The 230,686-nt window shown below is 45.4% G+C and carries 210 protein-coding genes, 1 tRNA gene, 1 other RNA gene, 3 pseudogenes and 1 other annotated feature (1 of these 216 cut by a window edge); of the genes and pseudogenes, 84 read left to right on the top strand and 131 right to left on the bottom strand.

What is annotated here, in order from left to right:
* Positions 1–745: the 5' portion of a deoxyribonuclease IV gene (gene nfo, locus AACR11_RS22325; RefSeq protein WP_029789795.1), read on the bottom strand. Its footprint begins 143 nt before the window's first position; only the first 745 of its 888 coding nucleotides appear in the window; the start codon lies at positions 743–745; the stop codon falls past the left edge of the window.
* Between the two features lie 326 nt (positions 746–1,071).
* Between nfo and grcA the strand changes: the two genes are divergently transcribed.
* Positions 1,072–1,449 carry an autonomous glycyl radical cofactor GrcA gene (gene grcA, locus AACR11_RS22320; protein ID WP_005434930.1) on the top strand — a complete coding sequence of 126 codons (378 nt, stop codon included), beginning with the start codon at positions 1,072–1,074 and terminating at the stop codon, positions 1,447–1,449.
* Positions 1,450–1,560: 111 nt separating this feature from the next.
* On the opposite strand, the gene AACR11_RS22315 is transcribed toward grcA, so the two are convergent.
* From AACR11_RS22315 to thrA, 4 genes are all read right to left on the bottom strand, one after another.
* On the bottom strand, positions 1,561–2,220 hold the full coding sequence (locus tag AACR11_RS22315) for an NADPH-dependent FMN reductase (protein ID WP_005447863.1): 660 nt from the start codon (positions 2,218–2,220) through the stop codon (positions 1,561–1,563).
* A gap of 140 nt (positions 2,221–2,360) precedes the next feature.
* The gene (gene thrC / locus AACR11_RS22310) at positions 2,361–3,641 is read right to left on the bottom strand and encodes a threonine synthase (RefSeq protein ID WP_029789794.1); all 1,281 of its coding nucleotides are present in this window, start codon (positions 3,639–3,641) and stop codon (positions 2,361–2,363) included.
* Positions 3,638–4,594 (bottom strand): homoserine kinase, encoded by a 957-nt coding sequence (thrB, locus tag AACR11_RS22305; RefSeq protein WP_009702445.1) that lies wholly within the window; start codon positions 4,592–4,594, stop codon positions 3,638–3,640. Before thrB ends, thrC begins: the two co-directional genes overlap by 4 nt.
* A 20-nt stretch (positions 4,595–4,614) precedes the next feature.
* The gene (gene thrA / locus AACR11_RS22300) at positions 4,615–7,074 is read right to left on the bottom strand and encodes a bifunctional aspartate kinase/homoserine dehydrogenase I (protein ID WP_029789793.1); all 2,460 of its coding nucleotides are present in this window, start codon (positions 7,072–7,074) and stop codon (positions 4,615–4,617) included.
* Positions 7,075–7,127: 53 nt separating this feature from the next.
* Positions 7,128–7,244: a sequence feature (Thr leader region), on the bottom strand.
* 441 nt (positions 7,245–7,685) lie between these two features.
* On the opposite strand from thrA, the gene AACR11_RS22295 reads away from it, so the two are divergent.
* Positions 7,686–8,156, top strand: a complete 471-nt coding sequence (locus tag AACR11_RS22295; protein ID WP_005447857.1) for a hypothetical protein — start codon at positions 7,686–7,688, stop codon at positions 8,154–8,156.
* Here AACR11_RS22295 and AACR11_RS22290 read toward each other — a convergent pair.
* Together AACR11_RS22290 and AACR11_RS22285 are read right to left on the bottom strand one after the other, a co-directional pair.
* Entirely contained in the window at positions 8,153–8,635 is a 483-nt protein-coding gene (locus tag AACR11_RS22290; protein WP_005447855.1) for a putative 4-hydroxy-4-methyl-2-oxoglutarate aldolase, read from the bottom strand. The genes AACR11_RS22295 and AACR11_RS22290 overlap by 4 nt on opposite strands.
* A gap of 54 nt (positions 8,636–8,689) precedes the next feature.
* A complete protein-coding gene (locus tag AACR11_RS22285; RefSeq protein ID WP_005447853.1) occupies positions 8,690–9,097 on the bottom strand; it encodes a DUF3293 domain-containing protein in 408 nt (135 codons plus the stop codon).
* Positions 9,098–9,458: 361 nt separating this feature from the next.
* On the opposite strand from AACR11_RS22285, the gene arcA reads away from it, so the two are divergent.
* Positions 9,459–10,175 (top strand): two-component system response regulator ArcA, encoded by a 717-nt coding sequence (arcA, locus tag AACR11_RS22280; protein ID WP_005447851.1) that lies wholly within the window; start codon positions 9,459–9,461, stop codon positions 10,173–10,175.
* 104 nt (positions 10,176–10,279) lie between these two features.
* Here the strand turns inward: arcA and AACR11_RS22275 are convergent, their stop codons facing one another.
* Complete coding sequence (locus AACR11_RS22275; RefSeq protein WP_005447850.1) at positions 10,280–10,729, bottom strand: hypothetical protein; 450 nt, start codon at positions 10,727–10,729, stop codon at positions 10,280–10,282.
* Between the two features lies 1 nt (position 10,730).
* Positions 10,731–13,100: an aerobic respiration two-component sensor histidine kinase ArcB gene (gene arcB, locus AACR11_RS22270; protein ID WP_017190094.1), complete on the bottom strand. Its 2,370-nt coding sequence runs from the start codon at positions 13,098–13,100 to the stop codon at positions 10,731–10,733.
* On the opposite strand from arcB, the gene AACR11_RS22265 reads away from it, so the two are divergent.
* Positions 13,090–13,284 carry a hypothetical protein gene (locus AACR11_RS22265; protein ID WP_005447847.1) on the top strand — a complete coding sequence of 65 codons (195 nt, stop codon included), beginning with the start codon at positions 13,090–13,092 and terminating at the stop codon, positions 13,282–13,284. The two genes, arcB and AACR11_RS22265, sit on opposite strands and share 11 nt — an antisense overlap.
* A 39-nt stretch (positions 13,285–13,323) precedes the next feature.
* Here AACR11_RS22265 and AACR11_RS22260 read toward each other — a convergent pair whose 3' ends face one another.
* Together AACR11_RS22260 and AACR11_RS22255 are read right to left on the bottom strand one after the other, a co-directional pair.
* Positions 13,324–15,069 (bottom strand): sensor domain-containing diguanylate cyclase, encoded by a 1,746-nt coding sequence (locus AACR11_RS22260; protein WP_009697620.1) that lies wholly within the window; start codon positions 15,067–15,069, stop codon positions 13,324–13,326.
* Between the two features lie 50 nt (positions 15,070–15,119).
* Positions 15,120–16,064: a TIGR01212 family radical SAM protein gene (locus tag AACR11_RS22255; RefSeq protein WP_005447838.1), complete on the bottom strand. Its 945-nt coding sequence runs from the start codon at positions 16,062–16,064 to the stop codon at positions 15,120–15,122.
* Positions 16,065–16,618: 554 nt separating this feature from the next.
* Between AACR11_RS22255 and gltB (AACR11_RS22250) the strand changes: the two genes are divergently transcribed.
* The 10 genes from gltB (AACR11_RS22250) to AACR11_RS22205 all read left to right on the top strand — a co-directional run bounded on the left by gltB (AACR11_RS22250) (position 16,619) and on the right by AACR11_RS22205 (position 33,741).
* On the top strand, positions 16,619–21,169 hold the full coding sequence (gene gltB, locus AACR11_RS22250; RefSeq protein ID WP_029789791.1) for a glutamate synthase large subunit: 4,551 nt from the start codon (positions 16,619–16,621) through the stop codon (positions 21,167–21,169).
* A complete protein-coding gene (locus AACR11_RS22245) occupies positions 21,169–22,638 on the top strand; it encodes a glutamate synthase subunit beta (protein ID WP_029789790.1) in 1,470 nt (489 codons plus the stop codon). Before gltB (AACR11_RS22250) ends, AACR11_RS22245 begins: the two co-directional genes overlap by 1 nt.
* Before the next feature lie 452 nt (positions 22,639–23,090).
* The gene (gene gltB, locus AACR11_RS22240) at positions 23,091–27,554 is read left to right on the top strand and encodes a glutamate synthase large subunit (RefSeq protein ID WP_079324457.1); all 4,464 of its coding nucleotides are present in this window, start codon (positions 23,091–23,093) and stop codon (positions 27,552–27,554) included.
* 20 nt (positions 27,555–27,574) lie between these two features.
* Positions 27,575–28,987 carry an FAD-dependent oxidoreductase gene (locus AACR11_RS22235; protein WP_029789787.1) on the top strand — a complete coding sequence of 471 codons (1,413 nt, stop codon included), beginning with the start codon at positions 27,575–27,577 and terminating at the stop codon, positions 28,985–28,987.
* Between the two features lie 91 nt (positions 28,988–29,078).
* A complete protein-coding gene (locus tag AACR11_RS22230) occupies positions 29,079–29,507 on the top strand; it encodes a DUF1499 domain-containing protein (protein WP_029789785.1) in 429 nt (142 codons plus the stop codon).
* A 65-nt stretch (positions 29,508–29,572) separates the two neighbouring features.
* Positions 29,573–30,268 carry a 5'-methylthioadenosine/S-adenosylhomocysteine nucleosidase gene (gene mtnN, locus AACR11_RS22225; protein ID WP_005447825.1) on the top strand — a complete coding sequence of 232 codons (696 nt, stop codon included), beginning with the start codon at positions 29,573–29,575 and terminating at the stop codon, positions 30,266–30,268.
* A 14-nt stretch (positions 30,269–30,282) separates the two neighbouring features.
* A complete protein-coding gene (locus AACR11_RS22220) occupies positions 30,283–31,236 on the top strand; it encodes a cobalamin biosynthesis family protein (RefSeq protein WP_029789783.1) in 954 nt (317 codons plus the stop codon).
* Entirely contained in the window at positions 31,236–32,060 is an 825-nt protein-coding gene (btuF, locus tag AACR11_RS22215) for a vitamin B12 ABC transporter substrate-binding protein BtuF (protein WP_029789781.1), read from the top strand. The genes AACR11_RS22220 and btuF overlap by 1 nt, the downstream gene beginning before the upstream one ends.
* Before the next feature lie 77 nt (positions 32,061–32,137).
* Entirely contained in the window at positions 32,138–32,758 is a 621-nt protein-coding gene (locus AACR11_RS22210) for a TRIC cation channel family protein (protein WP_029789779.1), read from the top strand.
* A gap of 122 nt (positions 32,759–32,880) precedes the next feature.
* Complete coding sequence (locus AACR11_RS22205; RefSeq protein ID WP_017190088.1) at positions 32,881–33,741, top strand: LysR family transcriptional regulator; 861 nt, start codon at positions 32,881–32,883, stop codon at positions 33,739–33,741.
* On the opposite strand, the gene AACR11_RS22200 is transcribed toward AACR11_RS22205, so the two are convergent.
* Positions 33,677–34,456 carry a TSUP family transporter gene (locus AACR11_RS22200; protein ID WP_017190087.1) on the bottom strand — a complete coding sequence of 260 codons (780 nt, stop codon included), beginning with the start codon at positions 34,454–34,456 and terminating at the stop codon, positions 33,677–33,679. The genes AACR11_RS22205 and AACR11_RS22200 overlap by 65 nt on opposite strands.
* A gap of 1,476 nt (positions 34,457–35,932) precedes the next feature.
* On the opposite strand from AACR11_RS22200, the gene AACR11_RS22195 reads away from it, so the two are divergent.
* Entirely contained in the window at positions 35,933–36,325 is a 393-nt protein-coding gene (locus AACR11_RS22195) for a hypothetical protein (RefSeq protein WP_162860690.1), read from the top strand.
* 81 nt (positions 36,326–36,406) lie between these two features.
* On the opposite strand, the gene carB is transcribed toward AACR11_RS22195, so the two are convergent.
* From carB to rsmI, 21 genes are all read right to left on the bottom strand, one after another.
* Positions 36,407–39,640, bottom strand: coding sequence for a carbamoyl-phosphate synthase large subunit (gene carB / locus AACR11_RS22190; protein WP_029789775.1), 3,234 nt, complete (start codon positions 39,638–39,640; stop codon positions 36,407–36,409).
* Positions 39,641–39,656: 16 nt separating this feature from the next.
* Positions 39,657–40,811 (bottom strand): glutamine-hydrolyzing carbamoyl-phosphate synthase small subunit, encoded by a 1,155-nt coding sequence (carA, locus tag AACR11_RS22185; protein ID WP_026000315.1) that lies wholly within the window; start codon positions 40,809–40,811, stop codon positions 39,657–39,659.
* A 481-nt stretch (positions 40,812–41,292) separates the two neighbouring features.
* Positions 41,293–42,102: a 4-hydroxy-tetrahydrodipicolinate reductase gene (gene dapB / locus AACR11_RS22180; protein ID WP_009702641.1), complete on the bottom strand. Its 810-nt coding sequence runs from the start codon at positions 42,100–42,102 to the stop codon at positions 41,293–41,295.
* 113 nt (positions 42,103–42,215) lie between these two features.
* Complete coding sequence (mutT, locus tag AACR11_RS22175) at positions 42,216–42,614, bottom strand: 8-oxo-dGTP diphosphatase MutT (RefSeq protein ID WP_009697612.1); 399 nt, start codon at positions 42,612–42,614, stop codon at positions 42,216–42,218.
* Positions 42,615–42,952: 338 nt separating this feature from the next.
* Complete coding sequence (gene secA, locus AACR11_RS22170) at positions 42,953–45,682, bottom strand: preprotein translocase subunit SecA (protein ID WP_009697611.1); 2,730 nt, start codon at positions 45,680–45,682, stop codon at positions 42,953–42,955.
* 788 nt (positions 45,683–46,470) lie between these two features.
* Complete coding sequence (lpxC, locus tag AACR11_RS22165; RefSeq protein ID WP_005447804.1) at positions 46,471–47,388, bottom strand: UDP-3-O-acyl-N-acetylglucosamine deacetylase; 918 nt, start codon at positions 47,386–47,388, stop codon at positions 46,471–46,473.
* A 101-nt stretch (positions 47,389–47,489) separates the two neighbouring features.
* Complete coding sequence (gene ftsZ / locus AACR11_RS22160) at positions 47,490–48,734, bottom strand: cell division protein FtsZ (RefSeq protein WP_009697610.1); 1,245 nt, start codon at positions 48,732–48,734, stop codon at positions 47,490–47,492.
* A gap of 30 nt (positions 48,735–48,764) precedes the next feature.
* A complete protein-coding gene (gene ftsA / locus AACR11_RS22155) occupies positions 48,765–50,027 on the bottom strand; it encodes a cell division protein FtsA (RefSeq protein ID WP_005447800.1) in 1,263 nt (420 codons plus the stop codon).
* On the bottom strand, positions 50,020–50,805 hold the full coding sequence (locus tag AACR11_RS22150) for a cell division protein FtsQ/DivIB (protein WP_009697609.1): 786 nt from the start codon (positions 50,803–50,805) through the stop codon (positions 50,020–50,022). The genes ftsA and AACR11_RS22150 overlap by 8 nt, the downstream gene beginning before the upstream one ends.
* Positions 50,806–50,996: 191 nt before the next feature.
* Positions 50,997–52,454, bottom strand: coding sequence for a UDP-N-acetylmuramate--L-alanine ligase (gene murC / locus AACR11_RS22145; RefSeq protein ID WP_029788782.1), 1,458 nt, complete (start codon positions 52,452–52,454; stop codon positions 50,997–50,999).
* A gap of 22 nt (positions 52,455–52,476) precedes the next feature.
* Positions 52,477–53,544 carry an undecaprenyldiphospho-muramoylpentapeptide beta-N-acetylglucosaminyltransferase gene (gene murG, locus AACR11_RS22140; RefSeq protein WP_029788783.1) on the bottom strand — a complete coding sequence of 356 codons (1,068 nt, stop codon included), beginning with the start codon at positions 53,542–53,544 and terminating at the stop codon, positions 52,477–52,479.
* On the bottom strand, positions 53,531–54,727 hold the full coding sequence (gene ftsW / locus AACR11_RS22135) for a cell division protein FtsW (protein WP_009697607.1): 1,197 nt from the start codon (positions 54,725–54,727) through the stop codon (positions 53,531–53,533). Before ftsW ends, murG begins: the two co-directional genes overlap by 14 nt.
* A gap of 18 nt (positions 54,728–54,745) precedes the next feature.
* Positions 54,746–56,059: a UDP-N-acetylmuramoyl-L-alanine--D-glutamate ligase gene (gene murD, locus AACR11_RS22130; RefSeq protein WP_017190079.1), complete on the bottom strand. Its 1,314-nt coding sequence runs from the start codon at positions 56,057–56,059 to the stop codon at positions 54,746–54,748.
* A 39-nt stretch (positions 56,060–56,098) separates the two neighbouring features.
* A complete protein-coding gene (gene mraY / locus AACR11_RS22125; RefSeq protein WP_005447790.1) occupies positions 56,099–57,181 on the bottom strand; it encodes a phospho-N-acetylmuramoyl-pentapeptide-transferase in 1,083 nt (360 codons plus the stop codon).
* Positions 57,181–58,545, bottom strand: a complete 1,365-nt coding sequence (locus tag AACR11_RS22120) for a UDP-N-acetylmuramoyl-tripeptide--D-alanyl-D-alanine ligase (protein ID WP_005447788.1) — start codon at positions 58,543–58,545, stop codon at positions 57,181–57,183. The genes mraY and AACR11_RS22120 overlap by 1 nt, the downstream gene beginning before the upstream one ends.
* Positions 58,546–58,547: 2 nt before the next feature.
* Positions 58,548–60,023 (bottom strand): UDP-N-acetylmuramoyl-L-alanyl-D-glutamate--2,6-diaminopimelate ligase, encoded by a 1,476-nt coding sequence (gene murE, locus AACR11_RS22115; protein ID WP_029788785.1) that lies wholly within the window; start codon positions 60,021–60,023, stop codon positions 58,548–58,550.
* Between the two features lie 60 nt (positions 60,024–60,083).
* Complete coding sequence (locus AACR11_RS22110) at positions 60,084–61,889, bottom strand: peptidoglycan glycosyltransferase FtsI (protein ID WP_005447785.1); 1,806 nt, start codon at positions 61,887–61,889, stop codon at positions 60,084–60,086.
* Positions 61,886–62,203, bottom strand: coding sequence for a cell division protein FtsL (gene ftsL / locus AACR11_RS22105; protein ID WP_005428577.1), 318 nt, complete (start codon positions 62,201–62,203; stop codon positions 61,886–61,888). The genes AACR11_RS22110 and ftsL overlap by 4 nt, the downstream gene beginning before the upstream one ends.
* A 5-nt stretch (positions 62,204–62,208) precedes the next feature.
* Positions 62,209–63,159, bottom strand: a complete 951-nt coding sequence (gene rsmH, locus AACR11_RS22100; RefSeq protein WP_029788786.1) for a 16S rRNA (cytosine(1402)-N(4))-methyltransferase RsmH — start codon at positions 63,157–63,159, stop codon at positions 62,209–62,211.
* 176 nt (positions 63,160–63,335) lie between these two features.
* Positions 63,336–63,764: RNase P RNA component class A (gene rnpB, locus AACR11_RS22095), an RNA gene on the bottom strand.
* A gap of 356 nt (positions 63,765–64,120) precedes the next feature.
* Entirely contained in the window at positions 64,121–64,984 is an 864-nt protein-coding gene (rsmI, locus tag AACR11_RS22090; RefSeq protein ID WP_005447783.1) for a 16S rRNA (cytidine(1402)-2'-O)-methyltransferase, read from the bottom strand.
* A gap of 68 nt (positions 64,985–65,052) precedes the next feature.
* Between rsmI and AACR11_RS22085 the strand changes: the two genes are divergently transcribed.
* Genes AACR11_RS22085 through AACR11_RS22070 form a run of 4 tightly spaced genes read left to right on the top strand, consistent with a single transcriptional unit; the run spans position 65,053 to position 68,477 of the window.
* Positions 65,053–66,864 carry a penicillin-binding protein activator gene (locus tag AACR11_RS22085; protein ID WP_029788787.1) on the top strand — a complete coding sequence of 604 codons (1,812 nt, stop codon included), beginning with the start codon at positions 65,053–65,055 and terminating at the stop codon, positions 66,862–66,864.
* Complete coding sequence (locus AACR11_RS22080; RefSeq protein WP_029788788.1) at positions 66,851–67,219, top strand: YraN family protein; 369 nt, start codon at positions 66,851–66,853, stop codon at positions 67,217–67,219. Before AACR11_RS22085 ends, AACR11_RS22080 begins: the two co-directional genes overlap by 14 nt.
* Positions 67,220–67,222: 3 nt before the next feature.
* Complete coding sequence (locus tag AACR11_RS22075) at positions 67,223–67,813, top strand: phosphoheptose isomerase (protein WP_005447772.1); 591 nt, start codon at positions 67,223–67,225, stop codon at positions 67,811–67,813.
* Positions 67,814–67,835: 22 nt separating this feature from the next.
* Positions 67,836–68,477, top strand: coding sequence for a BON domain-containing protein (locus tag AACR11_RS22070; RefSeq protein ID WP_005447770.1), 642 nt, complete (start codon positions 67,836–67,838; stop codon positions 68,475–68,477).
* A 63-nt stretch (positions 68,478–68,540) separates the two neighbouring features.
* On the opposite strand, the gene sspB is transcribed toward AACR11_RS22070, so the two are convergent.
* The 8 genes from sspB to zapE all read right to left on the bottom strand — a co-directional run bounded on the left by sspB (position 68,541) and on the right by zapE (position 75,103).
* A complete protein-coding gene (gene sspB / locus AACR11_RS22065; RefSeq protein WP_005447768.1) occupies positions 68,541–69,020 on the bottom strand; it encodes a ClpXP protease specificity-enhancing factor in 480 nt (159 codons plus the stop codon).
* Positions 69,021–69,039: 19 nt separating this feature from the next.
* Complete coding sequence (sspA, locus tag AACR11_RS22060) at positions 69,040–69,675, bottom strand: stringent starvation protein SspA (RefSeq protein WP_005436105.1); 636 nt, start codon at positions 69,673–69,675, stop codon at positions 69,040–69,042.
* A 96-nt stretch (positions 69,676–69,771) separates the two neighbouring features.
* Complete coding sequence (locus tag AACR11_RS22055) at positions 69,772–70,509, bottom strand: cytochrome c1 (RefSeq protein ID WP_009697600.1); 738 nt, start codon at positions 70,507–70,509, stop codon at positions 69,772–69,774.
* Positions 70,506–71,771, bottom strand: coding sequence for a cytochrome b (locus tag AACR11_RS22050; protein WP_005447764.1), 1,266 nt, complete (start codon positions 71,769–71,771; stop codon positions 70,506–70,508). The genes AACR11_RS22055 and AACR11_RS22050 overlap by 4 nt, the downstream gene beginning before the upstream one ends.
* Complete coding sequence (gene petA / locus AACR11_RS22045; protein WP_005436095.1) at positions 71,771–72,361, bottom strand: ubiquinol-cytochrome c reductase iron-sulfur subunit; 591 nt, start codon at positions 72,359–72,361, stop codon at positions 71,771–71,773. Before petA ends, AACR11_RS22050 begins: the two co-directional genes overlap by 1 nt.
* Positions 72,362–72,908: 547 nt before the next feature.
* Positions 72,909–73,301: a 30S ribosomal protein S9 gene (rpsI, locus tag AACR11_RS22040; protein WP_005436094.1), complete on the bottom strand. Its 393-nt coding sequence runs from the start codon at positions 73,299–73,301 to the stop codon at positions 72,909–72,911.
* A gap of 15 nt (positions 73,302–73,316) precedes the next feature.
* Positions 73,317–73,745, bottom strand: a complete 429-nt coding sequence (gene rplM, locus AACR11_RS22035; protein WP_005372872.1) for a 50S ribosomal protein L13 — start codon at positions 73,743–73,745, stop codon at positions 73,317–73,319.
* 254 nt (positions 73,746–73,999) lie between these two features.
* Positions 74,000–75,103 carry a cell division protein ZapE gene (gene zapE, locus AACR11_RS22030; RefSeq protein WP_005447762.1) on the bottom strand — a complete coding sequence of 368 codons (1,104 nt, stop codon included), beginning with the start codon at positions 75,101–75,103 and terminating at the stop codon, positions 74,000–74,002.
* Between the two features lie 196 nt (positions 75,104–75,299).
* Between zapE and zapG the strand changes: the two genes are divergently transcribed.
* The 3 genes from zapG to degS all read left to right on the top strand — a co-directional run bounded on the left by zapG (position 75,300) and on the right by degS (position 78,603).
* A complete protein-coding gene (gene zapG / locus AACR11_RS22025) occupies positions 75,300–75,743 on the top strand; it encodes a Z-ring associated protein ZapG (protein ID WP_005447760.1) in 444 nt (147 codons plus the stop codon).
* 218 nt (positions 75,744–75,961) lie between these two features.
* Complete coding sequence (locus AACR11_RS22020) at positions 75,962–77,329, top strand: Do family serine endopeptidase (RefSeq protein ID WP_005447751.1); 1,368 nt, start codon at positions 75,962–75,964, stop codon at positions 77,327–77,329.
* Between the two features lie 206 nt (positions 77,330–77,535).
* Entirely contained in the window at positions 77,536–78,603 is a 1,068-nt protein-coding gene (gene degS, locus AACR11_RS22015) for an outer membrane-stress sensor serine endopeptidase DegS (RefSeq protein ID WP_009697598.1), read from the top strand.
* 38 nt (positions 78,604–78,641) lie between these two features.
* On the opposite strand, the gene parC is transcribed toward degS, so the two are convergent.
* The 6 genes from parC to nudF form a co-directional block, all read right to left on the bottom strand.
* Positions 78,642–80,930: a DNA topoisomerase IV subunit A gene (gene parC / locus AACR11_RS22010; protein ID WP_005447746.1), complete on the bottom strand. Its 2,289-nt coding sequence runs from the start codon at positions 80,928–80,930 to the stop codon at positions 78,642–78,644.
* Between the two features lie 3 nt (positions 80,931–80,933).
* A complete protein-coding gene (gene parE / locus AACR11_RS22005; RefSeq protein ID WP_005447744.1) occupies positions 80,934–82,814 on the bottom strand; it encodes a DNA topoisomerase IV subunit B in 1,881 nt (626 codons plus the stop codon).
* 254 nt (positions 82,815–83,068) lie between these two features.
* Positions 83,069–83,653, bottom strand: coding sequence for an esterase YqiA (gene yqiA, locus AACR11_RS22000; protein ID WP_079324453.1), 585 nt, complete (start codon positions 83,651–83,653; stop codon positions 83,069–83,071).
* A 54-nt stretch (positions 83,654–83,707) separates the two neighbouring features.
* On the bottom strand, positions 83,708–84,514 hold the full coding sequence (gene cpdA / locus AACR11_RS21995) for a 3',5'-cyclic-AMP phosphodiesterase (RefSeq protein WP_079324451.1): 807 nt from the start codon (positions 84,512–84,514) through the stop codon (positions 83,708–83,710).
* A gap of 61 nt (positions 84,515–84,575) precedes the next feature.
* The gene (locus tag AACR11_RS21990; RefSeq protein ID WP_005395930.1) at positions 84,576–85,019 is read right to left on the bottom strand and encodes a DUF1249 family protein; all 444 of its coding nucleotides are present in this window, start codon (positions 85,017–85,019) and stop codon (positions 84,576–84,578) included.
* Positions 85,019–85,669, bottom strand: coding sequence for an ADP-ribose diphosphatase (nudF, locus tag AACR11_RS21985; RefSeq protein ID WP_005450390.1), 651 nt, complete (start codon positions 85,667–85,669; stop codon positions 85,019–85,021). Before nudF ends, AACR11_RS21990 begins: the two co-directional genes overlap by 1 nt.
* Before the next feature lie 229 nt (positions 85,670–85,898).
* Here nudF and tolC point away from each other — a divergent pair, with 229 nt between their 5' ends.
* Positions 85,899–87,221 carry an outer membrane channel protein TolC gene (tolC, locus tag AACR11_RS21980; RefSeq protein WP_005450392.1) on the top strand — a complete coding sequence of 441 codons (1,323 nt, stop codon included), beginning with the start codon at positions 85,899–85,901 and terminating at the stop codon, positions 87,219–87,221.
* 206 nt (positions 87,222–87,427) lie between these two features.
* Here tolC and hldE read toward each other — a convergent pair whose 3' ends face one another.
* The 3 genes from hldE to AACR11_RS21965 all read right to left on the bottom strand — a co-directional run bounded on the left by hldE (position 87,428) and on the right by AACR11_RS21965 (position 93,156).
* Positions 87,428–88,858, bottom strand: coding sequence for a bifunctional D-glycero-beta-D-manno-heptose-7-phosphate kinase/D-glycero-beta-D-manno-heptose 1-phosphate adenylyltransferase HldE (hldE, locus tag AACR11_RS21975; RefSeq protein WP_005450394.1), 1,431 nt, complete (start codon positions 88,856–88,858; stop codon positions 87,428–87,430).
* A 77-nt stretch (positions 88,859–88,935) separates the two neighbouring features.
* Positions 88,936–91,779 (bottom strand): bifunctional [glutamate--ammonia ligase]-adenylyl-L-tyrosine phosphorylase/[glutamate--ammonia-ligase] adenylyltransferase, encoded by a 2,844-nt coding sequence (gene glnE, locus AACR11_RS21970; protein WP_079324449.1) that lies wholly within the window; start codon positions 91,777–91,779, stop codon positions 88,936–88,938.
* A gap of 120 nt (positions 91,780–91,899) precedes the next feature.
* Complete coding sequence (locus AACR11_RS21965) at positions 91,900–93,156, bottom strand: methyl-accepting chemotaxis protein (RefSeq protein WP_005450397.1); 1,257 nt, start codon at positions 93,154–93,156, stop codon at positions 91,900–91,902.
* A gap of 48 nt (positions 93,157–93,204) precedes the next feature.
* On the opposite strand from AACR11_RS21965, the gene AACR11_RS21960 reads away from it, so the two are divergent.
* On the top strand, positions 93,205–94,023 hold the full coding sequence (locus AACR11_RS21960; RefSeq protein WP_079324447.1) for an ion transporter: 819 nt from the start codon (positions 93,205–93,207) through the stop codon (positions 94,021–94,023).
* Positions 94,024–94,048: 25 nt separating this feature from the next.
* On the opposite strand, the gene AACR11_RS21955 is transcribed toward AACR11_RS21960, so the two are convergent.
* Entirely contained in the window at positions 94,049–95,581 is a 1,533-nt protein-coding gene (locus tag AACR11_RS21955; RefSeq protein ID WP_009697592.1) for a CYTH and CHAD domain-containing protein, read from the bottom strand.
* Between the two features lie 205 nt (positions 95,582–95,786).
* Between AACR11_RS21955 and AACR11_RS21950 the strand changes: the two genes are divergently transcribed.
* From AACR11_RS21950 to AACR11_RS21940, 3 genes are all read left to right on the top strand, one after another.
* Positions 95,787–96,467: a TIGR00153 family protein gene (locus AACR11_RS21950; RefSeq protein WP_005450406.1), complete on the top strand. Its 681-nt coding sequence runs from the start codon at positions 95,787–95,789 to the stop codon at positions 96,465–96,467.
* 130 nt (positions 96,468–96,597) lie between these two features.
* Positions 96,598–97,857: an inorganic phosphate transporter gene (locus tag AACR11_RS21945; protein WP_005450407.1), complete on the top strand. Its 1,260-nt coding sequence runs from the start codon at positions 96,598–96,600 to the stop codon at positions 97,855–97,857.
* Positions 97,858–98,051: 194 nt separating this feature from the next.
* The gene (locus AACR11_RS21940; protein ID WP_005450408.1) at positions 98,052–98,663 is read left to right on the top strand and encodes a TIGR04211 family SH3 domain-containing protein; all 612 of its coding nucleotides are present in this window, start codon (positions 98,052–98,054) and stop codon (positions 98,661–98,663) included.
* Positions 98,664–98,770: 107 nt separating this feature from the next.
* Here the strand turns inward: AACR11_RS21940 and AACR11_RS21935 are convergent, their stop codons facing one another.
* Both AACR11_RS21935 and AACR11_RS21930 read right to left on the bottom strand, forming a co-directional pair.
* Positions 98,771–99,496 carry a general secretion pathway protein GspB gene (locus tag AACR11_RS21935; protein WP_009697591.1) on the bottom strand — a complete coding sequence of 242 codons (726 nt, stop codon included), beginning with the start codon at positions 99,494–99,496 and terminating at the stop codon, positions 98,771–98,773.
* Positions 99,496–101,124, bottom strand: coding sequence for an ExeA family protein (locus AACR11_RS21930; RefSeq protein ID WP_009697590.1), 1,629 nt, complete (start codon positions 101,122–101,124; stop codon positions 99,496–99,498). The genes AACR11_RS21935 and AACR11_RS21930 overlap by 1 nt, the downstream gene beginning before the upstream one ends.
* 148 nt (positions 101,125–101,272) lie before the next feature.
* Between AACR11_RS21930 and AACR11_RS21925 the strand changes: the two genes are divergently transcribed.
* Positions 101,273–102,493, top strand: a complete 1,221-nt coding sequence (locus tag AACR11_RS21925; RefSeq protein ID WP_079324445.1) for a multifunctional CCA addition/repair protein — start codon at positions 101,273–101,275, stop codon at positions 102,491–102,493.
* Positions 102,494–102,571: 78 nt separating this feature from the next.
* Here AACR11_RS21925 and AACR11_RS21920 read toward each other — a convergent pair whose 3' ends face one another.
* Genes AACR11_RS21920 through folB form a run of 3 tightly spaced genes read right to left on the bottom strand, consistent with a single transcriptional unit; the run spans position 102,572 to position 104,229 of the window.
* A complete protein-coding gene (locus AACR11_RS21920; protein WP_009697588.1) occupies positions 102,572–103,375 on the bottom strand; it encodes an undecaprenyl-diphosphate phosphatase in 804 nt (267 codons plus the stop codon).
* Positions 103,376–103,390: 15 nt separating this feature from the next.
* Positions 103,391–103,873: a 2-amino-4-hydroxy-6-hydroxymethyldihydropteridine diphosphokinase gene (folK, locus tag AACR11_RS21915; protein WP_005450416.1), complete on the bottom strand. Its 483-nt coding sequence runs from the start codon at positions 103,871–103,873 to the stop codon at positions 103,391–103,393.
* Complete coding sequence (folB, locus tag AACR11_RS21910) at positions 103,870–104,229, bottom strand: bifunctional dihydroneopterin aldolase/7,8-dihydroneopterin epimerase (protein ID WP_005436044.1); 360 nt, start codon at positions 104,227–104,229, stop codon at positions 103,870–103,872. Before folB ends, folK begins: the two co-directional genes overlap by 4 nt.
* A gap of 265 nt (positions 104,230–104,494) precedes the next feature.
* On the opposite strand from folB, the gene plsY reads away from it, so the two are divergent.
* A complete protein-coding gene (gene plsY / locus AACR11_RS21905; RefSeq protein ID WP_005450419.1) occupies positions 104,495–105,106 on the top strand; it encodes a glycerol-3-phosphate 1-O-acyltransferase PlsY in 612 nt (203 codons plus the stop codon).
* Between the two features lie 39 nt (positions 105,107–105,145).
* On the opposite strand, the gene AACR11_RS21900 is transcribed toward plsY, so the two are convergent.
* The gene (locus AACR11_RS21900; protein ID WP_079324443.1) at positions 105,146–105,964 is read right to left on the bottom strand and encodes an alpha/beta fold hydrolase; all 819 of its coding nucleotides are present in this window, start codon (positions 105,962–105,964) and stop codon (positions 105,146–105,148) included.
* A 187-nt stretch (positions 105,965–106,151) separates the two neighbouring features.
* Entirely contained in the window at positions 106,152–107,168 is a 1,017-nt protein-coding gene (tsaD, locus tag AACR11_RS21895; RefSeq protein WP_079324441.1) for a tRNA (adenosine(37)-N6)-threonylcarbamoyltransferase complex transferase subunit TsaD, read from the bottom strand.
* A gap of 230 nt (positions 107,169–107,398) precedes the next feature.
* On the opposite strand from tsaD, the gene rpsU reads away from it, so the two are divergent.
* The 5 genes from rpsU to AACR11_RS21870 all read left to right on the top strand — a co-directional run bounded on the left by rpsU (position 107,399) and on the right by AACR11_RS21870 (position 112,178).
* Positions 107,399–107,614, top strand: coding sequence for a 30S ribosomal protein S21 (gene rpsU / locus AACR11_RS21890; RefSeq protein WP_001145625.1), 216 nt, complete (start codon positions 107,399–107,401; stop codon positions 107,612–107,614).
* A 28-nt stretch (positions 107,615–107,642) separates the two neighbouring features.
* The gene (locus AACR11_RS21885) at positions 107,643–108,086 is read left to right on the top strand and encodes a GatB/YqeY domain-containing protein (protein WP_005450424.1); all 444 of its coding nucleotides are present in this window, start codon (positions 107,643–107,645) and stop codon (positions 108,084–108,086) included.
* A gap of 148 nt (positions 108,087–108,234) precedes the next feature.
* Positions 108,235–109,995, top strand: a complete 1,761-nt coding sequence (gene dnaG / locus AACR11_RS21880) for a DNA primase (RefSeq protein WP_017190063.1) — start codon at positions 108,235–108,237, stop codon at positions 109,993–109,995.
* A gap of 99 nt (positions 109,996–110,094) precedes the next feature.
* Positions 110,095–111,957 (top strand): RNA polymerase sigma factor RpoD, encoded by a 1,863-nt coding sequence (gene rpoD, locus AACR11_RS21875; RefSeq protein ID WP_005450428.1) that lies wholly within the window; start codon positions 110,095–110,097, stop codon positions 111,955–111,957.
* A gap of 145 nt (positions 111,958–112,102) precedes the next feature.
* Positions 112,103–112,178 (top strand) — tRNA-Ile (locus AACR11_RS21870).
* 113 nt (positions 112,179–112,291) lie between these two features.
* Here the strand turns inward: AACR11_RS21870 and AACR11_RS21865 are convergent.
* Together AACR11_RS21865 and AACR11_RS21860 are read right to left on the bottom strand one after the other, a co-directional pair.
* Positions 112,292–112,564: a hypothetical protein gene (locus AACR11_RS21865; RefSeq protein WP_009698831.1), complete on the bottom strand. Its 273-nt coding sequence runs from the start codon at positions 112,562–112,564 to the stop codon at positions 112,292–112,294.
* A gap of 229 nt (positions 112,565–112,793) precedes the next feature.
* On the bottom strand, positions 112,794–113,513 hold the full coding sequence (locus AACR11_RS21860; protein ID WP_005450432.1) for an SIMPL domain-containing protein: 720 nt from the start codon (positions 113,511–113,513) through the stop codon (positions 112,794–112,796).
* A gap of 163 nt (positions 113,514–113,676) precedes the next feature.
* On the opposite strand from AACR11_RS21860, the gene AACR11_RS21855 reads away from it, so the two are divergent.
* The 6 genes and pseudogenes from AACR11_RS21855 (at position 113,677) to AACR11_RS21830 (ending at position 121,042) form a co-directional block, all read left to right on the top strand.
* Positions 113,677–113,970: a hypothetical protein gene (locus tag AACR11_RS21855; protein ID WP_029788809.1), complete on the top strand. Its 294-nt coding sequence runs from the start codon at positions 113,677–113,679 to the stop codon at positions 113,968–113,970.
* 143 nt (positions 113,971–114,113) lie between these two features.
* Positions 114,114–115,862, top strand: a pseudogene (locus AACR11_RS21850) (lysophospholipid acyltransferase family protein).
* Between the two features lie 600 nt (positions 115,863–116,462).
* On the top strand, positions 116,463–118,415 hold the full coding sequence (locus tag AACR11_RS21845) for a PTS mannitol transporter subunit IICBA (protein WP_079324439.1): 1,953 nt from the start codon (positions 116,463–116,465) through the stop codon (positions 118,413–118,415).
* A gap of 114 nt (positions 118,416–118,529) precedes the next feature.
* The gene (locus AACR11_RS21840) at positions 118,530–119,678 is read left to right on the top strand and encodes a mannitol-1-phosphate 5-dehydrogenase (RefSeq protein ID WP_005450436.1); all 1,149 of its coding nucleotides are present in this window, start codon (positions 118,530–118,532) and stop codon (positions 119,676–119,678) included.
* A gap of 86 nt (positions 119,679–119,764) precedes the next feature.
* Positions 119,765–120,295, top strand: coding sequence for an MltR family transcriptional regulator (locus AACR11_RS21835; RefSeq protein WP_005450437.1), 531 nt, complete (start codon positions 119,765–119,767; stop codon positions 120,293–120,295).
* Between the two features lie 102 nt (positions 120,296–120,397).
* On the top strand, positions 120,398–121,042 hold the full coding sequence (locus tag AACR11_RS21830) for an HAD family hydrolase (RefSeq protein WP_029788813.1): 645 nt from the start codon (positions 120,398–120,400) through the stop codon (positions 121,040–121,042).
* Here AACR11_RS21830 and AACR11_RS21825 read toward each other — a convergent pair.
* The 6 genes from AACR11_RS21825 to AACR11_RS21800 all read right to left on the bottom strand — a co-directional run bounded on the left by AACR11_RS21825 (position 120,996) and on the right by AACR11_RS21800 (position 127,699).
* Positions 120,996–122,390 (bottom strand): heavy metal sensor histidine kinase, encoded by a 1,395-nt coding sequence (locus AACR11_RS21825; RefSeq protein WP_079324437.1) that lies wholly within the window; start codon positions 122,388–122,390, stop codon positions 120,996–120,998. The genes AACR11_RS21830 and AACR11_RS21825 overlap by 47 nt on opposite strands.
* Positions 122,383–123,072, bottom strand: a complete 690-nt coding sequence (locus tag AACR11_RS21820) for a heavy metal response regulator transcription factor (protein WP_009698838.1) — start codon at positions 123,070–123,072, stop codon at positions 122,383–122,385. The genes AACR11_RS21825 and AACR11_RS21820 overlap by 8 nt, the downstream gene beginning before the upstream one ends.
* Before the next feature lie 73 nt (positions 123,073–123,145).
* A complete protein-coding gene (locus AACR11_RS21815) occupies positions 123,146–123,523 on the bottom strand; it encodes a DUF3316 domain-containing protein (protein WP_009698839.1) in 378 nt (125 codons plus the stop codon).
* 131 nt (positions 123,524–123,654) lie between these two features.
* Complete coding sequence (locus AACR11_RS21810; RefSeq protein ID WP_005450448.1) at positions 123,655–124,767, bottom strand: DUF481 domain-containing protein; 1,113 nt, start codon at positions 124,765–124,767, stop codon at positions 123,655–123,657.
* Between the two features lie 222 nt (positions 124,768–124,989).
* The gene (gene glmS, locus AACR11_RS21805) at positions 124,990–126,822 is read right to left on the bottom strand and encodes a glutamine--fructose-6-phosphate transaminase (isomerizing) (RefSeq protein WP_005450449.1); all 1,833 of its coding nucleotides are present in this window, start codon (positions 126,820–126,822) and stop codon (positions 124,990–124,992) included.
* Between the two features lie 115 nt (positions 126,823–126,937).
* On the bottom strand, positions 126,938–127,699 hold the full coding sequence (locus tag AACR11_RS21800) for a DeoR/GlpR family DNA-binding transcription regulator (protein WP_005450450.1): 762 nt from the start codon (positions 127,697–127,699) through the stop codon (positions 126,938–126,940).
* 432 nt (positions 127,700–128,131) lie between these two features.
* On the opposite strand from AACR11_RS21800, the gene pykF reads away from it, so the two are divergent.
* Positions 128,132–129,544: a pyruvate kinase PykF gene (pykF, locus tag AACR11_RS21795; protein WP_005450451.1), complete on the top strand. Its 1,413-nt coding sequence runs from the start codon at positions 128,132–128,134 to the stop codon at positions 129,542–129,544.
* A 151-nt stretch (positions 129,545–129,695) separates the two neighbouring features.
* Entirely contained in the window at positions 129,696–130,373 is a 678-nt protein-coding gene (locus tag AACR11_RS21790) for a GntR family transcriptional regulator (RefSeq protein ID WP_017190055.1), read from the top strand.
* Between the two features lie 92 nt (positions 130,374–130,465).
* Here the strand turns inward: AACR11_RS21790 and AACR11_RS21785 are convergent, their stop codons facing one another.
* From AACR11_RS21785 to AACR11_RS21750, 8 genes are all read right to left on the bottom strand, one after another.
* Complete coding sequence (locus AACR11_RS21785; protein ID WP_029788814.1) at positions 130,466–132,346, bottom strand: sensor domain-containing diguanylate cyclase; 1,881 nt, start codon at positions 132,344–132,346, stop codon at positions 130,466–130,468.
* A 112-nt stretch (positions 132,347–132,458) separates the two neighbouring features.
* The gene (gene ilvN, locus AACR11_RS21780; protein ID WP_005450454.1) at positions 132,459–132,953 is read right to left on the bottom strand and encodes an acetolactate synthase small subunit; all 495 of its coding nucleotides are present in this window, start codon (positions 132,951–132,953) and stop codon (positions 132,459–132,461) included.
* A 1-nt stretch (position 132,954) separates the two neighbouring features.
* Positions 132,955–134,679, bottom strand: a complete 1,725-nt coding sequence (locus AACR11_RS21775) for an acetolactate synthase 3 large subunit (protein ID WP_029788815.1) — start codon at positions 134,677–134,679, stop codon at positions 132,955–132,957.
* Positions 134,680–135,128: 449 nt separating this feature from the next.
* Positions 135,129–136,937, bottom strand: a complete 1,809-nt coding sequence (locus AACR11_RS21770) for an AMP-dependent synthetase/ligase (RefSeq protein WP_009698844.1) — start codon at positions 136,935–136,937, stop codon at positions 135,129–135,131.
* A 299-nt stretch (positions 136,938–137,236) separates the two neighbouring features.
* The gene (gene calR, locus AACR11_RS21765) at positions 137,237–138,196 is read right to left on the bottom strand and encodes a LysR family transcriptional regulator CalR (RefSeq protein WP_005430441.1); all 960 of its coding nucleotides are present in this window, start codon (positions 138,194–138,196) and stop codon (positions 137,237–137,239) included.
* A 532-nt stretch (positions 138,197–138,728) separates the two neighbouring features.
* Complete coding sequence (locus tag AACR11_RS21760; protein ID WP_029788816.1) at positions 138,729–139,775, bottom strand: MJ1255/VC2487 family glycosyltransferase; 1,047 nt, start codon at positions 139,773–139,775, stop codon at positions 138,729–138,731.
* A gap of 3 nt (positions 139,776–139,778) precedes the next feature.
* Positions 139,779–140,327 (bottom strand): phosphatase PAP2 family protein, encoded by a 549-nt coding sequence (locus AACR11_RS21755; protein WP_005450458.1) that lies wholly within the window; start codon positions 140,325–140,327, stop codon positions 139,779–139,781.
* Between the two features lie 216 nt (positions 140,328–140,543).
* A complete protein-coding gene (locus AACR11_RS21750) occupies positions 140,544–141,332 on the bottom strand; it encodes an SH3 domain-containing protein (protein ID WP_005450460.1) in 789 nt (262 codons plus the stop codon).
* Positions 141,333–141,866: 534 nt separating this feature from the next.
* Between AACR11_RS21750 and leuA the strand changes: the two genes are divergently transcribed.
* The 5 genes from leuA (at position 141,867) to AACR11_RS21725 (ending at position 147,654) form a co-directional block, all read left to right on the top strand.
* On the top strand, positions 141,867–143,414 hold the full coding sequence (gene leuA / locus AACR11_RS21745) for a 2-isopropylmalate synthase (RefSeq protein ID WP_005450461.1): 1,548 nt from the start codon (positions 141,867–141,869) through the stop codon (positions 143,412–143,414).
* An 89-nt stretch (positions 143,415–143,503) separates the two neighbouring features.
* The gene (gene leuB, locus AACR11_RS21740) at positions 143,504–144,595 is read left to right on the top strand and encodes a 3-isopropylmalate dehydrogenase (RefSeq protein WP_029788817.1); all 1,092 of its coding nucleotides are present in this window, start codon (positions 143,504–143,506) and stop codon (positions 144,593–144,595) included.
* A 111-nt stretch (positions 144,596–144,706) separates the two neighbouring features.
* Positions 144,707–146,125, top strand: coding sequence for a 3-isopropylmalate dehydratase large subunit (gene leuC / locus AACR11_RS21735; RefSeq protein ID WP_005450463.1), 1,419 nt, complete (start codon positions 144,707–144,709; stop codon positions 146,123–146,125).
* Positions 146,126–146,135: 10 nt separating this feature from the next.
* Positions 146,136–146,738: a 3-isopropylmalate dehydratase small subunit gene (leuD, locus tag AACR11_RS21730; RefSeq protein WP_009698848.1), complete on the top strand. Its 603-nt coding sequence runs from the start codon at positions 146,136–146,138 to the stop codon at positions 146,736–146,738.
* 133 nt (positions 146,739–146,871) lie between these two features.
* A complete protein-coding gene (locus AACR11_RS21725; protein ID WP_029788820.1) occupies positions 146,872–147,654 on the top strand; it encodes a DUF547 domain-containing protein in 783 nt (260 codons plus the stop codon).
* A 136-nt stretch (positions 147,655–147,790) separates the two neighbouring features.
* Here AACR11_RS21725 and djlA read toward each other — a convergent pair whose 3' ends face one another.
* Entirely contained in the window at positions 147,791–148,651 is an 861-nt protein-coding gene (gene djlA / locus AACR11_RS21720) for a co-chaperone DjlA (RefSeq protein ID WP_009698850.1), read from the bottom strand.
* 269 nt (positions 148,652–148,920) lie between these two features.
* Between djlA and lptD the strand changes: the two genes are divergently transcribed.
* The 6 genes from lptD (at position 148,921) to apaH (ending at position 155,680) form a co-directional block, all read left to right on the top strand.
* A complete protein-coding gene (lptD, locus tag AACR11_RS21715) occupies positions 148,921–151,266 on the top strand; it encodes an LPS assembly protein LptD (protein WP_029788821.1) in 2,346 nt (781 codons plus the stop codon).
* Between the two features lie 61 nt (positions 151,267–151,327).
* On the top strand, positions 151,328–152,611 hold the full coding sequence (gene surA, locus AACR11_RS21710) for a peptidylprolyl isomerase SurA (protein ID WP_005450468.1): 1,284 nt from the start codon (positions 151,328–151,330) through the stop codon (positions 152,609–152,611).
* Positions 152,601–153,599, top strand: a complete 999-nt coding sequence (gene pdxA, locus AACR11_RS21705; protein WP_029788822.1) for a 4-hydroxythreonine-4-phosphate dehydrogenase PdxA — start codon at positions 152,601–152,603, stop codon at positions 153,597–153,599. Before surA ends, pdxA begins: the two co-directional genes overlap by 11 nt.
* Positions 153,596–154,405 (top strand): 16S rRNA (adenine(1518)-N(6)/adenine(1519)-N(6))-dimethyltransferase RsmA, encoded by an 810-nt coding sequence (gene rsmA, locus AACR11_RS21700; RefSeq protein ID WP_005450470.1) that lies wholly within the window; start codon positions 153,596–153,598, stop codon positions 154,403–154,405. The genes pdxA and rsmA overlap by 4 nt, the downstream gene beginning before the upstream one ends.
* A 75-nt stretch (positions 154,406–154,480) precedes the next feature.
* Entirely contained in the window at positions 154,481–154,861 is a 381-nt protein-coding gene (gene apaG, locus AACR11_RS21695; RefSeq protein ID WP_005450471.1) for a Co2+/Mg2+ efflux protein ApaG, read from the top strand.
* Positions 154,862–154,873: 12 nt separating this feature from the next.
* A complete protein-coding gene (gene apaH / locus AACR11_RS21690; RefSeq protein WP_029788824.1) occupies positions 154,874–155,680 on the top strand; it encodes a bis(5'-nucleosyl)-tetraphosphatase (symmetrical) ApaH in 807 nt (268 codons plus the stop codon).
* A 67-nt stretch (positions 155,681–155,747) separates the two neighbouring features.
* Here the strand turns inward: apaH and folA are convergent, their stop codons facing one another.
* From folA to rplU, 6 genes are all read right to left on the bottom strand, one after another.
* On the bottom strand, positions 155,748–156,227 hold the full coding sequence (gene folA / locus AACR11_RS21685; protein WP_029788826.1) for a type 3 dihydrofolate reductase: 480 nt from the start codon (positions 156,225–156,227) through the stop codon (positions 155,748–155,750).
* Between the two features lie 9 nt (positions 156,228–156,236).
* Positions 156,237–156,710, bottom strand: a complete 474-nt coding sequence (locus AACR11_RS21680; protein ID WP_009698851.1) for a threonine/serine exporter family protein — start codon at positions 156,708–156,710, stop codon at positions 156,237–156,239.
* Positions 156,710–157,510, bottom strand: a complete 801-nt coding sequence (locus AACR11_RS21675; RefSeq protein WP_017817252.1) for a threonine/serine exporter family protein — start codon at positions 157,508–157,510, stop codon at positions 156,710–156,712. The genes AACR11_RS21680 and AACR11_RS21675 overlap by 1 nt, the downstream gene beginning before the upstream one ends.
* 303 nt (positions 157,511–157,813) lie before the next feature.
* Entirely contained in the window at positions 157,814–158,986 is a 1,173-nt protein-coding gene (gene cgtA / locus AACR11_RS21670; protein ID WP_005450476.1) for an Obg family GTPase CgtA, read from the bottom strand.
* Positions 158,987–159,197: 211 nt separating this feature from the next.
* Complete coding sequence (gene rpmA, locus AACR11_RS21665; protein ID WP_005383095.1) at positions 159,198–159,455, bottom strand: 50S ribosomal protein L27; 258 nt, start codon at positions 159,453–159,455, stop codon at positions 159,198–159,200.
* A 20-nt stretch (positions 159,456–159,475) separates the two neighbouring features.
* Positions 159,476–159,787: a 50S ribosomal protein L21 gene (gene rplU / locus AACR11_RS21660; protein WP_000271393.1), complete on the bottom strand. Its 312-nt coding sequence runs from the start codon at positions 159,785–159,787 to the stop codon at positions 159,476–159,478.
* A 257-nt stretch (positions 159,788–160,044) separates the two neighbouring features.
* On the opposite strand from rplU, the gene ispB reads away from it, so the two are divergent.
* Positions 160,045–161,016, top strand: coding sequence for an octaprenyl diphosphate synthase (gene ispB / locus AACR11_RS21655; protein ID WP_005450493.1), 972 nt, complete (start codon positions 160,045–160,047; stop codon positions 161,014–161,016).
* Between the two features lie 75 nt (positions 161,017–161,091).
* Here ispB and AACR11_RS21650 read toward each other — a convergent pair whose 3' ends face one another.
* Together AACR11_RS21650 and mdh are read right to left on the bottom strand one after the other, a co-directional pair.
* On the bottom strand, positions 161,092–161,283 hold the full coding sequence (locus tag AACR11_RS21650) for a hypothetical protein (RefSeq protein WP_005430528.1): 192 nt from the start codon (positions 161,281–161,283) through the stop codon (positions 161,092–161,094).
* Positions 161,284–161,416: 133 nt separating this feature from the next.
* Positions 161,417–162,352, bottom strand: a complete 936-nt coding sequence (mdh, locus tag AACR11_RS21645; protein ID WP_005450494.1) for a malate dehydrogenase — start codon at positions 162,350–162,352, stop codon at positions 161,417–161,419.
* Positions 162,353–162,710: 358 nt separating this feature from the next.
* On the opposite strand from mdh, the gene argR reads away from it, so the two are divergent.
* The 4 genes from argR to AACR11_RS21625 all read left to right on the top strand — a co-directional run bounded on the left by argR (position 162,711) and on the right by AACR11_RS21625 (position 167,902).
* Complete coding sequence (gene argR, locus AACR11_RS21640; RefSeq protein WP_005430583.1) at positions 162,711–163,181, top strand: transcriptional regulator ArgR; 471 nt, start codon at positions 162,711–162,713, stop codon at positions 163,179–163,181.
* A gap of 384 nt (positions 163,182–163,565) precedes the next feature.
* Positions 163,566–164,534, top strand: a complete 969-nt coding sequence (locus AACR11_RS21635; RefSeq protein WP_005450495.1) for a TAXI family TRAP transporter solute-binding subunit — start codon at positions 163,566–163,568, stop codon at positions 164,532–164,534.
* 306 nt (positions 164,535–164,840) lie between these two features.
* Positions 164,841–167,420, top strand: a complete 2,580-nt coding sequence (locus tag AACR11_RS21630; RefSeq protein ID WP_005450496.1) for a TRAP transporter permease — start codon at positions 164,841–164,843, stop codon at positions 167,418–167,420.
* A 44-nt stretch (positions 167,421–167,464) separates the two neighbouring features.
* On the top strand, positions 167,465–167,902 hold the full coding sequence (locus AACR11_RS21625; RefSeq protein ID WP_005450497.1) for a universal stress protein: 438 nt from the start codon (positions 167,465–167,467) through the stop codon (positions 167,900–167,902).
* Between the two features lie 71 nt (positions 167,903–167,973).
* Here AACR11_RS21625 and thiQ read toward each other — a convergent pair whose 3' ends face one another.
* From thiQ to mpl, 5 genes are all read right to left on the bottom strand, one after another.
* A complete protein-coding gene (gene thiQ / locus AACR11_RS21620; protein ID WP_029788834.1) occupies positions 167,974–168,678 on the bottom strand; it encodes a thiamine ABC transporter ATP-binding protein in 705 nt (234 codons plus the stop codon).
* Positions 168,678–170,264, bottom strand: a complete 1,587-nt coding sequence (gene thiP / locus AACR11_RS21615; RefSeq protein ID WP_079324435.1) for a thiamine/thiamine pyrophosphate ABC transporter permease ThiP — start codon at positions 170,262–170,264, stop codon at positions 168,678–168,680. Before thiP ends, thiQ begins: the two co-directional genes overlap by 1 nt.
* Positions 170,265–170,278: 14 nt before the next feature.
* A complete protein-coding gene (gene thiB, locus AACR11_RS21610) occupies positions 170,279–171,271 on the bottom strand; it encodes a thiamine ABC transporter substrate binding subunit (RefSeq protein WP_029788836.1) in 993 nt (330 codons plus the stop codon).
* A 251-nt stretch (positions 171,272–171,522) separates the two neighbouring features.
* Positions 171,523–172,161: a flavin prenyltransferase UbiX gene (locus AACR11_RS21605; RefSeq protein WP_005450501.1), complete on the bottom strand. Its 639-nt coding sequence runs from the start codon at positions 172,159–172,161 to the stop codon at positions 171,523–171,525.
* Entirely contained in the window at positions 172,161–173,519 is a 1,359-nt protein-coding gene (mpl, locus tag AACR11_RS21600) for a UDP-N-acetylmuramate:L-alanyl-gamma-D-glutamyl-meso-diaminopimelate ligase (protein WP_005450502.1), read from the bottom strand. The genes AACR11_RS21605 and mpl overlap by 1 nt, the downstream gene beginning before the upstream one ends.
* A gap of 314 nt (positions 173,520–173,833) precedes the next feature.
* Here mpl and fbp point away from each other — a divergent pair, with 314 nt between their 5' ends.
* A complete protein-coding gene (fbp, locus tag AACR11_RS21595; RefSeq protein ID WP_005450509.1) occupies positions 173,834–174,850 on the top strand; it encodes a class 1 fructose-bisphosphatase in 1,017 nt (338 codons plus the stop codon).
* Positions 174,851–174,975: 125 nt separating this feature from the next.
* A complete protein-coding gene (ppa, locus tag AACR11_RS21590) occupies positions 174,976–175,506 on the top strand; it encodes an inorganic diphosphatase (RefSeq protein WP_029788838.1) in 531 nt (176 codons plus the stop codon).
* Between the two features lie 63 nt (positions 175,507–175,569).
* On the opposite strand, the gene AACR11_RS21585 is transcribed toward ppa, so the two are convergent.
* From AACR11_RS21585 to tamA, 4 genes are all read right to left on the bottom strand, one after another.
* On the bottom strand, positions 175,570–175,929 hold the full coding sequence (locus AACR11_RS21585; protein WP_005450511.1) for a DUF2799 domain-containing protein: 360 nt from the start codon (positions 175,927–175,929) through the stop codon (positions 175,570–175,572).
* Positions 175,930–176,052: 123 nt separating this feature from the next.
* Positions 176,053–176,400: a gamma-glutamylcyclotransferase family protein gene (locus AACR11_RS21580; RefSeq protein WP_005450512.1), complete on the bottom strand. Its 348-nt coding sequence runs from the start codon at positions 176,398–176,400 to the stop codon at positions 176,053–176,055.
* 28 nt (positions 176,401–176,428) lie between these two features.
* On the bottom strand, positions 176,429–180,343 hold the full coding sequence (gene tamB / locus AACR11_RS21575; protein ID WP_029788839.1) for an autotransporter assembly complex protein TamB: 3,915 nt from the start codon (positions 180,341–180,343) through the stop codon (positions 176,429–176,431).
* Entirely contained in the window at positions 180,340–182,052 is a 1,713-nt protein-coding gene (gene tamA / locus AACR11_RS21570; RefSeq protein WP_009698863.1) for an autotransporter assembly complex protein TamA, read from the bottom strand. Before tamA ends, tamB begins: the two co-directional genes overlap by 4 nt.
* A 166-nt stretch (positions 182,053–182,218) precedes the next feature.
* Between tamA and msrA the strand changes: the two genes are divergently transcribed.
* Positions 182,219–182,851, top strand: a complete 633-nt coding sequence (gene msrA / locus AACR11_RS21565; protein ID WP_029788840.1) for a peptide-methionine (S)-S-oxide reductase MsrA — start codon at positions 182,219–182,221, stop codon at positions 182,849–182,851.
* Positions 182,852–182,905: 54 nt separating this feature from the next.
* On the opposite strand, the gene AACR11_RS21560 is transcribed toward msrA, so the two are convergent.
* Complete coding sequence (locus AACR11_RS21560) at positions 182,906–183,106, bottom strand: DUF1107 domain-containing protein (protein WP_005450516.1); 201 nt, start codon at positions 183,104–183,106, stop codon at positions 182,906–182,908.
* A gap of 215 nt (positions 183,107–183,321) precedes the next feature.
* On the opposite strand from AACR11_RS21560, the gene AACR11_RS21555 reads away from it, so the two are divergent.
* The 7 genes from AACR11_RS21555 to AACR11_RS21525 all read left to right on the top strand — a co-directional run bounded on the left by AACR11_RS21555 (position 183,322) and on the right by AACR11_RS21525 (position 188,938).
* Positions 183,322–183,873, top strand: coding sequence for a YtfJ family protein (locus tag AACR11_RS21555; RefSeq protein WP_005450518.1), 552 nt, complete (start codon positions 183,322–183,324; stop codon positions 183,871–183,873).
* A 205-nt stretch (positions 183,874–184,078) separates the two neighbouring features.
* Positions 184,079–184,378 (top strand): DUF2607 family protein, encoded by a 300-nt coding sequence (locus tag AACR11_RS21550; RefSeq protein WP_005450520.1) that lies wholly within the window; start codon positions 184,079–184,081, stop codon positions 184,376–184,378.
* Between the two features lie 94 nt (positions 184,379–184,472).
* A complete protein-coding gene (gene zrgA / locus AACR11_RS21545) occupies positions 184,473–185,174 on the top strand; it encodes a zinc uptake protein ZrgA (protein WP_029788841.1) in 702 nt (233 codons plus the stop codon).
* A gap of 52 nt (positions 185,175–185,226) precedes the next feature.
* A complete protein-coding gene (locus tag AACR11_RS21540) occupies positions 185,227–185,955 on the top strand; it encodes an ABC transporter ATP-binding protein (protein ID WP_029788842.1) in 729 nt (242 codons plus the stop codon).
* Complete coding sequence (locus AACR11_RS21535) at positions 185,952–187,211, top strand: ABC transporter permease (protein WP_005450526.1); 1,260 nt, start codon at positions 185,952–185,954, stop codon at positions 187,209–187,211. The genes AACR11_RS21540 and AACR11_RS21535 overlap by 4 nt, the downstream gene beginning before the upstream one ends.
* A 5-nt stretch (positions 187,212–187,216) precedes the next feature.
* Entirely contained in the window at positions 187,217–187,711 is a 495-nt protein-coding gene (locus tag AACR11_RS21530; RefSeq protein WP_005450528.1) for a DUF3299 domain-containing protein, read from the top strand.
* Positions 187,712–188,032: 321 nt separating this feature from the next.
* Entirely contained in the window at positions 188,033–188,938 is a 906-nt protein-coding gene (locus AACR11_RS21525; RefSeq protein ID WP_009698869.1) for a TIGR03899 family protein, read from the top strand.
* Positions 188,939–189,028: 90 nt separating this feature from the next.
* Here the strand turns inward: AACR11_RS21525 and cysC are convergent, their stop codons facing one another.
* The 5 genes from cysC to cobA form a co-directional block, all read right to left on the bottom strand.
* Entirely contained in the window at positions 189,029–189,646 is a 618-nt protein-coding gene (gene cysC, locus AACR11_RS21520) for an adenylyl-sulfate kinase (RefSeq protein WP_005450533.1), read from the bottom strand.
* 24 nt (positions 189,647–189,670) lie between these two features.
* A complete protein-coding gene (locus tag AACR11_RS21515) occupies positions 189,671–191,395 on the bottom strand; it encodes an SLC13 family permease (RefSeq protein WP_009698870.1) in 1,725 nt (574 codons plus the stop codon).
* Positions 191,396–191,605: 210 nt separating this feature from the next.
* The gene (cysN, locus tag AACR11_RS21510; RefSeq protein WP_029788843.1) at positions 191,606–193,036 is read right to left on the bottom strand and encodes a sulfate adenylyltransferase subunit CysN; all 1,431 of its coding nucleotides are present in this window, start codon (positions 193,034–193,036) and stop codon (positions 191,606–191,608) included.
* Positions 193,037–193,054: 18 nt separating this feature from the next.
* Entirely contained in the window at positions 193,055–193,963 is a 909-nt protein-coding gene (cysD, locus tag AACR11_RS21505; RefSeq protein ID WP_005450539.1) for a sulfate adenylyltransferase subunit CysD, read from the bottom strand.
* A 58-nt stretch (positions 193,964–194,021) separates the two neighbouring features.
* Positions 194,022–194,897: a uroporphyrinogen-III C-methyltransferase gene (gene cobA, locus AACR11_RS21500; protein ID WP_009698871.1), complete on the bottom strand. Its 876-nt coding sequence runs from the start codon at positions 194,895–194,897 to the stop codon at positions 194,022–194,024.
* A 275-nt stretch (positions 194,898–195,172) separates the two neighbouring features.
* Between cobA and cpdB the strand changes: the two genes are divergently transcribed.
* Together cpdB and AACR11_RS21490 are read left to right on the top strand one after the other, a co-directional pair.
* Complete coding sequence (gene cpdB / locus AACR11_RS21495; RefSeq protein ID WP_029788845.1) at positions 195,173–197,134, top strand: 2',3'-cyclic-nucleotide 2'-phosphodiesterase; 1,962 nt, start codon at positions 195,173–195,175, stop codon at positions 197,132–197,134.
* 147 nt (positions 197,135–197,281) lie between these two features.
* Positions 197,282–197,854 (top strand): Crp/Fnr family transcriptional regulator, encoded by a 573-nt coding sequence (locus tag AACR11_RS21490; RefSeq protein ID WP_009698873.1) that lies wholly within the window; start codon positions 197,282–197,284, stop codon positions 197,852–197,854.
* Between the two features lie 67 nt (positions 197,855–197,921).
* Here AACR11_RS21490 and dbpA read toward each other — a convergent pair whose 3' ends face one another.
* On the bottom strand, positions 197,922–199,301 hold the full coding sequence (dbpA, locus tag AACR11_RS21485) for an ATP-dependent RNA helicase DbpA (protein ID WP_005430562.1): 1,380 nt from the start codon (positions 199,299–199,301) through the stop codon (positions 197,922–197,924).
* A 146-nt stretch (positions 199,302–199,447) separates the two neighbouring features.
* On the opposite strand from dbpA, the gene AACR11_RS21480 reads away from it, so the two are divergent.
* Positions 199,448–199,900 carry a GNAT family N-acetyltransferase gene (locus AACR11_RS21480; RefSeq protein WP_005450547.1) on the top strand — a complete coding sequence of 151 codons (453 nt, stop codon included), beginning with the start codon at positions 199,448–199,450 and terminating at the stop codon, positions 199,898–199,900.
* A complete protein-coding gene (locus AACR11_RS21475) occupies positions 199,901–200,761 on the top strand; it encodes a DMT family transporter (RefSeq protein WP_029788846.1) in 861 nt (286 codons plus the stop codon).
* A gap of 76 nt (positions 200,762–200,837) precedes the next feature.
* On the opposite strand, the gene AACR11_RS21470 is transcribed toward AACR11_RS21475, so the two are convergent.
* Positions 200,838–201,434 carry a LysM-like peptidoglycan-binding domain-containing protein gene (locus AACR11_RS21470; RefSeq protein ID WP_029788847.1) on the bottom strand — a complete coding sequence of 199 codons (597 nt, stop codon included), beginning with the start codon at positions 201,432–201,434 and terminating at the stop codon, positions 200,838–200,840.
* Positions 201,435–201,665: 231 nt separating this feature from the next.
* Here AACR11_RS21470 and AACR11_RS21465 point away from each other — a divergent pair, with 231 nt between their 5' ends.
* Together AACR11_RS21465 and AACR11_RS21460 are read left to right on the top strand one after the other, a co-directional pair.
* On the top strand, positions 201,666–202,286 hold the full coding sequence (locus AACR11_RS21465) for an FKBP-type peptidyl-prolyl cis-trans isomerase (protein ID WP_005450553.1): 621 nt from the start codon (positions 201,666–201,668) through the stop codon (positions 202,284–202,286).
* 151 nt (positions 202,287–202,437) lie between these two features.
* Complete coding sequence (locus AACR11_RS21460; protein ID WP_029788848.1) at positions 202,438–202,917, top strand: DUF2780 domain-containing protein; 480 nt, start codon at positions 202,438–202,440, stop codon at positions 202,915–202,917.
* Positions 202,918–203,073: 156 nt separating this feature from the next.
* On the opposite strand, the gene rplQ is transcribed toward AACR11_RS21460, so the two are convergent.
* The 29 genes from rplQ to rpmE all read right to left on the bottom strand — a co-directional run bounded on the left by rplQ (position 203,074) and on the right by rpmE (position 217,413).
* On the bottom strand, positions 203,074–203,454 hold the full coding sequence (rplQ, locus tag AACR11_RS21455) for a 50S ribosomal protein L17 (RefSeq protein ID WP_005383141.1): 381 nt from the start codon (positions 203,452–203,454) through the stop codon (positions 203,074–203,076).
* Between the two features lie 26 nt (positions 203,455–203,480).
* Complete coding sequence (locus AACR11_RS21450) at positions 203,481–204,473, bottom strand: DNA-directed RNA polymerase subunit alpha (protein ID WP_005383143.1); 993 nt, start codon at positions 204,471–204,473, stop codon at positions 203,481–203,483.
* Positions 204,474–204,497: 24 nt separating this feature from the next.
* A complete protein-coding gene (gene rpsD, locus AACR11_RS21445) occupies positions 204,498–205,118 on the bottom strand; it encodes a 30S ribosomal protein S4 (protein ID WP_005383146.1) in 621 nt (206 codons plus the stop codon).
* Positions 205,119–205,145: 27 nt separating this feature from the next.
* Positions 205,146–205,535, bottom strand: a complete 390-nt coding sequence (rpsK, locus tag AACR11_RS21440) for a 30S ribosomal protein S11 (protein ID WP_001118870.1) — start codon at positions 205,533–205,535, stop codon at positions 205,146–205,148.
* An 18-nt stretch (positions 205,536–205,553) separates the two neighbouring features.
* On the bottom strand, positions 205,554–205,910 hold the full coding sequence (rpsM, locus tag AACR11_RS21435) for a 30S ribosomal protein S13 (protein ID WP_005450559.1): 357 nt from the start codon (positions 205,908–205,910) through the stop codon (positions 205,554–205,556).
* A gap of 149 nt (positions 205,911–206,059) precedes the next feature.
* Positions 206,060–206,173: a 50S ribosomal protein L36 gene (gene rpmJ / locus AACR11_RS21430; RefSeq protein ID WP_000868186.1), complete on the bottom strand. Its 114-nt coding sequence runs from the start codon at positions 206,171–206,173 to the stop codon at positions 206,060–206,062.
* Positions 206,174–206,211: 38 nt separating this feature from the next.
* Positions 206,212–207,546, bottom strand: coding sequence for a preprotein translocase subunit SecY (gene secY / locus AACR11_RS21425; RefSeq protein WP_005435093.1), 1,335 nt, complete (start codon positions 207,544–207,546; stop codon positions 206,212–206,214).
* A gap of 20 nt (positions 207,547–207,566) precedes the next feature.
* Positions 207,567–208,001, bottom strand: coding sequence for a 50S ribosomal protein L15 (gene rplO / locus AACR11_RS21420; protein WP_005450562.1), 435 nt, complete (start codon positions 207,999–208,001; stop codon positions 207,567–207,569).
* A gap of 5 nt (positions 208,002–208,006) precedes the next feature.
* A complete protein-coding gene (rpmD, locus tag AACR11_RS21415) occupies positions 208,007–208,183 on the bottom strand; it encodes a 50S ribosomal protein L30 (RefSeq protein WP_005450564.1) in 177 nt (58 codons plus the stop codon).
* 7 nt (positions 208,184–208,190) lie between these two features.
* Positions 208,191–208,694 carry a 30S ribosomal protein S5 gene (rpsE, locus tag AACR11_RS21410; RefSeq protein WP_005435090.1) on the bottom strand — a complete coding sequence of 168 codons (504 nt, stop codon included), beginning with the start codon at positions 208,692–208,694 and terminating at the stop codon, positions 208,191–208,193.
* A 14-nt stretch (positions 208,695–208,708) separates the two neighbouring features.
* Complete coding sequence (rplR, locus tag AACR11_RS21405) at positions 208,709–209,062, bottom strand: 50S ribosomal protein L18 (RefSeq protein ID WP_005435088.1); 354 nt, start codon at positions 209,060–209,062, stop codon at positions 208,709–208,711.
* A gap of 9 nt (positions 209,063–209,071) precedes the next feature.
* Positions 209,072–209,605 (bottom strand): 50S ribosomal protein L6, encoded by a 534-nt coding sequence (gene rplF, locus AACR11_RS21400; protein ID WP_005450565.1) that lies wholly within the window; start codon positions 209,603–209,605, stop codon positions 209,072–209,074.
* 12 nt (positions 209,606–209,617) lie between these two features.
* Positions 209,618–210,010 (bottom strand): 30S ribosomal protein S8, encoded by a 393-nt coding sequence (gene rpsH, locus AACR11_RS21395; RefSeq protein WP_005450567.1) that lies wholly within the window; start codon positions 210,008–210,010, stop codon positions 209,618–209,620.
* A 29-nt stretch (positions 210,011–210,039) separates the two neighbouring features.
* Positions 210,040–210,345 (bottom strand): 30S ribosomal protein S14, encoded by a 306-nt coding sequence (gene rpsN / locus AACR11_RS21390; protein ID WP_004410442.1) that lies wholly within the window; start codon positions 210,343–210,345, stop codon positions 210,040–210,042.
* Between the two features lie 17 nt (positions 210,346–210,362).
* Positions 210,363–210,902, bottom strand: a complete 540-nt coding sequence (gene rplE, locus AACR11_RS21385) for a 50S ribosomal protein L5 (RefSeq protein ID WP_005450569.1) — start codon at positions 210,900–210,902, stop codon at positions 210,363–210,365.
* Positions 210,903–210,925: 23 nt separating this feature from the next.
* On the bottom strand, positions 210,926–211,243 hold the full coding sequence (gene rplX, locus AACR11_RS21380; RefSeq protein WP_005435084.1) for a 50S ribosomal protein L24: 318 nt from the start codon (positions 211,241–211,243) through the stop codon (positions 210,926–210,928).
* Positions 211,244–211,256: 13 nt separating this feature from the next.
* Positions 211,257–211,628, bottom strand: coding sequence for a 50S ribosomal protein L14 (gene rplN / locus AACR11_RS21375; RefSeq protein WP_004410450.1), 372 nt, complete (start codon positions 211,626–211,628; stop codon positions 211,257–211,259).
* 165 nt (positions 211,629–211,793) lie between these two features.
* Positions 211,794–212,048, bottom strand: a complete 255-nt coding sequence (rpsQ, locus tag AACR11_RS21370; protein ID WP_005450571.1) for a 30S ribosomal protein S17 — start codon at positions 212,046–212,048, stop codon at positions 211,794–211,796.
* Positions 212,048–212,239: a 50S ribosomal protein L29 gene (rpmC, locus tag AACR11_RS21365; protein WP_004410456.1), complete on the bottom strand. Its 192-nt coding sequence runs from the start codon at positions 212,237–212,239 to the stop codon at positions 212,048–212,050. The genes rpsQ and rpmC overlap by 1 nt, the downstream gene beginning before the upstream one ends.
* Positions 212,239–212,649, bottom strand: a complete 411-nt coding sequence (gene rplP, locus AACR11_RS21360; RefSeq protein WP_005379577.1) for a 50S ribosomal protein L16 — start codon at positions 212,647–212,649, stop codon at positions 212,239–212,241. The genes rpmC and rplP overlap by 1 nt, the downstream gene beginning before the upstream one ends.
* A gap of 11 nt (positions 212,650–212,660) precedes the next feature.
* The gene (rpsC, locus tag AACR11_RS21355; protein WP_005435080.1) at positions 212,661–213,359 is read right to left on the bottom strand and encodes a 30S ribosomal protein S3; all 699 of its coding nucleotides are present in this window, start codon (positions 213,357–213,359) and stop codon (positions 212,661–212,663) included.
* A gap of 18 nt (positions 213,360–213,377) precedes the next feature.
* The gene (gene rplV / locus AACR11_RS21350; RefSeq protein WP_005383164.1) at positions 213,378–213,710 is read right to left on the bottom strand and encodes a 50S ribosomal protein L22; all 333 of its coding nucleotides are present in this window, start codon (positions 213,708–213,710) and stop codon (positions 213,378–213,380) included.
* 10 nt (positions 213,711–213,720) lie between these two features.
* On the bottom strand, positions 213,721–213,999 hold the full coding sequence (rpsS, locus tag AACR11_RS21345) for a 30S ribosomal protein S19 (protein WP_005431614.1): 279 nt from the start codon (positions 213,997–213,999) through the stop codon (positions 213,721–213,723).
* Between the two features lie 21 nt (positions 214,000–214,020).
* On the bottom strand, positions 214,021–214,845 hold the full coding sequence (rplB, locus tag AACR11_RS21340; RefSeq protein ID WP_005450574.1) for a 50S ribosomal protein L2: 825 nt from the start codon (positions 214,843–214,845) through the stop codon (positions 214,021–214,023).
* A gap of 15 nt (positions 214,846–214,860) precedes the next feature.
* Positions 214,861–215,163, bottom strand: a complete 303-nt coding sequence (rplW, locus tag AACR11_RS21335; RefSeq protein WP_004398471.1) for a 50S ribosomal protein L23 — start codon at positions 215,161–215,163, stop codon at positions 214,861–214,863.
* On the bottom strand, positions 215,160–215,762 hold the full coding sequence (gene rplD / locus AACR11_RS21330; protein WP_005435074.1) for a 50S ribosomal protein L4: 603 nt from the start codon (positions 215,760–215,762) through the stop codon (positions 215,160–215,162). The genes rplW and rplD overlap by 4 nt, the downstream gene beginning before the upstream one ends.
* A 17-nt stretch (positions 215,763–215,779) precedes the next feature.
* The gene (gene rplC / locus AACR11_RS21325; RefSeq protein WP_005435072.1) at positions 215,780–216,409 is read right to left on the bottom strand and encodes a 50S ribosomal protein L3; all 630 of its coding nucleotides are present in this window, start codon (positions 216,407–216,409) and stop codon (positions 215,780–215,782) included.
* A gap of 14 nt (positions 216,410–216,423) precedes the next feature.
* Positions 216,424–216,735: a 30S ribosomal protein S10 gene (gene rpsJ, locus AACR11_RS21320; RefSeq protein ID WP_004410492.1), complete on the bottom strand. Its 312-nt coding sequence runs from the start codon at positions 216,733–216,735 to the stop codon at positions 216,424–216,426.
* 456 nt (positions 216,736–217,191) lie between these two features.
* A complete protein-coding gene (rpmE, locus tag AACR11_RS21315) occupies positions 217,192–217,413 on the bottom strand; it encodes a 50S ribosomal protein L31 (RefSeq protein ID WP_005450576.1) in 222 nt (73 codons plus the stop codon).
* Positions 217,414–217,709: 296 nt separating this feature from the next.
* Here rpmE and priA point away from each other — a divergent pair, with 296 nt between their 5' ends.
* The 7 genes and pseudogenes from priA to rraA all read left to right on the top strand — a co-directional run bounded on the left by priA (position 217,710) and on the right by rraA (position 225,896).
* Positions 217,710–219,911 (top strand): primosomal protein N', encoded by a 2,202-nt coding sequence (priA, locus tag AACR11_RS21310; protein ID WP_029788849.1) that lies wholly within the window; start codon positions 217,710–217,712, stop codon positions 219,909–219,911.
* Positions 219,912–220,114: 203 nt separating this feature from the next.
* Positions 220,115–221,125 (top strand): annotated as a pseudogene (gene cytR / locus AACR11_RS21305) (DNA-binding transcriptional regulator CytR); the annotation flags it as partial.
* A gap of 164 nt (positions 221,126–221,289) precedes the next feature.
* Positions 221,290–221,835, top strand: a complete 546-nt coding sequence (locus AACR11_RS21300; protein ID WP_005450581.1) for an SPOR domain-containing protein — start codon at positions 221,290–221,292, stop codon at positions 221,833–221,835.
* 319 nt (positions 221,836–222,154) lie between these two features.
* Entirely contained in the window at positions 222,155–222,706 is a 552-nt protein-coding gene (gene hslV / locus AACR11_RS21295; protein ID WP_029788850.1) for an ATP-dependent protease subunit HslV, read from the top strand.
* A 29-nt stretch (positions 222,707–222,735) separates the two neighbouring features.
* Positions 222,736–224,067 carry an HslU--HslV peptidase ATPase subunit gene (gene hslU / locus AACR11_RS21290; RefSeq protein WP_009698879.1) on the top strand — a complete coding sequence of 444 codons (1,332 nt, stop codon included), beginning with the start codon at positions 222,736–222,738 and terminating at the stop codon, positions 224,065–224,067.
* A gap of 308 nt (positions 224,068–224,375) precedes the next feature.
* Positions 224,376–225,293, top strand: coding sequence for a 1,4-dihydroxy-2-naphthoate polyprenyltransferase (locus tag AACR11_RS21285; protein WP_005450584.1), 918 nt, complete (start codon positions 224,376–224,378; stop codon positions 225,291–225,293).
* Between the two features lie 75 nt (positions 225,294–225,368).
* Positions 225,369–225,896, top strand: coding sequence for a ribonuclease E activity regulator RraA (gene rraA, locus AACR11_RS21280; protein ID WP_029788851.1), 528 nt, complete (start codon positions 225,369–225,371; stop codon positions 225,894–225,896).
* 97 nt (positions 225,897–225,993) lie between these two features.
* Here the strand turns inward: rraA and zapB are convergent, their stop codons facing one another.
* Complete coding sequence (zapB, locus tag AACR11_RS21275) at positions 225,994–226,236, bottom strand: cell division protein ZapB (protein ID WP_005450586.1); 243 nt, start codon at positions 226,234–226,236, stop codon at positions 225,994–225,996.
* A 347-nt stretch (positions 226,237–226,583) separates the two neighbouring features.
* Between zapB and glpX the strand changes: the two genes are divergently transcribed.
* From glpX to AACR11_RS21260, 3 genes are all read left to right on the top strand, one after another.
* Entirely contained in the window at positions 226,584–227,591 is a 1,008-nt protein-coding gene (gene glpX, locus AACR11_RS21270) for a class II fructose-bisphosphatase (protein WP_005450587.1), read from the top strand.
* A gap of 1,134 nt (positions 227,592–228,725) precedes the next feature.
* Positions 228,726–229,340 carry a helix-turn-helix transcriptional regulator gene (locus AACR11_RS21265; protein ID WP_005446749.1) on the top strand — a complete coding sequence of 205 codons (615 nt, stop codon included), beginning with the start codon at positions 228,726–228,728 and terminating at the stop codon, positions 229,338–229,340.
* 137 nt (positions 229,341–229,477) lie between these two features.
* Positions 229,478–229,822, top strand: coding sequence for a DUF3135 domain-containing protein (locus AACR11_RS21260; RefSeq protein ID WP_017190019.1), 345 nt, complete (start codon positions 229,478–229,480; stop codon positions 229,820–229,822).
* Here AACR11_RS21260 and AACR11_RS21255 read toward each other — a convergent pair.
* Positions 229,819–230,082, bottom strand: a pseudogene (locus AACR11_RS21255) (GIY-YIG nuclease family protein). The gene AACR11_RS21260 and the pseudogene AACR11_RS21255 sit on opposite strands and share 4 nt — an antisense overlap.
* Between the last annotated feature and the right edge of the window lie 604 nt (positions 230,083–230,686).

Raw genomic sequence — 230,686 nt, 5'->3', positions numbered from 1 at the left:
CGATCTCGCCTTTGCCTAATGAGTGGTGACGGTCAACCTTGCTAGCGAATTCGACTTTTGAATCATTTAGATGCATTGCTCTTAAATAGTGCATGCCTACGATACGATCGAACTCGGCAAAGGTATGCTCACAATCCTCTTTGGTACGCAGATCGTAACCGGCAGTAAACGTGTGGCAAGTATCAAGACACACGCCAACGCGTTCTTTGTCTTCTACTTGATCGATGATTTCAGCAAGATGCTCAAACTTCCAACCCAAGTTAGTGCCCTGACCTGCAGTGTTCTCAATCACTGCGATCACATTCGGCACTGCTTTGTGCGCGAGGTTGATCGACTCAGCGATCGTCGACAAACACGCCTGTTCCGACACTTTCTTTAAGTGGCTACCAGGGTGGAAGTTGAGCAAGGTTAAACCTAACTGGTTACAACGCTCCATCTCGTCAATAAATGCCGCGCGGGATTTATTCAGCTTTTCTTCTTCCGGCGCCCCCAAGTTAATCAGATAAGAGTCATGGGGCAGAATGTGTTCGGCGCCGAAGCCAAGCATTTTGCAGTTTGCTTTGAATGCACTAATGGTTTTTTCTTCGAGTGGTTTAGCAACCCATTGACGCTGGTTCTTAGTAAACAGAGCAAACGCATTCGCACCAATCTCACGAGCACGAAGAGGCGCTAGATCGACTCCTCCAGCCGCGGACACGTGAGCACCAATAAATTTGTTTCCAAACTTGTTTTTCATGTTTGTCATTTAATCACTTTAGACTTTCAGGATGACTACCTAAATACAGGCAGTTGCGTTACCAAGGTTAATTTTTGAGCTCGTTTTGTAGTAAATTTACAACAAAATTAACTTTTAAATATTTTTTATATTATCAAATAAATTGTAAATAGTATGTTTTCAAACGTTTTATTGATTTAACTCAAGAAAATCACCTTCAAAAAATTAAGGTTTTTGGTTGTTTTTTGACTTAAATCAATATTAAAATAATGGATATTGGCTATATAATACTTAGCTCGACAAAAATTCGAAAATTAACACCAATAATCACCACGTAAGTGGTCTAGGAGATAGTGATGATCCAAGGTATCCAAATTACTAAAGCAGCTAACGACGAACTACTAAACTCAATCTGGCTACTAGATAGCGAGAAGAACGAAGCGCGTTGTGTTGCTGCAGCATCAACTTACGAAGCAGACCAAGTTATCGCAATCAGCGACCTAGGTGAATACGAAAGCCGTGAAGTAGCAATCGAAACTGCTCCTCGCATCGAAGGTGGTCAACACCTAAACGTGAACGTTCTTAAACGTGAAACTCTAGAAGATGCAGTTGCACACCCAGAGAACTACCCACAGCTAACTATCCGTGTTTCTGGTTACGCAGTACGTTTCAACTCGCTAACTCCAGAACAGCAACGTGACGTAATCGCTCGTACTTTTACTGAGTCTCTATAATCTCTCAGTAAACTAGTTTGCTAGAATTTAAAAAGCTTGGTCAGCAATGACCAAGCTTTTTTTGTTTCTGGATCCTTCGAAACCCTTCCGATAATAAAAAGCAACTCGCCTTCAAGGTGCATTTCTTTGCGAAGGATCTTTCTGAAACGCTTGTGCCAACGAGGTTGGATCAAGCCTATCTCTTTGCAGTGACGCCCCTTCTGCCCACCAAATCAGTTGATGCAGGGTGCGATTCATATAACTGTCCCACTGTGCCTGCTCCGACTCATTCGCAGCCACACCGTGCTCATCAAATACCTCTTGTGCTTTCGGAATGTGGATCATTGCCGACACTGGCAAGCACCCCAACTCGGATAAGAAAGTACGCATCGACACTGCAGCACGAGCACCACCCCATTGCCCGGCAGAGTAGGTCACGATAGCACTTGGCTTATAGGAAAACAGCGAACTGCCAAAGTGATTAAGCATGTTTGCCAAAGCTGGGCTCATCGAATGGTTGTATTCCGGACTAACCATCACATACCCATCGGCCTGTTTGATTTTGTCTGCCAACTCACTTAGGTGCTGCGGCACTTTAGAGCGGTGATAAGCAAACTCGGGCTTAAACACATCACCAAAGTCATAGTTCAATGGGTCAATGATTTCGACAGTATGTTGTGAATGCTGACTCGCGATAAGTTTTTCACACGCTCTACTGACTCGCATTCCTAAACGGGCTGGTCGTGGTGGCGTGCTGTCTCTCACTGAACCAAGAAAAATCAAAAAATGCATGCTTCTCTTTCCATCTCATTTAGTTAAGTTCGTTTCTCAATCATAAAGAGAGTTAAAACTTACCGGCAATAAAAAAGGTGAATGATTGCTCATTCACCTCTCGTTATTTGTGTTTTTGATACTTACTGTGCTATTGAAGTTTACTGCACGCGGCGCAGTACTTGCTTCAGTGCGTCAAAGTCTGCGTCGAGATCTTCTGATAACAGTTCCATCGCAGCGTGCTTCGCTAGTGGCGCAGGAAGGTCGATATCTGATTCTAGAATATCATCCACCACTTCTTTGAACTTCGCAGGGTGAGCAGTACATAGGAATAGACCGGTTTCACCGTCTTGCAGTTGTTCTTCAAGCACGCGGTAAGCAATCGCACCGTGCGGTTCACACAGGTAACCTAAAGCATGTAAGTCTTTCACTGACTGAGCGCTTTGCTCATCAGATACAGCGCCTTTTCCTAGCGTCTCCAAGCCCCACTCTTTCACACGACACAACTCTTCGATACGAGGCCAGTTGTTTGGTTGACTCACGTCCATCGCGTTCGATGTCGTTGCGACCGTTGGTTTTGGCTCCCACTTACCCGTTTGTAGGTAACGCGGTACCGTGTCATTAGCATTAGTTGCAGCGATAAAACGTTTGATAGGCAGACCCAGTGCTTTTGCCAGTAGACCAGCAGTTAGGTTACCAAAGTTACCACTTGGTACAGACACGACTAGGTTTTCACGCTCTTGCTTACTCATTTGCGCGGCAGCTTCAAAGTAGTAACAGATTTGTGCCATCAAGCGGCTGATGTTGATTGAGTTTGCAGAGTTCAGACCGATCTCTTCACGCAATGCCGAATCATCAAAAGCTTGCTTAACCAGAGCCTGACACGCGTCGAAGTCACCATCGATCGCGACAGTGTGAATGTTTTTACCAAGCGTACAGAATAGCTTTTCTTGCAGTGGGCTGATCTTGCCTTTCGGGTAAAGAATCACAACGTTGATGTCTTCCATACCGTAGAAAGCATGCGCAACGGCTGCGCCAGTATCGCCAGAAGTTGCAGTCAGAATGGTGATCTTGCCGCCGTCCGAAACGGCTGCAAGAGATTGCGCCATAAAGCGACCACCAAAGTCTTTAAATGCAAGCGTTGGACCATGGAACAGTTCCAGAGCGTAAACACCGTCTTTCACTTGATTAATTGGCGCAGGGAATTGGAATGCAGCGTCAACCAATGCGTTAACTTGCTCTTCCGCCAGCTCATCACCAATCAGTGCAGATAGGATTTTCGTGCTACGAGAGACAAAGCCTTCTGCCAGTAGCGCATCAACGTCTTCAAATTTTGGTAGTTCCGATGGGAAAAATAGACCTTGGTTACGACCTAACCCTTGGCGAACGGCTTGACCAAAGGAAACTTGTTCATCATTTTCTTTTATATTGTAAAGCTTCATAGCTCACTTCCTGTTACTTTCGAACCCTGCTTATCTAGACGACAAACGTGGACGAATCCTTCTTCGTTTTGTACGTAGTTCTGTTCTAACCAGCGAGCAACTCGCTCAGCGACATCTTTCTCTTTGCAAATACTGAACAGTGTCGGACCACTGCCAGAAATACCGGTTGCCAATGCACCCGCAGACGCTGCGTATTGACGTGCATTTGCAAAACCCGGGAGCAGTTTCTCACGATACGGTTCTGCGATCACGTCTTTGATCATTTTTGCAGCAAGTTCTGGCTGACCAGAATGACACGCATGAATAAAGCCCGCAAGATGGCGGCCATGAGCAATGATATCTTGTCGGCGATATTGAGATGGTAGGATCTCACGCGCTTCTGCTGTTGATACTTTGATACCCGGATATGCCATCACCCAGAACCAATCATCAAAGCAAGGCACTTCTTGGCTGATGATACCCAACTCTTCAAGCATCAATTGCACACCGCCAAGGTAACACGGTGCGACGTTATCGTAGTGAATACCACCAGAGATCTTGCCTTCCATTTCTCCCATCAGCGCCAGTAACTCTGTCTCGTTAAGCGGCTGACCATGGAATCGGTTCAATGCATCTAATGCAGCAACGATAGAACATGCACTTGAGCCTAATCCAGAGCCGATTGGCATGTTCTTTTCTAGTGTCATTTCAAGTGGCTTTAGCTCGACGCCTTTCTTGTCTAGCTCGCGAGCAAACACTACCCAACAATCGTAAACGATGTTCTCTTTTGGCTCAGTTGGTAGCTTTTCAACAAAATCACCAACCGTCTTTAGGCTGAACGGCTCAGCCCCAGACTTAACCAATACACGGTCACCCAATAGTGTGCCATCAACTGGGGACACCGCCGCCCCCAGAACATCAAAACCAACGCTTACATTACCAATTGATGCTGGGGCGTAGACCACTACATCCATATCACTTGAACTCATTGTCGTTATACCCCTAGCTTCCAACCTAAAGTACGCATCACATCCGAGAATACGCCCGCTGCCGTAACCTCAGTACCCGCACCGTAACCACGCAATACCAGTGGAATTGGTTGGTAGTAGCGGCTGTAGAATGCCAGTGCGTTTTCACCATCTTTGATCTTAAACATCGGATCATTTTCATCTACGGCAGCAATGCTTACCGTGCATTTACCATCAACAATTTCACCCACGTAGCGCAGCACTTTGCCCTCTTCCGCCGCTTTAGCTGACAGCTCTTTAAAGTACGCATCCGCTTCTGGTAAACGTTCCATAAACTCATCAACGCTGCCTGAATCATCAAAGCCTGGTGGCAGAGCTTGATCAACCACAACGTCTTCTAGTTCTAGGGACATACCAGCTTCACGAGCAAGGATAAGTAGCTTACGCGCAACGTCCATACCCGATAGATCATCACGAGGGTCAGGTTCGGTAAAGCCGTTTTGCTTGGCGATGTTGGTTGCTTCACTTAGGCTCATGCCTTCGTCTAACTTGCCGAAGATGTAAGAAAGAGAGCCAGAAAGGATGCCGCTGAAGCGCTCTAGTTCATCACCTGCTGAGATTAAGTTTTGTAGGTTTTCGATTACCGGTAGACCTGCACCTACGGTTGTTTCATACATCAGCTTACGACGAGAGCTGCGCGCAACATCGCGAAGTTGATGGTAGTAGGCCATGCTTGCTGTGTTTGCTTTCTTGTTTGGCGTGACTACGTGGAAACCTGCAGCTAGGAAGTCTGCGTATTGATTCGCGATATCTTCACTTGAAGTACAGTCAACCAATACTGGGTTGATGATGTGGTTGCGTTGTACTAAAGAAATCAGACGCGCTAGGCTGAATTCTTCTGTCGCTGCCGACATACGGTCACGCCAATGCTCCAGTGGCAGCCCTTCACTATCAAGTAGAAGACCTTTGCTGTTTGCTAAGCCGCATACGCGAATCACAATGCCTTTTTCCGCAAGCTTCGCTTGTTGACGCTCGATCTGATCCACCAGTTCACCACCAACGCCGCCAATACCAACCACGAATACATCTAGGAAGTGCTTAGAGTTGAATAGGTTCTCGTGACAGGCTTTGATCGCTTCAGAGATTTTATCTTCAGGAATCACAGCTGAGATTGCACGCTCAGATGAGCCCTGTGCAATAGCTACAATGTTTACGTTCACTTCAGCAAGAGATGAGAAGAAACGAGATGCAACACCGCGTGATGTACGCATACCGTCACCCACAAGTGTCACAATAGAAACATCATCAATGAACTCGACTGGTTCAAGTAGACCGTCTTTTAGTTCAAGTTCAAACGCATCCGCCAATACTTGTTGCGCTTTTGCTTTGTCTTGCGCTTCGATACAGAAGCTGATGCTGTACTCAGAAGAGGATTGAGTGATCAGAACGATAGACACACCAGCTGATGACATTGCACCAAATACTCGGCTTGCCATGCCAACCATACCCTTCATACCAGGACCAGACACGTTAACCATCGTTAGGTCGTTCAGCGTCGTGATGCCTTTGATTGCGAGGTTATCTTCGCCAGTGTCTTGACCAATCAGCGTACCTGCCCCTTGTGGGTTAAAGCTGTTTTTGATCAGACAAGGAATATGGAATTGTGCGATTGGTGCGATGGTTTTCGGATGCAGAACGGATGCACCAAAGTAAGAAAGCTCCATCGCTTCTTGGTAGCTCAGTGATTTAAGAAGACGAGCATCTTCCACCAAACGAGGGTCACAGTTGTAAACACCATCAACGTCAGTCCAAATTTCACAGCAATCTGCGCGCAGACACGCTGCAAGAACCGCAGCAGAGTAGTCAGAGCCATTACGACCAAGTGTTACTAACTCACCTTTCTCATTACCTGCGGTAAAACCAGGCATGATATTTACGTGACCTTGAGGAAGAGGATTTTGGCGGAAGTTCTGAGTAGAGACTTCAACATCGACCATCGCTTCTAGGTGATCGCCTTTTGCGTATAGATACTCGACTGGGTCGATAAGATGCGCAGGTTGCCCTTTCGCTTCTAATACCGCTTTCATCAACTGAATCGAGACGCGCTCACCTTTACTAATGATGCGTGCGTTGACGTTATTTGGGCACATACCAAGAAGATTGATGCCATGAACGAATTGGCGAAGCTGAGAAAGTGAAGTTTTTACTTGGTTATCAAATGCAGCACCATCGATGTTTGGCAATACATTTTGGATATCTGAAAATAATGCTTTGAACGAAGCTTCAAGCTCATTGATTTGCAACTCAGCTTCACCATTGCGAAGTGCACCTTCAATCACCGCGACCAGTTTATTGGTCGTTTTGCCTGGTGCTGAAAGTACCACTGCGACTTCTTCTTGCTGCGCATTGTTGGCGATGATATCCGCCGCTCTTAGAAAGCGATCTGCATCCGCTAATGATGAGCCGCCAAACTTTAATACTCGCATCCCTTCCTCCGATGTATCTTCTTAGATCTGTCTAAATTCTTTATAAAAAAGCATAAAAAAAGGCCTGTATCTTGTTGGATACAGGCCTTTCTTGTGAATTTCTTTCGCTCAGCAGCCTGCCCCAACATTGGTCGTGTCGGTAATAATAATGGTTGTGGTCATTACTACTTGGCTGTGAGATGTCATAAATAAATATTCAACGATAGTTGTGTGTTTTCTTAACTCTACGTTTACCGAGTTTCTGAAACAGAGTCAACAAAAAATTGTGTATTTTCCGGCCTTGTAGAGATTTCTGCTGCGCAATGTCGTTGATATTTAAGTGTAATTACAATGAGTTAGTCTGCTTACGATTTTATTCTTTTTTTTCAGTCATTCGCTCATGGTTCTTACAGATCTATTAGGATGAAGATCCTACGTAAGATCTTGATGCAAATATGCACAATCGAAAACTGATCTTTGCAGGTTCTATTTAACAACAACTTAACTGTGATCAAGGTTCCTAGGATCGAATTAAGTAGAAAATAAATGAGCTGGCTTTCATATTCTATGCTTTAATAGTGAGAAGCTTTTAGCACATACTAATAACAAAGTTAGACACAAGGAGTGGTCACATGAAAAAATGGATTTTTCTGTTGCTATTCGCCGTGCCTAGCGTTTGTCTTGCTAACGATCTTCCGCCTCTTCCAGGCAAAACTTCTTCGTCTCCACACAAGCTTTTCATCTCTAGTGAAAACTATCAAACAGATAGCTTCGATGTATGGAACATAGATGGTGGTTACTCATACGAGCTGTTTGATTCTGTTGATCTTTACGTTGGTGCGCGAGTCAACAACTCGCCAACAAAAAACCAAAGCGGTTTTCTTAGTGGGATCAGTTATCACTTTAATGATCGAGTAACAGTGAAAAGTACTGTTAGATCTTATAAAGCTGAAACGGCGGAAGGTATCCGAGAAGAAGACAGTAGCCTTGCTGCTGAAGTCTCAAGTCGCGTGAAAATCACCGAGAATTTGGATCTTCACGCCACTCTAGATTACCAAGATTGGCAACAAGGCTTCGAAGTAGGATTAGGTTTCCGCTTCTAGAAGTCCAGCGCTTCTTTCGAAATCAAAACCCCATTCCAGTCTGCGTAAACATAGTGTTTTGGCTGCACGATTTGGTTTTGCATCGTCAATGTCACGTTGACTTCTCCCACGCCACGCTTCTCTGTTTTAAACGGGCATGTACCCAAAGCTTGAACACCAATATCCATTTGTGACATTTGTGCCACATCGCGAATCGCACCGTAAACAATAATGCCTTCCCAACCATTTTCGATACCGAGAATCGCGAGCTGATCACCTAGCAACGCTTTTTGACATGAGCCGTGTCCATCAACAATCAGCACTTTTCCAGTGCCATCTTCGTTCAGTACTTCGCGTACTTTGGAGTTATCGTGGTAACAACGTACAGTGACAATCTCGCCATGAAAGGCCGTGCGTTGACCAAAGTTCTGCAATGGTAAGCTAAGCAGGATGACTTGGTCCTCAAACTGGTCACAAATGTCTGGTGTTATGTCTCTCATATTTCCTCCGTGAATTGTCTCACCTAAGCTGAAGCTCAGATAAGTAGTATCCTTCTAGACGAGTCGCGGCTGTATTGTTCCTAGCTTGTGCAAAACTTCAGGTTCTGAACAAGCAATCAAGTAAAGCTCGTCATCAATGACGTAATAAATCGCGTTTTGTTGAAATTGATTCGCCAGGTCTATTGCGGCTTGCGGTGTTAACTCAGCAGCATAGCTCTCTTCAAACCATTCAAATGTCTGATCGCCAACCGTGACAGGCACGTATTTAACGTGGTTTAATTGTTGTTCGAGTTTATGATTACTTATGCAGTTCTCTTCTTTTGACCGCAGATTACTGTAAGGGTTCCAAGCAGTTATCACCGCGTAGTTGGTTACCTCCCATTCAGCGTGAAAACGGAAGAAAGACTCTGAATAAGCATTCCATAACGATGCGTCTATGTTCGTATTACTTTTTTCTATCATAACTCTTAAACGATTAATAACAGTTACATTTCATCAATTGATGTAAATCAACAAACTGAATGGAATTAACATTTGAGCATTGTTAGCATGCTGTTAACAATATAAAATCCGCTCCATATCTTAGGGTGTTTACGTTTCAGGCTCCGTAATTACAGGGAATTGAAAGGTAAACAAGCCCTATAGAATAAACGTCGCCATCGGATACTGGTGAGTTGGCAAAATTCCAAGGAAGGCGGATAACTGAAAGAAGTGTTTTTTTGATCAACTTGATTTATTATCAAAATCACATTACCTGTATGTTATATTTTTGCCTAGAATTTATTCTATTAGCACAATTTTGTCACAAATTTAGGTACCGCCAATGCAAACCCCGCAGATTCTTATCGTAGAAGATGAGCAAGTAACTCGTAACACTCTTAAGAGTATTTTTGAAGCAGAGGGATACGCTGTTTTTGAAGCCAGTGACGGTGAAGAAATGCACCAAGTGTTGTCTGAAAATTCAATCAACTTGGTTATTATGGACATTAATCTTCCAGGCAAGAATGGTCTCCTTCTAGCACGTGAACTTCGCGAGCAAGCGAACATCGCACTGATGTTCCTGACTGGTCGTGACAATGAAGTAGACAAGATCCTAGGTCTTGAAATCGGTGCTGATGACTACATCACTAAACCATTCAACCCGCGTGAACTAACTATCCGTGCTCGCAACCTGCTAAGCCGCTCAATGAGCACTAACGCTGTACAGGAAGAGAAACGCTCGGTAGAAAAATACGAGTTCAACGGTTGGGTGTTAGACATCAACAGCCGCTCTCTAGTGAGCCCATCTGGTGACAGCTACAAACTGCCACGCTCTGAGTTCCGTGCTCTACTGCACTTCTGTGAGAACCCAGGTAAGATTCAAACTCGTGCTGACCTTCTTAAGAAGATGACAGGTCGTGAGCTTAAGCCACATGACCGTACTGTAGACGTAACTATCCGTCGCATTCGTAAGCACTTCGAATCAGTATCAGGTACACCTGAAATCATCGCGACTATTCACGGTGAAGGCTACCGCTTCTGTGGCGATCTAGAAGACTAATCTGCCCCAGCATAAACAATAAGGGCTTGCTCAATGAGCAAGCCCTTTTGCTATCTGTCACTTAGCAATGAATGCAAACTTAATGGTTAATACAAGCTTAGTGGCTAATACACTTTGTCGATCTTGATGCCTTTCTCGACTAACCACTCTTTCTTGCCTGCGTCATCTAACAATAACGCCAAATCGACCGACTTCTCCATATCCGCTTCGATTTGCCATACAAACGCCACTTCCCACTGATTTTCACTGTGGGTACGTAACTCTAATAAGTCACCATCAATTTCCCACTCTGAATCACCTTGCTTAATAATCAGAGCATCAACCGTTAAGTTTGCAGGCAGCTCATTATCTGCTTTTAGGTACAATGCGCCATGAACGTTCTGCTCTTGAACTTCACCAATGGTTGGCATCAGGTTTACCCATAGGTTGCTCTTTAGCTCAACGTTCACTGTATTCATCGTGACTTGGCTGCCTTGTTGCCATCCAACTTGAGGAGCAGAACTACAACCCGCCAGTAGCGCAATTGCCAGTGCTGCCGATGCAAATTTCTTCATTTTATTTCCTCTGTTCCAACCAACTCTTCAATACTTGAATATCATTTTGATATTCGTTTTTAATTTCTTCGACCCAATCCGATATGTTTTCCCACCAAGCAGGCATATCAGGAGATTGTGCTTTCTGTGCGACGCTTTGGATGTGTTTTAAACCAATCGAGCCTGCTGCACCTTTAATTTTATGTGCTTCAGAAACAATACCGTCTTGGTCTTTTGCCGTCATGTTTGAGTCCAACACCTCGATATAATCAGGCATCATGTCTTCAAACATCTTAATACTGTCATACACAGGCTTTACGCCAACGATATCCACGTAAGACTCTAGCATATCAAGATCCAGCAAGTGGGTATTGATGACTGGAGATGGCATCGGTGTCGCCTCTTCGATGACTTCAGCTTCTGCAATCTCTTCCATCACACTCTCATTGTTCTCAACGCGCTCAACGAAGAACTTATCGATCACCGCTTGTAACGCTTGAACTGCAAGTGGTTTGCTTATGGCATCATCCATACCGTTATCGAGATATTCACGACGATCTTTCATGACATTCGCAGTCAATGCCACCAGCGGCGGTAGATTATCGTAGTGTTCACGGTAGTACTTAGCCACGTCAAACCCAGTCATGTCCGGAAGCTGAATATCAAGCAAAGCTAAGTCGTATTCATCCGGTACGAAGTTCACCAGCGCTTCCTCACCCGTCATTGCGACAGTAACAGAGTGCCCCAAGCTTTCGAGCAGAGATTTCGCAACAGTGACATTAAGTTCGATGTCTTCGACCATAAAGATATTAAGATGTACATTGTCGCGTTTTGCATCGATAACAGGTGCTTCTAACTCAACCACTGGCACGTGAATCGATACGGTAAAGGTACTACCGAATCCTTCCTCACTTGCTACGGTAATGTCACCGTCCATCATGTTGATCAGCTGCTTAGAAACCGCCAAACCGATACCAGTACCCACCGCATGCAGGTTATCTTTGCCTGATTTCACTTGGTAATACATCGCAAAGATCTTATCTAACTCCTCATCAGGGATACCGATGCCAGTATCTTCCACTTCCATAATGATGGTCGCATAATCATCTTCTACATCTGCACTCACCGTCATTACGACGCCACCTTCTTTGGTGAACTTCATGGCGTTGCTAACCAAGTTCCAGATAACCTGGCGTAGACGTGTCGCATCCACTTCTATCGCTTTTGGTAGCGAGCTCAAACGCTCTAGATCGAAGCGTAGCCCTTTCTGTTCAGCCATCAGAGCCGAGATACTTTCAATTTCAGCGACGAAGTCTTCAAAGTTCAATGGTGCAGGTAACAACTCCAACTTACGACGGTCAAATTTGTCCATGTCGATAATGTCGTTAAAGATGTTGCCCAAAGTAATGGCACTAACATTGATGGTTTGCATGTGTTTACGTTGCTCTTCAGTCAACTGACTATCAAGCAACATACGACTCAAGCCTACAATGCCGTTTAACGGTGTGCGCAGCTCATGACTGATAGTGGAGATAAAGGTGGTTTTATCACGGCTGGCTTTTTCTAATGATTCTTCATGACGCTTACGCTCGGTGATATCGCGACCGAAACCAACCAGACCAAGGTGGCGACCATCTTTGCTGTAGAACGGTACTTTGCGCAATTCAAAGTAATGTTTGCGACCATCAGGGTATTCTAGCCATTGCTCGTAGGTAATTGCTTGGTTATCAGCAAAGACTTTTTGGTCGGTATCGACGATATGCTCAGCCACTTCTTTGCTGTAGACATCCCAAGGGCTCAAGCCCACTAATTGGTGTTCTTTCTTACCAGTTAACTCTTCCATCGCGCGGTTACAGCCAGAAAAAACACCATCAGCGTTGCGGTAGTAAATCAAATCTGGAGATGCATCGATAAAAGAACGTAACAGCGCCGTACGCTCGGCAAGCTCAAGCTGAGTACGCTCACGTTGGAACACCTCATTCTCCAAGTCTTGCATCGCTTCTTCACGTGCTTCTTCTGCTTTAATACGCTCTTCAATTTCTTGGTTGAGCTTTTCAATGTTCTGCTGCAGTTGAAAGTTCAGCTCTTGGTCACGCGAACGCATGTCCTTAAGCTTAGATACTAACTTGGTCAGTCTTTGACGAGACTCTTCAAGCTGATCCACCACGACAGATAGGAAATACACCGCCCAAGGGGTAATAAGTAGACCAAAGAATACCGAACGAACGATATCTATATCGTCAACGTTACCCTTAAGCGCCAACGTGATACCAACTTGCACAACAACAGCCAGTGCAACCAGCGCCAACGCCAGTAGTATCGAGAAACGGACAATCCCCAGCTTAACCAATAGGTCAACATAGTACTGGGCGAGATTTTTCATGGGCTTCATTCACTACTCCATGGAACAAGCTAGACATCGAACCCTGATCAGTTTGAAAAGCAAAACCGTTAAGCGCAGTTACTCAACAGCATCAATGTTTGAAAGACACACAACTGAAATGGCGACGCTTCAGGGCTCATCAACGCCTCATGCTGTGTATTCGCAGTTTAACGTGTTTGATACGGTGATTTAAACCGCCTGCTCTCAACTTAGAGCAAGCGGTCACAAAGCGTTAATAAGAACCAGGATGAACTCGAGTGCAGTCACGCCCATCAGCCTTAGCTTGATAGAGTGCGCTGTCTGCCATTGCAACGCCCATTTCTGGTTCGTCACCATGATGCGGGATATAAGAAACAAAGCCGATACTCACCGTCAACCGATCCGAAGTCGTTGAGTTACTATGTTCCACAGCAAGTTCGTGGATTTGTTCATGGATGCGTTTGGCAACTTTGTGTGCACCTTCCGTTGTGGTGTTTGGCAAGATAAAGCCAAACTCTTCCCCACCATATCGTGCTACGCAGTCCGATGACCGACTCACCACCTGTTGAAACGCCGCAGCGACTTGGACTAAAGCATCATCACCTTTTTGGTGACCATAGCAGTCGTTGTAGTCTTTAAAGAAATCAATATCACACAACATGATCGTCAGCGGCAATTTCTCACGAATATGGTGATACCAAAGAGTATGAAGTTGTTCATCGAAGCGGCGACGATTAGCGACTTTTGTCAGGCTGTCAGAGAAGCTTAATTTTTCTAACTCCAAATTTGCTTCCTCAAGCTTTTGCTCTGCAAGATAACGCTCAGAGATATCACGTGCCATAATTAATACACCGTTAGTACCCGATGCTCGGTCTTTAAACGGCGATTTCACCACATCAAACCAAGTATGATACCCATCAGTGCTGCTCACTTTATCGATGTAGCGTACAGGTTGTGTTTGCTGCAATGCTTGCATGTCACTAGCTTCCAAACGAAGGTAAATATCATCAGGCACTACGTCTTGTAGTCGCTTACCAATCAAATCCCCTACATCAGAAATGCCTAACGCATTCACAAATGGTTTATTACAAGCCTGGTAAACCATGTTTTCATTGAAGATACCGATAGAGTCTGGGCTGGCATCCAAAATGGTTTGTAAGATGGTATCGCGCTGTGCCAAGGCGACTTCGGTATCTTTACGACGTTCCATTTCATCGCGCAAATTCTGCTGCATCTTGTGCCATTCAGTAACATCATGACTGATAGACAAAGTACCAATCATCTCTCCAGACTGAGAAACCAAAGAACTTTGGTTTACTTCCAACAAACAACTTCGACCTTGCTGATCGGTTGTCCAACGCCTCTCAGTTTTACGTGTAGCTATTGGGTTCATCTTGGAGGAGCAAGCTTCTTCTCTGCGCCCTTCCCAAAACAGGTCAAACGCACGGTTGGTTGTCAGTACTTTACCTTGCTTATCTTGCAGACATATCAATTCAGATAACGAGTCGAGAGCGGAACGAGCAATACCTAGCTGCTCTAATTCTTGTTGCTGCTCTTGGCGAGTAAACTGGTAAGGCTGAGCGTAAATAATCCATACGCGATGCCCACGAAGTAAGCTCTTTCGACCAGATAACTCAATCTTAATATTCTCTGTTTCAGACAACCGCCAATCAAACAGCTGCTGCCCAAAATGTCGGCTGGAAAAGCTATCAAGTAATGCAATTATCTCGTCAGTATTAAAAGAAGCAGGATAGAGAAACCCAGAACCTAAACGGCGGATACCAAGCAATTGCATGGCAGAATCATTGGAGAGCAACAATTGACCACTGCCCGCATCTAACACGAGAACAGGGTAAGGAGAGTCAGTAACGATAAGTTTTAAAGCAGATTGAAATCGTATATAGATCAGCGTAACTGTGATTACACATACAACAGAGAGCAGGACCACAAATCCGTAGTCGCCCTGCCCATCCCAGAGCCAATTGAGTAACTGATCCATTTTTCCGACCTTTCAAGCAAATCGGAGGAAATATAACAGTTATTAATCGATCATTCTGCCTTTAATTCTGGTTTGATATAGATGAAGGCATCACCAGTTAAGCTGCCTTGTGAGCCTTCTCGATCCAATGCACGACCAATTTCAGTCATCGCTAACCAGCGGTTTTCACACCACAGCGGCGACAAAAGAGTAGGACGGCGAGCAGCTGAGGAAACGCGATGGAAGATCACTTCTTTAGGGGTCATGCGGATCATTTCACTGGCGATAGCAACATAATCCTCCAATTCTGGGGCTTCTAGCTTTCCGGCACGCCACGCTTTCGCCATCGTACTGCCTTCTACGATATGTAAACCATGCAGTTTGATACCATCTGTGCCGACGTCCAAAACTTTATGCAATGTATCGATGTTGTCATCGCGTGTTTCTCTAGGCAAACCGACGATCAGATGAGTACAAACTCTAATACCTAGTGCCCGAGCACGTTTGGTGATTTCTGCATAACACTCAAAGTCATGACCACGGTTGATACGCTTGAGGGTGTCATTGTTGGCAGTTTGAAGACCTAGCTCTAGCCAAATCTCATAACCTTGATTCACATAGTCAGACAGTAAATCCAGCACTGCATCAGGAACGCAATCTGGACGAGTGCCCACACAAAGGCCGACGATATCAGCAGCCTTGAGGGCTTCTTCGTACATGTTTTTGAGGACTTGTACTTCTGCATAGGTACTGGTGTACGCCTGAAAATATGCCAGATACTTCTTCGCCCTGTGGATCTCTCCAGCACGATCTTTCAATTGATCGTGGATACTTTTGATCTGTACTTCTTCATCCGCAAATGAAGCCACATTACAAAATGTGCATCCACCTCGACCAATAGTGCCATCGCGGTTTGGACAACTGAAACCACCGTGCAAAGTCAGTTTATGGACTTTTTCGCCATAACGGCGCTGAAGGTCTTGGCCTAATGTGTTGACCAACTCATGTAACTGCATAGATTCTCACCAATAGTAAACCGTAATAAATCTCACTACGATTTATGTAACTAAATTACATCCCTGCAAGAAAAAACAAATAATTCTAGTCAATTCAAACAAACAGGTGGCGGTGCGAAATCAATAAAACTGCATAAAACCAACTTAAAACCTGCAATGTTGCGTAAATGTTAAACAAAAAGTGAATATTTAAACGAAAAAATTGGGTCACAAAGACGACTTTTCGTTGCATTTCGAAGTCACAAAATTGTAGGATACTTACACAACCCCGTCGTTTTTGTGACTTTTATTACAACATCAACTGCGGGAATTGTCGGCGTTATCCCGCTCCCACCTATATAAGTCACTAAATTGTGGCAATAAATAAAGGGATATCACCAAGGATTGTTTTTCTCGCAAAATTTTTCCTGCGAGATACGGAAAGGAATCAAGACTGGTCAACCTCGATCAGTGGCGAATCATAAATATAAAGGACAAGACGTACAGAGCGTACCTAAGACAGTCGAGATCTGTCCGGGGTTCTTGCGTCGACATTGAACTGGAAGGATGTATCTATGGTAGATAGAGAGCAAAATTCACAGGGTCTGTACACTCCGGAACTGGAGCATGACGCTTGTGGTATCGGTTTTGTTGCTCACCTTAAAAACCGTAAATCTCATGAAGTAGTGACTCAAGCATTGGATATGCTGGCTCGCATGGAACACCGAGGTGGTCAAGGTTGTGACCCATGCAGCGGTGATGGTGCGGGTATCTTGCTACAAAAACCTCATGAATTCCTATTAGAAGAAGCCGTTAAGCTAGGCATTAAACTGCCTTCATTTGAAAAGTATGGTGTTGGTGTCGTTCTTTTCCCGAAAGACGAATACAAACGCGAACAATGCCGAGATATTCTAGAACGCAACGCACAGCGTCTAGACCTTGAAGTTATCGGCTACCGCGTTTTGCCAACCGACAACTCAATGATTGGTGCTGACCCGCTAAGCACTGAGCCTCAGTTTGAGCATGTGTTTATCTCTGGTGGCCCAGGCATCACACCTGAAGAGCTAGAACGCAAACTGTACGTACTTCGTAACTACACTGTGCGAGTTTGCCTAGAAAGCGTTTCGAACATTGGTGACGACTTCTACATTAACTCAATGTCTTACAAGACATTGGTGTACAAAGGTCAGTTAACAACCGAGCAAGTACCTCAGTATTTCCTTGATCTGCAAAACCCAACCATGGTGACTGCACTGGCACTGGTACACTCTCGTTTCTCTACCAATACCTTCCCGAAATGGCGTCTTGCACAGCCTTTCCGTTACATTGCCCACAACGGTGAAATTAATACAGTTCGCGGTAACTTGAACTGGATGAAAGCCCGTGAAGCAATCTTAGAATCAGACCTATTTACTCAGGCTGAAATCGACATGCTTCTTCCAATCTGTCAGGAAGGCAGCTCGGATTCATCTAACTTCGATATGGCACTTGAGCTCCTAGTTCTTTCTGGTCGTAGCCTGCCACACGCATTGATGATGATGATCCCGGAAGCATGGCAAGAAAACAAAAACATGGATCCTAAACGTCGCGCGTTCTATCAGTACCACGCGAACATCATGGAACCATGGGATGGTCCAGCTTCAGTATGTTTTACTGACGGTGTTCAAGTTGGTGCGACACTCGACCGTAACGGTCTACGCCCTTCTCGCTACACAGTGACCAAAGACAACTTCCTAGTGATGGCATCAGAATCTGGTGTGGTAGACATTGAACCAGAGAACGTAGAGTTCCGTGGGCGTCTACAGCCAGGTCGTATCTTCGTTGCTGACCTAGAGCAAGGTCGCATCATCTCTGATGAAGAAGTGAAAGACACCATTGCAACGGCGCAGCCTTACGAGAAGTGGGTAGAAGAAAACCTACTGAGCTTGAAGAAGCTGCCAGATGCAAGCAACCAGTTCAGCCAACCTTCTCCTGAGCGTTTGTTGCACCGTCAACAAGCTTTCGGTGTGAGCACTGAAGAAGTGAACGAAATCATCGTTCCAATGGCGAATGATGCGAAAGAGCCATTATCAGCCATGGGTGCAGACTGGCCTCTTGCGGTTCTATCTCATCAGTCTCAACATCTTTCAAACTACTTCAAGCAACTGTTCGCACAGGTAACCAACCCACCGATCGACCCGATCCGTGAGCGTATGGTTATGTCACTGAACACTTACTTGGGTAAAGACCAAAACCTTCTGACTGAAACACCACTTCACTGTCAGAAAGTAGAATTGGAATCGCCTGTTCTGGCGAACTCTGAGCTTGAGAAACTGCGTGCGATCGATAACGAGCACCTACAAGCGAAGACGCTGGATATCGTGTTCCAAGCCAATGAAGATCAAGGCAAGCTTGAGCGCGCACTGAAACGTATCTGCCAATACGCAGAAGACGCGGTTATCGATGGTTACTCAATCATCCTATTAACTGACCGTGCAGTAAATTCAAACCACGCGGCGATCCCAGCAATGCTGGCAGTTGGCGCAGTGCACCACCACTTGATCCGTAAAGGTCTACGCGCGAAGTGTGACATCGTGGTTGAAACCGGTGACGCACGTGAAACGCACCACTTTGCAACGCTACTTGGTTACGGTGCGAATGCGGTTAACCCTTACCTAGTGATTGAAACCATCATTGAGCTTCAACGTACGAAGAAGTTGGATCCAGAAGCGAACCCTCGCGATCTGTTCAACAACTACCGTAAAGCGATCAATGGCGGTCTTCTGAAGATCTTCTCGAAGATGGGTATCTCTACGCTACAGTCGTACCACGGTGCGCAAATCTTCGAAGCCTTGGGTATCCACAAATCAGTGGTCGACAAGTACTTCACAGGTACGGTTTCTCGTATCCAAGGTCTAACCCTTGATGATATCGCCAAAGAAGTACTTATCCGTCACCGCATCGGTTACCCACAACGCGAAATCCCAATTCAAATGTTGGATGTAGGCGGTGTTTACCAATGGAAACAGCGTGGCGAGAAGCACCTCTTCAACCCAGAAACCATTTCTCTACTGCAAGAGTCTACGCGCAACAAGAACTACGATCAGTTCAAGCAATATGCGACAGCCGTAGATAAGCAAGGCGACAACGCGGTAACCCTGCGCAGCCAACTTGAGTTCATTAAGAACCCAGCAGGTTCTATCTCTATCGACGACGTCGAGCCAATTGAAAGCATCGTGAAACGCTTCGCGACCGGTGCTATGTCATTCGGTTCTATTTCTTACGAAGCACACTCCACACTGGCTGTTGCTATGAACCGCCTTGGCGCGAAATCGAACTCTGGTGAAGGTGGTGAAGACCCAATGCGTTTCGAGCGCAAAGACAACGGCGATTGGGAACGCTCTGCGATCAAGCAGGTGGCTTCAGGCCGTTTCGGCGTTACCTCTTACTACCTAACCAACGCTGATGAGCTGCAAATCAAGATGGCTCAAGGTGCGAAACCAGGTGAAGGTGGTCAGCTACCAGGTGATAAAGTAGATGACTGGATCGGTGCAACACGTCACTCAACTCCGGGCGTCGGTCTTATCTCGCCACCGCCACACCACGATATCTACTCCATCGAGGATTTGGCTCAGCTTATCTACGACTTGAAGAACGCGAACCGCGCGGGTCGTGTAAACGTGAAACTAGTATCAGAAGCAGGCGTAGGTACGATCGCTTCTGGTGTAGCGAAAGCGAAAGCGGACGTTGTACTTATCGCAGGTTTCGACGGCGGTACAGGTGCATCCCCAATGTCTTCAATCCGTCATACAGGTCTTCCTTGGGAACTTGGCTTGGCAGAAACGCACCAAACGCTACTGAAGAACGGTCTACGTAACCGTATCGTGGTTCAAGCGGATGGTCAGATGAAGACACCTCGTGACCTTGCAGTCGCAACACTACTTGGTGCAGAAGAATGGGGCGTGGCAACCGCAGCATTGGTGGTTGAAGGTTGTATCATGATGCGTAAGTGTCATAAGAACACCTGTCCTGTTGGTATCGCGACTCAAAACAAGACGCTTCGTGAGCGCTTTGATGGTCGCGTAGAAGACGTCGTAACCTTCTTCCAATACATGGCACAAGGTCTGCGTGAAATCATGGCTGAACTTGGCTTCCGCACTATCGATGAGATGGTCGGTCAAGGTCAGAAGCTGAAGATTCGCCAAGACGTTTCTCACTGGAAATACAAGAACCTAGATCTGTCTCCTGTTCTCCACGTTGAACAGCCACGCGAAGCCGATGGCGTATTCAACCAAGCTCAGCAGAACCACAACCTAGAAGAAGTACTAGACCGTAAGCTGATTCAAGCAGCGATTCCTGCACTCGAGAAAGGCGAAGCGGTGAATGCCGAGTTCCCTATCGTCAACACGGACCGCTCTGCAGGTACCATGTTGTCGAACGAAATCTCGAAAGTGTATAAAGATGCCGGTCTGCCTCAGCCAATGAACGTGAAGTTCAAAGGTTCCGCGGGTCAATCATTCGGTGCATTCCTAGCTAAGGGCGTGAAGTTCGAAGTAGAAGGCGATGCGAACGACTACTGGGGTAAAGGCTTATCTGGCGGTACCTTAGTACTTTACCCAGATGCGAAATCAAGTATTGTCGCGGAAGACAACATCGTGGTTGGTAACGTGTGTTTCTACGGTGCAACTTCGGGTGAGTCTTTCATTCGTGGTATGGCTGGTGAACGTTTCTGTGTTCGTAACTCAGGCGCGAAAGTAGTAGTAGAAGGCGTCGGTGATCACGGTTGTGAATACATGACTGGTGGTGCTGCAATTATCCTTGGCTCAACAGGTCGTAACTTTGCTGCAGGTATGAGCGGCGGTGTGGCTTACGTATGGGATAAATCAGGTGACTTTGAGTCAAAACTGAACCCAGAGCTAGTAGACCTAGATCCAATCGAGCAAGAAGACAGAGATCTATTACTCGACATGCTAACTAAGCATGTTCAATTCACAGGAAGTGAAGTCGCTCAGTCTTTCCTAGACAATTTTGAAGCTAGCCTAGCCTCTATGGTTAAAGTGATGCCGCGTGATTACAAAGCGGTTCTTCAAAAACGTAAAGCTGAAGCACAGTCTCAAGGAAACGAAACTCAAGCGGAGGCAGTATAATGGGTAAGCCTACTGGATTTTTAGAGCATGGTCGTGAACTACCACAGAAGATCGACCCAGCTGAACGCATCAAGAACAACAAAGAGTTCGTTCTGAACGAGGAGTTTGGTGACAAGATCAATACTCAGGCTTCTCGTTGTATGGATTGTGGTGTGCCGTTTTGTCATAACGGCTGCCCTATCGGTAACATCATCCCAGAGTTTAATGACGCAGTTTATCGTGATAGCTGGGAAGAAGCATGGAACATTCTAAGCTCGACTAATAACTTCCCTGAGTTTACTGGTCGTGTTTGCCCAGCACCATGTGAAAGTGCTTGTGTACTTGGCATCAACCAAGACCCGATCACTATCTGTAATATCGAGAAAACCATCGTAGAAACGGCGTATCGAGAAGGGTACGCCAAACCAAAAACACCACGCTCTCGCACAGGTAAAACTGTTGCGATCATCGGTTCAGGTCCTGCAGGTCTTGCGGCTGCCGAGCAGCTAAATAGCGCGGGTCATACTGTGACTGTATTCGAGCGAGACGAGAAAGTGGGTGGTCTACTGCGTTTTGGTATCCCAGACTTCAAACTGGGTATGGATGTGATTGACCGCAAAATCAACTTGATGGCAAAAGCGGGTATCGAATTCAAAGTAAACCAACACGTTGGTGTCGATGTGAATGCTCAGCAACTACGTCAAGAATTCGATGTGGTTCTGCTGACTGGTGGCTCAACTGTTCCACGTGATTTGCCCGTTCCGGGTCGTGAACTAAAAGGCGTCCATTTTGCAATGGAGTTCCTAGGTCAAAACAACCGTCGTGCCAATGATATGGATCTTAAGGGTGAAGAACTTCACGCTGCGGGTAAGCATGTTGTGGTGATCGGTGGTGGTGATACCGGCTCTGACTGTGTGGGTACATCTAACCGTCATGGCGCAGCAAGCATCACTCAGGTTGAAATCATGCCGATTCCACCAGAGAAGCGCCCGGCTAACATGCCATGGCCACAGTACCCAATGATTCTACGTACTTCGACCTCTCATGAAGAAGGTGTTGATCGTCACTGGAACATCCTGACCAAAGAGTTCATTGGCAATGACAAGGGTGAAGTTACAGGTCTTCGTTTAGCTGACATCGTTTGGCAAGATGCGAAACCAGGCGAACGTCCGAGCTTCAAAGAAGTAGAAGGCAGTGAGCGAGTTATCCCATGTGATATGGCATTCCTAGCGATGGGCTTCCTGCACCCAGAACCAACAGGTGTACTTGCTCAATTGGATATTGCACTCGATGATCGCGGTAATGTAGCAACCCAAGGTTTTGCTACAAACCAAGAAGGCGTATTTGCAGCTGGTGATATGCGAACAGGACAATCTCTGGTTGTTCGTTGTATCAACGAAGGTCGTGAATGTGCCCGTGCTATCGATGACTATTTAATGGGTGGCACAAACCTAGAAGCAAAAGCAGATTCACTGATGCTTTCTGCGTAAAGGGAGTGTTCTCACTTCCTCTTTCTGAGCATTAAACCCAGCCATCAGTAGTATCGATGGCTGGTAGCAAAGAAAGAAAACAGTTCCTTCCAACCTTTTTATTTTGACCAGCATTTTGTGCTGGTCTTTTTTATTCCTGCCAGAATCAAATGTTACTTTTTTGTAACAATCGTTTTTCTATCTAACTGAATTTATTAGATTATTTTAGCCAATTAAATGGTAAATCGCATATTCACGTGATTATTCACTAATAACTTGACCTTTTTTACAATAAGCTATAGCTTGTGAAGTTGGTGAAAATAAAACACACAATTTTTGTTAAGATATTTGACGAATTTTATTGAATAGATATACATAAAACTTAGAAAGTGACGCATAGTTAGTCATCATTATCAACTTGAGCAGTGTTGATATATCTGTCGGGATGACAGATAAGCAAAGGGAGAATTGCAATGGCTCTTTATGATCCAAGTCTTGAGAAAGACAACTGTGGATTTGGCTTAATCGCGCACATGGAAGGCGAGCAAAGTCACAAGCTGGTACGTACAGCAATTTCTGCACTTGATCGCATGACCCACCGTGGTGGCATCGCCGCCGATGGAAAAACCGGTGATGGTTGTGGTCTTCTTCTACAAAAGCCCGATTCCTATTTACGCCTTATCGCCGAAGAAAATGGATTCAACCTTGGCAAGCAATACGCCGTGGGGATGATTTTCTTTAACCAAGATCCGGTGAAAGCTCAACTCACCAAAGACATCGTAAACAAAGAACTGGCTCAAGAGACCTTAACCGTAGCAGGCTGGCGTGAAGTTCCAACTAATTCAGAAGTACTCGGTCCGATCGCTGCTGATTCACTTCCAGACATTCAACAAGTCTTTATCTCTGCACCAGCAGGTTGGCGCGAGCGTGACATCGAACGTCGCCTCTATATCGCACGCCGTCGCATCGAGAAACAAATTACAGAAGATCCTGACTTCTACATCTGTAGCTTGTCAACGCAAGTTCTGGTGTACAAAGGTTTGTGCATGCCTGCGGACTTACCGCGCTTCTATCTTGATCTTGCTGATCTACGCATGGAATCTGCTATCTGCCTGTTCCACCAGCGTTTTTCAACCAATACTCAACCTCGTTGGCCTCTGGCTCAACCGTTCCGTTACCTCGCTCATAATGGTGAGATCAATACCATTGAAGGTAACCGCCAATGGGCTCGTGCTCGTGCTTATAAGTTTTCATCGCCACTGTTGCCAGATCTTCAAACTGCAGCACCATTTGTGAACGAGACAGGCTCTGACTCTTCCAGCTTGGATAATATGTTGGATCTCTTTTTAGCAGGCGGTATGGATATCTTCCGTGCCATGCGCATGCTTGTGCCACCAGCATGGCAAAACCACCCAGATATGGACCCAGATCTGCGAGCATTTTACGACTTCAACTCCAAACACATGGAACCATGGGATGGCCCGGCAGGTATTGTTCTGTCCGATGGTCGATACGCCGCATGTAACTTAGATCGTAATGGTCTGCGTCCTGCACGTTATGTGATAACTAAAGACAGGCTGATCACTCTAGCATCAGAGATCGGTATTTGGGATTACGCTCCGGATGAGGTTGCCGAAAAAGGGCGTGTTGGTCCTGGCGAACTGCTGGTTGTCGATACTCGCAAAGGCAAACTATGGCAATCAAGTGAGATCGATAACGATCTGAAATCTCGCCACCCTTATCGCGAATGGATGGAAAACAACGTTCGCAAACTCACGCCTTTTGCTCAATTACCAGAAGAGCAAGTTGGCGAGCGCAGCTTTGATGAAGACTTGCTTAAGACTTACCAAAAGCAATTCGCCATGAGCAACGAAGAAGTCGATCAGGTGTTGCGCGTTCTCGGTGATATGGGACAAGAAGCGGTCGGCTCTATGGGTGATGACACCCCGATGGCCGTCTTATCCTCTAAAGAGCGCTTGGTGACTGACTATTTCCGTCAGAAGTTCGCGCAGGTAACCAACCCGCCGATAGATCCACTGCGTGAAAAACACGTGATGTCACTAGCAACCAGCATCGGTCAAGAGATGAATGTCTTCTGTGAAACTGATGGACACGCGCACCGAGTAACCTTCGATTCACCAGTGTTACTTTACTCAGACATGCAGCAATTACTCGAGCTTGGAGACAATTACTATCGTAATACCATTCTCGATATCAACTACGATCCACAACAGAAAGATCTTAAACAAGCCATTAATGATCTGTGTGAGCAAGCAGAACACGTGGTGCGTGAAGGCACTGTGCTAGTGGTGCTTTCGGATCGTGCTTTAGTCAAAGGCAAACTGCCAATTCCTGCGGCAATGGCGGTCGGTGCCGTTCAAACTCGCCTGATCGATGCGAACTTACGTTGTGATGCCAACATTGTTGTTGAAACAGCCACGGCACGTGACCCACACCAATTTGCCGTCTTGCTTGGATTTGGTGCCACTGCCGTTTACCCATACCTTGCTTATGAAGCGCTAGGTAAACTCATTGATGATAAAGCGCTAGAAAAAGACTATCGCGATGTGATGCAAAACTACCAATACGGCATCAACAAAGGCCTGTACAAGATCATGTCGAAAATGGGGATTTCTACCATCGCCTCTTACCGTTGCTCGCAACTGTTTGAAGCAGTTGGCTTGGGTCAAGAAGTGGTCGATTTGTGCTTTAAAGGTGTAACAACTCGTATTGAAGGCGCAAATTTCGACGACTTCCAACAAGACTTGTACAACCTTTCTCGCAAAGCTTGGGCGAAACGTAAAGCCATCGAGCATGGTGGTTTATTGAAATATGTCCACGGTGGTGAATATCACGCCTACAATCCAGACGTGGTTGGCACACTGCAAACTGCGGTGAAATCAGGCGAAAGCAACGATTATCAGAGCTTTGCTAAACAGGTGAACCAACGTCCTGTTGCCATGCTGCGTGACTTAATGGCGCTGAAAAAATCAGATTCCCCATTACCACTTGAGCAAATCGAGCCAAGCACAGAACTCTTCAAACGCTTTGACTCGGCGGCAATGTCCATTGGTGCACTTAGCCCAGAAGCACACGAAGCACTTGCAACAGCGATGAACCGCCTTGGTGGCTACTCTAACTCAGGTGAAGGTGGTGAAGATCCACGTCGCTTCGGTACAGAGCGTAACTCGCGCATCAAGCAGATTGCTTCAGGTCGATTTGGTGTTACGCCTCACTACCTAACCAATGCAGACGTACTGCAGATCAAGGTCGCACAGGGTGCGAAGCCGGGTGAAGGTGGTCAGTTACCGGGACACAAAGTCACCGCAGAAATCGCAAAACTGCGTTATTCGGTACAGGGGGTGACTCTGATCTCCCCTCCTCCACACCACGATATTTATTCGATTGAAGACTTAGCCCAGCTGATCTTCGACCTAAAACAAGTCAATCCAAACGCATTGGTTTCGGTGAAGTTAGTTTCTGAGCCAGGTGTCGGCACCATCGCAACAGGTGTCGCGAAAGCTTACGCTGATCTCATTACCATCTCGGGCTACGACGGTGGTACTGCAGCAAGTCCACTAACCTCAGTGAAATACGCTGGTAGCCCTTGGGAATTGGGACTGGCAGAGACACAACAAGCACTGGTTGCTAATGGTCTACGTCATAAGATTCGTCTACAGGTAGATGGTGGTCTAAAAACCGGTCTGGACGTGGTGAAAGCGGCAATTCTCGGTGCCGAAAGCTTCGGTTTTGGTACTGCGCCAATGGTGGCAATGGGTTGTAAGTTCCTACGTATTTGTCACCTCAACAACTGTGCTACTGGCGTTGCAACTCAAGACGAGACGCTGCGTAAAGAGTACTTCAAAGGTCTTCCGGAAATGGTGATGAACTACTTCATTGGTCTGGCGGACGAAGTACGCGGATTACTCTCTGAACTTGGTGTTGAAAAACTGACTGACTTGATTGGTCGTACGGATTTGTTGGAAACCGTTGAAGGTCTGACAGCAAAACAAACCAAGCTGGATTTGTCGAATATCCTTGAGGCACCAGTCTCTCCAGAAGGACACCCTCTTTATTGGACACAGCCAAATACACCATTTGATAAAGCCGAGCTAAACAACAAGATCATTGAAGACGCGCTGCAAGCGGTTGAGAAACGTCAATCTGCTAGCTTCTTCTACAACGTGATCAACACCGACCGTTCTGTTGGTGCTCGTCTATCAGGTGAAATCGCTCAGCGTTACGGCAACCAAGGCATGGCTGCAACGCCAATCAAACTGTATTTGGATGGCACCGCTGGTCAGTCATTTGGCGTTTGGAACGCAGGTGGCGTAGAGCTTTACCTCACTGGTGATGCCAACGACTACGTAGGTAAAGGCATGGCTGGCGGTAAGGTGGTTATCAAACCTCACCTTGGCACTGCATTTAAGTGTAATGAAGCAACCATCATTGGTAACACCTGTCTGTACGGTGCGACCGGCGGTAAACTGTTTGCGGCAGGTAAAGCAGGTGAGCGTTTCGGCGTACATAACTCAGGTACGATTGCCGTCATTGAAGGCGCTGGTGATAACGCTTGTGAGTACATGACCGGTGGTATTGTTGCCATTCTAGGCGCGACTGGCGTGAACTTCGGCGCAGGCATGACCGGCGGGTTTGCATACGTATTGGATGAGAACCAAGACTTCCAAGGTCGCGTGAACAACGAATCGGTTGAAGCGATATCTCTGTCAGATCTCTACATCCACCAAGAGCACTTGCGTGGTCTGATTGCCGAACATCTCGAAGAAACCGGCTCAAGCCACGCAGAAGATATCTTGGCGAACTTTGATGAATGGATTCCAAAGTTCTACTTGGTGAAACCACAAGCGGCGGACTTGCGCACGCTACTTGGTCACCAGAGTCGCAGTGCCGCAGAACTGCGCGTTCAAGCCCAGTAATCATGGAGGATGTTTGAATCATGAGTCAGAACGTTTATCAATTTATCGATGTTCAACGCGTAGATCCTGCGAAGAAGCCTATCAAAGTTCGTAAGATCGAATTCGTTGAAATCTATGAACCGTTTACCAAGCAACAAGCGACTGCGCAGGCGGATCGCTGCTTGGATTGTGGTAACCCATATTGTGAATGGAAGTGCCCAGTACACAACTACATCCCACAATGGCTAAAGCTTGCCAATGAAGGTCGTATCCTCGAAGCCGTAGAGCTATCGCACCAAACTAACAGCTTGCCTGAAGTTTGTGGTCGAGTGTGTCCGCAAGATCGTCTATGTGAAGGCTCTTGTACTCTCAATGAGGACTTTGGCGCCGTCACTATAGGTAACGTTGAAAAATACATTACCGACAAAGCCTTCGAAATGGGCTGGAAGCCTGACATGTCTAAGGTGGAATGGACCGATAAAAAGGTTGCCATCATTGGTGCAGGTCCAGCTGGCTTGGCTGCTGCCGATATCCTAGTGCGCAATGGCGTGAAACCTGTCGTATTTGACCGCTACCCTGAAATTGGAGGCCTACTGACCTTCGGTATCCCTTCGTTCAAACTTGAAAAAGGCGTGATGGAAAACCGCCGCCGCGTCTTCACCGAGATGGGCGTAGAGTTCCAGATGAATGTCGAAGTAGGTAAAGATGTGCAGATGCAAGAACTGCTTGATGAGTACGATGCCGTCTTTTTGGGGGTTGGTACTTACAAGTACATGCGTGCGGGACTAGAAAATGAAGGTGCACCGGGTGTTTACGATGCTCTGCCATTCTTGATTTCAAATACTTACAAGGTCATGGGCTTGGAGCACGACAAACCTTTTATCGACATGGCAAAGCAGCGCGTAGTTGTACTCGGCGGTGGTGATACCGCGATGGACTGTGTTCGTACCTCTATTCGCCAAGGCGCGTCAAACGTGGTATGTGCTTACCGTCGTGATGAAGCTAATATGCCCGGCTCTCGCCGCGAGGTGAAAAACGCCAAAGAAGAAGGCGTGAAGTTTATGTTCAACCTTCAGCCTTTAGGAATTGAAGTCGATGCGTCAGGTAAGGTCTCGGGGGTCAAAGTGGTGAAAACCGCTCTTGGTGAGCCTGATGAAGCGGGTCGTCGCCGTCCAGAGCCCGTCGAAGGCAGCGAACACGTTCTACCGGCAGACGTCGTGATCATGGCATTTGGTTTCCAGCCACACAAAATGGACTGGTTAGCTCCGTTTGATGTCGATTTGGATCAATGGGGTCGTATCAAAGCCCCTGCGAAACAAGAGTTCCAATTCCAGACCAGCAATGAAAAGATCTTCGCGGGTGGCGATGTGGTGCGAGGCTCTGATCTAGTCGTCACTGCAATTGATGAAGGACGAAAAGCAGCAGAAGGCATTCTCGATTACCTCGAAGTTTAATCACAGCTAACATCACAAAAAGGATCCTATTATTGGATCCTTTTTCTTTTGTATCCATATAATTAGAAGCAAAATTATAAGAGTAAATACAATGAAAAAAGCCGCTCTCCTTTCCATCACTTTGCTCGGCTTAACCGCTTGTAGCCAAGGAGTCACAACCATGACGGATCGTTCTCAATCACCTTGTGGTGACAAACCAAACTGCGTCTCCACTCAAGATACGCGTGCAGAATACAACCTAACGCCATTCACCCTGACTGATTCAGCGAACATTGATGCTATTGAGCAAATTGCGCTTGAACTGCCAGGTGCGAAAGCAGCGGTGAAAGAAGGCAACTACATACGCGTAGAGTGCACATCTAAAATCATGCGCTTTGTGGACGATTTAGAACTTAAGTTAGAAGGCGATCAGCTAATTGTTCGCTCAGAATCTCGTGTTGGCTATTCAGACTTTGGCGTGAACCGTAAGCGTGCTGAACAATTACGTTCACTGCTGGCGAATGCTGAGTTAATCAAATAACGACCACATATTGGTGCAGAGTGGTATACTCTCGCCAACTTAAATTTTTATCGAAAGAGAGTGTTATGAAAGTTGGTATCATCGGTGCGATGGAACAAGAAGTCACCATCCTGAAAGAAGCAATGACAAACTGCCAAACAGTGAACAAAGCAGGTTGCACGTTTTTCTCTGGTCAGATTAACGACGTTGATGTGGTACTGCTTCAATCTGGCATCGGTAAAGTAGCAGCAGCAGTTGGTACAACCATTCTGCTAGACGAATACCAACCAGATGTGGTTATCAACACTGGCTCTGCGGGCGGTTTCGACTCAAGCCTAAACCTAGGCGACGTTGTTATCTCAACAGAAGTTCGTCACCACGATGCAGACGTAACCGCGTTTGGCTACGAAATGGGTCAAATGGCAGGTCAACCAGCGGCATTCAAAGCAGATGAGAAGCTAATGGACCTTGCTGAAAAAGCACTGGCTCAAATGGAAAACACTCACGCAGTTCGCGGCCTGATCTGTACTGGTGATGCGTTTGTTTGCACGGCAGAACGCCAAGAGTTTATCCGTAAACACTTCCCTTCAGTTATCGCTGTAGAAATGGAAGCATCTGCTATCGCTCAAACTTGTCACCAATTCAACACGCCGTTTGTTGTTGTGCGCGCTATCTCTGACGTAGCAGACAAAGAATCACCAATGAGCTTCGAAGAGTTCTTACCGCTAGCGGCGAAAAGCTCTTCAGAAATGGTATTCAAAATGTTGGAACTGACTAAGTAAGTCTATCGAATTTCATGGAAGAAACCTTTCAGCAGTTTTATGCCAATGGTGCGCTCCTCGTCATGTGGGGCGCATTATTATTCCATCTCCTGCTCCCCATACCGCACGCTGCGCATCCAGTGACGCTTTGGCATAAATTCGCCGAGCAACTGGCTAACAAGGTCAATAACAACCACAACTACTCGCAAAGTATCATCTCTGGCGGACTCGCTCTTCTTCTTATGCTTGTGCCTTGCTTGATATTACTGCTCGCGATGAAGCCTTTAGTTTGGCAAGCACCGCTATTTGAGCTGGCATTACTGCTGATTGCTCTTGACTGGCGAAACAATGAATCACTTGCTAAACAACTCGTCACCGCAATGTCGAATGAGAATAAAGTACAATGCCGAGCACTACTCAAGCCTTACCTGAACCGCGATACAGAGAGCTTATCGCTACTAGGCATTGGTAAAGCTGGAGCAGAAACCATCATCATGGGTTACGGACGTAACGTAGTGTGTGTGCTGTTTTGGTATGGAGTAACTGGTGGAATTGGCGCGTTGATGTATCGTCTTACTGCTGAGTTAGCTCGAGCATGGTCTCCTAGTCGACGTCAATATTCACCATTTGGCAAACCAGTTATTCAATTAACGGCGGTCCTAGAATTCATTCCATTACGCTTATTCGCGATGTTTATTGGTGCGGGTAAAAACGTATCAAGCGTTTCAACTGCTATGCTTCAACAAGCGAAATCTTGGCCGCTTCCTGGACCGGCATGGTTGTTGTGCTCGATTGGTAACAAGCTTCAATTGTCACTTGGTGGTCCAGCTTTGTATCAAGGACTGCGAGCCGAACGTGCAAAACTTGGGGGGCGTATTGCACCATCAGCCATTCATCTAGCGCAAATCCAAACACTGATAGTTTGGCGTATCTTTGCTTGGATAGTTATCCAAAGCCTAATTCTCGGATTCATTTATCAAGGACTATAATGAAAAATCTTTGCTTTGCCCTTCCTCTTATCTTCTCTGCTGTTTCTTTTGCCAATGAACCTGTTCAACGAGTCATCAGCCTAGCGCCACATGCAACAGAAATCGCCTATGCAGCTGGTCTTGGAGACAAGCTGATTGCGGTCAGTGAGATGAGTGACTACCCCGAGCAAGCCAAAGACCTAGAAAAAGTATCAAACTATCAAGGCATTAAACTCGAACGCATCATCGCCCTTCAACCCGATTTAGTTATCGCTTGGCCTGCAGGTAATCCAGCCAAAGAACTTGATAAACTCAAGCAGTTTGGCATTCCGATTTACTACTCAACAACAGGAACGTTAGAGGATATTGCCAAGAATATTGAACAACTCAGCCAGTACAGTGAGAAGCCGGAAGTAGGACGAAAAGCCGCTGAAGATTTTCGTGCACAGTTAGAAGCGTTAAAAGAAAAGTACAATACCGAAGATAAAGTTAGCTACTTCTATCAGTTGAGTGAAAAACCGATCATCACCGTTGCGGGCAAGAACTGGCCAAGTGAAGTATTCACCTTCTGTGGTGGTAAAAATATCTTTGCCAAAGGCAGTGCCCCTTACCCACAAGTCAGCATCGAGCAAGTGATTACTCGCCAGCCTGAAGTACTGTTTACCTCTCGGCATGCCATGAGTAATGATGGAATGTGGGCAGAATGGAAGAGCGACATCCCTGCATTAAAAAATGGTCATGTTTGGTCACTTAATTCTAATTGGATCAACCGCCCGACCCCAAGAACCTTAAACGCGATCACAGAGGTGTGTGAACACTTTGAAAGCGTTCGGCAAAAACGCTAACGTTTTCGTTGGAAATCCCGTACAATTTCCGTCCCATTTCTGTTCCCCCACAATTTGTTTATAAGGTACCAAGTAACATGGACTCCATGCTGCTTTATATGATCGATTTATTCGGTACTGCTGTCTTTGCGGTTTCTGGAGTTTTGCTCGCAGGCCGATTAAAGATGGATCCTTTCGGTGTGATCGTGCTCGGTAGTGTGACTGCTATTGGCGGTGGCACTATTCGTGATATGGCGCTTGGCGCTACCCCTGTATTCTGGATTACTGACACGACCTATCTATGGGTAATTTTCATTACCTGTTTATTAACCATGATTTTAGTTCGTCGCCCTAAACGTCTACCTTGGTGGGTCCTTCCTGTATGTGACGCAATTGGTTTGGCAGTATTTGTTGGTATCGGTGTTGAAAAAGCCCTAGCTTACAATGCATCCGGCATGGTGGCAGTTATCATGGGCGTCATTACTGGCTGTGGCGGCGGCATCATTCGCGATGTGCTAGCACGTGAAGTGCCGATGGTTTTGAGAAGCGAAGTCTATGCGACAGCATGTATCATCGGTGGTATTTTTCACACGACCGCATTGAGCATGGGTCATGACCACTCTTTAGCCCTACTTGCAGGCGTCGTTTCAACATTGATTATTCGCCTTGGGGCGATTCGCTGGCACTTATCACTGCCAACCTTCGCCATAAATCGATAATGTTCACCTATTGATTGAAAAGAGCCGTCATAACCGACGGCTTTTTTTTGGTAAACGTCAGTCGCTTCTGATTCTGAGCTTAGTTATATTAAGGCTATTATTCCCAACATTCATGGATAGACATGTTACTGGAAGGCATCGAAACACTATTAGTTTTAAGCAAAGCGAAAACCATGAGCCGCACAGGGAGTTTGCTGTATATCAGCCAATCTGCGGTAAGTAAACGCATCGCGAATCTAGAGAAAAAACTGGGAAAAAAACTTGTCGAACCATCGGGTAGAACCATAAAACTCACACCTGATGGCATGGCTTTGATCGAAAATATTGGTCCCTCTTTTAATGAGTTACGTGGTCTTATCTATGAACAGCAAGAACTAGAAGATACGTCTTTAATCACCCTCGATAGCTCAAAGTCTCTCATTGCAGGTTATCTCGGGAAAACGATTGGTGATTACCTCAAACAAGACCAGTACTTAACCATAACCACTAACCACAGCCCTAGAATCGTTGAGCGAGTTCAATCCGGTAAAGCGACCGTTGGGCTTTGTGCAGGGCTATTGCCACCGCATCATGGTTTGATGGCTTTCCACTTATGTGATGAGCCTTTTTTCCTCGTTAGTGATCAACCACTGTATACGCTCCCGAAAAAAGTAATCACAAATGATTTAACCAATCCATCCAATAGCTACCAACTGCCAGCATTAGAGAAAATCGGTATTAAGCCATTGATGGAAATGGATGCCTACACAGCGGCAGCCCAACTCGCACTGGGAGGAGCAGCTCCTGCATTAATCCCGCTATCAATCGTCAGAGCGTTGAAGATTCCTGGCGATAACTGCTTTATGTTTGAGCCACTGACCTCTTTGATTCGACCAATTCATATCTGCGTTAGGCAGAACGTGTACCAGTCGCCAAGAGTTAAAACAGTGATAGAAACCATTGGTGATGTTGTTGCCAAAGAAGTTTTGTCGCCATCAACATAGACATGGTAATGACTAAAGGTCGAATCCATTTTTGACCTTTGGTGACGACAACTTTGGCACCAAGCTGAGCACCAATAAAGCCACCTACGGCCATGGTAAGGCCGATTTCCCACACAGGTAAACCAGCAAGAATAAAGAACAGTAGCGCCGCAATGTTTGAGGTGAAGTTAAGAATCTTAGTGCGGGCAGTCGCATCAACCAGTGAAAAGTGACCTAGTGCGACAAAACAAAGAGCAAAGATAGAGCCAGTGCCTGGTCCAAAGAAACCATCGTAGAAGCCTACACCCCCACCAACACACAAAGCAAACATCGCTTCAGAAAGCTTGGGGTCACCTTCAGCCGCTTTCGAGGTTGAAGAAAGCAAAAAGTAGAGAGAAATCGCGATCAGCAAGACTGGGATAAGACTAGTGAGCACACCGGCATCGATAAACTGCACAGCCTCTGCACCAATGGCAGAACCAATAAAGGTACATAGAATAGCTAAGCGCATCTCTTTCAGGCTAACAATGCCATTACGCACAAAGTACCAACTGGCAGAAAAGCTTCCAAACGAGCTTTGGAGTTTGTTGGTCGCCAATGCCTGAGTAGGACTTAACCCTGCGGCCAACAAAGCAGGGAGCGTCAAGAGACCACCGCCACCAGCCATCGCATCAATAAATCCCGCAGCAGATGCGACAAAAAACAATGCAATTAAGATTTCGAACGTAACTTCCACTTGTGCGTCCTTGTAAATATTTGTAACCAAGATGGAGCAACGATAGCACTGTCTGACAGACGAACAAAAGGAAACTCAAGACACCAACCTATTCCAGATTTTCATCATTTAACTTAAAAAAACAATAAATAACAAAATAGATTATTACACAAAGACTTTTAACTCCGCCCATTAAATAACAAATATGCCTTATCCCCATCAATTAATTGATGCATAATAATTATTAATCCATAAAAATAAAACGCTATGTATCATAGTAACTCCTCAAGATAAATTATCTAGAAAAATATATTCTTATATGAGATTTAATCTCTAAGTTAAGAAACTATTCAAAATATGATAAAGCTAAAACCTTAATGAGGACATTGGAAATTTAAATTAAATAATTTATAAAAATCAAAACTGGATGAGGAGATGTCTTTAAAATGAATAACAACAAAAAAAGGTTAGAAAACAAAATATATATATTTCTATCCGCTATAATTTTCTCCACGATAGGAGTTTCAATGATACACATGTCATTTAATGAAATATTTAATTTCATCAGAAACATAAAGATTGAAGAGAGAAGTGTGAATTTTTCACGTTCATCCATAGCCTTAACTTCTGGGTCAATATTATTTATATTTTTCTCCTGCTACTCTTTAGTTGCATTAATTAGAGATAAAAAATTCTCCAAAGAAACAAATTAAGTGACATTAAAAATATTTTTTATAATATTATTCACATCTATAATATCACCATACCCTGTTAGCTACTATTTAGAAAAAGTAGCACTAGAAAATGGATATAAATACTCAGAAAAATTAAGTCAATCCTGGCTGTATGATAAGAACTACGTTTATATAAAGTGATAAGAATTAGAAAACCAATATTATTTGGAGTAATCATCCTCTACATTCGATAAGAATAGGTTGTGATACTAGAAATGGAATATTAACACATGAGTAAATGGGTATTATGATGAAGCATGGTAACTACGATAGAACGCAAGCATTATTCTACTTGATACTCTTACTCACATCATCAATCTCTCTATTTATATACTCATTTAAAGGTATCGTCGACTTCTATGACAATATAGTCACCAAAAGTGAAATAGCAACCTTTGATCAAGTATATGTATATATGTTTGGAGCGAGTTTCATTCTTTTTGAATGCTTGAGAATACTAGTTATCTCAATTATATCAAACAACTTTTTGACTAAGGGCCAATTCAAAAAATCAAGTGAGCTTTTTTTAGCACTCTCCATAACTACTTTTTTATCATTATACCCTGCAATTATCTTAGCTGATGTATTTGCTAAGTCTAATAACTATATATTTAGCAAAGACGAATCAACTTACAATTTTTTATTGGAGAGAAGATCATACAAAATAAAAAATAGAGTTTAATGTATGGAGCGCGACTCCTTATAAATTACTCTCGAAATCGGATACATATCAAGTTTCAACTTAAGAATTAAAGAGGGTCGCATGACTAAATGGTTTCTCCCTATTGCTTTATATCTATGCTTGACTGCAGGTCTAGCAATAAGCCTAAACATCTGGAATGAATGGTTTTCTATCAAGCGAAGAATTGGGGTTGATATTTACTTAATTCTCTTCGGCACAATAACTGCAATAATAATATGTGTTCCAAACATTCTAACGATTAGCAAAGGCTTGAGTATTGCAGCTAAGGTAAATTTGATCACTATTGCATTTATTCTGGTTACTTGTAGCTCTAATTTTGTTATTGCAAATGGCAGTGCTATTTCTTCATCTTTAGGGACGTTACTTTCAGCCATTAGTTTGATGCTGTACAAAAGTCCGCTCTATCAGGCTTTCTTAGCGCACTTCAATTCTCTCCATTTTAAGCAACCTTAAAGACAAAAAAGCCCGCTCAAATGAGCGGGCAATGAGGTTGTCATATAAGCCCTATTTTTCGGGCTTACTGATTTTTATCTATTACGCTTCTAGGCTAGCTTTCACTTTTGCGTGTAGCTCTTGAACCGAAGTTACTGTGCTCTTCGCATCTGCCGTGTGTGCCATACAAGTCGCGAATGCAGCGTTTAGCGTTGTCGTGTAGTTCACTTTCTCAGCCAGTGCACCGCGACGAAGAACTTTAGAGTCTTCAATCGCTTGACGGCCAGCGGCAGTATTCACGATGTAGGTGTACTCGTTGTTCTTGATACGGTCAAGAATGTGAGGACGACCTTCGTGTACTTTGTTTACTAGACGTGGGTTAATACCTGCTTCGCCAAGAATCACTGCTGTACCGTGTGTTGCATCTAGCTGGTAACCAAGTTTGGTCAACTTAGACGCTAGGTCCACAACGCGCTCTTTGTCACCTGCACGAACAGACAATAGTGCACGACCACCTTCTGGGTAAATGTTGCCACAACCCAATTCTGCTTTCGCGTAAGCTTCTGCAAACGTTGCACCAACCCCCATAACCTCACCAGTAGATCGCATTTCTGGGCCTAACAGTGGGTCTACACCAGGGAATTTGTTGAATGGAAGTACAACTTCTTTCACTGAGTAGTAAGGTGGGATGATTTCTTTCGTAAAGCCTTGAGACTCTAGCGATTGACCCGCCATTACACGCGCAGCAATCTTAGCGATTGGCGCACCAGTTGCTTTAGATACGAACGGTACTGTACGCGCTGCACGAGGGTTAACCTCGATTAGGTATACTTGGTTGTTCTTAACCGCGAACTGCGTGTTCATCAGACCACGAACACCCAATTCAAACGCTAGCTTTTCAACTTGCTCACGCATTACGTCTTGGATTTCTTGGCTTAGCGTGTATGCAGGAAGAGAACATGCTGAGTCACCTGAGTGAACACCCGCTTGCTCGATGTGCTCCATGATACCGCCGATAACCACACGCTCACCGTCACAGATAGCATCGATATCGACTTCAACTGCGTCGTCTAGGAAGCTATCTAGTAATACTGGAGATTCGTTTGATACGCTTACTGCTTCGTTGAAGTAGCGACGTAGGTCTTGCTCATCGTATACGATTTCCATCGCACGACCACCAAGCACGTAAGAAGGACGTACAACCAATGGGTAACCGATTTCACGAGATTTCTCTACTGCTTGCTCCATCGTCGTTACTGTCGCGTTCTCTGGCTGTAGAAGACCTAGACGGTCGACAGCAACTTGGAAACGCTCACGGTCTTCTGCACGGTCGATTGCATCAGGGCTAGTACCGATGATTGGCACGCCAGCTGCTTCAAGTGCACGAGCCAGTTTAAGTGGTGTTTGACCACCGTACTGAACGATAACGCCTTTTGGCTTCTCAACACGTGCGATTGCTAGTACGTCTTCCAGTGTTACTGGTTCGAAGTACAGACGGTCAGATGTATCGTAGTCTGTTGAAACAGTCTCAGGGTTACAGTTAACCATGATAGTTTCGTAGCCATCTTCACGTAGTGCTAGCGATGCGTGTACACAACAGTAGTCAAATTCAATACCTTGACCGATACGGTTTGGACCACCGCCTAGAATCATGATCTTGTCTTTGTCTGTTGGGGTAGCTTCACATTCGTCATCGTAAGATGAGTACATGTAAGCTGTATCAGATGAGAACTCAGCCGCACACGTATCAACACGCTTGTACACTGGGTGAATATCGTACTGGTCACGTAGACGACGGATTTCGCTTTCCGCAACACCTAGAATCTTAGATAGGCGCGCATCAGCAAAACCTTTACGCTTCAGCTTGTTAAGTTCTTCTTTGTTTAGACCAGCGAAACCTTTTGCTTTTAGCTCTTGCTCAAGCTTCACAATGTCTTCGATTTGAACTAGGAACCAGCGGTCGATTTGCGTTAGGTTGAATACGCCATCGACTGACATACCCGCACGGAATGCATCCGCGATGTACCAAATACGCTCTGCGCCTGCTTCTTTCAGCTCATGACGAATTTTCGTCAGTGCGTCTGGTGCATCTAGGTCAACCATCTCGTCAAAACCAGTCGCGCCAACTTCTAAACCGCGAAGTGCTTTTTGTAGTGACTCTTGTTGGTTACGACCAATTGCCATTACCTCACCAACTGACTTCATTTGCGTCGTTAGACGGTCATTAGCACCTGCAAATTTCTCGAAGTTAAAGCGAGGAATCTTAGTTACTACGTAGTCGATGGTTGGTTCGAATGATGCTGGTGTAGCGCCACCAGTAATGTCGTTCATTAGCTCGTCTAGTGTAAAGCCAACAGCCAGTTTCGCTGCAATCTTAGCGATTGGGAAACCTGTTGCTTTTGAAGCTAGAGCAGAAGAGCGAGATACACGTGGGTTCATCTCGATGATAACCATGCGGCCATCTTTCGGGTTGATACCAAACTGTACGTTAGAACCACCAGTTTCAACACCGATCTCACGCAGTACCGCTAGAGATGCGTTACGCATTAGCTGGTATTCTTTGTCTGTTAGTGTTTGCGCTGGTGCAACCGTGATTGAGTCACCCGTGTGGATGCCCATTGGATCGAAGTTTTCAATCGCACATACGATGATACAGTTGTCCGCTTTGTCGCGAACCACTTCCATCTCGTACTCTTTCCAACCAATAAGAGACTCATCGATTAGAAGTTCGTTAGTTGGCGACAGGTCTAGACCGCGACGACAGATTTCTTCGAACTCTTCTTTGTTGTATGCGATACCGCCACCAGTACCACCCATAGTAAATGATGGACGGATGATACAAGGGAAGCCAACCATATCGAGTACAGCGTAAGCTTCTTCCATCGTTTTAGCAGTATCCGCACGTGGACACTCAAGGCCGATAGACTTCATCGCTTTATCGAAACGAGAGCGGTCTTCCGCTTTGTCGATTGCATCAGCCGTTGCGCCAATCATCTCAACGCCGAACTCTTCTAGAACGCCGTATTTCTCTAGGTCTAGAGCACAGTTCAATGCAGTTTGACCACCCATTGTAGGTAGTACTGCATCCGGTTTTTCTTTCGCGATGATGTTACGAACCACTTCCCATTGGATTGGCTCGATGTAAGTTGCATCCGCCATGTCTGGGTCAGTCATGATGGTTGCAGGGTTAGAGTTCACTAGGATAACTCGGTAACCCTCTTCACGCAGTGCTTTACACGCTTGTGCGCCAGAGTAGTCAAACTCACATGCCTGACCGATAACAATCGGACCAGCACCAAGAATAAGAATACTTTGAATGTCAGTACGTTTTGGCATTATCTACTACTCCGAATTAAGCGCTGTGTTTTTTGATTAGTTCGATAAAGTGGTCAAATAGCGGTGCCGCGTCGTGTGGACCTGGGCTCGCTTCAGGGTGACCTTGGAAGCTAAATGCTGGCTTGTCTGTACGGTGAATACCTTGTAGAGAGCCATCAAATAGCGATACGTGAGTAGCACGTAGATTTTCAGGTAGTGTTGCTTCGTCTGCTGCAAAACCGTGGTTCTGCGACGTAATCATTACAACATTACGCTCCAAATCTTTTACTGGGTGGTTTGCGCCGTGGTGACCAAACTTCATTTTCACTGTTTGTGCACCCGATGCTAGCGCAAGGATTTGGTGACCTAGACAGATACCAAAGATTGGCAGGTCTTTTTCTAGGAATACTTTTGTCGCTTCAATCGCGTAAGTACATGGTTCTGGGTCACCAGGACCGTTTGATAGGAAAACGCCATCTGGGTTTAGAGCCAGAACTTCTTCTGCTGAAGTTTCAGCAGGAACAACCGTTAGGCGGCAGCCTCGGTCAACCAACATGCGCAGGATGTTACGTTTTGCGCCGAAGTCGTAGGCAACAACGTGATATGGCAATTCGCTGTCGTCTTTCGCTTCTGGAAGTCCACCCTCAAGCGTCCACGAACCTTGTTTCCATTGATACGCTTCTTTTGTTGTAACCTCTTTCGCAAGATCCATTCCTTTCAAACCAGGGAATTCTTTTGCTTTCGCTAGTGCCAAAGCTTCGTCTAGATTCTCTCCGTTTATAGAAGAGCCAGCTACGATACAACCGTTTTGAGCACCTTTTTCACGCAGGATACGAGTTAGCTTACGCGTGTCGATGTCTGCAATGCCGACGATGTTTTGCGACTTGAGGTAATCAGAAAGGGATTGTTCATTACGGAAGTTAGAAGCGATAAGAGGGAGATCGCGAATCACAAGGCCTTGTGCGTGGATTGAAGAAGATTCTTCGTCTTCGGAATTGGTTCCGGTATTGCCAATGTGAGGATAAGTAAGAGTAACGATTTGTTGAGAATAGGAAGGATCAGTGAGAATTTCTTGGTACCCCGTCATCGAGGTATTAAAAACAACTTCACCAACGGAAATACCATCTGCTCCAATGGAAACACCGCGGAACACTGTCCCATCTTCTAGGACTAACAGTGCTAATTTACCCAAGACAACCTCCAGAATAAAAATGCATAAAAAATAAATTAAGCTGCAAATTTGCCTTCCTTTACCTTGATAATTTACATAAACAGGTATTTTTGACAAATTGGCGGTATTCTAAAGACGGACTTTGAAACTGTCAACACACATTGAAAAATAAATTGGTACTTTCTAGCGAGTAATGACGTTTCAACAGAAAAAGCCCTAAAAAAGTAAGTTTTAGCTATCTACAGATCACTTACCATGACTTTTTTGTGAATTTTACAAATTTGAGCTTATTGAAGATCACAAAATTTTGTGAGATTTTTGCGCAAACGTTCATCCTGCAAATTCAACTACAACTTTTAGAGCTTACAGCTATTTTTACACACCAAGCACACAAAATAATAATAAAACCATGAGAAATCTTGCGACCTTATGGAACCATTTTGTTTACATAATTTCCTCCAAAAACAAAAAAGCCGGCTTACGCCGGCGAATAATTATGTATTTACAGTTCATTAAGCCCGAGAACATCAGTCATGGTATAAAAACCTGCTGGCTTAGCATGCAACCAAACTGCGGCTTTTACCGCCCCATTAGCAAAGGTCATTCGGTCGGTCGCTTTATGAGTAATCTCAACGCGTTCACCAATGTCAGCAAACATAGCCGTATGTTCACCTACAATATCCCCAGCACGGATCGTAGCAAAACCAATTTCATCTTTTGTTCGCTCACCCGTAATACCTTCACGAGCGTAAACGGCAACATCGCTTAGCTTATTGCCCATCGCTCCTGCGATCGCTTCCCCCATACCAATCGCGGTACCAGACGGAGCATCAACTTTGTGGCGGTGATGCGCTTCAACAATCTCAATATCACAGTAATCCCCCATCACTTTGGCCGCTTTCTCGAGAAGCTTAAAGACAAGGTTCACGCCGACTGAATAGTTAGGAGCCATCACAACTGGCACTTGCTTCGCAGCAGCATCGATCAATTCACGCTCTTCTTCGCTAAAGCCAGTCGTGCCAATGACGATACTCTTGCCATGTTGTTTGCAAAGCTCTAGATTCGCTAGCGTGCTCACTGGAGCCGTAAAGTCGATAACAACATCGAAGTTGTCGACCTCTTTTGCTAAATCATCCGTCAGAAAGACATCAAACTTACCTTCACCGCACAACTCACCAACATCAACGCCAACTAGCGAAGACTCTGGACGTTCAGATCCCGCAGTCACGGATGCCTCTGAGTTTAAATGCGATGCTTTAACTAGGTTGCGACCCATGCGGCCAGCAGCTCCTGCAATTGCAATACGAACCATTGCGCTTTCTCTCCTTCTCTGGATAAACGAGGCTTGCCTCGTCCTCTTTCGTTTCGCCGAATCTTTTTAAACTAACAATATCCCGTGTTAACCACAAGACAGTTCGCAGCGAGTTAAGAAAACTCTTTAATCACTCGCTCTAGAATCGGTACGTTTGCCTCTGGGAAGGTGTAATCAAGTAATGCAGCAACATCAACCCAACGTCCTTCTTGACCTTCGCGACCATAAGGTTGGTTATCGAACTGAGATACTGTCATGAAATCAAACTTCAAAGACTTTTCTGGATAGTCATATTCCAAGTGTTCAAATAGGGATTGCTCTGTCACTGTGATACCAATCTCTTCTTCCAGCTCACGAATCATCGCTTGCTCAACACTTTCACCTTGCTCTACTTTGCCACCAGGGAACTCCCAGAATCCTCCTTTGTGTTTGTCATCTGGACGTTTAGTGATGAAGATTTGCGATTTATCTTGGTTAAAGATGATTGCCGCAACAATATGAATTCTTTTCATTAGATTCGTTCCTAGATCTATACCCAAGTGACTTCAAGATGCTAGATTCAGAGCGTCGTCACTGATTCAAGTTCAAGGAAAACAACGAAGCGGAATAGCACGCTATTTCCAAGTTGTTTGACGATGAAGTTGCTTCAGTGACACGCTCCCGAAGGGCGAGTTGCCTTGGTTCGCATGCTTCGTTAACAATTTTCGATTTAGAACCACTAGATCTTCAAATTGTTGCCTCGCCTTCAAACCAAGTCATTCTCGCTGAACCAAGCATCTCGAGGTTACTTGGGTATATCAATACAAAAAGAGCCGCCTAAGCGACTCTTTATCAATATTTTCGGACTGTATTAGTCAATTTTCCCGTGGCACTGTTTGTACTTTTTACCACTGCCACATGGACAAGGCTCATTACGACCCACTTTACGCTCTTCACGAACCATTGGTTGGTTAGACGTTTCTTCAGACTCTTCGCCTTCAGTTAGTGGGTTTTGTGCTGCTGCGTGTTGAGCTTGGGCACGACGAGCTGCTTCTTCAGCTTGCGCGCGACGTTGCTCTTCCATACGCTCAACTTCTTCTTGTTGTTGAACACGTACGCGAGATAGCACGGTAATCACATCCGTCTTAAGCGCTTCTAGTAGACCTTCAAACAGTTCAAACGACTCACGCTTGTACTCTTGTTTCGGGTTCTTCTGCGCATAACCACGTAGGTGAATACCTTGACGTAGGTGATCCATTGCCGCTAGATGCTCTTTCCAAAGCGTGTCTAGCGTTTGAAGCATAACTGACTTCTCGAAGTTGCGAAGTACTTGCGCACCGACTACTTCTTCTTTCGCTTTGTAGACTTCAACTGCTAGGTTGATGATCTTCTCACGCAACGCTTCTTCGTATAGCTTGTCGTCTTCTTCAAGCCATTGCTTAATAGGCGCATCTAGATCGAAGTCCGCTTTCAAGCGCTCTTGAAGACCTTCCACATCCCACATATCTTCTAGAGATTGTGGTGGAATGTATTCATCGATGATCGCAGTAACAACATCTTCACGGTTTTGTTCGATCATATCGCTAATGTCGTCAACGCTCATTAGCTCATCACGTAATTCGTAAACTACTTTACGCTGATCGTTTGCTACATCATCGTATTCAAGAAGCTGTTTACGGATGTCGAAGTTACGACCTTCCACTTTACGTTGTGCTTTTTCGATTGAACGAGACAACATCTTAGATTCAATCGCCTCACCTTCTTCCATACCGCTTTGGATAAGGCTAGCCATACGATCTGAAGTGAAGATACGTAGTAGTGAATCTTCCATCGATAGGTAGAAACGAGATGAACCTGCGTCACCTTGACGACCTGAACGACCACGTAACTGGTTATCGATACGACGAGATTCATGACGCTCAGTACCAATGATGTGCAGACCACCTGATTCTAGTACTTGATCGTGAACTTGTTTCCACTCAGCTTTGATAGCATCGATCTGTTCTTTGGTTGGATCTTGAAGCGCTTCGACTTTCGCTTGCCAGCTACCACCCAACACGATATCCGTACCACGACCAGCCATGTTAGTCGCGATCGTTACCGCACCAGGTGTACCCGCTTCTGCAACGATCTCTGCTTCGCGTTCGTGGAACTTAGCGTTCAGTACATTGTGTTTAATCTTAGCTTTCTTAAGTGCGTTAGAGAGTAGCTCTGATTTCTCGATAGAAACCGTACCTACTAGAGATGGTTGACCTTTCTCTACGCGCTCTTTGATGTCTTCGATAATTGCAGCGAATTTCTCAGCTTCAGTACGGTAAACTACGTCTGGCATATCGTTACGGATCATAGGTTTGTTGGTTGGGATAACCACTGTCTCTAGACCGTAAATCGATTGGAATTCGAATGCTTCTGTATCCGCTGTACCTGTCATACCTGACAGTTTTTCGTATAGGCGGAAGTAGTTCTGGAAGGTGATCGATGCCAGCGTTTGGTTTTCGTTTTGAATCTTAACGCCTTCTTTCGCTTCAACCGCTTGATGAAGACCTTCAGACCAACGACGACCCGGCATTGTACGACCGGTATGTTCATCGACGATCACAACTTCGCCGTCATCATTGACGATGTAATCTACATTGCGTTCAAACAATACGTGTGCACGAAGCGCTGCATTAACGTGGTGTAGTAGGCTGATGTTAGTTGGAGAGTAAAGTGTATCGCCCTCTTCCATCAGACCATTTTTCACCATTAGTTCTTCAACGAATTCTTGACCCGTTTCCGTTAAGTGAACTTGTTTAGATTTCTCATCAACCGTGTAGTGACCGTCGCCGCGGTATTCTTCAGAGTCTTCTTTATCTTGCTTTTGAAGATTTGGAATAAGCAGGTTAATACGAGTGTATAGATCCGAGCTATCTTCTGCTGGACCAGAGATGATCAGAGGAGTACGAGCTTCATCGATAAGGATTGAGTCCACTTCATCGACAACTGCGAAAAAGCGTTCACGTTGAACACGGTCTTCATTGCGGAAAGCCATGTTGTCACGTAGGTAGTCAAAGCCAAACTCGTTGTTTGTACCGTAAAGGATATCAGCTTGGTAAGCTTCTTTTTTCGCTTGAGGAGGCATGTTTGGCACGTTCACGCCAACTGTCATACCTAAGAATTCAAATAGTGGACGGTTAGTCTCAGCATCACGTGTTGCTAGGTAGTCGTTCACTGTGACTACGTGTACACCTTTACCTGGAAGTGCGTTTAGGTAAGCAGGAAGGGTTGCAGTTAAAGTTTTACCTTCACCAGTGCGCATTTCCGCAATTTGACCGCCGTTCAGTACCATACCACCGATAAGCTGAACGTCGAAGTGACGCATACCGTAAACACGCTTAGATGCTTCACGAACCGTAGCAAAAGCTTCTGGAAGTAGCTTATCAAGAGTCTCACCTTGCTCTAGGCGCTCACGGAACTCAACAGTTTTCGCTTTTAGCTCTTCATCAGAAAGTGCTTCGAACGTTGGTTCGTAGTTATTAATCTCTTTTACAATTTTTCTAAGGCGGCGCAGTGTTCGGTCGTTGCGACTGCCAATTACTTTTGTCAGTAGCTTAGTTATCATTTTTCGTGAATCTCTCTTTAATCAGACCGTTCCCGATCTACTCGTAATGCCTTCAGTCTCTGCCAGTTTGGAACTAAGAATACTGAGATAAATCATTTATCAAAGATATTGAGTTCAAACATCCATATTTCAAGGCTAAATTTTGAATCAATGTGGCTTAGTGTAAGGATTTTTCGTCGATACAACCATAAATAGACGTATTTGTTTGAAGCACTCGTAAGTTTTTAGACAAACTTATGATGTATTAGCCACTATTACCCCCTCATCAAAGCGCAAAGTCGGTATTTTATAAGCCATTCTTTAGAAGAATCAGCCTCTAGTGGCTAAGTTCAAATCGTCGCTATGAGCTGAAGATAAAGGCAATAATGTAAACCATCGCCCAGTAGAAAGCTGCTTTTGAATACCCATATCTCAACAAAATTAGATTTTACCTATGTAAGATCATAATTTTATTGCCTTCACTTAAAAAGGATCCTAAGTTTGGCGTTCAATGTTAAAAGATCATAATGGTAAGAAAAGGATCGGCAACGTCTTGCCAAGCGGTAAAAAGCGGCAATGTTTCACTATTCGCCATTGCCATTGCCATTTCTAATAGACATTTACAGGACATCTGTATTCATTGAAAGTAATATCTTCACAGAAGATCGTTGAACGATCATTTGCAGATCGCTTCACATGCTGCCAAAAGCCTATGTCAAACAAAGCGTACGTCAGAAAATATAGACTCAACATTCAGATACTAAAAAGCCAGGCATTGCCTGGCTTTTTTAATCTGTTTGCGCTGTTTATTACGCTAAAACCATGTTTGGTTCTGCAAAAGCAACTGGTGAACCCACTTCTTCTTCGAATGTTGTCCATTCCCATGCTTCTTGATCCGCAAGAACTGCACGTAGAAGTTGGTTGTTTAGACCGTGACCTGATTTGAAAGCACGGAACTCACCGATAATGGCATGACCACACATGTAAAGGTCACCAATAGCATCTAGTACTTTGTGAGTAACAAACTCATTATCAAAGCGTAGACCTTCTTCGTTAAGAATACGGTAATCATCCAGTACAATTGCATTATCGAAACTACCACCAAGAACTAAGTTCTGAGATTGTAAGTATTCAATATCACGCATGAAACCAAACGTACGTGCGCGAGAAATTTCACGAACGAAACCTTGAGATGAGAAATCAAACAGAAGACGTTGCTCGTCTGATTCAATCGCAGGGTGGTTAAAGTCGATTTCGAAGTCCATACGGAAGCCATTAAATGGAACAAACTCTGCCCACTTATCGCCATCTTCAAAACGAACTGGTTTCTTAATACGAATAAAACGCTTAGGTGCATTTTGCGTTTCAACACCAGCTTGCTGTAGCAGGTATACAAACGGGCTTGCACTGCCATCCATAATTGGAATTTCAGGAGCGTCTACTTCGACAATAATATTGTCGATACCCATACCAGCAAGTGCTGCATTCAAGTGTTCTACAGTTGAAATGCGCACGCCTTCATCGTTCACCAATGCTGTACATAGCATAGTGTCTCGAACAGACGCTGGGTCAGCTGGAAAATCTACAGGTGGGTTTACATCTGTACGACGGTAAATGATACCTGTGTTTGCAGCAGCTGGGCGCAGAGTAAGTGTGACTTTACGACCAGAGTGGAGACCCACACCAGTTGTTTTCACTATTTCTTTCAGAGTACGTTGTCTGATCATCTGCTTGCCTCTCTAAAATATGCTACAAAACACGGTCGTCTGTAACGTCGACCGTGAATGCTACCATAATCTTGAGCTATGTCAAATTTATGGGTTAAAGATTAATCAGCCTGACGACGCAAAAATGCCGGGATATCTAAATAACCACTTTCCTTCTCTTGCTTAGGAGCGGCAGAACTCTGACCCGCAGAAGCTGGAGAAGAAGAAACTGTGTTTGTCGGCTGAGGAGTTACCTGTGGCTTCTCTTGCACTGGAGTAGTTTGCAAAGTCTGTGCCGGTTTCTCTTCAGCTTGTGGTGCCGCAGCTTGCTGTTGTGGTTGAGCTTGCGGAGTAGCAGTTGGTGCTACTTTCGCTTTGCCACCAGCAACTAGCGTAATGTCTGGTTTTTTCTCGTTGCCGATACCTGTCGCAACAACTGTTACGCGGATTTCATCCGTCATATCTGGGTCTAGAGAAGTACCGATAACTACGGTTGCATTGTCAGAAGCAAATGCTTTCACTGTGTTACCAACAGTCTCAAACTCATCAAGACGCATATCCAGACCTGCAGTGATGTTAACAAGAACACCACGAGCACCAGCTAGATCGATGTCTTCTAGAAGTGGGCTAGAAATTGCCATTTCCGCTGCCTCTTCTGCACGATCTTCGCCTTTCGCGATACCGCTACCCATCATTGCGTGACCCATTTCAGACATTACAGTACGTACGTCTGCAAAGTCGACGTTGATCATGCCAGGGCGAGTAATTAGCTCCGCAATACCTTGAACAGCGTTCTTAAGAACGTCGTTCGCACTTGCGAAAGCTTCTAATAGCGTTACACCACGACCAAGTACTTTAAGTAGCTTTTCGTTTGGAATTGTGATCAAAGAGTCAACATGCTTAGACAGCTCATCGATACCTTGCTCAGCAAATGCCAAACGCTTTTTGCCTTCAAAGCTGAACGGTTTTGTTACTACCGCAACAGTAAGAATGCCAAGCTCTTTAGCTACTTCAGCAATAACAGGTGCTGCACCAGTACCTGTACCGCCACCCATACCTGCTGCGATAAACACCATATCGGCACCAGTTAGGGAATCTTTAATTCTATCTCTGTCTTCGAGAGCTGCCTCACGGCCGACCTGTGGATTCGCACCTGCACCCAGACCTTTAGTGATATCACCACCAATCTGAATGACATTGCCAACGCTTGTCTTACGAAGTGCTTGCGCATCAGTGTTGACGCTGATGAATTCCACACCTTCGATGGATTCACGCACCATGTGTTCAACGGCGTTACCACCGCCGCCACCAACTCCAACGACCTTGATTACTGCATCGTCAGACATTTCCATCATCGGTTCAAACATGTGTTGTCTCCGTTTATCCTGCAACTCAGGTTAAAACTCTTTTTGTATCCAATTACGCAATTTACCGAAAAAGCCAGTAACAGATGAGCGCTTAGGTTCATTATAATCGCTATCGTCGCTAGACTGCATGTCTCTTGCGTAATGAAGTAATCCAACTGCCGTAGAATGGTACGGCTCTTTTACATAGTCAGTTAACCCGCTGACTTCAAGCGGTTTGCCAACCCTTACTTGGTTGCGGAATACGCGTTCCGCACATTCTACCACTCCTTCGATTTGCGCAGCACCGCCGGTAAGAACTACACCCGCAGCGAGATGGTGCTTAATGCCCTCTTCGCGCAATTTCGCTTGTACAGAGTCGATAGTTTGGTTAACCAGTCCCATAAGCTCAGAGTATCGTGGTTCAATCACTTCTGACAACGTCTGACGTTGCAGACTACGTGAAGGTCGACCACCTACGCTAGGAACGTTAACCGTGTCATCCTTACTGACTAGTTCGCTCAAGGCACAGCCATATTTGACTTTTATTTCTTCAGCATCGCTCACTGGCGTACCAAAAGCAAAAGCAATATCGCTAGTTACTGCATTTCCTGCGTAAGAAAATACTTCAGTGTGACGTAACGCACCGCCGGTCCAGATAGAAATGTCCATCGTGCCGGCACCGATATCAACCACACAAACCCCAAGCTCTCTTTCATCCTCGGTGATCACTGCATTACTTGCAGCAAGCCCAGAAAACACAAGTTGCTCTACTTTAAGACCACAACGTTCTACAGCCTTAATAATATTGCGTGCCATATCATTATGGCATGAGATCAAATGGACACTGACTTCCATTCTCACTCCTGATAAACCAAGTGGGTTTTTAATGCCCTCTTGGTAGTCGATGGTGAACTCTTGTGGAATCACATGAAGGATTCGCTGTTCATCACCGATTTTAATCGATTTTGCAGTATGGATAGCGCGATCCATATCTTCCTGAGACACTTCCTCATCAGATATGGTGCCCATGCCTTTTTCAATTCGGCTTGCGATATGCTTACCAGACAACGAAATAAATACTCGGCTGATTTGGCATTCCGCCATCAACTCAGCTTGATCAATTGCGCGTTGTACTGATTTTACAACCGACTCCAAATCATTCACGCCGCCTTTATCCATGCCACGTGAAGGGCTGCTACCCGCACCAATAATATTTATTTGGCCATCCGGTAGAATCTCACCCACTAGAGCTGATACGGTTGCAGTGCCTATATCAAGACCAACAATAATGTTGTCATCAGCGGCCTTAGTCATTCGTACTCTCTTGTTCTAACTCATGTTCAGGGAACCAACCAACTGCGGCTCCCGTATCGTACCTAAGATCGATATAACTGATTCTTTGAGTGTCACTGCCGAGCTTGTTATAAAGCAAAAAGAAGCGCTCTATCCGCTCATCCAGAGACTCTTTACCGAGCTCTAGTCGAATACCGTTATCAAGGATGATCTGCCAAGCTCGTCGTTCGTTTAACACTAATGACGAAATAGCCAGCCCCAACGTTTGGAACTTAGGACGGAGATCGCGATAGGTTTGCAAAACTTCCGGTCCAGTCTCATTGGGACCATATAACTTAACTTTTTCTTCCTTTAGCAGGCCAACATCACCATTAAATACTAAGCCATTAGCATCTAACAGCTCATTGCCATTCCAGATGGCAACGGGTTGATGTTCTGTCAAAAATACTTTTACCGTGTCTGGCCATTGCTTACGAATCGCAGCATGCGCGACCCATGGAAGGGCTTCGACACTTTGCTGCAACACATCAATGTCTTGAGACATAAAGGTGCCAATATGATCAATTTGCCCAAACGCTGCTTGCACATCGTCTGCTGTGACATACTCCAGTTTTCCCTGAAGTACAATTTTGGAGAGAGGTAACCTTTGGTCATCCCACATCCAACTGATCGCTGAGTACAAAACAGAACTAATTAAGGTCACCACAACAAAGAAAAATAGCGCACCCAAGATTTTATCTTGACGACCACGGTTATTGTCCGTGTTAAGTCGCTCTTCATTCAGTGCAATATTCAACAACGTCTTCGTTTCCTGACTTTTGTCCTGTACTTTTCACCGTGTTAGTACACATTGGCAAAAGCATTGACTTTAACCTTGGGATTATACTGAGCTCTTGTAAACTATCAAACACTGATAGTGATAAATCACAACGTTCTTGACGCAAAATCGAGATCTAGGTCTTTCTCTGCACTTTGCGCCCGTCCCTATTGTTAGCCAAGCATCTTATTTATATTCAATTCAAGAGCAGCAAGCTGCTTGGCAACTTTACCAACATCACCTGCGCCTTGAGTCAAAATCAGGTCGCCATCTTGTATAACGTTAGCCAAAACTGAAGGTAATTGCTCGATTTCTGGGACAAAAATTGGATCGACCTTTCCGCGACTACGAATAGTGCGGCATAAAGCACGTCCATCCGCGCCGGCAATCGGTTTTTCGCCCGCAGCGTATACATCCAACATGATCAGAACATCCACTTGCTCCAGCACATTCGCAAAGTCATCGTATAAGTCACGGGTACGGCTATAACGATGAGGCTGGAAAATCATGACGAGACGTTTATCCTGCCAGCCACTGCGTGCTGCGTTAATCGTCACGTCCACTTCTGTTGGGTGATGACCATAGTCATCGACAAGCATTGCATGACCATTACCAGTATCGAACTCGCCTAAATGATCAAATCGACGACCTGTACCTTGTGTACCCGCCATTGCTTTTAAGATCGCTTCATCACTGATGTCGTCTTCTGTAGCAACCGCAATCGCTGCAGATGCGTTCAATGCGTTATGGCGACCAGGGATGTTCAGCGTGATATCCAGGTTTGCATGACCTTCGCGAACCACAGTGAACTTGCCCTGTTGACCTTCTTGATGGTAATTCTCTATGCGCACATCAGCGTCTTCAGAGAAGCCGTAAGTTATCACTTGGCGACTAATACGTGGAATAAGCTCACGAATGACTGGATCGTCAATACAGACAATAGCTTGACCATAAAACGGCAAGTTGTGAAGAAAATCGATGAATGTCTGCTTCAACGTTTCGAAATCGCCACCGTAAGTATCCATGTGGTCAGCTTCGATGTTCGTCACGATGCTTACCATAGGTTGTAGGTGCAAAAATGAAGCATCACTTTCATCTGCTTCTGCAATCAGAATTCGGCTCGAACCTAAGCGTGCATTTGTACCTGCACTCTTAACTAAACCACCGTTAACAAACGTTGGGTCAAGACCTGCTTCAGAATAGATTTGCGTAACTAGAGCAGTCGTCGTCGTTTTACCGTGTGTACCCGCAACAGCAATCCCGTGACGGAAGCGCATTAATTCAGCAAGCATCTCTGCTCGACGCACGATAGGGATACGCAACTCACGTGCTGCCATCACTTCTGGGTTTTCTTCGTTGATCGCGGTTGAAACCACAACAACACTGGCTTTTTCAACATTACTTGCTTGGTGACCGATAAATACCGTCGCACCTTTTGATACTAAACGCTCTGTCACTGGGTTCTCTGATAAATCAGAGCCTGTGATTTGGTAGCCTTCGTTCAACAGCACTTCTGCAATGCCGCTCATGCCCGCACCACCAATACCGATGAAGTGGATGGATTTCACGCGGCGCATCTCTGGCACCATTGCGCGAATCTGAGCTAAGTCTTGTGTATGTTGGATAGTCATCAATTCTATTCTCAATAATTCGTTAACGCTTTTCGGTCAAAGCGACAATGGCTTGTGCGACAACTCGGTCCGCATTCAATTTTGCAGCGCCACGCGCTTGCTCTGCCATTGTAAGTAAAGCATGTCGATCCAATTGTTGGATCTGCTGAGTCAGTGACTCAACGGTTAAATCTGGTTGTTCAATCATTTTCGCTGCACCGCAATCCACTAAGTGGTCTGCATTTAATGCTTGCTGACGGTCTTTATGCATAAACGGAACGAAGATAGCACCCACACCAGCAGCAGACACTTCAGATACCGTTAGCGCGCCTGAGCGACAAACCAGTAAGTCTGCCCACGCATAAGCTTGCGCCACATCATCGATAAACTCTGTTACCTCTGCATTCACCACGCCATTGGCTTGGTATGCTGCGTTGACTTCTTCCGCTGCGCCTTTGCCCGCTTGATGGCGAATAATGTAATCTTGACCCAATTTCGCCATCACTTCTGGCAGAGTTTGGTTAAGAATGCGTGCGCCTTGGCTGCCACCCATAACCAGAATGCGAATAGGGCCTTGGCGTTCTTGCATGCGTTCGGTTGGCGCGGTTAATTGAGTCACGTCTTCACGAACTGGGTTACCAACCACTTCGGCATTTGGAAAAGCGCCCGGGAAAGCTTGAAAAACCTTCTTAGCGATTTTTGATAACCATTGGTTCGTTAAACCTGCTACTGCATTTTGCTCGTGCAATACAACAGGGATTCCGCTCACCCAAGCCGCAATACCACCGGGACCACTGACATAGCCGCCCATGCCCAGCACAGCATCGGGTTGCCAGCGCTTCATATGAGTGCGAGCTTGCATGATGGCATTAATAATCTGAAATGGTGCCGCAAGAAGACGCTTAACGCCTTGACCTCGTAGACCTTTTACTTTGATAAAGTCGATTTCGATACCGTGTTTTGGCACCAAATCAGCTTCCATTCTATCCGCGGTACCCAACCAGCGAATTTCCCAGCCTTGCTCTTGTAGCTGCTTAGCTACCGCTAGACCAGGGAATACGTGACCGCCAGTACCACCAGCCATCACCATCAAACGTTTATTTTTCTTCATCGACTTGTTGTTCTGATTCTTTCTTGCCGTGCTTTAAGCGGCATTCATGATCGATACGCAGCAAGATAGACACCGCCACGGACATAATAATAAGACTCGAACCACCATAACTGATCAGTGGAAGAGTAAGACCTTTGGTTGGAACGATACCGGCAGCAGCGCCGACGTTAACCAACGTCTGGAAGGCAAACCAAATACCAATACCAAATGCGAGGTAACCACCAAACATTTCGCCTTCTTCGAATGCTCTTTTGCCAATGTAAACCGCTTTAAGCACCAAACTGAAAATCAGCATTAGCACTAACACGACACCAACAAAACCCAGCTCTTCAGCCAGTACCGCAAACACGAAGTCAGTGTGCGCTTCAGGTAGGTATTCAAGTTTTTGGATTGAGTTACCAAGACCTTGACCAAACCACTCACCACGACCAAATGCCATTAAAGATTGCGTTAGCTGATAACCGCTACCGAATGGGTCTTCCCAAGGGTCTAAGAACGAAGTGACACGACGAATACGGTATGGCTCGACCAAAATCAAGCCAACGACAGCCGCAATACCGGCAATCATTAGAGCCAAAAACTGTGTCAGCTTCGCCCCTGCAATGAACAACATGCCAAACAAGGTCACCAACATTACAACCACAGTACCTAAATCGGGCTGCCCCAAGAGCAATACTGCGAAGAAGGCAAATACCATGATTGGCTTCATAAATCCGCCAAAGAAAGTCTGACGGACCTCATCTTGCTTACGTACTAAATAACCAGACATGAAGACAAATAGCGAGAGCTTGGCGACTTCGGCAGGCTGCAAGTTAAACAGACCGAGAGGAATCCAACGCGATGCACCATTCACCGACTTACCCGCGAGTAGTACAACAATCAGTAACCCAAAAGAGAGCCAAAGAAGATAATGACTTCTCTTAAACCACTGCTCTAATGGCACTTGCAGAATTACGGAAGAGACACCTATCGCGAGTACAAGAAAGGTTGCATGACGGAACATGAAATGAAATGGCTGATCCGTCAAACGAGAGCTGATTGGAAATGATGCTGATGTCACCATCACCAACCCCGTTAACATCAAACCCAACGCAATCCATACAAGCTGACGATCAAAAAGCGCCTCAGGTGCAGGATGCTTAAGCCAAATACCAATGCTGCGTTTAACGTTACCTAAACCCACGAAGTGTGTGACCTTTAATTATGCGTATTTCTCGGCAAGAGCTGCGAATGCGTCACCTCTTGCCATAAAGTTGTCGAATTGATCAAAGCTAGCACATGCCGGAGACAGCATCACCATATCACCCGTTTTTAACTGCGAAGATATCTGTTGAATCACATCTTCCATGGTGTCGAAACGAGTTGCTGATTCGTGCAGTGGCATAAATTCATCGCCATCAGCGCCAAAACAGCAAAGTTGCAGGTTCAGTGTCGCGAAGATCGGTTTTAGTGGAGTGAAATCCGCACCTTTACCAACACCACCAACGAGCAAGTACAGTTTGCCCGTCGACTCTAAACCAGAAAGCGCTGCCATAGTGCTCGCAATATTGGTCGCTTTTGAGTCATTCACCCATTTTACGCCACGATTATCCGCAACCACTTGGCATCGATGTGTCAAACCCGTGTAAGTTTTAAGTGCATTCAATGATTTGTGATAATCCACACCTGCCGCTTTAAGCAGTGCAAGTACGACTAGAGCATTGGCTAAATTGTGCTTACCAACCAGCTTTAGCTCATCACTAGCAATGACACGCTGACCATGATCGAGCAACCAAGTACGATTGCCATCCAATTCAAGACCGTAAGCTTGCTCATCGTTCCCGAATGTCACTAACGGCATATCAATATCAGGGAAGGTCTCTTGGTCATCTCGATTTACAACTGCCAGTTCTGCATGGTTGAAAATACGCAATTTAGCTTGTCGATAATCCGCCATGCCGTCATAACGATCCATGTGGTCTTCAGAAAGGTTTAGAAACGCAGCGGCTTTGAGTTTTAAGCTCGACGTAGTTTCTAATTGGAAGCTGGACAATTCAAGGACATACAAATCTGCATCTTGCTCTAGCAAATCAAGAGCAGGAACACCGATATTGCCACCGACACCTACTGTTAGACCTGCGGCTTTCGCCATGACACCAGTTAAGTCCGTTACTGTGCTTTTACCGTTAGAGCCAGTAATCGCAATAACAGGTTTATCGGCAGCCCAAGCGAAGAGTTCAATATCGCCAACAACTGGCGTCCCTTTCGCAAGGATGACTTGAATTTCTGGTGTCGCCAGAGCAATGCCGGGATTAGTCACCACTAAGTCAGCTTCTGCAAGCCACTCAGTATTCCACCCGCCACTGTGCAATTCGACTTGCTCAGGCAAGCGTTCAGCCCCAGGAGGGTTAGTACGCGTATCAATGACTTTGACCGCTAGTTGCGGTTGTGTTTTTGTTAGGTGTTTAACGACAGAGAGCCCGGTAATACCGAGCCCTACAACAACAACCTTATGTATGTTTTGCCAACGTTCCATATTTGCTCACGCAATTTGTCTTATTCTTGGAAAGTGCGATTAACGCACTTTCAGTGTCGCTAGACCAATCAGAACAAGAACCATAGAAATAATCCAGAAACGCACGATTACGCGAGGCTCTGGCCAACCTTTCAATTCGTAGTGATGGTGAATCGGTGCCATACGGAAAATACGTTGACCACGTAGCTTGTACGAACCTACCTGTAGGATTACCGACAGTGTTTCCATTACAAACACACCACCCATGATCACCAATACCAACTCTTGACGAACAAGTACTGCGATCGTACCAAGCGCACCACCAAGAGCAAGTGAACCAACATCACCCATAAACACTTGCGCTGGGTATGTGTTGAACCACAAGAAACCAAGACCCGCACCAACAATTGCCGTACATACAACTACCAACTCAGATGCGTGTGGTAGATATGGAATGTGGAGGTATTCTGAGAAGTTAACGTTACCCGTCGCCCACGCAATCACGGCAAAGCCGGCTGCAACTAAAACGGTCGGCATAATTGCCAAGCCATCCAGACCATCGGTTAGGTTTACCGCATTACTGGTACCCACAATCACAAAGTAAGTGAGGATAATGTACATGAAACCAAGTTGCGGCATGATGTCTTTGAAGAACGGTACGACAAGTTGAGTAGCGGCTGTGTCTTTGCCATAAGCGTACAACGCAAACGCCACAACAAATGCAATCAACGACTGCCAGAAGTACTTCCAACGAGCAATCAAACCATCAGTGTTCTTACGAACGACCTTACGATAATCGTCGACAAAGCCAATCGCACCATAACCTAACAACACGGTTAGTACTGCCCATACGTAAGGGTTTGATAAATCAGTCCACAAAAGAATGGTGATAGAAATAGCTGCCAAAATCATGATACCGCCCATCGTTGGGGTACCACGCTTGCTAAAGTGGGATTCTGGACCTTCGTTACGAACAACCTGACCAATTTGTAGCATCTGTAGACGCTTGATCATGATAGGTCCCATCCATAGGGATAAACCTAAAGCGGTTAATACGCTGAGGATTGCTCGAAAAGAGAGGTATTCAAACAATCGGAAAAAAGATAGGTATGGCTGTAGCAGCTCGGCAAGCCAAATAATCATTAATAATACTCCTTCAAAGCAGCAGCGACTTCAAACATACGTGCACCGTTCGCCCCTTTCACCAACATCGTGTGATGCTCAGGAGCCGCTTGGTCTAGATGCTGCTTGATGTAGTCAATCATCTCTTGATGTGTCTCAAAATGGATGCCGTCGCAGAGTTCGCTAATAACCCTTGCATCTGCACCATACGTGAGAACATGTTCAAATTTTTGTGGGGCAGCATGTTCCCCGACTTGACGATGAAGTGCAAGACTTTCCTCACCCAACTCCGCCATATTGCCTAAAATCAACCAACGTTGTCCTTGAAATGCCGCTAGCAAATCAACAGCAGCCTTCATTGCGGGAACGCTTGCGTTGTAGCTGTCGTCAATCAGTTTGATCTTGTCGCTCAGCTCTTCCACTTCGACACGACCTTTAACCTTATTAAGATGCTTAAGACCAGCTCGAACCTCTTCTAAGGTCGCTCCCATTTGTAGTGCAATGATAGAAGCGGCAATTGCGTTAGACACGTTGTGTTGACCAATAATACCCAGAGACAGTTCAATTTCTTGTGAACCTGCGGCGATATGTAAGTCAAAGCTTGCTTCACCTGCGGCGTTCATCACGATATTTGTCGCATAAAAGTCAGCGTTTGTGTTGCTTTGTGAGAAAGTAATCACCTTCTTATCAGCGAGAACCCCCTCCCACTTAGCTTCACCATGACTGTCTAAGTTCACAATCGCGACGCCACCAGCGGAAAGCCCTTGGTAGATCTCTCCTTTTGCTTGCTTCACTCCATCAATCGAACCAAAGCCTTCAAGGTGTGCTGCAGCTACGTTGTTAACAAGGGCCATATCGGGTTTAACTAATTGAGTAGTATAAGCAATCTCACCAATGTGGTTTGCTCCAAGCTCAATCACAGCGTAGTCATCGTTTTTTTGCGAACGTAATAGTGTCAGCGGAACGCCGATGTCATTATTAAAGTTACCCGCAGTAAATAACACCTGACCTTTCAATTGTAAGATGCTTGCGACCATCTCTTTTACTGTGGTTTTTCCACAACTTCCGGTGATCGCAACCGTTGGTGTTTGACATGATTGGTGAACCCACGCAGCAACTTCGCCCAATGCTATCTTACTATCAGCAACAACAACTTGAGGCACATTCACATTAAGTGTTTTTTGCACCAATAGTGCCCCAGCACCAGACTCTACGGCTTGTTCACAGAAATCATGAGCATCAAAACGCTCACCGACTAAAGCAACAAATAGTGCCCCTAGGTCGATTGTGCGAGTATCAGTAGAAACAGATTCGATGGCAACGTCATTGCCAACCAATTCACCACCTGTGATTTCAGCAATTTGAGAAAGCGTTACGGTGATCATGATCAAAGCCCCAATAATGTCATGGCTGACTCGCGGTCAGAGTAGTGAATGGTTCCAGAATTTAGAACTTGATAGTCTTCATGACCTTTACCAGCCAGAAGAATAATGTCTTGAGAAGAGGCATTTTCAAGTGCATAAGACAGTGCTTTGAAGCGGTCGTGTTGCACAATAGCATCAGCTGGCTTAGTTAACCCTGCTAGCATATCTTTCATGATAAGAGCCGGATCTTCACTGCGTGGATTGTCGTCCGTCAGAACCACTTTATCACCCAAACGCTCGGCAATTTCCGCCATCATTGGGCGTTTTCCAGCATCACGATCGCCCCCACAACCGAAGATCGCCCAAAGATTACCTTGGCAATGAACACGAAGCGCTTGCAGCGCTTTTTCCAAAGCATCAGGTGTATGAGCATAATCCACAACCACTTTCGCGCACTCTTCCGCTTGAAACAGTTCCATTCGACCAAGTACAGGCTGCAACTGTGCAGCCGTTGCAAGCAAGCTCTGTTTATCGAAACCTAGGCTAAGCAACGTTGTAAATGCCAACATTAGGTTCGCTGCATTAAATTCTCCGATCAGCGGAGCATGTAATGTGCCCTCACCAAACTTGCCGCTAAACTCAATCGTAATGCCTGATTCTGCATAAGCAATATGATTAGCAAACACTGTATGCGCAAAATCTGTCGTTGGTTTGAGTGATACGGCTAGAGCATTAGGAAGCTGTTTCGCCCAAGTTGCACCGACTACATCGTCTACATTGATGATTGCGTGTTCGCATTGATGGGCTGTAAATAGGGTAAGTTTAGCTTTAGCGTACTCTTCCATAGTGCCGTGGTAGTCTAGATGATCTCGGCTTAGGTTAGTAAATACGCCCGCAGCGAAAGACAAAGCCTTAACACGACCTTGAATCAGACCGTGAGAAGAAACCTCAAGCGCAGTGTATTGCGCTTTTTGTTCAGCGAGGGAAGCAAGTGTCTTTTGGATTTCAACGGCGTTGCCCGTTGTATTTGCAGCTTCTTGCAGGTTATCAAGGAAACCATTGCCCGTTGTACCCATAACCGCTGCTTTTGCACCGACTAAATCAATCCATTGAGCAATCAGTTGAGTGATGGTGGTTTTTCCGTTCGTGCCTGTGACACCAATCAGCTCCATATTTGGATAGTGGTACAAGTGACCCGCAATTTGAGATAAGCGTTTATCCAATGCATCAAGATAAACAACTGGTACGTCGTTAATGATCTCAATCGAGCCATGCGCTTTTACATCACAGGCTTGAGCGATAACTGCGTTCGCTCCTTGTTCAATTGCTGTTGGGATAAACTGACGTCCATCGACAACATGACCGATAATGGCAACAAACGTGGTACCAGATTGAACTCTTCGGCTATCGAGTTCCAATTCAGAGACAAGGATAGAGGACAAGCTAGGGCAATCTACCCAAGCGGAAAGCAGCGTGTCCATACTGATGGCTTTAGTCATATATGTTCTCCGAGCATGCGCTCAGCTTTCTTCATTTTGTTTCTTAGCAGACTTACAAGCCTACTGTTGGAATTTATTTTCGTCAGGGGCAACATTCAAGATTTGCAGCGCACCTTTCATGATTTCGGAAAAGACAGGAGATGCTACTGAACCACCGTAGTAATCATCACCTTGTGGCTCATTCACAATCACTACCAACGCAATTCGCGGGTCGCTCACAGGCGCAAGACCAGCGGTATATGTAATGTATTCATCACTATAGCCACCTGCTGTCGCTTTACGTGACGTACCGGTTTTTGCCCCGACTCGGTAACCTGGAACAGCCGCTCTTCGAGCTGAACCACCTTTTTGTGTTACCGTCTCTAGCATATCTAACACTTGACGAGCATGCTCTTTGCTCACCACTTGGCGTGACATATCGTTATCGTTACTTTCGATAATATGAATTGGTTCGTATTTTCCTAAGTTGCCTAGCGTCGCGTACGCATGAGCAAGCTGAATTGGCGTGATGGATAAGCCGTAACCAAAAGAAATCGTTGCTCGCTCAATAGGAGACCAACGAGAGCGGCTTGGGAAAATACCGGTCACCTCACCAACCAAGTTCAAGCCGGACAATTCGCCCAAACCAACAGAGCTATACAAACCCAATAACGCTTCCACTGGCATTCGCATCGCAAGCTTGGTCACACCGATGTTACTCGATTTTTTCAAAATCTTGGTCAGGCTTGCTTTACCTACTTTGGACACGTCACGAACACGGCTACCACCGAGTTGAAGAATGCCATTTCCGGTGTCGACGATCGTATCTTTGTCCGCCACACCATTTTCTAAAGCGGCTAAGATCACGAATGGCTTAATCGTCGAACCAGGCTCCATTGAGTCGGTAATAACTCGGTTACGCATCTTGTAGCTTTGCCAGTCGCTGCGGTTATTTGGGTTATAAGATGGCGCATTCACCATCGCCAACACGGCACCTGTTTTTACATCAAGCATTACTGCAGAGCCGGAAGTTGCACGGTGATCGGCTACAGCTTGCTTAATTGCGCGATACGCGATGGCTTGCAGTCTTTGGTCAATGGTCAGTTGCAGCGGCTTACCTTCTTGTTTCTCTTCCAAAGCAATGTTCTCGACGACACGACCATAACGGTCTTTACGAATGGTTTTCTTACCCGCAGCGCCAGTCAGCCATTCATCGTAGCTACGTTCAACACCTTCTAAACCATGTCCATCAATGCCTGTTACACCGACTAAGTGGGCACTAACTTCACCTGCGGGATAGTAACGACGAGATTCGGATTTCAACCCCACACCCGGCAGCTTTAACTCTCGAATGTAGTTCGCCATCGCTGGACTTACTTGACGTTGAAGGTAAATAAAACGGCGGGATTCGTTCTTCTTAATTTTGTTAATCAGACCTTGGCGATCTAAGCCAAGCACGTCGGCGAGTGCGTACCAACTTTTAGTTTGCTGCAGTGCGCCTTCTTTAAAGATGGTTTTCGGGTCTGCCCAAACGGCTTCTACCGGTACGCTCACTGCCAGCGGTTCACCGTTACGGTCAGAGATGATCCCACGCGCGGAAGGAATGGCTTTTACACGGATAGAACGAAGATCACCTTGCTTGATAAGGTTGTCTGGCTCGATGATTTGAATGTAAGCCACACGCCCAACGAGAAGAGCGAAGGCACAGAAGACAAAAAACAGCAGCAAGTGAAAACGCCAGCGAATCAAAAATGACTCTGGTTCTGCCGTTACTTCTGTTTCTTTTGTTTCTTTGGTGGGTTGCGGTTTTGCTGCAGAAACTTTCTTTTCTTTTGCAGCAGACTTGCGCGTATTTCCTTGTTTAGATTTGGCTTTCTTTCCAATCATTTTAGCGTGATAACCACTTCTTTATCGCCATCTGGTCGTTTCATTTCAAGATCCTTCTTTGCCAAGTCTTGAACGCGACTGTGTTCTGCGAGAGCTGTTTCTTCCAACATTAGGTTTCGCCATTCGCTGTCCAATCGCTCCCGCTCAACCAATGTATGATCTTTTTCAGTGATCGCTTGACGCGCATGGTGGGTTGCAAACACCACTCCCATTGCGGTTGCGAAGATCAAAATCATCAACAACAACGACCAGCGACCGACGGTAATCAAATCCGTCGCTATCAACTTAGCAAGGTTAGGAGTGGTTTTCGTCATAATAATTAAAGCTTTTCTGCAATTCTTAGCACTGAGCTTCGAGAACGCGGGTTCATGTCAATTTCTTGCTTAGTTGGTTTGATAGCTTTACCAACAGGCTTCATGTTTGCACTACCCAGAGCACGAATCTGCTCTTCTGTCATTGGGATACCGTGTGGCACTTCTGGACCTTTGCTCTCTTTACGAATAAAGCGTTTTACCATACGGTCCTCTAAAGAGTGGAAACTGATCACTGATAAGCGCCCCTCTGGAGCCAAGATGCTCGCTGCACCTTTTAGTGCGGTATCAATTTCTTCTAATTCACTGTTGATGTAAATACGAAACGCCTGAAAAGCACGAGTCGCTGGGTGTTTTTTCTCTTTGAAACTCTTTGGAGCTGCATCCGAGATCAATTTAGCTAATTGACCAGTACGAACCATAGGCTCGTTTTCCTCGTCTTCGCGGTATGCCACGATCGCTTTCGCTATGCGACGTGCGTGTTTGTCTTCACCGAACTCGCGAATGACCCAAGTAATGTCATCCAAATCCGCTTCCATCAACCATTGAGAAACAGGGATACCTGATGTTGGGTCCATACGCATATCTAGTGGACCATCTTTCATAAAGCTAAAGCCACGCTCAGCATCATCTAACTGTGGAGAAGACACGCCAAGATCAAGCAGGACACCGTCAACTTTACCAACTAAACCGTATTCTTCTGCGTACTTCGCCATACCAGAAAATGGACCATGAATGATGGTAAAACGAGGGTCGTCGATTTTGCTCGCTTCTGCGATAGCCTGTGGATCACGGTCGATACTGTATAGACGACCATTATCCCCGAGCTTCGACAAGATAGTTCGGCTGTGACCGCCACGGCCAAATGTTCCATCGATATAGATACCATCGGGTTTGATAGCCAAGCCATCAATGGATTCATTTAATAACACTGAGATATGTTGAAATGTTTCGGTCATAGCTTTCTCGTTGAATGATCTTGAAGCGATTCTTTAGTGTACTGATTTCCCACATCATCGCCACCTCAAGTCTAAAGTTAGACGTGATTCAGCGCCAAGTTTATTGGTAATGACATAGTTTGCGTCAATAAAATGCAAAAAACCCATCACTACCGAAGTAGGGATGGGTCTCGAATAGGTGGAGCCGACACATAAGCCGGGTTCTGTTCCGCTTGCGCGGCGGTAGCCATTCGTCTAGGCCAGCAATCACTCACTGGCTCGAGCAACCTACCCGCCTCCTTACGCGAGCAACGCAATGTGGAGGCCTATTTGGTCTTGCTTCAGGTGGAGTTTACCCTGCTACGAACTATTACTAGTCGTCCGGTGCGCTCTTACCGCACCCTTTCACCCTTACCTGTGCCCTAAGGCCATCGGCGGTCTTCTCTCTGCTGCACTTGTCGTAGGCTTGCGCCCCCCAGGCGTTACCTGGCACCTTGCTCTATGAAGCCCGGACTTTCCTCCCCTTTGTCAGTCTCCCGAAGGACGTCAACGTCAGTCTCCCAAAGGGACTTCGACGTCAGTCTCCCGAAGGACATCAACAAAGCAGCGACTACCCAGTCAGCTCCGATGGCGGATTGTATAGAGTTATCCCTTCTGAGTCTAGTGAGATCACAGATATGATGAAATGAGGATGTTGATTGCTCAGAAAACAGACAAGAATACTCAAATTGGGGGAACACTGCATTGCCGGATTAGAGAACCGGGAGCACGATACCCCGAAGAGAGAACGTTGTAGGTAAGCTTGGAAAATAAAAAGGAGAACCGAGTTGATGGTTCTCCTTTCAAACAGAAATTCACTTAAGATAAATGAACGTCTTGGGATATATTGATAGCTGAGCGCAGGATTAAGACCGCTATATTCTCGAGTCTCACCTCCAGAAGCGAAGCGTTTCCAAAGTGCCAGCGTTCGTTCTAGAAGCTTTTAACCCAGATTCTCCAAGCCCCACTTGTATAAAGCATTCTTCTTCAAACTGTAGATTTCAGCGGCAAGCGCAGCGGCTTTCTTCAATGGTAACTCTTTAGTCAAGATACCCAATGTACGCGTCGCTTCATCAGGTAGGCTCTCTTCCGTTGAATCTCGGTGACCATGAATCAGCAATACCATCTCGCCACGTTGTTGGTTATCGTCACTCTTCACCCACTCAATCAACTCACCAAGAGGCATTCCTTGAATAGTTTCAAAGGTTTTGGTTAGTTCACGAGCCAATACCACTTCACGTTCTGGACCAAGAACGTCTAACATATCTTGTAGAGAGTCTAAAATACGATGCGGAGATTCGTAGAAGATACAAGTACGTTCAACAGAAGCAATCTCCAAGAACTTGTCTTTACGACCTTTACTTTTCGGTGGTAAGAAGCCTTCGAAACTGAATCGGTCAGATGGTAGACCTGAAGCACTTAACGCAGTGATGACCGCACACGCACCAGGAAGAGGCACAACTCTTACGCCCGCTTGACGACATTTTGTCACCAGGTGGTATCCTGGATCGCTTATTAGCGGCGTACCAGCGTCAGAAACCAATGCGATAGACTGACCTGACAGTAGCTTTTCAACTAGAACTTGTGCTTTTTGTTGCTCGTTGTGATCATGCAGCGCAAAAGTTTTGGTTTGGATATTGAAGTGAGACAGTAATTTGCCTGTATGTCGAGTATCCTCAGCGGCAATGATGTCCACATTCGACAGAACTTCGATAGCACGTTGAGTGATATCCGCTAAATTTCCGATTGGAGTCGGTACGATGTATAGAGTTGGCCCCTCATTCGGCAACTTATTTTTATCTGTCATTTGTTTACCATCACTTCAACGATTAATATAGAGACAATTTTGTACAAAATTATAGAGAACTCACGGCAATGATGAACCATAAGAGACTCAGTGTACCACGCTTACTCACTCCTGTTGCACTGGCAATTACGCTCGCCGCCTGTTCTTCAGGTCCGCGACAACCAGATAGCGTAGATATTACACTTGAGCCGGCACAGTCTGTTCAGAACTACATGATTCAAGCTGATAGCACCGAAGGTAGCCTACAAAACGACTGGTTGATCATGGCAACCAAAGCGGCAATCCAAGCAAATGAGTTAGACCAAGCTGAGCTGTTAATCAAACGTCTTTCTCGTCAGCAACTGAGCGAAGTTCAACAGGCTGAGTGGCAATTGGCTCGTGCGACCTTACAGCAAAAGCAAGGTAAATACTCACAATTGCTGCAAGGGCTGAACTTTAAACCTTGGTGGAAACTGCCAAGCGAACAGTGGAAAGACTACTACGAGTTGCGCGCGGACGCTTACCAAAGCTTAAACCAACCGTTTGAAGCAAACCGCCAATTGGTAGCCGAAGGTCAATACGCGTCATCAGCAGAGCAACGTGAGATCTCTAGCCGTATTTGGATGAACTTCGGCAGTTACTCTGAAAATGAACTGACGGCATTGCAAACTGAACCAAGCGAAGACGTACTAGATGGTTGGCTACAATTAGCGATCTATGCAAAAACGTTATCGAGCAATATTCCTCAGCTTAAAAACACGCTTGAGCACTGGTTAAGTGAAAACCCTTCACATCCAGCAGCGGTTTATACTCCTGCAGAAATTCAAAACATCCTCTCGTTAGAGATTGTGAAACCAAACAACACAGCGCTTCTGTTACCGCTAACGGGTAAATTTGCTCCGCAAGCACAACTGATCCGCGATGGTTTCATCTTTGCGATGATGAACGACCAAGCACGAGATCCAAGTGCGACACTGACGGTGATTGATACACACGCTTACAGCGCCGATCAAATCAAACAGCGCTTAATCAATGAGAACATCGATTTTGTCGTTGGTCCTCTACAAAAAGAAAACGTAGAGAAGCTACAAGCGACATTAGACGGTTCCGAAACAGGCGTGAAAATTCCAACATTGGCACTTAACATTCCGGAAGAAGTGCAAGCTGGCACAGACATGTGTTACCTAGCACTTTCTCCAGAGCAAGAAGTTGCACAGGCAGCCAAGTACCTATTCAGCCAAGGCTACCAATTCCCAATGATCTTAGCGCCAAACGGAGCTTATGGTCAGCGTGTTGTTGAAGCGTTTAATGAAGAGTGGAGCAAATACAGCTCAAACAAAGTTGCGACTAGTTACTTTGGTGATAAACGCCAACTGCAAAAGAACATTAATGGTGTATTTGGCTTACAAGAGAGTCAGCAACGCATCGCACAAATGCAGTCTCTGATGCGCATCTCTTTAGAGAGCCAACCTCGTAGTCGTCGTGATGTGGATGCGGTATATATTGTCGCACGCAGTTCCGAATTGACGTTGATCAAGCCATTTATCGAAGTCGCGATTAACCCAGATGCAAAACCGCCTAAGTTGTTCTCTAACTCTCGCAGTAACAGTGGTGGCGCAACTTACGAAGATCTATCAGGTGTGGCGTACAGCGACATTCCGATGTTAATCAATCCAGATCCAACCATCGCGACACAAATGAATGAGCTATGGCCAGATCAATCCAATATGGAAAAACGCTTAGAAGCATTAGGTATGGACGCATACAAACTGCTTGGTGAGTTACCGCAAATGAAGTTACTACCGGGCTACTCAGTTGATGGTCAAACAGGTGTATTGAGTATCAACAACAACTGCGTAGTACAACGTGAGTTAGACTGGGCCGAGCGTGGGGCTCTTTAGTAAGCGACAAATCGGCAATCAATACGAAACCCTGGCGAAGCGATATTTGCAGCGTCAGGGTTTGCGCTTTTTAGATCAAAACTTCCTAACGAAAGTCGGCGAAATTGATTTAATTTTCCAACAAGGTGAAACTATCGTCTTTGTTGAGGTCAAATATCGTAAGAATGATGCTTTTGGCTCTGCAGCAGAAATGGTCACCTACGCAAAAATGCGTAAACTAGTCAAAACGGCTCAAATTTGGCTAAGCCAGCAAAAATGCTCGGCACACAATATCGATTATCGGTTTGATGTTATTGCCATTCACGACAGTGGTCGAGACATCAACTGGATACAAAATGCAATCTCTGAAGGATAAACGATGCTAGACAGCATTAAAGACAGTTTTACAGAAAGTATTCAAATTCAAATCGCTGCAGCAGAAGCACTACCAGATGCAATTACTCACGCTGCTCAGGCAATGGTTTCAAGCTTACTCAACGGCAATAAAATCCTATGCTGTGGCAACGGGGGCAGTGCGTCGAATTCACAACAATTTGTCTCTTGTCTTTTGAACCGATTCGAAACAGAGCGCCCTAGCCTACCAGCAATGACGTTGACGGCGGATAACACAACGCTCACTGCCGTTGCCAATGACTACCACTACCAAGAGATCTTCTCCAAGCAAGTACGCGCTTTTGGTCAGCCGGGCGACATCTTGCTCGCAATCTCTACCAGTGGTAACAGCAAAAACATCATCAAAGCAATGGAAGCCGCGGTAACTCGCGATATGACGATCATTGCTCTTACTGGTAAAGATGGCGGTGAAATGGCTGGCTTGCTTGGTGAAAATGATGTGGAAATTCGCATTCCATCACATCGGACTGCACGCATCCATGAAGTACATATGGTGACCCTTCATTGCTTGTGTGACCTTATCGACCAAGTTCTTTTCCCTGCTCACGAAGAATAATTGAAATTGAGAGTTTAGAAATATGATACGTAGTCTTGTCATTTTATTTGCAGCACTCAGCATGAGTGGCTGTGCGGGTTTGTTTATTGCAGGGGCAGCAACTACTGCCAATATCGTTACAGATACACGTACAACCAAAGAAATTTGGCAAGACAACAACATCGAATTTGAAGTTGCAGCGATTGGCAATAAAGCACCATTCAAAGGAAAAGCTCGCGTCGTTGCGAGTTCATACAATGGGACTGTTGTATTAATGGGACAAGCCCCAACTCGCGAACTGATTAATGAGTTTGAACGTCGAGCTCGTGCTGTGAGTGGTGTGAAAAATATCCATAACCAGATCAAACAAAAAGAACCATTGAGCGTAACTCAAATCAGCAACGATAGCTGGATCACCACCAAGGTTAAATCAGCATTACTGACTGATAGCGAGTTAAATGGCATCAAAGTAAAAGTGATTACTGAAGACAGTGATGTATTCTTGTTTGGTTACGTCACGCCACAACAAAGCGATCGAGCAACAGAGATTGCACGTAATATCTCGGGCGTAAAACAAGTGATTAAAGGCTTCCAATATGGTGATGAAAAGCCATTAAAAGTGGAAGAACCAGAAACAACACAGCCTGAAGCAACAGTCACTGAATTAGGCTCTCAAGTGAACTAGCTAGACAGTTGTTTAATACAACTTAGCAGATAATAAAAAAGCAGCGTGGGCACGCTGCTTTTTTTATTTGATAACTCGTAAGCTTGGTCTGCCTTTCGGACGAGGTGCTTCTTCCTCTTCAGACTCCGAGTCCATGACTTCTGAATCATCACTCACGGTAGTAAAAGTTGGTGACTGTTCTTCTTCAACAATCCCTTCTTCTTCGATATGAGTGTACGCTTCTTCAGGTTCAAACATGGTGCCAGCACCATTCTCTCGAGCGTAAATCGCTTGTACCGCATAAACCGGTACGATCACTGAATGAGGGCGACCACTAAAACGAGCATGGAAGGTAATCGCATCATTACCCAACTCAAGTTGACCAACAGCACGTGGAGCAATATTCAAGATGATTTGACCATCTTGAATAAACTCAACTGGTACACGCACACCCGGCATCGTTGCATCAACCACCAAGTGAGGAGTTAAGTCGTTGTCTACCAACCAATCGTAAAATGCACGAAGCATATACGGACGGCGAGCAGTCATTTTTGCAATATCCATAACGTGTTATCTAAATCGCTTAGCGAACTAGGCGCATTTCACGTTCAGCTTCAGTTAGAGAAGCAAGGAATGAATCACGCTCAAATACGCGGTTCATGTAAACTTTGATCTCTTTTGAACCAGGACCTACAAGGTCGATACCTAGTTGAGGCAGACGCCACAATAGTGGAGCTAGGTAGCAGTCGATTAGGCTGAACTCTTCGCTCATGAAGTATTCGTATTCAGCGAAGATTGGCGCTAGAGTCAGAAGATCGTTACGTAGTTTAGTACGTGCTTTTTCTGATTCTTCCGCGTTACCCTTAACAACTTTTTCAGCTAGTGAGTACCAGTTGCGTTCAATACGGTACATCATCAAACGGCTGTTACCACGAGCAACTGGGTAAACAGGCATTAGAGGTGGATGAGGGAAACGCTCGTCCAAGTACTCCATGATGATTTTTGAATCGTAAAGAGCTAGCTCACGGTCCACAAGAGTTGGTACTGATTTGTATGGGTTCAGTTCCACAAGCTCAGCAGGAAGGTTAGCTTCATCAACAAGCTCAACTTCAACACTTACGCCTTTTTCAGCTAATACGATGCGAACCTGATGGCTATACAAATCTGATGCACTTGAGAAAAGAGTCATCACAGAACGTTTATTGGCAGCTACAGCCATGGAGCCCTCCAGCACACTTACAAATAAAAATAATGGAGGCTAAGCCTCCATTATTCGTCAATTAAAATTGGGAATTAGCACGGTATGATAGCACAATTAATGCACATCACGCCAATACTCTTTCTTGAGCATCACGACAACAATTGTTAGTAGAACGAGGAAGCCCATCACCCACCAACCAAGCGCATGACGCTCTAGTTGAACTGGGTCGCCTGAGTAAACTAGGAAGTTAACTAGGTCACCAACCGCTTTGTCATATTCGCCAGAGCTTAGCTCACCAGTACCGTCTGTTTCAGTACCTACAACGACCTGAACTTCCTCACCGTCAACCACTTTCGTGCCGTAGACTGGAGTAGGAATGCCTTGAAGCTCTTCAAGCACATGTGGCATACCAACGCTTGGGAATACAATGTTGTTCACACCGAATGGACGTGATGGGTCAACATAGAAAGAGCGTAGGTAAGTGTACAGCCAATCTGCACCACGAACTCGAGCAACAAGAGTTAGATCCGGTGGCGGAGCACCAAACCAGTCACCAGCTTGCTTTGCAGGCATTGCGTTCACCATAAGGTCACCAATTTTCGCTTCAGGGTCGAAAATCAGGTTTTCCTTCATTAGGTCAACAGGAATATCCAAGTCTGTTGCCACTCGCTCGTAACGCTGGTATTGCGTTGAGTGACAAGCAAAACAGTAGTTCATGAATAGCTTCGCGCCGTTTTGTAGCGAAGCTTTATCCGATAGATCCACGTTCGCTTTGTCTAGCGGTACGTTGGCACCCGCTGCCATCGCAAGAGATGGCAACATAGCAAATAGAATTACAATCCACTTCTTCATTTGAATGTCACCCTCTCTGGTAATGGTTTGGTCGCTTCATTTTTGCTGTAGAAGAACAGCAGGACAAAGAACATGAAGTAACACAAGCTAAAGATCTGAGACAAAAGCGTGTACAGCGGCGTTGCCGGTAGTGCACCCAAAATACCCAGAGCGATAAAGGCGATAGTGAACTGAACAATATTCAATAGGTGAATTTTGCTGCGGTAACGGTAAGAACGAACTTTACAACGATCCAACCAAGGTAGAACAAACAGTACTGCAATTGACGCACCCATTAGGATTACACCCAATAGCTTGTCTGGAACCGCACGTAAGATTGCGTAGAATGGTGTGAAGTACCAAACAGGAGCGATATGCTCAGGTGTCTTCAGTGGGTTTGCAGCTTCAAAGTTAGGCGGCTCAAGGAAGTATCCACCCATTTCTGGGTTAAAGAACAGCACATAACAGAAGAAGAACAAGAAACCAGCCACACCAACTAGGTCCTTAACCGTACCGTATGGATGGAAAGGAATCGAATCGATGATGTCGTATTTCTTCGTGTAGTAATCGTGGAACTTGAACTGTGTTTCGTAATCGTCGCCCATTGAGCCTTTTGGTAGCTTAGTCTCGATACCATCCGGGTTGTTAGAGCCAACTTCGTGTAGTGCCAATACGTGCAGAACAACAAGAAGAAGTAGAACGATAGGTAGCGCAATAACGTGTAGTGCGAAGAAACGGTTTAGCGTTGCACCTGAGATGATGTAGTCACCACGGATCCAAAGCGTTAAGTCATCGCCAATAACAGGAATCGCACCAAATAGAGAAATGATTACCTGAGCACCCCAGTATGACATCTGACCCCATGGTAATAGGTAACCCATGAAAGCTTCAGCCATTAGAACCAAGAAGATCAACATACCGAAGATCCAAAGTAGCTCACGAGGCTTTTGGTATGAACCGTAAATCAAACCACGGAACATGTGCAGGTAAACAACAACGAAAAACGCTGACGCGCCAGTTGAGTGCATGTAACGCAACAACCAGCCGTAATCAACGTCACGCATGATGTATTCGATAGAAGCAAACGCACCATCACCAGAAGGAACGTAGTTCATTGTTAACCAAATACCGGTTAGGATTTGGTTAACCAGTACCAACATTGCCAGCGAACCGAAAAGGTACCAAAAGTTGAAGTTCTTAGGCATTGGGTATTCAGACAAATGCTTTTTATAAGCATTCATCGCGGGAATTCGTTTTTCAACCCAGTCTAGTAGTGCTTGCATTATGCGTCTCCCTCATCAACACCGATCATGAGCTTCGTATCACTCAAGTACATGTGCTTAGGAACCACAAGGTTCAGAGGTGCAGGAACACCTTGGAACACTCGACCAGCCATATCGAATTTAGAACCGTGACATGGACAGAAGAAGCCAGACTTAACGCCTTGAACTTGCTCGGAGAACGTGTCAGGTAGATAGGTCGGTGAACAACCTAAGTGAGTACAGAAGCCAACTGCCACGAAATACTCAGGCTTGATCGAACGATGCGCGTTCTGAGCATAAACTGGCTGTTGTTCCATTTCTGATTGTGGGTCACGAAGCTGTCCGTCGATGTTCTTTAGGTTATCCACCACTTCTTGAGTGCGACGTACAACCCATACAGGCTTACCTTGCCACTCAACACGAACCATCTGACCAGCTTCGATTTTACTGATATCCACTTCCACCGGTGCACCCGCAGCTTTTGCTTTGGCGCTCGGATTCCATGATTTGATAAAAGGCACGGCGACGGCAGCTGCCCCTAATCCACCAACAACTGCCGTTGTAGCGGTTAGAAAACGCCTGCGACCGTTATTTAAAGGCGCGTTGCTCATCCAAACATTCTCCCATTTGCTCCCTTTGGATCGTTATTATTCCGCTTATAAGAGCATGGCTAACAAATAATGAATTTAGTTCTATTTATTGGGGGGAAATGATAAAGAAAACCCTACTTTTTGACAAGATAAAGCTACCTTTTTGTAACAATTGTGAGGCAAATCGCTCACGCCGTCACAAAAGCGGCAAAATTATAAAAAATAGATGTGATTTGTAACAAGAAAGCGAAACGAAGAATGGCTAAGAATGGGATAAAAAGCCTTGTATTCCGGCTGTTTTCAGTCGATTACATAGAAAGATATGTCAAGAATGCGAAGGGACTCCCCACTTTTGTTATCTCCGTCTTGTAGCACGAATAAATCCAGAAAAAGTGCAGATAAAACATTCAAATGTTGCGAGGATATTAAGTGGCGATGTGAAGTTCGATATGAAATGAAAAAACGCTTTTCCACGCGTTAGAAAAACAAAAAGCTCGGCATATAGCCGAGCTTTGGTACACAGTATCCAGAGAAACTCTGGAACAGCATAATTTCCGATAAAAGGAAATTAACGCTTAGAGAACTGTGGACGACGACGTGCTTTACGTAGACCAACTTTCTTACGTTCAACGCAACGAGCGTCACGAGTAACGTAACCAGCTGCACGTAGAGTAGGACGTAGAGACTCATCGTACTCCATAAGAGCGCGAGTGATACCGTGACGGATAGCACCAGCTTGACCAGAAATACCGCCACCTTTAACAGTAACGTATAGGTCTAGCTTCTCAGTTAGTTCAACTAGCTCAAGAGGTTGTTTAACAACCATGCGAGAAGTTGGACGACCGAAGTACTCATCAAGGCTACGCTTGTTGATTACGATGTTGCCGCTGCCTGGTTTGATGAAAACACGCGCAGCTGAGCTTTTGCGACGGCCAGTGCCGTAGTATTGATTCTCTGCCATTTTCGAAATCCCCAATTAGATGTCTAGTACTTGTGGTTGTTGAGCAACATGGTTGTGCTCAGCGCCCGCGTAAACTTTAAGCTTACGGTACATAGCACGGCCTAGAGGACCACGTGGAAGCATGCCTTTAACTGCAAGCTCAAGAGCCATCTCAGGTTTACGATCGATCAACTTTTCAAAAGTGATAGATTTTAGACCACCTGGGAATTCAGAGTGACGGTAGTACACTTTGTTCTTAGCTTTGTTACCAGTTACAGCAACTTTCTCAGCGTTGATAACGATGATGTAATCACCAGTGTCAACGTGAGGAGTGTATTCAGCTTTGTGTTTGCCACGTAGGCGAGATGCAATTTCACTTGCTAGACGGCCAAGAGTTTTACCCTCTGCGTCTACAACGTACCAGTCGCGTTTTACAGTTTCTGGTTTAGCAACGAAAGTTTTCATGCTAATAATAACCCGTTAATTAAAATTTAAACTTTAAAGGAACACCCAATAGTGCTCCCACACTGTCTAAGAGCCCAGTCATCACCCCTTCGAGTCGTTGGTACTCTCGACCTTCTATGTCGAAATAACTTCGATAATCAGGTCTGCAGTAACGGTGGGTCGCAGGATTATAGAGAAGAGCGAAGAAAAAATCACCTTTTTTTGCGTTAAATCACGAATTTTTTCTTCACTTTTTTAAGATGAGTTGTCGATTTTTACGCCAGATGCTCTCTAGCGAGGTATTCATGGCTTTGCATCTCAGTCAATCGAGACAAACAACGTTTAAATTCGAACTCTAACTGCCCTTGCGTATACAGAGACTCCATCGAGACTTCTGCAGAAATAATCAGTTTCACGTTACGTTCGTAAAATTCATCGACTAAAGCGATAAAACGCCTTGCTGCATCATCAATCTTACGATCCATCTGCTTCACCTCTGCCAATAATACCGTATGGTAAATACGCGACAGTTCAATATAGTCATTCTGACTGCGTGGTGTCTGGCAAAGTTGCTCAAAAGACGCATGTAGCACGCCATCACTTGCTTCAATTACTTTAACTTCACGATGATTTACTTCAATGCTGTGTGCTGCGACCTTTCTTTCGCCAATCAACTGGTGGTAGTACTTATTGAGATTGACGGACGCTTGTTCATCTAGCGGATAATGGTAGATTTCAGCTTGTTGCAGCGTTCTTAGACGGTAATCCACTCCACTGTCGACATTAAGCACGTCACAGCGCTGAATGATCATGTCTATCGCTGGTAAGAAGCGCGCCCGTTGTAAGCCATTACGGTACAAGTTTTCAGGTTCAATGTTGGATGTTGCAACCAAAATCATCTGGCGTTTAAACATCTCTTGCAGCAATGTCGCTAAAATCATCGCATCGGTAATGTCAGAAACAAAAAACTCATCGAAGCAGACCACATCCGCTTCTTTTTTGAATAAGTCAGCGACTTTTGACAGTGGATTTTCAACTTCCCCTAACCGCTTGAGTTCATCATGGACTCGATACATAAAGCGGTGAAAATGCACTCGCATCTTTCGTTCTGTAGGCAACGCGTCAAAAAACGCATCCATAAGATAAGTTTTACCACGCCCAACACCACCCCAAAAGTAGAGCCCTTTCGGCGGTTCTGGTAATTCTGGCTTTTTACCAAGTAATTTCTGCCAAGTGCTAAGCTGAGGAATAGGCGCAGACTGAAACTCTGCAATCGCATGGTAAAGATTGTCTAAAGCAACGACAGCGTTATATTGGGCTTCATCACGCTGGAATCCATGCTCTGCTATGTCTTGTTGGTATCGTTTTAATGGTGTCATGGTATAGAGTCGTATCAGAGGTACAGAAAAAATTGTCACCTCGGGGTCAGCGTTGAGCATAGAGAGAGGTAGATATCAGTCCCCGAAGACTTACCGCTATTTTTCTTTATCGGCTGTTCAAGCCATAGTAACATGGACAAGCACCGCGTGTAACTAAGTAGTAAAAGACTTGTTAAAACAACTATAAGGAGCAGTTATGCCTTGGATTTATGCCATTGTGGGTTTGCTGGTCGGTACAATCGTAGGCGTAGTCATTAGTAGACTAACCACCCCCGAATACAAAAAACAAAAGTCTGTGCAAAAAGAGCTGGAAGCAGCCAAATTTGAACTAGAGCAACAACGTCAAGAGCTCGTCGATCACTTTGCACAAACTGCAGAAATGCTGGACACCTTAGGTAAAGATTATACCAAGCTATACCAGCACATGGCGAAGACGTCTTCTGAACTTCTGCCAAACTTGCCTGAGCAAGACAATCCATTCGATAAGAAGACTGCAATGTCATCTGATAAAGTCGAAGAGGATCAATCAGACGTCAATGAACAACCAAAAGACTATGCCAACGGCGCAACTGGTCTTTTAAAAGATCAGGAAAAAGAAATCATCGACGCACCTGAAGCAGTCACAGCGAAAGCGTCTTAATCCCCTTATCCTGCCTAATTGGGTCAATACATTCACATTTCTTATCAATTTGTATTGACCCTTGTTGAACTTTTCTTAAGCAACTCATCTCTAACAACTTGTGTGCTGCCGCCACGTTTTGATTGTCCGAATTCGTCCCTATATTAATTACTATCAATAAGAGACAAAGCATTCGGATATTTCTTTTTTGGCAGACCCGTTTCAAGAGGAGTTATTGGATGAAAAAACCATTGCTTGCGTTAACCGTTCTATCTTTAAGCTTGGGTTCAATCATCACCCCAGTCACCGCAACAGCGGCGCTTCCACTCAGTGTGGATGGGGAGCAGTTACCTAGTCTTGCCCCAATGCTCGAAAAAGTAACCCCTGCGGTTGTGAGTATTGCGGTCGAAGGCAAACAAGTTCAAACCAGTCGTATTCCAGAGCAGTTTCAGTTCTTCTTTGGTCCTGATTTCCCGACAGAACAAACTCGTGAGCGTCCGTTCCGAGGTTTAGGTTCTGGTGTCATTATTGACGCTAAGAAAGGTCAAATCGTAACGAACTATCACGTTATCAAAGGCGCTGATGACATTCGTGTCCGTCTATATGATGGTAGAGAGTACGATGCAGAACTCGTCGGCGGAGACGAGATGTCAGACATTGCCTTGCTTAAGCTCGAAAAAGCAAAAGACCTGACACAAATTAAAGTCGCGGATTCAGACAAACTACGCGTAGGTGATTTTACCGTAGCCATTGGTAACCCGTTTGGTCTAGGTCAGACAGTGACATCCGGCATCGTTTCTGCACTGGGTCGAAGCGGCTTAAATGTCGAAAACTTTGAAAACTTCATTCAAACCGATGCAGCAATTAACAGTGGTAACTCCGGTGGCGCTTTGGTTAATCTCAATGGTGAACTGATCGGCATCAATACCGCCATTCTTGGTCCAAACGGAGGCAACGTCGGTATTGGCTTTGCGATTCCGTCCAACATGATGAAGAACCTAACTGATCAAATATTGGAGTTTGGTGAAGTAAAACGCGGCATGCTTGGTGTTCAAGGTGGTGAAGTCACTTCTGAGTTGGCAGAAGCTCTGGGCTATGAATCAAGTAAAGGTGCCTTTGTTAGTCAAGTGGTTCCGGACAGTGCCGCTGACAAGGCTGGTCTAAAAGCTGGTGATGTCATCGTTTCGATTAATGGCAAAGCGATTGATACGTTCGCCGAGCTTCGCGCGAAAGTCGCAACCTTAGGGGCTGGTAAAAAAGTCACGCTTGGCGTTGTCCGAGACGGTAAGAAGAAGAGCTTTGATGTGACCTTGGGAGAATCAACCAATGTCAAAGCGAAGGCTGAGACTCTACATGAAGGACTCAAAGGCGCTGAGCTTAGCAATACGACACCAAGTGATTCTATCCAAGGTGTGAAGGTAACGAGCGTTGCTGAGAACTCGCCAGCAGCACAATATCAGTTGGCAGAAGGCGACATTATCATTGGTGTAAACCGTAAACGCGTGAAGAACTTAGCGGAGTTACGTGCGATTGTAGAGAAGCATCAAGGTGTACTCGCGATCAACGTTCAACGCGGCGATCGAACGGTTTACCTCGTTATCCGCTAATCGTGTTGAGTTAACAACAATCACGTAGGCTGAAGTAAACGTGCGTTAACCACATCGATATTCGTGATAACGCTCGAACACTTTACCTCTTATGTCATGGTTTTATAAAAGGGTAAGACGATTACGTCTTGCCCTTTTGTTATTTTTCAATGTAATGCTATCCTTCAGTTTTCTATGCCAATTGGGCGCTCAATCATGGAGAGGTTATGCTTAGCTTTTTGTTACGTTCTGTCTTTTTAGGCTTAGCAACTGCCATCATCGTATTACTCGCCGTTCCATCTTTGCGCAGCAATGTTATTCCTACAGCACTCAGCGATCCGCAGCCGAGCAATATCGCCTCGCTCGAAGTCTCTTTTAACCAAGCGGTAAGAAAGGCAGCGCCAGCGGTTGTGAATATCTATAGTCGCAAGTACGTCGAAAACGACCGAAGCAAGCTTTCAACTCAGGGCTTGGGATCTGGTGTGATTGTTAGCGAGAAAGGCTACATCATTACTAACTATCATGTCGTCGCCCAAGCAGACCAAATAGTGGTCGCACTGCAAGATGGTCGTGTTGCTGCAGCTCAGTTGGTCGGTACGGACAAGCGTACAGATATCGCGATTTTACGCGTTGAAGGCTCTAATTTACCTGTCATCCCACTGAATCCTGATTACAAGCCTCAGGTTGGTGACGTGGTACTGGCTATCGGAAACCCATACAACTTAGGTCAAACCACGACGTTTGGCATCATCTCAGCAACAGGACGCTCATCGATCAGCGATGGTCGTCAAGCCTTCATTCAAACCGATGCGGCAATCAACGAAGGTAACTCTGGCGGCGCTTTGGTCAACACTCAAGGTGAACTGGTAGGCATTAATACGGCTTCATTCCAACAGGCTACAGACCTTGAGACCTACGGCATCTCTTTTGCGATTCCGGCTCCTCTGGCGAATAAGATCATGCAAAAGATCATTGCTGATGGTCGCGTGATCCGTGGCTACATTGGTATTGACGGACAGGATATCAATGCGGTTACTGCCCGCTTACTAGGTAACCAGCACATTGGCGGTATTGTCGTCCTAGGTATTGATCCAAATGGACCTGCAAGTGCGGCTGGCTTTGAAAAGCAGGACATCATTATCAGCATTAACGGAACCAAGGTGCAAGGTCGTCAAAGTGTGATGGATATTGTTACTGACTTGCGTCCAGGCACCAGCGTTGATGTTGGTATTATCCGCAAGGGTAAAGAAATGAATTTGAAAGTAACCATCGCCGAAGACAAACAAGAAGCATAAAAAAATCCCAGCCATTGGCTGGGATTTTTGTTTGTGCGTTATTCGCTATCGCTCGGCTCTTCTGAAACCTCTGAGCTTCCACCCATTTCAATTTCAATTCGAGTTACGCGCTGCAAACCTCGCGGTAGCAAGCTGCCTCGACGTCCGCGTTCACCACGGAAGTTCTCAAGATCAGCAGGTTTCAAACCTAACTTTCGCTTACCTGCATAAAGTGTAAGAGACGCACCTTGTGGCAGAGCCATCAAGTGAGAAAGCACCTCTTCACGTTCTTTCGCCTTCGCTGCTGGGATGTTGATGATCTTGTTACCCTTACCTTTCGCTAATTGCGGTAGGTCTTTGATTGGGAACAACAGCATACGACCTTGATTCGTAATAGCTAGAATTTCATCTGAATCCAAGTCTGCAATCGTCTTTGGTGTCATCACCTCAGAGTTTGCAGGTAGAGTCACCAATGCTTTACCGCTGCGGTTCTTAGATAGCAAATCTGAACCTTTACATACAAAGCCGTAACCAGCATCAGAACCCACCAGCCATAGCTGATCTTCTTCACCCATGATCACTTGGCGAATATTGCTGCCTGCGGTGATATTCAAACGACCTGTTATTGGCTCGCCTTGACTTCTTGCAGACGGTAATGAATGCGACTCAAGTGAGTAGCTTCGACCATCACTGCCAAAGAACACCGCTTGCTGGTTACTCTTACCACGCGCATGTGCTAAGTATTGGTCACCAGACTTGTAGCTCAAGCCTTCAGCATCCACATCGTGACCTTTCGCGTGACGAATCCAACCTTTCTCAGAAAGCACAACCGTGATTGGCTCACTTGGTACTAGGTCGCGTTCAGTCAATGCTTTTGCTTCTGCACGTTCAACCATTGGAGAACGGCGGTCATCACCATATTTCTCTGCGTCTGCTTTGATTTCTTTCTTCAGTAGTGTGTTCAGACGACGCTCAGAACCTAGTAGCTGTTCTAGCTTCTCACGTTCTTTCTCTAGCTCGTCTTGCTCACCACGGATCTTCATCTCTTCTAGTTTTGCTAGATGACGAAGTTTGGTATCTAGAATTGCATCCGCTTGGATATCGGTAATGCCAAAGCGTTCCATCAGCACTGCTTTTGGATCGTCTTCAGTACGAATGATCTCAATCACTTCATCTAGGTTTAGGTAAGCAACCAACAAACCTTCCAAGATGTGTAGACGAGCCATTACTTTGTCTAGGCGATGTTGTAGACGGCGACGTACAGTCGTACGACGGAACTCGATCCACTCAGACAGAATTTGTACCAGACCTTTAACTTGAGGACGGTTATCCAAACCAATCATGTTCAAGTTAACGCGGTAGCTGCGCTCAAGATCCGTAGAAGCGAACAAGTGGTTCATCAACAGATCGCAATCAACGCGGTTTGACTTCGGAACCACAACGATACGCGTCGGATTCTCGTGATCCGATTCATCACGAAGATCGTCAACCATTGGCAGCTTCTTAGCACGCATTTGGTTAGCGATTTGCTCAAGTAATTTTGCACCTGATACTTGGTGTGGCAGAGAAGTGATCACGATATCTGAACCTTCTTTGTGCCATACCGCGCGCATCTTGATGCTGCCACGACCGTTGCGGTAAATCTTCTCAATATCTGCTTGTGGCGAGATGATTTCCGCTTCTGTTGGGTAATCCGGACCTTTAACGAACTGCATCACATCAGGCAGTTCCGCCTTCGGGTTGTCGATCAAATGAATGGTCGCATCCGCCACTTCACGAACGTTGTGAGGTGGAATATCCGTCGCCATACCAACCGCGATACCGGTTACACCGTTTAGCAGAATATGAGGCAGACGTGCTGGCAACATTTGTGGCTCTTTCATCGTGCCATCAAAGTTAGGTTGCCATTCAACTGTACCCTGACCTAATTCGCCTAACAGTACTTCGGCAAACTTAGACAGTTTTGCTTCGGTATAACGCATTGCTGCGAATGATTTCGGGTCATCTGGCGCACCCCAGTTACCTTGACCGTCAACCAATGGGTAACGGTAAGAGAATGGCTGCGCCATCAATACCATCGCTTCGTAACATGCAGAGTCACCGTGCGGGTGGTATTTACCCAACACGTCACCAACGGTACGTGCGGATTTTTTGTATTTTGCTGATGCCGAAAGACCAAGCTCCGACATAGCGTAAATGATGCGTCGTTGAACCGGTTTCAGGCCATCGCCAATGTATGGCAATGCGCGGTCCATGATCACGTACATCGAGTAGTTCAGATAAGCGTCTTCGGTGAACTTGCGCATTGGCAACTGTTCAACGCCATCGTAAGTAATTTCTGTAGACATCCGTTAAACCTCTGCCATATCGCCGTTGTTTTGCAGCCAAGAACGACGATCATCTGCTCGTTTCTTACCAAGCAGCATGTCCATCATTTCCATGGTCGCCGCCGAGTCATCGATGGTTAGCTGAACCAAGCGACGCGTATTTGGATCCATGGTCGTTTCGCGCAACTGAAGTGGGTTCATCTCACCCAGACCTTTGAATCGTTGCACATTGATTTTGGCTTTCTTCTTAGACAAGCGCTCTAATACACCATCTTTTTCGTCATCGTCTAAGGCATAGAATACTTCTTTGCCACAGTCGATACGGTATAGAGGCGGCATCGCGACGTAGATATGACCAGCTTCAACCAGCGCACGGAAGTGACGAGTGAACAGCGCACATAACAGCGTTGCGATGTGCAAACCGTCCGAGTCCGCATCGGCAAGGATACAGATTTTACCGTAACGAAGGCTGTCTAGGTTATCGCTGTCTGGGTCAATACCCAGAGCAACTGAGATATCGTGCACTTCTTGAGATGCAAGCACTTGGTCTGCAGAGACTTCCCACGTGTTTAGGATCTTACCGCGTAGTGGCATTACCGCTTGGAACTCACGATCACGAGCTTGTTTAGCAGAACCGCCCGCCGAGTCACCCTCCACGAAGAAGATTTCGGTGCGGTTGAGATCTTGCACAGAACAGTCTGTCAGTTTGCCTGGTAGAGCAGGACCTGATGCAACCTTCTTACGCACAACCTTTTTACTAGCACGCATACGGCGGTGGGCATTCGCGATACACACTTCCGCTAACTGCTCAGCCAGTTGTGGCTTTTCGTTCAACCATAGGCTGAATGCATCTTTTACTACACCAGAGACAAAGGCAGCCGTTTGACGAGAAGACAAACGCTCTTTGGTTTGACCGGCAAATTGCGGGTCTTGGATCTTAACTGACAGGACGTAAGAACAGCGGTCGAAAACGTCATCACCAGTTAGCTTCACACCACGAGGTAACAAATTGCGGAATTCACAGAACTCACGCATCGCATCAAGCAAACCTTGGCGTAGACCGTTAACGTGTGTACCACCTTGAGCGGTAGGGATAAGGTTCACGTAACTTTCCGTGATCATCTCGCCGCCTTCCGGCTGCCAGATTACCGCCCAGTTTGCCGCTTCAGTTTCTGCTGAGAACTCACCAGTAAATGGTTCTTCAGGTAGAACTGGATAACCTTTCACACCTTCCGCTAGATAGTCTTTAAGACCATCTTCGTAGTGCCATTTGTAGTCTTTGTTGTTTACTTTATCGGTAAACGTAATCTCTAGACCCGGGCAAAGTACTGCTTTCGCACGTAGGTTGTTCACCAGACGCGTAACAGAGAAGTTTGCGGAATCAAAGTACTTTGCATCTGGCCAGAAATGCACGCTGGTACCACGGTTACGACGACCGCATGTCCCTGTGACAGTTAGGTCAGAAACCTTGTCACCATGCTCGAAAGCAATCTCATAAATTTGACCGTCACGACGAACCGTCACTTCAACACGCTTTGATAGCGCGTTTACTACAGAGATACCTACACCATGCAAACCACCAGAGAATTGATAGTTCTTGTTGGAGAATTTACCACCCGCATGAAGCTTACATAGGATCAGCTCAACGCCTGATACCTTTTCTTCTGGGTGTATATCAACAGGCATGCCTCGACCATCATCGATCACTTCTAGTGATTGGTCAGCATGTAGGATGACTTGTACTTTTGAGGCATGTCCGGCAAGCGCTTCATCGACACTGTTATCGATAACTTCTTGGCCCAAGTGGTTTGGGCGCGCTGTATCCGTATACATCCCTGGTCGGCGACGTACTGGCTCTAAGCCATTCAGTACTTCAATGGCACCAGCATTATATTGTTCAGTCATAATACGGAATTGTTCTCAAAGTTTACTTGTAACCCGAGCCTCGCATTCACGCGAGCTGTACTCGAGAAACGAAAAAGCTACCCCGTCTGCACATTTATCTAAAGATAAAGAAGATGCATAACAAAGTAGTCAGGGCTTAAATACCCTTAAGATCTTTTTGGCAAAACATAGTCGGAAAGCATATCGACTATGTCAAGAAACAGTTGGATATATCAATAAAAACTATGAGCCTATTCCAATCCGTCTCTTTAGTATTACAGTTTTAAGAATTCAATGATTTGAGCAGGATAACGCTCAAAGCCTACAAAACTGTGATCACCGCCCTCTTCTACCGTTTGCGTCGCTTGTGCGAACTTTTCTACGGCTTGGCGATAGTCTAAAACCTCATCTTCGGTTTGTTGTAAAAGCCAAAAGGATTGAGGCGACGCGATGCTTTGTACATCAAGAGCTTTTAGCTCGTCAATATGACAAGCTTCAAGTGTATAGGTTTCATGCGTGTAGGGGTTAGTTTGCTCCCCTAAATAGTCCACCAGCAACTCATACGGCTTTACCGCGGGGTTAACAACCACTGCTCTAAAACCAAACTTATCGTTGAGCCAAGTAGACATGTATCCACCCAATGAGCTACCCACCAAGCCGATGTTGTAGTCACCTTTGTATTGCTCAATGATATCGAGCAAGCATTGTGCAGCAAGTTGAGGGGAGCATGGTAACTGAGGCACGATGACTTTTATATCTGGACGTTGCTGCTCACAATACTCTTTCATTAAGTTCGCTTTCATCGAAAGCGGTGAGCTGTTAAAACCGTGAATATAAAGCAGCAAAGAAGGTTGGCTCATGGTTGCCTCATGTAAAAAAGTAAGCCCGAACATAAAGTTCGGGCATGGTAATGATTAGTATCCGCTTGAGGTAAAGTCTGGCTGGAATTGACCATCTGGTAAACGGTTAACTTGTGTCGAGATGTCACCGTTACTATGTAGTTCTAATTCCCGCCAGCCTGGTGACTGTGTATCTAATGCAAAGTCATCAGAGTTCGGCTTGAATTGTACACATGTTGAAGGCGTTGCCATCACACGAATACCTTTGTGAATAATGTTCATATCCTGATGAACATGACCACAGAGAATACCCTTCACATTGTCAAATCGGTCTACGACCTGCCAAAACGCCTCTGCGTCTTTCAGCGTGTGCTGATCTAGCCAAGCACTGCCCACTAAAAGTGGATGATGATGCAAAAGCACCAACGTATGTCGCTGCGGATTTTCTGCGAGCTTTTCTTCAAGCAAAGTCAGTTGTTGATCGCTTAATCGCCCATGAGGAACGCCAACCACTTGTGAATCCAGCAGAATTACCTGCCAATGGTCACCCATCTTTAGGTGTTCAACAGCTTGAATTTGAGGGGATGGTAGCACACTACCCATGTTTGGCTTGTAGTCATGGTTGCCCGGAAGCCAAAAACAATCTTTTTTCAGCGGCGAGATACCCTCAGCAAAACGCTGATATGACTCTGCACTATGATCTTGTGAAATATCGCCTGTAGCCAAGATGTATTCAAATGGCACTTGACGATGAAGAATCTCTTTTACCACGGCTGCAAAGCTGTCGGCGGTTCTTACGCTCAGCAAACTGCCCTCATCTGCCTCAAACAGATGAGTATCCGTGATTTGTAATAGCTTTATGCTGTCACTAGATGGTTGCAAAATGAAAACCTGATTCGTCCACTATATAGTTTTTTGTTATTTTTCCTTAGTGACGTGACAATCAATTGAAGGCAAGCGGCGTTCTACTAATGCCACTTCGTAAACAGAATGTCAGCCATTCACCAAGAAACGTATTAAGCTGATGCTTTTCATCTTTCTGCATCAACTGGTCGTTGGGATAATCATATTTAGCTTTAATGCGAGAAAACTCTCCGCTTGAGCATACTTCAGCTACTCTCGCATCGTGATAAAGCCTGACAGACATCGTCGGTAAAGGAAACACTGGTGTTTCATCACTCTGACATATCTCAACAACTGTGGTGTATTTTGTGATTTCATTCACGGTCAGTTGATAAACCATATTCGCCGCCTGATAACAGCGTACGTCACCAACTTCGGCAGAGGCAGGCAGCAAAGCGTTCAACTTCGCATAGTTGGTCTCATAAGTTCTCATAAGACCTGCTAAGTCGACATGGTATCTTTGCTTTTCAGCTACTTGCGCCATTACTTACTCTCCACCATAGGGGATTTACCCCATTGTGATGTCAATTCTTGATGATTTAACTGCAACCATTGAAGCGCAATGATTGAAGCACCATTTTCAAATTTGCCATCTTTCACCCACTGATACGCAGTTTCACGGCTCATTACATGGACTCGAATATCTTCATTCTCATAGTCTAAACCATGAATGCCATGCGCTTTAGATGCATCGACTTCACCAATGAACACATCAAGCTTCTCTGAGCAGCCGCCCGAAGAGGGATAATAAGAGGTAACCGAAGCAACACGTCCTACTTGAATGCCCGCTTCCTCTTCTGCTTCTCGACGAATCACAGCTTCTGCTGATTCATCTCGATCAATCATGCCAGCAACAATTTCGAACTGCCATGGGTGCGAATGCTCTAATGCTCCAACGCGGATCTGTTCGATGATCACGACTTGGTCAGTCACGGGGTCATACGGGAGCATGGCTGCAGCATGACCACGTTCGAACATTTCTCGTTCGACAATCCCACTCCAGCCACCGGCGAATAATCTATGCTTAAAACGGTATTTCACCATTTTAAAGAAGCCTTTAAATACGGTTTCTTTTGAGATTATTTCCACATCTTGGGGAGTAAAGTCATTCTGTTGCTTGTCACACTGTTGCATTCAACACCTCTCTGAGTGAATCTTGTAGTTTACTCATTGTTATTCGCTTGCTCAAAGGACTTGGCTCAACTTTTTGTACAATAGTTATAAATTATTTTAAGCAATTCTCATTTATTTATTGCACAACTGGATAATTACGTGTAAAAAAGTGCAAAGTTTCGAGTAAATATCGTCCAAATTGAGTTAAACTACTGAGAATTAACCAATCTATAGACCGCGGGAATAGAAAATGAAAAAACTGCTTCCACTATTTATCAGTGCAGCGCTAGGCAGTATGAGTACATCTGCATGGGCAGACTCTCTTGCTGAAATCTATGACTTAGCAAAACAAAATGATCCTCAATTGCTCAGTGTAGCAGCGCAGCGTGATCAAGCTTTTGAAGCAATCAACTCTAGCCGCAGTGCCCTACTACCACAGATCAACTTGACAGCAGGCTACGACATCACTCGTGGCGACAGAGATCTAGATGCAGGCGGAAAAACGTCTACTGACGAAAATGTACTGTCAGCAGGTGTTGGTTTTACACAAGAGCTATACAACCGTGCATCTTGGATCACGCTTGATACCGCAGAGAAAACAGCTCGTCGTGCCGACGCAAACTATGCCGCAACACAACAAGGTTTGATCCTTCGAGTTTCTCAAGCGTACTTCGAAGTGCTACGTGCACAAGACAACCTAGTGTTCGTTCGTGCAGAAAAAGCAGCGGTTGGTCGCCAACTAGAGCAAACTAAACAACGTTTTGAAGTTGGTTTGTCAGCAATCACTGACGTACACGATGCGCAAGCACAATACGATGCTGTACTTGCAGACGAAGTATTGGCGGAAAACTCGCTAATCAACAGCTACGAATCGCTACGTGAGATTACAGGTCAAGAGCACAAGAACCTAAACGTTCTAGATACAGCTCGCTTCTCTGCAAGCCGCTCTTCTGAAGCTGCTGAAACATTGATTGAAGAAGCGAAGACAACCAACCTAAGTCTATTATCTGCACGTATCGGACAAGACATCGCGCGCGATAACATCTCACTAGCAAGCTCTGGTCACCTGCCAACGCTTTCGCTAGACGGTGGCTACAACTACGCAGATACATCTGAAAGTGTTACAGATAACACGACTGACGGTTTCAAAGTCGGTGTTAACTTAGCAGTTCCTCTATACACTGGTGGTCGTACAACGTCTGAAGTGAAACAAGCAGAATACGGCTATGTATCAGCAAGCGAAGAGCTGGAAAAAGAATACCGTAGTGTTGTGAAAGAAGTGCGTGCACAAAACAACAACATCAACGCTTCTATCGGCGCACTAAAAGCGTACGAACAGTCTGTAGTGTCAGCGCAATCTGCACTAGAAGCGACAGAAGCCGGTTTCGATGTAGGTACTCGTACTATCGTTGACGTATTAGACGCAACTCGCCGTCTATACGATGCAAACAAGAACTTGTCAGACGCACGTTACAACTACATTCTTGCTGGTCTTCAGCTACGCCAAGCGGTAGGTACATTGAGCGAGCAAGATATCCTAGATGTTGATGCAGGTCTTAAGCCAGCAAAATAAATGTCTCATGTATACCCAAGTAACCTCGAGACGCTTAGTTCAGCGAGAATGACTTTGGTATAATGCATAAAACGCCAGTTGAGCTTTCAACTGGCGTTTTTTATTGCGAGCTATTTTGCTAAGCATTACATTCCAAAAAACAATTACGATCAAAAAAGGTCGCCCATAGAGCGACCTTTTCTTTAAGAATCGAAAGCAAGGAAGGCTTAGCCTTTACCGCCTTTGATGGCATTGATGATTTCGCTAGTTGAGCAACCATCTTCAAAGTTCAGCACGCGAACCTCACCGCCTGCGGCAATCACTTCTTTACCACCAGCGATCTCTTCAGGCTTGTAATCACCACCTTTCACTAACAAGCTTGGTAGTACTTCCGAAATAAGGCGTTGAGGCGTGTCTTCGCTGAAAGGCACAACCCAATCAACAGCACCTAAACCAGCTAACACAGCCATACGACGATCGGTTGGGTTTACTGGACGACCAGGACCTTTTAGACGTTTTACCGAATCATCCGTGTTTACCGCAACAATCAAGCGATCACCAAGTTCTGCAGCGTGGTTTAAGTAAGACACGTGACCAGCGTGTAAGATATCGAAACAACCATTAGTCATCACAACCTTCTCACCTTTCGCTCGTGCTTTCTTCACGGCTTCAATCAGAGCTTGCTCTGAAATCACACCGTAATCTGTATCTTGGCTACCGTGAATGGCTTCTGCCAGCTCAATTTCAGAAAGCGTTGAGGTACCCAATTTACCAACCACAACACCTGCCGCTGCATTGGCTAGAGCACAAGCTTCTTCAAATGATTTGCCTGCGGCAACAGAAGCCGCCAATACAGAGATCACAGTATCGCCCGCACCAGTTACGTCATAGACTTCCTTTGCTTGAGTCGGTAGATGGAATGGTTCCTGACCACGACGGATCAGCGTCATACCATTTTCACTGCGCGTTACCAATAGAGCTTCAAACTCGAACTCTTCTACTAGTGCTAGCGCTTTTTCTACCAGCTCTTGCTCTGACTTCACCTTACCAACAACATCTTCAAACTCTTTCATGTTTGGTGTCAGTAGCGTTGCACCACGGTAGCGTTCGAAGTCTGCGCCTTTCGGGTCGATGAAGACTGGGATATTCGCGGCACGTGCTTTCTGGATGTAAGCCTGTACATGCTCTAACGAACCTTTCGCGTAATCAGACATGATCACAGCTTTCACGCTTGGCAAAGCAGTTTCCATACGAGATAACACAGGTTCAGCATCGGTGTTTTCAAACTTGTCTTCAAAATCCAGACGAATCAATTGCTGACCACGGCTCATCACACGTAGCTTAGTGATGGTTGGGTAATCAGGCAGCGCGACGAAATCGCATTTTACTTTTAGCGAGTTCAGCGTTTCAGTCAGAACTTTCGCTGGCTCATCCATCCCCGTTAGACCAACAATGTGAGCGTGACCGCCAAGTGAGGCAATATTCATTGCCACGTTCGCAGCACCACCCGGACGCTCTTCATTATTTTCTACTTTCACAACAGGTACTGGCGCTTCAGGAGAGATACGTCCAGTCGGGCCATACCAGTAACGATCTAGCATGACATCGCCGATGATAAGCACACCAGCGCTGTTGTAATCAGGTAGAATTGGTTTCATTATTGGTCTCCAAAAATTAAATCGTGGTGAGTTTAACACAGCCTTTTTCTAGGCTGAACCTTGTGCACTACTTCTGCTTAGGCAAACCATTGATTCCATGCTTGCTTCACCCACTCTCGCTCTGCAATAAATTTCTCTTCTGCCACATCGGCATCTAAGTTAAGCAAGTTTCGACGATGAATTTCATCGCGCATTGATGTGTATGCGCGTGTCAGTTGCATCGCTTGATCTTCATCCATGACACCTTGTGCGATTAGAGTTTCAAAAATACGTACATTATCGCACCAGCGAATGAGCTTAGGCTTACTGTGACTGTAGTTGAGCACAAGGTATTGAGCGAGAAATTCAATATCGGTAATGCCGCCGTTATCTTGCTTAAGCATAAAACGACCGGACTTTTTCCCGCCAAGATGGTCACGCATTTTCTCACGCATATCGACCACTTCTTTCTTTAACGTGTCTTGGTCACGCGGTTTACACAACACATCATGGCGAGTGTTATGGAAGGCGATCGCCAAAGGCTCATCACCATAAATCATACGAGCACGCACAAGAGCTTGATGCTCCCACGTCCAGGCATCTTTATGTTGATAATCATCAAATGCATCTGTTGGGCTGACTAATAAGCCTGAAGCACCAGATGGGCGTAAGCGAGTATCCACTTCATACAGAATGCCTGATGCTGTACGAGTTGAGAAAATATGGATGATGCGCTGCGCTAAACGAAGATAGAACTGGCGACCATCGATTTCTTTTTTACCATCGGTATAAACGTTAACTGGGCAATCGTGCATGAACACAATATCAAGGTCTGAGTTATAACCCAGTTCCCAGCCGCCGACTTTCCCGTAACCAATCACGGCGAAGCCTTTGCCTTCACGATCTTTCACATGCGTTGGCTCGCCATACTTTTCCGACACTTGCAGCCACGCTTGGTTCACTACCGCTTCAACGATCGCTTCCGCCAAATACGTTAAGTGGTCACTCACTTTCATGACGGGCAATACACCAGCAATGTCTGCCGCTGCAATACGTAAGATACAGATTTGCTTAAACTGACGCAGCGCTTCCATTTGCTGCTCCATATCATCTTCAGGAATACGGGCAAGAAAGTCGCGCAATTCAGTTTGGTAACTGTCTAATGGAATAGGGTTGTAAAGATGCTGAGGGTCGATCAACTCATCAAGGAGAATTGGGTAACGCGATAGCTGCTCTGAAATCATAGGACTGGCGGTACATAAACGAACCAGTTGTACCAAGGCTGCCGGATGTTCATCCAACAATTCAAGATACGTTGTACGAGTACAGATGTTGTGCAGCAAGTGCAAAACACGTGGCAAGCCGAATTGCGCATCTGGGTGGGCAAATACCGCATCAAAGACTTTAGGCATCAACTTAGTCAGCACTTCACGACCACGCGGTCCAAGTGTTTTCTTTGCCAAGTCCGCTTTGAACTGCATGATGGTTTTTGCTAACTCTTGTGAATTTTCAGCTTTAATGTCCTCTTGTAGAACGTGTTCAAGCACATCTTGTTTGGTCGCCATGTCCCACAATTCGTGGAAATGACGAGCCACCGCTTCTGTTTCATCTTCTTCGTCATCACCGATTAAGCTTTCAAACACCTTGTGGACATTTGCCATGTGTTGTTGGGTTTGAGCAATGAGCGTATCCCAAGATTCAAAACGCATCGCCGTAGCAAGTTTCAATTGCTCATCTTCACAATCCGGCAAGGTTTGCGTTTGCTTGTCTGCCATGGCTTGCAACAGGTTTTCTAGCTGGCGCAGATATTTATAGGCAGCTTCAAGATTATCAACCTCTGATTGAGTCAGCTGACCTAGCTCACCAATGGCATTCAAAGTTTCTAGTAAACCACGACCACGTAAAGAAGGTTCACGACCACCACGAATTAACTGGAACACTTGAGCGATAAACTCAATCTCGCGAATGCCGCCAGCACCCAGTTTAATGTTGTTACTCAAACCGCGACGGCGCACTTCACTGCTGATCATTGATTTCATGCGGCGCAGGGATTGAATCGCGCTAAAGTCGATATAACGGCGGAAAACAAACGGACGCAGCATCTGGCGCAACTCTTGATATTGCGGATACATTTCACTGCCCATCACACGCGCTTTGATCATCGCGTAACGTTCCCAATCTCTTCCTTGTTCTTGGTAGTAATCCTCTAGTGCCGCATAGCTCATTACCAACGGACCACTCTCACCAAACGGACGCAAACGCATATCTACACGGTAACAGAAGCCGTCAAAGGTTTGTTGGTCGAGCGCTTTAATGATGCGCTGCCCTAAACGGGTAAAGAATTGCGCATTAGCAATGCTGCGGCGCGCGCCTTGTGTCTCACCGTTTTCTGGATAAGTAAAAATCAGATCGATATCAGAAGAGAAGTTCAGCTCGCCGCCACCAAGTTTACCCATGCCGATGATCAGCATAGGCTGCGCTTCACCTTCTGCATTGGTTGGCGTGCCCCATTCATTGCAACAAATCTTGTATTGCCATTGATAAGTTTCGAAGATCATCGCTTCAGCCAGTTGAGACAAATGGCAAAGCGATTCTTCTAACGTCCAAGTATGGGTGAAGTCTTTCCACGCAATGTAAACCATTTCGCGGTTACGGAACTGACGCAACACACGATGCCCAGCCATCTCATCTTGGCATCCAGCCAATAGCTCTGCTAGACGAGCACGATACGCTTGTTGTCGACTGCTTTCTGCCAACATGTTTGGCAAGTCTTGCGCGAGTTTCTCATCGCGGTGAATCGCTTCGGTAATGAACTTACTTAGACCAGACACAAAACGAAACTGTTCGGCAATCTCGGTAGGCCATTGTTGAAAGTATCCCGCTTGCTCAGCATTTTGAACCGCGGAATCCACGACAGAAATCAGTGACGAAGGCAGCTGCATTTTTCTTCCTTGTTTGAAAAGCACTGTGGTTTGAGAGGTATACACTCTTTTATACCAGAGTTGACATAAATAAAAACGCCCACAAAAGGTTTGTGGGCGTTTTATCAAAGCTTACAGAAACTAGACTTCGAAAGATTTAATCTTCTTATCTAGCTCTTCGGCGTTGCTTTGCATCATCTCAGAGGTTTCCAATAGCTCAGTCACGACCACAACTGAAGCTTCAACAAGCTCACGAACATTGGTTAAGTTTTGACTCATTTCCTCTGCAACGCTGCTTTGTTGACCTGACGCCGTTGCGATTTGGAAATTCATGTCGTTAATCTGCGTCACCTGCCCAACAATGCCATCCAACTCGCTACCAGCATTTGATACCAGCTCTACCCCTTCTGCTGCTTCAACAACACTTTTCTCCATCAACTCCACTGCTGAGGTGGCACTTGATTGAAGCTGAGTAATCATCTCTTGGATTTCAACGGTTGCTTGCTGAGTGCGTTGTGCAAGGTTACGAACTTCATCTGCAACGACAGCAAAGCCGCGACCAGCTTCACCAGCTCGCGCCGCTTCAATTGCCGCATTCAGTGCAAGCAAGTTAGTTTGCTCAGAAATACCTTGAATGGTGCCAACGACACTACCAATTGCGTCAACACGCTCTTCTACTTGGTTAACGGCACTTGCCGAAGACGCGATATCGGAAGACAGTTCACTCATCTTAGAGACCGTTTTCTGCAAGAACTGCTGACCAGTCACGGCTTGCGTTGATGCCTGCTCGGTCAATGAAGATGCCGTCTGCGCATGATCCGCAACCGTTTGAACTGTCGATGACATCTCACTCATTGCGGTAGCAAGTTGATCGATCTCGTTGAACTCTTCTTGTGCCGACTCTTTCGTTTCCGACATACTCAATGTCATCACTTCGGTCAACGTTGCAAGCTCATCAGATGCGTTGATCTGCATTTGGATGACATCATGCAACTGACGACGGGTTTTCTCTAGCTCACGTGCTACGTCACCGTATTCGTCTTTACAATCCATACCAAATGGCACAGAAAGATTTTTGCTTGCCATTAACTTGATTGCATCGTTCAAGTATTGTGTTTGTCGTAGCATGACACGAGCTGCTGCAAGCAGTAACACCACAAACACCACAATCAACAATGCAGTTTGCCAAGCCACTTGTGTTAAGTAGGCTTCATAGTGCTGTTGGGCAACTTGTTCATTTTGCGTTGCTGCAAGTAATGAGTTGTAGAAGGTACTTGCGTCCCACAATTGCTTTGCCACAATCAAGATGGTGCTGAATACCATCAACATGACCATTTTCGGAACGAGCTTGATGTCGGATATCACCCTTTCCCACGGCTTAAATGCCAGCTTTTCCATTGTCAGTTCTCCACCGAGTCTTATATAGTCTTTGTATTACTTATAGTTATGCGCGCGATTGGCTCTAGTTGCGCGATTTATTTCGAGCTTCGTATGAAAAACTATGATATCAAAGACAGCACCAAACCGATGGGGTTGCTATCACTAATATTGTCCTTTATGGCGCTATTTGTGATCTCAGGCCTGTTGTTTTTCCCACTTGATCACGAAACCCGTCAAGTTCTTATCGGTCTGGATTTTATAATCTGTAGTATTTTTCTACTGCAGCTCATCGTAGATTTGATCCGAGCCACAGATCGTTGGTCATTTCTCAAGCATCACTGGATTGATTTTGTGGCGAGCATCCCAATGATTGAGCCTTTGCGCTTCGCTCGCTTATTTCACATCCTGCGTGTCATTCTGGTCTTACGCTCTTCAAAGTTCATTCTTTTCCAGCTCAAGCAAAACCGCCGTGAAACTACATTAGCGTCTATTCTGCTGTTAATGGTGGTTCTCATCACTCTTGGTTCTAGCGCCATGTTGTTTATTGAAGGGCAAAACCCTGAAGCCAATATTCAAACAGGAACAGACGCTTTGTGGTGGGCATTTGTCACTATTTCGACCGTTGGCTACGGCGACCACTATCCAGTCACGACAGGAGGCAAGCTGCTTGCCGTACTGATCATCATTTGTGGTGTCGGCATCTTCGGTATGATTTCAGGTTTGATCACGTCGATCCTAACCGCACCGACCAGACAACAGGACAATCGTTCTAAGAATAAAGAGAAGCTCTTGGAGCAAGTATTAGAAAGGCAGGAGCAGATCTTAAATCGACTGCAGTCCATCGAAGATGAACTGCAAGAGCAAAAACAACAGACAAAAAAATAGGACCAGAGGGTCCTATTTTTTGCTCTTATTCTTGCCAGTATGGCTCGACTTCAACACTGATTGCGCGAGTCTGATCCATGGCATGCAGGATGGAACGTTCTTGGCGGTGCAGCCAGCGCTCTAACTGCTCTTGTTCTTCCCCTTCTAACATGCCAATTAATGGCAGAAGGTGATTAAGCATAAGCAGGTCGTCGATACCATGCACTAGGTCTGCCCATGGTAAACGGAAGGTATTGCGCTCTTCTGCATCGTACAAGCTCGCAAAACCAATACCGGTGTACAAGTTACGTAAAAGACGGTATCGCTGATCCACATACTCTTGAGCCGAAAGTTCTCGCTCTGCGGGGAAAGCTTCCATCAGCTCAGCCCAAGTGCGATCCAACTGCTTCACTGAGAAAGGTTGAATGTTGCTCGACATCTTTTCGCGCGCTTTATCATCCAAAAATGGCTGCCAACCACGCGTCAGAATCCAACGGCTCAAATCCAATAACAAACCGGTGTAACGTGCAGAGCTTAATAGCTCTAACACCGCTTCGCGGCTTGGCAACTCGCCCAGTTGTTGTGTCAACTCAGAAACAAGGAACTTACGCGCATCAAGTTTGCGCAGCACGTTGCCTTTATCATCTAGCAGCTCTTCTAAGTGAGCGTGTTCATCTAACCATTCAAGCTCTTCTTCTAGCCATTTCATTTCTTGGCGAAGAATTGCACTTGCTCGACGCGGCACCATGCTGCCAAAGATAGTAAATGTCTGGCGGATAAAGCGAATCGCATTAACGATTTCACGTAATGCTTCAACGCAATCACGCTCAGTGTAGATTTGCTCATGGTAATGCCAGTGCGATAGCGCATGCTCTAGCGAATTAATCAGGCAATACTCGACTGTGTCGTTTTTCGTGCTGTCCACTAATGCTAGTGGTTTGACTTCATCACCAGCGTAACCACTGGCTAAGCGATAGCCTTTCGCAGCTTTACTCAGGTTACCAAGGCGCATACCACCTGCCTCACACAAACTGCGAGCAAGGGTAAACAAAGCGTCTGTCTGACCCGATTTCAGCTCTAATTCAACTTCACAGATAGGATCTTGCTTCTCTTCTCCATCCGTACCTTGAGCAATCACAGCTCCTTGGTCGAATGCAACTTCGATTTGGCTACCATCAGGCATCCCAATCAACCATTGTTCACGAGTAAAGTTGGTAGAAAAGAGCGGCGTCAGTTCCGCTTGTAGCGTAGCGACATCTTTGCCAGAAGGCCAGATATCAGAAGGATGAAGCGTGAGGTCCGGCTCATTACTGGTGTGCTCAGCATTGTATTCTGGTCTTTGATGAAGGCCTGCAACAACGCGTCCTGCTGTTTTTACAGTCTGGACAAAAACATCATCAAAACGGCGAATTCTTAAACCAATGTCGTGCTTTCTTAACCATTTATCAGCGGTATCAAAGTAGGTGTTACCCAAATCACGACTACTGTGCTGAAGTACTTTTGTTTCGGAAATTTTAGCTCTTAAAGTCTCTGAAAATTCAGGAGAAACAAAAAACTTCAGTTCTATCTCGGTTTCCATAGCTATACCTTTCAAAGCAGATAGAAACAGGATATTGCCTAATTTCTCACACGGCAAGAAAGAAATATCACCCGAATGATGATCTAAAACAGTTTTAATGAGCGATTTAATGCGTTAACATGCGCGCCTTTATAGCCATCGTTCAACATTTCGCCAAGAAATGGTGTATGTTTTTTTAAGGTTATAGTTATTAGGTTGAATGACCATGCCAGTAAATACAATTATGGGGTTATTTGCAAAGTCCCCAATTAAGCCTTTGCAGCGCCACGTTGTGTGTGTCAACGAATGTTGTTCACACCTGGTTAAGTTCTTTGAAGTATCTTCAAAGGGTGACTGGGAAAAAGCAGCTGAAATCCGTGCTCAAATTTCTCACCTAGAGAAAGAGGCGGACGTGCTAAAACGTGAAATCCGTCTAAAACTGCCTCGCGGTTTGTTTATGCCAGTCGATCGTACTGACATGCTTGAGCTTCTAACTCAACAAGACAAACTTGCTAACCTGGCAAAAGACATTGCTGGCCGTGTATATGGTCGTCAACTTGTCATTCCTGAGGCTCTCCAACCAAACTTCCTCGCATACGTTCAACGTTGTCTTGATGCGGCTGATCAGGCGCAAAAAGTAATTAACGAACTTGATGAACTTCTAGAGACCGGCTTCAAAGGCCGTGAAGTAACGCTCGTTGCTGAAATGATTCATCAATTGGACGTGATTGAAGATGATACCGATGCAATGCAGATTGAACTTCGCCAACAACTGATGGTGATTGAATCTGACATGAACCCTATCGATGTCATGTTCTTGTACAAGATTCTTGAATGGGTAGGTGGTATTGCCGACCAAGCGCAGCGCGTAGGTGCTCGTTTGGAAGTCATGCTATCTCGATCTTAAAACATAAGTTAACGACATAACGAAGAGCATTATTCACGCGTGTCAGATAGACGATGACAAAATTCACCGTCTTATGGGCTGACGCGCGCAAAATTTTGCTCCGCTTGTTATAAAACAACTAGGTATTACGATGGATATCCTTGCGAACTACGGCACTGTCCTGATTATTGTTGCAGCGATTTTTGGTTTCATGATGGCGATTGGTATTGGCGCGAACGACGTTGCTAATGCTATGGGTACATCTGTTGGCTCAAAAGCGCTAACCGTAAAACAAGCAATCATCATTGCGATGATCTTTGAATTTGCGGGTGCATACCTTGCAGGCGGTGAAGTAACCGACACTATCCGTAAAGGTGTTATCGAAACATCTCTATTTGCTAGCCAACCTGATATTCTTGTCTACGGCATGATGTCAGCGCTTCTTGCAGCTGGTACTTGGCTTCTACTTGCTTCTTACATGGGCTGGCCAGTATCGACTACTCACTCTATCATCGGTGCAATCATCGGTTTTGCGTGTGTGTCTGTAGGTACTGAAGCAGTTGATTGGAGCAGTGTACAAGGGATTGTCGGTAGCTGGATTATTACTCCGGTTATCTCAGGCTTCTTTGCTTACGTCATTTTTGTCAGCGCACAGCGTCTGATCTTTGATACTGAGAACCCACTATTCAACGCAAAACGTTTCGTTCCAGTTTACATGTTCATCACGACGATGGTGATTGCACTTGTAACTATCAAGAAAGGTCTGAAACACGTAGGTCTGCACCTTAGCAACGGTGAAGCATGGATGTGGGCAGCAGTCGTATCTGCAGCAGTAATGGCTGGCGGTTACTTCTACATTCAGAAGAAATTTGCTAACCGTGAAGAAGACCGCAGCTTTGCTGGCGTAGAAGGTATCTTCAGCGTACTAATGGTTATCACAGCGTGTGCTATGGCATTCGCTCACGGTTCAAACGACGTAGCTAACGCGATCGGTCCACTGTCTGCAGTTGTATCAACTGTTGAGCACATGGGTGAAATCACAACGAAGAGCTCAATCGCATGGTGGATTCTTCCTCTAGGTGGTTTTGGTATCGTTGTTGGTCTAGCAACACTAGGTCACAAAGTAATGGCAACAGTTGGTACTGGTATCACTGAACTAACACCAAGCCGTGGCTTTGCTGCTCAGCTAGCAACAGCATGTACAGTAGTTCTAGCGTCAGGTACAGGTCTACCTATCTCTACAACGCAAACACTGGTTGGTGCGGTTCTAGGTGTAGGTTTCGCTCGTGGTATTGCAGCCCTTAACTTAGGCGTAGTTCGTAACATCGTTGCATCTTGGATCGTTACACTACCTGCAGGTGCACTACTAGCAGTCGTATTCTTCTACGGCATCCAAGCGATGTTCTCGTAACACTGCTTTAGCGCGAAGCGCTGGGTCAATACAATGTAAACGCTTTGTCATTATTGACTCAAACGCACAGAAAGGGAGGCTTTGCCTCCCTTCTTTGTTGCACCCAAGTTTGAAACTGCATAATATTCGTCTATTTCCGGCTCCAATAATTCGGTGCCAAAGCTGTATCCAAGAAAATCGTTAAGGGATTTACTGTGAAAAAACTAATCATCACGGTTTTGTTTACTTTGCTAGCAGCGCCAGCGGCACTAGCGGCAGACCGTTATATTTCTGATGACCTATTCACTTTCATGCACTCTGGTCCAAACAACACTTACCGTATCATGGGTAGTGTTAACGCAGGCTCTAAAGTACAACTTCTTCAAACAAACAAAGACACGGGTTACACCCAAATCCGTGATGCGCGCGGTCGTACTGGCTGGGTTCAAAGCAAGTTTGTAACTAACCAAGAGAGCATGGCAATCCGCCTTCCTCGCGTTGAGAAAGAACTGAAAGAAGTGAAAGAGCAACTGGCAAACGCACGCCAGAACTCAGACACAGAAAAAGCGGGTCTAGTAACGTCACTAGAAACACGCAACCAACAAATTTCTGATCTAGAGAAGAAATACTCTGAAATCAGCGACCAGCTTACTTCTGTTGAAACAGAGAACCGCGAACTTCGCGCCAAACTAGACACACAAAAAGACGACATGTTACTGAAGTACTTTACTTACGGTGGTGGTGTTGCAGGTCTAGGTCTACTGTTTGGTTTGATTCTTCCTCATATCATCCCACGTAGAAAGAAATCACCAGCAGGTTGGGCGTAATCACCTTACTCTGAATCGGTAAAAGAAAAGCCAGTCGAACTCGACTGGCTTTTTTGTTTTGTCTGTTTAGTCCTGAATGACACAGAGAAAGAAACGATAGGATGCCTCTAGCCTTTCCATTCATACAAAGCAGGGATACGGATCTGCTCGCCTTGGAATTCGACAATGACCGCTTGAGGTTGGATCTCTTTTAAGGTCACTTGCCCATCGACAACATCGCCTTGGTGGTACTCAACATTGTTAATTTTCACCCAACGTCGCTTTACATCACTTGAGTACATGTGAGTTTGTAAGTTAAGAGCAGGCAAACGACCATGCCATTGTTGAGCTTCTCGCTCTAAATCGTCAACAGACGAGCTATCGTTTGTCGATGGCTGGTCATCGTTCGCAAGCGCGTTCTCTACTTTCAAAGCAAGGTCAGGCGACAATGAGGACAAATCAAGATCATCTAAAGATAAACCAAGGTCATCACCACTTCGCATTGTAGGGCTTGTTTTTACTGTTTTCTGAGGCTCGTTGAGTAGCTCTTGCTCACCAGGAACGGCGTCATTACTCGCATACTCTTCACCAATAAAGGTACCAATGTCCTGTGAGAGCTCTGCTGTTGGCCATTCACGCTGAAGCTGCGCCAATTGGGGCTCTTCAGGATAACTCAAGCTTTCAAAGTTAGTCGTAGATTTAAGCTCGACCAATGCATTGGTTGCTTGTGCTTGTATCTCTGTTGCCGCTGGAGCTATGCCCTCTTGAGCAAATAAGTCCAAATACCAAGCAGCACCGACTGCCGTAATACTTACCGGCAATAAAAAGAGCCCCACATGCTTCATGACTGACATTATGCGCCCTCCTCTTTAATCTGTTTCAAGGCAGGAGCATCAGTTTGCACGCTCTGCTGTAAGCGCTCTAAAGTTCTTTGGCCAGCAATACCATCAACGCCAATGCCCTGCCAACGCTGGAACAATTCCACTCGCTCTTTTAATGCAGCATCAAAGATGTCCGTGCCTAATGGCTGTTCATTCACCGCTTGAGCGAGAAGGGTATCCAATACTTCAATTGCTGGACCTTCCATATCTAAACGTAGGGTCTCTCTCAGAGGAGCTTGCCACAATTCAATAATATTGCCCTGCCACAATGGTTTAAGCCATGAAACAGGCAATCGCAAACGTTGGCTACCATTAAGAACTTCCACCTTGTCATTTCCAATCGCGTACAACAGGACGTAACCCACTTGTCCTTGGTAATTCAGCTCTAAGATGACAGGGCGATTTTGTTGCACTAACAACGGCCACGTTGCCATTTTACGCTCACAACGCATGGTTGATTGCGGTTCAGACAAACACAAGTTGTCACGAACAGAGGCACGATAGCCCCACAGCTTGTACAGTTCATTAACTGCCAAGTTCGATTGCGTCTGCTCTAAGAGCATATTGCGTTGTTCACTGGTGAGTTGCTCGTTCATCTCTGCGATTACAGGTTGCGATGTCGTCTGAGCAACTTGAATGGGATTAGATTGGATACTGGTACTAACTTGAGATGGCATTTTCTGCATCACTGCCCAACCAATACCTACCGCGGCAAACACGCCAATCGCAGCAGAGCCCCAAGTAGGCCATTCAAAGCTACGACGGACAGGCTGGTCTTGCTGGTAAATTTCGGCTTGGAACTGCATCACCTCTTCACAAGCCTGATGTACTGTTTGCTTATCAACCACAACATTACCTTTGTGGTAACTCAGGTTTAACGACTTATCACAAATCAGGTTAATCAAGCGTGGGATGCCGTGACTGTACTTAGCAATCAATTTGGTCGAGCTACGGTCAAACAACTGTTTATCACCACCAGCAGTATGCAGGCGGAAAGTAATATAGTCCGCAGTCTCTTTCTCATCGAGTGGTAGTAGGTGATATCGACCAGTAATCCGTTGAGCAAGTTGACGCAATTGAGTGGTTTGCAGCAAGCGTTGCAGCTCTGGCTGACCAACTAACAGCACTTTGAGGAGCTTTCTGGTATCCGTTTCTAAGTTGGTTAATAAGCGAAGCTGTTCAAGCACATCAGCGGCTAAGTGCTGAGCCTCATCAATCACCAATAAGGTCGTCCAGCCCATTTTATGATTGCGCAATAAGTAATCATGAATCGCTTGGTTAAGCTGCTTGAGGCTCGCTTCTTCGGGGTAGGTGACTTTGAACTCGTCACAAATAGCTTCAAGTAAATCGCGGCTTGAGAAGGTCGGATTAAGGATCAAGCCCGCTTTCGTATTCTCATCCAAGTTTGCCAGCATGGCTTTAGCAACCGTGGTTTTACCTGTCCCTACTTCACCGGTTAGCATGGCAAAACCACCACCATCGCCTAACCCCGCCTGCAGATGCGTAATCGCCTCTTTATGACGTTGACTCAGATACAGATAACGCGAGTTTGGAACTATGGAAAATGGCAGTTCAACAAACCCGAAAAAGTCCTTATACATTAGGATCTCCAGCTAAAACCCACCCTCAATCAAATCGGGTATTTCCTTATTAGACTTAAACAAAGCGCTAAGTTCTTTTAGAAGTAAAGAAAAGTACCATTGCTTGCTACAATGTCCAACGTCAGATCGATAAATTAAGAGGTAATCCGTGCAAGTTTATTTAGTTGGTGGAGCAGTTCGAGATCATTTGCTTGGAATAGATAGCTACGACAAAGACTGGGTTGTAGTTGGAGCAACGCCGGAAATCATGCTTAGCCAAGGCTATACTGCGGTTGGAAAAGATTTTCCTGTGTTCTTACACCCTAAGAGCAAAGAAGAACATGCCCTTGCACGAACCGAAAGAAAATCTGGCGCAGGCTACACTGGCTTTGATTGCTTTTTCGATCAAAGTGTCACATTAGAAGACGATCTGATCCGTCGTGACCTCACTATCAATGCGATGGCAATGGATAATGACGGCAAGTTGTACGACCCCCATGGTGGCCAGCAAGACCTGCAAGCTAAAGTGCTGCGCCATGTTTCGAATGCCTTTATCGAAGATCCACTGCGTGTTTTGCGTGTCGCACGCTTTGCTGCAAAGTTAGCCCACTTAGGCTTTAGTGTCGCAGAAGAAACCATGCTGCTGATGCGCAATATGGCAGAATCAGGAGAACTGAGCACGCTGACACCAGAACGCGTTTGGCAAGAATGGCACAAATCATTGTCCACTGCTCGACCTGACCTATTCTTATCAGTGCTTAGAGATTGCGGTGCATTAGCGGTTGTCTTGCCTGAAATTGATGCATTGTTTGGGGTCCCTCAACCAGAGAAGTGGCACCCGGAGATTGATACTGGTATCCACACCTTAATGGTGGCTGAGCAAGCAGCAAAACTCAGTGATTCACTGCCAGTTCGATTTGCTGCACAAGTGCATGATTTAGGTAAAGGCATAACGCCTGAAAAGGAATGGCCGAGCCATAAGATGCATTGCCATACCGGTTTGAAGCTAATCAAAAAGCTGTGCGATCGTGTACGCGTACCTAATGAGTTCCGCGACTTAGCATTAATGGTGTGCGAGCAGCACTCCAATATTCATCGAGCGGCTGAGCTTAAACCTCAAACCGTCATCAAAATTCTCAATAAGTTTGATGTTTGGCGTAAATCCGAACGCTTGCAAGATATCTTAATTTGCTGCCAAGCCGATCACGCAGGTCGTAAAGGATTAGAACTGCAACCCTACCCGCAAGCAGAATTGTTTATGCAAGCCTATAAAGCGGCGGCATCAGTCGATGTGCAAGCCATTATTAAAGACGGTTTTCAAGGACCTGCTATTCGTGATGAACAAGAGAAGCGCCGTGTAGAAGCGGTTAGAATTGCATTAGGCAAATAAGCCCGACAAAGCAGGTAGACAGACAAAAACGCCCGCAATTAAAAGCGGGCGTTTTTATTTCAGTTTTAGCTGCTCAACTTAAGCCGTTAGCAAGAAGGCGAATAAACCGAAACCTAGAATCAGACGGTAAATCACAAATGGCGTCATACCCATACGTGAAATCATCTTCAGGAAGAAGTGGATACAAATGTACGCACTGATAAAGGAAGTCACAATACCGGTTAGCAGGAAGCCAACGTGTACAGGCTCGCCACTTGTTACCAGTTTCAAGCCTAGGTAACCACCAGCCAAGGTGATGATTGGAATCGACATCAGAAACGAGAAACGCGCCGCTGCTTCACGAGTAAAGCCAAGGTACAAAGCCGCAGTAATCGTGGCACCAGAACGAGAAGTGCCAGGGATCATAGCAAGCGCCTGAGCGATACCAATAAATAGCGCTTTCTTCCAACCCGTTTGGTATTCATCGGCAACCAGTTTTGCATTCTTGTCTACCCACCAAAGTAGCAGACCAAAAATGATGGTCGTCGTTGCAATTACATAGGCACTGCGCAAATAGATCTCAATGATATCTTTCATCAACAAACCAAATACACATGCAGGAATCGTAGCCAGCACGATCATCCATGCTAATTTGGCTTCTTTACTGCGATCACCCTTAAAGATAGAAGCAAATAGCGCTTGGAATAGCGTGATGACTTCTTGTCGGAAGTAAATCACAACGGCCATTAACGTACCAACGTGAACAGCAACATCAAATGCCAGACCTTGGTCTTCCCAACCAAGAATGGCAGAAGGCAGGATCAAATGGGCAGAGCTGGAAATTGGCAAAAACTCTGTCAGACCCTGAATCAGAGCCAAAATAAAGGCTTCAAAGTAACTCATGTAAACAACTCAAAATTAAAGTGAAAAAGAAACTGGTTTGAGTGAATCGACTGGCTGCATCGCCTGCCAAATATCTGCGATTGTTCTTCCATCGCCGGGGATCACCAATTGAGGTTCGAGATCATACAGGGGCTTTGTTACAAAAGGATATTTGTAGATATCACTGCGAGGTAGCTCAGGTTTTTGTGGCGAAATGCATTCACCGAACAAGACTATATCGAGATCTAAGGTTCGATCCTGATACTTTTGCGCGTTTTCTTCGCGCCCCCACTGAAATTCAATCTCGCGTAAGTGGTGACTCAACTCTTCGAGTGATAGCTTCGTGGAGAAACTAATCACGAAGTTGTAGAAGTTTTGACTACTAAAGCCGATTGGCTCGCATTCATATATCGGAGAAACACACAGATCGCAGCCTAGCTTTTGCAACTCTTGATAAGCTACTCGCGCGTGCTGCTCTCTTTCTATATTGGTGCCTACTCCGATATACGTTTTGATCATGCCTGACCTCGCTCAATCACAACGCCAACTGCGCGTGCTTGAGGCACCGCACCAGGCTTCGCCAAACGAATTTTCACCCAAGGTACAGAGAAACGTTGCATGATAAGTTCTGCAACTTCTTCTGCGACACGCTCAACCAACAAGAAACGACCATTTTCGATGTGATTCAACACCGCTTCACTCACTTGTGAGTAATCCAACGCATCTTGAACATCATCACTCTTACCCGCAGGTTTGTTGTCGTGTGCCATTTCGATATCCAGAACCAGCTTTTGCTTGATTTGCTGTTCCCAATCGTAAACGCCGATGGTGGTGATTACTTCTAACTGTTCAATAAAAACTTTATCCAGAGCCATCTTATGTCCTTCTTTTACAGAGGTCGGATACCCGATTTGGGCAAATTGATCGTACTATTCTATACCCAAGCAACCTACTATGACCTTTCACTCTGTAAATTGGCTGAAAAAGTCGCTTGGGTATAAACTGCGAAGACTCTTTATATACAAGAAATCCCATAATGCAAGCTCTATCGCAGAGAGTATTTTTGCTCAAAGCCGAATCGCGGTATGATAGCAATTACTCAGGAACTGAGCATTAAATTCCAATCCATCAAGGACTTCTATGGACGCACTGGCACTAATAATGACAATGGCAGCCTATTTGCTGGGTTCTATCTCCAGCGCAGTGCTAATTTGTCGTTTATTAAGACTGCCGGATCCGCGTAAAGTGGGCTCTAACAATCCTGGAGCAACCAATGTCCTGCGTATCGGAGGCAAAGGTGCAGCGGCGGCAGTGTTGCTGTTCGACATGCTCAAAGGAACAATTCCGGTTTGGAGCGGCTACTTTCTTGGTATCGACCCAATCATCCTTGGCGTTATTGCCATTGCAGCGTGCCTTGGTCACATGTACCCAATATTTTTCCACTTTAAGGGGGGTAAAGGTGTCGCAACAGCACTTGGTGCAATAGCCCCTATTGGATTGGATCTGACTGGGCTGGTCATGCTGACTTGGTTATCGGTCGCTTTGTTGTTTCGCTACTCTTCTCTAGCTGCACTTGTTACGGTACTCGTTACGCCCTTCTATGCTTGGATGTTCAAACCGCAGTACACCTTACCTGTCGCGATGCTTTGTTGTTTGATCGTGTTTAAACATCATCAGAATATTCGCCGCTTATTGTCAGGGGAAGAACCCAAGATTGGTGAAAAGAAATTGGTAGAAAAAAACTCGGCGTAATGCCGAGTTTTTTGTTTATTCAATCGTTACTTGAAAAAATTACGACGCATGCACTTTATTCAAGAAATCCAACAACATCTGGTTGACGATTTCTGACTGTTCCAATGAACTGATATGACCCGCGTCAGGGATCTCAACCAACTCACTGCCAGTGATGCAATCGTTCATTAAGTAAGATTCAAATACTGGACGAGGCTTATCCTCGCGACCAACCGCAATCAAGGTTGGCAATGCAAACATCTCTGCATCTTCGATAACGTCACGACGCCCAAACACCATACGCCCAATACGAGCTACTTCGACCGCGCGCTCACCTTGCAATGCTTCAAGACTTTGCTTGAATGATGCCACAAGTTCAGGATTGGCTTGCTCTGCGTTGTTGGCAAAGAACAGCGGTGTGACAGCCTCAACGATCGGTGCTGGTACGGCTTGAACTTGGCTTATCGCATCCAACATCGCAAAGTATTTCTTATGTGTAACTTCAGGTTCCAAACCGATGAATGTATCCATAAGAACCAGAGATTTAACACGTTGAGGAGCTTGTGACGTCAGCTCTGCTCCCCACATCCCACCAACCGATAAACCAACAATAGAGAATTGTTCGATCTCCAAATGATCCATGAGTGCCAGCATATGTTGAGCGTAATCGACTAAAGATCGTGTCGAAGCAGGCGCGGCGTCCGACTCACCATGCGCCCATAGATCAGGCACGATACAACGATATGATTGGCTCAACACTTCAATCTGTGGAGCCCACATTTGGTTATCCCACAAGTAGCTGTGACCAAACAGCAATACAGGACCTTCGCCCTTATCTAGGTAAGCAAGCTGCTGACCTTCAATTTCAAACTTATTCATTGTTATATCCATTTATTATTCTTCGGCACAATCCTATCACTGAAACGAAACAAAACTGCTCGCATCAGTTAGGCTCTTACAATCAATTACACAAGGTCTTTCAATTAGCTAGTTAAAAATAAAGGCCTCTGATGAGCAGAGACCTTTATCGTGTTGAATATATTTCAAACCTTCAGTAGAAGTTTGATTACGCGATTGGCGTAAGCTGATCGATAGGCCAACGCGGACGCGCTTCTACCGACATATCTGCCACTTCACCGTTTTTCAGGCGTTGCATACCTGCGTATGCGATCATCGCGCCATTGTCCGTACAGAACTCAGTGCGTGGGTAGTAAACTTCACCACCAACTTTCTTCGCCAGTTTTTCAAGTTCAGCACGCAGACGACGGTTAGCACTTACACCGCCAGCAATAACAATGCGCTTCATAGCCGTTTGCTCAAGTGCGCGCTTACATTTAATTGCCAGCGTAGCACATACCGCTTCTTCGAATGCGTAAGCGATATCAGCGCGAGTTTGTTCATCATCACCGTTTGCAGCAATCGTGTTTGCCGTGAAAGTTTTTAGACCTGAGAAACTCATGTCCAAACCTGGCACATTCGTCATTGGACGTGGGAATTTAAAGCGACCCGGAGTACCTTTTTCAGCCAACTTAGATAACAGTGGACCACCAGGGTAATCCAAGCCCATTAGCTTCGCAGTCTTATCGAATGCTTCACCCGCCGCATCATCAATAGATTCGCCTAGGATTTTGTACTCGCCGATGCCTTTAACTTCAACCATCATTGAGTGACCACCCGATACCAATACCGCCACAAATGGGAACGGTGGTGGGTTATCTTCTAGCATAGGCGCCAGTAGGTGACCTTCCATATGGTGAACAGGCACCGCAGGCACACCCCAAGCATAAGCAATACTGCGACCGATAGTGGCACCGACAAGCAATGCACCTACCAAACCCGGACCTGCCGTGTATGCAACACCGTCGATGTCTTTGGAAGTCAGATTCGCTTCTTTCAGAGCCTCTTTAATAAGAGGAATGGTTTTCTTAACATGGTCACGTGAAGCCAACTCAGGCACCACGCCGCCGTAATCTGCGTGAAGTTTTACTTGGCTGTAAAGCTTGTGTGATAAAAGACCTTTCTCATCGTCATAAATCGCGATGCCAGTCTCGTCACAAGAGGTTTCAATACCAATAATGCGCATGGTTTTCTCAGTGTGCTTTCTATATAGAGGAAATTTGGGCGTCATATTACCCTGCCTTGGTGCTTCAAACAAATTTTGTACAGACAATAGGCGATAAAACGCTTTACAAAGCTGTGTTGATCGGATTAAAATTCCGCACCATTTTTGATCAAGCTGGTAACTGACCAAACAATTGTGATTTGGTTCATTAAATTCCAGCGTTAACGAATAACCCCTGAGGTGAAAGGCATATGCCAGTAGTTAAAGTACGTGAAAACGAACCGTTCGACGTTGCTCTACGTCGTTTCAAGCGCTCTTGCGAAAAAGCAGGTATCCTTTCTGAAGTGCGTCGTCGTGAGCACTACGAAAAACCAACTACAGTTCGCAAACGCGCTAAAGCAGCAGCTCAAAAGCGTCACGCTAAGAAGCTAGCTCGCGAAAACGCTCGTCGCGTTCGCCTGTACTAATAACTGAGCTCCGGAAAGGAATTTAGTTATGGCTCTGATTGATAAACTCAAAGAAGAGCAAAAATTAGCGATGAAAGCCAAGGACAAATTGCGCCTTGGTACTATTCGTTTAGCTCTATCTGCAATTAAGCAACGTGAAGTTGACGAACAGATTACTCTGGGCGACGACGACATTCTTGCTGTGTTGACCAAGATGGTTAAACAACGTCGCGACTCTGTAACGCAATTTGAAGCAGCAGGTCGTCAAGATCTTGCGGATGCGGAACAAGCTGAAATTACCGTTCTTGAGGACTTTATGCCTCAACCACTGACAGACGAAGAAGTTGCAGCTCTTATTGAGAGCGCAGTTGCTGAATCTGGCGCAGCTGGCATGCAAGACATGGGCAAAGTAATGGGCGTTCTGAAACCGCAAATTCAAGGGCGTGCAGATATGGGTAAAGTAAGCGGTTTAGTTCGCGCTAAATTGGCTTAATACCCCACCCAATTGCAGCAAGCCGTGCTATCCTTTGGAACGCACGGCTTGTTTGTATCTGGCAGAATGGAATAACAAAAAGCCGCACACATGCTTTTCTCTGTAACCCATTCACACCAATCATGATTTTCTTTTTTTGTTAGGTTTTATGGCTGGACACATCCCTCGTAGTTTTATTGATGACCTCCTAGCTCGACTCGATATTGTCGATATCATCGACGCGCGCGTGAAACTTAAGAAAAAAGGCAAAAACTACGGCGCTTGCTGCCCTTTCCATAACGAAAAGACACCGTCATTCAGCGTTAGCCAAGAAAAGCAGTTTTATCACTGTTTTGGTTGTGGCGTGCATGGCAATGCCATCGACTTCATTATGGAGTTCGAACGCCTAGACTTTGTCGAAGCCATTGAAGAACTGGCATCTTATCTTGGATTAGATGTACCACGCGAACAACGCAGTGGTGGTGGCGGTCAATTTAACTCAGGACCACAAGCCAGCAGCAGCGAAAAACGTAGTCTCTACGATATCATGGGCAGCATTGCTCAGTTCTATCGTAACCAACTCAAGCAGCCAACAAGTAAAGTGGCGATTGAGTACCTAAAAGACCGCGGTTTGTCGGGTGAAATCGTACAGAAGTTTGGCATCGGCTATGTGGCGGATGAATGGGACTTAGTCCGTAAAAACTTTGGTCAGAACAAAGACAATCAAGACATGCTTGTGACTGGCGGCATGTTGATCGAGAACGACAAAGGTAACCGCTATGACCGCTTCCGTGGTCGTATCATGTTCCCCATTCGTGATCGCCGTGGTCGAGTGATTGGATTTGGCGGTCGCGTACTTGGCGACGGCACACCAAAATATCTGAACTCACCAGAAACGCCTATCTTCCATAAAGGTAAAGAGCTTTATGGTCTTTACGAAGTGCTACAAGCATATCGTGAACCACCACGAATTTTGGTGGTTGAAGGTTATATGGATGTTGTCGCGTTGGCGCAATATGGCGTAGATTACTCTGTCGCCTCTTTGGGCACGTCAACCACTGGCGACCACATTCAAATGCTGTTTAGGCAAACGAATACCGTCGTATGTTGTTACGATGGTGACCGAGCAGGTAAAGAAGCCGCATGGCGCGCGCTAGAAAATGCACTTCAGTACCTTAAAACGGGTAATACATTGAAGTTCCTGTTCTTACCTGACGGTGAAGACCCTGACAGCTACGTTCGAAAATATGGCAAGCAAGCCTTCGAACAGCAAATAGAACAAGCCACACCGCTTTCGAGTTATCTCTTTGATAACCTGATTGAATTACACCAAATCAACTTGGGTAATAATGAAGGTAAATCAGCACTACGAGCCTATGCGAGTGCATTGATTGACAAGATTCCTGATCCCTATTTTCAGGAGTTACTCGAAAAGCTGCTTGATGAACGCACGGGTTTTGATAACCGCTTACGTCAACCACGTAAAAAGACGGGTGAAAGTCGACCTCAGCCGCACAAAGAGATCAAACGAACTCCGATGCGCGAGGTAATCGCTCTACTTATTCAGAATCCGAGCTATGCTCAAATGGTACCAGATCTTTCCTCAGTGAGAGATTTATCCATACCAGGCCTAAGTTTATTTGTTGATGTACTTGATAAATGTCAGGCGCATCCCCATATCAACACTGGCCAATTATTAGAGCATTGGCGAAACAGCCAAAATGAGACCCTTCTGTCTCGTCTCGCGAGCTGGGATATTCCCCTCGATGAAGACAACCAAGAAGAAATATTTTTAGACTCACTGGATAAAATTATTGCCCAGTGCGTAGAAAAACAAATTGAAAACCTGCAGGCCAAAGCAAGAAGTGTCGGTTTATCAGCCGAAGAGAAAAGGGAGCTGCTAGCTTTGATGCTAGATTTAAAAGCGTAACCCTGTTTAATTAGTCAGCAACAATTTAATTTGTTATAGTAAGTGGTTTGCATTTCGCATACTGATTCCTTCACCAGATTACGAAGTTGGATACCGTCTATGGATCAAAATCCGCAGTCACAGCTAAAGTTACTTGTTATTAAAGGCAAGGAACAAGGCTATCTGACCTACGCCGAAGTAAACGACCACCTACCTGCTGAAATCGTAGATTCAGAACAGGTAGAAGACATCATTCAGATGATCAACGACATGGGTATCAAGGTAGTAGAAACTGCTCCTGATGCTGATGATCTTGCACTGAACGATGACACAAACATCACCGATGAAGATGCAGCTGAAGCTGCAGCAGCAGCACTTTCTAGCGTAGAAAGTGAAATTGGTCGTACAACAGACCCAGTGCGCATGTACATGCGTGAAATGGGTACTGTAGAGCTGCTGACTCGCGAAGGCGAAATCGACATCGCAAAACGTATTGAAGAAGGTATTAACCAAGTTCAATCGTCTGTTGCTGAATACCCTGGCACTATCCCATACATTCTTGAGCAGTTTGACAAAGTTCAAGCAGAAGAACTTCGTCTAACTGACCTAATCTCTGGATTTGTTGACCCTGATGCAGACGACACAGCTGCACCAACAGCGACGCACATCGGTTCTGAACTAACTGAATCTCAGCTAGAAGAAGAAGACGAAGAAGACGTTGATGAAGACGAAGAAAGTGATGACGATTCAGATGACTCTGAAGAAGATGTAGGTATCGACCCAGAGCTTGCGCTTGAGAAATTCAACCAGCTACGCAGCACATACCAAAACCTTCAGCTTGCAATCAACGAGCACGGTTACGAAAGCCCGAAAGCAACAGTAGCTAACGAGTTGATGCTAGACGTATTCAAAGAATTCCGTCTAACACCAAAACAGTTCGACCACTTAGTGAATGAACTGCGCACAGCAATGGATCGCGTTCGTACTCAAGAACGTCTGATCATGAAGTCTGCAGTTGAATACGGCAAAATGCCGAAGAAGTCGTTCATCGCGCTGTTCACAGGTAACGAATCAAGCGAAGCATGGTTAGATGAAATCCTATCATCTGACAAGCCATACGCTGAGAAGATCAAACGTAACGAAGAAGAAATCCGTCGTTCAATCGCTAAACTAAAAATGATTGAAGAAGAGACTTCTCTGAACGTTCAAAACATTAAAGACATCAGCCGTCGTATGTCTATCGGTGAAGCGAAAGCTCGCCGTGCGAAGAAAGAGATGGTTGAGGCGAACTTACGTCTAGTAATTTCTATCGCTAAAAAGTACACCAACCGTGGTCTACAGTTCTTGGACCTAATCCAAGAAGGTAACATCGGTCTGATGAAAGCGGTAGATAAGTTCGAATACCGTCGTGGTTACAAGTTCTCGACTTACGCAACGTGGTGGATCCGTCAGGCAATCACTCGTTCAATCGCGGATCAAGCACGTACGATTCGTATTCCGGTACACATGATCGAAACGATCAACAAGCTAAACCGTATCTCTCGTCAAATGCTACAAGAGATGGGGCGTGAGCCGTTACCGGAAGAACTGGCAGAACGTATGCAAATGCCAGAAGACAAGATTCGTAAAGTACTGAAGATCGCTAAAGAGCCAATCTCTATGGAGACACCAATCGGTGACGACGAAGATTCGCATCTAGGTGATTTCATCGAAGATACTACGCTAGAGCTACCACTAGATTCTGCTACGGCAACGAGCCTGAAAATGGCAACGAAAGACGTACTTGCAGGTCTAACACCACGTGAAGCAAAAGTACTTCGTATGCGCTTTGGTATCGACATGAACACTGACCATACTCTAGAAGAAGTAGGTAAGCAGTTCGACGTTACTCGTGAACGTATCCGTCAGATCGAAGCGAAAGCACTACGTAAACTACGTCACCCAAGCCGCTCAGAAACACTGCGCAGCTTCCTAGACGAGTAATCGAAGCGATTAAAATCAAAAAAGGTGACCAATGGGTCGCCTTTTTTATTATCTGTGAAGCTAAGTGAATAAAAACTAAGCGCAATTGCCCCACCTAGTGGCTAGACACCTCGCAACGCTTCCCCTATAATCGTTGACCTATTAAGGCCCCTTAGCTCAGTGGTTAGAGCAGTCGACTCATAATCGATTGGTCCCCAGTTCAAGTCTGGGAGGGGCCACCATATTCCGAAAGGCTCGTAGAGAAATCTACGGGCCTTTGTTGTATCTGGAAGATAGAGATTCCATCCAATATCCTCATCGCAAGCCAAGCACTTACGTTTAGGTTTATTTCCAGCTAAGGGCGCTCTAACTCAAGCTTGCTGACCTGATACTCTTCTGTTGCTGAAACTAAGCCGGGACGGTTAATCACTTTCCATAAGAAATAAGGCGGGATCAGGAATGCGATAAAGTAGAACGATTCATGGAAAAAAATATGGGCAATATTCTCTTGATGTTCGCACAGCGCTACAAGAGCGCAGAAGTCCAGTAAGATACTCAATACTCCGAATACCACAGAGACAACAATGGTTAAGCCTAACAACTCTCTGAGGTAATGTTTAAAGGCCATTCTAGTAATTCCTTCTAGCTAATAAGTGCGGTCAAAATTACGCCTCTAACTCCTTCTGTGAATTGACTTTTATCAACTTCATTGCCAAACAAATAAGAACTTAGTTTTATAAAAGATCACTTGCATAAACGAGAAAACCTACAGCACTTATAATGCAATCGATTGAGCATAAAAAAGCCACTCAAATGACTGGCTTGTGAGATTGGGTTGAAACTTGAGATAATCTTGCTTAGTCCGATAGGTAATACTGAACAGTTGAAACAACGCGTACCTTCTTGATGTAAGGCGTATTGCTATCTCGGTCATAAATTGAGAACTGACCTTGTGTCGCTCGCTTAATTTTACCGAGCGAGCTCTGTGAGTCTTTAGCAAACTTTTCTGCTACTTCTCGTGCATTCTTCGTCGCTTCCTCAATCATATCAGGCTTAATCTCGTTAAGCTTAGTAAAGCTGTACTCCACACGATTCGAGTAAGGATCTTGGTTTAATAAAACGCCCTGTTTGCCTAGCTCGCCAATTTCATTGATTGCTGCTCTCACCAAATCAATATTCTGACTGTAAACCGTCACAGTTCGGTTTGCGAGGTAGCGATATTCGATATCTTGCTCACTACCATATTGCTGAGCTTTACGGTCAATGACAGCTGGTGATGACAGAGAGAAGTTTGATTCATTCAGTCCTTTTGCCACAAGAAAATCAATGACCAGCTTAGTCTGCTGATCAATGTCATCAAACATTGCGGTCATATCATTACTCGCCACAGTAAATTGAATAGGCCAAATTACTGTATCCGCTGGGTACTCTCGCTCAGACAAGCCTTTCACCGTAACCACACGTTCATACGCTTTGTATTTCACCGCAGTCTGCTGGATAAAGAAACCCAACACTCCCAAACCAATAATTAGGCACAGCCCTAACCATATTGACGCTTTGTTGGAAACGTTCTCCATTCATCCTCCTGATTTCGTTAAACCAATCAATTTGTTATGCAGATAAGATAGCCTACGAATGGCAAAAAAATAGCGACCAAAAGCTAAATTTCTGTCATATCACTCGAAATGATGAAGACAATAACATAAAATCGAACAGCGTTTTATTATTGAGTTTATCATCATGTTGAAAACAAAGTTAATGCTTCTTATTAGTGGTGTCTTCATCTCAACTTCTTGTTTTAGTGCCAACAATATGACCTCTGAAGACCCAACAATTGATAAGCAAATCACCGAAGAAAATACGCATGAAGAGCGAACATTGGCTTGCGAAGAAGAGCCTTGTGGAACCAAGGGGTTTGATGGTCATCTACTATTGGAAAATGAACCAACCAAACAGGTATTAAGCTCTATAGAGTCAATCAGTAAAACTCTTAACGCCATGAGCGTCCTGATGTTTGCCGGTGATAAATCATAAACAAACTCCCCTCATAAATCTGGGTGAATAGCCTTTGTTCAATAAAGCTTCACGGCTTTGTCATCAAAGGCTCATGCTTTTGCCTCTGAACTGTCATCTGTAATTTCTACCATCCAATCAGCAACTTGTACGCTGAGGTAAATATGGATAGTTCGACCCCCTTTCGTCTCCCTCGTAAAACGCCATTTGGCATTGGTGAAAATGTTACTGAATGGGCAACGGGTTTAAACCAACTTGATAAGTTCTACGCCCAACGACCTATCAATGCCGACACCAAAACCTTTCTCCGCTTTACCCTGGATATCTTGGGCATCAATTATCGTATCACTCATGGTTCACTCGACTCTGTTCCTAAGCAAGGTGCAACCGTCATTGTGGCGAACCACCCTCTAGGGTGTGTGGAAGGCGTGATTTTGGCGGAGCTGCTATTGATGGTCAGGGGTGATATTCAAATTTTAGCCAATCAATACCTTAAGACCGTTCCTGAGCTGGATCAGCTCTTCATTGGCGTCGATGTATTTGAAGGCAAAGACGCTGTCAAATCCAACATGAAAGCGCTTAGAGCAGCCAACAAGCATCTGGCTAATGGTGGCTTATTACTCGTCTTTCCTGCCGGTGAAGTATCGCAATTAGTCGATGCGAAACCACAACGTTTAGAAGACAAAGAGTGGAGCCGCAGTGTCAGTAGCCTTATCCGCAAAAACAAAGCGACTACAGTTCCAGTCTTTATCAGTGGTCAAAATTCCAAACGCTTTTACATGGCGGGGAAAATCCACCCACTTTTGCGCACCCTAATGCTTGGTCGAGAGCTATTGAACAAACACGCACAAACCATCAAGCTTTCGTTTGGGCAAGCCATAAAATTTAAAGAACTCAACACACTTAACGATGATCAGGTCGTGAACTATTTGCGCCTCAATACTTATTTACTTAATCGTGACACCCAACCAATCAAGCCCTCGTCCTCTTCGGAAATGCTCTCTCCAATTGCGGCAGGGTTACCCATAGGCGAATTGCTTGGAGAGCTGAACAACCTACCAGAAGAAGCAAAGCTACTCGAAAGTGGAGAGTTCGATGTCTATTGTGCTGAGGCGAAGAGCATTCCTTCTCTACTGCATGAAATTGGTCGTCTACGTGAATTCAATTTTCGTCAAGTTGGTGAAGGCACTGGATTAGCGATAGATATTGATCACTTCGATCATGACTATCTGCACCTATTTGTGTGGGACAGAGAAAACCAATGCTTGGTCGGCGCTTATCGCTTAGGTCTGGTTGATCAACTGATTGAGAAGCGTGGTGTAGAAGGTCTGTATTCACGTACGCTGTTTAACTATGACCAGTGCTTTTTAAATCAGATGGGAAAATCGATCGAGATGGGGCGTTCGGTGATCGCTCAGCAATATCAAAAGAGCATGAGTGCATTATTGCTACTGTGGAAAGGCATTGCGACCTTCGTACATCAAAACCCAGATTACACACACCTATTTGGTCCAGTCAGTATCAGCAATGACTACAGCGACACAGCACGCCAGTTGTTGGCTCAATCAATGACACTGCACCACTATGACAAAGACTGTGCGTAATACGTCACGCCATCTAACCCTCTGCCAGAGAACCATCGTGGTTGGAATACCAGCATGCTTACGGCATTAGGCGATTTACAACTGCTGTTTCGAGTGATTGCCAGAATTGACGAAGGGAAAGGCGTGCCAGTGTTGTTACGTCAGTATTTAAGTCTCAACGGCAAGCTGGTTTGCTTCAATGTAGACCCAGCATTCAACAACGCTTTGGATGGATTGATCATGGTTGACTTGCGTAATGTCCAAGAAAAAACATTAGCACGGTACATGGGGGGCGAGCAGGCTCACCGTTACTTAGGTCAACACCGCTGAGTATTGAAATATCCATGAAAAGTGCGTTTTCATGGATAGAATGAAGCCCTAGAGCAATGCACTTCTAATCTTTCTATCACTAATGACATATCACTGCGTGAAGTGGCTCGAAAAGACATTCATCAACGCAATTTATCAAAACCTTAGCGATGACATTGGTCACGCTAATTACGTCAAAAACTTTCACAAATCACCAAACCAGATATAGATCACACTTACAAGACCAAGCAATACAACACAAAGTGTGACATTGATCGCTTGCGGTATTTAATTCGGATTTCAAAAGAAATCAAAAGTGATCTAAATCACAAAGTATTTTGGATTTAAATTTGTCAGAAGATCGAATTGATCACTAGTATTTTTATTGACAGATTTGAAAGTGGCTTTTTGTTATTTATTTACAGGTCAATAAGTCGATCCAAGTCACTTAAAAACCGTTTCTCAGCCTAGGAAATGCGGGCGTAGATCACGAAAAACCCGTTGTCAGTTCCAATTGGAAAATGTGTGGTAAATTGATTGGGTACTAAGCAATCAAACAAGCGGTTTTGGCGAACCGTTTACTACAACAATATTCATCAGAACATCGAACGGGGAATTGTTATGATATCACCAGATGCCAAGATCAAGATACAAAATTTTGGTCGTTTTCTGTCAAACATGGTAATGCCAAACATCGGCGCGTTTATCGCGTGGGGCTTTATCACTGCTCTATTCATCCCAACTGGATGGCTACCTAACGAAACGTTAGCCTCTATGGTTGGCCCTATGATTACCTACTTGCTACCACTGCTTATCGGTTATACCGGTGGTAAATTAGTCGGTGGCGATCGCGGTGCGGTAGTCGGCGCAATCACAACAATGGGTGTGATTGTCGGTACAGACATCCCAATGTTTATGGGTGCAATGATGGTCGGTCCGATGGGTGGCTGGGCGATCAAAAAATTCGATAACTACATCGACGGTAAAGTAAAAAGTGGCTTTGAGATGTTGGTTAACAACTTCTCTGCAGGCATCATCGGCATGCTATGTGCGATTCTTGCTTTTATCTTTATCGGTCCATTCGTAAAAATTCTATCTGGTGGCTTAGCAGCTGGCGTTAACTTCCTAGTATCTGCTCACCTGTTACCACTGACTTCAATCTTCGTTGAACCTGCGAAGATCCTGTTCCTAAACAACGCGATCAACCACGGTATCTTCTCTCCACTAGGTATCCAACAAGCGTCTGAGACAGGTCAATCTATCTTCTTCCTAATCGAAGCGAACCCAGGTCCTGGGCTAGGTATCTTGCTGGCTTACATGGTGTTTGGTAAAGGAACGGCTCGTCAAACTGCCGGTGGTGCATCAATCATCCACTTCTTCGGCGGTATCCACGAAATTTACTTCCCATACATTCTAATGAACCCTCGCCTAATCCTAGCTGCCATTGCAGGTGGTATGACTGGCGTATTCGTTCTAACAATGTTTAACGCAGGTATCGTTTCTCCAGCATCACCAGGTTCAATCTTCGCTATCTTGTTGATGACTCAGAAAGGTTCAATCGTAGGTGTACTCGCATCTATCGCAGCAGCAACAGGTGTGTCATTCGCAGTAGCGGCACTACTAATGAAGACGCAAACGTCAACAGAAGAAGACGGTGATGAAGCTGCACTAGAGAAAGCAACATCACAAATGAAAGACATGAAATCTGCATCTAAAAACGATGCGGTGGTAAACAGCCAAAGCAAAGGTGACGTAGACCTAGCGACAGTACAAAACATCATTGTCGCTTGCGATGCGGGCATGGGTTCAAGCGCAATGGGTGCAAGCATGCTGCGCAAAAAGGTTCAAGACGCCGGTCTGAACATCCATGTAACCAACCTTGCTATTAACAGCTTACCAGAGAGTGCAGATATCGTGATTACTCATAAAGACTTAACGGATCGTGCACGTAAGCATGCTCCGAACGCACACCACATTTCATTGACGAACTTCCTAGACAGCGAAATGTACAACCAGCTAGTCACCAAACTACTAGCAGCACAAAACCAATCCGCAGCCAATGACGACCAAATGGTAAAAGTGTCGGTAATGGCGGCGAACGACGACAGCTTTGAGCCACAGCAACCATCTGTATTCCAAATTCAACGTGAGAACATTCACCTAGGTTTGAAAGCAGCCAACAAAGAAGAAGCCATTCGCTTTGCAGGCAACAAATTGGTTGAACTTGGCTACGCAGAACCAGAATACGTAGACGCGATGTTTGAACGTGAAGCGTTGGTTCCAACTTACCTAGGCGAATCTATCGCAGTACCTCACGGTACCGTAGAAGCGAAAGACCGCGTGAAGAAAACAGGCATTGTAATCTGCCAATACCCTGCGGGTATCCAATTTACTGAAGACGACGATGATGTAGCAAAACTGGTTATCGGCATTGCCGCTAAGAACGATGAGCACATCCAGGTGATTACCACCATTACAAACGCGCTCGATGAGCCGGAGGCAATTGAGAAGCTAACTAGCACCAACGATGTAGAAGAGATTCTGAACATCCTTGGTGGTCAGCAAGCGGCTTAATCACTCCTTTTAATTTGCTCCTGAGCAAACCGAGGTCAGCTGTCACCCCCTATGCGGTTGGCCTCACCCTAGATTCGTTTTAGTCAACATTTCAGACATTGGTAGGTAAGAATTATGAAAAACGCAGTTCATTTTGGCGCAGGTAACATTGGTCGTGGCTTCATCGGAAAACTATTGGCAGATGCAGAAGTCGAGGTCACATTTGCAGACGTTGATGCTCCACTGGTTGATCAACTTAGCCACAAACAAGAATACAAAGTAAAAGTGGTCGGTACGGAATGCCAGATTGACACCGTAACCCACGTCACCGCTGTTAACTCCGCCAGCGAAGATGTCATCGATCGCATTGTAAAAACTGACTTGGTAACAACTGCCGTAGGTCCCAACGTACTGGACATCATTGCAAAAACCATCGCGACCGGCATTGCAAAGCGCTTTGCGGCAGGCAACGAAAAACCGTTGAACATCATCGCGTGCGAAAACATGGTTCGTGGCACGACTCACCTAAAAGGTGAAGTGTACAAACATTTGGATGAATCATTACACGCGAAAGCAGACGAGCTAGTTGGCTTCGTCGACTCCGCAGTGGACCGCATCGTACCACCAGCAGAAGCCGCGAACGATGACCCACTAGAAGTCACGGTAGAGAGTTTTAGTGAATGGATTGTGGATGAACAGCAATTCAAAGGTGAAATCCCTGATATCGCAGGCATGGAAAGAACCAACAATCTAATGGCGTTTGTCGAGCGTAAGCTGTTCACCCTAAATACGGGTCACTGCATTACCGCTTACTTAGGTTGCTTGAAAGGACATCGCACTATCCGCGAAGCAATTGAAGACCCAAGCATTCACGCAGAAGTAAAACAAGCAATGCAAGAAAGCGGAGAAGTACTGATCAAACGCTACGGTTTTGACCGCGACATGCACAACGCTTACATCGAAAAGATCCTAGGTCGCTTTGCCAACCCTTATTTAGTTGATGAAGTTGATCGTGTTGGTCGCCAACCAATTCGTAAATTGGGGGCGAACGATAGATTAGTGAAGCCTTTACTCGGTACAATTGAGTATGGCACTGAAAATAAAACTCTTTTGAAAGGCATTGCTGCTGCGTTGAAGTACACTAACGACACCGACCCACAAGCAGTAGAACTGCAAACTTCATTAAAAGAAGTGGGTGTGAAGAAGACGCTAGCGACATACACAGGTCTTGCAGAAGACAGTGCTGAAGTGGCTCAAATCGAGACACTTTACAACCAACTTTGATTTACCTAGGGGAGCTTGGCTCCCCTTCTATATCCTTATCCACTTAAAGAGATGGGGATACTAATAATTAGAAATGTATTCAGTATATGGCAGATAACATCAACGAAACCGAGATCATTGAGCGATTAAACAGCGCACCTTCGGTACGAGGCTTTTTTATTGCAACCGTCGACGTATTTAACGATTCGATCGATGGGCTAGTGCAAAGAATTTTTCGTAAAGATAACTTCGCTGTCCAATCTGTGGTCGGTCCGCTGCTACAAGACTCAGGACCACTGGGCGATCTATCTGTTCGTTTGAAGTTATTGTTTGGCTTAGGTGTGCTTCCCGATGATATTTATCACGACATCGAAGACATCATCAAACTCAAAAACCAACTCAATAGTGACGCTTCTGATTACGAGTTCACAGACCCCAATATTCTAGAGCCAATCAAAAAACTGCACTTGGTGAAGAAGATGGGTATGGTACAACTCGAAGTCAGCGAACCAGATGACGATATCGACCTTGAGTTTTATCAGCTTCAACTGCAACGTCAACAACAAATCATTAAGTCAGGGCTCTCGCTTGCAATTGTCGAAATCTGCAATGAACTCGGCAAAGAGAGCCCATTCTAACGCTATTTATACCCAAGTTACCTTCAAAAGGATTCGAGGTTGCTTGGGTATAACAACATAATCAATGTCAGCCGCTCTACACCCTACGTAGGAGCTCTACCAATGTTAAAAGCTGTACTTTTTGATATGGATGGACTGATTTTCGACACCGAGTCTATCTACAAACAGAGTTGGCAGTACGCCGCCACCGAGCAAGGCTTAGCCATCACTGATGATTTCTATCAACAATTCATCGGCGTCCAAGACCCTGAATGTGAAAGAATACTCGCCGAGCATTTTCAACAAGCTATCGATATGTCGCGCTACAAGGCTGTGCGAGATGAGCATTTCCATCACCTCAGAGATCAAGGTATTGCGCTCAAACCTGGCTTCGATTCGTTGTTACGAGCCATTAAACAACGTGGTTTGCTCACTGCTATTGTGACCTCTTCTCATCTCCCAGAAGTAAAACATAACTTCAATAATACTGAGTACCTTACCCAGTTCGATTTAGTGATTACCGCTGAAGATGTAGAACGTGGTAAGCCCAACCCCGACTGCTATCAAATGGCTTATCACCACCTCGGCATCGATGCAAAAGAGAGTCTTGTATTGGAAGATTCGAACAATGGCATTAAAGCTGCTCTCGCTGCTGAATGCCACGCCGTGATGATTCCAGATTTACTGCCACCACTGCAGGAATTTAAAGATAAAGTGATAATTAAAGCATCTCTTGAGGAAGTGATTCCGCTTCTGGATACGCTTTAGCTGCGGGCAATATTAAACAGAACTGGGTTTGGTGTTCTTCTGAAGTCACGGTGATCTTGCCATCATAAGCGTGAACGATCGACTGTGTGATCGACAACCCTAGCCCAGCTCCAACGCTGCCAGAATGTTGGCGTGACTTGTCGACTCGATAAAAGCGATCAAATAGATACGGTAGATTTTGCTTAGGTATCGTCTCACCGACGTTGTGAACGGTAATGGTGACAAACTCATCACTCTGCTCGACATCAACACGAATCGTTGTTTCATCATAAGCATGGCGAATGGCATTAGAGAGCAAATTCCCTACCGCTCTCTCAAACATATTTCGATCCATGTACAACATCGCTTGCCCCGAAGTGATGATGCTCAAAGCAGAATCTTCCGCCAGTATGCCAAAGTACTCGATTAAGTGAGCAAGCTGTTCATGAACAGCGAAGTGCTCATTGTGTCGATGGATAAGCTTATTCTCCGCTTTTGCGATATACAGCAAATCATTGATGGTCTTGGTAATTCGGTTTAACTCTTCAAGCGTAGAAGCAATCGCTTCTTGGTATTCCTCCGATGTACGGCACGCGCCTAATATCACTTGGTTTTGGGTCGTAATATTGGTCAAAGGCGTTTTGAGCTCATGAGCAATATCAGAAGAAAACTCACTCAAACGATGAAAACCAGTTTGTAACCGATCCAGCATGGCATTGTGCTTAGTAGCAAGTTCACGTAGCTCTACTGGTAAGGTTTCTGGGGCAATGCGGATATCCAACTGTTCTGGTGTGATGTGTTGAATGTGCTTATTTAAGGTCAAAATGGGCTTTAAACCGCGATGTACGATCACCCGGCTAAATAGCGTCGATGCAATAAATGCGAAGCCTAAAGACCAAAATAAGATCCAACCAAGCTTATTTAAGAATAATCGATGATGGTTGATGCTCACGCCAATAACAACAGTGACATCTTTGGTTTTAAAAGCGAACGCTCGAATATCTAACGAGTTTTCACGCCACTCTATCGCATTGTTTTGATTTAAGATCTGTGGAGAGCTCAGCGTCAACGACAAATCCTTAGGGATAGAGAGCGTCGAGTTTTTGTAAGTCAGTGCTTCCTCTTTAAATGCCCACATATAGACAGAGCTATTGTCGATAAGTAGATAAGCCGACTCCGGCGAGACCAGCATCGTCTTTTCTATCGAGTTATATTTGGTCACTGTGTCGTTGTAATCTTGAGTAAAGAAATGACGTTCGATGGTGTAATACAGAATGAATGCTAAAGCGAGATATACCACCAATGTCGTGCCAACAAACATCAAAACGAGCTTGTTTTGCATAGAGAGGTTGGCTGGTAACTTACGCATCAAGAGCTTCCAACTTGTAGCCCATCCCTCTAACGGTGTGGATCAAAGGTACCTCAAACGGCTTGTCGACCTTTTGGCGCAATCGCTTAACGGCAACATCGATAACATTGGTGTCGCTATCAAAGTTCATGTCCCACACAAGTGAAGCAATGGTCGTTCGTGATAGGACTTGTCCCTCTTTTCGCATCAACAGCTCAAGTAGCGCGTATTCTTTGGCAGTTAAAGTGATGGTTTGCCCGTTCCGCGTCGCAACTCGCTTCATCATGTCCAGCTTTAGGTCGGCTATTTGCAGCGTCTGCGAAGAAGTTAAAACTCGCGAGGAAGTATGATGGCGAAACACATTTTGAATTCTCGCCAGAAGCTCGGCAAAGGCATAAGGTTTGACGACGTAATCATTGGCTCCTAATTCAAAACCACGAACACGATCCTCAATTTGTTCTTTAGCCGTAAGCATAATGACCGGGGTATGGATATCACTGCTACGCAGGGTGTTAAGCACTTGCCAACCGTCGAGCTTTGGTAACATGATATCGAGAAGAATAAGATCATAAGACTCACTTGTTGCATGATACAGCCCGTCTACACCATCGCGCACCCAGTCAACAACATAACCCGATTCTACCAGCCCTTTTTGCAAGTATTCTCCGGCTTTCAATTCATCTTCTACAATCAGTAATTTCAACTTCTATCCTCAACCTCAGCCATCAAAAAAAGAGTACAACGCAACAACATCATACTCTTTTCACGCTTCACTTTTATCGATTACTATCGCGCTCTGCATAGTGCACTTTGACATTCACTGTACCGACATATTCCAGCTGCCCATCTGCGTTCATGCGTTCTTGAACCGTGATGAACCCACTGTCTTTCAGATGAGTGCTCTTAGATGCAATATTGAAGTTAGAGATATTCAGCTCTTTATTAAGCTCACGAGCCGACATGCTTTTCAAAGCATTCAGTTCAGCGAAAGCTTGTTGGTATGCGGCATCTGACGTTGCGGTAGGTTCCACAGAGAGAGTCTTCATCTCTTCTCTGCTCACATAATTACCGCTAGTGAAGATAGGGTTGGCAAACGCGGATGCGCTAGTGATTGCCATAGCTGCGACAAGGAGAGCGGTTTTCATTGCTTTCATGTTGATGACCTTTTCAGTGTGTTTGTTTTCAATGACTTCATTATTCAACAAGACACCTGACACCAACCTATCCCAAAGATGACATTTTTGTCATAAATCCAACAATCATCTTCGCCTCACAAGGAGCATAATCAAATCTCGTAAGTTAAACCAAAGTGGAATTTGTAGTCGTCTTTCTCTGGTACTACCCCCTCCGAGTCGGCTTTGGTGTCAGAGACATGATCCCAAACGGCTTTAATGCTAAGTTCAAGATCATCAACAAGATCGATATCGAAACCTAGCTCGTTGGTATGACGGGCGCCGCCCGCGTCGTTACTTGCCCAATTCAGGTTATAGGTATGGCTTAAATCGATGTCATCGGTCAGTTCATACTCAAAGTTAGATTCAAACGCCAGCGTGTTACTGGTCGCGTCACCCGATTCCCCCTCTTCTACCGTCTTAAAATCGGTGTACTGATAACCGGGACCAATAGAGACATCCCACTCTGTTTGTGAATTGGCAATGATAAAGTAACCCATCTGCATTGAAGCATTAACCTGGTATTCAATGTTTTGAAACTCATCACTGAGTACAGAGAGTTTGAGCGGTCGAAAGAACAGACGATTGCTCAAATAGATGTCGTAGGAGCCATCAAACGAACTATTGTTTGCCGTCGTTTTATCATTCGTCTTGGAGTTTTCGTGCTTCGCTTTTAACTTGGTGCGTGAGCCAACGGTATTTCTTTCCGCTTCCACTTCACCGAGCAGTGAAAACTCATCAGTGTTGCCTTTGCTAATGTCTAAGCCAAAGAAAATCTCAGTCGTCCAATGATCAGAGTCTTTCTCTGCCCCGCGATAAATCGATACAACATCCGTAATAGGAAACGCCATCTCTTCACCGTCATTAGTCAAGTACAGCTGCTCATCACGAATCGACAGGTAACCATCGAAAACATCACCGCTTGCGGTTCGAATGGTAAAAAAGCTCGCTGTTTCTAATATCGCGATATCTTCCAGTTCAATCTCTTGATCACCAAGATCATCACTATCAAATTCAATCTCTTGATCGAACGAGTTCGTTTCTTCTTTGATTGTCCCCGTTAACTCGCCTTTGATCACCTCGCCAGATTTAAGTTGTAGCCAATCATCGTTTTCATCAATAAATACTGTTTGGCTTTTGCGTTGCTGCGTTTGTTCTTCATCTGCTAAGGCGTAGTGATGGTAGAACGAAGAAACAATACATACTGCCAAGAGTTTGATTTTCATAGTGACCTTTTCAGTTCAATAGAAACCACATCCGTTGGGCTTACGATAGTAATGCTCGCCGTCCGACGTGTCAGAAAGTAAACAAGTGAATGTCAACGTATTGCGCATCATAACCATGTCAACAAGCATAAAAAAAGCGAAGTCATGTGACTTCGCTTTAGGTTCTCGCTACTTACATAGCGCAACATAAACAAGTGTAATCTTAATCACACCATGTGTTGATTATTCTACGGTTACCGCTTTCGCTAGGTTACGTGGTTGATCTACGTCCGTACCTTTGATCAGCGCTACGTAGTAAGAAAGTAGCTGCATTGGAATGGTGTAGTAGATCGCCGCCGTGATTTCACTAACGTGTGGCATTGTGATGATCTTCATTGTCTCATCACCTTCAAAGCCTGCGTCAGCATCGGCAAATACGTAAAGCAGACCACCACGAGCACGTACTTCTTCAACGTTTGATTTCAGCTTCTCTAGAAGATCGTTGCTTGGTGCAACAACCACAACTGGCATATCTGCATCGATCAATGCTAAAGGACCGTGTTTCAATTCACCTGCCGCGTAGGCTTCTGCGTGAATGTAAGAGATCTCTTTTAGTTTTAGAGACGCTTCCATCGCGATTGGGTAGAACTCACCACGACCTAGGAATAGAGTGTGGTGTTTATCGGCAAAGTCTGGTGCTAGTGCTTCAATTTCTTTTTCGAAAGACAGCGCTGCATTGATTTGTTTCGGTAGAGCGTGAAGCGCTTCTACGATCTCTTTTTCTTTCTCTTTGCTAATGCGGTTTTGTTGCTTACCAAGTGCCGTCACTAGCATGAGTAGCGCAGAAAGCTGAGTCGTGAACGCTTTAGTTGATGCCACACCGATTTCCACGCCTGCACGTGTCATGAATGCGAAGTCAGACTCACGAACCAAAGAAGAACCCGCTACGTTACAGATGGTCATTGCCGCCATGTAACCTTTCTCTTTTGCTAGGCGAAGTGCTGCTAGCGTATCGGCGGTTTCACCAGATTGAGAAAGCGTGATCAATAGGCTATTTGGACGCGTCACAAATTTGCGGTAACGGAATTCAGACGCGATTTCTACATCACAGCTCACGCCCGCAATGTCTTCAAACCAGTAACGTGCTGTCATACCAGCGTTGTAAGATGTACCACATGCAACGATTTGTACGTGTTCCACTTTGCTTAGGATTTCTGCCGCGTTAACACCGATTGCTTCAGTGACAACAGAGTCTGCCGTGATACGACCTTCCATTGTGTTGATCAACGCTGTTGGTTGTTCGTAGATCTCTTTCTGCATGAAGTGACGGTATTGACCTTTGTCACCTGCGTCGTGTTCCGCGTTTGATTCTGTGATTTCGCGTTCTACACGCTCACCTGTTGCATCAAATACCGTTACGTCACGACGAGTGATCTCAGCAACATCACCTTCCTCTAGGTACATGAAACGGCGTGTTACGTTAAGTAGCGCAAGTTGGTCAGACGCGAGGAAGTTTTCACCCACACCAAAACCAATAACGATTGGGCTACCTGAGCGCGCCACAACAATACGTGAAGGATCTTTACGATCCAGTGCCACTGTACCGTATGCACCTTCAAGTTGTTTTGCTGTTTTTTGTACTGCTTCAAGCAATGTTTCTGAAGTGCGAAGCTCCCACTCAACCATGTGAGCGATAACTTCAGTATCCGTTTGAGATTCAAATACGTAACCGCGAGATTGAAGTAGCTCACGTAGCTCTTCGTGGTTTTCGATGATGCCGTTGTGTACTACTGCGATGTCACCAGACATGTGTGGGTGTGCGTTCACTTCTGAAGGCTCACCGTGTGTTGCCCAACGAGTGTGTGCGATACCAGTACCGCCGATCACTTTTGCTTGATCAACTGCGTCTGCCAGCTCTTGTACTTTACCTAGACGACGAATACGCGTTAGGTTGGTTTCGCCATCAACGATCGCTACGCCCGCTGAGTCATAACCGCGGTATTCCAAGCGACGTAGACCTTCAACCAAAATTTCTGCAACATCTCGTTGTGCTACTGCACCTACGATTCCACACATGTGTTTATCTCCGTTTGTAGTTTTGTTCTTCCCTAGCCATGGTTTCAAATAGAGGCAGCAAGCAAAGGCCTTTATCCAGAGGGAAGTGAAATATGAAACTGTTTACTTAGTTAGATTAGGCGCAAATGACTTTTACGCCATGTTGTTCAATCTGTGCTTTGTGTTCTGGCTGTAACTCTGCGTCGGTAACCAATACATCAATTTGGTCCCAAGCCAACTCTAAGTTCGGAATTTTGCGTCCGACTTTTTCAGACTCGATCATAACAATGACTTCACGAGAGACTTCTGCCATGACTTTGCTTAAGCCAACCAATTCATTGAACGTTGTGGTTCCGCGCTCTAAATCGATACCATCAGCACCGATAAACAGCTGGTCAAAGTCGTAAGCTCTTAGTACAGATTCGGCTACTTTGCCTTGGAAGGATTCTGAGTGCGTATCCCAAGTTCCACCTGTCATTAACAGGGTTGGTTCGCTCTCTAATTCGTTAAGTGCATTTGCGACATGCAACGAGTTGGTCATTACAACCAAACCACGTTTGTCGTTTAATTGCTGAATCAATGCCGCTGTTGTGCTGCCACTGTCGATCACAATTCGGTTATGGTCACGAATCAGTGATGCCGCCGCTTTTGCTAGACTTAACTTTCGACTCGAAACAATTGGACTCAATTCTTCATGAATAACTTCGGTTGGAATCGAAATCGCACCACCGTAACGGCGCAAAAGTTGTCCATTTTTCTCTAAAGAAGCTAAGTCCTTTCTAATCGTGACTTCTGAGGTTTCAAATTTCTGCGCCAGTTCATCAACGCTGACTTCCCCAAGCTCATTTACTAGGTTAGAAATGGCGTGTCTTCTTAGTTGAGTGTTTCGTTTCGACATTTATGTTTTGATTTTAAGTTTCGATTTGAAATTTATTATAGTCAAAACGAAACTTTTAAGTCTATTTATTTCGATCCAAAAAATTAATATTTCTCGATAAAACCTTGTCCTAAGACAATTCTTAAACAGTGATATTGGATTCATTCGGTGGTAGAATTCGCCACCGAAAAGAAAAAAAATTACAGAATTGAAGGTTATTTTTTTGCAACTTTCTGCATATAAAGTGGGATTAGTCACAAAAAGGTAACCAAAATCGCCGATCTTTTAGTCATAAAATGACTAAACTTGGTGAAAGACTTACAGAATCTGAAGTTCCAATAATGCGGCGGAAAATCGGTGGGTGACAGGCACTAAATGTCATCAAAACGCCCTAACTTCAGAGTAAACAACCGACTTTCAAATTGTAACTATACTTACCGGAGAGTATCTTCCATGAAAAAGACCAAAATCGTTTGTACGATTGGCCCTAAAACTGAATCTGTAGAGAAGCTAACTGAACTAGTAAACGCTGGCATGAACGTTATGCGTCTTAACTTCTCTCACGGTGACTACGCAGAGCACGGCACTCGTATCGCGAACTTCCGCCAAGTAATGGAAGCTACAGGCAAACAACTTGCAATCCTTCTAGACACTAAAGGTCCAGAAATCCGCACTATCAAACTAGAAGACGGCAACGACGTTGATCTAGTAGCTGGTCAAGAATTCACTTTCACAACTGACATCTCAGTTGTAGGTAACAAAGACAAAGTTGCAGTAACTTACGCTGGTTTTGCTAACGACCTAAACGTTGGCAACACTATCCTAGTAGACGACGGTCTAATCGAAATGGAAGTGCTTGCAACTTCTGAAACTGAAGTTAAGTGTAAAGTTCTTAACAACGGTGCTCTAGGCGAAAACAAAGGTGTTAACCTTCCAGGCGTTTCTGTAAACCTACCTGCACTATCTGAAAAAGATAAGAACGACCTTAAATTCGGTTGTGAGCAAGGCGTTGATTTCGTAGCTGCTTCTTTCATCCGTAAAGCTTCTGACGTTCAAGAAATCCGTGAAGTACTTGCTGCAAACGGCGGCGAGAACATCCACATCATCTCTAAGATCGAAAACCAAGAAGGTGTTGATAACTTCGACGAGATCCTAGAGCTTTCTGACGGCATCATGGTTGCTCGTGGTGACCTAGGTGTTGAAATCCCAGCTGAAGAAGTAATCTTCGCTCAGAAGATGATGATCGAGAAGTGTAACCGTGCACGTAAGATGGTTATCACTGCAACTCAAATGCTTGATTCTATGATCAACAACCCACGTCCTACTCGTGCGGAAGCTGGCGACGTTGCTAACGCGGTAATGGACGGTACTGACGCAGTTATGCTTTCTGGTGAAACTGCTAAAGGTAAGTACCCAGTTGAAGCGGTAACTATCATGGCTCAAATCGCGAACCGTACTGATTCAGCTCTAAAAGCTGAGCTAGGTTCTCGTCTAGACAGCCCACGTCTTCGCATCACTGAAGCAGTATGTAAAGGCGCGGTAGACACAGCTGAAAAACTAGCTGCTCCACTTATCGTTGTTGCAACTGAAGGTGGTAAGTCTGCACGTTCAGTACGTAAGTACTTCCCAACTGCAAACATCCTAGCACTAACGACTAACACTAAGACTGCTGCACAGCTAGTTCTAACTAAAGGTGTTACTCCAGTAGTTGTTGAGTCTATCCAAAGCACTGACGCGTTCTACGTAGCAGGTAAAGAACTTGCTCTAGAATCAGGTCTAGGCAACAAAGGCGATATCGTTGTTATGGTTTCTGGTGCTCTAGTAGCTTCAGGCACAACGAACACAGCTTCTGTACACGTTCTATAAGACTGAAGAATTCAATCATCAGTTCAATAAAAAAGAGGGCTTCGGCCCTCTTTTTTTATATATTTAATCTTGCCCTCATAATCAGTACGCTGTATTATCAATCACAACCGAACTACGTACTGTTTAGTTGTCGTCACGATAATAAAATTTCATGAGGTTGCTTGTGTCCAGTCCTACTCTTACCGACAAAGTTTCGAAAATGATCTGTCAGGACATCCTGACGGGTGAATTAAAGCCAGGTCAAAAGCTTGTGGTTGCTGACCTGAAAGAGAAATACAACGTTGGTGCATCACCTATCCGCGAAGCACTTGTGCAACTGTCTTGGAGCAAGTATGTAAAGCTTGAGCCACAAAAAGGCTGTTGGGTTGCGCCTGTGTGCAAAAAAGAATTGAACGACCTATACGAAAGCCTTCGTGTGGTTTCTTCTGTACTGCTTAAGAAAGCAATCTTGGCGGGTGATGAAAGCTGGGAATTGGACGTGCTAACGTCATACCATAAGCTATCTCGTCTGAACTTTGACGAAACATTCTGTTGGAAAGAGTGGGAAGAGCGCCACCATCAGTTCCACGTCTCTTTGTTGGAAGGTGCCGATTCAAAGAACATGTTTGAGTTCTTCAGTGATCTGATCAACCAAATCAAACGCTACCGCTACTTTGCGATGCAAACATTGAACTCTGAGCAAGATGCTCTGTTCAACATTGATGAACATGAGATGATCATGAAGCTTGTTCTTGCGAAGAACAGCGAAGAAGCAATGACACTGCTTGATAAGCATTTATTGAGCTCAATGCAGCGTATTGAAACCGTACTAGAGCTAGAAACGGCTTAATCATATCGTCGCCCAATAGATAGCAAAAAATCGGGGTTATCCCGATTTTTTTATTTGCTAGAGAAGCCAATTACTGCTTTTTCTCATCGCCTTTAAGCAATGTCATCAAAACTGTGACAAATCGACACTCGGTTCCGCCCTGCACTTTTTGACTCGTACAGGGCAATATCGGCACATTTGTAACTGCGAGTTCTATCCGCAGTCACATCGCTGTAACCCACACTTACGGTCACTGAACGGTCACTACTTAGCTCTACTGCAACACGCAAGCGATTCAAAACCACTTCCGCCTCTTGCGTAGTAGTGTGCGGCATGATCACCGCGAACTCCTCTCCACCAACTCGAGCCACGAAGTCGGTGCTTCTCACCCCACGAAGTAAAGTTTCAGCCACCGTACAAATGACTTTGTCGCCTTCATCATGCCCCAGTTCATCGTTGATACGCTTGAAATGGTCGATATCAAACAAGGCTAAACAAGTCGTAGGTGTATTCGGATAGCGTTCAACCAAGTTGGTATATTGTGCAAGCTGCTCTTCAAATTTACGACGATTCCAAAGGCTAGTTAAACCATCTTTCTCACTTAAGTTGCGCAGCTTTTCTTCTAGCTCTTTACGCTCCGAAATATCCACCAGTGAAGTGATGTAATAACTGACCTTACCAGACTTTGCCATAATGGCTTGAATACGCATAATGGCAGTAAACACATGATTAAGTTTAGTACGACAACGCACCTCACCTTCCCATACTTGCTCAACACCCAGTTGATTCCAAATCGCCAGAATATTTTCAATGTCTTCGGGGATAAAAATCAGATTGTGGGCATTCCAGCCTCGTAAGCGAGAATTCGAATAACCCATCATGTTTTCGAACTCTTGGTTAACCATCATAATTCGGTGTGAAGTATCCGATATCATCACTGCGGTCATGCCATCCAGTGCCGCTCGAGCCAGCTTGGACTCAATGCTATGGCGACGATAGTGCAGTGCTAAAGTTGTTATCGGGAGCGCGAAAACCAGCATCAAGCTTAAAACAAAGAGAGCTTCTTGCAATAAGTCATCAATGTCTCGATCAGCTCGCTCTAAGAGCTGTTCTTGCGAAAGATCGATAATTAAATGAAGAGACTCCCCCGGCACAAAGTTAATCGTGTTAAAGATCACCAGATGGTTACCATCGTATTCGTAGCCCATCTTTTCTGCCCCCATGTTCTGCCAAACTTTGGGGTGAAGCAAACCAAAGTTGAATCGAGAGCGAGCAGGAATAATATCGCCATACAGCTTGTCACTATGAGAGCTCGCAACGTAGTAACCCGCTTGGTTGATAAGCTCGATGTTAAAATCTCTTACAGGTGAGTAATTTAAACGTGACGACAAATATTGAACGTTGATGTTCAGTACCAGATAGCCTTCGCGCGTGCCATCCATCGCAACAGGCATCATGATACGAATCGATGGACTGTACGGATAAACGAGCTCACTATTTTCTCGTTCTAACTCTATCCCCCAAGAGCCGATCTGGTCATTGCTAAGATTCTGAGCGAATTGGAAATAAGCTCGCTCGGACTTATCTTGCAAAACCTGAGCTGGCGCAGCAATGCCCGTTTTGAAGTCGTAATTAATCCGTACGTTCTCTTGCCCTTCAAGGTTTAGGAAACGTATCTGTCGATACCATTTTTGGTTAACGGCGACTGAGCTCCACACCTCCTGTAAAATGGCGAGATTTTTGTCGCTAGGATCACGTAAATAATCATAAAGGCTTTGGCTATGACCGAGTAGATCACTGATGGAAGAGATTTGATCTTGAACGTTGTTATATTCTCGCTCGGAATACGCGAGTTGATGAAGAGCTTCTTTAGCGGTGCTCTTGACGTTATCCGCTAACAGCGTTTGATATTTCTGATAGTAGTAGATTGAGATGAGCGCGCTAAAAAATAGCGTCGTCGCCAACAAAGCGCTGACTAACTTCCTGACTTTCACGCGTTCTACTACTCACATTGATTACGAAAGCAGCAATTATATCACTGTTTGTTATTTTCTAAACAAAAAGCCATCGAACAACGATGGCTTTTCTTAAATGCATCAGATTTCATTAAGGCTTGAGGCAACGTTCCCCGCGAGCAATGCCTACGACACCGCTTCGAGCCACTTCGACCACTTCCGTAACTTCCGAAATCGCTTGGATGAAAGCATCCAGTTTCTCACTGGTACCCGCAAGTTGCACCGTGTATTGAGAAGCCGTGACATCAACAATCTGACCACGGAAAATATCCGCGGTACGCTTCACTTCAGCACGAGCAAAACCACTCGCTTTCACCTTGACCATCATCAGTTCGCGCTCGATGTGGTCAAATTCCGTGACTTCTTGCACTTTGAGCACATCGATCAGCTTATGCAATTGCTTCTGAATCTGCTCCAACTGCATTTCATCAGAGTTAGTCGTGATATTTAGACGCGACAGTGTTTCGTCATCAGTTGGTGATACGTTCAACGATTCAATGTTGTAACCACGCTGAGAAAACAAACCGACAACGCGAGACAAAGCACCTGGCTGGTTTTCCATTAACAAAGAAATAATGTGTCTCATATTAAGTACGCTCCGTTTTGCTTAGCCACATCTTGTCCATACCCTCGCCTTTGATCTGCATTGGGTAAACGTGTTCGGTTTCATCTACGTTGATGTCGACAAACACCAAACGATCTTTCATGTCGAGCGCCTTTTGGAGACCCGCTTCTAGCTGATCTGGCGTTTCGATACGAATACCGACGTGACCATAAGCTTCTGCAATCGCTGCAAAATCAGGAACAGAACTCATGTACGAGTTAGAGTGACGACCTTGATAAATAATGTCTTGCCATTGTTTTACCATGCCTAGGAAACGGTTATTCAAGTTAATGATTTTTACAGGGATGTCGTATTGCATGGCCGTCGACAACTCCTGAATATTCATTTGGATACTGCCATCACCAGTCACAACCACCACTTCTTCTTCTGGCATGGCGAATTTCACACCCATACCAGCAGGCAGACCGAAGCCCATTGTGCCGAGACCACCCGAGTTAATCCAACGGCGTGGTTTATTAAATGGATAGTAAAGCGCCGCAAACATCTGGTGCTGTCCCACATCAGACGCAACGTAAGCGTCTCCCTTGGTTAGCTTGTGCAGTGTTTCGATAACTTGTTGCGGCTTAATGCGCTCAGGAGATGTCTCATACGCCAAGCAGTTGCGATCTCGCCATACTTGAATGTCTTCCCACCACTGACCTATCGCTTCTTGATCGTTGTTATTGCCCTGCTCGTTGAGCAGACTAACCATGGTCGCTAGTACTTTTTCAGCAGAACCTACGATAGGCAAATCAACTTTCACATTTTTCGAGATAGAAGATGGGTCAATATCAATGTGCATCACTTTAGCATTCGGACAATACTTCTCTAGATTATTGGTCGTACGGTCATCAAAACGTACCCCAATACCAAAGATAAGATCCGCTTCATGCATCGCCATGTTAGCTTCGTAAGTACCGTGCATGCCTAGCATACCAAGCGAGTTTTTATGTGTCCCCGGGAAGGCACCTAACCCCATTAGTGTGCTTACAACAGGAAGGTTTAACTGCTCCGATAGCGTTTGAATATGCTCATGCGCACCGGAAATTACCGCCCCACCACCGATGTACAATACTGGTTTCTTCGCTTCAACAAGCGACTTCAACGCTTTTTTGATCTGACCTTTGTGACCAGACGTCGTTGGCTTATATGAACGCATCGAAATGCTTTCTGGGTACTCGTAAGGAAGCTTGATTTGCGGGTTCAAAATATCTTTCGGCAAATCAATCACAACCGGTCCAGGTCGACCTGTTGTCGAGATGTAGAACGCTTTTTTGATCGTTTCAGGAATGTCTTCCGCTTTCTTAACGAGGAAGCTGTGTTTCACAACAGGGCGTGAAACACCCACAATGTCACACTCTTGGAAGGCATCATTACCAATCAGGTTGTTTGGTACGTTACCTGAGATAACAATCATTGGAATTGAATCCATGTATGCAGTCGCAATACCTGTGATGGTATTGGTTGCACCAGGACCAGAACATACCAGTACGACTCCGGGCTTGCCCGTCGCTCGCGCATAGCCATCTGCCATATGGGTAGCGGCTTGTTCGTGTCTTACTAGTACGTGTTTGATTTGATCGGTTTTGGCGTGCAGTGCGTCGTAGATATCTAAAACGGACCCGCCAGGGTAACCAAAGATTTGCTCTACGCTCTCTTCAATCAGAGATTGCACAACCATCTCTGCGCCTGACAACATTGCTGTCATAATTTGCTCTCCTTACCAGTTTTCCTCACCGTAAGGCCAACGGTTTGGTCTGGTTTTACATAGTCTAGGTCTTATTCGTAGCCTAATAGAAATACTTCCACTTTTTCAGCTATGTCTTACGTCTGTCATAACAAAACGCAAGGTAACACAACAAATGTAACGTTTTATTATCAACGGGTCTAATGAGAGTTGAATCAAATTTTAAACAAGATGCTATAAATCAGAACAAAGGCAGGGTTTGACGCTAACTAAGTAGCGCAAAATAGAATCAAGATAAGAAACCAAAAGAAAATAAAGTGAATAATTTCACTAGAAATGGCAACTTTCAGCGAAACTTCCTTCATAAGTCACAACTAAAAGTGTGAAAGACGGTCATAAAAAATCCCCAGCAGCACAATATCAGGCAACTGGGGACATTTTCATCAATCTGAAATCTAAGTTAGCTTAAGTTACTTTTTATCAGACTTTTCAGTGTACATTTCTTCGATTTCATCTTGGTATTTGTCGTTAATGACTTTACGACGAAGTTTTTGTGTTGGGGTCAACTCACCATCATCCATCGAGAATGCTTTAGGTAAAAGTTTGAATTTCTTAACTTGTTCAAACTTAGCCAGTTCTTTCTGCAGGTCATTAACACGCTTCTCAAGCATCTCAACAATCTGATGATGTTTGATCAATTCAACACGATCGTGGTACTTGATATTTAGTTCTTTCGCATACTCTTCAAGTGAGTCGTAACACGGAACAATCAGAGCCGATACAAATTTACGTGTATCTGCGATGACAGCAATCTGCTCAATGAAGTGGTCTTTACCGATTGCACCTTCTACGACTTGAGGTGCAATGTACTTACCGTTTGAAGTCTTCATCAGTTCTTTGATGCGGTCAGTAATGAACAAGTTGCCATTTTCATCAATGTAGCCTGCATCGCCAGTCTTCAAGAAGCCATGTTCGTCAAACGTCTTCTCAGTTTCCTCTGGCATTTTGTAGTAGCCACGCATCACCATTGGACCGCGCACTAAAATTTCGTTGTTTTCACCAATCTTAACTTGAGCGCCTGGCATTGCCATACCGATAGAGCTCGGATCAAAGCATTGATCATCCCAACAAGATACGGTTGCCGTGGTTTCTGTCATACCGTAGCCAAGCTTAACATTGATGCCAATTGCGTGGAAAAAACGCCCAATGGTTTCATCTAGCTTCGCGCCACCACATGGCATGAAATTAATGCGTCCACCCAATAATGCACGTAGCTTGCTCAACACTAGTTTGTCTGCCAAAGCATAAGATTTACGTAGCATCAGTGATGGCTTGCGGTTTTCTTGATGACAAGCAGCCATCTTCGCACCCATGTTGACCGCCCAAGTAAACATAATTTTGCGATGGAATGGTGCACGTGACACTTTCTCGTGGATCGCAGAGAAGATCTTCTCATAAAAACGAGGAACCGCACTCATCACGGTTGGGCGTACTTCACTCAGGGCATCACGTACTTGCATGGTGTCTTGCAGGTAGCAGTTGGTACCACCTTTATAAAGCACATAGAATGTCCATGCACGCTCAAACACGTGTGATAATGGCAAGAAACACAGCGATACGTCGTCTTCAGTTAAACTCAAGCGCTCATCATGACCTTCAAGTTGGGCAGAGATGTTCGCGTAATCTAGCATTACACCTTTCGGTTGACCTGTGGTACCAGAGGTGTAAATCAGGGTCAGTAGATCTTCTTCTTGCGCATGTTCTAAACGAGTTTCTAGCTCAGCTTGGTGACTAACGTCGCCCTTAGCAACGAAGTCTTTCCATGTCATGGCAAATGCATGATCGCCTAGGTCAATATCATCTGACATCGCAACGATCAGTTCTAGCTGCTTACATTCATCGAAAATGCTAACCGCGGCATCAAACTGTGGCTGCTCACCAACGAACAACACTTTGACGTCTGCGTTATCAATGATGTAAGCCGATTGAGCTGCGGTGTTAGTTGGATAGATAGGTACGGTAACGCCACGCAATTGCAGTGCTGCAAAATCAGCAATGGTCCATTGCGGCATGTTATTTGAGAAAATACCGATCTTATCTTGAACGCCCAATCCCTGAGCCAAAAGCGCAAGTGACAAAGCATCTACTTGCTGACCAAACTGCTCCCAAGTAATACCTTGCCATGTGTCGCCGACTTTATGTTTAAGCGCAACACGAGTACTACCCTTCGCAATTTGTTCACGAATACGTTTTACGATATGAAAATCTAACTTGGCCATTCTTTACATTACCTTTTGGCTTACAGGCGTAAGCTATTTGAGCGCACAAGTGTAACCTCGACGCCTAAAAACGCAACTGACCATTATCAAACTTATCATTATTAAGAGACGACTATCACTAATGAGAGCATAGCAGGTATTTAACTGCTGAAGGTTTAATCAACTTAAGTCGCTGTTTCGACTATTAAATAGCGGACATAAAAAGCCCCTGAGAGACGGCGTTCTCTCAGGGGCAAGGAATTGTAAAAATTGATGATTACAAGTCCAGTCTGACCAGTTGATCAGGCTAAAAATTCAGCTTATTTAAGCGCAACAACTTCACCACAAGTGATCATGAGTTGGTCACGTAACCAGATGTGGCCTTTGTCCTTCTCACTTGATTCGTGCCAGCTTAGGTAACCACTGATTTCCTTGTTTTCAAATGGGAAATCTAGGATTTGCAACTGGTCGCTGTTCACTGCATTCTCAGCCATCCAGCGAGGAGCGATAGTCACAAGCTCAGATTGGCTTACTACGTATAGCAGGTTGCTTAGGCTTGAACCTTCATAAGCGGCTTGGCAATCAAGTTCGCGGTACGCTTGCTCAGAGAAGCTACGTTGACCATGTACACGTGATAGCTTCGCGTGTTTCTCGTTGATCAGTTGCTCAGCAGATACACCACCTTGGATGCGAGGGTGCGTCTTAGAAGCAATAACCACTAGCTCATCTTTAAAGATTTCAGTGCTTGAGAAGCCTTGATCATCAAAACGTGCGTAGTCAATTACGAAGTCGATTTCTTGGTAGCGCATACGCTCAGATAGAAGGCGATCAAATTCCGCATCTAGGTGTAGCTGTACGCTTGGTGCTTGCTCGTTAATGTTAGCCATGATTCTCGGTGCGAAACGCATATCACATGGGCTACAAATCGCCAGTTTAAACAGACGAGTTGAAGACTCAGGTTGGAAAACTGAGCTTGGAAGTTCGTTACGAATAAGCTGTAGTGCTTGGCGGATAGGACCAAACAGTTGACGAGCACGCTGAGTTGGCTGAATACCACGACCCTGACGCATGAATAGCTCATCATTAAACATTACTTTTAGGCGAGCAACCGCATTACTTACTGCTGGTTGTGACATGCCAAGGTTATGTGCTGCACGAGTAATATTTTGCTCTTGCATCACTGCATCAAATACGGTCAATAGGTTTAAATCTACACCACGCAATGTGCTTTCCATACGGTAGCTAGCAATTGCGCTCATCGCGTCTTTTTTATCTAACATGGAGTGCGCCTCTTATGTAATCGTCAACTTGGTTCAATGAATTCTTAACGAATAGAATCTCTTTGCACACAAACGACCGTGGCTGGATTCAAATCATTTTTTAAGGAATAGAAAACCGAATTTGTATTATATTTATCGTCCAGATATTTCCGGCTCGAACCGTACTATCAACTAATCAATCAAGGTTTCGCAACTAGATTGATATTTAATCATTAAATTTTAGCCAATTAGTTATTTATTCCATATTTATCATATCGTTAAGAAAAACATAAAAAAGTATAAAACGCCTAAATCAGAGGTTTCTTACAACCTATTTAGCACGTTAATGACAATCTACAGGGATCATACAACCCATTTGCCCTGCTTATTATTTGCATTTGCGTTCAAAAACCAGCATCAATAGTTAAGTTCACAAAACATGCAAATCAGTTAAAGAGTCAGCAAAATGACCGTGAATAGAAATGATATAGAAGGCATAAAAATGCAGCCAATCAGCGCGTGAATGACTGCAACTTAGAAGATAAATCGGACGTTAAATATTCGATACGTAACTCGGAAAATCGACTTGTTCCCATAGTTGTTCAGAGAGTTTTTCAGGTGCATCCCAAGCACCTTGTAATACCCAGTTGGCGATCGCTTTTGCAACATCAGGATACTTCACGCTTTCTGCTTGTTGTTCTTTCAACCACTGACGTACCGTCGAAATATCAAGATTTTCCATCGAAGATGCTAGCCCTAAATCTTCCAATGTTGCGACGTTACTTTGCTGTTCAAATTGCCCAGAAAGCGGTTTAAGTAATAGCTTCTTGCCAAGAGAAAGGGCTTCCGATGGCAGTTCAAAACCACCATTGGCAATCACTCCACTACAACGTTGCAAATGAGATTGAAAGTTAGTGTGACACAGAGGTCTTAGTTCAATATTTTCCACTTGCTCACACTCAATCACGTTCGGGTGATAACAGACAAAAGACTGTTGATTAAAATGGAACAACAAATCGCTGATGTCTTCTATTGATTCAAACGGAAGATAGACGAGAACAAAGTCATCATTACCACTCGTTTGCTCAAGCGTATGAACGATAGGCGGTAAGATCGGCTGATCAAAGTGATACCAATGCAAGCCTAGGTGGTGTTGCGAAGGAGCAAAATGCTCTATGACGGATTTATCCAACCAACTCGCCCCCTTAAGAGGTACTGGGTAGCGGAATGCATTTTGATGACTAATACCAATACAAGGTTTGTTCTGCTTACGAGCAGCCCAAGCCGAGACGGGTTCGAAATCATTGATCACCAGATCATAAGAAGACAAATCCAGCTGATTTACTTCTTGGATAAACTGAATCAAGTTATTGCGTAATGCCGTTTTAGCATAGCTCACGGCACCTTTCTCTGTCACAAAGGTAAAGCCACGCCGAGTTTGATAGTTTCCAAAAGACTCCATTGAAAAGTACTTTTCTGGTTCGCGTCCAGAGAAAAGAAAATCAATCTGCACGTCGTGAGTTTGAAAAGCTTTACTCATGGCTCTTGCGCGGGCGATGTGACCATTTCCTGTGCCTTGAACACCATACAGAATTTTCATCCATTAACCTCCAATGAGCCCAATTGCCAAAGAACCACATAGGCTCCCCAACAAAGCACCAATGATAATGTCAGTAAAAAAGTGCACGCCAAGCAGAATACGTGATGTCCCAATCAAGGCTGCCCAAGTGAAAGCAAATATGCCTAAGTCTGGATAAAAATGATGAATGAGCGTCGCCATCAAAAAGCCCGCCGCAGTATGACCTGAAGGTAAGCTGTAACGGTCAGAGGGAGTAATAAAGGCAGGAAGCAACGCGCTCAATTCCTCAGGACGACGGCGCTTAAAGCTGTTTTTCAACACCCAGTAAATGGGTAATTCGATGGCAAATGCGGTTAACCCGGTAATCAAGAACCAATGACCATGTTGCTTATCAAGTAGCCAAGCTAACAACCCTAACACCACATAGAGGTGTCCATCCCCACTATGAGAAACTCCTTTACTGATATTCGCGACTTGCTGATTAAATCGATGTTGTAAACACACACTGGAGAACGCCAAATCAAATTTAGCAATGCTTGCCATTGGCTGGCTAATTGTCTCTAAAGCTCGCATGTAACATTCCTTTACTTTGACCTTTATATGAAAACTAGGCGTGTAAGGTGACAACTACATGACGAGAATTTGGATAATTAATGACACGTTATCATTTGCAGCAGAGCAGAAAAAACGGCGGGAGTTAAGAGTAGCAATAAGCTCGGTAATCGTTACGTTGATCAACCGAGCTCATAAGTACGAAGATATTCACCCAGAAGATCTGAGCATAAAAGATCAAGACTGATTGGAAGCAGAGACTGGTGCATCGATGTACCAGATCTTTCTTTGTTTACGACATGCTCTAAGCGAGCCGGTGGTCATGTGACCATCTTTCGTGAGCTCATAGCTCAAATCACGGCAAGTATAGCTACCGAACAATTCGTTTTTCCCTTGTTCGCTTGGCTCAACATTATGCTTTAATAGTGGATTAGGCTTGATCGACAAAATGTCTCGGTTGACGACATTACTACGAGCGTAGTCTTTGTGTACGTAACCTCTAATCACACCTTTTTGTTCGACCAGCAACCATGGTTCGCCTTCCACTTTAGCAAGAGCATTAAAGACCTCACCTTTGGTTAGCTCTCCCAGCTTCTCTCCTTTTAAGCTCGGTTTTGCTCGCAAATTAAGAGTGGTCTTTGAGCGATATGAAACATCCATAAATTCAAGTGTATTTGACGTATCCACTCCCTCTACAATAGGACGGCTTACTTCTGCTTCCTTCCATTGATTTGGCTGGACACGGATCTTCCACCAAGAGTAAGTGTCTGGATCTTTACCTTTAAACTTGTCACGGTTATCCGACTCTAACGCCACCAGCATTTGATTTAGAAAGGATTCACGTCCATCTTCACTCAAGTATTCATCCATTTGGTGGTTGATCATCAAGACACTATGAGCATGATCGCTCGCCACCACTGAAGAGGTCGCCTCTGTCGGTTGCCCAAATTGAAGTAACTGACACCCAGATAAAGAAACCAGAGCTAGAGCCAGCGCAGAACGTCCAAGTTGTTTCGCTAAATCCATTAATCCCTAACCTATTTGCCTCAAAAATTCGGTAGATACAACCGTTCTACTATAAATCGCTCTGCTGAATTTATGCCAACCAATTGCCTCCTTTGTGTGATAGCTCGCAAAGCATGCAGTATCAAAACAATGAGAAGAAGATGGTGAGCGTGATCTTAGTCGCGGCAATAATTGTTGTAGCACAAACATCTCCCCTTTCTTCACATTGAAGACGTCCATCATTGATAGAAGATTAATTCACCTACTGATCCGATATGAATAAAAAATCAACTTTAGGGTTGACGTGCTCCATTGAGTGCGGTACTAATTTGTTAACTTAATTTTGTGGAATGCTTAACAACTATGTCAGCACGTTTTTCTATCCTGCTTAGCCTCCTCCTGATCGTGACCAGTTCGCGCGGGTAGGCTGTGGAAGAAAAATAACCACACCAATTTCTTAGAAACCCGCATGCAAATGCGGGTTTTTTTATATCTAAATACCGGAAGTAAACGATTAACTTGCGCGAAAGTGCAAAAATCATGAAGGAAGCAAACATGAACGATCAGGTCATTATATTCGACACCACATTGCGTGATGGCGAACAAGCGTTGTCAGCAAGCTTGACGGTTAAAGAAAAACTGCAGATTGCCTATGCGCTTGAAAGGCTGGGCGTTGATGTTATCGAAGCGGGTTTTCCTGTCTCTTCACCAGGTGATTTCGAGTCCGTACAAACCATCGCAAAACACATAAAAAATAGCCGAGTTTGTGCCCTTTCGCGTGCCGTTGCGAAAGACATCGATGCCGCCGCTGAAGCACTAAAAGTCGCTGATGCTTTCCGAATTCACACCTTCATCTCCACTTCGACTGTTCACGTTCAGGACAAACTTCGCCGCAGCTACGACGATGTGGTTGAAATGGGTGTTAAAGCAGTAAAACACGCACGCAATTACACCGATGACGTCGAGTTTTCTTGTGAAGACGCAGGACGCACTCCAATCGACAACCTATGCCGCATGGTTGAAGCCGCTATCGATGCGGGCGCAAGCACCATCAACATTCCAGACACCGTTGGCTACACAGTACCAAGTGAGTTTGGCGGCATCATTGAAACCCTATTCAACCGCGTACCCAACATCGACAAAGCCATCATCTCTGTACACTGCCACGATGACTTAGGTATGTCAGTCGCAAACTCTATCGCAGCCGTCCAAGCAGGGGCGCGACAAGTAGAAGGCACCATTAACGGTATCGGTGAGCGTGCAGGTAACTGTTCTTTAGAAGAAATCGCGATGATCCTAAAAACACGCCAAGAATTCATGGGTGTGCATACCGGTCTAAAACACGACGAAATCCACCGCACCAGCAAGTTGGTTAGTCAGCTATGTAACATGCCAATTCAGAGCAATAAAGCGATCGTTGGTGCCAACGCATTCAGCCACTCTTCAGGCATTCACCAAGATGGGATGCTAAAGAACAAAAACACTTACGAGATCATGACGCCTGAATCGATCGGTCTTAAAAACCAAGCTCTGAACCTAACCAGCCGCAGTGGTCGTGCAGCCGTGAAAAGCCACATGGATTCAATGGGCTACAAAGAAGAAGAATACAACTTAGATGCGTTGTACGAGGACTTCTTGAAGCTTGCCGACCGTAAGGGTCAAGTATTTGATTACGATCTAGAAGCCCTAATGCACTTCTCAAACTTGCGTGAAGAAGATGATTTCTACAAGTTGAACTACCTAAGTGTGCAATCAGGCAGCGTAATGGCGACCACCAGCATCAAGATGCAATGTGGTGATGAGGAAACGTGTGAGGCTGCAGTCGGCAATGGTCCGGTTGATGCGCTATACCAATGTATCTACCGCGTGACAGGTTACGACATCGTTCTAGACAAGTTCGACCTAACGGCAAAAGGTGAAGGTGAAGATGGTCTTGGTCAAGCAGACATCATCGCCAACTACAAAGGTCGTAAGTACCACGGTACCGGCGTTTCTACCGATATCGTAGAAGCATCTGGTCAAGCGCTATTACACGTCATCAACAGCATTCATCGTGCCGATAAGATTGAAGAGATGAAGCAAAAGAAAATCGCGACAGTTTAATGTGATTCATTGGGGTCTGATTTACATCTCAGACTCCAACCAAATTCGTTTAGATAAGCTCAAAAATTTAGAAATATTAAAGGATTAACATGACAGACAAATCATACAAAATTGCCGTTTTACCTGGCGACGGTATCGGTCCAGAAGTGATGGCGCAAGCGCATAAAGTGTTGGATGCAATCGAAAAGAAACACGGTATTGCATTTGAGCGTGACGAGCATGATGTTGGTGGTATTGCGATCGACAATCACGGCTGCCCACTTCCAGAAAGTACAGTCAAAGCGTGTGAAGAGTCTGATGCAGTCCTATTCGGTTCAGTAGGCGGACCAAAGTGGGAGCACTTACCACCAAATGACCAACCTGAACGTGGTGCCCTACTTCCGCTACGTAAACACTTCCAATTATTCTGTAATCTTCGTCCAGCACAGATCCATTCTGGTCTAGAAGCCTTCTCACCACTTCGTGCAGACATCTCAGGTCGTGGTTTTGACATCGTGGTAGTACGTGAATTAACTGGTGGTATCTACTTCGGTCAACCGAAAGGTCGTGAAGGTGAAGGCGCAACAGAAAAAGCATTTGATACCGAGGTTTACCACCGCTTTGAGATCGAACGTATCGCAAAAATTGCGTTTGAATCTGCACGTCTACGCCGTAAGAAGGTGTGTTCAATCGATAAAGCGAACGTTCTGCAAAGCTCAATCCTATGGCGTGAAGTGGTAGAAGAAATCGCAAAAGATTACCCAGATGTCGAGCTGTCACACATGTACATTGATAACGCAACAATGCAGTTGATTAAAGACCCAGCTCAGTTTGACGTAATGCTTTGTTCAAACATCTTCGGCGACATCATTTCTGATGAGTGCGCAATGATCACTGGCTCAATGGGTATGCTGCCTTCAGCAAGCCTAAACGAAAGTAAATTTGGTCTGTACGAGCCAGCAGGTGGCAGTGCACCCGATATCGCAGGTAAGAATATTGCTAACCCTGTGGCGCAAATCCTATCAGCAGCACTGATGCTGCGTTACAGCCTAGTTGAAGAAACTGCGGCGCAAGACATTGAAGCCGCAGTATCAAAAGCACTTTCAGCTGGGGAGCTAACGGGCGATCTTGCTGGTGACAACCCTGCGCTTACAACATCTGAGATGGGCGATAAGATCGCTGAGTACATCTTAAACTCATAATACAGAACAGATTCATAATAAATACTAAATCCTCTATCCACCAATGACTTACCTCTCAGTCATTGGTGCTAAAACAAAGCGACAAGGATAACGAGGAAAGGAAGCAAACCAATGGGCAAAACACTATACGAAAAAGTCTACGACGCACACGTTGCCGTCGCAGCAGAAGGGGAAAACCCAATCTTGTACATCGACCGTCATTTGGTACACGAAGTGACGTCTCCGCAGGCATTTGACGGCTTGCGTGAAAAAGGTCGTAAAGTGCGTCAGGTCAGCAAAACTTTTGCGACTATGGACCACAACGTTTCCACGACGACAAAAGACATCAATGCTTCCGGCGAGATGGCCCGTATCCAGATGGAAACGCTATCGAAAAACTGTGAAGAATTTGGCGTTACGCTTTACGACATTAACCACAAATACCAAGGCATTGTGCATGTAATGGGACCAGAACTTGGCATTACGCTACCGGGTATGACCATTGTTTGTGGTGACTCACATACCGCAACTCACGGTGCATTTGGTTCACTTGCATTTGGTATCGGTACTTCAGAAGTGGAGCACGTACTAGCAACTCAAACGTTAAAACAAGCACGTGCAAAAACGATGAAAATCGAAGTGAAAGGCAAAGTAGCCCCGGGCATCACTGCTAAAGACATCGTACTTGCCATTATTGGTGAGACCACCGCTGCTGGCGGTACAGGTTATGTCGTCGAGTTCTGTGGAGAAGCCATCACTGATCTTTCCATGGAAGGTCGTATGACGGTATGTAACATGGCGATTGAGCTAGGCGCAAAAGCAGGCTTGATTGCACCAGATGAAACCACATTCGATTACATTAAAGGTCGTAAGTTCTCGCCACAGGGTGCTGAATTTGATGCGGCAGTGGAATACTGGAAAACCTTAAAAACAGATGATGATGCTCAGTTTGATGCCGTAGTAACGCTGAACGGTGCAGACATCAAGCCACAAGTCACTTGGGGCACAAACCCAGGTCAAGTAATCGCTGTAGACCAGCCAATCCCAACACCAGAGAGCTTTGCAGATCCAGTAGAAAAAGCCTCTGCTGAAAAAGCGTTGGCTTACATGGGACTTGAAGCTGGTAAGTCGTTATCAGATTACAACGTCGATAAAGTCTTTGTTGGTTCTTGTACTAACTCACGAATCGAAGACATGCGTGCAGCAGCAGAAGTAGCGAAAGGTCGTAAAGTCGCAGAGCATGTTCAAGCTCTTATCGTTCCGGGCTCAGAACAAGTAAAAGCCCAAGCTGAAGCGGAAGGCTTAGACGTTATCTTTAAAGAGGCAGGATTTGAATGGCGTCTACCGGGTTGCTCAATGTGTCTGGCCATGAACAACGACCGCTTGGGTCCCCATGAGCGTTGTGCGTCAACATCAAACCGTAACTTTGAAGGTCGCCAAGGTCGTGATGGTCGCACCCACTTGGTTAGCCCTGCTATGGCAGCGGCAGCGGCAATCGCTGGTCACTTTGTTGATATTCGCGAATTGACTTCTTTTGAGAACCAGGACTAGGAGAGAACAGATGTCAGGTTTTAAACAACACACAGGCTTAGTTGTTCCTCTAGATGCAGCGAACGTAGATACCGATGCCATTATTCCTAAGCAGTTCCTACAAAAGGTATCTCGTCTAGGTTTTGGTAAACACTTGTTCCATGACTGGCGTTTCTTAGATGATGCTGGCGAACAGCCAAATCCAGAGTTCGTGATGAACGCTCCGCGCTACCAAGGCGCTTCTATCTTGCTAGCACGAGAAAACTTCGGTTGTGGATCTTCTCGTGAGCACGCCCCTTGGGCATTAGCCGATTACGGCATCAAAGCGATGATTGCACCTAGCTTTGCCGATATTTTTTACGGCAACTCCATCAACAACCAGATGGTACCTGTTCGCCTTACAGAACAAGAAGTGGATGAAATATTCCAATTTGTTGAGGCTAACGAAGGCGCTGAAGTGGAAGTGGACTTAGAAGCTAATGTCGTTCGTGCTAACGGCAAAGAATATGGTTTTGAAATCGACACCTTCCGTCGTCATTGCTTACTGAACGGTTTAGACAATATCGGTCTGACCCTTCAACACGAAGATAAGATTGCTGAATACGAAGCGAATATTCCAAGCTTCTTAAGCTAATTCAAATCGAGATTGAAACAAATACAAGGTTGGCTTATGCCAGCCTTTTTTCTTTTATTTTCATTACCTCAGAAAGAAACTACTTCTTCTACAGGTCTACACTATCAACAAGGTTTAACCCAAAGGTTCAATTATGAAGCGTCTATTATTGATATTGTGTGCCCTCGTCTCTTTCTCCGCTTTTTCTGCGCCGAAATCCGATTTGTGGTCGTATTGGAAGCAATCGAATCAAGCCAGCAAAACACAAATTTCTCACCAAGAATGGCAACAACTATTAGACCGCTATTTGGTTGAGCAGGATGAAAACACGTTATTTCGCTATAACCAAGTTTCAGCAACGGATAAAGCGAAGTTAAAACAGTACATCCAACGCTTAGCCAAACTCGATCCCCTACAATACAATCAAGCAGAGCAATACGCGTATTGGGTTAACCTTTATAACGCCATCACCGTTGACCTAATTTTGGATAACTACCCTGTTAAATCCATTACGAAACTAGGCGGGCTATTTAGCTTTGGACCTTGGGGAGACGAAGTTGTGGTGGTGAATAGTAAAGATTTGACTTTAAACGACATTGAACATCGTATTTTGCGTCCAATTTGGCAAGATCCGAGAACACACTATGCAGTGAATTGTGCAAGCTTGGGATGTCCAAATTTACAAACTCAAGCATTCACGGCTGAAAACACGCAAGCACTACTCGACTCTGCAGCCAAAACATTTATTAACAGTAGTAAAGGTGTATCAATTAAAGGTAATTCAGCGCAGCTTTCTTCCATTTATGACTGGTTTGCTGAAGATTTTGGCGGTGAGGAACAAGTATTTAATCACATTGCTCAATATGCACCGCAATACCAAGGCTTTTCTGGAAAAGTAAAATACGAATACGATTGGAATCTAAATCAAGCCAATTAATGGGGACTGGTAGGTCTATGCGCTTTTGGATCATGCTAACCCGAAAGCTCGAAACCATCACCAAACCAAAGACCAGACAGAAACTAAAAAAGGGCACTAGGTGCCCTTTTTATTGAGATTTGATAAGAATACGCGCTTATTTAAAGCCCTTCACCTTTTTGATCAGATCGTACGCGTTTTGAATTTCCTGCGACTTTTCTTTCGCAACGTTCATCATCTCTGGTGGTAGACCTTTTGCCATCAATTTATCTGGGTGATGCTCGTTCATCAATTTACGGTAAGCACGCTTAACGGTTTTACCGTCTGCATCTGAAGACACATCCAGAATTTTATAGGCATCGGCCAACTGGTCTGCTTGTGACGCTTGCTGCCACCCAGCACCTGAAGATTGATACTGACCTTGCTGCTGACCATGGAAGCCACCTTGGCTTTGGAAACGGAAAGCCGCTTCTTGCATGTTGAGACGTCGCTCTAGCTGTTCGGAAGAGAAACCAAGGCCACGAGCAATTTTATGTAGAACACTGCGCTCACTCGGATGAATAGAACCATCGGCAAATGCGGCAGAAATTTGTAACTCTAAAAAGAATTGCAGCAAATCAAAGCGACCGGCTGAAGAGATCTTCACTCGGACCAATACTTCTTCCAGCGGAAAGTCGCTCTCTTTACCTTCTCTGAATGCATCTTGGGCAGCACGGCGTTGCTCACCATGAAGGCTCATGCGGTCCATCATCGTTGAAGCAAGTTGAATCTCTTCTTTCGTTACCTGCCCTTTGGCTTTAGCCACATGTCCCATTACTGCGAATGCTGCTTTAAAAAATTCTTCCTGACGTTGAGCTTGGCTTGGACCTTTACCAAAACCGCCAGTAGAAAACCCCGCTTGACTCAAACGACGTGCTTTATCGAATTGGTGACCGATAAATAGACCAAACAATAAACCGAATGGACCTCCGAGTAACAAGCCAAAAAAGGCACCCAATATTTTGCCAAAAATATGCATTATGTGTTCTCTATCAATGAATTTTTATCGACGACGGCGGTCTTATAGTGCCGGACGCAACGATTTCCTTTATGATAATGGAATTAGTTTTTTTACGGTCAGGCTATTTCGCCTGCTTATCTTTGCAGCTATTTTATATCGGCATTATGCCACAGCGAGTCCATGCTCTGGGATAATTGCAAACTATAGTTGATTCATTTGGCTATAAAGCTAGGGTACAACAAGCCCTATAGCCATCGAGTAGTAGTGACACAGGAAAGTTCAATTCAATGCAACATTTCTCCCGCACATTTTTAGCGGCCTCTATCAGCACCGCCTTGTTTGTACCCACCACTCAAGCTGAAGCGAATATCAATGATAGTGTGCAGGAAATGCCCATCACAGATCAATGTTTGGTCGAGACAAGTGGTGAGGAGGACGCGCTAAATTCCCCAGTCGTAGTACAAGCTGATAGTCTTCAGGCGATCAATGGCGACAAAGCCCAATACTCCGGCAACGTAGAAGTGACGCAAGGACCAAAGAAGATTACTGCGGATAGCGTGACACTTCATCAACAAGACAATGTAGTGGTAGCGGAAGGTAACGTAACCTTCAATGACGGTAAGGTGAAGGCGCGCTCTGATCGTGTCACCAACGACATCAACCGAGATACCTTCTCGCTAGAAAATACCGACTACCAATTCCTTTGCCAGCAAGGTCGAGGTACCGCAGCGTATATCGCACGTACGGGTCAATCCGTTTATGAGCTGGAAGACGGCTCTATCACATCATGCCCTCAAGGCGATAACTCTTGGCGATTAGTCGCATCAGGTATTGATGTCGACCAAGATGAAGAAACCGCTACACTGCACCACCCTCGTTTTGAAGTATTGGACGTTCCCGTTTTTTACGTACCGTACTTAACAATGCCAATTGGTGATACGCGTAAGACAGGTTTCCTATTCCCTTCTCTGTCGTATGGCTCCAACGATGGTATGGAAGTTGAGATTCCATTCTATTGGAACATCGCGCCTGAGTACGACATGACGATTACCCCGTTATACATGCAGAAGCGTGGTAACAAGCTCGACGCTGATTTTCGTTACCTAACCGATGGTTGGGGACAAGGTGAAATCAAAGGCGAGTACATGAACAGCGACAAGAAGTACAACGACGAGTCGCGTTGGGGTTACCAGTTCAAACATGAAGGCATCATCAACAAGCAATGGTTAGTCAACTTAGACTACTCCAAAGTCAGCGATATTGATTACTTCCGAGATCTCAGCTCTGATATTGGTAACCGAGAAGATGGTCAGTTGCTTCAAGAAGGTGAAGTACAATACCGTTCGAATTTCTGGGATGCATCACTACGAGTTCGTGATTTCCAAATCCTACTTCAAGACGAGAACCAACCATACCGTCTGCTGCCTCAGTTGGATTTGAACTACTACACACCACTCATGGGCAATTACGTTAACTTTGACGTGAAGAGCCAAATCAGCCGCTTTGATACTGATGATACAGCTAAGCCCGATGCAACTCGTGTTCACGTAGAGCCAGGTCTTACTATCCCGCTTTCGAACTCATGGGCGACATGGACTACAGAAGCTCGTGTCCTATCGACATACTACTCTCAAGACTTAACAGGGCTAACAGATACTAATTTACGCAACCAGCTTGATGAAAACGTATCACGCGTCATTCCAGAGTTCCGTACGCATGCACGTATGTATCTAGAGCGTGACACTAGCTGGATTGAAGGCTACACACAAACGCTAGAGCCTCAGTTGCAGTACTTGTATGTCCCTGAAGAAGATCAGACGAACATCTACAACTACGATACCACCTTGCTGCAAACTGACTACTATGGTCTATTCCGCAGCCGTAAATACAGTGGCATTGATAAGATCGCATCAGCAAACCAGTTGAGTTACGGTGCAAGTACTCGATTCTTTGATGATGACTATAAAGAGCGCCTCAATATCTCGTTTGGTCAGATCTACTACTTCGATAAGAAAACCAAGATCAGTAACAGTTCTAGCGTGCCAGATGAGACCTCAAACTACTCATCTTGGGCTATTGAAACAGACTTCAACTACAACGATTACCTGTTCTACCACGGCGGTATTCAATACGACATTGATTTGAGCGCAATGCAGCTTGCTAACAGCACGCTGGAATACCAATTCAATGGTGGTTTTGTTCAAGGTAACTACCGTTACGTCACTCGAGAATACATCGAAGATACGATCATTCTCGAAAACCTAGATACGATCACTCGTAAGGGGATTTCACAAGCGGGTATTGTAGCGGCTTACGAGTTCAACCCAAGCTGGTCTGCAAGTGGTCAGTACTACTATGACCTGAATGAAAACATTGATATGGAATGGTTGGCGAGCGTGCGCTACCAATCTGACTGTTGGTACTTTGGTTTGACATATTCCAACCAACTGCTTGGCTGGGATGAAAAAGCCATCGGCAGTGCTGGCGCATCACCAAAATACGAAAACAACATCAGCGTGAACTTTGGTATTCAAGGTTTTGCAACCAACCAACGAGCTGATACTGCGGCGAAAGAGCTTGATGGCTCAGACAACGCAATCAAATACGGTCGTCCATTCTATTTGAACAATTAATCAAATTAGGCGTCTTAAACAATAGCAAGACGCTTAATCTATATTACTGACGGAATTTTTAATGAAAATTTGGAAATCACTCTTATTCACCGCGCTACTTTCTTGTGGTGTAACCGCTGCGCCAGTAGAGCTTGATAAGGTTGCGGTTATCGTTAACGACGGCGTAATTCTTCAAAGTGACATCGATACTGCGATGAAGACGCTTCAGGCAAATGCTCGTCAAAATGGCAAGAGCCTACCTTCAGCAAGTGTGCTGAAAGACCAAGTGGTAGAAAAACTGATCATCGACACACTACAAGGACAGGAAGCTGATCGTATTGGCGTCCGTATCGATGACAACCGTCTAAACCAAGCAATTGCGGAAATTGCTCGTAATAACAAGCAGACCGTAGAGCAACTTGCAGCATCTGTTCAAGCTGAAGGTCTAAGCTACCCAGAGTTTCGTGAACAGATCCGTAAAGAAATTGCGGCTTCTGAAGCTCGCAATGCGCTAGTGCGTCGTCGTATCAATATTCTTCCTGCTGAAGTAGATAGCCTTGCCGACCAACTGGCAAAAGAAACCAATGCAACCGTTCAGTACAAAATTGGTCATATTCAACTTCGCTTCTCTGATGATAAAGACAAGTCAGAAGTAGAAGCCGAAGCAAAAGCCTTGGTTAAGAAACTAAAAGACGGTGCTGACTTCTCGGAAATGGCATACACCTATTCAAAAGGTCCAAAAGCCCTACAAGGTGGTGATTGGGGTTGGATGCGTAAAGAAGAAATGCCGACCATCTTTGCAGACCAGATCAAGATGCAAAACAAAGGTAGCATCATTGGTCCATTCCGCAGCGGCGTAGGCTTCCACATTCTAAAAATTGAAGATGTAAAAGGTCTTGAAACCGTAGCAGTAACAGAAGTAAATGCTCGCCATATCCTAATCAAACCGACGGTAATCCTAAGTGATGATGGTGCGAAGAAAGAGCTAAACGACTTTATTCGTCGTATCAAGGCAGGCGAAGCGACCTTTGCTCAGTTAGCGACACAATACAGCCAAGACCCTGGTTCAGCAGCGCAAAATGGTGAGCTAGGTTACCAAACTCCTGACCTATACGTGCCAGAATTTAAACACCAAGTAGAAACGCTGCCAATCGGCTCAATCAGTGAACCATTTAAAACGGTACACGGTTGGCACATTGTTGAAGTTCTAGACCGTCGCCAGGTAGACCGCACGGATTCAGCGATGAAGAACAAAGCATACCGAATTCTATTTAACCGTAAGTTTAATGAAGAAGCTGGCGCATGGATGCAAGAGCTACGCGCAAGCGCATTCGTTGAAATCGTGGATGATAATGATGGCAACTAATTCGATTCGCAGAATCGTCGTAACCGCAGGGGAACCTGCGGGTATCGGTCCCGATTTGGTGCTCGCCTTGTCTAAGGAAGACTGGGCACACCAAATCGTCGTCTGCGCAGACAAAAACATGCTGTTGGAACGTGCCGCACTACTCGGTATTGATGTTCAACTGACTGATTACAATCCAGAAGAAGCACCCAAAGCCCAAAAAGCGGGTACCTTGATCGTTGACCATATCGAAATGGCAGAGAATGTCACCGCTGGTCAACTCAATGAAGCTAACGGTCACTACGTATTAAAAACACTAGAAAGAGCCGCTTTGGGCTGTATGAATGATGAATTTGATGCTATTGTCACCGGCCCTGTACATAAGGGGGTGATCAATCGCTCAGGCGTTGCTTTCAGTGGTCATACTGAATTCTTCGCCGAGAAGTCCAACACACCGTTGGTCGTGATGATGCTGGCAACTGAAGGACTGAGAGTAGCACTTGTCACTACGCACATTCCTTTGGCTTACGTATCAAAAGCCGTCACGGAAGAGCGATTAGAAAAAATCATCGATATTCTTCATAAAGATCTTGTAGAAAAATTTGCCATCTCGCAGCCAAACATCTATGTTTGCGGGTTAAATCCACATGCGGGAGAAGATGGCTGTTTGGGTCGCGAAGAGATCGAGACCATCACTCCGACATTGGAAAAGATTCGACAAGAAAAAGGAATCAATCTGATCGGTCCATTACCGGCAGATACTATTTTCAATGAAAAGTATTTAAACGATGCTGATGCTGTTTTAGGCATGTACCACGACCAAGTGTTGCCAGTATTAAAGTACAAAGGCTTTGGTCGTTCAGTAAACATTACTCTTGGTCTACCTTTTATTAGAACCTCGGTGGATCACGGTACTGCATTAGAACTGGCAGGGACAGGTCAAGCGGATACAGGGAGCTTCCGAACAGCGCTCACGCATGCGATAGAATTGGTAGAGAAGAAACAATGAGAAATGATGTCCATTTAGGACACAAAGCGCGTAAACGTTTTGGTCAAAACTTCCTGAACGATCCGTACATTATTGACGGTATCGTATCAGCAATTAACCCAAGACCAGGTCAAAACCTGGTTGAGATCGGCCCGGGTCTAGGTGCAATCACCGAACCTGTTGGTCGCGAAGTCGACAAGTTCACGGTGATCGAATTGGACCGTGACCTAGCAGAACGTCTACGCAACCATCCTGAATTGGCAGATAAGCTTACTATCCATGAAGGCGACGCGATGCGTTTCGACTTCACTCAACTGGTGAAGCCAAACAACAAGCTGCGTATCTTTGGTAACTTGCCATACAACATCTCTACACCATTGATGTTCCACCTATTTGAATTCCATAAAGACATTCAAGATATGCACTTTATGCTTCAAAAAGAAGTAGTAAACCGCTTGGCAGCAGGTCCGGGTAGCAAGGCTTATGGTCGTCTAACGGTCATGGCGCAGTACTACTGTAAAGTAGTACCAGTGCTAGAAGTGCCACCAACCGCTTTTGTTCCGCCACCGAAAGTAGACTCAGCTGTTGTTCGTCTAGTACCTTACGAAGAACTTCCATGCCCAGCTAAAGATCTACGTTTGCTGGAGCGAGTATGTCGTGAAGGCTTTAACCAACGCCGTAAAACAGTACGTAACTGTTATAAATCTCTGCTCAGTACAGAGGTGTTGGAAGAGCTTGGTATCAACCCAGGCATGCGTCCAGAAAACTTGACGCTACAACAATTCGTCGCCATGGCGAACTGGCTCGCGGATAACCCGCAGCACTAAGAACTCAAACGATAAGCCAAACCCTTGCCGGTTTGGCTTATTATTATTGGGATATTACGTTTCTGAGGAGTGCACATGGACGTCATTCAACCTTGCATTAAGATTCAAGTTCATACCAAATACATCGAAGAACAGTCCAATCCAGAGCTACAACGCTATGTGTTCGCTTACGTCATCACAATAAAAAACCTCAGCCAACAAACGGTACAATTAGTCAGTCGTCGCTGGTTAATTACCGACTCCAACGGTAAACAAATGACGGTAGAGGGAGAAGGTGTCGTTGGTCAACAACCCTTTATCGCAGGTAATGACGAGTATACTTACAGCAGTGGCACTGCGTTAGAAACACCAGTTGGTGTCATGCAGGGACACTACATGTTACTGGATGAAAAAGGACAGGAATTCATCACTGAGATTGATCCATTCCGCTTGGCTGTTCCTAACGTCTTAAATTAATCAGGAGACTCTGTGGCTAACTACATTGTTGGAGACATCCAAGGCTGTTTTGACGAGCTTCAACAGCTATTAGAGCAAGTTAATTTTTCTGTAGAACATGACCAACTTTGGTTAGCTGGCGACCTTGTCGCTCGAGGTCCTAAATCATTAGAAACACTGCGCTTTGTTCGTTCTCTTGGTGACAGTGCTAAAGTCGTGCTCGGTAATCATGACCTGCACCTTATGGCGGTCTCGCAAGGACTCAAAAAGGTCAAAGATAAAGACAAAACCGCACCCATATTCTCTGCCCCAGACAAAGACGAATTACTGACTTGGCTCGCTCAACAACCACTACTTGCAGAACACGATGAGTTTGTAATGTGCCATGCCGGTATCTCTCCGCTATGGGATCTTGAAACCGCCAGAGCCTGTGCCCGTGAAGTGGAAGCGATCATTCGAAGTGAACAATTACCTTGGCTGCTAGAAAACATGTACAGCAACCAACCTGATCTTTGGGATGAATCCCTATCGGGACTTGATCGCTATCGCTATACCATCAATGCCTTTACCCGTATGCGTTTCTGCTTTCCTGACGGGCGACTGGATATGGATTGTAAATTGCCACCGCAAGAAGTATCAGAGGATGAACTGGTGCCGTGGTTTAAGTTACCGCAAAGAATCCCTCTAGAAAAAACGGTACTTTTTGGGCATTGGGCGGCACTGCAAGGTCATATCGATGAAAGCATTATTGGACTTGATACGGGCTGCGTTTGGGGTGGCTCACTAACTATGATTCGTTGGGAAGACAAACAAGTCTTCATTCAAGAAGCTCTCAGTTAACGGCTCTGATTGCCGGACTAGAAAACAAAAAGCACCGCGTTTGCGGTGCTTTTCTCATTCTATCCGATTACTTTTCAAGGACAGTAAAGCGCATATTGTAAGCGTTTTTCTCATCTGCTTGGTATGCCTCAGAGTACGTTTCTTTAAACTCACTACTCCATTGTGGGAACTGAGTATCGCCCTCAATTTCAGCTTCGATATGAGTCACATACAACTTGGTTGCCATTGGCAGACAAGCTGCGTAAATCGCACCACCACCAATGATCATCACCTCTTCCACCTCACCCGCAACGTCTAACGCTTGCTCAATCGATGTGACAGTTGTTACACCTTCAATACAAAGTGACTCATCACGACTGATGACAATGTTCAAACGACCAGGTAGAGGACGCCCGATCGATTCATAGGTCTTACGTCCCATCACAACAGGCTTGCCCATAGTGCAGCGCTTAAACCATGCAAAATCTGCAGGAAGATGCCAAGGCATCTGGTTGTCTTTACCGATGATTCGATTGTCTGCCATCGCGGCAATCATGCTGATGATCATATTGGGTCCTTATACTATGGGTCTGCGGCGATAGAATAACAGCCCCGGAACCGCCAAGCCAACCGCTAAGCCTGCAATAATAAACATCGCCTTAAGAAAGTTTTCCATGCACGTCGCAATGAGTTCAGGCGAATAACCTAAGTGGTTTATCTCAACCATGGCTATCATGGCTTTATAAGCGAATACCCCTGGAACCATAGGGATTAAAGCAGCCACAGTGAATACTTTTGGATGAGCCAGAAAGCGATGGGACCAGTGAACACCTATCAAGCCCACTAAAGTCGCCGCGAAAAAGGTCGCCCACTCAATTGGTAAGCCAAAGTGCATCATTAGATAACGGCTACCATGACCGATCGCACCACCTGCCGCACAGTACTTAAGTGCCTTTTGTGGCACGTTAAAGACCATAGCAAAACCAACCGCAGGAATAGCGGCAAAGAACATGTCGTTTAAAAGCCCTAAAATAAGCTCAAATACACTCATTAGCTCATCCATCCCCAAATACCGGTAACTTCCATAGCAGCAACAATACCAAGACAAGTAGCTAGAGTGAGCAAACTCGCCATAGTGAAACGTGCAATGCCCATGTTGATATGACCTTTCAACATATCGGCAACCGAGTTAATCAATGGAAAGCCTGGAACCAGCATTAATACGGAAGACGCCATGGCAACAGTCGGCAAGTTACCAATTTCGAAGATAACCGCTTGAGCTGAAATCAACGTCGTAACAAAGGCAGTAACAGCAAAATTGAGAAGGGGATTAAAGTGTCGATGACCAATTTCTTGTCGCACGATCATACCGCCAGCAGAAGCAAGAAAAGTCATGACAAACACCCCTAAATCACCTCCAGCCAAATGACTGAATGCCGCACAGGAAAGCCCTATCATAAATACAACTAACCAACGGTTATAGCGCTCAGGACTGATACTATTGAGCTTCTTCTGCGCCATTTTCACATCAAGTAAGCCACGCTCCATCATGATACAAATGCGTTGGATCTGAGTTATCACGCGCATATTAATGCCACGATCCGCACAGCTTCTTGTGGTGGTGATGCAGTGATCGTCCTTTACGGTCGTCACCACTAAAGCATTGGCTGATAATGCCACCGCAACGTCACTCACACCGCATGCAATGCCAATGCGCTGCATAATGTCACTAACCAGCGTACTTTCTGCCCCATGGGCTAATAACATTTGCCCTGCTTGGGCAACAAGCCGAGAGATGGCTCTTTGATTGGATGCCGTCGTAGTACAAGACGGTATAGCTTCCAGTGTCATAAATACTTCCTAAGTCCATTTATACCCAAGTAACCTCAAGACGTTTGGTTCAGCAAGAATGTCTTGGGTTGTAGACGCACAGCGATTTAAGGATTTAGTGAACCTAAATTAAAAATCGACAACAAAGTGCACAAGCCAAGACAACTCGCCCTTTGTAAGCGTGTCATCGACTCGCTCTGACTCCTTCGCCTTGAAGTCACTTGGGTATAATTTATTATTGTGCCGTAAATCACATCTACTAAACATGATTTAGATACAAAAAAAGCCGCAATACACATTGCGGCTTAGTGAATTAGCTAGCGATTAGTCGCGGACGTAAACAACGTGACCGTCGTCTTCTTCATCGTCCCAGTCATCCCAATCGTCGTCGTCTTCAGTAACAACGTCTTTACCAGCGATCGCGTCTTTATGGTAGTCATCCCACATGAAGTTAACTTTATCTTCTTCAGCAACTTCTTCCTCTTCGCGAGGTAGGTTTTCCATAAAGTCAGCTAACTTGTAGCAAAGCTCTTTTGTGCCGTTACGGTTGATCGCCGAGATCTTAAAGTACTCGTCTTCCCAACCTAGCGCATCCAAGATCTCTTGGATCTTTTCATTCGCTTCTTCTTCAGGCATCAGATCCGTTTTGTTGAAAACTAACCAACGAGGTTTGCCTGCTAGTTTTTCACTGTACTGCTCTAACTCATCAATGATAGTTAGGGCATTTTGGATTGGATCTGACTGATCGATTGGCATGATATCGATCATGTGCAGCAGCACACGACAACGTTCTAGGTGCTTAAGGAAGCGAATGCCTAGACCAGCACCGTCAGCTGCGCCTTCAATTAGACCTGGAATGTCTGCAACAACAAAGCTTTTCTCAGGTACGACACTCACTACACCCAAGCTTGGGATTAACGTAGTAAATGGGTAATCAGCTACTTTTGGTTTTGCTGCTGATACTGCGCGGATAAAGGTTGATTTACCTGCATTAGGCAGACCAAGCATACCAACATCAGCCAATAGCAATAGTTCTAAACGGATCTCACGGATTTCACCTTTAGTACCCAGCGTTCTCTGACGAGGTGCGCGGTTTACTGAAGATTTGAAACGCGTGTTACCAAGACCGTGCCAGCCGCCTTTAGCGACCATCACTTTCTTTCCGTGTTCTGCTACTTCGGCAACGATTTCGTTAGTGTGGATATCAACTGCGCGAGTACCTACTGGCACGCGAAGTGTGATGTCTTTACCACGTTTACCAGTACAGTTACCGCCGCGACCGTTTTCACCGCGTTCTGCTTCGTAAAAGCGTTGGAAACGGTAATCGATCAGGGTATTTAGGTTTTCATCGGCTTGGATGTATACATCACCACCATCACCACCATCGCCACCATCAGGGCCACCTTTAGTGATGAATTTTTCACGCCAGAAACTTACAACGCCACTACCGCCGTCACCAGCCTGAACTTTTACTACCGCTTCATCTACGAACTTCATCTTTTACTCCGACTACTTCGTGCGTGGATTAAATCTGATTTGCCATCAAACAATTTTAGCAGATGACAGATCTAAGCTCCCAGATTCCAACCGCGATGGGCTAAAACGAGAAACTTGAATATGCCGACTGCTACAAATAAAAAACCCCGCCGAATCGGCAGGGCTTTTGAATTCAGCTATAAAGCTTTAGTAATTAACCTAAAAGGTAAAATTACTCAGCTTCGATGCTTACAAACTTACGGTTCTTAGGACCTTTAACCTCGAACTTCACCTTACCTTCAGTAAGAGCGAATAGAGTGTGGTCTTTACCGATACCTACGTTGTTACCAGCGTGGAACTTAGTACCACGTTGACGAACGATAATGTTACCTGCAAGAACAGATTCACCACCGAAACGCTTAACACCAAGACGTTTGCTTTCTGAATCGCGGCCGTTACGAGTAGAACCACCAGCTTTTTTGTGTGCCATTGTTAAACTCTCCTAATAGATTAAGCGTTGATACCAGTGATCTTCACTTCAGTGAACCACTGACGGTGACCCTGTTGCTTACGAGAGTGCTTACGACGACGGAACTTAACGATTTTAACTTTATCGCCACGACCGTGTTGTACAACTTCAGCAACAACTTTGCCGCCCTCTACAAGAGGAGCACCAACTTTGATGTCTTCGCCGTTAGCAACAAGAAGAACTTTATCAAATTCTACAGTTGCACCAGTTTCAACGTCTAATTTCTCTAAACGAAGAGTTTGACCTTCGCTTACACGGTGTTGTTTACCACCAGATTGGAAAACAGCGTACATATTTTACTCCGCTTTTTCCGCACAGCCTTTTCATGAGGGTGTGCGCTAAACTAATCATCAATAGGGCGCAGATTCTACAGAAGAGATGCCCCTATGACAAGCCATATTTTGAAAAAATTGGCGAAAAGCTAATCGCCAAAGAAAAGTGCGGCAATCATGCCCTTTAGTAATGTATTAATCAACGTTTTTTAGTGTATTATTCGACAATTATATAAATCGAATAAGCCTTGCAGGGTCTAACTTCAGCCGGATATACGATGGATTTTAAAACTATCCAAGCGCTTACTGCCGATGACATGGCAAAAGTGAATGAAACAATTCAAGCCCAACTAAATTCTGATGTCTCTTTAATCAACCAACTCGGTTTCTATATCGTGAGTGGTGGAGGCAAACGCCTGAGACCACTTCTGGCGATATTGTCAGCTCGTGCTCTTGGTTACCAAGGTAACGGTCATACCATGGCTGCGGCGTTTATCGAGTTCATCCATACTGCGACTCTGTTGCACGATGATGTAGTTGATGAATCTGACATGCGCCGTGGTAAAGCGACAGCGAATGCTGCGTTTGGTAATGCCGCGAGCGTGTTAGTTGGGGACTTTATTTATACTCGCTCATTTCAAATGATGACTGAGCTAGGATCAATGAAGATCCTTAAACTGATGAGTGATGCAGTTAATGTGATCGCAGAAGGTGAGGTTCAGCAGTTAATGAACTGTAATGATCCTGACACGACTGAAGAAAGCTACATGCAGGTCATCTACTCAAAAACTGCGCGTCTGTTTGAATCAGCAACGCAGATTGGTGCCATCTTAAATGACGCACCAGAAGAAGTAGAAGTGGCATTGCAAAACTACGGCAAATACCTTGGCACCGCATTCCAACTGATCGATGACGTGATGGACTATACGTCAGACGGTGAGGATATGGGTAAGAATGTTGGTGACGATTTGGCTGAAGGCAAACCAACGCTTCCTCTATTGCATGCGATGCGCAATACCACGCCAGATAACGCAGCGATGATTCGTGAAGCTATCGAGAAAGCTAACGGTATGGATCGACTAGAAGATATCTTAACGGTTATGCAGCAAGCTGGTTCTCTTGAGTACACAACACAAAAAGCGTTAGAAGAAGCCGATAAAGCCATTGCTGAGTTGGCGGTGCTGCCTGAATCCGACTATAAGCAAGCACTAATTACACTCGCTCATATGTCTGTGAAGCGTACTAGCTAACAAAAAAGAAAGACCCAAAAGTAAAAAGGAAGAGCCATGCTCTTCCTTTTTGTTATCTTTTACTGGTAACAGACCTTAGTAATATTGATCGCAGTTACCATGCAACTGTGGGTTGTCTTCTATTTCATCAAAGCTTACCGCAAGCTGCTCTTCTGACCCCTGCTTCGCCAATAGAACGGTTTCAGCTTCTTGATCGACGACCAAGATGGTGCCAACACCTTGCTGACACTCTACAACCATACCTTTACGGATTCGACTCGCTTCCATCATCTTCTCCTTCACAAAGTTGTTTGGTTCTGACTCTGATACGGCAAGCCAAAAGAAAGGATCAAAAAAGCCGATCCTAAGATCGGCTTTCTTTGCTATTTGTCTTGTTTACATGCTTTGTATGTAGAGACGCTTATTTTGCGAATTCAACACCAATGTTGATATCACCATTTAGCGTTTCTAGCATGCCATCAAGTGCCGACTTCTCGTAGTCGCTTAATGCGCCGTAGCTTAGAACTTCTTCTACGCCATCTTTACCTAGCTTCACAGGTTGCGCGAAGTAAGGAGCATGCTCGCTATCGCCTTCAACATATGCACACTCGATCACGCCTTCTTCACCTTGAAGAGCACGAACTAGCGCTAGACCAAAGCGACATGCCGCCTGACCCATAGACAGAGTTGCACTACCGCCACCCGCTTTTGCTTCTACAACTTCTGTACCTGCGTTTTGGATGCGCTTCGTCAGAGCTTCTACTTCTTCAGCCGTGAACTCAACACCTTCAACTTGAGAAAGTAGAGGAAGAATCGTTACGCCAGAGTGACCACCGATAACAGGCACGCGGATATCACCTGGATCTTTGTCTTTTAGCTCAGCAACGAATGTTTCTGAACGGATAACATCTAGCGTCGTTACACCAAACAGCTTGCGCTTGTCGTAAACGCCTGCTTTTTTCAACACTTCAGCAGCAATTGGCACCGTTGTGTTCACTGGGTTAGTGATGATACCTACACATGCTGTTGGACATACAACGGCAATCTTCTCTGCTAGCGATTTAACGATGCCAGCATTTACGTTAAACAGATCCGCGCGATCCATACCAGGCTTACGAGCCACACCAGCTGAGATTAGCACCACGTCCGCACCTTCAAGTGCAGGCGTTGGATCTTCACCAGCGTAACCTTTGATAGAAACTGGAGTTGGGATATGGCTAAGATCAGCAGCCACACCAGGAGTTACTGGAGCAATATCGTATAGGGCTAAATCAGAACCTGCAGGAAGACGGTTCTTAAGTAGAAGGGCCAGTGCTTGACCGATGCCGCCAGCGGCACCAATAACGGCTACTTTCATGTAGTTCTCCTTGAGAGTATTTCTCTTATAAACGTATTCGTAGGGTATTTTGTAACCAGCTGAAATAAAGCTATCGGAATCACAACTTGATTACAATCAATTAACGCCAGCTTTGCGACCTCGCGCAACTCACTGTTACCGTGCTACAAACAAAGGTCTGATTATTCTTTTATTCTGTTGAAATGACAAGAAATTCAACACAATAAATAGGTCAACGATTTCATACTTAAAGAATCCTATCCTGTTTAGGGTTTACAGTGATGGAATTAACATAATGTCGTGACTTTTTGGCACTGCATGAATATCTATGCGAGAATATGCAAAATTGCTGACCCTTGATAAGAGAATCATAACGACTATGCGCAATTCAGAAAAACAAGATAACTTAGTTCGCGCTTTTAAAGCCTTATTAAAAGAAGAGAGTTTTGGCTCACAGGGCGAAATCGTTGATGCACTAAAACAACAAGGTTTTGAAAGCATCAACCAATCTAAAGTCTCTCGCATGCTAACCAAGTTTGGTGCTGTCCGTACACGCAACGCAAAAATGGAGATGGTTTACTGTCTGCCTGCTGAGCTAGGTGTACCAACAGTGAGCAGCTCTCTACGCGAGTTGGTATTAGATATTGATCATAACGCCGCTTTGGTTGTCATTCATACAGGTCCAGGTGCTGCTCAACTGATCGCACGCTTGCTTGACTCTCTTGGCAAATCTGAGGGTATTCTTGGTGTCGTTGCGGGCGATGACACTATCTTCATTACCCCAACAATGCCAGTATCTACAGAACAACTGTTCAAATCTGTGTGTGAACTTTTCGAATACACAGGCTAAGTAACTGTTTGTGGGCTATGAAATTAATTGAATTTTGTAGCCCATTAAAAATGTAAATTTTTTGATTTTACAGCTTATTTTTCACCCAGCAATTTTGTGATCAACATCACGCTATTGGTTTTTTTAACACCTCTTCTCAAAGTCATCATAAGTATTTGTTCTAGAAAGAATTAACTTACAAATTTATCTCCACTCTCAGTCGCAACATTTAGACTTATTCGCTATAACTTTTAACAATCGGATAATTTTCTGCCAATTTTTTGTTATGATTCGCTCGCTTTTTCAAACGATTGGATTGGAAAAGATGCCGTTTCCAAATAGGAAACTCCTGAAGTAATTTATGGTTATTTCCGGGTTAATAATGAATATAAGGAAGGGAAATTCATGGCATTTAACAAACTTCTTAAAGTAGGCGCTATCGCTGCAGCAGTTATGGGCGCAGGCGCAGTTAACGCTCAAGAGTTTATTACTATCGGTACTGGCTCTGTTACAGGTGTTTACTACCCTACTGGTGGTGCTATTTGTAAATTGGTAAACAAAGGTCGTAAAGATCACAACATTCGTTGTTCAGTAGAATCGACTGGCGGCTCAATTTACAACGTCAACACAATCCGTGCTGGCGAGCTAGACTTTGGTATCGTGCAATCGGATTGGCAGTACCACGGCTACAACGGTACGAGCAAGTTTGCTGAACAAGGTCCGTACAAAAAACTACGCGCAATGTTCTCTCTTCACACAGAACCTTTTAACATCATTGCACGTGCAGATTCTGGTATCGAAAACGTTAAAGACCTGAAAGGTAAACGTGTAAACATCGGTAACCCAGGTTCTGGCGACCGCGCAACAATGGGCGTAGTGATGGATGCTATGGGCTGGACTAACGACAGCTTCAAGCTAGCATCAGAGCTTAAAGGCTCAGAGCGTTCACAAGCTCTATGTGACAACAAGATCGACGCGTTCATCTACATGGTTGGTCACCCGAATGGTTCAATCAAAGAAGCTACAACCTCTTGTGACGCGAAACTGATCCCGGCGACAGGTCCAGAGATCGACAAGATCGTTGCTGAAAACCCTTACTACGCGTTCAGCACAGTACCTGCTGGTATGTACCGTGGTACAGACAAAGACGTAAATAGCTTTGGTGTTGCGGCAACAATGGTAACAACATCAGACGTTTCTGATGAGGTCGCTTACAACGTGGCAAAAGCGGTGTTTGAAAACTTCGACACATTCAAACGTCTACATCCTGCATTTGCAAACCTGAAGAAAGAAGACATGGTGAAAGCTGGTCTTTCTATCCCTCTTCACCCAGGTGCAGTGAAATACTACAAAGAAGTAGGCCTGCTTAAGTAAGCAACTACTGACTTCAAGCTCAGGCAGAAACGGATCGCTTTCTGCCTGATTGAGTATGCTGGCGGGACAGCCCCATCAGCATACTTTGTTCAATTTGCTTTATGCAATCTGCCGATTTCTTTCGGAAGTCGCGCTCATACCTAAGAAAAAGAAAACGCACCTTTACCACTCTCATCGTTCAATGAGTTTAAGGGTTATCGCGGTTCAATCGAAAGCAAACTTCGCTCTATTCACTACACTGTTATAGCGAAGCGAGGTTCTCGAAACACAAAACAGACAGGACCATCAATAATAAGGAAAAAGTACATGGCGACGAACAACACTCCGTCACAAGATGTGCAAGAGATGGTGGCTCAGGCAGACACAGGTGCGCGTAGCCCAATGGGCTTGCAAGGTCGAATCCTATGGTTCGTACCACTGTGCTGGTCGCTATTTCAATTATGGTATGCCTCTCCGCTACCATTTATTTTTAATTTTGGCGTACTCAATGACACTGAAGCGCGAGCAATTCATTTAACTTTTGCTACTTTTCTCGCTTTCACTGCTTATCCAGCAATGAAAAACTCTCCGCGTGATCATATCCCTTTGATTGACTGGATATTGGCACTAGCGGGCAGTTTTGCGGCAGCTTACATTTATATTTTCTACACTGAGCTTGCCGGCCGTTCAGGCGCACCAACCACTGTCGATATCGTGGTATCAGTCACTGGTATGGCATTGTTGCTTGAAGCAACACGTCGTGCACTTGGTCCCCCTTTGATGGTCGTTGCAGCCGTATTCTTGACTTACACCTTCGCTGGTCCATACATGCCAGATGTTATTGCTCATAAAGGCGCAAGCTTAAACAAAGCGATGTCGCATCTGTGGTTAACAACAGAGGGTGTATTCGGCGTGGCGCTTGGCGTATCAACGTCTTTCGTATTCTTGTTCGTACTGTTTGGTGCCATGCTAGAACGCGCAGGTGCTGGTGCTTACTTCATCAAAGTTGCTTTCTCACTGCTTGGTCACATGAAAGGTGGTCCAGCGAAAGCCGCAGTGGTTGCATCAGGTCTATCCGGTCTAGTTTCAGGTTCATCCATCGCTAACGTAGTAACGACAGGTACGTTTACGATTCCATTGATGAAGCGAGTTGGCTTCCCTGGAACAAAAGCGGGTGCTGTTGAAGTTGCAGCCTCTACTAACGGTCAGCTCACACCACCTATCATGGGTGCAGCAGCATTCTTGATGGTAGAGTACGTCGGTATCTCTTACGTTGAAGTCATCAAAGCTGCTCTACTTCCAGCACTGATTTCTTACATCGCCTTGATTTACATTGTTCACCTAGAAGCATGTAAAGCTGGCATGACAGGGCTTCCTCGTCGCCACAACCCAACAATGCTACAAAGCCTATTGTCATTTACTGGCACCATTCTCGGTTTGTGCGTTATCAGTGCCTTGGTTTACTACGGTGTGGGTTGGACTAAAGACGTATTTGGCGATGCTGCTACAACCATCGTAACCATCGCGTTATTAATTGCTTACGTCGGTCTGGTGAAGATTTCAGCCAACCACGCCAAAGATGGTGCAATCGAAATTGATGCGGAACTCACTGAGGTCCCAGATCCAGGTCCAACAATTAAATCTGGCTTACATTTCCTATTGCCTATCGTCGTACTGGTTTGGTGTTTGACCGTTGAACGCTTTTCTCCGGGTCTATCGGCATTCTGGGCAACGGTATTCATGATCTTTATCTTGCTGACGCAACGCCCATTGATCGCATTACTGTCAAAACAAGGTGACTTGGTTGAACAAACTAAAGACGGCTTTGTTGACCTCGCAGAGAGCTTGGTGTCAGGCGCACGTAACATGATCGGTATCGGTGTCGCAACAGCAGCGGCAGGCACTGTAGTTGGTGTGGTCACCCTTACTGGTATTGGCTTGGTGATGACAGACTTCGTCGAGTTCATCTCTGGCGGTAGTGTCATACTCATGCTGCTGTTTACTGCGGTTATCAGTTTGATTCTGGGTATGGGTCTGCCAACAACTGCCAACTACATCGTTGTATCAACACTAATGGCACCGGTTATCGTAACTCTGGGGGCAGCTCATGGCTTGATCATCCCACTGATTGCGGTGCACTTATTCGTGTTCTACTTCGGTATATTGGCTGACGATACCCCTCCAGTAGGTTTGGCTGCATTTGCAGCTGCTGCAATTGCCAAGTCAGATCCGATTCGTACTGGTATTCAAGGCTTTACCTACGATATTCGGACTGCGATCCTGCCATTTATGTTCGTCTTCAACACTCAACTTCTATTGATGGGGATCGACACTTGGTGGCACTTAGCGCTGACCGTAATCTCTTCAATCATTGCCATGTTGATTTTCTCTGCGGCGACGCAAGGTTGGTGGTTCACACGTAACAAATGGTGGGAAACGGTCCTACTATTAGTATTAACGTTCTCTTTCTTCCGCCCTGGTTTCTGGTGGGACATGCTCTACCCAGCGAAAGTTCTTTCCCCTGGTGTTGAGATAGCTCAAATCACAGAAGGGCTAAATGTAGGAGAATCCCTAGAGTTACGTGTCGCTGGTGAAAACTTAGAAGGCGATTACATAGAGAAAACGGTACGTCTTCCGTTCGAAGATAAAGCGGCAACCGCTGAAGAACGTATTTCTTCAATGGGTCTAATGCTGACCGAGAACGACGGCAAAATGATCGTAGACATGGTTGAATTTGGCAGCCCGGCAGAATCTTCTGGTATCGACTTCGATTGGGAGATCAAATGGGTAGTTCAAGACGCCGATCGACCGATGAAAGAGTGGGTATTTATCCCTTGTTTGATGATTTTGCTGGTACTTGCCCTGAACCAAAAACGTCGTGCTCGTAAGGAACAGTTGAGCGCATAACCGATTTGGCCTCGAGGATACGGGGCCTTAATGAGAGACATTGAATGTACAAACAAATTCTTGTTCCGGTTGATCTAAATGACCAAGGCTTTTCTGACCGCGCCGTTGAATTGGCGGTATGGCAGGCGAAGCAAGCCAATGCTGAAGTGCACCTGCTGACAGTATTGCCAGGCATCCATATGTCAATGGTCGCGAGTTACTTTCCGAAAGATGCCGCTGCAAAAATGAAGCAAGACGTAAAGCAGCAGCTAAAAGCGTTTGCTGATCAGCATATGGACGACGAAGTGATTTACAAGGTGCATGTTGCGGAAGGTAAAGCTTACGCAACCATCTTAGATTACGCAGAACGTTTAGGTGCAGACCTTATCATTATGCCAAGCCACAAACGTTCGAAGATCAACAAAGTGATGCTGGGCTCTGTAGCGAGTAAAGTAGTAGAGAACTCACCAATCAACGTTATGGTGGTGAAGCCTCAAGGCTAACGCGCTCATTCAAACTCAAAATGAAAGAAAAGGTTGATGCGAGCATCAACCTTTTTTCTGTCTTGGGCTAATTATCTCGCTGCTTTGACAAAAGCCTTCAATGCTTCGCTGCAATGTAGAGCATTGAGTTCGCGAATTTCACCCGACGCTTCTACCTGACCACCAGCAACAAAAGCAAAGTGGCTGGCGATGGCTCTGGCATCACTCAAATGGTGCGTGACCATCAATACCGTAATGCCGCGTTCAGCAGCCAACTGTTTAACCAGTGTCAGCATCTCTTCACGCAGCACGGGGTCAAGTGCAGAAAAAGGCTCATCGAGTAGCCACATCGGATGCGGCTGAACAAAGCAACGAGCGAGTGCCACACGCTGGCGCTGACCACCAGAAAGATGTTCAGGTAAACGGTCCAGATACTCAGCAACGCCGACTTGCTTGGCTGCTTGCTCGACAAGAAGCTTTTGGTCTGCCGTAAGCTTTAACCCCGGATGCAACCCTAAACCAATGTTGTCCCTTACTGACAGGTGGGCAAACAGATTGTGTTCTTGAAACAACATTGAAAACGGACGCAGATACGGCTCTTTGCTCACGATAGACTCACCATCAACCAGAATATCGCCTTGGTCTGGATTGATGAAACCAGCCACTAACGCCAATAAAGTCGATTTACCTGCCCCGCTCGGTCCCATCAGTGAAACGATTTGCCCACGTTGAATGTCTAACTCAAAACGAAACAGTTCACGCTGATAGGTGTACTGTACATCATCCAACACTAGCATTACGCTCTCTCCTTCGTTTTCAATACTTTTTCAATCAAAGCAAAACAACCTACGCTGAGTAACAATAAAGTAACGGATACTACCGCTGCCGCATCCATTTGATAACTGCCCAGTAGTTGGAATAGATACAGCGGTAAAGTTCTAAACTCTTGCCCACCAAACAAGGCAATCGCACTTAAGTCACCAATCGCAAACATAAAGCTGATAGCAAAAGCATGTGCAAATGGCTTGCGCAGTGCTTGCCACTCCACGACTTTAAAACGCTGCCAACCGCGCATCCCCAAACTGGCGCACACGTACTGGTACTGCTGTTCAATATGTAACATGGGTTGAGACAAGGTTTTAATCACATATGGCAATGCCATTAATCCATTCACTAGAATAACGACGAAAAACGCCAAGCTGAATACATCGGTAAACGATCGTAGTAACAGGAACAATCCCGTACTGATCACCAATCCCGGCGTTACTAAGATAATGGTTCCGATAAGCTCGATTTGGTCGGCGCGAGTGTTTTTGCACTGCAATCGCCAACGTCGGCTGGTCAGTAAAATCGACACGCCAGCAGCAACAGCAAGAGAGCTCGCGAGAACAGCGACTTTAATTGAATTAAGCAACGCGGACCAAAAACGCTCATCGGTCAATACCGTCCCAACTTGTTGGTTGATCCCACTGAACACCACCATCAAAAGTGGCGGTATTACTAGTAAAAAGGCACCTATGATCCAAAAGCTATCCCAAGCTTTTGACCACCCATGATCCTTCGTTAAATATTGCTGTACTGATGTGCTGCCAGCGCTTACTGATACTGGCTTCGTCAACTTCTGTACGCCAATTGCTAACAAGCCACATAACAGCATTTGCCATAGTGCCAAAAGTGCCCCTGCCTGCAGATCAAAATCGAACTTAATTGCCTGATAAATGGCAAGCTCAATAGTGGTCGATTTCGGTCCTCCACCCAGCGCCATCACGGTGGCAAAGCTGGTAAAGCAAAGCATGAACACTAAGCCGCTTACGTGTGGTAATTGCTGCCTTAGGCGTGACCATTCTACCCAGCGGAATTTGTCCCAATGGCTCATTCCAAGGTGCGCACACAGTTTATGTTGCTCTGCGGGGATCGACTCTAATGCTTGCAAAAGTAGGCGCGCCGCATAGGGCATATTGAAGAACACATGCGCAAGTAAAATTCCGTTCAGACCATAGATGGAAAACGACAGCTCAGCGTCGATACTTTTTAGCCATTGAGCCAATAAGCCGCTATTACCGTAAATCGCCAATAAGCCAAATACACCGACCAACACAGGCAGAACTAAGGTAGACGCAAACAACTTTAATAGTAGAGACTTACCATAGAACTCACGTCGAGAAAGCGCGTGCGCCACAGGGATCGCCAAACCGACACTCAAAACCGTAGAGAGGAAAGCTTGGTAGAAACTGAACTTGGTGACGTGCTGATAGTATGGTTCTCCCCACACTATAGACACATCAAGAGAAGGCGCTTGGACAATCAAAGCACCTAAGGCAGAAATAACAAAGGTCGCGATAATCATCGCGACCCCTAACCCTATTTTCGGAACAGAATTCAAAAGTAGAACCTATCTTAGAACGTCAATGCGCTTTGCCATTCACGAATCCAAGTCTTGCGCATTTTTGCTACTTCGTCTGCACTAAAGCTCAATGGTTTACTTGGTACGCTTAAGGTTTCAAAGCCTTTTGGTAATTCAACGTCAGTCACTGGGTACATCCAGTTGCCTGTTGGCATTGCCGATTGGAACTCATCACTCAAGATGAAATTCATAAACTCATCAGCAAGTTCCGCATTCTTTGAGCCTTTAACCTTAGCCGCTACTTCTACTTGCATGTAGTGACCTTCAGAAAAATCTGCGCTCGCATATTTCGCATCATCTTCTGCAATCAAATGGTACGCGGGAGAAGTCGTGTAAGACAGCACGAGATCGGACTCACCGTTCAAAAACATCGAGTAAGCTTCTGACCAGCCTTTCGTAACCGTAACTGTTTTCGTTGCCAGTTGCTTCCATGCTTGAGTCGCATCATCGCCGTAGATGGACTTCATCCACAGCATCAAACCTTGACCCGGCGTCGAAGTACGAGGGTCTTGGTAAATCACTTTCAGATCATCACGCTCTTCCACTAGCTCTTTCATGCTTTTTGGAGGATTCGCCAACTTCTCCTTGTTGTACACAAACGCAAAGTAGCCGTAATCGTACGGTACGAAGGCCTTATCATCCCAACCATTGGGCAAGGTCGTCTTCGATGTATCAACATTGTGCTCAGCCAGAAGCCCAGTCTTTTTCGCTTCCGCTATCAGGTTGTTATCCAAACCTAACACGATATCCGCTTTGCTATTGTTTCCTTCCAAGCGAAGGCGGTTAAGGATTGAAACACCGTCATCCAGAGCAACGAAATTAACGTCGCAACCGCATTTGGCTTCGAACGCTTTTTCAACTTTAGGACCAGGTCCCCAATCGGCAGCGAAAGAGTCGTAAGTGTAGACAGTTAGGGTGTTTTCAGCGGCAAACGCTGAAGTAGAAGTGATGGCTGCAAGGGCAATCAGACTAAGAGTGGTTTTCACTGCTCGCTCTCCATTTGCATTAGTAAACATGAGTTGAGCGGCACAGGGTTGAGGCGGTATCTAGGACTTCCAATATCCAGACTCAATTCCTACGCCAGCATTATCTGGTTCAGGTAATACGGGTCCCTGTTTGCTCAACAACGTTAAGCGATTAGGTCTCAGCACCCAATGGTATTGATAAGGTCAATGCCAAATGGGTTTGCTCCCCGATGAGTTGGATGGATTGTAAAGGTCTTTTATTGATTACACAATCAACGTTGGTCATAACCCCAACGTGGCACCAAGCCTTGCTCAATGCCCAAGTGATCAAGAATTCTCGCCACCATAAAATCCACTAAGTCTTCAATACTCTTTGGTTGATGATAAAAACCAGGAGCCGCAGGCATAATGGTGACGCCCATCTGAGAGAGCTTGTGCATGTTTTCAAGATGCAGCGTAGAGAAAGGCGTTTCACGCACCACAAGTAATAACTGTCCGCGCTCTTTCATTACCACATCCGCAGCGCGTTCAATCAAGTTATCCGACATGCCATGTGCAATGGCCGCAACACTCCCCGCAGAACATGGGCACACTACCATTTGCTTTGGTGCAGCAGAGCCCGATGCTACCGGAGAGAACCAATCGTCTTTGCCACAAACGGTGATGTTATCTGGATTGCAGTTGAGATGCTCAACTAACGCCTTTTGTGCCGCTTCAGGGCCGCTTGGTAATTTCAGATCATGCTCGGTTGCCATTACTACACGTGCAGCCGAAGAGATCAGCACATACACGTGATAATCCGCGGCAACCAAGCATTCAAGAAGACGAAGCCCATACGGGGCACCAGAGGCGCCCGTTAGTGCTAATGTGATGGCTTTTTTAGGGGTTACTTTTTGCTGCATAGATGTCATTAAGCTTTTTGTTTAAGTTGTTGCAGAAGCTTGCCGTGGATACCACCAAAGCCACCGTTACTCATTACGAGGATTTGATCACCCGGCTGCGCTTGCTCTACGATTTTTGCGACAAAGCTGTCCATCTCTGCATCCACAAAAGCAGGTTGTTTACACTGGTCTGCAATCTCTTGTACCGACCAATCAATGTTGTCTGGTTGGAAGAGGAACACCTCATCAGCACTGTGCAATGAAGCCGCCAAAGTATTTTTATGAACGCCGCGCTTCATCGTCGCAGAGCGAGGCTCTAAAACGGCAAGGATACGTTTTTCGCCAACCTTGTTACGTAAACCACCCAATGTCAGTTCAATCGCCGTTGGATGATGAGCAAAATCATCATAAACCGTCACGCCTTGCTCTTCTCCTTTGAGCTCCAAGCGACGTTTGGTGTTAATAAAGCGACCGAGAGCCTGACAAGCCAGTTCTGGAGCCACACCGACATGGCGTGCAGCTGCGATGGCCATCAAAGCGTTATCCACGTTGTGGTCACCAACAAGCTCCCAATCTACGACGCCTACTTTCTCACCTTGCAGCGACACTTCAAATTTCGAGCCATCAACAACCAGTTTGTGTGCTTGCCAATCACCATCGACACCAGAGAACTGCTTTTCTGTCCAACAACCACGCTCGATCACATCTTGCAGCGACTGATCTTGCTTCGGAGCCAAGATCAAACCGTTCCCCGGAACAGTACGCACCAAATGATGGAATTGACGCTTTATCGCCTCTAGATCGTCAAAGATGTCTGCATGATCGAACTCAAGATTATTCATGATCAGTGTGCGTGGGTGGTAATGAACAAACTTAGATCGTTTGTCGAAAAAAGCACTGTCATATTCGTCTGCTTCGACGACGAAGAACATACTTTCACCCAAGCGAGCTGACACACCGAAGTTACCTAACACACCACCAACAAGAAAACCTGGTTGGTAACCGCAATCTTCTAAGATCCACGCCAACATACTTGAAGTGGTGGTTTTACCATGGGTACCCGATACCGCTAGAACCCAGCGATCGTGCAATAAGAACTCTTGTAACCATTGTGGGCCAGAGGTGTAACGCATATTGGTATTCAGCACATGCTCAACACATGGGTTACCACGGCTCATCGCGTTACCAATCACCACAAGATCTGGTTGAGGGTCAAGTTGAGAAGGGTCAAATCCTTCAATAATTTCAATACCTTGAGACTCCAACAGGGTACTCATTGGTGGATAAACATTGGCATCCGAACCCGTCACTTTATGACCTAGCTGACGCGCTAAAATTGCCGCACCGCCCATAAACGTGCCGCAGATACCCAAGATATGAATGTGCATAAACTTAACCTTGTAATGCGTTCTTTAATCCTTTCATTATCGTGATAACCACCAGAAAAGCGAGAGCCTTTCGCTGTGTTCTTGCAGTCTCTTTCACAAATCTGACAGGGCTTAGCACTGACTGACCAAGCATTAACCAAGTGACAGACTTCTTATGCAATAAGACAAATAAATTGAGATCTCAGTCGGTTACTTCATTACCATTAATAAGATCCACGTCATAAACTTACATCTAGCGCAATCGTTTAACATCCATAAAGAGATGACCCCATTGCGCGACACCCCCAACGAAATGAAAAATGTAAGGATAAACCATGTCAGGACTGCGCACCCTAGGCGAATTCATTGTTGAGAAACAAGCGGATTTCCCCCACGCTAGCGGTGATCTTTCATCTCTCTTAGCTTCCATTCGTTTAGCTGCAAAAATTGTTAACCGTGAAATTAACGCGGCAGGTCTTGGTGATATCACCGGCGCTGTAGGTACGGAAAACGTACAAGGCGAAGATCAGCAAAAGCTTGATGTATACGCGAACGACAAGTTCAAAGCAGCACTCGAAGCACGTGACCAAGTGTGTGGCGTTGCAAGTGAAGAAGAAGATGAAGCGGTTGCGTTCAACAAAGAACTCAACCAAAACGCAAAGTACGTTGTACTAATGGACCCACTCGATGGCTCATCAAACATCGATGTGAACGTATCAGTCGGTACGATTTTCTCTATTTACCGTCGAGTTTCTCCTATTGGTACCCCGCCAACAGAAGAAGACTTCCTACAGCCTGGTCACAAACAAGTGGCGGCGGGCTACGTGATTTACGGCTCATCTACTATGTTGGTTTACACCACTGGTAATGGCGTAAACGGCTTCACTTACGACCCATCGATTGGCAGCTTCTGTCTTTCTCATGAAAACATGATGATCCCAGAAGACGGCAACATCTACTCGATCAACGAAGGTAACTACATCCGCTTCCCGCAGGGCGTGAAGAAGTACATCAAGTACTGTCAGGAGAATGTGCCTGAAGATGGTCGCCCATACACATCTCGCTACATCGGCTCACTGGTGGCTGACTTCCATCGTAACCTGCTTAAAGGCGGCATTTACTTGTACCCAAGCACGCAAAGCCACCCTCAAGGCAAACTACGTCTGTTGTACGAGTGCAACCCAATGGCATTCTTAATTGAGCAAGCTGGCGGTCTGGCGTCTGACGGTGTAAACCGCATTATGGATTTGAAACCGACCGAACTGCATCAACGTGTGCCTTTCTTTGTGGGTTCAAAGAACATGGTCAACAAAGTCGAAGAGTTTCTTGAGCTGAATCGCGAAGAAGACTAATTTCAGACCTTTGTCCAACGCGGCAGGTGTTTACCTGCCGCGTTTTTGTCGTTAAAGTGAACTGCGTAAATGTTAGCCAGATTAAGCCTCTCAATGCTTAATCCTCAATGAAAAGGAATATTCAAATGAGCTTAAACAACGTACCAGCAGGTAAATCTTTGCCTGAAGATATCTATGTCGTTATTGAAATCCCAGCTAATGCGGATCCAATCAAATACGAAGTAGATAAAGACACTGGTGCTGTATTTGTCGACCGTTTCATGTCTGCGCCAATGTTCTACCCATGTAACTACGGCTACGTGAACGACACTCTTTCTCTAGATGGTGACCCAGTGGACGTGCTGGTGCCAACTCCTTACCCATTGATGCCAGGTTCTGTGATTCGTTGCCGCCCAGTTGGCGTATTGAAGATGACGGATGAATCCGGTGAAGATGCGAAAGTCTTCGCTGTGCCGCATTCTAAAATCTCAAAAGAGTACGAAGGCATTCAAGATGTGGACGATATTCCGGAACTACTCAAAGCCCAAATCACACAGTTTTTTGAGCGTTACAAAGAGCTTGAAGCAGGTAAATGGGTGAAAGTGGATGGCTGGGCAGATGTTGCTGCCGCAAAAGCGGAAATCCTAGAATCTTACGAGCGTGCGCAAAACAAGTAATTGCGAACGCCAGAAAGCAAAAGAGCTGCAAATTAGCAGCTCTTTTTTGTTATATCGTTTTGACTAATACTCGCCAGCGGTAGAAGTTCGACCCGATTCATAATTTTGTTTGAAAAACGGGTCAATATCATCACAAATGCCAAAGTAAGGCATATCTCGTACGCCAAGCATATAAGCACTTTGCTCACAGTACTCTTTTTTACCTTCTTGGTAACCAGATTGATAAGCCATGATCAATTCCGGTGTAGCACGATTTGTATCATCAAGCTTGACGATGCGGTCTTCCGATAATTCAATCAGACCATCGAGAGCAGATTGCTTACCGAAGTCCTGCCAATCTGTTACGTTCACTGAATCTGGTAACCTTGTTTGCGCACAAGCGGTGAGAAAAAGCAGCATGGCGCCGATGATGATGGATCTCATAAGTTCTCCTTGGGCTTATACAAAAGACCGTCGGAAACTCACTTTCATACCCCTTTATCGAGTACTCATTCGACAGTCATACACTTTCACTACAAATGCTTACGCGTACTCGCGGAGTATGGTTCACACTCTCTGACACCAATCACCAGATGCAATCTCTTCACTCAACTGCTCAGTGTCTTGATATAAGTAGATCCAAGCTTGGCCAAAAGGTGTAGTAATACTTTCTCGACGATACTCAACCGGTACGTCTTCTAACTTATCAAGTTCCTGCAGCGTGTCATTATCAATCAAATAAACTTCGCCCTGTATCGCATTTTGTCCGACCGACAAAGCCGGGTAAGGACCTAAATCATACAGAGCGAATTGGGCATCTGTTTCATGGTGACCAAGAAACTCAGCAGTGCTTAAAAAGTGATGATTGCACTCTCCTTTGCGCAAAGTTCCATACACAAACACCAAATGTTGCATAGCCGCTCCTTCTGCTTACAAGCTAAGTTTAGTTGAATTCGAATTGATAGAGCAGGTCAACAGCACTATCAACACCTGAAACTGCCTCTAGGTACAAGTCTTTCATCAAACGATAACGCACTGTGAACTCACCTAATGAGGTAAAGATACCCACACCATATTTCACCTGTAAACCAGGAAGAATATAGCCGCTCACCGTTACTTGAGAGTCGTCACCTGAACCTGCAGTATCCAGTTGCAGATCTTGTACGCCAAAGGCTTCGCCGATTTCACCTACGACTTTACCGCTCTTCGCTAAACTCAAGCCAATAAGGGTCGTCGTCATCGCATTACCGCCCGATTCTGCATCGATATCTTGACCTCGCAACAGGTAAGAAAGTGCGTTCGCTTGCGGCATTGCCGGATCAGAGAAGATTTCCACCGTAGGATCACTTGCAGGACCAGTCACACGTACACCCGCTGTCACATCATCTTGCGTGTTGTCCGGATTACGAATCGCTTTGATCGAGACATAAGGCTGATCCGCTGGTCCATTCATCATGATCTTACCTTCTTGGATGACCAAGTCTTGCCCAAATGAGCGATAAGAACCGTCAATGATGTTCACCTCACCGACAATAAACGGACCTTTGTCTTTTTGCGTCACGTTGAGGTTACCTTGCAAGTCACCTTTTAGACCAAACGCAGACAACTGGAAATCATCGCCGATTTTGATGTTAATGTTGGTTTCAACGTTAAACGGCAACGCTTGCTCACCATCAACAGGCTGCATGTCTTTGTTCAAAATAACTGTGTCGCTTGAAACACCAACCGCACTTGGTGGCAGTTCATCAATTAAGATACGTCCCCAAGGTAGATTAATACTGCCTTCGACCTTGGCAAGTTGAGGCGTCACATCAATAGTCATATCCGGTTTGACTTTGATTCTCACCATCGGTGGCATATCCACTTTAAGCTCTTCAGCGAACACACGAGCCTTAGTGTGCCAATTTTCTAGGTCACGCCAATCAGCATCGCCTTTAATCTCTAGCTTGCCATCTGGCGTAATGATCCCAGCATCTAAATCAGCTTGATGACCTTTAAAGTTAATCGCCACTTGTCCTGAATTGATATCAATTGGCGTGACTTCACCTTGCAGTTTCATTTGATCAATCAAGAACTGACCATTCACCTTTGGATGCATCACATCACCAGATAGAGCAAGGTCAGTGTTCATGTTGGCTTTAAACAGGCTGTATTCGCCAATCAGGGGCGCTAAAAAGTCCAAGTGGAATGTCGATAGCGACACCTTACCGTCAATCGTCGGCTTCTCGGACGACACATCATTCAGGGCGACTTTACCAGACAAATCACCGTTATCCGTTACATCAAGCAACCACTCAGCATCTAGCTTATCTTGTGCCAACTTGGCTTTAAAACTCACACTTTCCCAACCGACTTTCACCGGTTGTTCTAGCGTTTGTTCTACCTGACCTTTTGGCATATCGACATTCACCGTGACTTCCGGTTTCATGTCTGGCGCCCATTTCGCGAAAGCATTCGCGTTCACAGAACCTTGCAGTTTGGTTTCTGGCGGTAAGAATTGTTTGATTTGGTCGAAGTCAAAGTTAGTGATGGCTAACTTCGCTTCACCGCTTTTACCAACGCTGATGTCTTCACTTAAACACACGCTTGATTTTGACTGTAACCAACAGTGTGCTTGCACATCAGCAATCTGCTTGTCGATGTTCACTTTGACTGCCGTCGACTTTTGCAATGCCCAAGGACCTTGAGGCGTGCTCAGCGTTAAGCGGCGTAGTGCACCATCCCAAATCATTTCTGGCTTTTGCTTAAAGGTGCCTTCGATCTCTAAACTGCTCGAAACAATGTCTGAAACCACGTCGAGTGTCAGTTGGTGTAGCTTTTCATCGCCACTCACTTCCAAATCTGCACTGTCAATTTTAATGTCGTCGTAGGTGATGTTCTTCGCAATTAGGCTAACATCGGCTTTTGGCGCAGGCAGTGGTGTAACATCCCCTTTTAGAGTGATGGTTTCCACCTTGGCTTGCTGCTGCCAATTCAACTGGTTCAGCGCGAGATCTAAATTAATGTCCGGCTGTTTCAAACTGCCGCGAAGAGCAACCGTACCATTCATCTTACCAGCAAGATCCGGTACGCTTTTCGCAAAATCAGGGAAATTAACATCAACATCCATCAAGATTTGTTTGTCGATTTTACCCTTTGCTCGCAAAGAGTTGGGACCATGTGACAAAGCTAAACCTTGCGTGTTCAATTGAATATCTTCACCTTTACCGTTCTTATCTGAGGCTTCTAATTGACCTTCGATATGCAAAGGGTAGCCACGTAAAATACCGTCAATATCCAATTTAGGTAGATTCACTTGCCAGCCACCTTGTGCGGTTAATGACCCCGACGTCGACAAGCTGCCACTGATATCGCCTTCCGCTTCTTCCCACTGTAAGCCCGGTTGAATATTTTTTAAGTTCAGATCGGCTTGCCAGTTGATAGGTGCAGCCCAATTCGCCATGACTTTACCTGCAAGCTCACCACCCAGCGTTTTGACAACTAAGCTGTCTAAGTCAATCTGTTCTAAAGTACCTTTACCGTTTAACGCCACATCAACTGCTGGAATATCTTTACCAGACGCCTTAGTTTCCAAGGCAACCGTGTAACCTTGTAAAGAGCCTTTCGCTGCAAGACTCGGGACCGATACTTGGTAATCACTCTTACCACTCAATGGCCATTGCGCCTCAACATCTTTCAATTTGATATCAAACGGCAACTCAGACTTAAGAGGTTGAATTTGCCCCTGAATCTTGGCTTTCACCAAATCAGATAACGTGGCATCCAGTGATAAATCACCAACCGAGCCAGATGCCGTCAGTGACAATTTCTGACCTTTTACATCCGCTTGTTTAACCAATGCGTCAATTTGGGCTTGAATTGGGTAGTCACCTGATAATGTCACTTGAGTGCTTAACTGCCCTTTCACTTCTGGCATGTCAAGCTCAAGGGTTTTGACATCAACTTGGTCACCACCCGCTTTGGCTTCTAACCCTAAATGATGAACGATAACCGGTGTGTCGCCAGCCAACTTAAAGTCATGAATATCGAGGCGCTGTGCTTCAATAGTGAGCGGAATCCAGACTTCAGGTAGAGCGATACCATTTGATTCAGGCTTAACGTCTAACTTCTGTTCATCAGGCTTTGAACCTTTGTTAGCAGCAACATTTTCTGCACCTTGCTGCGATGGCTTTTTAGACGCGTCTGAATTGAGCGATGTTGACGACTGGACTTCCGCGTCTTGCTCAACTTGAGCTTGATGGTTCGTTTTAGTGTCTTGAACTGGCGGCTGTTCCACCCCCTCTTCACTTGGTGCAAGTGCCACATTAATGGTTTTCAATGCCGTAGGGGCAATCACCAAACGATCACCTTGCATTGATAATGCGGTTGAAAAATCTTGCCAATCAATCTTATTCCCCAAGATATTCAGATTGATATCATTAAAGCTGACTTTATTGACAAAAATAGGCACTGGCGTACTGATAGAGCGCAATGGTGGCGTTTCTTCTTCAGGCTCGTCAGATGCCGGAGGGAGCTCTGGCATCTGAAAGTTCACCCCTTTCAGTGCCAACTCATCGACACACACTTTCGGATCGAAGAAGCAACGGAAGTTGATAGCAAGCGTTACGCTTTCAACCTTAGCATCGACATGTAAGGATTCATCGACAAAGCTGACGTTACGTAAAGCAAAACGCGGAAAAAGCGAACCTTGAACTTCTTCCACTTTGAGTTGCGGTAAGGCTTTCTCTGCCCCCCACAGCGCAAGTTTTAAACCCGGATGGGTGAAAAGCAATGTGCCAACAAAAACCGTCAGCAGCAATAATAGACTCAGCAGACCGATTGAGAGCCATTTCGTCCACTTCAGAGTTGTTTTGATCATAGTTCAGGTCCCAACGAGAAGTGAATGCGGAATTCTGGATCAGGCTCGGAGTCGAGCCCCCAAGCAAAGTCAAAGCTCACCGGACCAACCGGTGACGCCCAGCGGATACCAACACCCGCACCTGCCTTCCATTCTGGGGTTTCATTAAATGCATCACCAATATCGTAGAAAGCAGCGCCCCACCAGTTGCCGTAGACACGGTATTGATATTCAAGGGTGCTGGTCACCATATACTTAGCACCCGTCAATGCACCACTGGCATCTTTCGGTGAGATAGACTCATAGCCATAACCACGAATGTTGTTATCACCACCAGCAAAGAAACGTAGTGATGGCGATAGTTTTTCAAATTCATCCGTAATGTTGGCACCGCCCTCTAAACGGAACAAACCACGGTGGTTTTGGCCAATACCGCGAATCCAAGATGTGCGTCCTAACAAGCGCAGTACTCGAGTTTCTGACAGCAAAGCAGTATCGCCATATTCAACGGTCACACTCTGCTTATCCCCCCACATTGGCATATTGCCACCACGGGTTCGGGTTCGAGAAAAAGAAGCACCAGGCAAGACAAATTGCACACCATCTTCTTGCAAACCTTGCGAGAAGTTTTCGTACAGGTGGCGAACATACAAAGTCTTATGCCAACCACCGTCGGTGATCCAGTGGCGTTCTACCGCAAGATTCGATTCCAAACTTTCGGTATCTCGGTTATCAAGATGCTTGAGACCAAACTGCAATTGGTAGTATTCGTGTAGAACGTCATCAAGAGGGATTTTGTAGCCTGCTGTGATAGTTTGTTCAGGCTTGGAAAGAGAAAGAGCAGTATCAAAACTATGACCACGTGCGCTTACCCACGGTTTTTTCCATTTCAGCGTACCGCGAACACCCGTGTCGGTCGAATAACCAATACCAGTCTCAAGTTGGTTTTTAGCTGCAGGGGCAAGTGAGACTTTGATTGGCAGCTCGCGACCATCGTCTAGCTTACTTAAATCTGGCTCAACAAATACTGACGAAAACCAATCGGTATTAGACAGGTTTTGGTTGTATTCCCCAACTTCTGAAACCAAATAAGGTTCACCAGTTTTAAATGGACGCAGAGACTCAACACGGTCTTCCCAAATCTGACTTCCAAAAATCTCCACCGAACCAAAGTGATAACGGATACCACTGTCATAATGAAGACGCACATTCGCTTCGTTAAGTTCGGGAACCACCTCAAGACGGCTTAAAGTGAAATCTCCATTAAAGTAACCACGTTGCAACGCTAAGTTACGAATACTTGATTTCAAGCTGTCGTATTCACCTTGATTTAAGATGCGTCCTACCTTCAATGGTGATTTTTCAAGAAGCTTAACGAATGCTTCGTCTTGGTTTGCCTCACCTGAAATCACCACATCCATCAGTTTCACCCTTACAGGCTCACCCGGTTGGACATTGACGATCAATTCATCATTATCTTTCGTAATAGTGTATGAAATTTTCGCATGATAATAGCCGAGCGCATTGAGCGCTTCAGTGATACTTTGTTCCAATCGCGCCTGAAAACGCAGAGACGTGGAATAATCGTCTTCAGGAATGGAAGACAAATAAGCGTTCACATTATCTTCTAGCGCACCATCGATCCCTTTAATTTTTAAGGAAACATCGGCATAAGCGCTATGAGAAAAGGCAAGTAGGCTGACAATGATCGGAGTAGCTTTTCTTATCATGCTTTTTAGCTGGACGAGGTTAAATAAACGTAAACAATAATAACGCCAAATAAAGGCTAAGTCTGTAATATTAATAGGTTTAACACGGTCTATGTCATCACAACATCATATTCAGACTGAATAGATTTTTTCGCAAAATTAAGACACGTATTAAAGGACAAATACCATGCTCAACAAACAGACAATGATCAGTATAGAAGATGCACTGCCCGGTAGAGAGGCATCAATGCAGATCGACGACACTCATTTTGTCAATCAATCGAGTTTAACGGCGCAGCCACAAGCTAACCAGCAACAGATTTTGTTTGGCATGGGATGCTTTTGGGGAGCTGAACGCTTGTTTTGGCAACTCGATGGTGTGATCTCAACATCGGTCGGTTACGCTGGCGGTTATACTCCAAATCCAACTTACGAAGAAGTCTGCTCTGGAAAAACCGGACACACAGAAGTTGTTCGTGTCGTATTCGATGAAGCGGTAATTTCTATAGAGCAGTTACTTGCGGCATTCTGGGAAAAACACGACCCAACTCAAGGTATGCGTCAAGGCAACGATTTGGGTACTCAATACCGCTCAGCGATCTACACCTACTCTCAAGAACAACAAGATGCCGCTGAAAAATCAAAAGCTCAATATCAACAAGCACTGCAAGAAGATCAACGTTCAGCAATCACTACAGAGATCCAAGCAGCAGGTCCTTATTACTTTGCTGAAACTTACCACCAGCAATACCTAGCGAAGAACCCTAACGGTTATTGTGGTTTAGGTGGTACGGGCGTGTGCTTCCCACCAAGCCTATAAAGTTAACCACAACGAAAAAGAGCGACAAAAGTCGCTCTTTTACAATTCTTGTCATCACACTGGAAGAGATAAAATCGCTTGGTTTACTTCTCTAAATACAGAGAGTTGCTTGGGATTTTTGACATCAGGTAATAGCACTTTTCCGTTGTCAAAACGGAACTCACCAATACCTGCAATTGAGAATTGACCTTTGAATAAAGTCTTAACGAAACGCGCCACCTGACGTGGACGGTACACAGCAAACTCACGTAGCATAACCAACCTCAACATCCTTTTGAGAAAACACCGATTACTCTTTCCTTGGCAACCTTTATGCGCAATTTGCGACGAACTTCATTCTATCAAATTCCAACGTGAACGCAACATTATTAGATGGTATACGTTAAATAATTGTTATGTCAGGTTCTACATTTTTATGCACCGTACGTATATACTTGGTGAGTCTCACAACCCATATGGAACATAACAACATGAAAACTAAGACTCTCCTCCCTCTTCTACTCGCTCTTGCTCCGGGTCTGGCTCTGGCTCATAACCTATCTGTTGGTGAGAGTGTACCCGCAGCAAAAGTCGATGCTTATGGTGAAATCGTACTGCAAGGCGAAGGTGTCGCTTACCAGCCTTGGGCAACTCAAAACATGCTGGGTAAAGTTCGTGTCATTCATGCAATTGCAGGACGCAGCAGCTCAAAAGCGATGAACGCACCACTAATGACAGCGCTAACTGAAGCGAAATTCCCAGAAGACGCTTACCAAACGACTACCATCATTAACCAAGATGATGCTGTTTGGGGAACAGGTTCATTTGTAAAATCATCGGCGCAAGACAGCAAACAAGAATTCCCTTGGTCTTCAATGGTGCTGGATGAAAACGGTGTTGTGGCAAACACATGGGCACTGCAAGAAGAAAGCTCAGCAATCGTAGTCCAAGATAAGCAAGGTAAGATTTTGTTTGTAAAAGAGGGTGCATTAACCCCTGATGAAATCACTCAAGTGCTTGGCTTAATCAAACAAAATATTTAGAACTGTTGATATATGCCCAAGCAACCTTGAGATGCTTGGGTATACAGCTCTCTGCTCATTGCACTCTTTCAACAAAGAGCCCCCTATTTTCCTGAGCGTAAGCTCTTATTTCACCTAGATAATTTACCCAAAACGAACAAAAGTGTGAACTTTTAACGAAAATGGGTGTTATATTATAACACTAGGTATCGTTTCAGGTTTAAAGATGCATTCTCGTTGGCAAGTCACCACACATCATTGGCGTCGCACTGTCATATTACTCAGTGTTGCGCTGCTGCTTACCTGGAACTTTGCAACCATCGCGCATCAACTTGATCTCATCCCAGAACATCATAGCCATCATCATTGCCAGCTGTTTGCTGGTGCACAACATGGTTTGGTCAAGCAGTTACCGGAGATAATCCCTCCAACCTACCAGCGCGCCGCACACTCTGACGTCATAGAACGGCAGTTCAGCCTTAGCGACGTGCGTTATACTGCGCGTGCACCTCCTATTTTTGCTTAAACTTAAGAAGTCCCCTTATAAGAAATTAAGGTTGCTAGTCGCACGATTTGAACTGCAACCACATCAGAAAATTAAGCAAAATTAGGATAAGAAAATGCCATCTAAACACGCTCTAGCTCTTGTTATCGGTCTATCACTAACCGCTACTGCTAACGCTGAAGAATACCGTCAACATGAAGCACACGTGCACGGTCACGTAGAATTCAATATTGCTCAAGACGGTAAAGACCTATTGATCGAAATCACGTCTCCAGGTGCTGACGTAGTGGGCTTTGAGCACGCACCAGAAAGCGCAGAACAAGAAAGTGCACTGAATAATGCTATTGCTGCTCTAAAAGACACGAACAGACTGTTTGCTATCAACCAGCAAGCAAAGTGTGTAATTGAAGATGTACATGTAGCTCACACGCTAGGAGAAGAGTCACACGAAGGTCATGATCACCACGACCATGGAGGTCACGATCATGATAAACATGACCACGAAGGGCATGATCACGATAAACATGACCATGACCATGACAAGCATAAAGACCATGATCATGATGAGCATGATGACCACCACGATCATGACGGTCACGAGCATCACGAAGGTCATGACCATGAACACGGTGGTCATGGTGAATTCACCGTAGAGTACCGCTACCACTGTGATTCAGTTGCAGACCTAAACAGCATAGATACGACTTGGTTTAAGCAATTCCCAGCAACGGAATCTATCAGTGTGAACCTGTTCACTGACACCACTCAGTCTGCGACTAACCTAAGCAAAGACAACGCAAAGATCGCAATTAAATAACTCATATGGCGTGTAAGTACCCACTTACACGCCATTGCTTTGGTGATTTACTATGACTGAAACCACGTCAAACGTTGTTGAGCTATCTAACGCCCAGTTTGTCTGGCCCGGCTCAGAAAACGCGACCATTAACATCCCGCAACTTCACATTGCTCAAGGCGAGCATGTCTTTATCAAAGGTCCTAGCGGCTGTGGTAAATCGACTCTGCTTGCTTTGTTAACTGGCATCAACACACTCACATCTGGCTCACTGTCGGTATTGGACACTGATATCGCCAGCCTAAGAGCAAGCCAAAGAGACAAATTTCGTGCCGATCACATTGGCTATATCTTCCAACAATTCAATTTGTTGCCTTACCTAAATGTGATTGAGAATGTCCTAATTCCATGCCAATTCAGCAGAATTCGCCGCGACCGCGTTGCTCCAAATGCTTCTACGGCATCACTGGAGCAACAAGCAACAACGCTATTAGAGCGCTTACGTTTACCAAAAGCACTGCATGACAAGCCGGTATCAGAGCTCAGCATTGGTCAGCAACAACGTGTCGCAGCCGCACGCGCTTTGATCGGTCAGCCTGAATTGGTGATTGCCGATGAACCGACATCTGCATTGGATCATGACAACCGTAAGGCTTTCATTGAACTATTAATGGAACAAGCCAACCTTGCTAACGCGACACTGGTTTTTGTCAGCCATGACCCGACGCTAGAGTCCTTGTTTGACCGAACACTCAATCTGCCTGAAATCAATCAAGTGCAAACCCTAGGAGCCGCATCATGAGTGCAGTTGTAAAGCTCGCTTGGAAAAGCCTGATGAACCGCAAGGCGACTGCTATTCTCACCATCATGACAGTCGCAATTTCTGTTGTTCTACTATTGGGTGTAGAACGCATTCGAACCCAAGCAAAAGACAGCTTCGCTAACACCATTTCTGGTACAGACTTAATTGTCGGAGGTCGCTCAGGGCAAGTGAACCTGTTGTTGTACTCGGTATTCAGAATTGGTAATGCCACAAACAACATTGACTGGAAGAGCTACCAAGAGTTTGCTAACCACCGCGCCGTAGATTGGGCGATTCCAATCTCGCTGGGTGATTCACACAAAGGCTTTCGAGTCATGGGGACCAACCACAGCTACTTCGAACATTATAAGTACGGAAGTAAGCAACCACTAACCTTCTCTGAAGGTAGAGAATTCAATGGCTTATTTGAAACCGTACTTGGCTCTGATGTTGCGAAACAACTTGGCTATAAAATTGGTAGCGAGATCATCATTGCTCATGGCATCAGTGATGTCGGCTTCAGTCGACACGATAACTTGCCATTTAAAGTGGTGGGGATTCTTGCGCCTACTGGCACTCCGGTGGACAAAACTGTCCATGTTTCTCTAGAAGCGATTGAAGCGATTCACGTCGGTTGGGAAAGCGGGGCTCGCTTAGGTCCGACACCAAGTGCGGCTGAGCTCAAAGCCAGAGACTTCCAACCTAAACAGATCACTGCCATGTTGGTTGGCTTGAAATCACGCATTCAGACTTTTGCTCTGCAAAGACAAATTAATACTTACCCGAAAGAGCCGCTTAGCGCCATCATGCCGGGCGTCGCTCTGCATGAATTATGGGGCATGATGTCGGTTGCAGAACAAGCACTGATGGCAGTCTCAGGCTTCGTAGTCGTTGCAGGTTTATTGGGTATGTTGAGTAGCTTGCTAACCAGCTTACAAGAACGCCGCCGTGAAATGGCAATTCTGCGTGCGATGGGGGCAAGACCTAAACACGTCTTCTCATTACTGATCAGTGAAGCGAGTTTACTGACATTTGCAGGCATCATTACTGGTGTTGCGGGCTTGTATTCCATTCTTGCCCTCTTGCAACCAATAATCCAACAAAGTTATGGTATACACCTAACCTTAACGGCACTGTCGCCGTATGAATGGATGTTGCTTGGCTTTGTACAGTGTGCTGGTATTGTGATTGGCTTCATCCCAGCATTCCGCGCTTACCGACAATCGCTCAGTGATGGAATGACAATTAGGATTTAGTAAAAATGTGGAAAAAGATACTCGCTAGCTGTTTGCTACTGATTTCCTTCACTGCGCCAGTAATGGCAAGTGATGAACCATTAACGCTCGATTGGATTGATCTTGTGCCAGAGAATGAGCGCAAGATGTTCGACAGTGTTGGCATGCCAGCCACTGACCACAATGGTGGTGCGGCACTTCAATCTAAGATTGGTAATGTTCGCCCTGAGCTTAACGGCAGCAAAGTGAAAATCCCAGGCTTTGTCATCCCATTAGAAGGTGATGCGAATACGGTGACGGAATTCCTACTGGTGCCATATTTTGGCGCTTGTATCCATGTTCCGCCACCACCACCAAATCAGATCATCTATGTAAAATTCCCGAAAGGAGCCCCAGTGCAGGAGCTTTGGGATGTCATTTATGTGGTGGGAACGTTAAAAACCGAGACCATTGAACATGAGTTGGCAGAAACTGCCTACGTGATTGAAGGCTCATCAATCGAACCCTACGATGACATGTAACTGTCTGCTTGATTAAATAAATACACTAGGCGTCGGTTCGGCGCCTTTTTTATGCCTGCTGTTTATACGATGTAACGAGATAAATACGCTAACACGCCAACATACAAAACCAAAAGTAGCGCTATCGACAGGTGTTTTCTCAGTTTGCTTGCGTCTGAATATTTCATCACCCCTCCAAAATAACGATAACAATTTTAACAACTCATTATCATTTTGAATAGTCCTTATTCTGTCAAAATCCGGACATGCCTCTCTGGTCGAGAACACAGGAAAGGTGTAAATTTAAGCAAGCGCTAATCGCCAGTCTTGGTAGGAAATGAAATGGCAGAACCAACAAAGCAACCTGTTGTTATCGAACACGAACCCACACAACAAAAACATACTCATCATGAAAAGAAGTCTGGCTACATTAAAGACAGTGCAAGCCGTGTTCAAAGCATTGCCCAAATCTACGGGTTAGACGCATTGTTGCAAAGTGATCCTCCAGCTAAAACCGCACTAGAACGCGCTCAATTGCGTGAACAACGCCGCCAAGAGCAAAGACAAAAGAACTTAGAGCAGATCCTAAAACTGGCGCACAGCTCATGTCGAGATGAGACCGCAGGTGAACCTGACCAAGACTGGTTGTATCGTTTTTTCGATATGGCTCAGGACATCCACAACAGCTCAATGCAAAAGTTGTGGGCACAAGTCATGAAGCGCGAAGTGACCAACCCCGGCTCAACATCGATGAAAGCGCTTAAAGTCCTTAAAGATATGTCGCCGAGAGAAGCACAGACTCTGCAACGGGCAGCCACACTGGCATGCAGCTTCGGTGGAGATACCAGTCGCAAACTGCTGATTGGCTACAAAGCGCATGGCGGGATGTTCAGCTTTGGCAAACGCGATACCACTAGCAATCTTAATATGGGCAGCTTCCAGCTTCCTTATTCAAGCTTGTTAGTGTTGATTGAATTGGGACTGCTGCACAGCACTGAATTAGAGTCCGGAGAAATTGGCATTGAAACGCCTTTGATGCTCACCTATCAAGGTAAAAACTTATCACTGCAGGTAAATACGAAAGGCGTGCGCCTGTTGTACTACCGCTTTACCCCAACAGGTAATGAGTTGTGTAAACTGCTCGGAAATAAACCTAACAACCAGTATTACGATCAGATGTTAGCGCTTTTAAATCAGAGATTTAGCGTTCATAGTGAAGCAAAACCTACGGTGAATCACACCGTTTAGTACAGCAAAAAGAGCTTTTGGTCACCTATGATCCAAAAGCTCTTTTATCTGCTCAATGACTTTTTGGTCACCTATGATCCAAATGCTTTTTTATCGGATCACGCCACGTTGTTTAAGGTCGATTAAACACAACTCCACCAGCTCTTCGACACTCTTTTCGCCCGCAGGCAAATCAATTTCTGGGTTTGCTGGTGCTTGGTATTCTGAGTCAATACCGGTGAAATTTGGGATTTCACCTGCGCGTGCTTTTTTGTACAAACCTTTTGGATCGCGACCTTCACATACTTCTAGAGACGCATTGACGAACACTTCAATAAACTCCCCCTCAGGCAGTAGATCACGCACCAATTGACGCTCAGCGCGGTGAGGAGAAATAAACGCTGACAAAACAATCAACCCCGCATCTGCCATCAGTTTTGCTAACTCACCAATACGGCGAATGTTCTCGCGACGGTCTTGCTCAGAAAAGCCTAAATCGCTGCACAAGCCATGGCGCACATTGTCGCCATCGAGCAAATAAGTGTGGTAACCCAATTCGGCTAAGCGATTTTCCAATGCGCCCGCCACCGTTGATTTACCTGCACCTGATAGCCCAGTAAACCAAAGTACCGCAGGCTTCTGCTTTTTTAATCCAGCACGAAACTGTTTATCAACCGAGTGCTGATGCCAAACGATGTTTTCATCTTTTACCGGAGTTTCGGCAGTCATAACGTATCCTTGTAAATTTACAGATTAAAACGGAAAGAAGACCGGAATCAGCGTCAGTACTAGCACTGAATACACAATGGAAATCGGCACGCCAATTCGCACATAATCGGTCAATTTGTAATTCCCTACGCTGTATACCAACAAGTTGGTTTGGTATCCGTAAGGAGAGATAAAACTGGCACTGGCACCAAACAGCACCGCCATAATGAAAGGCATTGGGTCAACGCCATAGCCTACCGCCATGCTATAGCCAATAGGGAAAGACAGCGCCGCCGCCGCATTATTGGTGACAAGTTCCGTTAGCACCAGAGTCATGATGTAAGTGGCAACTAAAGCGCCAAACACGCCCCAGCCATTAAAGGCTTCGATAAACATATTGCCCATACGCACCGACAAGCCGGATGAAATCATCAATTGCGCAATAGATAACGCAGAGCCAACAATCACCACGATATCAATTGGGAAGCGACGACGAAGTTCAGAAAGTTGAATCACACCAAAGGCAAGTAGCGCAATCAAATACGCCGCCAGACCTTTGATAATAGGTACGAGTTCCAACAACGCACAGCCAATCACTGCAGCAAAGCCAAACAACACCAAGGCCGATTTATTCGCATCCAAACGTGCACTCGAATCTAAATCGTTCACCAACACGAACTCTTTACGATGCGCACGGCGTTCTGCTTCAAAGCGCTTACCAGGAACTAAAACTAACGTATCACCTGCGGCTAAAGTGATATTGCCTAAGCCACCTTCAAGACGCTCATGACCACGGCGAATCGCCACGACCACCGCATCAAATCGATCTCGAAAACGGCTCTCTTTAAGCGTTTTATGGCAGAAGGTCGCCGATGAGCTCACCACCACTTCCATAAAATTTTGTCCGTTGAGGTGTTGATGACCAAACAACGTTAAACCTGGGATCTCTTGTAGCGTCGCAACACTCTCTACATCACCACAAAATAGTAATCGGTCTTTAGCATTAAGCACAAAATCAGGACCAACAGAAGGTACACTGACACCATCGCGTATCACTTCAGCCAAGAATAGTTTTCTCAGTGCGCGTAAGTTATTTTCCGTAATAGTACGTCCAACCAGTGGCGAGCCCGGTTCGACACGAGACTCCAAGAAGTAAGGTAAGTCCTCTTGGTTTTGGTCATCGTAATTAGGTAATAGATAGCTCAGCGGAATGAGAATAAGCACACCGCCCACCAACACCGCTAAACCAATCATGGTTGGAGTAAAGAAGCTCAAGCTTGGCAGACCGGCATCTTCGACAAAGCTGTTGATGATTAAGTTGGTCGAGGTTCCAATCAGAGTCAACGTGCCACCAAAAATCGCCGCATAAGAAAGGGGAATTAAAAGCTTAGAAGGCGCGTGTTGTTGATTACGTTTTATCGCACCAATTAATGACACCACAACGGCAGTATTATTAGTAAAAGAAGAAAGCAAAGCAGTAGAAAAACCCAACTTAGCGATCACACTGCCAAGGTGCCCTTCAGAAATACTGCGACTGACCCAACTGATTAATAGCGTTTTTTCTAATGCGCTCGATGCAAGAATCAACAACACCAAGGTCAGAAGTGAAGAATTAGTAAAGTTTGCCGCAATGGTATTGAGCTCAATCATCCCCGCCATAAACGCAATGAAAGCGGCCCCAGCAAATACGTAGCTTGGTTTGATTTTGGTTACGAGCAAACAAGTGATAATGCCAAGCAAAATCGCTAATACAAATCCTTGTTCCCACATAGCCAATCCTTACCAATAAACCCGATACGGGCACAACAACGACTCGTGCAAACTTAGCTGCACGGAGTGACAAACGAGTAACCAGACAAAAAAGCAAAGCAAGCGAAAAAGAACGCCAGAATGCTCGGTTTCTTGGGCTTCCGAAGCATTCTGGATTCGGGGAAATTAGCCTGGCAGGTTTCGCAATCCCGTCAGGCTCGGTAAACCTAATTACTTCTTCAGTAATAGGCTCAGGTCTTTAGCTTCCCAGTGTGGGAAGTGTTTACGAACGAGAGCATTGAGTTCAAGCTCGAACGCAGAAACATCCGTAAGACCACGCTCAACAGCAGCCAAACTTTCTTTCACCATGCCGGCACCTACTGTTACATTGGTTAGACGATCGATGATGATGAAACCGCCGGTATCGGCACAATCTTGGTAGTTATCCAATGCGACAGATTCGTTCAGCGACCACTCACACAAACCGATGCCGTTGAGTGGCAATTCAGCTGCACCGTGAGTAGAAAGATTGTTGATGTCGTACTGGTGACGAATCGCTTCAACGTGACCAACCGTCTTCTTACCAGCAATCTTAATGTCGTAATCACGACCCGGTTGCAGCGGTTGCTCTGTCATCCACACCACGTCAGCCAACAAGTGGTTAGTTGACTCTACTTGTGCATTTTCCAGCACCAGCAAATCACCACGACTGATATCAATTTCGTCATTCAGAGTCAGCGTCACAGCCAGACCTGCTTGTGCTTCCTGTACATCGCCATCAAAGGTCACGATGCGTGCAACGGTTGAGGTTTTGCCTGATGGCAGCGCCTTGATCGCATCACCTACTTTCACTGAACCTGATGAAATCGTGCCCGCAAAACCACGGAAATCGAGATTAGGACGGTTTACATACTGAACAGGGAAACGGAAATCACCTTCGCCTTTCTCATGGTCAACATCAACAGTCTCAAGTAGCTCAAGCAGAGATGGACCTTCAAACCAACTTAGGTTCTGTCCTTTCTCTACTACGTTGTCGCCTTCTAGCGCTGACAACGGAATGATTTGGATATCCGTCTCACCCGCTAGGTTTTCTGAGAACTGTAAGTACTCATCACGGATCTCTTCAAAACGTTCTTGTGAGTAATCCACCAAGTCCATTTTGTTGATAGCGACAACAAAGTGTTTCAAACCCAGTAGGTTAGAAATGAATGAGTGACGACGCGTTTGGTCCAACACTCCTTTACGTGCATCAACCAGAATCACAGCCAAATCACAGGTCGATGCACCTGTTGCCATGTTACGCGTGTATTGCTCATGCCCTGGCGTATCAGCAATGATGAACTTACGTTTCTGCGTCGAGAAATAACGGTAAGCCACATCAATGGTGATGCCCTGCTCGCGTTCTGCTTGTAGACCATCTACCAGCAATGCCAAATCTGGCTTTTCACCCGTGGTGCCTACGCGTTGGCTATCCGAGTGAACCGCAGCTAGCTGATCTTCATAAATTTGTTTTGAGTCGTGGAGTAAGCGACCGATTAGGGTACTTTTACCGTCATCTACCGAGCCACAAGTCAGGAATCTAAGTAACGACTTGTACTGGTGTTGTTTTAAATAGCCTTCAATACCAAGCTCGGCTAACTGAGCTTCAACTGCACTGTTCATTATCTTTCCTTAGATCCTTTAGAAGTAACCTTGACGTTTCTTAAGCTCCATCGATCCTGACTGATCGTGGTCGATCGCACGACCTTGGCGCTCACTTGAGGTTGCCACCAGCATTTCTTCGATGATGCCTGTTAGCGTGTTTGCTTCAGACTCAATCGCGCCAGTCAGTGGGTAACAACCCAAAGTACGGAAACGAACACTCTTCTCTTCAATCACTTCACCTGGTTCTAGCTCCATGCGGTCATCGTCTACCATGATCAGCATGCCATCACGCTCAACAACCGGTCGCTTGTCTGCAAGGTACAGAGGCACAATCTCGATGTTTTCTAGGTAGATGTATTGCCAGATATCCAGCTCAGTCCAGTTTGAAAGTGGGAACACACGAATGCTTTCCCCTTTGTTTACTTGACCGTTGTATGTTTTCCAAAGCTCCGGACGTTGGTTTTTCGGATCCCAGGTATGGTTCTTATCGCGGAATGAGTACACGCGCTCTTTTGCACGTGACTTCTCTTCATCACGACGTGCACCACCGAATGCCGCATCAAAACCATACTTGTTCAGAGCTTGCTTCAAACCTTGAGTCTTCATGATGTCAGTATGCTTTGAAGAGCCGTGCACAAATGGGCTACAACCCATTGCTAGACCTTCTGGGTTCTTATGAACCAAAAGCTCAAAGCCGTATTTCTCAGCGGTACGATCACGAAACTCGATCATCTCGCGGAATTTCCAATCCGTATCTACGTGCAGTAGTGGGAATGGAATTTTGCCTGGGTAGAAGGCTTTACGCGCAAGATGCAACATGACTGATGAATCTTTACCAATCGAATACATCATGACTGGGTTATCGAACTCAGCCGCAACTTCGCGGATGATATGAATACTCTCCGCTTCGAGTTGTTTAAGGTGAGTTAAACGTTGTTGGTCCATGTTTTGTCTTTCCTTTTTAAGCTTGAAGGCTCATTAGTCCCTAATCTTTGGTCTGAAATTATATGGAGCTGGCAATAGCACTTTTGTTGAATTCAGTACTAGACAAAAACCAGTCCAACTTTTGAGACAGACGCACAACTTCGCCGACAACAATCAAAGACGGAGCTTGAGCTTCTTTAGATAATTCAGATAGTTGAGAAAGTTCTCCGGTGAAAACTTTTTGCTGGATTTGCGTACCGCGCTCGATGATGGCGATAGGGGTTGAGGCTGCCCTACCATGTTTGATGAGCTGATTCTGAATATAGTGTGATTTCATCAGTCCCATGTAGATCACTAAAGTCTGATTCCCGCGCGCTAATGTCGACCAGTCCATGTCGTCACTTTCTTCTTTAAGATGACCCGTAACAAACAGTGCTGACTGCGCGTAATCACGATGCGTCAGCGGGATCCCGGCATAAGCAGTCGCACCCGCAGCGGCAGTAATGCCCGGAACTACTTGGAAACGAACACCGGCATCAGCCAAAACTTCCAATTCTTCACCACCGCGACCAAACACAAATGGATCGCCACCTTTAATGCGCACCACTTTGTAGCCTTGCTTGGCAAAGTCCACCAGCAATTGGTTAGTCTTTTCTTGCGGCACACTGTGGTGACCAGCACGTTTACCCACGCACACCAAAATGGTTTCGCTTGGAATTAGCGCCATGATCTCGTCAGACACTAGGTAGTCGTAAAGCACGACGTCAGCCTGTTGTAGGCAGTTAAGTGCTTTCAGTGTTAACAGCTCAGGGTCACCCGGACCGGCACCAACAAGGGCAACTTCACCTGGTTGAAGAGATTGCTTGCTAAAACGCGGAAGATCGGCAGCTCGGTTATTCGAAACCAGCCGAGGCTTGTTGATTGGAAAATTCGTTACTGAATCGTTAACTGCCATGTGCTTGCTCATCATCCATTGATATCGTTATGGATGGCATTATGGCGGTGGGTTTATATTACCGGAAATTCTAAAATTTCATTTTTTATTCAAAAAACTGCTAAGAAGCTTTTGTTAGGTCTCATTCAAAATGGTGAAAAAGGCATCACTTTGACACTTTCCTCCGCATTTAATTGCCTAATGTTCACAGTTTTCTGCATCTTAGCCTGAGCTTGCACTAATATTTGTTACATTACGCTGTACGACCCCTCTATCCCATTTAATTGGAGCACCTCATGAAAATGGCAGTTAATCCCGTATCCGTCGCAGTTTTAAGCGGTATGTTGACGCTTGCAGGTCCAGCAATGGCGGACACTATTAAGCTACGTATTATCGAAACCACCGATATTCACACCAATGTGATGGATTACGACTACTACAAAGATCAGCCCTCTCAACAAATCGGTCTTAGCCGTGCGGCGACACTGGTTAAGCAAGCTCGTGAAGAAGCTGTAAACAGTGTATTGGTCGACAATGGCGACTTGATTCAAGGCAGCCCGATGGGCGATTACATGGCAGCGAAAGGGATTAACGCTGGCGAAATCCACCCGGTATACAAAGCGATGAACCAGTTGGATTACGATGTAGGTAACATTGGTAACCATGAATTCAACTACGGTCTTGAGTTCCTGAAAAACTCTATCGACGGTGCGAACTTCCCTTATGTTAGTGCTAACGTTTTCGACAAGAAGACAGGTGAGCACTACTTCAAACCTTATCTCATTAAAACGCACACGTTTAAAGACACCGACGGTCAAAGCCACGAAATCAAAGTGGGCTACATCGGCTTCGTACCACCGCAAATCATGGTGTGGGATAAGAAAAACCTAGAAGGTAAAGTTTTCGCTGAAGACATCACTGAGACTGCGAAAAAGTTGGTTCCTCAGATGAAGAAAGAAGGTGCTGACGTAATTGTGGCGATTCCACACTCGGGCATTTCGACTGACCCATACAAGCTCGGCGCTGAAAACTCGGTTTACTATCTCACAGAAGTTGAAGGCATTGATGCGATTGCATTTGGTCACTCTCACGCCGTGTTCCCAGGTAAAGACTTTGCCAAGCTACAAGGCGTCGACAACGCAAAAGGCACAATTAATGGCGTAACCGCAGTCATGCCAGGTCGCTGGGGTAGCCACGTTGGCGTAATGGACTTGATGCTGAAAGAAAAAGACGGCAAATGGCAAGTTGTTGAGGGTCAATCTGAAGCTCGCCCTATCTTCGACAAAGCCAACAAAAAGTCGTTGGCGGAAGCCGATAAAGGCATCGTGGATGCACTTGTTGATGACCACAAAGGCACACGTGAATTCGTCAATCAGCCAATCGGTAAAGCAAATGATGTGATGTACAGCTTCCTAGCACTTGTACAAGATGATCCAACGATTCAAATCGTAAACCTTGCTCAAAAAGATTACGTGGAACGCTTTATCCAAGGCGACCCAAATCTTGCAGACATTCCAGTACTAAGCGCAGCTGCACCATTTAAAGTGGGCGGACGTAAAGACGATCCAAATGGCTTCACGGAAGTAGAGTCCGGCCAGCTGACTTTCCGTAATGCCGCGGATCTTTACTTATACCCGAATACGCTGGTAGCAATGAAGGTTAAAGGCAAAGAAGTTCACGAATGGCTAGAGTGTAGCGCGGGTCAGTTCAACCAGATTGATGTCAACAGCACCAAACCTCAGTCTTTGTTGAATTGGGATAACTTCCGCACTTATAACTTCGACGTGATTGATGGTGTGAACTACCAAATCGATGTCACTCAACCACCGAAGTACGATGCAAGTTGTAACGTGATCAACCCAGACTCACAACGTATCGTGAACCTGACTTATAACGGAAAACCGGTGGATCCGAAGCAAGACTTCATCATTGCAACCAACAACTACCGTGCTTACAGCGCGACTTTCCCAGGCACTGGTCCGGATTTCATCGCATTTGATTCTCCAGATGAGAACCGCTCAGTAGTTGCTGCTTACATCTCTCGCATCAGTAAAGAGCAAGGTGAAGTAACACCAAGTGCAGATAACAACTGGTCTTTCGCGCCAATCAAATCGGATAACAAACTTGATGTTCGCTTTGAAACCTCACCAAGTGATAAAGCTGCGCAGTTCATCAAAGAGAAAGGGCAATACCCGATGAAACGTGTCGCAACTGACGAAGTTGGTTTCGCGATTTACCAAATCGACCTGAATAAATAAGGGGTATGCCCAAGTAACCTCGAGATGCTAGGTTCTGCGAGAATGACTTGGGTATACTTGACAATGATTTCAAGCGGCTCTCATGAGCCGCTTTTTTGTTATCAGTAAAAAACGTTAGAATGAGAAAAACCGTTTCTGAGTTATCACATGCACAGCGATCTTTTTTCAGACTTAATCAATCATGGCTTCCTCGAAAATGAGGCAAATCAGCTTATTGAACATGGGCAACAGCTTGAACTGCCAACGCGCCATATTCTCAATCACCAAGGTGAGTTCAGCTCGCACATCTACTTTGTATTAGAGGGATTGTGCCACGCCAGTTATCTGACCGACAAAGGGAAGGAATTCAGTAAAGAGTTCTACTGGGAAAAAGATTGGGTGATTGGCTTTGAAGGGCTTATCAAAAATCAGCCTTCGCCGTATTTATTGGAAACGCTGACACCTTGTCATCTGTTTTGCTTACCGGTTGAAGTGCTACATCAGTGGCGTGAAGAAAAGCATCCTATCTACTTAAAGCTGCTCGAAGCGCAACTGATGCATAAAGAAAACAAAGAACGTTTTATGTTGCTTTACTCACCAGAAGAACGTTACCAACTGTTTTGTCAACACTATCCAGACTTAGAACAGCGCATTACCGATAGCCAGATTGCCGCTTACTTGGGGATTACCGCGATCAGTCTTAGCCGAATTAAGTCGCGCTTAAAGAAAGGCAATGAATAAGATCAGGTAGGCTGGAAAAAACAAAGGCGCTCAATGTCGAGCGCCTTTGCATTAAATGAGGTTCTGCTTACTTCAGAATACGAGCACGGAATTGACGACCTTTCATCTTACCGTTACTGATAGTTTGCAGTGCTTTCTTCGCCACAGATTTCTCTACCGCGACATAAGAGCGCATCGCCATTAACTGGATCTTACCCACTTGTGCACCCGTGATACCATTTTTACCAGTCAAACAGCCAAGGATGTCACCCGCACGTACTTTCTGTTTCTTACCGCCATCGATATTAATCGTCACCATCTTCGCTTGGTATGGCTGCTGAGTTGATTTCGCTGGCAGTGTTGCTGGTACCACATCCATATCTAGGTACTCTTCAATACGAGCTACACGTAGACCATCTTTCTCACCAAAGAAGCTGAACGCCAGACCTTTGCTGCCCGCACGACCAGTACGACCAATACGGTGAACGTGTACTTCAGGGTCACGAGACAGTTCGAAGTTAAATACTGCATCAAGGTTGTCGACGTCTAAACCACGCGCCGCCACGTCTGTTGCAACAAGGATAGACACACTCTTGTTGGCAAACTGTACCAGAGCTTGGTCGCGTTCACGTTGTTCTAGATCGCCATGAAGGTCCACCACACTGAAGCCTTTGTGATGCAGTTCATCTGCCACATTCTGTACTTCTTTCTTGGTATTACAGAACACTACTGCTGACTCTGGCTGGTGCGTCAGTAGTAGGTTTGCCAGAGCTTCATCGCGCGCTTCTGAACCTTCAACGTTGTAAAAGTATTGCGCGATGCTCGACGTATCATGTGTCGATTCTACTTTGATCATCTCTGGCGATTGCATAATACGTTGAGCAATCTGTTCGATCTTCTCTGGGAAAGTCGCACTGAATAGCAGTGTTTGACGTTGCTTCGGTGCTGCATCAATGATCGCATCGAGTGCGTCTTGGAAGCCCATTTCCAGCATGCGGTCTGCTTCATCTAGAACCAGCGTGTTTAGCTCTTCTAGGTTAATGCGACCTTTCTCTAGGTGATCAAGGATACGACCGGGCGTACCTACCAGAATATGCGCGCCATGCTCTAGTGAACCGATTTGCGGTCCCATTGGCATACCACCACACAATGTCAGTACTTTAATGTTGTGAATACCACGACCTAACGTACGGATCTCTTTCGCCACCTGATCAGCCAGTTCACGCGTTGGGCACAACACCAAAGATTGTACACGGAAGCGCTTCACGTTTAGGTTGGACAATACGCCCAGACCAAATGCCGCGGTTTTACCTGAGCCTGTTTTGCCCTGACCAATCACATCACGCTGATTCAAAATCGCAGGTAAGCTCAACGCTTGAATTGGCGTCATATGGGTGTAGTTCAATGATTCAAGCGTCTCTAGTAGCGCTGGATTAAGCCCTACTTGGTCAAAAGTTTGTTTGCTCACAGGGAAATATCCTCAGGTGGGATGAAAAAGAGGGCACATTATCGCCAGATTTGTCACGAAGACCAGTGAAAATTAACCATTGTTAATGAGTAATAGCAGAAAACGACGTAAAGTCAGCTGCATTCGCTCATTAATGGATATTGAAAATGATCAACTGGACTGCCCTACCTTTCTCTCAACTGACGACGACACAACTCTACGAGATGCTGCGCTTGCGCGTTGATGTCTTTGTGGTGGAGCAAACCTGTCCTTATCCAGAGCTAGATGGAAAAGATACACTGGAAGGCGTTTTTCACCTATTAGGTTACAAAGGAGATGAACTGGTTGCCTGTGCTCGCCTATTGCCTGCAGGTACCACCTACGACAATGTCAGTATTGGTCGTGTAGTAACCAAGCAAAGCGCTCGTGGTGGTGGTCTTGGACATGAACTGCTTGAGCAAGCCCTGCAACATTGCCAACAGCTTTGGGCAGGTAAAACGATAGATATCGGCGCACAGGAACACCTGATGGCTTTCTATGCGAGTCATGGTTTTGAAGTTATTTCCGAAAGCTACCTTGAGGATGGTATCCCTCATGTGGATATGCGCCGAGTAAGCTAAATGTCACCCCATCATCTGGCGTTACTATTACTGGTTATCGGCAACTTGGCGGCGTCACTCTCCGATGTCGCCGTTAAACTGATTGAAGGCGGCATTAGCCCGTTCCAATATATGTTTGTGCGCCAGTTGGCTTCACTGCTGCTCATCCTACCTTTCTATCTCAGACAACAACCGGATAAACGTAGCCTAAAGCAAGCACCTATTACCTTGTTGCGAGCGCATCTAATATTAATTGGTAGCGGATGTATGATGGTTGCGGTGACTCACCTCCCTCTGGCAACTGCAAACGCGGTTTTTTACGCAGCGCCGATTTTAATGTTGCCGCTGTCGATATTGTTCCTCAAAGAGCATCCTCCACTAAGTAAAATCTTGCTCACTTGCTTCGGGTTCCTTGGTGTCTTAGTGGTGCTCAGGCCGGATCATTTTCATTGGGCTGCACTATTTGCACTCGGCACGGCGACCACACTGGCGATGTTTAATATATTGGTAAGAAAGCTACCCAGTGAACAGTCTGTCGTCACCACACTTTGGTGGACCACGCTGTTCTCGCTGCCTATATCGGCGATAATGGCTTGGTTTTATTGGCAGCCGATTAGTTGGCAAGAACTGACACTAGTTGTCGCAAGTGCAGTGTGCATCTTAAGCTATAACGGCTTGGCAGTAATGGCATATCAAAAAGCTCCAGCCGGAGAAATTGCTTTAGCAGAATACTCTGGCTTAGTGTTCGTAACACTCTTTGGGATATGGTGGTTTGACGAGATTCCAGATTGGCTGACTGCAATAGGGATCCTGATGATCGTATTACCGCTCTTACCATGGAATAAGAGAAGACAACTTGCCAATCAACAGGCACAAGATTGAGTTCCAGCAGCAAGTAAGCTGACAGACATAAAAAAGACGCGAATCATCGCGCCTTTAGAATGCTTGCTAGTGAACGTTATTTATTACGTCCGAATGTCCCGTCAGATAAACGGAAGAACATCACCGACTCACCACTTTTCTCAAGTTGAAGCATATCTAATTTGCCATCGTCAGCGAGCTTGAAGCGCACCAATTGACCTTGCTTGATTCGACTTAAAGGCTTGTCGCTACCTTCAATTTTAACTAGGGCGTTTAAGTCCGCCATTGGCAGTTGATTACTGCGGAATACTTGGGCCAGTGTATCGCCGTTCTTTACCGTGTACTCTTTCCATTGCTCAGACTTTGGTTCTGAGTTTTGTGCAGAACGCTGCTCACTCAAGCTTTGTGCATTCAATTGAATGGCAATACGTTGATTCTCAACTTGAGTATCATCGATAAGTGCTTCAGTATCTTTTGGCACTGGAATGATCAGAAGCACCAACACCACAGGCACCAATACCATTAGTGCACGTTGATGTAGTTTTGGAAGACGGTGCCAAAACTGAGTGACAGGCTCGATCCTCTCCTGCCACTTCTCTTTGCTAAACGGCTGCTTCCAATCGATAGCAGCGAACTTTTGTTTCATCAATTCGACGTGGTCGACTTGCTGCTTTTTCTTTCTGCGACGATTCATTCTGATGAGTCCCTTAATGCTTCTAATCTCAGTATAAAAATACCAGCGCGGAGAGTATATGTTTTTCGCCAAAGTAAAATGTAATTTGGCGTAAATTAGCAGAAATTTCACTTGGAGTAAGAGATAAGTCACACCCTCTGCTCCAGAATGCGACATTCGAGCTCAATCATTTAAACCGAGGCTCGAACCTGATATCCTGTGCCTTTATCACTCCTAACAAGAGCGACATTCATGTCTGAAATTAAATTTGAAACTGCAGAACAGAAAGCTAGCTACGGTATTGGTCTGCAAATGGGTCAGCAACTAGCTGGTTCTGGTCTAGAAGGTCTTAGCGTTGACGCTATCGCTGCTGGTATTGCAACGGCACTAACTGGTGACATGCCATCTATCGAAATCGATGAGATCAACAACGCGCTTCAAGAGCTACACACTCGTGCAGAAGCAGCTCGTCAAGAAGCAGCTAAAGCAGCAGCAGCTGACGGCGAAGCGTTCCTAAAAGATAACGCTCTACGTCCAGAAGTAAACGTTCTTGAGTCTGGTCTTCAGTACGAAATCATCACTGAAGGTACTGGTGAAATCCCAACAGCGGCGTCTCAAGTACGTGTTCACTACCACGGTGAGCTAACTGACGGCACTGTATTCGACAGCTCTGTATCTCGCGGTCAACCTGCTGAGTTCCCAGTAACTGGCGTAATCAAAGGCTGGGTTGAAGCTCTTCAACTAATGCCTGTTGGCTCTAAGTGGAAACTATACATCCCACAAGACCTAGCATACGGTGAGCGTGGCGCAGGTGCTGCAATCCCTCCATTTGCAGCTCTAGTATTCGAAGTAGAACTACTAGACATCCTATAATTGAGACCATTCTCAATAGCAAATTCGAAGCGGCGCACACTAGCGCCGCTTTTTTTGTCTAGAATAAACAGACTTGAGCTCAATAACCTTACGTCTCAGTAATCTCAAGAAGTAAACAAACAATAATAATCGCAAGCCACATGGAGGTATTATGCGTAAAACACTCCTCACCTTAGCTCTGCTGTCAATGAATATTAGTACAGCTCACGCTTTTCTTGATGCCGTGACCGACAAAGATAACCAAGAAGGTTTAATGGACATGGTTAGCCAAGGTATGAATGCGGAGTCCTCTCCAATCACAGATTTACTAACGAGCCAATTACCAGTTTCGACTGAACAAGCCGCTGGCGGCACAAGTGCATTATTAGCTTTGGCACAAAGCCAACTGTCAGATCAAAATAGCAGTGAACTAAAATCTCTGATCCCAGGGATGTCGAGTTTGGATGGCGCACAAAGCTTGCTAGGTAATATCGAAAGTTTAAGCGCGGTACAAAGCACTTTTGACAAATTGGGGTTAGACCCTTCAATGATCAGTCAATTTGCGCCGGTGATACTGGGCTATTTAGGCGACCAAGGGGCAAGCGAGGGCTTACTCAAGTCACTAAGTGGATTGTGGAGTTCAGGCAGCTAAGAAGTTTCGCCTAAACATAAATTAAGACTAAAGATTCGATTATCAAAGATTAGTTTGAGAGGGGAGACGGAAAACTCAATTTGTTTCGCTTTCAAATACGACAGATACAAAAAAGCCGAGCTAATGCTCGGCTTTTTTTGTTCTTACGAACTGAGATTACTCAGCAGCTTCTTCAGCAGCTGGGCGATCTACAAGCTCAATGTAAGCCATTGGAGCTTTATCACCAGCACGGAAGCCAGCTTTTAGGATACGAGTGTAACCGCCCTGACGAGCAGCAAAACGTGGACCTAGTTCGTTAAACAGTTTTGCAACTACTTCGTTGTCACGAGTACGTGCAAATGCTAGACGACGGTTAGCAACACTGTCAGTCTTAGCTAGTGTAATCAAAGGCTCAACTACGCGACGTAGCTCTTTTGCTTTTGGCAAAGTAGTCTTGATAACTTCATGACGTACTAGAGAGCTAGCCATGTTGCTGAACATCGCTTTACGATGTGAGCTGTTGCGGTTGAGTTGACGACCACTCTTACGATGGCGCATGACCTAATCCTTCTAACTAGTATCGATTAATCTTCAGCGATTGATGCAGGTGGCCAGTTTTCTAGGCGCATGCCCAGAGACAGACCACGTGACGCAAGTACGTCTTTAATCTCAGTAAGAGATTTTTTACCGAGGTTAGGCGTTTTAAGTAGCTCAACCTCAGTACGTTGTACTAGATCACCGATGTAGTGAATCGCTTCTGCTTTCAGACAGTTAGCAGAGCGAACTGTTAGTTCAAGATCGTCTACAGGACGCAGTAGGATCGGATCGAATTCTGGCTTCTCTTCCTTCTCCTCAGGTACACGTACATCACGAAGATCTACGAACGCATCCAATTGTTCAGCTAGGATAGTAGCTGCACGACGGATTGCTTCCTCAGGTTCTAGAGTACCGTTTGTTTCCATATCGATAACAAGCTTGTCTAGATCAGTGCGCTGTTCTACACGAGCTGCTTCTACAGCGTAGGCAATTTTGTCTACTGGGCTGTAAGTAGCATCTACTAGTAGGCGACCGATTGGACGCTCGTCTTCTTCGTTATGGATACGCGCAGAAGCTGGAACATAACCACGACCACGTTCAACTTTGATACGCATTGCGATCTCAGCGTTGTCATCCGTTAGGTGACAAATAACGTGTTCAGGGTTAGCGATCTCTACATCACCGTCATGGGTGATGTCACCTGCAACCACAGGGCCCGAGCCTGATTTGTTCAAAGTAATGAACACTTCATCTTTGCCTTCAGCTACGCGCACTGCCAAACCTTTAAGGTTTAGAAGGATTTCAAGAATATCTTCTTGTACGCCTTCTTTAGTGCTGTACTCATGAAGTACGCCTTCGATTTCTACTTCTGTCACTGCACAACCAGGCATAGAAGATAGAAGAATGCGGCGAAGTGCATTACCTAGAGTATGACCAAAGCCACGCTCTAATGGCTCAAGAGTTACTTTTGCGTGAGTCGAGCTGATTTGTTCGATGTCAACTAGACGTGGCTTAAGAAATTCTGTTACAGAACCCTGCATTGTGTCCTCTCTTTAGTTTAAACCTTACTTAGAGTAAAGCTCGACGATCAATTGTTCGTTGATGTCAGCTGATAGATCAGAACGCTCAGGCATACGCTTGAATGTACCTTCCATCTTGCCACCATCTACTTCAATCCAAGTTGGTTTTTCACGTTGTTCAGCAACTTCTAGAGCTGCTTTGATACGAGCTTGCTGTTTAGCTTTCTCGCGGATAGAAACAACGTCATTAGCCGCTACTTTGAAAGAAGGAACGTTTACAACTTTACCGTTAACTAGGATAGCTTTGTGGCTAACTAGCTGACGTGCTTCTGCGCGAGTTGCGCCAAAGCCCATGCGGTAAACTACGTTATCAAGACGACCTTCAAGAAGCTGAAGTAGGTTTTCACCTGTGTTGCCTTTAAGACGCGCAGCTTCTTTGTAGTAGTTACGGAATTGTTTTTCTAGAACGCCGTACATACGACGAACTTTTTGCTTCTCACGAAGCTGAACGCCATACTCAGATAGACGACCGCGACGAGCGCCGTGTACACCTGGTGCGTTATCAATTTTACACTTGGTATCGATCGCGCGAACACCAGACTTAAGGAATAAGTCAGTGCCTTCACGACGGCTAAGCTTCAGCTTAGGACCCAAATATCTTGCCATGATCTTTCTCCAGTAATCTAAAAAACGTTATACGCGACGTTTCTTAGGTGGACGACAACCGTTATGAGGGATTGGTGTAGCATCAACGATGTTTGTGATGCGGAAACCAGCTGCGTTCAGAGCGCGAACAGTAGATTCACGACCTGGACCAGGACCCTTAACCATAACTTCCAAGTTCTTTAGACCGTATTCTTTAGCCATTTCAGCACAACGCTCAGCAGCAACCTGTGCAGCGAACGGAGTAGACTTACGAGAACCACGGAAACCAGAACCACCTGCAGTAGCCCAAGCTAGAGCGTTACCTTGACGGTCAGTAATGGTTACGATTGTGTTATTGAAAGAAGCATGGATGTGCGCAACGCCATCTGCAACTTGCTTGCGTACGCGCTTACGAGCGCGAGTTGGTTGTTTAGCCATTGTACTCTACCTTCCCGATTATTTCTTGATCGGCTTACGCGGACCCTTACGGGTGCGAGCGTTGGTTTTAGTACGCTGTCCACGTAGTGGTAGACTGCGACGATGACGAAGACCACGGTAACAGCCAAGGTCCATAAGACGCTTGATGTTCATAGATACTTCACGACGTAGATCACCTTCTACAGTGTACTTAGCTACACCATCACGCAGTTGATCGATCTGCTCTTCAGTTAGTTCACTGATCTTAACATCTTCAGCAATACCCACTTCAGCTAGGATAGCTTGAGAGCGAGTTTTACCGATGCCGTAGATCGCCGTTAGAGCGATTACAGCGTGTTTCTGATCAGGAATGTTAATGCCTGCTATACGGGCCATTATTCACTCCTAAGTGTTTCTATAAAAGAATTAGCCGCAGCAAAGCCCGTTATGGATACGCTGCGGAGTACTACTTCTTTTGCACGCAAAAGGTAGGCCGAGGAATATACTCGACCTAACCTTCATTTTCAAGTAAAAATTTCTGCTAATTAGCCTTGGCGCTGTTTGTGCTTTGGCTCACTGCAAATCACGCGAACAACACCGTTGCGCTTGATTACTTTACAGTTACGGCAGATTTTTTTAACGGAAGCACGAACTTTCATTGCTAAACTCCGTAATTGAAACTGAGTCTACCGTCGAATTAACGACCGTAGCCTTTCAGATTCGCTTTCTTCAACACAGAATCATACTGTTGAGACATCAGATGAGTCTGTACCTGTGCCATAAAGTCCATGATAACAACTACTACGATAAGTAGTGATGTACCGCCGAAGTAGAAACGTACGTTCCACGCGACCATCATGAACTCGGGAATCAGACAGATAAAGGTAATGTACAGTGCACCCGCTAGGGTTAAACGTGTCATCACTTTATCAATGTACTTAGCTGTCTGCTCACCTGGGCGGATACCGGGTACGAATGCACCGGACTTCTTCAAGTTATCTGCTGTTTCACGCGGGTTGAATACCAACGCCGTGTAGAAGAAACAGAAGAAAATAATCGCTGCTGCATAAAGCATTACATACAGCGGTTGACCTGGGCTAAGAGCCAAAGACACGTCAGTTAACCAACCGAACGCGCTGCTCTCACCGTTCTGACCAAACCACTGAGCCAGTGTTCCTGGGAACAGGATAATACTTGATGCAAAAATCGCTGGAATAACACCCGCCATATTAATTTTAAGTGGCAAGTGCGAGCTTTGCGCAGCAAATACTTTACGACCTTGTTGACGCTTAGCGTAGTTAACGACGATTCGGCGTTGACCACGTTCCATGAAAACAACGAAGTAAATTACTGCAAAAGCTAATACCGCGATTAGCAACAGAAGAAGTACATGCAATTCACCTTGACGCGCTTGCTCGATTGTTTGACCGATTGCAGAAGGCAATCCAGCAACAATACCTGCAAAAATCAGAATGGAAATACCATTACCGATTCCTCGCTCTGTAATTTGTTCACCTAACCACATTAGGAACATGGTACCAGTTACTAAACTTACGGTAGCAATTAGCGTAAACATGGTTTGGTTCATAACAACCAGATTATCGACCATGTTTGGTAAGCCTGTTGCAATACCAATAGCTTGGAATGTTGCAAGTACAAGCGTGCCGTAGCGTGTATATTGGCTGATCTTACGACGGCCTGCTTCACCCTCTTTTTTGAGTTCCGCTAACGCTGGATGAACTACAGTTAGCAATTGGACAACAATAGAAGCCGAAATATACGGCATGATGCCCAACGCTAATATAGATGCACGCTCAAGAGCACCACCGGAGAACATGTTAAACATTTCAACGATGGTACCTTTTTGCTGTTCGAACAAATCGGCAAGTACAGCAGCGTCAATACCAGGAATCGGCACAAAAGAGCCGGCTCGGAATACTAAAAGTGCACCAATTACGAATAACAAGCGCGACTTTAGTTCACTTAAGCCGCTCTGAGCACTACGAAAATCTTGTCCTGGTTTCTTAGCCATCTGTACCTCGTTCCTCGAGATTATTCCTCGATTTTACCGCCTGCAGCTTCGATTGCAGCTTTAGCGCCTTTAGTCACACGTAGACCTTTAACAGTCACTGCTTTGTTAATCTCACCAGAAAGAACAACTTTTACAAATTCGATGTTCTTAGTGATGATGTTAGCAGCTTTAAGGCTGTTTAGATCAACCACGTCACCAGAAACTTTCGCTAGCTCAGCTAGACGAACTTCAGCAGACACTAGGCTCTTACGAGAAGTGAAACCGAATTTTGGTAGACGTTGTTTCAGAGGCATTTGACCGCCTTCGAAACCTGGACGAACTTTACCGCCAGAACGTGATTTTTGACCTTTGTGACCACGGCCACCAGTTTTACCTAGGCCAGAACCGATACCACGACCTACACGCTTAGGAGCGTGCTTAGAGCCAGCAGCCGGTGCAAGAGTATTCAAACGCATTCTGATTACTCCTCAACTTTAACCATGTAGAAAACCTTGTTGATCATACCGCGTACACACGGAGTATCTTCAAGTTCTACTGTATGGTTGATTTTACGAAGACCTAGACCACGCAAAGTAGCTTTGTGCTTTGGTAGGCGGCCAATTGAGCTTTTAGTTTGAGTTACTTTAATAGTTGCCATGGTGTTCTTACTCCGAAATAGCTTCAACAGTTAGACCACGTTTAGCAGCAACCATTTCTGGCGACTTCATGCTACCTAGTGCATCGATCGTTGCACGAACGATGTTGATAGGGTTCGTAGAACCGTATGCTTTAGATAGTACGTTGTGTACACCAGCAACTTCTAGTACTGCACGCATCGCACCACCTGCGATAACACCAGTACCTTCTGCAGCAGGCTGCATGTAAACTTTAGAGCCCGAATGGCGACCTTTCACTGGGTGGTGAAGAGTGCCTTCGTTTAGCGCGATAGTAGTCATGTTACGACGCGCTTTTTCCATTGCTTTTTGAATCGCTGCAGGTACTTCACGAGCTTTGCCGTAACCGAAACCTACACGACCGTTACCGTCACCAACTACTGTTAGTGCAGTGAAGCTCATGATTCGACCGCCTTTAACCGTTTTAGAAACACGGTTAACTGCGATTAGCTTTTCTTGCAAATCATTCGCTTGAACTTGTTGTTCTTTAGCCATCTTCCAACCCTACCTTAGAATTTCAGACCAGCTTCGCGAGCAGATTCTGCTAGCGCCGCTACTCGACCGTGGTATTGGAAACCAGAACGATCAAATGCAACTGCAGTTACGCCTTTTTCAAGAGCGCGCTCAGCAACAGCTTTACCTACTGCTTTAGCTGCATCAACGTTACCAGTGTATTTCACTTGCTCACGGATCGCTTTTTCTACAGTAGAAGCTGCTGCGATAACCTCAGAGCCATTAGCCGCGATAACCTGTGCGTACACGTGACGAGGAGTACGGTGTACAACTAGGCGAGTCGCACCCAGTTCTGCAATCTTACGACGTGCACGTGTAGCACGACGGATGCGAGATGCTTTCTTATCCATAGTGTTACCTTACTTCTTCTTAGCTTCTTTAGTACGCACATTTTCATCTGCGTAACGAACACCTTTACCTTTGTAAGGCTCAGGTTGACGGTAAGAACGAATGTCAGCCGCAACTTGACCAACTAGTTGCTTATCACAACCAGTGATGATGATTTCAGTTTGGCTTGGACATTCAGCTTTAATACCCGCTGGCAACTCGTGCTCAACTGGGTGAGAGAAGCCTAGTGTTAGACCTACAGCGTTGCCTTTGATAGCAGCACGGTAACCAACACCTTTAAGAGTTAGCTTCTTAGTAAAGCCTTCAGTAACACCAACAACCATGTTGTTAACTAGAGCGCGAGCTGTACCAGCTTGTGCCCATGCGTTAGCAACACCTTCTTTAGGACCGAAAGTTAGGTTGTTTTCTTCCTGAGCGATTACTACAGCGTTGTTAAGAACGCGAGATAGTTCGCCCTTAGCACCTTTTACAGTGATTTCTTGGCCGTTTAGTTTCACCTCTACGCCAGCTGGAATAGCGACAGGTGCTTTAGCAACACGAGACATATTCTACTCCTATTAAGCTACGTAGCAGATGATTTCACCACCAAGACCTGCTTTACGTGCAGCGCGGTCTGACATAAGACCCTTGGAAGTAGAAACGATAGCAATACCAAGACCACCCATTACAGAAGGAAGTTGATCTTTCTTCTTGTAAACACGTAGACCTGGACGAGAAACACGTTTAAGTTGCTCGATTACTGGTTTAGCTTGGAAGTACTTAAGAGTAACTTCTAGCTCAGGTTTTGCTTCGCCTTCAACAGCGAAGTCAACGATGTAACCTTCAGCTTTTAGTAGTGCAGCGATTGCAACTTTAAGCTTTGAAGAAGGCATTTTAACAGCAACTTTGTTTGCTGCCTGACCGTTACGAACACGGGTCAGCATATCCGAAATCGGATCTTGCATGCTCATATGATTTACTCCAAATGATTAAGTGGCAATTACCAGCTAGCCTTACGAAGACCCGGAATCTCGCCTTTCATGCAAGCTTCACGAACCTTAATACGGCTTAGACCGAACTTACGTAGGTAACCGTGTGGACGACCAGTTTGGTTACAACGGTTGCGCTGACGTGATGCACTTGAATCACGTGGAAGAGATTGCAGTGTAAGAACCGCATTCCAACGATCTTCTTCAGATGCGTTTACATCGCTGATGATAGCTTTTAGCGCTGCACGCTTTTCAGCGAACTTAGCTACTAGCTTCGCACGTTTTGCTTCACGTGCTTTCATTGAATTTTTAGCCATAACAGTAACCCTTCACCTTACTTACGGAATGGGAAGTTAAAGGCAGCCAGCAGAGCACGGCCTTCCTCATCAGTACCAGCAGACGTCGTAATAGTGATGTCTAGACCGCGTACTCGATCAACTTTATCAAAGTCGATTTCCGGGAAGATGATTTGCTCGCGAACGCCCATGCTGTAGTTACCGCGACCGTCAAAAGACTTAGCGCTAACACCACGGAAGTCACGTACTCGTGGAAGAGCGATCGAAATTAGACGCTCAAGAAAATCCCACATACGTTCGCCACGCAAGGTTACTTTACAACCGATAGGGTAGCCTTCACGGATTTTGAAACCTGCAACAGATTTACGAGCTTTAGTGATAAGTGGCTTTTGACCAGAGATCGTTGCCATATCAGCAGCTGCGTTTTCTAGCAGTTTCTTATCGTTGATTGCTTCACCAACACCCATGTTTAGGGTGATTTTCTCGATTCTAGGGACTTGCATGACGCTTGTGTAGCTAAACTGTTTGGTCAGTTCAGCGACTACAGACGACTTGTAGTAATCATGCAGTTTCGCCATAGTAGAACTCCAAATTACTTCTATTAGTTAGAAACGATTTCGTTGTTAGACTTAAAGAAACGAACTTTCTTACCATCTTCAAAACGGAAACCGATACGGTCAGCTTTACCAGTAGCTGCGTTAAAGATCGCCACGTTAGAAACGTCGATTGCTGCTTCTTGCTCTACGATACCGCCTTGGATACCTAGTGCAGGAACAGGTTTCTGGTGTTTCTTAACAAGGTTGATACCTTCAACGATAACTTTACCAGTTGCTAGGACCTTAGTTACTTTACCTTTCTTGCCTTTGTCTTTACCAGCAAGAACGATTACTTCGTCATTACGACGGATTTTAGCTGCCATTTCTACGTGCTCCTTACAGAACTTCTGGAGCCAGTGAAACGATCTTCATGAACTTATCGCCACGAAGTTCGCGTGTCACAGGACCAAAGATACGTGTACCGATTGGTTGCTCAGTGTTGTCGTTCAACAATACACAAGCATTTCGGTCGAAGCGAATGACAGAACCGTCAGGACGACGTACGCCTTTACGGGTGCGCACTACCACCGCCTTCAGAACGTCACCTTTTTTAACTTTACCGCGAGGAATTGCTTCCTTAACAGTAACTTTGATAACGTCACCGATATGTGCATAACGGCGGTGAGAGCCACCCAGAACCTTAATACACATTACGCTGCGTGCGCCTGAGTTATCAGCTGCGTCCAGCATACTTTGCATTTGGATCATGTTAGTGCTCCGCTAAATAATAAAAAAACTAGACCCTCTCGGGTCGGGCTGCCTCTTTAAAAGGGACGCGAATTGTACCACCCTTTTTTGTGATTGGGTAGTCAAAAAATAAACGGCTCCAAAAATAATTTTTGGAGCCGTTTGTCAATCATAGATTGGGGAAGATTACATCTTCGCCTTTTCTACAACTTTAACCAAAGTCCAAGACTTAGTCTTAGACAGTGGACGACACTCTGCGATTTCAACTTTGTCGCCTAGGCCACATTCGTTGTTCTCGTCGTGTGCGTGTACTTTAGTCGTGCGCTTTACGAATTTACCGTAAATTGGGTGTTTAACCATGCGCTCGATAGCAACTACGATAGACTTGTCCATCTTGTCGCTAACAACACGACCTTGTTGAGTACGTTTTACTTCGCTCATTATGCGCCTGCCTTCTCAGTCAAAACAGTTTTCACACGTGCGATATCACGGCGTACAGCTTTCAGAGTATGAGTTTGCTGTAGCTGACCAGTTGCAGCTTGCATGCGCAAGTTGAACTGTTCACGTAGCAAATTCAATAGCTCAGCGTTAAGCTCTTCAACGCTTTTCTCGCGTAGATCTTGTGCTTTCATCACATCACCTGCTTAGTTACAAATGTAGTTTTGAATGGCAGTTTACGAGCCGCTAGGCGGAACGCTTCACGAGCCAATTCTTCAGGTACACCACCCATTTCGTACATAACCTTACCAGGTTGGATTTGGGCTACCCAGTACTCAACGTTACCTTTACCCTTACCTTGACGAACTTCAAGTGGTTTTTCTGTGATTGGTTTGTCTGGGAACACACGGATCCAGATTTTACCTTGACGCTTAACGTGACGTGTCATTGCACGACGTGCCGCTTCAATTTGACGAGCAGTTAGACGACCACGGCCAACAGCTTTAAGACCGAATTCGCCGAAGCTTACATCAGTACCTTTAGCTAGACCACGGTTACGACCTGTCTGAACCTTACGGAACTTAGTACGTTTAGGTTGTAGCATCTGTCGACTCCTTACTTACGGCCTTTACGCTGCTTCTTAGGCTTGTCGCCTTTAGGCTCTACAGCGTTAGCTGCTGGCATACCACCTAGGATCTCACCTTTGAAGATCCAAGTTTTAATGCCGATCACACCGTATTGAGTGTGAGCCGAAGAAGTTGCGTAATCAATGTCTGCACGTAGAGTGTGTAGAGGTACACGACCTTCACGGTACCACTCAGAACGTGCGATTTCAGCGCCGCCTAGACGACCGCTTACTTCTACTTTGATGCCTTTAGCACCTAGACGCATTGCGTTTTGTACCGCGCGCTTCATAGCACGACGGAACATAACACGACGCTCTAGTTGAGACGCGATGCTGTCACCAACAAGTTGTGCATCAAGTTCAGGCTTACGTACTTCAGCGATGTTAATTTGCGCTGGTACACCTGCAATTTTTGCTACAGCTGCGCGTAGTTTCTCAACGTCTTCACCTTTCTTACCGATTACAACGCCTGGACGAGCAGTGTGAATAGTCACACGGATGCTCTTAGCAGGACGCTCGATAACGATGCGTGAAAGAGACGCTTTTTGTAGTTCCTTAGTTAGGAACTGACGTACCTTGAAGTCGCCGTCTAGGTTGTCAGCGAAATCTTTGGTGTTAGCAAACCATGTAGCATTCCAAGGCTTAACGATGCCAAGACGAATACCATTAGGATGTACTTTTTGACCCATTGCTTACTCTCCTAGTCTCTAGCGATCTGCTACAACAACAGTGATGTGGCTTGAACGCTTCAAGATACGATCCGCACGACCTTTAGCACGAGGCATAATACGCTTCATGGTTGGGCCTTCATCTACAAAGATTTTTGCGACATTCAGATCGTCAATATCTGCACCTTCGTTGTGCTCCGCGTTAGCGATAGCAGACTCTAGAACTTTCTTAACTAGAGCAGCAGCTTTTTTGTTGCTGAACGTTAGAATTTCTAGAGCTTGGTCAACAGATTTACCACGAATTAGATCCGCAACTAAGCGAGCTTTCTGAGGCGAAATGCGAGCAAAGTTATGTTTAGCAATAGCTTCCATTATTTACTCCTTAACGCTTCTTAGCTTTCTTATCCGCAGCGTGACCGCGGTAAGTACGTGTTGGTGCGAATTCACCTAGTTTGTGACCGATCATTTCTTCGGTTACGAAAACAGGTACGTGCTGACGACCATTATGGACAGCGATGGTCAAACCGATCATCGATGGGATGATCATTGAACGACGGGACCAAGTCTTAAGTGGCTTTTTGTCTCCGCTTTCCACCGCTTTCTCTACCTTCTTCAGCAAGTGTAGGTCAATAAATGGACCTTTCTTGAGAGAACGTGGCATGGCGATTCCTCTTTATATAGATTACTTGTTACGACGACGTACGATGTACTTGTCAGTGCGTTTGTTCTTACGAGTCTTGAAGCCTTTAGTTGGCATACCCCAAGGAGATACTGGATGACGGCCACCAGAAGTACGACCTTCACCACCACCGTGTGGGTGATCAACCGGGTTCATTACTACACCACGTACGGTTGGACGTACGCCGCGCCAGCGTGAAGCACCAGCTTTACCAAGTTCACGTAGCATGTGCTCAGAGTTACCAACTTCACCGATTGTTGCACGGCCTTCAGAAAGAACTTTGCGCATTTCGCCAGAACGTAGACGGATAGTTACGTACGCACCGTCGCGAGCAACGATTTGAGCGTAAGCACCAGCCGAACGAGCTAGCTGACCACCTTTACCAGGTTTTAGTTCAACGTTGTGTACAGTTGAACCTACTGGGATGTTACGCATTGGTAGAGTGTTACCAGCTTTAATCGGTGCATCAACACCAGATTGGATAACATCACCAGCTTGAACACCTTTAGGTGCTAGGATGTAGCGACGCTCACCGTCTTTGTAAAGAACTAGAGCAATGTTTGCGCTACGGTTTGGATCGTATTCTAGACGCTCAACTGTCGCTGGGATACCGTCTTTAGTACGTTTGAAGTCAACTACACGGTAGTGGTGCTTGTGACCACCGCCGATGTGACGTACTGTGATACGACCGTTGTTGTTACGACCACCGTTCTTAGAGTTTTTCTCTAGAAGTGGTGCGTATGGCTTGCCCTTGTGTAGGTCAGCGTTAACAACTTTAACAACGTGACGACGACCAGGGGAAGTCGGCTTACATTTAACAATAGCCATTCTTAACTACTCCTGTTATTCCGCGCCGCCAACAAAGTCAAGATCTTGACCTTCTTTCAAAGTAACGTACGCTTTCTTAACGTCGCTGCGGCGACCTTGGCGTAGACCTTGACGTTTGGTCTTACCCTTAGTGATAAGAGTATTTACAGACTTAACTTCAACTTCAAAAAGCTTTTCTACAGCTGCTTTGATCTCTTTTTTAGTTGCATCTTTAGCTACTTTGAAAACGATAGTGTTCGCTTTCTCAGCTGCCATAGTTGCTTTTTCAGAGATGTGCGGAGCACGTAGAACTTTTAGGATACGCTCTTCAGTGATCATGCTAGCATCTCCTCAACTTGCTTAACTGCTTCAGCAGTCATTACAACTTTGTCGAACGCGATTAGTGAAACTGGGTCGATACCAGCAACGTCACGTGCGTCAACTTTGTATAGGTTACGAGCAGCTAGGAATAGATTCTCATCTACTTCGCTAGTCACGATTAGAGCGTCAGTTAGCTCAAGCTCTTTAAGCTTAGCAACTAGCTCTTTAGTCTTTGGCGCTTCAACTGAGAAGTTATCAACAACGATTAGACGCTCTTGACGAACTAGCTCAGAAAGAATGCTCTTCATAGCACCGCGGTACATTTTTTTGTTTACTTTTTGGCTGTGATCTTGTGGTTTCGCAGCAAAAGTAACACCACCTGTACGCCAGATTGGGCTACGGATTGTACCAGCACGCGCACGGCCAGTACCTTTTTGACGCCATGGCTTAGCGCCACCGCCAGAAACTTCTGAACGTGTTTTTTGAGCACGTGTACCTTGACGAGCACCTGCTGCAAACGCAACAACTACTTGGTGTACAAGAGCTTCGTTAAACTCACGTCCGAAAGTAGTTTCGGAAACAGTTAGTGCATCAGCACCTTTAACCATTAGTTCCATTACTTACTCCTGAGACGTTATGCTTTAACAGCTGGTTTAACGATCACGTTGCCACCTGTTGAGCCTGGTACTGCACCTTTGATAAGAAGCAGATTGCGCTCAGCGTCAACACGTACGATCTCTAGGTTTTGAGTCGTTACACGCTCAGCACCCATGTGACCTGCCATTTTCTTGCCTTTAAATACGCGACCTGGAGTTTGACATTGGCCAATTGAACCCGGTGCACGGTGAGACAATGAGTTACCGTGAGTCATATCTTGAGTACGGAAGTTCCAACGCTTAACAGCGCCTTGGAAACCTTTACCCTTAGATGTACCAGTAACGTCTACTTTCTTAGTTTCGTTGAATAGTTCAACTGTTAGCTCAGCGCCAACTGCGAACTCTTCACCGTTTTCCAAACGGAATTCCCAAAGACCACGACCAGCTTCAACGCCAGCTTTAGCAAAGTGACCTGCTTCAGCTTTGTTTACGCGGTTAGCTTTCTTAGAACCAGCAGTTACCTGGATTGCAGCGTAGCCATCTGTCTCAAGAGTTTTAACTTGAGAAACACGGTTTGCTTCAACTTCAACAACTGTTACTGGGATAGAAACGCCGTCTTCAGTAAATACGCGGGTCATGCCCACTTTACGACCGATTAGACCAATCATTCTTCTAATCTCCCTTAACCTAGGCTAATTTGAACGTCAACGCCCGCAGCAAGGTCTAGACGCATTAGAGCATCAACAGTTTTGTCTGTTGGCTCAACGATGTCGATTAGACGCTTGTGAGTACGGATTTCGTACTGGTCACGTGCTTTCTTGTTAACGTGTGGAGAGATAAGAACTGTGAAACGCTCTTTACGAGTTGGTAGTGGGATTGGACCACGAACCTGTGCGCCAGTGCGCTTAGCTGTTTCAACGATTTCCGCTGTAGAAGCGTCGATTAGTTTGTAATCGAATGCTTTTAGGCGGATACGGATACGTTGGTTCTGCATGAGACAGAGCTCCAATATTAAAAATTACACAAACAATATCGCCACTCAGACTCGTAAAGACGAGAGAATGCCGATTGATTTATGTGAAACCGTAGCATCCAAGATTAGGACGCATTGTCAGTTAATTTTCGATTAACTACCCCTACATACCAGAGTCACCTCTGGGGATAGTTTTTCCGAAGAAAAGATAGCTAATTGTATTAACCGCGAACATAAGCTGAGTCTACATTACCTCGTAAATCCGAAGATTTACTCGCTCCTCATTGCTCATTGGTTCACAACTGGCTTAACCAGTGCGCTGCATTATACAGATCACACTTTAGGATGCAATAGCCGAGTGAAAAATAATCGAACAAATTTTAGTCGCTCGATTCTCCCCTACTTTTGCGCTAGCCAATAAACAAAAAGGACGCCGAAGCGTCCTTTTTTAAACTGTAATCGTAATAGCGTCTGCTATTATTTCTTACCGCTTGATAGTGCACCGAAACGCTTGTTGAAGCGATCAACACGGCCGCCTGTATCAACGATACGTTGCTTACCAGTGTAGAATGGGTGACACTTGTCACATACGTCTAGGTGGATAGATTCCTTCGCTAGAGTAGATTTGAACTCGAAAGAGTTGCCGCAAGAACAAGTAGCAGTGATTGCTTTGTATTCTGGGTGGATACCAGCTTTCATGGGATAACCTCAATTGTAGGCCGTGTCGCTATACGAGTCTAAGCCGCACACCACACGTAATTAATAATAAAAGTGCGATACCGCATCGACCAATCGCCGAAGCCATATCTCAAGGCGCAGTATAGTAATGAATCACTAAGCTAGGATCAACACATTTGGCAACTTTTTCGCCACTTTTTTCACCAGTACTTTAGTACTGAGAGGAATCTACCCTCATTAAATACCGATCACTCGAATTTCTTAGTACGTTTTAATAGACTATAGCCCTCTTCCCTCTTTTATATAGTAAAGATTCTATGCGTCCATCCATTGCCAGAGTGGCACTGCCAGTCCCTCTCGACAAACAGTTTGATTATGCCATTCCCGGGCATCTGTTTCCGATCATTGGTGGGCGAGTTTCTGTACCTTTTGGGCGTCAAACTTTAGTTGGAATTGTCACCGCGATGGTTAATCACTCTGACTTTCCTAAAGAGCAACTTAAGCCACTTAAAGCTGTATTAGACACCCAACCCGTTTGGTCAGAGAAGCTCTATTCTTTGCTTACTTGGTGTAGTCAGTTTTATCAGTATCCTCTTGGCGACACCTTGCACAATGCTATGCCTGCCGCCCTAAGAAAAGGCAAACCAGCTGACTTCTCAACCTTATACGAGTGGCAAATTACCTCTTCAGGCAAAGATAAACTTATGCAGGGGCTTGGTCGCGCGGTTAAACAGCAGCGTGCTCTGCAGATGTTGATTGACGGTCCCATTCCACATCAAGAGTTTAGCGATCAAGAAATACCATCTTCAGTGCTCAAGTCTTTAGAGGAAAAAGGCTGGATTGAACGTATTGAAAAGAAACCTGAGATCACCAAATGGGGAGAGCAAGTTGAGTGTGAAGTAGAGAAGCCCAAGCTTAACCATGAACAAGCTCTGGCAATCGCCAGTGTTAATAGCCAAACCGGATTTGCCTGCTATTTATTAGAGGGCGTTACCGGTTCGGGGAAAACCGAAGTCTACTTAAACCTGATCAAGCCAGTGCTCGAAAAAGGCAAACAAGCGTTGGTTTTAGTGCCGGAGATCGGCTTAACACCGCAAACCATCAATCGCTTTAAGCATCGCTTCAATGTTCCTGTGGACGTGATTCATTCTGGTTTGAATGATACTGAGCGACTCAATGCTTGGCTTTCAGCGCGAGACAAAGCAGCTGGTATCATTATCGGAACACGCTCTGCTCTGCTTACCCCTTTTGCTGACCTTGGCATTATTATTGTCGATGAGGAGCATGACTCTTCATACAAACAGCAAGACAGCCTGCGCTACCACGCTCGCGATGTCGCAGTGATGCGAGCACATAAAGAACAAGTACCCATCGTACTTGGTTCTGCGACACCTGCTTTAGAAACACTGCACAACGCACTTTCTGGTAAGTATCACCACTTAACGCTCACCCAACGCGCAGGCTCTGCGGTACCAACAACGAATAAAGTACTGGATGTTAAAGGGCTTTACCTAGACAGTGGCTTATCTGCCCCTCTGATCGCTGAAATGCGTAAGCACCTCGATTCTGGCAACCAAGTCATGCTGTTCCTAAACCGCCGCGGTTTTTCTCCTGCGTTGATGTGTCATGAGTGTGGTTGGACAGCCGAGTGTAAGCGCTGCGATGCCTACTATACCTTCCACCAGTACAGCAATGAGATCCGATGCCACCACTGTGGCTCTCAACAACCCGTGATTCATCAATGCCAAGGTTGTGGCTCCACTCAGCTAGTAACCGTTGGAGTTGGGACAGAGCAACTGGAGCTTCAACTTGCCAAGCTCTTTCCTGAATACAACGCGATTCGTATTGATAGAGACAGCACTCGCCGTAAAGGCAGCTTGGAAGATGCTCTCGAATCGATTCGTAAAGGCGAATATCAAATCCTGATCGGTACGCAAATGCTGGCGAAAGGTCACCACTTTCCGAACGTGACACTTGTGGCGCTACTGGACGTGGACGGTTCTCTATATAGTAGTGACTTTCGGGCTTCGGAAAGGCTGGCGCAATTGTTCATTCAAGTCGCGGGACGTGCAGGTCGTGCAAGCAAACCTGGCGAAGTGATTTTACAGACTCACCACCCTGAGCACAGCTTGCTTCAGTCTCTATTACAGAAAGACTATCGTGACTTTGCCATGACAGCACTAGAGGAACGTAAGTTGGCTCAGCTTCCACCTTACAGCTTCTTAACCCTATTTAAAGCGGAAGCTAACCAAAGCGAGTTGGTCGAAGACTTTTTGCGTCAGGTTCGCTTCACCCTTGAATCACACCCATTATTTGATGGTTCCTGCATGGTTTTGGGTCCGACTCCATCACCATTAGCTAAGCGTGCTGGGAAATATCGTTGGCAGTTGTTACTGCAAACTCAGCATCGCTCATTGATGCAAAAGTTATTAACCAGTGCAAAACCTGCTATTGAGTTGTTGCCAAATGCCAAGAAAGTTCGCTGGAATTTAGACATAGAACCACAGGATCTCAGCTAGCAAACGTTTAACTATGTAATGAATTACCTTCTAATGTGAGTCAAATCACATTAGGATTGCAATTTTTGTTAAACAGACCGTAACTTTCCCTTTAGAAATGAATAGACTATTCAAATTAGTAAAGTCTAAAGTGGATCAGTCACATAGGCTTCAATTAGAACAATGACTCACGTCATCTTGGCGAATATTTTAAGAGGGTAAAAACTATGGCGACAATGAAGGATGTTGCCCAGCTTGCAGGGGTATCTACTGCTACGGTATCGCGAGCATTAATGAATCCAGAAAAAGTCTCTTCATCAACAAGAAAGAGAGTGGAAGATGCCGTACTTGAAGCTGGTTATTCACCAAATTCATTAGCTCGTAATTTACGTAGAAATGAATCAAAGACCATTGTCACTATCGTACCGGACATATGCGATCCGTATTTCTCTGAAATCATTCGCGGTATCGAAGATGCAGCAATGGAACACGGTTACCTAGTTCTTCTTGGCGATAGCGGTCAGCAGAAAAAGCGCGAAAGCTCATTCGTAAACTTAGTATTCACCAAGCAAGCTGATGGCATGTTACTACTGGGCACCGACTTACCATTTGATGTCAGCAAGCCAGAGCAGAAAAACCTACCACCAATGGTCATGGCGTGCGAATTCGCTCCTGAGCTGGAACTACCAACGGTGCATATCGATAACTTGACCTCTGCTTTTGAAGCCGTGAACTACCTGACGCAACTTGGTCACAAGCGTATTGCTCAGATCTCCGGTCCAGATACTGCGGTGCTGTGCCAGTTCCGCCAACAAGGTTACCAACAAGCACTTCGCCGTGCTGGTATTAGTAAAGAAGAGCAATACAGCATTGTGGCTGACTTCTCTTTCGAAGGTGGCGTTCAAGCCGTACGCAAACTTCTCGAATTGCCTGAACCACCAACCGCTCTATTCTGTCACTGCGACACCATGGCGATTGGTGCTATCCAAGAAGCGAAACGTCTTGGTCTGCGTATTCCGCAGGATTTATCGGTTGTCGGCTTTGATGATATTCAATTCGCGCAATACTGCGATCCACCGTTAACCACCATCTCTCAACCACGTTATGAGATTGGTCGCCAAGCAATGTTAATGATGCTAGAGCTACTGAAAGGTCACGACGTGCACTCAGGCTCTCGCTTGCTTGAAACTAAATTAGTTGTGCGTGGTAGTGCAGCGCCACCACCTTTGCGCTAATCAGTAAGCGAATCCACAACATAAATAGAAACGAAAGCGACGCATCTAGCGTCGTTTTTTACGCCTATCCTGTACGTAGCTAACAAGATTACGTGAATAGGGTGTTTTCTCGTCGCGTTCTGGATTAACATATTTGCCAGAATCCTTGATGACCAGAAGTAACCGTGGCAAATAGAGATTATGTAAGACGCGGACGCGGCGCTCCGAAGAAGTCGACAAAAAAACAACCTTCCAGAAAGAAACCTTGGCGTAGTGGTCTACTAGCAATCCTGCTTGTGGGCGGTTTTGGCTACGGCTTATATCTACTCAGCAATGATCCTGAACCGAAACAACCCGTTGCGAAACAGGAACCAGTGACCACCAGCAAACCAAAGCCGAAGAAAGAGTTACCGCCCCCACCAGAAGAAAAGTGGGAATACGTGGAATCTCTACCGAAGCGTGAAGTAGAAGTCGTTGCCAAAGAAGTTGAAGTATCAAAAGTCCCTTATGTGATGCAATGTGGCGCTTACAAAAAACAGAGCCAAGCTGAAGAACGTAAGCTAGCGATTGCTTTCCAAGGTATTACGAGCCGTGTCATTAAGAAAGACGGAAGCTCTTGGTACCGTGTTGTTCTTGGTCCATACAAGTTCAAACGAGACGCAGAGAAAGATCGCCACAAGTTGCAACGCGCGAAGATCGAGCCGTGTGCAATTTGGAAAGAGAATCTTTAATTCTTATTCGATACATTAGTGCAGAGACCAACCGAGTGATCGGTTGGTCTTTTCTTTTATTGGAGAGTGCTGCTCATTCTCACGCTAGGGAATGACTCAAGATCATTCATCACCACGAATCCAGTTCAGTTTCACTATATAGGGTATATACCCAACTCGTTCGTATAAACCAGCGCCCTCGCCACACCCCAGCTCTCTTCCTTGTTCAAAATGACAAAACGTAATGTCTGCAATCGAAAAACACCTTCCCCTTGAATCCCCGAATCCCTTACCCCATATACTTAATTAAATCCAAAGAGAAATAATTAAGAGGTCGACTGTGACTACCATTGTATCTGTACGTCGAAACAATAAAGTCGTCATCGCGGGTGATGGCCAAGTGTCGTTAGGCAATACCGTAATGAAAGGCAACGCACGTAAAGTTCGCCGCCTATACAACAACCAAGTTCTTGCTGGTTTTGCTGGCGGTACTGCGGATGCCTTTACCCTATTCGAGCGCTTTGAAAGCAAGCTGCAAATGCACCAAGGTCACCTTACTAAGGCTGCCGTTGAGTTAGCAAAAGATTGGCGTAGCGACCGCGCACTTCGCAAACTAGAAGCACTACTGGCCGTTGCGGATGAAACTGCTTCACTGATCATCACTGGTAACGGTGATGTCGTTCAGCCAGAAAACGATCTTATCGCCATTGGCTCTGGCGGCGCATACGCGCAAGCAGCAGCAACCGCATTATTAGAAAACACAGGTCTAGACGCGCGAGAAATCGCAGAAAAAGCACTGAACATTGCTGGTGACATCTGTGTATTCACCAACCATCATCACACTGTAGAAGAGCTAGAATCTACAGCAGAGCTTCCTAAGCCAACGGCTTAAGCGTAATCGTAACGAAGTAAGGAAAGAATATGTCTGAAATGACTCCTCGCGAAATCGTTCATGAACTGAACCGCCACATTATTGGTCAAGACAAAGCAAAACGTTCGGTTGCGATTGCACTACGTAACCGCTGGCGTCGTATGCAGCTTGAAGAAAGCTTGCGTGTCGAAGTAACGCCAAAGAATATCCTTATGATTGGTCCAACTGGTGTTGGTAAGACAGAGATCGCTCGTCGTCTTGCTAAACTGGCAAACGCACCTTTCATCAAAGTCGAAGCAACAAAGTTCACCGAAGTGGGCTATGTAGGTAAAGAAGTGGAAACCATCATCCGCGATCTGACCGATGTTGCTGTGAAGATGACTCACCAACAAGCGATGGAAAAAGTAAAATTCCGCGCTGAAGAGCAAGCCGAAGAGCGTATTCTTGATGCCCTACTGCCACCAGCACGTGATGCTTGGGGTCAAACAGAGCAGAAAGAAGATACTTCGAACACGCGCCAAGTCTTCCGCAAGAAACTGCGCGAAGGTCAGCTAGACGACAAAGAAATCGAAATCGATGTAGCTGCACCGCAAATGGGTGTCGAGATCATGGCGCCTCCTGGTATGGAAGAAATGACCAACCAGCTACAAGGTATGTTCCAAAACCTCGCTGGCGACACCAAGAAAAAACGCAAGCTGAAAATCAAAGACGCGATGAAAGCATTGGCGGAAGAAGAAGCAGCGAAACTGGTGAACCAAGAAGAGCTGAAAGAGTCTGCCATCTTCAACGTAGAGAACAACGGCATCGTATTCATCGATGAGATCGATAAGATTTGTAAGCGCGGTGAAAGCTCTGGCCCTGACGTTTCTCGCGAAGGTGTTCAGCGTGACCTATTACCTCTTATTGAAGGTAGCACGGTATCAACGAAGCACGGTATGGTGAAAACAGACCACATCCTATTCGTCGCTTCTGGCGCATTCCAAGTAGCGAAACCTTCTGACCTGATCCCTGAATTGCAAGGTCGTCTACCAATTCGCGTTGAGCTTGAAGCACTGACCAGCAACGATTTCAAACGTATCCTAACTGAGCCAAAAGCGTCTCTGACAGAACAGTACGTTGCGCTGATGAAAACTGAAAACGTGGATGTAGAATTCACAGAAGATGGCATCACGCAAATCGCAGAAGCAGCATGGACAGTAAACGAAACCACTGAAAACATCGGTGCACGTCGTCTGCATACTGTGATGGAGCGTTTGATGGATGAGATTTCTTACGACGCAGCAGAGCAATCAGGTGCGAAGTTCGTGATTAACGCGGCTTACGTGAAAGATCGTCTAGGCGATACAATTGAAGATGAAGATCTAAGCCGCTTTATTCTTTAATCGCAATCTATCATGCCAAAGCCCAGAACCTTGTTTCTGGGCTTTTTCGTTTAGAATGATGGTGACTTTAACAAGCTCTAAACCAAAAGAGTTCATCATCCTAGCGAACTCAGGCGTGGCTATGGTTCTAATCATCGCGTGCATCGCCCTCTTCTCTTCATGAAAGAGCGCTGTTTTATTGCTTCAAATATGGAAACTGTGTTCCTTCTCTATAAGTCTTTGAGTCTTAATTGAGTTGTTTCAAGTCAATAGCGCATCGAGCGCTTTGTGCTTATACTGGGCACATTGGTTACTAGCACGAAATATCCATGAAACAATCATTGCAGATCTGGCTTGAAGCCGCTCGCCCAAAAACTTTACCTCTCGCACTGGTGTCTATTTTGACCGGTAGCGTACTTGCATACTCTGCTGGTCACTTCTCGCTGACCATCGCAGTGATGGCATTTGTCACAGCAACACTGCTGCAGATTCTATCTAACCTTGCGAACGATTATGGCGACGCAGTGAAAGGCACAGATAACGACAATCGCTTAGGTCCTCAGCGGGCGATGCAGTCTGGCGCAGTCACAGCGGATCAAATGAAAAAAGCGATCATCTTCAACATCATTCTGACTGCCATTGCCGGTCTGACATTGGTGTTTTACGCACTGAGCTCGTTTGAAAGCATCATTACCTTTATTGGCTTAGGCATTCTTGCCATCCTTGCGGCGATTGCGTACACCATGGGCAGTAAGCCTTACGGCTATGTTGGTCTAGGTGACTTGTCAGTATTCCTTTTCTTTGGCTTACTTGGTGTATCTGGCACTTACTTCCTGCACACGGGTCATGTTGATGCGACATTATTCTTACCAGCGCTAGGCTGTGGTTTGCTGGCGGTAGCAGTACTGAACATCAATAATATGCGTGATATCGAAAATGACAGCGAATGTGGCAAACGCACCATGGCAGTTCGACTAGGACAACGTAAAGCCAAGCAGTATCACTTTATTTTGCTTGGTGGTGCGCTACTGGCTTTTGCTGCTTACCTGCTCATTCAAGACAAGCCAGTATGGATCAGCTTACCCTTCTTGCTCAGCATCTACGTAGTAGCCCACCACGGGAAAGCCGTTTGGGATACTGAGAAACCAGCACAAATTGCACCTATGATGCCAGTTGTCGTGAAGTGCTCACTGGTGACTAACGTTTTATTTGCAACAATTGTGGTAGCTCAAACTCTGATGAGTTAAAAAAGGATTGTCATTGCATTGACTTAATGCCTAGATATACTCAAAGACAACAGTTTCTGTTTAGAAAGGTACGCTATGGAATACAATACCTCAGCACTCTGTGATATCTATCTTGATCAGGTAGATGTAGTTGAACCGATGTTCAGTAACTTTGGCGGTCGAGCGTCGTTTGCCGGGCAAGTGACGACGATTAAGTGTTTTGAAGACAACGCACTGATCCGTGAAACGTTAGAACAAGATGGTATCGGGCGAGTATTGCTGATTGATGGTGGCGGTTCCTTGCGCAGAGCCTTAATCGATGCAGAAATCGCAACACTAGCAGAAGAAAACGAATGGGAAGGGATTGTGGTTTATGGTTGTGTTCGCGAAGTGGACGAACTGGAAGACATGAACCTTGGCATTCAGGCTCTCGCTTCAATTCCTGTTGGGGCAGCAAATCAAGACATTGGTGAAATCGACGTACCAGTGAACTTTGGTGGCGTTAGCTTCCTACCTGAAGATTACATCTATGCCGATAGCACAGGCATCATTCTTTCACCTGAGCCACTCAATGTAGACTTAGAGCTCGATGAAGAAGACGAAGATGAAGCAGAGTTAAATTAATCTTTTATTAGCAACTAGCCACATCGCTAAAAAAATATCGCCAAATACGCAAACACCCGCCGAAGCGGGTGTTTTTGATTCTGGATACTTAAGTGGATTATTCCACTTCGTCCATCTTGCCAAGTAGTGCACGAATGCGCTCTTGCCATTGTGCGTGCTCTTGTTGAGCTTGCTGAGATTTTTGCTCTAGCTCTTCACGTTGAGAACGAAGCTCGTTAGCTTCTGTTTCAAGTTTTACTTTATCTTCTTTCAGCTCTTCGACTTCCATCTGAAGAAGAGTGATTGTGTCAACTGCAGTTTGAATTTTCGCTTCTAGTTGTTCTAGTACTTCAAAAGACATCTTGGCCTACCTATTGTTATTCCGTTGGGACGATGCGCGAGCGTTCGCTTGCACCTTACCGATAAGGTTCATTCTACTCAGCGTAGCGACGATAAACACTCACTATATTCGATATTTCGCATCATTCGGTTAAAAAATCAGCGCAATCTCACTAAACGCTGACTTTTCTTATCCTAGAGGCATTTTTGAACAATGCAATTTGCTCTCACGACGCCAAAAACTCACCCAAGTATTGATCAAATTCAACTTAGTTAAAGTAAAAGCTCAGCAAAAAGGCAAACGTTTAACTTACGATGTGATAGAATCGCCGCGCAAATTCTTCTTCCCTCTTGTTACTTGGAGACATCATGAAACGCGATTTAGCAATGGCATTTTCCCGTGTTACTGAAGGTGCCGCTCTGGCTGGCTATAAATGGCTTGGTCGTGGCGACAAAAACGCAGCGGACGGTGCTGCTGTTGAAGTTATGCGCACCTTGCTGAACAAAACAGACATCAGTGGTGAAATCGTTATTGGTGAAGGCGAAATCGATGATGCGCCAATGCTATACATTGGTGAACAAGTGGGCATCGGTGGTGATGAAGTAGATATCGCCGTTGACCCGATTGAAGGCACACGCATGACGGCAATGGGTCAATCTAACGCATTAGCAGTGCTAGCAGCCGGTGAGAAAGGCAGCTTCCTTAAAGCGCCGGACATGTACATGGAAAAATTGGTTGTTGGTCCTGGTGCAAAAGGCGTTATCGACTTAGGTAAACCTCTAAAAGAAAACCTAGAAAACGTTGCTAAAGCACTGAACAAGACTCTTGATACACTTGTTGTGATTACGCTTGCTAAGCCACGTCACGATGAAGTGATCGCAGAGATGCAAGCAATGGGCGTTCGTGTGTTCGCAGTGCCAGACGGTGATGTAGCCGCTTCAATCCTAACTTGTATGCCAGATAGCGAAGTAGACGTGATGTATTGCATCGGCGGCGCTCCAGAAGGCGTAGTATCGGCAGCAGTGATTCGCGCACTAGACGGTGACATGCATGGTCGTCTTCTTCCTCGTCACGAAGTAAAAGGCGATACTGAAGAAAACCGCATCTACGGCGCTGCTGAACTTCAACGCTGTGAAGAGATGGGCGTTCAAGCGAACGTGGTTCTAAAGATGGAAGACATGGCACGCAGCGACAACGTAGTATTCTCTGCAACGGGTATTACCAAGGGTGATCTACTGGAAGGTATCTCTCGTCAAGGTAACATCGCAACAACAGAAACCCTATTGATTCGCGGTCGCTGTCGTACTATTCGTCGCATCAAGTCTACGCACTACCTAGAGCGTAAAGATCCAGAAGTGCGCGATATCATTCTTTAAGCAGTATTCGAGGCTCCCACTCACTCTGAGTTGGAGCCTTTCTTTTCTGGTAAGTCAGCCTCAACGTGACTGAGAATCTAATTCCAGCAAGCTCTTAGCCTTTATTCTTCCTCCAGACCACAGAATCAAAGGATAATAGATTCTGAATCACACTCGTTCCTTGTTGTTCAGAATGACGATTACTTAAACAAGCTATAAACCAAAAGAGTTCGTCATCCTAGCGAGCTCAAGCGAGACTAAGGATCTAGTAACAGCGCCCCCAAACTCTTCCTCATTCACCTTAAATCACAGCATCATTCACCTTAAATCACAGCACAAACGGATGATAGATTCTGAATCACACTCGTTCCTTGCTGTTTAGAATGACGATTACTTAAACAAGCTATAAACCAAAAGAGTTCGTCATCCTAGCGAGTCCAAGCGAGACTAAGGATCGAGTAACAGCGCCCCAAACTCTTCTTCATTCACCTTAAATCACAGCACAAACGGATGATAGATTCTGAATCACGCTCGTTCCTCGGTGTTCAGAATGACGATTACTTAAACAAGCTATAAACCAAAAGAGTTCGTCATCCTAGCGAGTCCAAGCGAGACTAAGGATCTAGTAACAGCACCCCCAAGCTCTTCCTCATTCACCTTAAATCACAGCGCAAACGGACAATAGATTCTGAATCACACTCGTTCCTCGTTGTTCAGAATGACGATTACTTAAACAAGCTATAAACCAAAAGAGTTCGTCATCCTAGCGAGTCCAAGCGAGACTAAGGATCGAGTAACAGCGCCCCAAACTCTTCTTCATTCACCTTAAATCACAGCACAAACGGATAATAGATTCTGAATCACACTCGTTCCTCGTTGTTCAGAATGACGACTACTTTAACAAGCTATAAACCAAAAGAGTTCGTCATCCTAGCGAGCTCAAGCGAGACTAAGGATCTAATAACAGTGCCCCCAAACTCTTCTTCATTCACCTTAAATCACAGCACAAACGGATAATAGATTCTGAATTACACTTGTTCCTTGTTGTTTAGAATGACGACATATACCCAACAAATCCACACACAAATTAAGTCAACACTTTTCTTTACTAACCCTATCGAGCATAATATGTACTGATGTATAGATGGTGGGTATATGAAGACCGTAGATAGGATTTTGCAAATCGTTAAGCGTGATGGCTCTGTCACTGCGAAACAACTCTCTTCTGAACTGGGAATGACAACCATGGGTGCGCGTCAGCATCTACAAGGTTTAGAAGATGACGGCATCCTGTCGATTCATGATGTAAAGGTCAAAGTTGGGCGCCCAACCCGTCATTGGTCCCTTACACAAAAAGGTCATGAGCAATTTGCTGATCGCCACGGCGAACTGACCATTCAGTTTATTGAAGCGGTAGAGCACATCTTCGGTAAAGACGGATTGGAGAAAGTCACATCTGAGCGCGAGAAACTCACCCTACAAAACTACCAGCAACACCTTGAGCAGTGCGACTCTCTGGAAAGCAAGTTACAGACACTTGTTACTCTGCGTGAGCAAGAAGGCTACATGGCAGAATTAGAGAAAGATGAACATGGGTTTATTCTCATCGAAAATCACTGCCCTATTTGCAAAGCAGCCACTCGCTGCCCAAGTTTGTGCCAATCTGAACTCAATGTCTTCCAATCACTTTTAGGTAGCGAAACCAAAATCGAACGAGATGAGCACATCATCAGTGGTCAACGTCGCTGCGTGTACCGAATCCAGCAATAAATCTTCGATCAAACCAACCGTTATTATGAACATACTCTCTTATAAGTGAGACTATGACACAATTCATCCGCTCTCATCCTCTATGTAGATTAAGCTTTTAGTAACTAGGAGCAACATCCAATGGATTTGGAGCGGCTATGCCGAACAGTTATACACCTCAAGTTTTGCCCTCATTCGATGAAATGGTAAAAATGGCAGAACAAGACCCCGAAGCCTTTGAGCAATTTCGTCACGATATGGCGAAAGAGATGATTGAAGGTGCTTCAGAGCAGATGCAACCTCGACTGTGGGCACAGCAAAGTCACATAGATAGAGTCATTCATAACTGCAAAAACCCCAACCACACAAATGTCGTATTAATGAATGAATTGCAGAAACAGGTCGTGAAATTCAGAGAGGCATTACAAGGGGAAACCGCCCCAACTAAAAAAGCCGATGTGGTTGAGTTGAAAACGTTTAAAGATAGGGATGATTTTTACTAACATTGAGCGGATAAGTCGCGAAAGTTGGGATTCGTTTCTCTAACTAACTCCAGCTTCCACTTACGCTTCCATTGCTTAAGCTGCTTTTCTCGGTTTATGGCAGTTGCCATATCTTCAAACAGCTCAAAGTAAACGAGCTTGTGAACGTGATATTTCTTGGTAAAACCCTCAACGATTCCGTTTTTATGCTGTCACATTCTTTGGGCTAGTTGGCTGGTAACACCAATGTAGAGAACTGAGTTATTTTTTGAAGTTAGGATGTAAACGCAAGGTATCTTGTCGATGGTTCATTCTCCTTAATGATCTGTGGTTGCTTTTCCATTGTAATTCACTAGCTCGGTCGTTTACTGCAAACTCGGAGCACTCGGTGAGTAGATTCTGAATCACGCTCGTCCCTCGCTGTTCAGAATGACAGTTAATTTAACTTGCTATTAAATAAAAGAAATCAGTCATTCTAGCGAGCCTCAGCGAAACTAAGAATCTACTTTCAGCAAGTACGAGACCTTAGAAAGAACAACCTCTCATAGTTACTTTAAGTCACTCTTACATAAAAGGAATCCGTCATTCTAGCGAGCCTCAGCGAAACTAAGAATCTACTTTCAGCAAGTACGAGACCTTAGAAAGAACACCCTCTCATAGTTACTTTAAGTCACTCTTAAATAAAAGGAATCCGTCATTCTAGCGAGCCTCAGCGAAACTAAGAATCTACTTTCAGCAAGTACGAGACCTTAGAAAGAACACCCTCTCATAGTTACTTTAAGTCACTCTTAAATAAAGGAATCCGTCATTCTAGCGAGCCTCAGCGAGACTAAGAATAGAAGTGGCCCCCAAATTTCGGACATGACTTTAAGTGATTGATCTGTT

This window comes from Vibrio sp. L85 (genome assembly GCF_963871815.1).
GTDB classification, from domain to species: Bacteria; Pseudomonadota; Gammaproteobacteria; order Enterobacterales; family Vibrionaceae; genus Vibrio; species Vibrio harveyi.
The sequence above is the reverse complement of the archived record's forward strand: the minus strand, read 5'-3'. Positions and strand labels throughout refer to the sequence as shown.

Coding starts and splice junctions, on each gene's coding strand:
- rpsQ (WP_005450571.1), bottom strand. CDS start 212,048: ATGAGCGAAGTAAAACGTACTCAACAAGGTCGTGTTGTTAGCGACAAG.
- AACR11_RS21525 (WP_009698869.1), top strand. CDS start 188,033: ATGGCAGAACCAACAAAGCAACCTGTTGTTATCGAACACGAACCCACA.
- dnaG (WP_017190063.1), top strand. CDS start 108,235: ATGGCTGGACACATCCCTCGTAGTTTTATTGATGACCTCCTAGCTCGA.
- thrB (WP_009702445.1), bottom strand. CDS start 4,594: ATGGATGTAGTGGTCTACGCCCCAGCATCAATTGGTAATGTAAGCGTT.
- AACR11_RS21625 (WP_005450497.1), top strand. CDS start 167,465: ATGTACAAACAAATTCTTGTTCCGGTTGATCTAAATGACCAAGGCTTT.
- ppa (WP_029788838.1), top strand. CDS start 174,976: ATGAGCTTAAACAACGTACCAGCAGGTAAATCTTTGCCTGAAGATATC.
- rpsH (WP_005450567.1), bottom strand. CDS start 210,010: ATGAGCATGCAAGATCCGATTTCGGATATGCTGACCCGTGTTCGTAAC.
- AACR11_RS22075 (WP_005447772.1), top strand. CDS start 67,223: ATGCTAGACAGCATTAAAGACAGTTTTACAGAAAGTATTCAAATTCAA.
- rpsJ (WP_004410492.1), bottom strand. CDS start 216,735: ATGCAGAACCAACGTATCCGTATCCGCCTAAAAGCATTCGATTACAAA.
- AACR11_RS21815 (WP_009698839.1), bottom strand. CDS start 123,523: ATGAAAGCAATGAAAACCGCTCTCCTTGTCGCAGCTATGGCAATCACT.
- rplR (WP_005435088.1), bottom strand. CDS start 209,062: ATGGATAAGAAAGCATCTCGCATCCGTCGTGCTACACGTGCACGTCGT.
- AACR11_RS21900 (WP_079324443.1), bottom strand. CDS start 105,964: ATGAATAAGTTTGAAATTGAAGGTCAGCAGCTTGCTTACCTAGATAAG.
- mraY (WP_005447790.1), bottom strand. CDS start 57,181: ATGATTATTTGGCTTGCCGAGCTGCTACAGCCATACCTATCTTTTTTC.
- rpsS (WP_005431614.1), bottom strand. CDS start 213,999: ATGCCACGTTCTCTCAAGAAAGGTCCATTTATTGACCTACACTTGCTG.
- apaG (WP_005450471.1), top strand. CDS start 154,481: ATGGACGTCATTCAACCTTGCATTAAGATTCAAGTTCATACCAAATAC.
- AACR11_RS21535 (WP_005450526.1), top strand. CDS start 185,952: ATGAGTGCAGTTGTAAAGCTCGCTTGGAAAAGCCTGATGAACCGCAAG.
- rpsN (WP_004410442.1), bottom strand. CDS start 210,345: ATGGCTAAAAATTCAATGAAAGCACGTGAAGCAAAACGTGCGAAGCTA.
- parC (WP_005447746.1), bottom strand. CDS start 80,930: ATGTCTACAGAAATTACTTACGATGGCGTTGAACAGTTGCCAATGCGC.
- gltB (WP_029789791.1), top strand. CDS start 16,619: ATGGTAGATAGAGAGCAAAATTCACAGGGTCTGTACACTCCGGAACTG.
- AACR11_RS21835 (WP_005450437.1), top strand. CDS start 119,765: ATGGCAGATAACATCAACGAAACCGAGATCATTGAGCGATTAAACAGC.
- hslU (WP_009698879.1), top strand. CDS start 222,736: ATGTCTGAAATGACTCCTCGCGAAATCGTTCATGAACTGAACCGCCAC.
- AACR11_RS21550 (WP_005450520.1), top strand. CDS start 184,079: ATGCATTCTCGTTGGCAAGTCACCACACATCATTGGCGTCGCACTGTC.
- AACR11_RS21810 (WP_005450448.1), bottom strand. CDS start 124,767: ATGAAAATCAAACTCTTGGCAGTATGTATTGTTTCTTCGTTCTACCAT.
- rpsE (WP_005435090.1), bottom strand. CDS start 208,694: ATGGCTAAAGAACAACAAGTTCAAGCGAATGATTTGCAAGAAAAGCTA.
- rpmC (WP_004410456.1), bottom strand. CDS start 212,239: ATGAAAGCACAAGATCTACGCGAGAAAAGCGTTGAAGAGCTTAACGCT.
- rplX (WP_005435084.1), bottom strand. CDS start 211,243: ATGGCAGCTAAAATCCGTCGTAATGACGAAGTAATCGTTCTTGCTGGT.
- ftsL (WP_005428577.1), bottom strand. CDS start 62,203: ATGACGAAAACCACTCCTAACCTTGCTAAGTTGATAGCGACGGATTTG.
- AACR11_RS22085 (WP_029788787.1), top strand. CDS start 65,053: ATGATGAACCATAAGAGACTCAGTGTACCACGCTTACTCACTCCTGTT.
- AACR11_RS21755 (WP_005450458.1), bottom strand. CDS start 140,327: ATGCGAGCTTTAGAGACAATTAGCCAGCCAATGGCAAGCATTGCTAAA.
- AACR11_RS21920 (WP_009697588.1), bottom strand. CDS start 103,375: ATGAGTTACTTTGAAGCCTTTATTTTGGCTCTGATTCAGGGTCTGACA.
- murG (WP_029788783.1), bottom strand. CDS start 53,544: ATGAAGAAAAATAAACGTTTGATGGTGATGGCTGGTGGTACTGGCGGT.
- thrC (WP_029789794.1), bottom strand. CDS start 3,641: ATGAAGCTTTACAATATAAAAGAAAATGATGAACAAGTTTCCTTTGGT.
- AACR11_RS21470 (WP_029788847.1), bottom strand. CDS start 201,434: ATGAATCGTCGCAGAAAGAAAAAGCAGCAAGTCGACCACGTCGAATTG.
- AACR11_RS21935 (WP_009697591.1), bottom strand. CDS start 99,496: ATGTCAGTCATGAAGCATGTGGGGCTCTTTTTATTGCCGGTAAGTATT.
- zapE (WP_005447762.1), bottom strand. CDS start 75,103: ATGACACCATTAAAACGATACCAACAAGACATAGCAGAGCATGGATTC.
- AACR11_RS22050 (WP_005447764.1), bottom strand. CDS start 71,771: ATGCAAGCACTACTAGACTGGGTTGAAAAACGAATTCCCGCGATGAAT.
- arcA (WP_005447851.1), top strand. CDS start 9,459: ATGCAAACCCCGCAGATTCTTATCGTAGAAGATGAGCAAGTAACTCGT.
- AACR11_RS21990 (WP_005395930.1), bottom strand. CDS start 85,019: ATGGCGCAAGTAGCTGAAAAGCAAAGATACCATGTCGACTTAGCAGGT.
- cobA (WP_009698871.1), bottom strand. CDS start 194,897: ATGGCAGTTAACGATTCAGTAACGAATTTTCCAATCAACAAGCCTCGG.
- fbp (WP_005450509.1), top strand. CDS start 173,834: ATGTCAGGACTGCGCACCCTAGGCGAATTCATTGTTGAGAAACAAGCG.
- dapB (WP_009702641.1), bottom strand. CDS start 42,102: ATGGTTCGTATTGCAATTGCAGGAGCTGCTGGCCGCATGGGTCGCAAC.
- rpmA (WP_005383095.1), bottom strand. CDS start 159,455: ATGGCACACAAAAAAGCTGGTGGTTCTACTCGTAACGGCCGCGATTCA.
- cysC (WP_005450533.1), bottom strand. CDS start 189,646: ATGACTGCCGAAACTCCGGTAAAAGATGAAAACATCGTTTGGCATCAG.
- AACR11_RS22205 (WP_017190088.1), top strand. CDS start 32,881: ATGTTACTGGAAGGCATCGAAACACTATTAGTTTTAAGCAAAGCGAAA.
- rplB (WP_005450574.1), bottom strand. CDS start 214,845: ATGGCTATTGTTAAATGTAAGCCGACTTCCCCTGGTCGTCGTCACGTT.
- degS (WP_009697598.1), top strand. CDS start 77,536: ATGCTTAGCTTTTTGTTACGTTCTGTCTTTTTAGGCTTAGCAACTGCC.
- AACR11_RS22110 (WP_005447785.1), bottom strand. CDS start 61,889: ATGATTGGAAAGAAAGCCAAATCTAAACAAGGAAATACGCGCAAGTCT.
- AACR11_RS22295 (WP_005447857.1), top strand. CDS start 7,686: ATGAAAAAATGGATTTTTCTGTTGCTATTCGCCGTGCCTAGCGTTTGT.
- leuD (WP_009698848.1), top strand. CDS start 146,136: ATGTCAGGTTTTAAACAACACACAGGCTTAGTTGTTCCTCTAGATGCA.
- AACR11_RS21930 (WP_009697590.1), bottom strand. CDS start 101,124: ATGTATAAGGACTTTTTCGGGTTTGTTGAACTGCCATTTTCCATAGTT.
- carB (WP_029789775.1), bottom strand. CDS start 39,640: ATGCCAAAACGTACTGACATTCAAAGTATTCTTATTCTTGGTGCTGGT.
- AACR11_RS21790 (WP_017190055.1), top strand. CDS start 129,696: ATGAGGTTGCTTGTGTCCAGTCCTACTCTTACCGACAAAGTTTCGAAA.
- pdxA (WP_029788822.1), top strand. CDS start 152,601: ATGGCAACTAATTCGATTCGCAGAATCGTCGTAACCGCAGGGGAACCT.
- AACR11_RS21630 (WP_005450496.1), top strand. CDS start 164,841: ATGGCGACGAACAACACTCCGTCACAAGATGTGCAAGAGATGGTGGCT.
- AACR11_RS21965 (WP_005450397.1), bottom strand. CDS start 93,156: ATGGAAAAGCTGGCATTTAAGCCGTGGGAAAGGGTGATATCCGACATC.
- cpdB (WP_029788845.1), top strand. CDS start 195,173: ATGAAAATGGCAGTTAATCCCGTATCCGTCGCAGTTTTAAGCGGTATG.
- AACR11_RS21860 (WP_005450432.1), bottom strand. CDS start 113,513: ATGGAGAACGTTTCCAACAAAGCGTCAATATGGTTAGGGCTGTGCCTA.
- AACR11_RS21260 (WP_017190019.1), top strand. CDS start 229,478: ATGCCGAACAGTTATACACCTCAAGTTTTGCCCTCATTCGATGAAATG.
- plsY (WP_005450419.1), top strand. CDS start 104,495: ATGGACGCACTGGCACTAATAATGACAATGGCAGCCTATTTGCTGGGT.
- AACR11_RS22245 (WP_029789790.1), top strand. CDS start 21,169: ATGGGTAAGCCTACTGGATTTTTAGAGCATGGTCGTGAACTACCACAG.
- nudF (WP_005450390.1), bottom strand. CDS start 85,669: ATGCAACAGTGTGACAAGCAACAGAATGACTTTACTCCCCAAGATGTG.
- ftsA (WP_005447800.1), bottom strand. CDS start 50,027: ATGACTAAGGCCGCTGATGACAACATTATTGTTGGTCTTGATATAGGC.
- AACR11_RS21760 (WP_029788816.1), bottom strand. CDS start 139,775: ATGAAAATTCTGTATGGTGTTCAAGGCACAGGAAATGGTCACATCGCC.
- rplP (WP_005379577.1), bottom strand. CDS start 212,649: ATGCTACAACCTAAACGTACTAAGTTCCGTAAGGTTCAGACAGGTCGT.
- AACR11_RS22275 (WP_005447850.1), bottom strand. CDS start 10,729: ATGAAGAAATTTGCATCGGCAGCACTGGCAATTGCGCTACTGGCGGGT.
- AACR11_RS22070 (WP_005447770.1), top strand. CDS start 67,836: ATGATACGTAGTCTTGTCATTTTATTTGCAGCACTCAGCATGAGTGGC.
- mpl (WP_005450502.1), bottom strand. CDS start 173,519: ATGCACATTCATATCTTGGGTATCTGCGGCACGTTTATGGGCGGTGCG.
- rpmE (WP_005450576.1), bottom strand. CDS start 217,413: ATGAAAGCTGGTATCCACCCAGAATACAAAGCAATCACTGCTACTTGT.
- AACR11_RS21680 (WP_009698851.1), bottom strand. CDS start 156,710: ATGAGTGTATTTGAGCTTATTTTAGGGCTTTTAAACGACATGTTCTTT.
- tamB (WP_029788839.1), bottom strand. CDS start 180,343: ATGATCAAAACAACTCTGAAGTGGACGAAATGGCTCTCAATCGGTCTG.
- leuA (WP_005450461.1), top strand. CDS start 141,867: ATGAACGATCAGGTCATTATATTCGACACCACATTGCGTGATGGCGAA.
- zapG (WP_005447760.1), top strand. CDS start 75,300: ATGCCTTGGATTTATGCCATTGTGGGTTTGCTGGTCGGTACAATCGTA.
- rplQ (WP_005383141.1), bottom strand. CDS start 203,454: ATGCGCCATCGTAAGAGTGGTCGTCAACTCAACCGCAACAGCTCACAT.
- AACR11_RS21475 (WP_029788846.1), top strand. CDS start 199,901: ATGTCACCCCATCATCTGGCGTTACTATTACTGGTTATCGGCAACTTG.
- murD (WP_017190079.1), bottom strand. CDS start 56,059: ATGGAACGTTGGCAAAACATACATAAGGTTGTTGTTGTAGGGCTCGGT.
- AACR11_RS21450 (WP_005383143.1), bottom strand. CDS start 204,473: ATGCAGGGTTCTGTAACAGAATTTCTTAAGCCACGTCTAGTTGACATC.
- petA (WP_005436095.1), bottom strand. CDS start 72,361: ATGAGCAACGCGCCTTTAAATAACGGTCGCAGGCGTTTTCTAACCGCT.
- rpsK (WP_001118870.1), bottom strand. CDS start 205,535: ATGGCTAAACAACCAACTCGCGCTCGTAAGCGCGTACGCAAGCAAGTT.
- AACR11_RS22120 (WP_005447788.1), bottom strand. CDS start 58,545: ATGATCACCGTAACGCTTTCTCAAATTGCTGAAATCACAGGTGGTGAA.
- grcA (WP_005434930.1), top strand. CDS start 1,072: ATGATCCAAGGTATCCAAATTACTAAAGCAGCTAACGACGAACTACTA.
- lptD (WP_029788821.1), top strand. CDS start 148,921: ATGCAACATTTCTCCCGCACATTTTTAGCGGCCTCTATCAGCACCGCC.
- AACR11_RS22315 (WP_005447863.1), bottom strand. CDS start 2,220: ATGCATTTTTTGATTTTTCTTGGTTCAGTGAGAGACAGCACGCCACCA.
- secA (WP_009697611.1), bottom strand. CDS start 45,682: ATGATAACTAAGCTACTGACAAAAGTAATTGGCAGTCGCAACGACCGA.
- ftsZ (WP_009697610.1), bottom strand. CDS start 48,734: ATGTTTGAACCGATGATGGAAATGTCTGACGATGCAGTAATCAAGGTC.
- rraA (WP_029788851.1), top strand. CDS start 225,369: ATGGAATACAATACCTCAGCACTCTGTGATATCTATCTTGATCAGGTA.
- leuC (WP_005450463.1), top strand. CDS start 144,707: ATGGGCAAAACACTATACGAAAAAGTCTACGACGCACACGTTGCCGTC.
- folA (WP_029788826.1), bottom strand. CDS start 156,227: ATGATCATCAGCATGATTGCCGCGATGGCAGACAATCGAATCATCGGT.
- AACR11_RS21775 (WP_029788815.1), bottom strand. CDS start 134,679: ATGACAGCAATGTTGTCAGGCGCAGAGATGGTTGTGCAATCTCTGATT.
- rpmJ (WP_000868186.1), bottom strand. CDS start 206,173: ATGAAAGTTCGTGCTTCCGTTAAAAAAATCTGCCGTAACTGTAAAGTA.
- AACR11_RS22260 (WP_009697620.1), bottom strand. CDS start 15,069: ATGGATCAGTTACTCAATTGGCTCTGGGATGGGCAGGGCGACTACGGA.
- AACR11_RS22020 (WP_005447751.1), top strand. CDS start 75,962: ATGAAAAAACCATTGCTTGCGTTAACCGTTCTATCTTTAAGCTTGGGT.
- AACR11_RS21465 (WP_005450553.1), top strand. CDS start 201,666: ATGTCTGAAATTAAATTTGAAACTGCAGAACAGAAAGCTAGCTACGGT.
- AACR11_RS21480 (WP_005450547.1), top strand. CDS start 199,448: ATGATCAACTGGACTGCCCTACCTTTCTCTCAACTGACGACGACACAA.
- gltB (WP_079324457.1), top strand. CDS start 23,091: ATGGCTCTTTATGATCCAAGTCTTGAGAAAGACAACTGTGGATTTGGC.
- rplD (WP_005435074.1), bottom strand. CDS start 215,762: ATGGAACTAATGGTTAAAGGTGCTGATGCACTAACTGTTTCCGAAACT.
- rplW (WP_004398471.1), bottom strand. CDS start 215,163: ATGATCACTGAAGAGCGTATCCTAAAAGTTCTACGTGCTCCGCACATC.
- rsmI (WP_005447783.1), bottom strand. CDS start 64,984: ATGACAGATAAAAATAAGTTGCCGAATGAGGGGCCAACTCTATACATC.
- AACR11_RS21750 (WP_005450460.1), bottom strand. CDS start 141,332: ATGGATTTAGCGAAACAACTTGGACGTTCTGCGCTGGCTCTAGCTCTG.
- mutT (WP_009697612.1), bottom strand. CDS start 42,614: ATGAAAAGAATTCATATTGTTGCGGCAATCATCTTTAACCAAGATAAA.
- rplC (WP_005435072.1), bottom strand. CDS start 216,409: ATGATTGGTCTAATCGGTCGTAAAGTGGGCATGACCCGCGTATTTACT.
- djlA (WP_009698850.1), bottom strand. CDS start 148,651: ATGCATATTTTTGGCAAAATATTGGGTGCCTTTTTTGGCTTGTTACTC.
- ispB (WP_005450493.1), top strand. CDS start 160,045: ATGGATTTTAAAACTATCCAAGCGCTTACTGCCGATGACATGGCAAAA.
- AACR11_RS21490 (WP_009698873.1), top strand. CDS start 197,282: ATGCACAGCGATCTTTTTTCAGACTTAATCAATCATGGCTTCCTCGAA.
- AACR11_RS22265 (WP_005447847.1), top strand. CDS start 13,090: ATGGGCTTCATTCACTACTCCATGGAACAAGCTAGACATCGAACCCTG.
- rplN (WP_004410450.1), bottom strand. CDS start 211,628: ATGATCCAAATGCAAAGTATGCTGGACGCAGCTGATAACTCAGGCGCA.
- mdh (WP_005450494.1), bottom strand. CDS start 162,352: ATGAAAGTAGCCGTTATTGGTGCCGCTGGCGGCATCGGTCAAGCACTG.
- AACR11_RS21825 (WP_079324437.1), bottom strand. CDS start 122,390: ATGCGTAAGTTACCAGCCAACCTCTCTATGCAAAACAAGCTCGTTTTG.
- AACR11_RS21960 (WP_079324447.1), top strand. CDS start 93,205: ATGCGCGCGATTGGCTCTAGTTGCGCGATTTATTTCGAGCTTCGTATG.
- secY (WP_005435093.1), bottom strand. CDS start 207,546: ATGGCTAAGAAACCAGGACAAGATTTTCGTAGTGCTCAGAGCGGCTTA.
- sspB (WP_005447768.1), bottom strand. CDS start 69,020: ATGGATATTGCAAAAATGACTGCTCGCCGTCCGTATATGCTTCGTGCA.
- folB (WP_005436044.1), bottom strand. CDS start 104,229: ATGGCTCTGGATAAAGTTTTTATTGAACAGTTAGAAGTAATCACCACC.
- tolC (WP_005450392.1), top strand. CDS start 85,899: ATGAAAAAACTGCTTCCACTATTTATCAGTGCAGCGCTAGGCAGTATG.
- AACR11_RS22220 (WP_029789783.1), top strand. CDS start 30,283: ATGGAAGAAACCTTTCAGCAGTTTTATGCCAATGGTGCGCTCCTCGTC.
- parE (WP_005447744.1), bottom strand. CDS start 82,814: ATGACTGAACAATATAATGCTGGTGCCATTGAAGTACTGAATGGCTTA.
- calR (WP_005430441.1), bottom strand. CDS start 138,196: ATGTTAGATAAAAAAGACGCGATGAGCGCAATTGCTAGCTACCGTATG.
- AACR11_RS21585 (WP_005450511.1), bottom strand. CDS start 175,929: ATGAGATCCATCATCATCGGCGCCATGCTGCTTTTTCTCACCGCTTGT.
- pykF (WP_005450451.1), top strand. CDS start 128,132: ATGAAAAAGACCAAAATCGTTTGTACGATTGGCCCTAAAACTGAATCT.
- AACR11_RS21530 (WP_005450528.1), top strand. CDS start 187,217: ATGTGGAAAAAGATACTCGCTAGCTGTTTGCTACTGATTTCCTTCACT.
- AACR11_RS21855 (WP_029788809.1), top strand. CDS start 113,677: ATGTTGAAAACAAAGTTAATGCTTCTTATTAGTGGTGTCTTCATCTCA.
- hldE (WP_005450394.1), bottom strand. CDS start 88,858: ATGAAACCAATTCTACCTGATTACAACAGCGCTGGTGTGCTTATCATC.
- rplV (WP_005383164.1), bottom strand. CDS start 213,710: ATGGAAGCTATTGCTAAACATAACTTTGCTCGCATTTCGCCTCAGAAA.
- sspA (WP_005436105.1), bottom strand. CDS start 69,675: ATGGCTGTAGCTGCCAATAAACGTTCTGTGATGACTCTTTTCTCAAGT.
- btuF (WP_029789781.1), top strand. CDS start 31,236: ATGAAAAATCTTTGCTTTGCCCTTCCTCTTATCTTCTCTGCTGTTTCT.
- rplF (WP_005450565.1), bottom strand. CDS start 209,605: ATGTCTCGTGTTGCTAAAGCACCTGTCGCTATTCCAGCTGGCGTAGAG.
- rplU (WP_000271393.1), bottom strand. CDS start 159,787: ATGTACGCTGTTTTCCAATCTGGTGGTAAACAACACCGTGTAAGCGAA.
- thiQ (WP_029788834.1), bottom strand. CDS start 168,678: ATGCTAGTGTTGGATGATGTACAGTACACCTATCAGCGTGAACTGTTT.
- AACR11_RS22255 (WP_005447838.1), bottom strand. CDS start 16,064: ATGCAGTTACATGAGTTGGTCAACACATTAGGCCAAGACCTTCAGCGC.
- AACR11_RS21635 (WP_005450495.1), top strand. CDS start 163,566: ATGGCATTTAACAAACTTCTTAAAGTAGGCGCTATCGCTGCAGCAGTT.
- murE (WP_029788785.1), bottom strand. CDS start 60,023: ATGACTAAAGCCATCAGTATGGACACGCTGCTTTCCGCTTGGGTAGAT.
- cysN (WP_029788843.1), bottom strand. CDS start 193,036: ATGAACAGTGCAGTTGAAGCTCAGTTAGCCGAGCTTGGTATTGAAGGC.
- zrgA (WP_029788841.1), top strand. CDS start 184,473: ATGCCATCTAAACACGCTCTAGCTCTTGTTATCGGTCTATCACTAACC.
- AACR11_RS21865 (WP_009698831.1), bottom strand. CDS start 112,564: ATGGCCTTTAAACATTACCTCAGAGAGTTGTTAGGCTTAACCATTGTT.
- arcB (WP_017190094.1), bottom strand. CDS start 13,100: ATGAAGCCCATGAAAAATCTCGCCCAGTACTATGTTGACCTATTGGTT.
- AACR11_RS22230 (WP_029789785.1), top strand. CDS start 29,079: ATGAAAAAAGCCGCTCTCCTTTCCATCACTTTGCTCGGCTTAACCGCT.
- AACR11_RS21770 (WP_009698844.1), bottom strand. CDS start 136,937: ATGGCCAAGTTAGATTTTCATATCGTAAAACGTATTCGTGAACAAATT.
- AACR11_RS21580 (WP_005450512.1), bottom strand. CDS start 176,400: ATGCAACATTTGGTGTTTGTGTATGGAACTTTGCGCAAAGGAGAGTGC.
- rplO (WP_005450562.1), bottom strand. CDS start 208,001: ATGCGTTTGAATACTCTTGCACCGGCTGCTGGCTCTAAGCACGCTCCT.
- leuB (WP_029788817.1), top strand. CDS start 143,504: ATGACAGACAAATCATACAAAATTGCCGTTTTACCTGGCGACGGTATC.
- AACR11_RS21955 (WP_009697592.1), bottom strand. CDS start 95,581: ATGGAAACCGAGATAGAACTGAAGTTTTTTGTTTCTCCTGAATTTTCA.
- yqiA (WP_079324453.1), bottom strand. CDS start 83,653: ATGAGCCAACCTTCTTTGCTGCTTTATATTCACGGTTTTAACAGCTCA.
- AACR11_RS21830 (WP_029788813.1), top strand. CDS start 120,398: ATGTTAAAAGCTGTACTTTTTGATATGGATGGACTGATTTTCGACACC.
- AACR11_RS21840 (WP_005450436.1), top strand. CDS start 118,530: ATGAAAAACGCAGTTCATTTTGGCGCAGGTAACATTGGTCGTGGCTTC.
- surA (WP_005450468.1), top strand. CDS start 151,328: ATGAAAATTTGGAAATCACTCTTATTCACCGCGCTACTTTCTTGTGGT.
- AACR11_RS22285 (WP_005447853.1), bottom strand. CDS start 9,097: ATGATAGAAAAAAGTAATACGAACATAGACGCATCGTTATGGAATGCT.
- folK (WP_005450416.1), bottom strand. CDS start 103,873: ATGATCAAAACGTATATCGGAGTAGGCACCAATATAGAAAGAGAGCAG.
- rplE (WP_005450569.1), bottom strand. CDS start 210,902: ATGGCGAAACTGCATGATTACTACAAGTCGTCTGTAGTCGCTGAACTG.
- AACR11_RS21945 (WP_005450407.1), top strand. CDS start 96,598: ATGGATATCCTTGCGAACTACGGCACTGTCCTGATTATTGTTGCAGCG.
- AACR11_RS21515 (WP_009698870.1), bottom strand. CDS start 191,395: ATGTGGGAACAAGGATTTGTATTAGCGATTTTGCTTGGCATTATCACT.
- priA (WP_029788849.1), top strand. CDS start 217,710: ATGCGTCCATCCATTGCCAGAGTGGCACTGCCAGTCCCTCTCGACAAA.
- lpxC (WP_005447804.1), bottom strand. CDS start 47,388: ATGATCAGACAACGTACTCTGAAAGAAATAGTGAAAACAACTGGTGTG.
- rpsM (WP_005450559.1), bottom strand. CDS start 205,910: ATGGCCCGTATAGCAGGCATTAACATTCCTGATCAGAAACACGCTGTA.
- thrA (WP_029789793.1), bottom strand. CDS start 7,074: ATGCGAGTATTAAAGTTTGGCGGCTCATCATTAGCGGATGCAGATCGC.
- murC (WP_029788782.1), bottom strand. CDS start 52,454: ATGACTATCCAACATACACAAGACTTAGCTCAGATTCGCGCAATGGTG.
- tsaD (WP_079324441.1), bottom strand. CDS start 107,168: ATGCGCATTATTGGTATTGAAACCTCTTGTGACGAGACTGGCATCGCG.
- AACR11_RS21285 (WP_005450584.1), top strand. CDS start 224,376: ATGAAACAATCATTGCAGATCTGGCTTGAAGCCGCTCGCCCAAAAACT.
- rpsU (WP_001145625.1), top strand. CDS start 107,399: ATGCCAGTAGTTAAAGTACGTGAAAACGAACCGTTCGACGTTGCTCTA.
- rpmD (WP_005450564.1), bottom strand. CDS start 208,183: ATGGCAACTATTAAAGTAACTCAAACTAAAAGCTCAATTGGCCGCCTA.
- AACR11_RS21725 (WP_029788820.1), top strand. CDS start 146,872: ATGAAGCGTCTATTATTGATATTGTGTGCCCTCGTCTCTTTCTCCGCT.
- rpoD (WP_005450428.1), top strand. CDS start 110,095: ATGGATCAAAATCCGCAGTCACAGCTAAAGTTACTTGTTATTAAAGGC.
- rsmA (WP_005450470.1), top strand. CDS start 153,596: ATGAGAAATGATGTCCATTTAGGACACAAAGCGCGTAAACGTTTTGGT.
- rpsC (WP_005435080.1), bottom strand. CDS start 213,359: ATGGGTCAAAAAGTACATCCTAATGGTATTCGTCTTGGCATCGTTAAG.
- AACR11_RS22195 (WP_162860690.1), top strand. CDS start 35,933: ATGACTAAATGGTTTCTCCCTATTGCTTTATATCTATGCTTGACTGCA.
- AACR11_RS21675 (WP_017817252.1), bottom strand. CDS start 157,510: ATGACACTGGAAGCTATACCGTCTTGTACTACGACGGCATCCAATCAA.
- AACR11_RS21265 (WP_005446749.1), top strand. CDS start 228,726: ATGAAGACCGTAGATAGGATTTTGCAAATCGTTAAGCGTGATGGCTCT.
- zapB (WP_005450586.1), bottom strand. CDS start 226,236: ATGTCTTTTGAAGTACTAGAACAACTAGAAGCGAAAATTCAAACTGCA.
- glmS (WP_005450449.1), bottom strand. CDS start 126,822: ATGTGTGGAATCGTAGGTGCAGTAGCACAACGAGATGTTGCAGAAATT.
- AACR11_RS21460 (WP_029788848.1), top strand. CDS start 202,438: ATGCGTAAAACACTCCTCACCTTAGCTCTGCTGTCAATGAATATTAGT.
- msrA (WP_029788840.1), top strand. CDS start 182,219: ATGCTCAACAAACAGACAATGATCAGTATAGAAGATGCACTGCCCGGT.
- AACR11_RS21555 (WP_005450518.1), top strand. CDS start 183,322: ATGAAAACTAAGACTCTCCTCCCTCTTCTACTCGCTCTTGCTCCGGGT.
- tamA (WP_009698863.1), bottom strand. CDS start 182,052: ATGATAAGAAAAGCTACTCCGATCATTGTCAGCCTACTTGCCTTTTCT.
- rsmH (WP_029788786.1), bottom strand. CDS start 63,159: ATGACCGAAACATTTCAACATATCTCAGTGTTATTAAATGAATCCATT.
- AACR11_RS21650 (WP_005430528.1), bottom strand. CDS start 161,283: ATGGAAGCGAGTCGAATCCGTAAAGGTATGGTTGTAGAGTGTCAGCAA.
- glnE (WP_079324449.1), bottom strand. CDS start 91,779: ATGCAGCTGCCTTCGTCACTGATTTCTGTCGTGGATTCCGCGGTTCAA.
- rpsI (WP_005436094.1), bottom strand. CDS start 73,301: ATGGCAGAGAATCAATACTACGGCACTGGCCGTCGCAAAAGCTCAGCT.
- glpX (WP_005450587.1), top strand. CDS start 226,584: ATGAAACGCGATTTAGCAATGGCATTTTCCCGTGTTACTGAAGGTGCC.
- AACR11_RS21605 (WP_005450501.1), bottom strand. CDS start 172,161: ATGACATCTATGCAGCAAAAAGTAACCCCTAAAAAAGCCATCACATTA.
- AACR11_RS22290 (WP_005447855.1), bottom strand. CDS start 8,635: ATGAGAGACATAACACCAGACATTTGTGACCAGTTTGAGGACCAAGTC.
- rpsD (WP_005383146.1), bottom strand. CDS start 205,118: ATGGCAAGATATTTGGGTCCTAAGCTGAAGCTTAGCCGTCGTGAAGGC.
- AACR11_RS21540 (WP_029788842.1), top strand. CDS start 185,227: ATGACTGAAACCACGTCAAACGTTGTTGAGCTATCTAACGCCCAGTTT.
- AACR11_RS21885 (WP_005450424.1), top strand. CDS start 107,643: ATGGCTCTGATTGATAAACTCAAAGAAGAGCAAAAATTAGCGATGAAA.
- cysD (WP_005450539.1), bottom strand. CDS start 193,963: ATGGACCAACAACGTTTAACTCACCTTAAACAACTCGAAGCGGAGAGT.
- mtnN (WP_005447825.1), top strand. CDS start 29,573: ATGAAAGTTGGTATCATCGGTGCGATGGAACAAGAAGTCACCATCCTG.
- AACR11_RS21950 (WP_005450406.1), top strand. CDS start 95,787: ATGCCAGTAAATACAATTATGGGGTTATTTGCAAAGTCCCCAATTAAG.
- ilvN (WP_005450454.1), bottom strand. CDS start 132,953: ATGAGACACATTATTTCTTTGTTAATGGAAAACCAGCCAGGTGCTTTG.
- rplM (WP_005372872.1), bottom strand. CDS start 73,745: ATGAAAACTTTCGTTGCTAAACCAGAAACTGTAAAACGCGACTGGTAC.
- AACR11_RS21800 (WP_005450450.1), bottom strand. CDS start 127,699: ATGTCGAAACGAAACACTCAACTAAGAAGACACGCCATTTCTAACCTA.
- AACR11_RS21560 (WP_005450516.1), bottom strand. CDS start 183,106: ATGCTACGTGAGTTTGCTGTGTACCGTCCACGTCAGGTGGCGCGTTTC.
- cgtA (WP_005450476.1), bottom strand. CDS start 158,986: ATGAAGTTCGTAGATGAAGCGGTAGTAAAAGTTCAGGCTGGTGACGGC.
- AACR11_RS21845 (WP_079324439.1), top strand. CDS start 116,463: ATGATATCACCAGATGCCAAGATCAAGATACAAAATTTTGGTCGTTTT.
- AACR11_RS22210 (WP_029789779.1), top strand. CDS start 32,138: ATGGACTCCATGCTGCTTTATATGATCGATTTATTCGGTACTGCTGTC.
- AACR11_RS22055 (WP_009697600.1), bottom strand. CDS start 70,509: ATGAAGAAGTGGATTGTAATTCTATTTGCTATGTTGCCATCTCTTGCG.
- AACR11_RS22235 (WP_029789787.1), top strand. CDS start 27,575: ATGAGTCAGAACGTTTATCAATTTATCGATGTTCAACGCGTAGATCCT.
- argR (WP_005430583.1), top strand. CDS start 162,711: ATGCGCAATTCAGAAAAACAAGATAACTTAGTTCGCGCTTTTAAAGCC.